General features: G+C 41.5%; 183 protein-coding genes, 1 pseudogene, 1 riboswitch and 1 other annotated feature. Of the genes and pseudogenes, 149 read left to right on the top strand and 35 right to left on the bottom strand.

Going from position 1 to position 190,395, the window contains the following annotated elements; all coding sequences use genetic code 11:
• The 6 genes from mnmG to rpmH all read right to left on the bottom strand — a co-directional run.
• Positions 1-1,893: tRNA uridine-5-carboxymethylaminomethyl(34) synthesis enzyme MnmG (mnmG, locus tag AC4J95_RS01735; RefSeq protein WP_494548347.1), on the bottom strand; the 1,893-nt coding region annotated here is incomplete at its 3' end.
• 15 nt (positions 1,894-1,908) lie between these two features.
• Positions 1,909-3,306, bottom strand: a complete 1,398-nt coding sequence (mnmE, locus tag AC4J95_RS01730) for a tRNA uridine-5-carboxymethylaminomethyl(34) synthesis GTPase MnmE (protein WP_494548346.1) — start codon at positions 3,304-3,306, stop codon at positions 1,909-1,911.
• Positions 3,307-3,747: 441 nt separating this feature from the next.
• Positions 3,748-4,512: an RNA-binding cell elongation regulator Jag/EloR gene (jag, locus tag AC4J95_RS01725; protein WP_494548345.1), complete on the bottom strand. Its 765-nt coding sequence runs from the start codon at positions 4,510-4,512 to the stop codon at positions 3,748-3,750.
• A gap of 51 nt (positions 4,513-4,563) precedes the next feature.
• Positions 4,564-5,385 (bottom strand): YidC/Oxa1 family membrane protein insertase, encoded by an 822-nt coding sequence (locus tag AC4J95_RS01720; RefSeq protein WP_494548344.1) that lies wholly within the window; start codon positions 5,383-5,385, stop codon positions 4,564-4,566.
• Between the two features lie 17 nt (positions 5,386-5,402).
• Positions 5,403-5,738: a ribonuclease P protein component gene (gene rnpA, locus AC4J95_RS01715; protein WP_316402212.1), complete on the bottom strand. Its 336-nt coding sequence runs from the start codon at positions 5,736-5,738 to the stop codon at positions 5,403-5,405.
• A gap of 137 nt (positions 5,739-5,875) precedes the next feature.
• A complete protein-coding gene (gene rpmH / locus AC4J95_RS01710; RefSeq protein WP_006703104.1) occupies positions 5,876-6,010 on the bottom strand; it encodes a 50S ribosomal protein L34 in 135 nt (44 codons plus the stop codon).
• A gap of 717 nt (positions 6,011-6,727) precedes the next feature.
• Here rpmH and dnaA point away from each other — a divergent pair.
• The 14 genes from dnaA to AC4J95_RS01640 all read left to right on the top strand — a co-directional run bounded on the left by dnaA (position 6,728) and on the right by AC4J95_RS01640 (position 23,540).
• The gene (gene dnaA, locus AC4J95_RS01705; protein ID WP_494548343.1) at positions 6,728-8,053 is read left to right on the top strand and encodes a chromosomal replication initiator protein DnaA; all 1,326 of its coding nucleotides are present in this window, start codon (positions 6,728-6,730) and stop codon (positions 8,051-8,053) included.
• 243 nt (positions 8,054-8,296) lie between these two features.
• Positions 8,297-9,427, top strand: coding sequence for a DNA polymerase III subunit beta (gene dnaN, locus AC4J95_RS01700; protein WP_494548342.1), 1,131 nt, complete (start codon positions 8,297-8,299; stop codon positions 9,425-9,427).
• Between the two features lie 235 nt (positions 9,428-9,662).
• Positions 9,663-9,905, top strand: coding sequence for a S4 domain-containing protein YaaA (gene yaaA, locus AC4J95_RS01695; protein ID WP_010747417.1), 243 nt, complete (start codon positions 9,663-9,665; stop codon positions 9,903-9,905).
• The gene (recF, locus tag AC4J95_RS01690) at positions 9,892-11,010 is read left to right on the top strand and encodes a DNA replication/repair protein RecF (protein WP_494548341.1); all 1,119 of its coding nucleotides are present in this window, start codon (positions 9,892-9,894) and stop codon (positions 11,008-11,010) included. The genes yaaA and recF overlap by 14 nt, the downstream gene beginning before the upstream one ends.
• Positions 11,011-12,960 (top strand): DNA topoisomerase (ATP-hydrolyzing) subunit B, encoded by a 1,950-nt coding sequence (gene gyrB / locus AC4J95_RS01685; RefSeq protein WP_494548340.1) that lies wholly within the window; start codon positions 11,011-11,013, stop codon positions 12,958-12,960. It begins immediately after the preceding gene.
• A 117-nt stretch (positions 12,961-13,077) separates the two neighbouring features.
• Positions 13,078-15,600 (top strand): DNA gyrase subunit A, encoded by a 2,523-nt coding sequence (gene gyrA, locus AC4J95_RS01680; protein WP_494548339.1) that lies wholly within the window; start codon positions 13,078-13,080, stop codon positions 15,598-15,600.
• Between the two features lie 183 nt (positions 15,601-15,783).
• A complete protein-coding gene (gene rpsF / locus AC4J95_RS01675) occupies positions 15,784-16,086 on the top strand; it encodes a 30S ribosomal protein S6 (RefSeq protein ID WP_316402217.1) in 303 nt (100 codons plus the stop codon).
• Positions 16,087-16,130: 44 nt separating this feature from the next.
• Positions 16,131-16,643 carry a single-stranded DNA-binding protein gene (gene ssb, locus AC4J95_RS01670; RefSeq protein WP_316402218.1) on the top strand — a complete coding sequence of 171 codons (513 nt, stop codon included), beginning with the start codon at positions 16,131-16,133 and terminating at the stop codon, positions 16,641-16,643.
• A gap of 23 nt (positions 16,644-16,666) precedes the next feature.
• Positions 16,667-16,900 (top strand): 30S ribosomal protein S18, encoded by a 234-nt coding sequence (rpsR, locus tag AC4J95_RS01665; protein WP_010742563.1) that lies wholly within the window; start codon positions 16,667-16,669, stop codon positions 16,898-16,900.
• Between the two features lie 187 nt (positions 16,901-17,087).
• Positions 17,088-19,052 carry a DHH family phosphoesterase gene (locus AC4J95_RS01660; protein WP_494548338.1) on the top strand — a complete coding sequence of 655 codons (1,965 nt, stop codon included), beginning with the start codon at positions 17,088-17,090 and terminating at the stop codon, positions 19,050-19,052.
• The gene (gene rplI / locus AC4J95_RS01655) at positions 19,049-19,501 is read left to right on the top strand and encodes a 50S ribosomal protein L9 (protein WP_016179293.1); all 453 of its coding nucleotides are present in this window, start codon (positions 19,049-19,051) and stop codon (positions 19,499-19,501) included. The genes AC4J95_RS01660 and rplI overlap by 4 nt, the downstream gene beginning before the upstream one ends.
• Positions 19,502-19,628: 127 nt before the next feature.
• Positions 19,629-20,990: a replicative DNA helicase gene (dnaB, locus tag AC4J95_RS01650; protein WP_494548337.1), complete on the top strand. Its 1,362-nt coding sequence runs from the start codon at positions 19,629-19,631 to the stop codon at positions 20,988-20,990.
• A gap of 315 nt (positions 20,991-21,305) precedes the next feature.
• Complete coding sequence (locus AC4J95_RS01645; protein WP_494548336.1) at positions 21,306-22,598, top strand: adenylosuccinate synthase; 1,293 nt, start codon at positions 21,306-21,308, stop codon at positions 22,596-22,598.
• Between the two features lie 75 nt (positions 22,599-22,673).
• Positions 22,674-23,540, top strand: coding sequence for a DegV family protein (locus AC4J95_RS01640; protein ID WP_494548335.1), 867 nt, complete (start codon positions 22,674-22,676; stop codon positions 23,538-23,540).
• Positions 23,541-23,582: 42 nt separating this feature from the next.
• Here AC4J95_RS01640 and AC4J95_RS01635 read toward each other — a convergent pair whose 3' ends face one another.
• On the bottom strand, positions 23,583-24,476 hold the full coding sequence (locus AC4J95_RS01635; protein ID WP_494548334.1) for a LysR family transcriptional regulator: 894 nt from the start codon (positions 24,474-24,476) through the stop codon (positions 23,583-23,585).
• Positions 24,477-24,599: 123 nt separating this feature from the next.
• Here AC4J95_RS01635 and AC4J95_RS01630 point away from each other — a divergent pair, with 123 nt between their 5' ends.
• Entirely contained in the window at positions 24,600-24,740 is a 141-nt protein-coding gene (locus AC4J95_RS01630) for a hypothetical protein (RefSeq protein ID WP_494548333.1), read from the top strand.
• 33 nt (positions 24,741-24,773) lie between these two features.
• Here the strand turns inward: AC4J95_RS01630 and AC4J95_RS01625 are convergent, their stop codons facing one another.
• Positions 24,774-26,393, bottom strand: coding sequence for an ABC-F family ATP-binding cassette domain-containing protein (locus AC4J95_RS01625; protein ID WP_494548332.1), 1,620 nt, complete (start codon positions 26,391-26,393; stop codon positions 24,774-24,776).
• A gap of 137 nt (positions 26,394-26,530) precedes the next feature.
• Between AC4J95_RS01625 and AC4J95_RS01620 the strand changes: the two genes are divergently transcribed.
• Positions 26,531-26,908 (top strand): PTS sugar transporter subunit IIA, encoded by a 378-nt coding sequence (locus AC4J95_RS01620; RefSeq protein WP_316402227.1) that lies wholly within the window; start codon positions 26,531-26,533, stop codon positions 26,906-26,908.
• Between the two features lie 40 nt (positions 26,909-26,948).
• On the opposite strand, the gene spxB is transcribed toward AC4J95_RS01620, so the two are convergent.
• Positions 26,949-28,670 carry a pyruvate oxidase gene (spxB, locus tag AC4J95_RS01615; RefSeq protein ID WP_494548331.1) on the bottom strand — a complete coding sequence of 574 codons (1,722 nt, stop codon included), beginning with the start codon at positions 28,668-28,670 and terminating at the stop codon, positions 26,949-26,951.
• A 252-nt stretch (positions 28,671-28,922) separates the two neighbouring features.
• On the opposite strand from spxB, the gene AC4J95_RS01610 reads away from it, so the two are divergent.
• Complete coding sequence (locus tag AC4J95_RS01610) at positions 28,923-29,741, top strand: ZIP family metal transporter (protein WP_316402229.1); 819 nt, start codon at positions 28,923-28,925, stop codon at positions 29,739-29,741.
• Positions 29,742-29,780: 39 nt separating this feature from the next.
• On the opposite strand, the gene AC4J95_RS01605 is transcribed toward AC4J95_RS01610, so the two are convergent.
• The gene (locus tag AC4J95_RS01605; RefSeq protein WP_494548330.1) at positions 29,781-29,978 is read right to left on the bottom strand and encodes a hypothetical protein; all 198 of its coding nucleotides are present in this window, start codon (positions 29,976-29,978) and stop codon (positions 29,781-29,783) included.
• A 165-nt stretch (positions 29,979-30,143) separates the two neighbouring features.
• Here AC4J95_RS01605 and AC4J95_RS01600 point away from each other — a divergent pair, with 165 nt between their 5' ends.
• Positions 30,144-30,716: a TMEM175 family protein gene (locus AC4J95_RS01600; RefSeq protein WP_494548329.1), complete on the top strand. Its 573-nt coding sequence runs from the start codon at positions 30,144-30,146 to the stop codon at positions 30,714-30,716.
• A gap of 179 nt (positions 30,717-30,895) precedes the next feature.
• Here the strand turns inward: AC4J95_RS01600 and AC4J95_RS01595 are convergent, their stop codons facing one another.
• Positions 30,896-31,963 (bottom strand): hypothetical protein, encoded by a 1,068-nt coding sequence (locus tag AC4J95_RS01595; protein ID WP_494548328.1) that lies wholly within the window; start codon positions 31,961-31,963, stop codon positions 30,896-30,898.
• A 498-nt stretch (positions 31,964-32,461) separates the two neighbouring features.
• On the opposite strand from AC4J95_RS01595, the gene AC4J95_RS01590 reads away from it, so the two are divergent.
• The 32 genes from AC4J95_RS01590 to AC4J95_RS01435 all read left to right on the top strand — a co-directional run bounded on the left by AC4J95_RS01590 (position 32,462) and on the right by AC4J95_RS01435 (position 62,585).
• On the top strand, positions 32,462-33,139 hold the full coding sequence (locus AC4J95_RS01590; RefSeq protein ID WP_494548327.1) for an HAD family hydrolase: 678 nt from the start codon (positions 32,462-32,464) through the stop codon (positions 33,137-33,139).
• Positions 33,132-33,539 (top strand): DUF4809 family protein, encoded by a 408-nt coding sequence (locus AC4J95_RS01585; protein WP_494548326.1) that lies wholly within the window; start codon positions 33,132-33,134, stop codon positions 33,537-33,539. The genes AC4J95_RS01590 and AC4J95_RS01585 overlap by 8 nt, the downstream gene beginning before the upstream one ends.
• Positions 33,540-33,562: 23 nt before the next feature.
• Entirely contained in the window at positions 33,563-34,000 is a 438-nt protein-coding gene (locus AC4J95_RS01580; RefSeq protein ID WP_494548325.1) for an aldehyde dehydrogenase family protein, read from the top strand.
• 395 nt (positions 34,001-34,395) lie between these two features.
• On the top strand, positions 34,396-36,471 hold the full coding sequence (locus AC4J95_RS01575) for a BglG family transcription antiterminator (RefSeq protein WP_494548324.1): 2,076 nt from the start codon (positions 34,396-34,398) through the stop codon (positions 36,469-36,471).
• On the top strand, positions 36,471-36,944 hold the full coding sequence (locus AC4J95_RS01570) for a PTS sugar transporter subunit IIA (protein ID WP_316402238.1): 474 nt from the start codon (positions 36,471-36,473) through the stop codon (positions 36,942-36,944). Before AC4J95_RS01575 ends, AC4J95_RS01570 begins: the two co-directional genes overlap by 1 nt.
• 95 nt (positions 36,945-37,039) lie before the next feature.
• Complete coding sequence (locus AC4J95_RS01565; protein ID WP_316402239.1) at positions 37,040-37,330, top strand: PTS sugar transporter subunit IIB; 291 nt, start codon at positions 37,040-37,042, stop codon at positions 37,328-37,330.
• Between the two features lie 116 nt (positions 37,331-37,446).
• Positions 37,447-38,715, top strand: a complete 1,269-nt coding sequence (locus AC4J95_RS01560) for a PTS galactitol transporter subunit IIC (protein WP_494548323.1) — start codon at positions 37,447-37,449, stop codon at positions 38,713-38,715.
• Between the two features lie 13 nt (positions 38,716-38,728).
• A complete protein-coding gene (locus AC4J95_RS01555) occupies positions 38,729-39,787 on the top strand; it encodes a zinc-binding dehydrogenase (protein WP_494548322.1) in 1,059 nt (352 codons plus the stop codon).
• Positions 39,788-39,970: 183 nt separating this feature from the next.
• Positions 39,971-42,061 carry a BglG family transcription antiterminator gene (locus AC4J95_RS01550; protein WP_494548321.1) on the top strand — a complete coding sequence of 697 codons (2,091 nt, stop codon included), beginning with the start codon at positions 39,971-39,973 and terminating at the stop codon, positions 42,059-42,061.
• Between the two features lie 232 nt (positions 42,062-42,293).
• Positions 42,294-42,752 carry a PTS sugar transporter subunit IIA gene (locus tag AC4J95_RS01545; protein ID WP_494548320.1) on the top strand — a complete coding sequence of 153 codons (459 nt, stop codon included), beginning with the start codon at positions 42,294-42,296 and terminating at the stop codon, positions 42,750-42,752.
• A gap of 21 nt (positions 42,753-42,773) precedes the next feature.
• On the top strand, positions 42,774-43,076 hold the full coding sequence (locus AC4J95_RS01540; RefSeq protein WP_316402244.1) for a PTS sugar transporter subunit IIB: 303 nt from the start codon (positions 42,774-42,776) through the stop codon (positions 43,074-43,076).
• A 109-nt stretch (positions 43,077-43,185) separates the two neighbouring features.
• Entirely contained in the window at positions 43,186-44,607 is a 1,422-nt protein-coding gene (locus AC4J95_RS01535; RefSeq protein WP_494548319.1) for a PTS galactitol transporter subunit IIC, read from the top strand.
• Positions 44,608-44,626: 19 nt separating this feature from the next.
• Entirely contained in the window at positions 44,627-45,688 is a 1,062-nt protein-coding gene (locus AC4J95_RS01530; RefSeq protein ID WP_494548318.1) for a galactitol-1-phosphate 5-dehydrogenase, read from the top strand.
• A 15-nt stretch (positions 45,689-45,703) separates the two neighbouring features.
• Entirely contained in the window at positions 45,704-46,399 is a 696-nt protein-coding gene (locus tag AC4J95_RS01525) for an L-ribulose-5-phosphate 4-epimerase (RefSeq protein WP_494548317.1), read from the top strand.
• 25 nt (positions 46,400-46,424) lie between these two features.
• Positions 46,425-46,607 carry a hypothetical protein gene (locus AC4J95_RS01520; protein WP_494548316.1) on the top strand — a complete coding sequence of 61 codons (183 nt, stop codon included), beginning with the start codon at positions 46,425-46,427 and terminating at the stop codon, positions 46,605-46,607.
• Positions 46,608-46,632: 25 nt separating this feature from the next.
• Positions 46,633-47,478: a rhamnulose-1-phosphate aldolase gene (gene rhaD / locus AC4J95_RS01515; protein WP_494548315.1), complete on the top strand. Its 846-nt coding sequence runs from the start codon at positions 46,633-46,635 to the stop codon at positions 47,476-47,478.
• Complete coding sequence (locus AC4J95_RS01510) at positions 47,471-48,496, top strand: NAD(P)-dependent oxidoreductase (protein ID WP_494548353.1); 1,026 nt, start codon at positions 47,471-47,473, stop codon at positions 48,494-48,496. The genes rhaD and AC4J95_RS01510 overlap by 8 nt, the downstream gene beginning before the upstream one ends.
• Before the next feature lie 139 nt (positions 48,497-48,635).
• Positions 48,636-49,436 (top strand): SDR family oxidoreductase, encoded by an 801-nt coding sequence (locus tag AC4J95_RS01505; RefSeq protein WP_494548314.1) that lies wholly within the window; start codon positions 48,636-48,638, stop codon positions 49,434-49,436.
• Between the two features lie 19 nt (positions 49,437-49,455).
• Positions 49,456-51,300, top strand: coding sequence for a BglG family transcription antiterminator (locus AC4J95_RS01500; RefSeq protein WP_494548313.1), 1,845 nt, complete (start codon positions 49,456-49,458; stop codon positions 51,298-51,300).
• A 53-nt stretch (positions 51,301-51,353) separates the two neighbouring features.
• Entirely contained in the window at positions 51,354-51,833 is a 480-nt protein-coding gene (locus AC4J95_RS01495; protein ID WP_494548312.1) for a transcriptional regulator GutM, read from the top strand.
• 2 nt (positions 51,834-51,835) lie between these two features.
• Positions 51,836-52,396 (top strand): PTS glucitol/sorbitol transporter subunit IIC, encoded by a 561-nt coding sequence (srlA, locus tag AC4J95_RS01490; protein ID WP_494548311.1) that lies wholly within the window; start codon positions 51,836-51,838, stop codon positions 52,394-52,396.
• A gap of 20 nt (positions 52,397-52,416) precedes the next feature.
• A complete protein-coding gene (srlE, locus tag AC4J95_RS01485; protein WP_494548310.1) occupies positions 52,417-53,421 on the top strand; it encodes a PTS glucitol/sorbitol transporter subunit IIB in 1,005 nt (334 codons plus the stop codon).
• A gap of 21 nt (positions 53,422-53,442) precedes the next feature.
• On the top strand, positions 53,443-53,796 hold the full coding sequence (locus tag AC4J95_RS01480; RefSeq protein ID WP_494548309.1) for a PTS glucitol/sorbitol transporter subunit IIA: 354 nt from the start codon (positions 53,443-53,445) through the stop codon (positions 53,794-53,796).
• 479 nt (positions 53,797-54,275) lie between these two features.
• Positions 54,276-55,502 carry an S-methyl-5-thioribose kinase gene (gene mtnK / locus AC4J95_RS01475; protein ID WP_494548308.1) on the top strand — a complete coding sequence of 409 codons (1,227 nt, stop codon included), beginning with the start codon at positions 54,276-54,278 and terminating at the stop codon, positions 55,500-55,502.
• Between the two features lies 1 nt (position 55,503).
• Complete coding sequence (locus AC4J95_RS01470) at positions 55,504-56,559, top strand: s-methyl-5-thioribose-1-phosphate isomerase (protein ID WP_494548307.1); 1,056 nt, start codon at positions 55,504-55,506, stop codon at positions 56,557-56,559.
• A gap of 12 nt (positions 56,560-56,571) precedes the next feature.
• The gene (locus AC4J95_RS01465; protein WP_494548306.1) at positions 56,572-57,213 is read left to right on the top strand and encodes an L-fuculose-phosphate aldolase; all 642 of its coding nucleotides are present in this window, start codon (positions 56,572-56,574) and stop codon (positions 57,211-57,213) included.
• Between the two features lie 522 nt (positions 57,214-57,735).
• Positions 57,736-58,986 (top strand): NAD(P)H-dependent oxidoreductase, encoded by a 1,251-nt coding sequence (locus AC4J95_RS01460; protein WP_316402260.1) that lies wholly within the window; start codon positions 57,736-57,738, stop codon positions 58,984-58,986.
• Positions 58,987-59,045: 59 nt separating this feature from the next.
• A complete protein-coding gene (locus tag AC4J95_RS01455) occupies positions 59,046-59,423 on the top strand; it encodes a transcriptional regulator GutM (protein ID WP_494548305.1) in 378 nt (125 codons plus the stop codon).
• Positions 59,424-59,441: 18 nt separating this feature from the next.
• Entirely contained in the window at positions 59,442-59,975 is a 534-nt protein-coding gene (srlA, locus tag AC4J95_RS01450; RefSeq protein ID WP_494548304.1) for a PTS glucitol/sorbitol transporter subunit IIC, read from the top strand.
• A gap of 13 nt (positions 59,976-59,988) precedes the next feature.
• Entirely contained in the window at positions 59,989-61,053 is a 1,065-nt protein-coding gene (srlE, locus tag AC4J95_RS01445) for a PTS glucitol/sorbitol transporter subunit IIB (RefSeq protein ID WP_316402263.1), read from the top strand.
• A gap of 28 nt (positions 61,054-61,081) precedes the next feature.
• On the top strand, positions 61,082-61,435 hold the full coding sequence (locus tag AC4J95_RS01440; RefSeq protein ID WP_316402264.1) for a PTS glucitol/sorbitol transporter subunit IIA: 354 nt from the start codon (positions 61,082-61,084) through the stop codon (positions 61,433-61,435).
• A 187-nt stretch (positions 61,436-61,622) separates the two neighbouring features.
• On the top strand, positions 61,623-62,585 hold the full coding sequence (locus tag AC4J95_RS01435; protein WP_494548303.1) for a sugar-binding transcriptional regulator: 963 nt from the start codon (positions 61,623-61,625) through the stop codon (positions 62,583-62,585).
• A gap of 15 nt (positions 62,586-62,600) precedes the next feature.
• On the opposite strand, the gene AC4J95_RS01430 is transcribed toward AC4J95_RS01435, so the two are convergent.
• The gene (locus tag AC4J95_RS01430; RefSeq protein ID WP_494548302.1) at positions 62,601-63,527 is read right to left on the bottom strand and encodes an alpha/beta hydrolase; all 927 of its coding nucleotides are present in this window, start codon (positions 63,525-63,527) and stop codon (positions 62,601-62,603) included.
• Between the two features lie 242 nt (positions 63,528-63,769).
• Here AC4J95_RS01430 and rbsR point away from each other — a divergent pair, with 242 nt between their 5' ends.
• The 8 genes from rbsR to AC4J95_RS01390 all read left to right on the top strand — a co-directional run bounded on the left by rbsR (position 63,770) and on the right by AC4J95_RS01390 (position 68,849).
• Entirely contained in the window at positions 63,770-64,762 is a 993-nt protein-coding gene (gene rbsR / locus AC4J95_RS01425; RefSeq protein ID WP_494548301.1) for a ribose utilization transcriptional repressor RbsR, read from the top strand.
• Between the two features lie 108 nt (positions 64,763-64,870).
• A complete protein-coding gene (gene rbsK, locus AC4J95_RS01420; RefSeq protein ID WP_494548300.1) occupies positions 64,871-65,776 on the top strand; it encodes a ribokinase in 906 nt (301 codons plus the stop codon).
• Between the two features lie 17 nt (positions 65,777-65,793).
• Positions 65,794-66,189 carry a D-ribose pyranase gene (rbsD, locus tag AC4J95_RS01415; RefSeq protein ID WP_316402269.1) on the top strand — a complete coding sequence of 132 codons (396 nt, stop codon included), beginning with the start codon at positions 65,794-65,796 and terminating at the stop codon, positions 66,187-66,189.
• 24 nt (positions 66,190-66,213) lie between these two features.
• Complete coding sequence (rbsU, locus tag AC4J95_RS01410) at positions 66,214-67,101, top strand: ribose/proton symporter RbsU (protein WP_494548299.1); 888 nt, start codon at positions 66,214-66,216, stop codon at positions 67,099-67,101.
• A gap of 137 nt (positions 67,102-67,238) precedes the next feature.
• Complete coding sequence (locus AC4J95_RS01405; RefSeq protein WP_494548298.1) at positions 67,239-67,640, top strand: hypothetical protein; 402 nt, start codon at positions 67,239-67,241, stop codon at positions 67,638-67,640.
• A gap of 59 nt (positions 67,641-67,699) precedes the next feature.
• Entirely contained in the window at positions 67,700-68,002 is a 303-nt protein-coding gene (locus AC4J95_RS01400) for a DUF5960 family protein (RefSeq protein ID WP_016179338.1), read from the top strand.
• A 192-nt stretch (positions 68,003-68,194) separates the two neighbouring features.
• Positions 68,195-68,524 carry a hypothetical protein gene (locus AC4J95_RS01395; RefSeq protein WP_494548297.1) on the top strand — a complete coding sequence of 110 codons (330 nt, stop codon included), beginning with the start codon at positions 68,195-68,197 and terminating at the stop codon, positions 68,522-68,524.
• 10 nt (positions 68,525-68,534) lie between these two features.
• Positions 68,535-68,849, top strand: a complete 315-nt coding sequence (locus AC4J95_RS01390) for a hypothetical protein (protein WP_494548296.1) — start codon at positions 68,535-68,537, stop codon at positions 68,847-68,849.
• 76 nt (positions 68,850-68,925) lie between these two features.
• Here AC4J95_RS01390 and AC4J95_RS01385 read toward each other — a convergent pair whose 3' ends face one another.
• On the bottom strand, positions 68,926-70,098 hold the full coding sequence (locus AC4J95_RS01385) for a NupC/NupG family nucleoside CNT transporter (RefSeq protein ID WP_127978173.1): 1,173 nt from the start codon (positions 70,096-70,098) through the stop codon (positions 68,926-68,928).
• 344 nt (positions 70,099-70,442) lie between these two features.
• Here AC4J95_RS01385 and AC4J95_RS01380 point away from each other — a divergent pair, with 344 nt between their 5' ends.
• From AC4J95_RS01380 to lpdA, 15 genes are all read left to right on the top strand, one after another.
• Positions 70,443-71,090, top strand: coding sequence for a GntR family transcriptional regulator (locus AC4J95_RS01380; protein ID WP_494548295.1), 648 nt, complete (start codon positions 70,443-70,445; stop codon positions 71,088-71,090).
• 193 nt (positions 71,091-71,283) lie between these two features.
• Complete coding sequence (locus AC4J95_RS01375) at positions 71,284-72,624, top strand: FAD-binding oxidoreductase (protein ID WP_494548294.1); 1,341 nt, start codon at positions 71,284-71,286, stop codon at positions 72,622-72,624.
• A gap of 158 nt (positions 72,625-72,782) precedes the next feature.
• Complete coding sequence (locus tag AC4J95_RS01370) at positions 72,783-73,982, top strand: quaternary amine ABC transporter ATP-binding protein (protein ID WP_316402283.1); 1,200 nt, start codon at positions 72,783-72,785, stop codon at positions 73,980-73,982.
• Entirely contained in the window at positions 73,975-75,699 is a 1,725-nt protein-coding gene (locus tag AC4J95_RS01365; protein WP_494548293.1) for an ABC transporter permease/substrate binding protein, read from the top strand. The genes AC4J95_RS01370 and AC4J95_RS01365 overlap by 8 nt, the downstream gene beginning before the upstream one ends.
• Before the next feature lie 582 nt (positions 75,700-76,281).
• Complete coding sequence (locus AC4J95_RS01360; RefSeq protein ID WP_494548292.1) at positions 76,282-78,225, top strand: BglG family transcription antiterminator; 1,944 nt, start codon at positions 76,282-76,284, stop codon at positions 78,223-78,225.
• Positions 78,226-78,699, top strand: a complete 474-nt coding sequence (locus AC4J95_RS01355) for a PTS sugar transporter subunit IIA (protein ID WP_494548291.1) — start codon at positions 78,226-78,228, stop codon at positions 78,697-78,699.
• 13 nt (positions 78,700-78,712) lie between these two features.
• On the top strand, positions 78,713-78,997 hold the full coding sequence (locus AC4J95_RS01350) for a PTS sugar transporter subunit IIB (RefSeq protein WP_316402287.1): 285 nt from the start codon (positions 78,713-78,715) through the stop codon (positions 78,995-78,997).
• Between the two features lie 39 nt (positions 78,998-79,036).
• On the top strand, positions 79,037-80,410 hold the full coding sequence (locus AC4J95_RS01345; RefSeq protein WP_494548290.1) for a PTS galactitol transporter subunit IIC: 1,374 nt from the start codon (positions 79,037-79,039) through the stop codon (positions 80,408-80,410).
• Between the two features lie 31 nt (positions 80,411-80,441).
• Entirely contained in the window at positions 80,442-80,948 is a 507-nt protein-coding gene (locus tag AC4J95_RS01340) for a hypothetical protein (RefSeq protein WP_316402289.1), read from the top strand.
• Positions 80,948-81,595 carry a class II aldolase/adducin family protein gene (locus tag AC4J95_RS01335; RefSeq protein WP_494548289.1) on the top strand — a complete coding sequence of 216 codons (648 nt, stop codon included), beginning with the start codon at positions 80,948-80,950 and terminating at the stop codon, positions 81,593-81,595. Before AC4J95_RS01340 ends, AC4J95_RS01335 begins: the two co-directional genes overlap by 1 nt.
• A 407-nt stretch (positions 81,596-82,002) precedes the next feature.
• Positions 82,003-82,956, top strand: coding sequence for a sugar-binding transcriptional regulator (locus tag AC4J95_RS01330; protein WP_316402298.1), 954 nt, complete (start codon positions 82,003-82,005; stop codon positions 82,954-82,956).
• A gap of 20 nt (positions 82,957-82,976) precedes the next feature.
• Entirely contained in the window at positions 82,977-83,981 is a 1,005-nt protein-coding gene (locus AC4J95_RS01325; RefSeq protein WP_494548288.1) for a thiamine pyrophosphate-dependent dehydrogenase E1 component subunit alpha, read from the top strand.
• 14 nt (positions 83,982-83,995) lie between these two features.
• Complete coding sequence (locus tag AC4J95_RS01320) at positions 83,996-84,973, top strand: alpha-ketoacid dehydrogenase subunit beta (RefSeq protein WP_494548287.1); 978 nt, start codon at positions 83,996-83,998, stop codon at positions 84,971-84,973.
• A gap of 13 nt (positions 84,974-84,986) precedes the next feature.
• Complete coding sequence (locus tag AC4J95_RS01315) at positions 84,987-86,204, top strand: dihydrolipoamide acetyltransferase family protein (RefSeq protein WP_494548286.1); 1,218 nt, start codon at positions 84,987-84,989, stop codon at positions 86,202-86,204.
• 166 nt (positions 86,205-86,370) lie between these two features.
• Positions 86,371-87,762 carry a dihydrolipoyl dehydrogenase gene (gene lpdA / locus AC4J95_RS01310; protein WP_494548285.1) on the top strand — a complete coding sequence of 464 codons (1,392 nt, stop codon included), beginning with the start codon at positions 86,371-86,373 and terminating at the stop codon, positions 87,760-87,762.
• A gap of 43 nt (positions 87,763-87,805) precedes the next feature.
• Here the strand turns inward: lpdA and proC are convergent, their stop codons facing one another.
• Complete coding sequence (proC, locus tag AC4J95_RS01305) at positions 87,806-88,618, bottom strand: pyrroline-5-carboxylate reductase (RefSeq protein ID WP_494548284.1); 813 nt, start codon at positions 88,616-88,618, stop codon at positions 87,806-87,808.
• A 451-nt stretch (positions 88,619-89,069) separates the two neighbouring features.
• Between proC and AC4J95_RS01300 the strand changes: the two genes are divergently transcribed.
• The 13 genes from AC4J95_RS01300 to AC4J95_RS01240 all read left to right on the top strand — a co-directional run bounded on the left by AC4J95_RS01300 (position 89,070) and on the right by AC4J95_RS01240 (position 99,820).
• Positions 89,070-90,032, top strand: coding sequence for a helix-turn-helix domain-containing protein (locus AC4J95_RS01300; protein WP_494548283.1), 963 nt, complete (start codon positions 89,070-89,072; stop codon positions 90,030-90,032).
• Positions 90,025-90,333: a hypothetical protein gene (locus tag AC4J95_RS01295; RefSeq protein ID WP_316402305.1), complete on the top strand. Its 309-nt coding sequence runs from the start codon at positions 90,025-90,027 to the stop codon at positions 90,331-90,333. The genes AC4J95_RS01300 and AC4J95_RS01295 overlap by 8 nt, the downstream gene beginning before the upstream one ends.
• A 61-nt stretch (positions 90,334-90,394) precedes the next feature.
• The gene (locus tag AC4J95_RS01290; RefSeq protein WP_316402306.1) at positions 90,395-90,745 is read left to right on the top strand and encodes an iron chaperone; all 351 of its coding nucleotides are present in this window, start codon (positions 90,395-90,397) and stop codon (positions 90,743-90,745) included.
• Positions 90,738-91,103: a VOC family protein gene (locus AC4J95_RS01285; RefSeq protein WP_316402307.1), complete on the top strand. Its 366-nt coding sequence runs from the start codon at positions 90,738-90,740 to the stop codon at positions 91,101-91,103. Before AC4J95_RS01290 ends, AC4J95_RS01285 begins: the two co-directional genes overlap by 8 nt.
• Positions 91,104-91,294: 191 nt before the next feature.
• Positions 91,295-92,185, top strand: a complete 891-nt coding sequence (locus tag AC4J95_RS01280; RefSeq protein ID WP_316402308.1) for a sulfite exporter TauE/SafE family protein — start codon at positions 91,295-91,297, stop codon at positions 92,183-92,185.
• Between the two features lie 102 nt (positions 92,186-92,287).
• Positions 92,288-93,808, top strand: a complete 1,521-nt coding sequence (locus tag AC4J95_RS01275; RefSeq protein ID WP_494548282.1) for a WD40/YVTN/BNR-like repeat-containing protein — start codon at positions 92,288-92,290, stop codon at positions 93,806-93,808.
• Between the two features lie 128 nt (positions 93,809-93,936).
• Positions 93,937-94,596 carry an HI_0552 family protein gene (locus AC4J95_RS01270; protein WP_494548281.1) on the top strand — a complete coding sequence of 220 codons (660 nt, stop codon included), beginning with the start codon at positions 93,937-93,939 and terminating at the stop codon, positions 94,594-94,596.
• 94 nt (positions 94,597-94,690) lie between these two features.
• Positions 94,691-94,921: a DUF1858 domain-containing protein gene (locus tag AC4J95_RS01265; RefSeq protein ID WP_494548280.1), complete on the top strand. Its 231-nt coding sequence runs from the start codon at positions 94,691-94,693 to the stop codon at positions 94,919-94,921.
• Positions 94,921-96,252 (top strand): DUF438 domain-containing protein, encoded by a 1,332-nt coding sequence (locus tag AC4J95_RS01260; protein ID WP_494548279.1) that lies wholly within the window; start codon positions 94,921-94,923, stop codon positions 96,250-96,252. The genes AC4J95_RS01265 and AC4J95_RS01260 overlap by 1 nt, the downstream gene beginning before the upstream one ends.
• 170 nt (positions 96,253-96,422) lie before the next feature.
• Positions 96,423-98,339 carry a heavy metal translocating P-type ATPase gene (locus AC4J95_RS01255; RefSeq protein ID WP_494548278.1) on the top strand — a complete coding sequence of 639 codons (1,917 nt, stop codon included), beginning with the start codon at positions 96,423-96,425 and terminating at the stop codon, positions 98,337-98,339.
• 30 nt (positions 98,340-98,369) lie between these two features.
• A complete protein-coding gene (locus tag AC4J95_RS01250; protein ID WP_115873091.1) occupies positions 98,370-98,600 on the top strand; it encodes a heavy-metal-associated domain-containing protein in 231 nt (76 codons plus the stop codon).
• Position 98,601: 1 nt separating this feature from the next.
• Positions 98,602-99,138, top strand: coding sequence for a ferritin-like domain-containing protein (locus tag AC4J95_RS01245; protein ID WP_494548277.1), 537 nt, complete (start codon positions 98,602-98,604; stop codon positions 99,136-99,138).
• Between the two features lie 22 nt (positions 99,139-99,160).
• Positions 99,161-99,820: a Crp/Fnr family transcriptional regulator gene (locus AC4J95_RS01240; RefSeq protein WP_115873093.1), complete on the top strand. Its 660-nt coding sequence runs from the start codon at positions 99,161-99,163 to the stop codon at positions 99,818-99,820.
• Positions 99,821-100,222: 402 nt separating this feature from the next.
• Here the strand turns inward: AC4J95_RS01240 and AC4J95_RS01235 are convergent, their stop codons facing one another.
• From AC4J95_RS01235 to AC4J95_RS01215, 5 genes and pseudogenes are all read right to left on the bottom strand, one after another.
• Positions 100,223-101,191: a siderophore ABC transporter substrate-binding protein gene (locus AC4J95_RS01235; RefSeq protein ID WP_494548276.1), complete on the bottom strand. Its 969-nt coding sequence runs from the start codon at positions 101,189-101,191 to the stop codon at positions 100,223-100,225.
• A gap of 62 nt (positions 101,192-101,253) precedes the next feature.
• Positions 101,254-102,012, bottom strand: a complete 759-nt coding sequence (locus tag AC4J95_RS01230) for an iron ABC transporter ATP-binding protein (RefSeq protein ID WP_494548275.1) — start codon at positions 102,010-102,012, stop codon at positions 101,254-101,256.
• Positions 102,009-102,977: an iron chelate uptake ABC transporter family permease subunit gene (locus tag AC4J95_RS01225; RefSeq protein WP_494548274.1), complete on the bottom strand. Its 969-nt coding sequence runs from the start codon at positions 102,975-102,977 to the stop codon at positions 102,009-102,011. The genes AC4J95_RS01230 and AC4J95_RS01225 overlap by 4 nt, the downstream gene beginning before the upstream one ends.
• Positions 102,974-103,919, bottom strand: a pseudogene (gene fitA, locus AC4J95_RS01220) (iron chelate ABC transporter permease FitA). Before fitA ends, AC4J95_RS01225 begins: the two are co-directional and overlap by 4 nt.
• Positions 103,920-104,174: 255 nt before the next feature.
• The gene (locus AC4J95_RS01215) at positions 104,175-104,375 is read right to left on the bottom strand and encodes a DUF4177 domain-containing protein (protein ID WP_494548273.1); all 201 of its coding nucleotides are present in this window, start codon (positions 104,373-104,375) and stop codon (positions 104,175-104,177) included.
• Between the two features lie 305 nt (positions 104,376-104,680).
• On the opposite strand from AC4J95_RS01215, the gene AC4J95_RS01210 reads away from it, so the two are divergent.
• Positions 104,681-105,892 carry an IS110 family RNA-guided transposase gene (locus AC4J95_RS01210; protein WP_494548272.1) on the top strand — a complete coding sequence of 404 codons (1,212 nt, stop codon included), beginning with the start codon at positions 104,681-104,683 and terminating at the stop codon, positions 105,890-105,892.
• A 240-nt stretch (positions 105,893-106,132) separates the two neighbouring features.
• On the opposite strand, the gene AC4J95_RS01205 is transcribed toward AC4J95_RS01210, so the two are convergent.
• Positions 106,133-106,498 (bottom strand): MerR family transcriptional regulator, encoded by a 366-nt coding sequence (locus AC4J95_RS01205; RefSeq protein WP_494548271.1) that lies wholly within the window; start codon positions 106,496-106,498, stop codon positions 106,133-106,135.
• A 97-nt stretch (positions 106,499-106,595) separates the two neighbouring features.
• On the opposite strand from AC4J95_RS01205, the gene AC4J95_RS01200 reads away from it, so the two are divergent.
• From AC4J95_RS01200 to AC4J95_RS01185, 4 genes are all read left to right on the top strand, one after another.
• The gene (locus AC4J95_RS01200; protein ID WP_494548270.1) at positions 106,596-106,988 is read left to right on the top strand and encodes a carboxymuconolactone decarboxylase family protein; all 393 of its coding nucleotides are present in this window, start codon (positions 106,596-106,598) and stop codon (positions 106,986-106,988) included.
• Positions 106,989-107,086: 98 nt separating this feature from the next.
• Positions 107,087-107,854: an SDR family NAD(P)-dependent oxidoreductase gene (locus AC4J95_RS01195; protein ID WP_494548269.1), complete on the top strand. Its 768-nt coding sequence runs from the start codon at positions 107,087-107,089 to the stop codon at positions 107,852-107,854.
• Between the two features lie 172 nt (positions 107,855-108,026).
• On the top strand, positions 108,027-109,550 hold the full coding sequence (locus AC4J95_RS01190; protein ID WP_494548268.1) for a zinc ribbon domain-containing protein: 1,524 nt from the start codon (positions 108,027-108,029) through the stop codon (positions 109,548-109,550).
• A 156-nt stretch (positions 109,551-109,706) separates the two neighbouring features.
• Entirely contained in the window at positions 109,707-111,377 is a 1,671-nt protein-coding gene (locus AC4J95_RS01185) for an SWIM zinc finger family protein (RefSeq protein WP_494548267.1), read from the top strand.
• Positions 111,378-111,491: 114 nt separating this feature from the next.
• On the opposite strand, the gene AC4J95_RS01180 is transcribed toward AC4J95_RS01185, so the two are convergent.
• Entirely contained in the window at positions 111,492-112,517 is a 1,026-nt protein-coding gene (locus AC4J95_RS01180; RefSeq protein WP_494548266.1) for a thermonuclease family protein, read from the bottom strand.
• Between the two features lie 330 nt (positions 112,518-112,847).
• Between AC4J95_RS01180 and AC4J95_RS01175 the strand changes: the two genes are divergently transcribed.
• From AC4J95_RS01175 to AC4J95_RS01140, 8 genes are all read left to right on the top strand, one after another.
• A complete protein-coding gene (locus tag AC4J95_RS01175; RefSeq protein ID WP_494548352.1) occupies positions 112,848-113,267 on the top strand; it encodes a MarR family winged helix-turn-helix transcriptional regulator in 420 nt (139 codons plus the stop codon).
• 80 nt (positions 113,268-113,347) lie between these two features.
• Positions 113,348-114,724, top strand: coding sequence for an MATE family efflux transporter (locus AC4J95_RS01170; RefSeq protein WP_494548265.1), 1,377 nt, complete (start codon positions 113,348-113,350; stop codon positions 114,722-114,724).
• Between the two features lie 178 nt (positions 114,725-114,902).
• Positions 114,903-116,015, top strand: coding sequence for a glycosyltransferase family 1 protein (locus AC4J95_RS01165; RefSeq protein WP_494548264.1), 1,113 nt, complete (start codon positions 114,903-114,905; stop codon positions 116,013-116,015).
• Positions 116,016-116,794: 779 nt separating this feature from the next.
• Positions 116,795-117,496, top strand: coding sequence for a response regulator transcription factor (locus AC4J95_RS01160; RefSeq protein ID WP_494548263.1), 702 nt, complete (start codon positions 116,795-116,797; stop codon positions 117,494-117,496).
• A gap of 2 nt (positions 117,497-117,498) precedes the next feature.
• The gene (locus AC4J95_RS01155; RefSeq protein WP_494548262.1) at positions 117,499-118,404 is read left to right on the top strand and encodes a sensor histidine kinase; all 906 of its coding nucleotides are present in this window, start codon (positions 117,499-117,501) and stop codon (positions 118,402-118,404) included.
• Between the two features lie 78 nt (positions 118,405-118,482).
• A complete protein-coding gene (locus AC4J95_RS01150; protein WP_494548261.1) occupies positions 118,483-119,403 on the top strand; it encodes an ABC transporter ATP-binding protein in 921 nt (306 codons plus the stop codon).
• Positions 119,396-120,121: an ABC transporter permease gene (locus AC4J95_RS01145; RefSeq protein WP_494548260.1), complete on the top strand. Its 726-nt coding sequence runs from the start codon at positions 119,396-119,398 to the stop codon at positions 120,119-120,121. The genes AC4J95_RS01150 and AC4J95_RS01145 overlap by 8 nt, the downstream gene beginning before the upstream one ends.
• Positions 120,122-120,219: 98 nt before the next feature.
• Entirely contained in the window at positions 120,220-120,603 is a 384-nt protein-coding gene (locus tag AC4J95_RS01140; protein WP_494548259.1) for an MmcQ/YjbR family DNA-binding protein, read from the top strand.
• 16 nt (positions 120,604-120,619) lie between these two features.
• Here AC4J95_RS01140 and AC4J95_RS01135 read toward each other — a convergent pair whose 3' ends face one another.
• A complete protein-coding gene (locus AC4J95_RS01135; RefSeq protein ID WP_494548258.1) occupies positions 120,620-120,913 on the bottom strand; it encodes a hypothetical protein in 294 nt (97 codons plus the stop codon).
• Between the two features lie 191 nt (positions 120,914-121,104).
• On the opposite strand from AC4J95_RS01135, the gene AC4J95_RS01130 reads away from it, so the two are divergent.
• Positions 121,105-121,944, top strand: coding sequence for an aldo/keto reductase (locus AC4J95_RS01130; protein WP_494548351.1), 840 nt, complete (start codon positions 121,105-121,107; stop codon positions 121,942-121,944).
• 163 nt (positions 121,945-122,107) lie between these two features.
• The gene (locus AC4J95_RS01125; RefSeq protein WP_316405755.1) at positions 122,108-122,422 is read left to right on the top strand and encodes a hypothetical protein; all 315 of its coding nucleotides are present in this window, start codon (positions 122,108-122,110) and stop codon (positions 122,420-122,422) included.
• Positions 122,423-122,637: 215 nt separating this feature from the next.
• Here AC4J95_RS01125 and AC4J95_RS01120 read toward each other — a convergent pair whose 3' ends face one another.
• From AC4J95_RS01120 to AC4J95_RS01110, 3 genes are read right to left on the bottom strand one after another with little or no spacing between them, the layout of a single operon-like run.
• Complete coding sequence (locus tag AC4J95_RS01120; protein WP_494548257.1) at positions 122,638-123,282, bottom strand: ABC-2 transporter permease; 645 nt, start codon at positions 123,280-123,282, stop codon at positions 122,638-122,640.
• A complete protein-coding gene (locus AC4J95_RS01115) occupies positions 123,272-124,021 on the bottom strand; it encodes an ABC transporter ATP-binding protein (RefSeq protein ID WP_494548256.1) in 750 nt (249 codons plus the stop codon). The genes AC4J95_RS01120 and AC4J95_RS01115 overlap by 11 nt, the downstream gene beginning before the upstream one ends.
• The gene (locus AC4J95_RS01110) at positions 124,018-124,482 is read right to left on the bottom strand and encodes a helix-turn-helix domain-containing protein (RefSeq protein ID WP_494548255.1); all 465 of its coding nucleotides are present in this window, start codon (positions 124,480-124,482) and stop codon (positions 124,018-124,020) included. Before AC4J95_RS01110 ends, AC4J95_RS01115 begins: the two co-directional genes overlap by 4 nt.
• A gap of 191 nt (positions 124,483-124,673) precedes the next feature.
• Between AC4J95_RS01110 and AC4J95_RS01105 the strand changes: the two genes are divergently transcribed.
• Both AC4J95_RS01105 and AC4J95_RS01100 read left to right on the top strand, forming a co-directional pair.
• Positions 124,674-125,030 carry a hypothetical protein gene (locus AC4J95_RS01105; protein ID WP_494548254.1) on the top strand — a complete coding sequence of 119 codons (357 nt, stop codon included), beginning with the start codon at positions 124,674-124,676 and terminating at the stop codon, positions 125,028-125,030.
• 208 nt (positions 125,031-125,238) lie between these two features.
• Complete coding sequence (locus AC4J95_RS01100; protein WP_494548253.1) at positions 125,239-126,543, top strand: C39 family peptidase; 1,305 nt, start codon at positions 125,239-125,241, stop codon at positions 126,541-126,543.
• Between the two features lie 37 nt (positions 126,544-126,580).
• Here the strand turns inward: AC4J95_RS01100 and AC4J95_RS01095 are convergent, their stop codons facing one another.
• A complete protein-coding gene (locus tag AC4J95_RS01095; RefSeq protein ID WP_316405762.1) occupies positions 126,581-126,793 on the bottom strand; it encodes a zinc ribbon domain-containing protein in 213 nt (70 codons plus the stop codon).
• Positions 126,794-126,942: 149 nt separating this feature from the next.
• On the opposite strand from AC4J95_RS01095, the gene AC4J95_RS01090 reads away from it, so the two are divergent.
• The 15 genes from AC4J95_RS01090 to AC4J95_RS01020 all read left to right on the top strand — a co-directional run bounded on the left by AC4J95_RS01090 (position 126,943) and on the right by AC4J95_RS01020 (position 142,160).
• Positions 126,943-128,238 carry a putative DNA modification/repair radical SAM protein gene (locus AC4J95_RS01090; protein WP_316405763.1) on the top strand — a complete coding sequence of 432 codons (1,296 nt, stop codon included), beginning with the start codon at positions 126,943-126,945 and terminating at the stop codon, positions 128,236-128,238.
• Positions 128,239-128,243: 5 nt separating this feature from the next.
• Complete coding sequence (locus AC4J95_RS01085) at positions 128,244-128,990, top strand: TIGR03915 family putative DNA repair protein (protein ID WP_494548252.1); 747 nt, start codon at positions 128,244-128,246, stop codon at positions 128,988-128,990.
• A gap of 182 nt (positions 128,991-129,172) precedes the next feature.
• On the top strand, positions 129,173-130,129 hold the full coding sequence (locus AC4J95_RS01080; protein ID WP_494548251.1) for a cation diffusion facilitator family transporter: 957 nt from the start codon (positions 129,173-129,175) through the stop codon (positions 130,127-130,129).
• Between the two features lie 180 nt (positions 130,130-130,309).
• Positions 130,310-132,109 (top strand): glycerophosphoryl diester phosphodiesterase membrane domain-containing protein, encoded by a 1,800-nt coding sequence (locus AC4J95_RS01075; RefSeq protein WP_494548250.1) that lies wholly within the window; start codon positions 130,310-130,312, stop codon positions 132,107-132,109.
• 180 nt (positions 132,110-132,289) lie between these two features.
• Positions 132,290-132,796, top strand: a complete 507-nt coding sequence (locus AC4J95_RS01070) for a dCTP deaminase/dUTPase family protein (protein WP_494548249.1) — start codon at positions 132,290-132,292, stop codon at positions 132,794-132,796.
• Positions 132,797-132,826: 30 nt separating this feature from the next.
• Positions 132,827-134,200 (top strand): DNA repair protein RadA, encoded by a 1,374-nt coding sequence (gene radA / locus AC4J95_RS01065; protein WP_316405500.1) that lies wholly within the window; start codon positions 132,827-132,829, stop codon positions 134,198-134,200.
• 91 nt (positions 134,201-134,291) lie between these two features.
• Positions 134,292-135,446: a PIN/TRAM domain-containing protein gene (locus AC4J95_RS01060; protein ID WP_316405499.1), complete on the top strand. Its 1,155-nt coding sequence runs from the start codon at positions 134,292-134,294 to the stop codon at positions 135,444-135,446.
• Positions 135,447-135,545: 99 nt separating this feature from the next.
• The gene (gene gltX / locus AC4J95_RS01055; RefSeq protein WP_316405498.1) at positions 135,546-137,003 is read left to right on the top strand and encodes a glutamate--tRNA ligase; all 1,458 of its coding nucleotides are present in this window, start codon (positions 135,546-135,548) and stop codon (positions 137,001-137,003) included.
• Positions 137,000-137,200, top strand: a binding site (T-box leader). It overlaps the preceding gene by 4 nt.
• Positions 137,201-137,489: 289 nt before the next feature.
• Entirely contained in the window at positions 137,490-138,023 is a 534-nt protein-coding gene (gene epsC / locus AC4J95_RS01050; protein WP_494548248.1) for a serine O-acetyltransferase EpsC, read from the top strand.
• Positions 138,016-139,425 (top strand): cysteine--tRNA ligase, encoded by a 1,410-nt coding sequence (cysS, locus tag AC4J95_RS01045; protein WP_494548247.1) that lies wholly within the window; start codon positions 138,016-138,018, stop codon positions 139,423-139,425. Before epsC ends, cysS begins: the two co-directional genes overlap by 8 nt.
• Complete coding sequence (locus tag AC4J95_RS01040; protein ID WP_316405495.1) at positions 139,425-139,823, top strand: Mini-ribonuclease 3; 399 nt, start codon at positions 139,425-139,427, stop codon at positions 139,821-139,823. The genes cysS and AC4J95_RS01040 overlap by 1 nt, the downstream gene beginning before the upstream one ends.
• On the top strand, positions 139,813-140,649 hold the full coding sequence (gene rlmB / locus AC4J95_RS01035; RefSeq protein WP_494548246.1) for a 23S rRNA (guanosine(2251)-2'-O)-methyltransferase RlmB: 837 nt from the start codon (positions 139,813-139,815) through the stop codon (positions 140,647-140,649). Before AC4J95_RS01040 ends, rlmB begins: the two co-directional genes overlap by 11 nt.
• The gene (locus tag AC4J95_RS01030) at positions 140,649-141,176 is read left to right on the top strand and encodes an NYN domain-containing protein (protein WP_494548245.1); all 528 of its coding nucleotides are present in this window, start codon (positions 140,649-140,651) and stop codon (positions 141,174-141,176) included. Before rlmB ends, AC4J95_RS01030 begins: the two co-directional genes overlap by 1 nt.
• A gap of 70 nt (positions 141,177-141,246) precedes the next feature.
• Positions 141,247-141,795, top strand: a complete 549-nt coding sequence (locus AC4J95_RS01025; RefSeq protein WP_494548244.1) for a sigma-70 family RNA polymerase sigma factor — start codon at positions 141,247-141,249, stop codon at positions 141,793-141,795.
• A gap of 119 nt (positions 141,796-141,914) precedes the next feature.
• Complete coding sequence (locus tag AC4J95_RS01020; protein WP_316405491.1) at positions 141,915-142,160, top strand: Veg family protein; 246 nt, start codon at positions 141,915-141,917, stop codon at positions 142,158-142,160.
• 94 nt (positions 142,161-142,254) lie between these two features.
• On the opposite strand, the gene mscL is transcribed toward AC4J95_RS01020, so the two are convergent.
• The gene (mscL, locus tag AC4J95_RS01015) at positions 142,255-142,686 is read right to left on the bottom strand and encodes a large conductance mechanosensitive channel protein MscL (protein ID WP_316405490.1); all 432 of its coding nucleotides are present in this window, start codon (positions 142,684-142,686) and stop codon (positions 142,255-142,257) included.
• Positions 142,687-142,953: 267 nt separating this feature from the next.
• Here mscL and yfmF point away from each other — a divergent pair, with 267 nt between their 5' ends.
• The 9 genes from yfmF to mprF all read left to right on the top strand — a co-directional run bounded on the left by yfmF (position 142,954) and on the right by mprF (position 155,221).
• The gene (gene yfmF, locus AC4J95_RS01010; protein ID WP_494548243.1) at positions 142,954-144,216 is read left to right on the top strand and encodes an EF-P 5-aminopentanol modification-associated protein YfmF; all 1,263 of its coding nucleotides are present in this window, start codon (positions 142,954-142,956) and stop codon (positions 144,214-144,216) included.
• The gene (gene yfmH / locus AC4J95_RS01005; RefSeq protein WP_494548242.1) at positions 144,209-145,501 is read left to right on the top strand and encodes an EF-P 5-aminopentanol modification-associated protein YfmH; all 1,293 of its coding nucleotides are present in this window, start codon (positions 144,209-144,211) and stop codon (positions 145,499-145,501) included. Before yfmF ends, yfmH begins: the two co-directional genes overlap by 8 nt.
• A 140-nt stretch (positions 145,502-145,641) precedes the next feature.
• On the top strand, positions 145,642-146,367 hold the full coding sequence (gene ymfI, locus AC4J95_RS01000) for an elongation factor P 5-aminopentanone reductase (protein ID WP_494548241.1): 726 nt from the start codon (positions 145,642-145,644) through the stop codon (positions 146,365-146,367).
• A gap of 50 nt (positions 146,368-146,417) precedes the next feature.
• A complete protein-coding gene (locus tag AC4J95_RS00995) occupies positions 146,418-147,284 on the top strand; it encodes a RodZ domain-containing protein (RefSeq protein ID WP_494548240.1) in 867 nt (288 codons plus the stop codon).
• A 34-nt stretch (positions 147,285-147,318) separates the two neighbouring features.
• A complete protein-coding gene (gene pgsA / locus AC4J95_RS00990) occupies positions 147,319-147,900 on the top strand; it encodes a CDP-diacylglycerol--glycerol-3-phosphate 3-phosphatidyltransferase (RefSeq protein ID WP_316405485.1) in 582 nt (193 codons plus the stop codon).
• 107 nt (positions 147,901-148,007) lie between these two features.
• Entirely contained in the window at positions 148,008-149,255 is a 1,248-nt protein-coding gene (locus AC4J95_RS00985; RefSeq protein ID WP_494548239.1) for a competence/damage-inducible protein A, read from the top strand.
• 123 nt (positions 149,256-149,378) lie between these two features.
• The gene (recA, locus tag AC4J95_RS00980; protein WP_316405483.1) at positions 149,379-150,428 is read left to right on the top strand and encodes a recombinase RecA; all 1,050 of its coding nucleotides are present in this window, start codon (positions 149,379-149,381) and stop codon (positions 150,426-150,428) included.
• A gap of 253 nt (positions 150,429-150,681) precedes the next feature.
• Entirely contained in the window at positions 150,682-152,238 is a 1,557-nt protein-coding gene (gene rny, locus AC4J95_RS00975; protein WP_494548238.1) for a ribonuclease Y, read from the top strand.
• Positions 152,239-152,659: 421 nt separating this feature from the next.
• Positions 152,660-155,221 carry a bifunctional lysylphosphatidylglycerol flippase/synthetase MprF gene (gene mprF, locus AC4J95_RS00970; protein ID WP_494548237.1) on the top strand — a complete coding sequence of 854 codons (2,562 nt, stop codon included), beginning with the start codon at positions 152,660-152,662 and terminating at the stop codon, positions 155,219-155,221.
• Positions 155,222-155,265: 44 nt separating this feature from the next.
• On the opposite strand, the gene AC4J95_RS00965 is transcribed toward mprF, so the two are convergent.
• The gene (locus AC4J95_RS00965; protein ID WP_494548236.1) at positions 155,266-155,670 is read right to left on the bottom strand and encodes an Hsp20/alpha crystallin family protein; all 405 of its coding nucleotides are present in this window, start codon (positions 155,668-155,670) and stop codon (positions 155,266-155,268) included.
• A 178-nt stretch (positions 155,671-155,848) separates the two neighbouring features.
• Between AC4J95_RS00965 and ispE the strand changes: the two genes are divergently transcribed.
• From ispE to AC4J95_RS00920, 9 genes are all read left to right on the top strand, one after another.
• Positions 155,849-156,700 carry a 4-(cytidine 5'-diphospho)-2-C-methyl-D-erythritol kinase gene (gene ispE, locus AC4J95_RS00960; protein WP_494548235.1) on the top strand — a complete coding sequence of 284 codons (852 nt, stop codon included), beginning with the start codon at positions 155,849-155,851 and terminating at the stop codon, positions 156,698-156,700.
• Between the two features lie 278 nt (positions 156,701-156,978).
• Positions 156,979-157,944, top strand: a complete 966-nt coding sequence (locus tag AC4J95_RS00955; protein WP_494548234.1) for a metal ABC transporter substrate-binding protein — start codon at positions 156,979-156,981, stop codon at positions 157,942-157,944.
• 21 nt (positions 157,945-157,965) lie between these two features.
• Positions 157,966-158,646, top strand: a complete 681-nt coding sequence (locus AC4J95_RS00950) for a metal ABC transporter ATP-binding protein (protein ID WP_494548233.1) — start codon at positions 157,966-157,968, stop codon at positions 158,644-158,646.
• On the top strand, positions 158,619-159,449 hold the full coding sequence (locus tag AC4J95_RS00945) for a metal ABC transporter permease (RefSeq protein WP_494548232.1): 831 nt from the start codon (positions 158,619-158,621) through the stop codon (positions 159,447-159,449). Before AC4J95_RS00950 ends, AC4J95_RS00945 begins: the two co-directional genes overlap by 28 nt.
• Positions 159,450-159,777: 328 nt before the next feature.
• Positions 159,778-160,596: a pur operon repressor gene (gene purR / locus AC4J95_RS00940; RefSeq protein WP_316405475.1), complete on the top strand. Its 819-nt coding sequence runs from the start codon at positions 159,778-159,780 to the stop codon at positions 160,594-160,596.
• A gap of 235 nt (positions 160,597-160,831) precedes the next feature.
• Positions 160,832-162,199 carry a bifunctional UDP-N-acetylglucosamine diphosphorylase/glucosamine-1-phosphate N-acetyltransferase GlmU gene (gene glmU, locus AC4J95_RS00935; RefSeq protein ID WP_494548231.1) on the top strand — a complete coding sequence of 456 codons (1,368 nt, stop codon included), beginning with the start codon at positions 160,832-160,834 and terminating at the stop codon, positions 162,197-162,199.
• 97 nt (positions 162,200-162,296) lie between these two features.
• The gene (locus AC4J95_RS00930; protein WP_316405473.1) at positions 162,297-163,268 is read left to right on the top strand and encodes a ribose-phosphate diphosphokinase; all 972 of its coding nucleotides are present in this window, start codon (positions 162,297-162,299) and stop codon (positions 163,266-163,268) included.
• A gap of 474 nt (positions 163,269-163,742) precedes the next feature.
• Positions 163,743-166,169: an ABC transporter permease family protein gene (locus AC4J95_RS00925; protein WP_494548230.1), complete on the top strand. Its 2,427-nt coding sequence runs from the start codon at positions 163,743-163,745 to the stop codon at positions 166,167-166,169.
• A 4-nt stretch (positions 166,170-166,173) separates the two neighbouring features.
• On the top strand, positions 166,174-166,893 hold the full coding sequence (locus tag AC4J95_RS00920) for an ABC transporter ATP-binding protein (RefSeq protein WP_494548229.1): 720 nt from the start codon (positions 166,174-166,176) through the stop codon (positions 166,891-166,893).
• 1,210 nt (positions 166,894-168,103) lie between these two features.
• Here AC4J95_RS00920 and AC4J95_RS00915 read toward each other — a convergent pair.
• Complete coding sequence (locus AC4J95_RS00915; protein ID WP_494548228.1) at positions 168,104-169,606, bottom strand: helix-turn-helix domain-containing protein; 1,503 nt, start codon at positions 169,604-169,606, stop codon at positions 168,104-168,106.
• Positions 169,607-169,777: 171 nt separating this feature from the next.
• Here AC4J95_RS00915 and AC4J95_RS00910 point away from each other — a divergent pair, with 171 nt between their 5' ends.
• Positions 169,778-170,383: a TMEM175 family protein gene (locus AC4J95_RS00910; RefSeq protein WP_316402002.1), complete on the top strand. Its 606-nt coding sequence runs from the start codon at positions 169,778-169,780 to the stop codon at positions 170,381-170,383.
• Positions 170,384-170,402: 19 nt separating this feature from the next.
• Here AC4J95_RS00910 and AC4J95_RS00905 read toward each other — a convergent pair whose 3' ends face one another.
• Positions 170,403-171,146, bottom strand: coding sequence for an amino acid ABC transporter ATP-binding protein (locus AC4J95_RS00905; protein ID WP_316402001.1), 744 nt, complete (start codon positions 171,144-171,146; stop codon positions 170,403-170,405).
• 17 nt (positions 171,147-171,163) lie between these two features.
• On the bottom strand, positions 171,164-172,762 hold the full coding sequence (locus AC4J95_RS00900) for an ABC transporter permease subunit (RefSeq protein ID WP_494548227.1): 1,599 nt from the start codon (positions 172,760-172,762) through the stop codon (positions 171,164-171,166).
• Between the two features lie 124 nt (positions 172,763-172,886).
• Positions 172,887-173,060, bottom strand: a riboswitch (Lysine riboswitch).
• 371 nt (positions 173,061-173,431) lie between these two features.
• Between AC4J95_RS00900 and AC4J95_RS00895 the strand changes: the two genes are divergently transcribed.
• From AC4J95_RS00895 to AC4J95_RS00860, 8 genes are all read left to right on the top strand, one after another.
• Entirely contained in the window at positions 173,432-175,462 is a 2,031-nt protein-coding gene (locus AC4J95_RS00895; RefSeq protein ID WP_494548226.1) for a BglG family transcription antiterminator, read from the top strand.
• Complete coding sequence (locus AC4J95_RS00890) at positions 175,462-175,743, top strand: PTS sugar transporter subunit IIB (protein ID WP_316401998.1); 282 nt, start codon at positions 175,462-175,464, stop codon at positions 175,741-175,743. Before AC4J95_RS00895 ends, AC4J95_RS00890 begins: the two co-directional genes overlap by 1 nt.
• A 22-nt stretch (positions 175,744-175,765) precedes the next feature.
• Positions 175,766-177,130 carry a PTS ascorbate transporter subunit IIC gene (gene ulaA / locus AC4J95_RS00885; protein WP_316401997.1) on the top strand — a complete coding sequence of 455 codons (1,365 nt, stop codon included), beginning with the start codon at positions 175,766-175,768 and terminating at the stop codon, positions 177,128-177,130.
• A 13-nt stretch (positions 177,131-177,143) separates the two neighbouring features.
• Entirely contained in the window at positions 177,144-177,986 is an 843-nt protein-coding gene (locus tag AC4J95_RS00880) for a transketolase (RefSeq protein ID WP_494548225.1), read from the top strand.
• Position 177,987: 1 nt separating this feature from the next.
• Positions 177,988-178,938 carry a transketolase family protein gene (locus tag AC4J95_RS00875; protein ID WP_494548224.1) on the top strand — a complete coding sequence of 317 codons (951 nt, stop codon included), beginning with the start codon at positions 177,988-177,990 and terminating at the stop codon, positions 178,936-178,938.
• 86 nt (positions 178,939-179,024) lie between these two features.
• Positions 179,025-179,723 carry an NAD-dependent protein deacylase gene (locus AC4J95_RS00870; RefSeq protein ID WP_494548223.1) on the top strand — a complete coding sequence of 233 codons (699 nt, stop codon included), beginning with the start codon at positions 179,025-179,027 and terminating at the stop codon, positions 179,721-179,723.
• Positions 179,724-179,734: 11 nt separating this feature from the next.
• The gene (locus AC4J95_RS00865) at positions 179,735-180,568 is read left to right on the top strand and encodes a chorismate mutase (protein ID WP_494548222.1); all 834 of its coding nucleotides are present in this window, start codon (positions 179,735-179,737) and stop codon (positions 180,566-180,568) included.
• Position 180,569: 1 nt separating this feature from the next.
• Complete coding sequence (locus tag AC4J95_RS00860) at positions 180,570-181,097, top strand: transcription repressor NadR (RefSeq protein WP_494548221.1); 528 nt, start codon at positions 180,570-180,572, stop codon at positions 181,095-181,097.
• Positions 181,098-181,132: 35 nt separating this feature from the next.
• Here AC4J95_RS00860 and def read toward each other — a convergent pair whose 3' ends face one another.
• Positions 181,133-181,696, bottom strand: a complete 564-nt coding sequence (def, locus tag AC4J95_RS00855) for a peptide deformylase (RefSeq protein WP_316401991.1) — start codon at positions 181,694-181,696, stop codon at positions 181,133-181,135.
• Between the two features lie 266 nt (positions 181,697-181,962).
• Between def and rpsO the strand changes: the two genes are divergently transcribed.
• From rpsO to AC4J95_RS00835, 4 genes are all read left to right on the top strand, one after another.
• Positions 181,963-182,232, top strand: coding sequence for a 30S ribosomal protein S15 (gene rpsO, locus AC4J95_RS00850; protein WP_088934178.1), 270 nt, complete (start codon positions 181,963-181,965; stop codon positions 182,230-182,232).
• A 330-nt stretch (positions 182,233-182,562) separates the two neighbouring features.
• Positions 182,563-184,686, top strand: a complete 2,124-nt coding sequence (gene pnp / locus AC4J95_RS00845) for a polyribonucleotide nucleotidyltransferase (protein ID WP_494548220.1) — start codon at positions 182,563-182,565, stop codon at positions 184,684-184,686.
• Positions 184,687-185,008: 322 nt separating this feature from the next.
• Positions 185,009-187,006, top strand: coding sequence for a KUP/HAK/KT family potassium transporter (locus AC4J95_RS00840; RefSeq protein WP_494548219.1), 1,998 nt, complete (start codon positions 185,009-185,011; stop codon positions 187,004-187,006).
• A gap of 133 nt (positions 187,007-187,139) precedes the next feature.
• Positions 187,140-187,673, top strand: a complete 534-nt coding sequence (locus AC4J95_RS00835) for a hypothetical protein (RefSeq protein WP_316401988.1) — start codon at positions 187,140-187,142, stop codon at positions 187,671-187,673.
• A gap of 3 nt (positions 187,674-187,676) precedes the next feature.
• On the opposite strand, the gene AC4J95_RS00830 is transcribed toward AC4J95_RS00835, so the two are convergent.
• From AC4J95_RS00830 to AC4J95_RS00820, 3 genes are all read right to left on the bottom strand, one after another.
• A complete protein-coding gene (locus AC4J95_RS00830; RefSeq protein ID WP_494548218.1) occupies positions 187,677-189,047 on the bottom strand; it encodes an MATE family efflux transporter in 1,371 nt (456 codons plus the stop codon).
• Positions 189,048-189,175: 128 nt separating this feature from the next.
• Complete coding sequence (locus AC4J95_RS00825; protein ID WP_316401986.1) at positions 189,176-189,499, bottom strand: DUF960 domain-containing protein; 324 nt, start codon at positions 189,497-189,499, stop codon at positions 189,176-189,178.
• 206 nt (positions 189,500-189,705) lie between these two features.
• Positions 189,706-190,323 (bottom strand): 50S ribosomal protein L25/general stress protein Ctc, encoded by a 618-nt coding sequence (locus tag AC4J95_RS00820; RefSeq protein ID WP_494548217.1) that lies wholly within the window; start codon positions 190,321-190,323, stop codon positions 189,706-189,708.
• Between the last annotated feature and the right edge of the window lie 72 nt (positions 190,324-190,395).

Below are 190,395 nucleotides of genomic sequence, written 5' to 3'. Positions count from 1 at the left end.
CTCATTTCCTACCTTTGCAATCTTGCCTTGTTCTACGTATACCATCAAGATACTAATATCGGCAGGATTTACACCACTGATGCGGCTAGCTTGGGCAATCGTTTCTGGTTGAATCTTTTGCAATTTTTGTTTTGCTTCAGTAGCTAAACCGTTAATGGCTTCATAATCGATCCGATCTGGAATACGTTTGGCTTCCATTCGCTTCAATTTCTCTACTTTTTCCATCGCTTTTTTAATATAGCCTTCATACTTGATTTGAATCTCAACTTGCTCGATTTCTTTTTCGGTTAATTCATCGTTAGCTGGGATGAATTGCAAGATTTCATGATAAGAAATCTCAGGACGTTTCAAGAAATCACTCGCCAAAACACCATCTTTCAATTCTGCGCTGTTTTTAGCCCGTAAGAAGCTTTGAACCTCGTCGTTAGGTTTTAGTCGAATAGATTGTAATCGAGCCATCTCCGCTTCGATATGCGCCTTCTTAACTAAATAAGCTTGAAAGACTTCTTCATCCACCAAACCTATCTCATGTCCGATCTCCGTCAAGCGCAAATCAGCATTGTCGTGGCGTAAAATCAAGCGATATTCTGCTCGTGAAGTCAATAACCGGTATGGCTCATTCGTTCCCTTAGTTACTAAGTCATCAATCATAACACCAATATATCCATCGCTGCGTTTCATGATGAAAGGTTCTTTTCCCTGGATCTTCAAAGCAGCATTGATTCCAGCCATTAATCCTTGACCAGCTGCTTCTTCATAGCCGCTGGTTCCATTGGTTTGTCCAGCAGTATATAGATTTTCGATTACTTTCGTTTCTAGGGTTGGGCGAAGCTGATGAGGTGCCACCATGTCGTATTCAATAGCATATCCAGTCCGCATCATTTCCGCATTTTCTAAACCTTCGATTGAGTGTAGCACTTCATTTTGAACATCCTCTGGTAATGACGTGGACAACCCTTGAACATAAACTTCTTCAGTATTCCGTCCCTCTGGTTCTAAAAATAATTGATGGCGCTCCTTGTCCGCAAAACGGACAATTTTATCCTCGATTGACGGGCAATAGCGTGCCCCTACTCCATCCACAATCCCTGTAAACATTGGCGCACGATAAAGGTTATTTTGGATGATTTTATGACTTTTTAGATTCGTATAGGTCAACCAGCAAGGGATTTGTTTCGTTAAATATTGGCTATCTGGTGTTTGATAACTAAAGTGATTCGGTTTTTCATCCCCTGGTTGAATTTCTGTTTTACTGTAATCAATGGATCCTGACTTCACCCGTGGCGGAGTTCCTGTTTTGAAGCGATGAATCTCTAACCCTAATTCTTGTAAATGATCCGCTAACTTGATTGATGGTTGTGAATTATTAGGGCCTGACGAATACTTTAACTCGCCGATAATAATTTCGCCCCGTAAAGCTGTACCCGCTGTAATGATTACTGCTTTTGCTGAATAAACAGCACCAGTTGAAGTCACAACACCTTTGCATATGCCATCTTCAACAACTAAACGATCAACTACACCTTGCTTTAAGGTCAGATTTTCTTCTTTTTCAATCGTATGTTTCATTTCTTCCGCATACGCATGTTTGTCCGCTTGAGCCCGCAAAGCACGCACTGCTGGACCTTTTCCTGTGTTTAACATTCGCATTTGAATGTACGTCTTATCAATATTACGTCCCATCTCTCCACCGAGTGCGTCAATTTCTCGTACGACAACGCCTTTAGCGGGGCCGCCGATAGACGGATTACATGGCATAAATGCCACCATATCTAAATTGATCGTAATCAATAAGGTCTTTTGGCCCATACGAGCTGCTGCTAAAGCTGCTTCAGAACCGGCATGTCCCGCGCCAACGACGATCACATCATAATTTCCTGCTTGATATTCCATGTAGTTGCTCCTTCTCTATTTTCCTAAACAAAATTGGCTAAATAATTGTGTAATTAATTCATCCTGTACGCTATCGCCAACAATCTCACCTAAATAATCCCAGCAACGCGTCATATCGATTTGGACTAGATCTACTGGCATGCCCGCCATGATCCCATTACGAACCTCACTCAGTGATTGTCCCGCTTTTTCTAACAAAGCAATGTGACGAGTGTTTGATACATAAGTAGCATCTTTTTCTCCAGTTTGACCTCCGAAAAAGAGCTTAGCGATGGCTTCTTCTAGTTGATCCAATCCAGCCTTTTCTAAAACAGAGATTGAAAAAACTTCCTCTTCACTTAGATAGGTTTCAATATCCGCTTGCGCTAAATGACTTGGCAAATCTGTTTTATTCAATAGAATAATCCGCTTTAAACCTTGTGTCGCTTCTAGTAATTCCTTGTCTTCCGCAGTTAACATTTCACTTTGATTCAAAACTAATAGAATCAAATCTGCCTCGCCTAAAGCTTTACGGCTACGTTCTACTCCAATGCGTTCTACCACGTCATCCGTTTCACGAATCCCGGCTGTATCAATCAACTTCAATGGTACACCACGAACATTGACGTATTCTTCGATCACATCACGCGTCGTTCCAGCAATTTCGGTTACAATTGCCTTTTCTTCGTGTAACAGATAATTCAATAAACTTGATTTTCCAACATTTGGACGCCCAATGATTGCCGTACTTAGTCCTTCTCGTAGTATCTTTCCCTGCTTGGCATTCAGTAATAATGCATCAATTTGTTGCCCAACTTGTTGGGCCTTTTCCAGTAATAATTGAGTAGTTAATTCTTCGACGTCATCGTATTCCGGATAGTCAATATTCACTTCAACCTGCGCCAATGTTTCCAAAATTTCCTGACGCAATTGGCGAATCAAATGAGACAAATTACCATCTAATTGATTAATCGCGACATTCATCGCCCGATCCGTTTTCGCGCGAATCAAGTCCATAACAGCCTCAGCTTGAGAGAGGTCCACTCGTCCATTCAAAAAGGCTCTTTTGGTGAATTCGCCCGGTTCTGCTAACCGTGCCCCTGAACGTAAAATTAGTTGTAGTAATTGATTGACCACCACGATGCCGCCGTGACAATTGATTTCAACAATGTCTTCCCGCGTAAAAGTTTTCGGAGCACGCATCACGCTCACCATCACTTCATCGACTACCTGTTGTTCTTCTGGATCAATAATATGTCCGTAATGAATCGTATGTGAAGGTACATCCAGCAAACACTTCTTTCCACTGCGATAGACCTTGTCTGCAATTGCTACTGCTTGATCGCCGCTTAAACGCACAATACTGATCGCACCTTCACCTGGCGGGGTCGAAATCGCTGCAATCGTGTCAAATTCTAAGGTAATCTCTGCCACTTTTTTTCCTCCTATTAATTAAGAACATAAAAAAAGTGCCTACTCCACCCCTTGATAAAGAGGTAGATTGAGCACTTTGACTGCTTTTTTCTACAAAATTCTGGTGCTAGATTAGCATATATCTTTCAACAATTCAAGCTTTCGCATCAAAAACAAACGCTTTTTCAATTTTTATAAAGAAAAATAATTCGCCACGCGAAACAGAGTTAAACAAGTAATTGGTCGCGCCTCTAATTTAGATGATCTGAGAGTAGGCATAGATGCTTTCATAAATCCCATTCGTTTGAAAAATCACTGGATAAGTAAATTAGTCCATCTTAGGTACGCGCCCTACCCTATTATCTTCACTATCGATACAATCAAACAAATCGTTAGTTTTACTAAATGCGAGAAGCAAAAAAAGTGTTAAGCGAACAAGCTGCTTAACACTTTTTCAAAGATTTAAAAATATTTTTTCGCTGGTTCAACAACTAAATAGCGATAAGGATCTTCCCCTTCAGAATGCGTTTTGATGTATTCATCTTTACTTAAAGCTGAATGAATCATTTTGCGTTCAAAAGCCGGCATCGGTTCTAAAAAGACCGGACGCCCCGTTTCTTTTACTTTCTCTGCAGTACGCTGCGCCAAACGAGTTAAGACCTCTTCACGCTTTTGGCGATAGTTGCCGACATTTACGACTACCGACAATTTTTCTTTCGCGACACGATGCAGGAAGACCTGTGCAAGATATTGCAAGGCATTCAATATCTTACCGTGCTTGCCAATCAGCATCCCTTGTTTACTGGTCTCTAGATTCATAACAATCAGTCCGTTCGTTTCATGCTGAATCTTGACTAGCGCTGGCACACCCATATCACTCGTAATATTAGTTAAGTAAAGTGCCAATTCTTTGATAGCTTCATCTTCATCCAATTCAACTAATTGACTAGCGGAATCAACTGGGTCAGCAGCTTCCTTTGCTTTTACTCCTAGTTCTGGTTTGACTGACTGTTCTTTAGCTGGTTCTTTTACCGGTTCAGGAGTAGCTTCAGATTCTTCAGCCTTGATTGGTTCGATGGAAACACGAGCATCTTTTTTCCCCATTCCTAGGAAACCTTTTTTCGCATCCATTAAAATTTCAATTTCGACAGCTTCTTTTTTCAACCCTAAAGCGTGCAATCCGTTTGAGATTGCTTCGTCGATGGTTGGACCTTCATAAACAGGCATTTTCTAAACCTCCTTATTTTGCATTTAATTTTTTAAAGAAAATAGAAATCTTTATTTTTTACGTTTTTTCTTCGGGCGCTTAGCTTTTTCAAGTGCGCGTTCTCGTTCACGAATCTGGCGTGCTACTTCTTCTCGTTCACGACGAATCTTGAACGGATTATTGATCAACAATGTTTGAAGTACTTGGAAAGCATTTGAGATTACCCAGTACAATGATAGCCCACTAGCTAAATTCAAAGCCATAACAAAGATCATCACGGGCATTGCGAAGTTCATTATTTTCAATGAAGCATTAGATTCAAGCTGACTCATACTTGATAGATAGCTACTTGCAAACGTAAAGACGGCAGCAAGGATTGGTAAGATAAAGTATGGATCGGATTGACTTAAGTTCAACCATAGAAAATGTCCAGACCGCAACTCTGGAATTCGTAAAATCGCTTGATACAAGGCCATCATCACAGGCATTTGTACTAACAACGGCAAACAGCCTGCGTAAGGGCTCACATTATTTTCTGCATAAAGCTTTTTCGTTTCCTCTTGTAGCTTTTGTTGTGTCTCCTGATCACGACTACTGTATTTTTCTTGAAGCGCTTTGATCTTAGGTTGTAAATCTTGCGTCTTCCGCATGCTCTTTGTTTGATAGTGCATCAACGGCAACAAGATAATCCGAATCACGATTGTGAATAAAATGATCCCGATCCCGACATTGCCAAAAGATAACCCTTTGATCGCTTGTCCGAAATAATAGACGACATAACGATCCCACACGCCGCTACTGTTTGCACTGACTTCTCCAGTTCCACAGGCAGATAACAAGAATACCAGACTCAATAATCCTGTCATTAATAGTATTTTTTTATATTTCTTCACTTACATCTGTTTCCTTCCTAACTTAATATTTTTGCTAATTTTAAGACGTGTATAAGATTCGAACGCATTTCATCATGAGGCAAATCTTTTGTAGCTGGCCGCGCGATCACGATAAAGTCTATAGGAGGCAATTCTGTCTTCAATTCTTGCAAAACTGCTCGAATTTGTCTTTTCACTTGATTTCGTGCCACAGCGTTTCCAACTTTTTTACCGACTGATAAGCCTACTCGAAAATGTTTTTGGTCAGAAGGCTCTAGACGATAAACTACGAATTTTCGATTCGCAAAAGAAGCACCTTCTTCAAACACTTTTTGAAATTCTCGTTCTTTTTTGACCCGATATTTTTTCTGCATCTAGTTTCCTTCGTTTCTTTTAAATCTATACCTGACAATAATACCATACTTCAAATTGAGGAATCATCCTTATTTAATAGAAAAATTCCTTAAGAAGCTCATTTTAGGTACAAAAAAAACCACTGACCGGCAGTGGCTTAAGCAGCAAGTACTTTTCTTCCTTTACGACGACGGCTTGCTAATACGCGACGGCCGTTTTTAGTGCTCATGCGTTTACGGAATCCATGAACTTTTTGACGTTTACGTTTATTTGGTTGATAAGTTCTTTTCATTTGAATACACCTCCATAGCTAACATTACATAGACATACCCGAATATTATAACGACTCAGCCCCTAGTTTGTCAATCATGAAATGAAAAACACAGAAAAACTCTGGTTACTTTTTTCTTTTATCAAACTTTTTTGAATATCTACATGCTAAAAAATCTATTCTAGAAGGAATCTAAACTTTTCAGAGATATTCTATTAGTTACCAGTAGTTGCCAGTTAGCTGAGCGACATTTCAGACAAGATTTTTAGTAATAAGTCTTTTTCAATAATTCACATTAATTTATTTGCCACTCACAAATGATTAAGCAAAAAGTTTATCCACAAAATCTGGGGATAATTTCATTCCAACTGTGCAAAACATTTTTTCGTTAAAAAACTTGCATAGATTTTTCAAACGATTTTTCCACAAATTTTCCACTTTTTGATAACTTATCCACAAGGTGGATAAGTGTTGTGAATAACTCTCCTATCACCTGTGTTATCAAGTGCCCTATTTTACCAGATTTGTGAAAATTTTCGTGGATAAAGAGAAATGTCCACAATTTTCAAGAGAAATGTGCATATGTTTTTGCCTATCAGTGGATAACGGATTTGTATTTTTATACATTTTGTGGAAAAAGAGAAAAAGCCTGTTAATTCATCTCTGGTTGTGGAAAACTTTTAAAAAAAATGCTAAAGTAAGTCTATCTGAATTTTATTAAAATAGGAGGCGACTTATTTGACCTCATTGGACACTTTCTGGCAGGAATTGAAGGACAGTTACAAAAATGACCTCAATCCTGCCAGTTATGATGCCTGGGTAGGCACAGCTAAACCCTTAGCTTTAACACACAATCAACTAACGATCGAAGTCACGAGTGATTTGCATAAGCGCTATTGGGAGAAACATTTGGCCGCAAAAATCGTCGAGATCGGTTTTAAAGTGACAGGGGATGAGATCATGCCGCTGTTCGTTACACCAGACGAAGCACCGCCTGTCAGCATTGTCGAAAAAGAGGAAACACCCAAAGTAGGCACAACAAAACGTGCGATGCTCAATCCAAAATATACTTTTGATACGTTTGTTATCGGGAAGGGTAACCAAATGGCGCACGCAGCTGCTTTAGTTGTAGCTGAAGAACCTGGATCAATTTACAACCCGCTTTTCTTTTATGGAGGCGTTGGCCTAGGGAAAACTCACTTGATGCACGCTATTGGTCATCAAATGCTAGCAATCAATCCGCAAGCAAAAGTCAAATATGTATCTAGTGAAACGTTCGCAAACGACTTTATCAACTCAATCAAGAATAAGACCTCTGAAGAATTTCGGCAGGAGTATCGTAAAGTAGATTTGCTGTTAGTTGATGATATTCAATTTTTTGCTGATAAAGAAGCGACTCAAGAAGAATTTTTCCACACTTTCGAGAATCTCTATAATGATAATAAGCAAATTGTTCTAACCAGTGACCGTCTGCCAAACGAGATTCCAAAGCTGCAGGAACGCCTTGTTTCACGTTTTGCTTGGGGCTTATCAGTGGATATAACTCCCCCTGATCTTGAAACCAGAACAGCAATTTTACGAAAAAAGGCACAAGCAGAAAACCTAGAGATTCCTGATGATACCTTGAGTTATATCGCAGGGCAGATCGATTCAAATATTCGTGAATTGGAAGGGGCTCTAGTACGCGTTCAAGCATTTGCTACTATGAATAGCGCAGATATAACAACTAGCATTGCAGCTGATGCCTTGAAAAGTTTGAAGGGAACCAGCAACTCGCAGCTATCCATTAGCAAGATCCAAGATGAAGTCGCAAAATTCTACCATATTCAAATAAAAGACTTAAAAGGGAAGAAACGAGTGAAAACAATTGTGGTCCCGCGTCAGATCGCTATGTATCTAGCTCGAGAAATGACGGAAAGCTCCTTGCCAAAAATTGGTGCTGAGTTTGGTGGTAAAGATCACACAACTGTTATCCATGCTTATGAAAAGATTAGTCAATTAATGAAGAATGACAGCAGCATTCAACAAGAAATAGCAGAGATTAAAAATCTATTGTTAGGTTAGCTTGTGGACAATAGTTGAAAAAGCAACTTATTTATCCACACCTTTTCCACAAGTGGAAAACTTGCTGTTTCAAGCTTTCGTCTTGTTTTTCCACATGATCAACAGGCCCTACTACTTTTATTACTTAATTACTTAAATAAATAAGAAAAGTCTTACAGCTAACAACACTTCAGATCAAACTTAGCAAAAAAGACAATAGCCATCTTCTTAAAAAAAATCAAAATGAAAAAAAGGAGTTCCATTATGAAATTTACGATTAATCGCGCCCGTTTCATCCAAGAATTACAAACTGTTCAACGTGCGATCTCAACTAAAACAACGATCCCAATCTTAACAGGTGTAAAAATCGAGTTGAACAATGAAGGATTGACCTTAACAGGTAGTAACGCTGATATCTCGATTGAAACTTTTTTGGCGGCAGATGATGAAAAGGCTGAGTTGCTGATCACTGAGACAGGAACAATCGTTTTACAAGCACGTTTCTTCAGTGAGATTATTCGTCGGTTACCAGAAACGACCTTTACTTTGGAAGTACAAGAAAACCACCAAGTATTGATTACATCCGGAGCAGCTCATTTTACAGTCAATGGTTTAGATGCAGATAATTATCCACACTTACCAGTAGTAGAGGAGCAAAATCAATTAAAATTACCTGTCCACATGTTGACAAAATTGATTGGTGAGACAGTTTTCTCTGTTTCTCAGCACGAAAGCCGGCCGATACTTACTGGGGTTCATTTTACAATGTCGAATGGACAGCTATTAGCAGTTGCGACGGATTCTCATCGTCTCAGCCAACGGATCGTTCCTGTGGAAAACGCAGATAAAGATTTTGATATCGTTATCCCTGGTAAAAGCTTGGTTGAACTTTCTCGTTCATTATCCGATGAAGAAGCTGAGGTAGAAATCAGCATTATGGAGAATCAAGTTTTATTTAAAACGCCAACCATGTATTTCTATTCTCGACTGCTGGAAGGAAATTACCCTGATACCAATCGCTTAATCCCAACTAGCTTCAATACGGAGATTACTTTTTCCGTACCAACATTCTTAGCAGCGATCGAGCGGGCATCTTTACTTTCACATGAAGGGCGTAATAATATCGTTCGTTTAGCGATTGCCGATAATTCAGTCATTCTTTACGGAAATTCACCAGAAATCGGTAAAGTAGAAGAAGAATTGGTCTATGAACAAGTCAGCGGTGATCCTTTAGAGATTTCTTTCAACCCTGACTATATGAAAGATGCGTTACGTGCTTTTGGCGATATGAGCATCAAGATTCAATTTATTTCGGCGATTCGTCCATTTACCTTGGAGCCAAGCGAAGGGGATGTATCCTTTATTCAATTGATCACTCCAGTGCGGACAAACTAAGATAAATTCATCGAGTTTCACAAGTTTTTTGAAAAATATGAAAACATTTTGGAAAATATGCAATTCCGGTAAAAGGTCTTAAAATCGATTTTAAGACCTTTTACTTTTTTTTGAGTGAATTAATTAAAACGGCTTAGAACTTCTTAAATCGAAAAATACAACGAGTTAATTTGTTTTATCTATTAAAAAAGGGTATAATAAAGAGGTGTTTCTAGCATGAAAATGAGGGATGAATGTGAAACAAAAAATTTTTTTAGAAACAGAGTTCATGACGCTTGGTCAGTTATTGAAAGAGATCAATTTGATCTCTAGCGGTGGACAAGCCAAGTGGTTTCTAGCAGAAGAAACAGTATTTGTAGATGGCGAGTTGGAGAACCGCCGCGGACGAAAGCTCTATCCGGGAATGATGATCGAGATTCCTGAGGTAGGAACTTTTTTTATGGTCAAAAATAAGGAAGAGCAAGATGCGGCTGAATAAGCTTGAGTTGAGAAATTATCGAAATTATCAAGAGCTGATCTTGGAATTTCCTAACCGATTGAATATTTTTTTAGGAGAAAATGCTCAAGGAAAAACCAATCTTTTGGAAAGTATCTATGTTTTAGCGTTAACTCGCAGCCACCGAACCAGCAGTGAGCAGGAATTGATTGGCTGGAGAGAAGATTTCGCTCAAATCAAAGGTCGGATTGAACGAGGAACGAGTGAGCTGGAGTTGGAATTATTGCTGACCAAAAAAGGTCGCAAGTCCAAAGTCAATCATATCGAACAAAAAAAATTGAGCAGCTACATCGGTCAATTGAATGTCATTTTGTTTGCGCCGGAGGATCTTTCGTTAGTAAAAGGAAGTCCGCAAACCAGACGACGCTTTATTGATATGGAATTAGGGCAGATCAACCCGGTTTATCTCTATGACCTGGCACAGTATCAGCAGACCTTAAAACAGCGAAATCTTTATTTGAAACAGTTATCTGAGAAGAAGCAGACAGATGAGATCTATCTCGATATTCTTACGGAGCAGCTAGTAGATTTTGGCAGCAAAGTCTTAGCAAACCGTTTGAAGTTCGTTAAAAGGCTGGAATATTGGTCCAATGATCTGCATGGCAAGATCACCAATCAAAAAGAAGTCTTGGCGATCGAATACGATGCCAGTCTACCACTAGAAAGTGAAAGTGTTGAAGAAATCCGTACGGTTTTTCTGAATGAATTGCAGAAGAACCGCAAACGGGAGATTTTCAAAGGCAATACATTTTTAGGCCCTCATCGAGATGACCTGATCTTTAAGGTCAATCAGCAAAACGTGCAGACATATGGGTCACAAGGGCAACAACGAACCACTGCATTAAGCGTCAAATTGGCAGAAATCGATTTGATGAAAGAAGAAACAGGGGAATATCCGATTTTACTTTTAGATGACGTCATGAGTGAGCTTGATGACAATCGTCAGATACATTTATTAGAGACGATCGAAAACAAAGTTCAGACGTTTTTAACAACGACGACCTTGAATCATGTTAAAGGCAAAATGACGGTCCATCCGGATATTTTTTATGTCCATCAAGGGCAGATAGAAAGGAAAGAAACGTAGATGACAGAAGAGGAAAAGAGTTTACTAGAACGTGCTCAAGAGTACGATGCCAGTCAAATCCAGGTTTTAGAAGGATTAGAAGCTGTTCGAAAACGTCCTGGAATGTATATTGGTTCCACTAGCACGGAAGGTTTGCACCACCTTGTTTGGGAGATCGTGGATAATTCCATTGATGAAGCCTTAGCAGGATTTGCAACACACATCCATGTGGTGATTGAAGAAGATAATAGTATCACCGTTAGCGATGACGGACGTGGTATTCCTATTGGGATTCAAGCGAAAACGGGCCGTCCAGCTGTTGAAACGGTCTTTACGATTCTACATGCCGGCGGAAAGTTCGGCGGCGGTGGCTACAAAGTATCTGGTGGACTTCACGGTGTGGGAGCTTCTGTTGTTAACGCTTTGTCTACAAGTTTAGATGTTCGAGTTTTCAAAGAAGGAAAAGTCTATTTCCAAGACTATCGACGTGGGGCTGTTGTAGATGATTTAAAAATAATTGGTGAGACAGAAAAGCACGGAACCACCGTCCATTTTGTACCCGATCCTGAGATTTTTACGGAATCAACGGTCTTCAATTTTGAAAAATTAGCGACGCGCGTTCGAGAATTAGCTTTCTTGAATCGTGGTTTGAAGCTGTCGATTGAAGATAAAAGGGAAGAAAAACCTGTTTTACGTGAATACCACTATGAAGGCGGGATCAAGAGCTATGTTGAACATTTAAATCATAATAAAGCAGTGATTTTTGATGAACCTGTCTATGTAGAAGGGGAACAACAAGATATTACTGTTGAAGTAGCGATGCAGTATACGGATGGCTACCATACCAATATTTTAAGTTTTGCCAATAATATCCATACCTATGAAGGTGGAACCCATGAGTTCGGATTCAAAACCGCTTTGACACGGGTAATCAATGATTATGCACGTAAACAAAAAATCATGAAAGACAATGATGAAAATCTTTCTGGTGAAGACGTGCGTGAAGGTTTGACAGCTGTTATCTCCATCAAACATCCAGAACCTCAGTTTGAAGGGCAAACGAAAACGAAACTTGGGAACTCTGAAGTTCGTACCGTTACTGATCGTCTATTCTCAGAGAATTTCATGAAATTCTTGATGGAAAATCCGTCAGTTGGTCGGCGAATTGTAGAAAAAGGGATGTTAGCTGCCAAAGCTCGTTTAGCTGCTAAGCGAGCTCGTGAAGTGACTCGTCGTAAAGGCGCACTTGAGATTAGCAACTTGCCTGGTAAGCTAGCCGATTGTTCAAGTAACGATCCAGAGAAATGCGAATTGTTCATCGTCGAAGGGGATTCCGCCGGTGGTTCAGCGAAACAAGGACGTAGTCGTGAGTTCCAAGCGATTTTACCGATTCGCGGGAAAATCTTAAACGTTGAAAAAGCCTCAATGGATAAAATTTTAGCCAATGAAGAAATCCGTTCATTGTTTACAGCGATGGGAACTGGATTTGGAGCCGATTTTGATGTGTCGAAAGCTCGCTATCATAAATTGGTCATCATGACCGATGCCGATGTCGATGGTGCACATATTCGGACATTGCTACTAACATTATTCTATCGTTATATGCGACCAATCGTGGAGGCTGGCTATGTTTATATTGCGCAGCCGCCATTATACGGAATCAAACAAGGTAAAAATATCACTTATATCCAACCAGGGAAAAACGCTGAAGAAGAATTGGCACAAAAAATGTCAGAACTACCAGCGACGCCGAAACCAAACGTTCAACGATACAAAGGTTTAGGTGAAATGGATGATCATCAATTGTGGGAAACAACGATGGATCCTGAAAATCGTCTGATGCTGCGTGTTAGTGTTGATGACGCGATCGAGGCCGATCAAGTCTTTGAAATGCTGATGGGGGATCGAGTAGAACCACGCCGGGCATTCATCGAGGAAAACGCGCATTATGTTAAAAACTTGGATATTTAGTGAGGATGTCAGTTTATCTTCGCGCTTTAGCGTGATTAGAAAAATGATATACGTGGTGAAGATCAGATTTATTTTTAGCTAAAAATAAATTCACTAATACGAACTAGGAGGATCATTTTGGAAGATCGTAGAGAGAATATACATGACGTCAATCTAACCAGTGAAATGCGAGAATCCTTCATTGATTATGCAATGAGCGTTATTGTGGCACGTGCTTTACCAGATGTACGGGATGGATTGAAACCCGTTCATCGTCGAATTTTATATGGAATGAACGAACTAGGGGTTACACCAGATAAACCTCATAAAAAATCGGCTCGTATCGTTGGGGATGTAATGGGTAAGTACCATCCTCACGGTGATAGTGCCATTTATGAATCAATGGTACGGATGGCTCAATCATTCAGTTATCGCAACATGTTGGTGGATGGCCACGGAAACTTCGGATCTGTCGATGGTGACGGTGCAGCGGCGATGCGTTATACCGAAGCACGTCTAAGCAAGATTGCGATGGAAATGTTGCGGGATATCAATAAAGATACTGTTGATTTCCAAGGAAATTATGATGACAGTGAACAAGAACCCGTTGTATTGCCAGCTCGTTTTCCGAATCTATTAGTCAATGGAGCTACAGGTATCGCAGTCGGGATGGCAACCAATATTCCGCCGCATAACTTGAGGGAAGTAACTGCTGGGATCGAACTTTTGATGAAAAACCCAGAAGCTACGACACAAGAATTGATGGAATGTATCCCAGGACCAGACTTTCCGACAGGTGGTCTGGTGATGGGGAAATCCGGTATTCGTCGTGCTTATGAAACAGGTAAAGGATCAATCACTGTTCGGGCGAAAATCGAGATTGAAGAACAGAAGAATGGCAAGGAACGAATTCTTGTATCTGAATTGCCATACATGGTCAACAAAGCGAAATTGATTGAACGTATTTCTGAATTACATCGTGATAAGCGTATCGAAGGCATTACAGATTTGCGTGATGAAACGTCTCGTGAAGGGATGCGGATCGTGATTGAAGTCCGCCGTGATGTCAGTGCATCCGTTATTTTGAATAACTTGTACAAGATGACCTCGTTGCAGACATCATTTAGTTTCAACATGCTGGCGATCGAAAAAGGTGTTCCAAAAATCTTGAACTTGAAACAAATTTTGGAAAACTACATTGAACACCAGAAAAATGTCATTACTCGCCGGACAATCTTCGACAAGAAAAAGGCAGAAGCTAGAGCTCATATCTTAGAAGGCTTACGTATCGCATTGGATCATATCGATGAGATTATTGCAACGATCCGTAACTCAGCATCAGATGATATCGCGAAAGCGACCTTGATCGAACGTTTTGAATTATCCGATCGACAAGCGCAAGCAATCTTAGACATGCGTCTACGTCGTTTAACGGGCTTAGAACGCGAGAAAATTGAAAATGAATATCAAGAGCTGTTGAAGACGATCAGCGACTTAGAAGACATTTTAGCGCGTCCTGAGCGTGTTGAAGAAATCATTCGTACAGAATTAGCAGAAGTCGCTGCAAAATTCGGTGATAATCGTCGGACTGAGTTATTAGTTGGTGAAGTGTTAAGTCTTGAAGATGAAGATTTGATCGAAGAAGAAGATGTTGTGATTACGTTGACTAACAATGGTTACATCAAACGTGTTGCCTCAACGGAATTCCGTGCACAACGACGTGGTGGTCGTGGTGTTCAGGGCATGGGCATTCACGATGATGACTTCGTAAAAACGTTGATCTCTTGTTCGACCCATGATACATTGCTGTTCTTCACAAATAGCGGTCGGGTTTATCGGGCGAAGGGTTACGAAGTGCCAGAATATGGCCGGACAGCCAAGGGCATTCCGATCATCAACCTGCTAGGGATTGATTCAAGTGAAACGATCCAAGCCGTGATTTCTGTGAATGGACAAGCTGAAGACGGACATTTCTTATTCTTTGTCACGAAGCAGGGGACGGTCAAACGAACGACGGTTACCGCATTTTCAAACATTCGTGCGAATGGCTTGATTGCGATCGGCTTGCGTGAAGGCGATGAACTAGTGAACGTAATGTCAACCGAAGGCGATGAAACGATCATTATCGGTACTCACGATGGCTATTCTGTAACCTTCAAAGAAAAAGCAGTTCGTGATATGGGTAGAACCGCCAGTGGTGTACGTGGTATTCGACTACGTGATGAAGATTACGTAATTGGTTCAGCCGTGCTGAAAGAAGACCAAGAAGTCTTGGTTCTTACTGAAAAAGGTTACGGTAAACGGACTAAAGCCTCTGAATACCCAATCAAAGGCCGTGGTGGTAAAGGGATCAAGACAGCAAATGTCAAAGAGAAAAATGGTCCTCTTGCTGGCTTGACTGTCGTGAACGGTGATGAAGACATTCTTTTGATCACTGACAAAGGTGTTATCATTCGCTTCAATGTTGGCGGTGTTTCACAAACCGGTCGTGCTACCTTAGGTGTTCGTCTGATGAAGATGGAAGAAAACACGAAGGTTGTAACTATGGCAATTGTTGATAAAGAAGTTGAAGAGAGCGAAACAAACGAAACAAACGAAACAAACGAAACAAACGAGACGACTGAAATTTCAGAAGAAACACCAAACGATATAGAAGAATAAAAAAAGTAAAAAGACTGGGAGCGATCTCAGTCTTTTTTCGTAACTTAAAGTAAAGAAACATTTGATTTTTGCAGGATGATTATGTATAATGATTATTTGTGAGCAGTCTAGATAAAATTTAGATCGCTCTCCTTGCTCTTAATAAAGTTAAGAGCCTTATAGTCCATAGGGAGGTGAAAATCAATGAGTCAAAGCACGAAGTATGAAATCACATACATCATTCGTCCGAACATTGATGAAGAAGCAAAAACTGCTTTAGTAGAACGTTTCGATACAATCTTGAAAGATAATGGCGCTGAAATTATCGATTCTAAAGATTGGGAAAAACGCCGTTTCGCATACGAAATGAACGGATTCCGTGAAGGCATCTACCATATCGTCAATGCAACTGCGCCAACAACAGCTAGTGCAGTTAACGAATTCGATCGTCTTGCAAAAATCAATGACGATATTATTCGTCACATGATCGTTAAGATTGAAGAATAATTGTTTCACGTGAAACAATTGACGAGAAGGGAGCTGGCTTTACTTTGATTAATAATGTTGTACTAGTTGGTCGTTTAACAAAGGATCCTGATTTACGCTACACCGCAAATGGTACTGGTGTTGCAACGTTTACTTTGGCGGTGAATCGTAATTTTACGAACCAAAGCGGTAATCGTGAAGCAGACTTTATCAATTGTGTGATTTGGCGGAAATCAGCAGAAACTTTAGCTAATTATGCGCGTAAGGGAACTCTTTTAGGAGTGACTGGTCGTATCCAAACAAGAAATTATGAAAATCAGCAAGGACAACGTGTCTATGTGACTGAAGTTGTTGCTGAAAATTTCCAATTATTGGAATCTCGTACTGCAAGTGAACAACGTCAACAGAACCCAAGTTCTGATGATAGCTTCCAAAGCCAAGGCGGGGGAAATAATTTTAACAACAATTATAATCAATCCTCTCAGTCAGCTAAGAACACTATGCCTGACTTCGATCGAGATTCAGATCCATTCAGTGGATCCTCAATCGACATTTCAGATGATGATTTACCATTCTAACAATTGAATAGGAGGGAAACGGAATGGCACAACAAAGAAGAGGTCGCAAACGTCGTAAAGTAGACTATATTGCTGCTAATCATATCGAGTATATCGATTATAAAGATATCGAATTACTAAAACGTTTCATCAGCGAACGTGGTAAAATTTTACCTCGTCGTGTAACTGGAACAAGCGCTAAAAACCAACGTAAATTAACGATCGCTATCAAACGCGCGCGTATTATGGGATTATTAGCATTCGTTTCTGAAGAATAAGATGCATTTTATAAAGAGACTTCATTTTGGAGTCTCTTTTTTTGTTTCACGTGAAACATTCAAGAGAGTCGCTTGCTAGGATAGATTGTGCTAAAATAACACTGTTGGCTGTTGAGTGGCTATGATTAATTGTTAAGAAACGGATGGCAGCATAACAGATATGCAATATGAATTGAGGAGGTTATAGATGAAAACAAATCCTCGAATTAAATGGTCCTTTTTCTTGCTTTGTTTACTATTGATACAATTAGCTGCAATTTTCTTGCTGCCCTTTAATGTTTTGACAGCAATGATTGTTATATTAATCGATCTCTTATTATGGATTTATACGATTGTTTTACGTAATCGTATTGGGATAACGAATCAACAAAAAATTCAATACGCTTCACGACATGCGCAAGAAGCTTTAGAGTATGTATCGAATGATATGCCCGTGGGAATCATTACTTGGGATGATGACAATACTTTTGCTTGGATGAACCCAGTAATAACAGAGAAGATTCAACATTTAACAAAAGATGATCAGCAAGATATGGTCAATGAATTGCTGCAGCGTGCAAGTAAAGGGAAGAATATATATAAAATAGGGGAAGTTCTCTATCATTTTGTATTAGACGAAGAAAAACATATCGTGTATTTAATTGACATTACGAAGGAATATGCACTAGAAAATAAAGAGAAACAACAGCAAGCAGTTGTTGGTATTCTTTCGGTCGATAACTATGATGACGTGATTGATCGCCGAGATGACAAAGAAATTTCTAATCTGAATTCTTTCATTACAACGATTATTTCTGATTGGATGGACTCTTATCGAATTTTTTATAAACGAGTGAATGAAGAACGCTTTTTTCTATTTGCACGCTATGATGATCTAGAAAAAATGATCGAAAATAATTTTGATTTATTGGAGCACATCCGTGTATCAGCTGAGAAACAAGATATGTTGATTACCGTCAGCATAGGAATCAGTTACGGTACAGAATCTTTGGAAGTGATTGGCGATGAAGCCCAAAACAATTTGGATATTGCTTTAGTTCGCGGTGGGGATCAAGTAGTGGTAAAAAATGCGGCGAAGGGACAAAAACCGGTTTTTTATGGCGGAAATTCTGCTAGCGCAGCAAAACGGACGAGAGTACGTTCACGGGCAATGTCCACAGCAGTGAAAAATGTTTTCAATCAAACGGGCAATGTTTATGTAATGGGGCATCGTTTTCCAGATATGGATGCGATTGGTTCAGCATTTGGAGTCGCTTGTTTAGCCCGTTATCACGATAAAAAAGTTCGAATCATAATCAATGAAGAAGAGACGATTCCTGATGTAGAACGCTGTTTGACTGAGATTCATAAAAATGATGATTTAGAAGACTTGTTGATTTCTCCAGAGGCTGCTAAAAGACAGCGTAAAGCGGGTGATTTATTAGTAATGGTAGATTACCATCGACCATCTTTGTCGATCGATCAAGAATTATATGAGCAGTTTGAAAATATCGTCATCATTGATCATCATCGAAGAGGAGAAGAGTTTCCTGAAAAGTCTTTACTGACGTATATCGAATCTTCTGCATCTTCAGCGTCAGAACTAGTAACGGAATTGATCCAATTTGAAAGTAACGAGGGTCAAAGAATGAGTAAGATGACGGCGACACTTCTGCTTGCAGGAATCACGGTTGATACGAAGAATTTTGCTGTTCGAACAACAGCTCGAACTTTTGATGTCGCTAGTTATTTAAAGACTTGTGGAGCGGATGCTTCTTTAGTACAATATTTATTGAGTACCGATATACAATCTTACTTGGAGATCAGCAAACTAGTCGGTGAGAGTGATTACGTCAGAGATGATATCGTTGTTGCTACTGGAACGGATGATCAAGAATATGATAGCGTGACGGCAGCAAAGACGGCGGATACTTTGTTATCAATGGTGGATATCAACGCAGCTTTTGTAATCATTAAGCGAACCGACGGAGTGATCGCTATCAGTGCTCGAAGTTCTGGGACGATTAATGTCCAAACGGTGATGGAAGCATTAGGTGGTGGCGGTCATTTCACTAATGCTGCGACCCAATTATCTAATAGTACGATTGCTGAAGCGAAGCAACAGTTATTGGAAGCTATAAATAAACAGTTAACGGAGGGGACAGAGGAATGAAAGTAATTTTTTTACAAGATGTTAAAGGTAAAGGAAAAAAGGGCGATATCAAGGAAGTCCCAACAGGTTACGCACAAAACTACTTATTGAAAAATAAACTAGCAAAAGAAGCTACAAAAAGCAGTATTTCTGAATTAAGCGGACAGAAGAAAGCTCAAGATAAAAAGGCGGCAGAAGTTTTAGCAGAGGCCAAGAAATTGGCAGACTTTTTAGCGAAAGAAGAAACAGTTGTAGAAATCAAAGCTAAAGGCGGCGAAGATGGCCGTTTGTTTGGTTCGATCCCTTCAAAACAGATTGCTGAAGGTTTAAAGAAACAATATGATTTGAAGATTGATAAACGCAAGATCGAACTGGAAAATCCGATCCGCACGCTGGGCTATACTAAGGTTCCTGTGAAACTCCATACAGAAGTAGAAGGAATTATCAAAGTTCATGTAGTGGAAGAATAATCTATTTAAATGAATAATGACAAGAGAGTATGAGAGTTCTTGAAATTAAAAGAATCCCTCATACTCTTTGTTGTATTTAGCAAGCAGATTTTGTAAAATAGATGGACGAAGAGGAGCGTAAACAGACATGAGCGAAATGTTACAAGATCGTGTGCCGCCACAAAGCATTGAAGCCGAACAAGCAACTCTAGGCTCTATTTTTTTGGAGACTGATGCTTTGATCACGGCCATGGAGTACATAGTTCCAGAAGACTTTTATCGTCGCGGACATCAATTGATTTTCCGTGCAATGATCCAGTTAAATGACCGTAATGAAGCGATCGATGTAGTGACGGTCAAGGAATTACTAGAACAGCAAAACCAGCTGGAAGATGCTGGTGGCTTAAGCTATTTATCTGAACTTGCCTTGAGCGTTCCCACAGCAGCGAACGTAGGCTATTATGCCAAAATCGTGGAAGAGAAATCTTTATTGCGTAATTTAATCCAAACGGCTACGAATATTGTGACCGAGGGTTTTGAGCAAGGAGAAGACGTACAGACGATTTTAGATGCTGCCGAACGCAATATCATGGAAGTATCGGAACGACGTAACAAGAGCGGTTTTTTGACCATCAGTGAAGTGTTGAATACCGCGATTGAAAATATTGACCAATTAGCACGAAACGATGAAGAAATTACAGGACTGCCGACGGGATATGCAGCCTTAGATAAAATGACTGCGGGTCTGCAAGCAGAAGAGTTGATCATTCTGGCAGCTCGACCAGCGGTAGGTAAAACAGCTTTTGCCTTGAACATAGCCCAAAACGTTGGGACTAAGACGGATAAATCGGTTGCTATTTTCAGTTTGGAAATGGGGGCGGAATCCTTAGTAAATCGGATGCTGTGTGCGGAAGGCTCAATCGAAGCAAGTCATTTGCGAACAGGTCAGTTGTCTGAAGAAGAATGGCAGAATTTGATTGTCGCAATGGGAAGCTTGTCACGAGCAAATATATTTATTGATGATACTCCGGGGATCAAAGTCTCTGAGATTCGAGCGAAATGTCATAAATTAGCCAAGGAGAAAGGAAATCTTGGTTTAATTCTAATTGACTACCTGCAGTTGATTGAAGGAACCGGTCGAGAAAATCGCCAACAAGAAGTCTCTGAAATCTCACGGCAGTTGAAGAAGCTGGCAAAAGAGTTGAAAGTACCAATCATTGCTTTGTCACAGCTTTCTCGTGGTGTTGAACAACGTCAGGACAAGCGGCCTGTACTAAGTGATATCCGTGAATCAGGCTCAATCGAGCAAGATGCTGACATCGTAGCTTTCTTATATCGTGATGACTATTATGATCGTGAAGGTGAAGAAGAGGAAGAATCATTAGCCAATCGTAACGTGATTGAAGTAATCATTGAAAAAAACCGGAGCGGAGCACGAGGAACCGTTGAGCTGCTTTTTATTAAGGAATACAATAAATTTTCTTCCTTATCACCGAGAGAAGATTTCTAGCGTAAGTTTTGAACTTGCGCTTTTTTTGTTAGTTTTTCTTTCCGTTTTTAGCTTAGCGTGACTAGAAAAATAATATGCGTGGTGAGGATTAATCATTTTTTTGACGTTTGAAAAGTAACTTTTGTACGAAATTGATACAAGTCAAATTTTTCAGTATACGAAGTTTGACTCGTTTTTCCAATTATTCGAAAGCAATGTTCGTGATTTAGTCGCATTTTATAATCTTTGTTTTGTAATATTCGAATTTTCATTGAAGTATAGCGCTATTCTTGATACAATAGTTCAGGATTAAATAAAATAAAATGAGGTGTTCAGATGTCATCTGTAGTAGTTGTAGGGACGCAGTGGGGCGATGAAGGTAAAGGAAAGATCACGGATTTTTTAAGTGAGAATGCGGAAGTCATTGCTCGTTACCAAGGTGGAGACAATGCAGGTCATACAATCAAATTTGACAATGAAACATATAAATTACACTTGATTCCTTCTGGTATTTTCTACAAAGAAAAAATCAGTGTTATCGGAAACGGTGTGGTAGTCAATCCGAAGTCATTAGTTACGGAATTGGCTTATTTACATGAACGTGGTGTAACAACTGAGAACTTACGTATTTCAGATCGTGCGCATGTAATCTTGCCATATCATATCAAATTGGACCAATTGCAGGAAGATGCAAAAGGTGAAAATAAAATCGGTACGACCATTAAAGGAATTGGACCAGCCTACATGGATAAAGCTGCACGTGTCGGCATTCGGGTCGCTGATTTATTGGATAAAGAAATTTTTGAAGAACGCTTGAAGATCAATTTAGAAGAAAAGAACCGTCAATTCGTAAAAATGTTTGATGACGAAGCGATGGAATTTGCTGATATTTTTGAAGAATATTACGAGTATGGGCAACAAATCAAACAATATGTCACGGACACATCAGTAATCTTGAACGATGCGCTGGATCAAGGCAAACGTGTTCTATTTGAGGGTGCTCAAGGCGTGATGCTGGATATCGATCAAGGAACTTACCCATTTGTGACATCTTCTAATCCGGTTGCAGGTGGAGTAACCATTGGTAGTGGTGTTGGACCATCTAAGATCGATAAGGTCGTGGGTGTATGTAAAGCCTATACTTCGCGTGTCGGTGATGGACCTTTCCCAACGGAATTATTTGATGAAGTGGGCGATCAAATTCGTGAAGTTGGTCGTGAATATGGAACAACCACTGGACGACCACGTCGGGTTGGCTGGTTTGATTCTGTTGTGATGCGTCATTCAAAACGTGTTTCAGGGATTACCAATCTATCGTTAAATTCAATTGATGTTTTGAGCGGCTTAGAAACGGTTAAGATTTGTACTGCGTACGAATTGGATGGCGAGCTGATCTATCATTACCCAGCGAGCTTGAAGGAATTAAATCGCTGCAAACCAGTTTATGAAGAGTTACCTGGTTGGAGTGAAGACATTACAGGTTGCCGTGATTTAGCAGATTTGCCTGAAAATGCTCGGAATTACGTCCGTCGTGTTTCTGAACTTGTTGGTGTACGGATTTCGACCTTCTCGGTTGGACCAGATCGCACACAAACCAACATTATGGAGAGTGTTTGGGCTCAAATCTAACTTATTGTGAGACAAGGAACCAAATATCTAGTAAAATGGATTTACTATTAAGCGGGTGTTTGGAGGATTTTAAAAATGTATCAGATTCTGACAGATTCATGTTGCGATTTGCCTTATGAGTTACTAGAAGAAAACAACGTTGATTTCATTTCAATGTATGTTTCAATAAATGGAACGGAATTCGCTGATGATTTGGGTCGCAGTTTTAAGATCGCAGATTTTTATCAACAGATCAAAGATGGTGCGATGCCAACCACATCACAAGTCAATGTAGGGCGTTATGTGGAATTTTTCCGCAGCTATGCGGAGAAGAATATTCCGATTTTGTATATTTGCTTTACCTCTGGGATGAGTGGTTCTTATCAGAGTGCGATGCAGGCTGTCGAGCTCTTAAAAGAGGATTTACCAGACGCTGAGGTCTATGTGGTAGATTCTTTAGCTGCCAGCGGCGGTGAGGGGCTGATGGTCTATGAAGCAGCTCAGAAGCAACAAGCGGGGATGTCGCTAGAAGATTTACATGATTGGTTAGAAGAAAACAAGCTGACTTATCATCACTGGGTGACTGTTGATGATTTGAATCATTTGCAACGCGGTGGACGTATCTCAAAAACCAGCGCTGCAATCGGTGGCTTGATGAATATCAAACCAATTATCACTGTCGATGTCGAAGGCAAGCTGCAAAATGTCGAGAAAATTCGAGGACGCAAAAAAGCCTTACAGCTAGTTGCTGATAAGATCAGCGAAGCGACGACCGACCCGGCAAATCAAACGATTTTTATCACTACTAGTGCCGATCAAGAAGGTGCTGAAGAGGTGAAACGCCACCTAGAGGAAAGCATTCATCCAAAAGAGGTTCAAATCTTTCCATTAGGAACGACAATCGCCAGCCACACTGGTCTTGGCTGTATCGCGGTCTTTACTCGTGGTGAAAAACGAAAATAAGTATTCAAAAAGACGAGGAAATCAAATCGATTTCCTCGTCTTTTATTGCTCTTTTTGTTGACTAAAGTCACGGATCAGTTCAATCAACTGCCCGCGAATCGTTGAATCTAAGATTTGCTCTCTTTGTACTAGAGAGATCATGAAGGTCGGCTGAGGTTCGTCAGTGATAGGGATCGTTACCAAATGATCATCAGGGGAAACCGCTAATTCGGCTAAAAAACCAATACCGATCTGTTCGCGGATCATCCCTTTCAAAATATTCAAGTTACTGTTTTGATAAATGATCTGCGGTTCAAAATGGGCTTGCTGCGCCATTTTTTTGAAAGCGGTCGGATGAACGTAATGCTCATTCAAAAGGACAAAGGGTTCTTCTTTCAGTTCAGAGAAGGCTAGCTCTTTTCGACTAGCCAATGGGTGGTCCGGACTAACGACAATCATAAATTTCTTTTCTATCAGAAGTTCGCTAATTAATTCGTCATCACGGATCGGCTCTGTGGAACCTAGTAGAGCAAGATCGATTTTTCCACGGCGTAAAAGTCCGTAGAGATCTCGGGAGCCCCCATCTACCAAATGTATGTGCTGCATCAAATTATTTTTGAAAAGGTAAGAAGAGAGCTTTGGAAAATAGAAGTTGCCAATGATTGGTGGCAATCCAAAATCTAAGGTTTCTTCCTTCAAACGATCGATTTCGGTAACAGCAATCGTTACTTCTTTTAAAATATTAGAGATGTGACGAGACAGAATCAGTCCAGATTGGGTGATAATTAATTGCTTGTGAGACTGATCACGGTAGACGAGATCGGTCCCTAATTCATCTTCCAGCCGCTTGACTGCGTAAGTAATGGTCGGTTGACTGACATGAAAGGCATTTGCGACTTTCGTAAAATTTTTTTCACGGACTAAGCGTTGGAAATATTCTAGGTCTTTAAAGTTCATAATAATCTCCTTTTGTGAAATTAGACTATCATATAAATAAAATTTATCCTAAGCTTTTGTTTTAACTATAGTTTATGAATGCGCATATCGTCCTAACTGTAGAAAGAGAAGGGGGAAACACAAATGAGAGGAACTGAAATTTTAAATAGTCCATTTTTAAATAAAGGAACTGCGTTTACCAAAGAAGAATGGAATCTTGTTTGTAGTGGTCGTTCCGATCTTGATGCAACTCGTTCAATTTATTTAATTTGCTTCCCCAAGTAAAAAAGCATTCGCAATTTTCGCGAATGCTTTTTTTTAATATAAATGACTTAATTGTTTCTGAACTTCTGGATTTTCCAAGAATTCATCATAAGTTGTTTCCGCACGGTCAACGACTCCATTTTCAGAAATAGCGATAATGCGGTTCGCAATCGTTTGGATGAACTGATGGTCATGAGAAGCGAATAAAAGCGAACCTTTATAGGCAATCAAGCCATCATTTAATGCTGAGATTGATTCTAGGTCTAAGTGATTGGTTGGATCATCCAAGACTAAGACGTTTGATTTCGATAGCATAAGTTTTGATAGCATACAACGGACTTTTTCCCCACCAGATAAAACATTGACTGGCTTCATTACTTCATCGCCAGAGAACAGCATACGTCCTAGGAAGCTGCGCAAGAAGGTATTGTCGTCCTCTTCTTTGCTGGCGTATTGACGTAGCCAATCAAGGATCGGCATAGAGCTGTCAAACTCCTTCGTCGTGTCTTTTGGCAAGTAGGCCTGACTTGTTGTAACACCCCAGCGAATCGTGCCTGTATCAGGCTCTAGGTCGCCCATGATGACTTTGAACAGTGTAGTCGTTACTAAGTCGTTTTCAGCGATGAAAGCCACCTTGTCGTCACGATTCAGCGTAAAGGAGATGTTGTCTAAAACCTTCTTGCCATCGATCGTCACACTAACATTATCGACTTGCAGCAAGTCATTCCCGATTTCACGTTCTGGTTTGAACTGTACAAATGGGTAACGACGGGACGAAGGCTGGATATCATCAAGCGTGATTTTATCCAACATTTTCTTACGAGAGGTTGCTTGTTTTGATTTCGACGCGTTGGCGCTGAAACGAGCGATAAAGTCTTGCAGCTCTTTGATTTGTTCTTCTTTTTTGGCATTTTGTTGTGACTGTAATTTTGCTGCTAGTTGGCTTGATTCCAACCAGAAGTCGTAATTTCCGACATACAATTTGATCTTACCGAAATCTAGGTCTGCCATGTGGGTACACACTTTGTTTAAGAAGTGGCGGTCATGGGATACGACGATCACAGTGTTGTCAAAGTTAATTAAGAATTCTTCCAACCAGTTGATGGATTGGATATCTAATCCATTCGTGGGCTCATCTAGTAAAAGAACATCGGGTTTGCCGAAGAGTGATTGAGCCAATAGGACTTTGATTTTTTGTCCGGCAGTCAGCTCACTCATCTTTTGCTGGTGCAAGTCTTCTGGAATATTCAATCCTTGCAATAGGACTGCTGCCTCAGGTTCCGCTTCCCAACCATCAAGTTCTGCGAATTCCCCTTCCAGTTCTGCTGCGCGAATACCGTCTTCATCTGAAAAATCTTCCTTCATGTAAATGGCGTCTTTTTCCTGCATGACTTGGTATAAGCGTTCGTGGCCCATGATGACTGTTTCAAGAACGGTATATTCTTCATAGTCAAAATGATTTTGCTTCAAGACAGCCATTCGTTCATTGGGACCTAAAGTAACGGAGCCAGTAGAAGGCTGGATATCGCCTGCTAAAATCTTAAGAAAGGTTGATTTGCCGGCACCATTCGCACCGATCAACCCGTAACAATTGCCGGGAGTGAATTTAATATTTACGTCATCAAAAAGTTTACGATCAGGAAACTGTAAACTAACGTCACTTACTGTAATCAATGATTTTCCTCGCTTTATCAGTATTGGCGCAAGGCCTCTTTGCATTATATCGGGGAACATCTGAAGTTTCAAGCTTCCTAAAGAATTTACTTAGGAATTAAAATAGGATAGACTTGGCATTGAAGGGATGTGTCAGTATGATCGGGATAATTATCGCGACCCACGACCATTTAGCGGACAGTCTGTTAAAAACAGCTGAGTCTATTTTGGGTGAACAGAGCTGTGTGGAAACATTGAATATCGAACCCGGAGCTACAGGTCTGCAAGAAAAAATAGAGGATTTTGCTAAGGATTTATTAACGAAAGTTGATGAACTTGTTTGGCTGGTAGATATGTTTGGCGGGACGCCGTTTCGTTATGCCAGTTATTGTGTCGTGAACGATTCACGACAGTCCTTAGTGACCGGAGTTAATTTGCCGATGGTTTTGCAAGCATTAGTAAATCGAGAGTTGCCGGTAGATGAATTGACGAAGCAATTGGAAGTAGAAGCGAAACAAACGATTCGCAGAATGTAAAAAAGGTTGTGCCCAAAATTTGGGGCGCAACCTTTTTGCTCTATTTCAAGAGTTCACGCAATGTTGGCATGTCGTGAACTTGATATTTTTCTTTGAAGGCATTGATTTGTTCGGCTGAGAATTTTTCTGGTTCTAATTCTAGTGCTTCCACTGGTAAAGGACGTTCGTCTTTGATCTTCACATCGATCACGACAGGACGTTTGCTGGCTTTAGCTGCAGTGAAGGCGGGTTCTAGTTGACTGTATTCAGTGATCGTAAAGCCATCTGCACCAAGCGCTTCACCAACTTTACCGAAATCGGCTCCTTCTAAGAAAACCCCGAATTTTTGTTGTTCGGTATCTTCTTGTTCCGCTTCAATGAAGCCAAAGGCATTATTTGAGAAGACTACGTTGATGATCGGCAAATTGTATTTGACTTGCGTGATGATGTCTTGCATTTGCATCGCAAAACCACCGTCACCACTGAAGGTAAAGACTTGTTTCTCTGGATATGTCAATTGTGCGGCGATCCCGCCTGGAACGCCGTTACCCATAGTAGCAAACCAGCCAGAAGTGGTGAATTGTTGTTCACCATTCATTTCCAAATGACGAATCGCATTCAAGGTAACATTTCCGACATCAGCAACATAAACAGCATCTTGTTCGGCGATGCGATTGACTTCTTTAAAGACCGGTTCTGCACGTAATGGTGTTGACTCGTCATTATAGAAGCTTTTGCGCCAAGCATGCCAGTTACGGATGTTTTCTTGGTTAGCCTTGAACCATGCATCAGCCGGGCGTGCTTCACCTAGTTCGACCCAGCGGCGAAGCGCAGTTGCGCCATCACCTAGAACGGATTGATCGACATTGTGACGACGGCCAAATTTTGCAGCATCGATATCGACTTGGATGAATTTCGCATCCGGATTGAAGAAATAGCGACCAAATGGGAAATCACTGCCGACAAAGACGATCAGATCAGCATCAGCTAACGCTTCATTCGCTGGTTTGGTTGCGACACGAGCAGCAAAGCCTAAGAAGTTTTCATACAGATCAGGAATGATTCCTTTAGCTAAGACAGCGGCTGCGACAGGCATTGAAAAATGTTCGGAGAAAGCTTTGATCGCATCGAAGCCACCGTGCACACCTTGCCCAATGTAAAGAACAGGTTGTTTCGCAGCTTCGATCAGAGGCAAGGCTGCTTTCAAATCTGCTTCATCAGGAAGAACGATACCTGTTTTATGGTTTTTCGCAGTTGCGATTTCTGTTTCCTCGATTTCTGCAAAACCGAAATCAACCGGGATCGTAACAACAGCTACACCATTTTGTTGATAAGCAGCTTTGATGGCTTCATCAATTACGTGAGGTAAACTTTCTGGTGTCATGACTGTCCGATTATAAACACTGACATCTGCAAACATTGGATTTTCATTTAACTCTTGGAAAGAGTTGTAGTTCATAGCAGTAGAAGCAACTTGCCCTAATAAAGCTAAAACGGGTACATGATCCATTTGCGCATCATAAAGTCCATTGATTAAATGACTGGCACCTGGTCCGGCTGAACCAAAGACAGCACCTACTTTACCAGTTAGTTTTGCATCCGCTGCAGCAGCTAGTGCACCGGCTTCTTCATGGCGGACTTGAATATATTTAACAGATTCACGTTCGTGGTACAACGCATCCATCGTGGAGTTGAATGAACCGCCAGGAATCCCATAGATATGATCGATTCCCCAAGCTTCTAAAACGTTGACCATCGCAACGCCTGCATTAATTTTTGACATCTTCTTCACTCACTTTCTTTTTGTAAGTTCCTACCTGAAAAGTATAACGCGTCTTGAAAAAAGCATCAAAGAAAGTGTCTCCAAAGAAGTTTACAGGCATACCTAAAATATGATAGAGTGAATACGAATAAACGTTTTCAGGCTATCACGTTAACTATATCATCTCAATTAAGTATGTTAGTTATATGAGGTGTAAGGTTAAGGATACACGTAGCAAGATAGATATATGAATAAAGCAATAAGGAGGTTCTTATGATTGATTGGCTATTGAGCTTAGCCGCTTGGCAACAAGCATTAGTGGGAACACTGTTTACTTGGGGAATGACGGCACTAGGAGCTGCATTAGTTTTCTTCTTTAAAAATATCAACCGTAATGTACTGAATTTGATGTTGGGGTTTGCTTCTGGCGTGATGATCGCTGCTAGCTTTTGGTCGTTGCTGGATCCGGCGATTGCAGCGGCGGAGGAGAATGGTTCGATTCCCTGGTTAGTAGTAAGCATCGGTTTTGGTCTCGGCGGATTATTTCTTTATATCGCAGATAAAACGATCCCACACATGCACTTCGGTCCGAACAAAGAAAAAGAAGGATTTCCCAGCCATTTAAAACGAACGATTTTACTCGTATTTTCAATCACCCTGCATAATATTCCAGAAGGGTTGGCAGTTGGTGTCGCTTTTGGAGCGGCAAATGAAGCGGCGAATCCAGCAGCGGCAGTCTTAGCAGCAATTTCGGTATCATTAGGGATAGGGATTCAAAACTTCCCTGAGGGCGCAGCTGTTTCGATTCCCTTGAGACAAGAGGGATTGAGTCGAACGAGATCATTCCTGTATGGACAGGCATCAGGTCTGGTAGAACCGATCGCAGCTGTGATCGGAGCACTTTTAGTAACGAGTGTCCAACCTTTATTGCCATATGCGCTTTCTTTTGCGGCTGGAGCGATGATTTATGTTGTGGTGGAAGAATTGATCCCTGAAGCTCAGGCAACGACCGACAGTAAACATCATTTTGGTGTATTTGGCGCCATGCTTGGTTTTATTATTATGATGATTTTGGATGTCGCTTTAGGATAAGAAAACCGTCGAAAGCTTAGCTTTCGACGGTTTTGTGTTTTAATAAGTTCTGCGACCGCGACGTTTGGTCAACCAGGTGACTAAGAAGTAAGCAATTGCTAATGGGATCGCGATTCTAAAGAATAAGCCGATCAGGCCTGAAAGAAGCGGGCCAACAATACTTAAAATAAAACTAGCAACTAAGAAAAAGCCGACAACAGCTAAAATTCGCACAACCATAGGATATTCTTTCATCATTTTAAATTCCTTCTTTCCATTTGTTTTAACTTAAACATAGTTTAGCAAAATATATTCTTGCTTACGTCCAACTTAAGACGTATTTATTGGCAAATTAGCGGATTTTTTGTTTAATAGGAGTCGGAGTAGCTAATTTTTTGTAAGTAACGAATGGAGTTAAGGAAAATGCCAAAGTCACGAATTGAAGCTTTTACAGATGCGGTCATCGCCATCATCATGACCCTGTTAGTGTTAGAACTGCATGAGCCAAATGGTCCCACTTGGTCAGCTTTTTTACATATGGAACACAAATTTATCGTTTATCTGATTAGTTTTATCAGCTTAGCAATCTATTGGAATAATCATCATCACCTTTTTCAATTGGTTCGAAAAGTAGATGGTTGGGTCTTATGGGCCAATAACTTTTTAATTTTAATGATGACACTATTCCCATATGTTACTGCTTGGGTAGGAGATTATCCTTTTTCTTGGGCACCTCAAGCGTTGTATGGTTTGGTGACGCTAGGAACTGATTTTGCCTATTATCTGTTGGTTCGAGCATTAGTCAGAGCAAACGGAAAAGATTCAAAGATCGGCCAATTATTCAGACATTATCCAAAATTATATCTATCGATTGGCCTAGCAATTGTAGCGCTGATTTTAGGAAAATTAATAGCACCGATCGTTGTGTTGATCGTGAATACGCTGATTTTATTAATGTGGTTCATTCCGGAAAAATCTATTGAAAAAACCTTATAAAAGTGCAGCTAAGAGCTGTGCTTTTTCATTTTTTTTGTACATAGAAATGCTCTGTAAAATCCCATAATAGCCAATTTTATTGAACGTTTTAAGCCAGTGAGATTTTCGGGCATACCAAATAAACTAAGGCTCATGCTTATTTTTACTCGTTTAAGGAGCCTTCAAATCAACGCAAGACATCACTTCTTCTTCCTTTTCCTTCTCTTGGCTATTTCCTTATCTATTCTCCGTTTCTTACTTTTAGCCTCACGGTTTTGCTTGATTTCTTCTTCGGTTTTTCCGTAGCGCAAATAGGAGGAATCTATCTTTTGAGGACTTGCGCTAGATTTCTTGGCAGGTGGTTTCTCTGTTGTTTCAGGATTTGGCGCGGCGGAACAACCCTTCGGCTCAACTGGCGGAGCCGCTTGCGACAGTTGGTACATCGCTTCATTTTTATCCATGAGCTTCTCATAGGACAGGGTGTTTTTGCCTGTCTTGCTTGTAGCGGACTTGGTTGGTTTTGGTGGTGTTTTACTACTATTAATAGGAGAAGCTGGTTTTTCTTGCTTTTGAGTGGTTTGTGGTTCAGTTGTTTTCTGGATGTCTGAAGCTGGAATAGCCGTTTCTGCCTGTGGTACCTTGTAGCTCACGGTGATGCTGGCTTTGGGCGTATAGTATTCTATTAATTCCGCAAAGCGCCTTACGCCTTTCGTGGACTTGAAGATTGTCAACGTCGTCAAGATTTGCAATACCCCTGCTGTTTCAGCGATCTGACTTTCTGAATCAACCGGGATTTCTTTCGTATCCCGCAATGTCCACGTATATTTTTTCCCATCCGCATCCCTAAAAATGGCGACAGTATTGAATTTTTCACCAGACATTTGCGGTGTTCTACGGGTCTTTTTCTCTAGAAATTCATTATATAAACAAGCCTGCTTGGTAATTTCATGGTATTCTGCTTCATTAAGGAATAACCGATCAATGACGGTCTGCCAGTCTTCTTTCAGGAATTTTTTGAAGTAAACGACATGGCGGCGCAGGGCATCATTGGGCTCAGCGGTCAGGAAAATTTGACGGATAAGGTCTGTTAACGACTCCAGAGCATAGTCTTCGACACACATAGCTTCTCGGAGAAGAATCGTCACAAGGTACTCTACGACTTCTGCAGCATTATTGGTTTGTTCAAAGTATTGACTCACGCGCTTCATAAGGTTGTCCTTCTTCATAAAGAACAACTGGCGGCCTTGTAATGCTTTTACTAATTTCATTCTGATCCATCCTTCCATTTGGCTGTAATTTTCTGCTATTAAAAATATCCTTTAATCGTTTCAAAAATGCCATACCGGCAAACGTTTTCAAAAACATGATAATTCTAAATAACAAATAAGTAAATAGTTCAAATTGAATATTTTTATCTATTATTTTTTATAAAATCTTTGAATAATCACGCTGTATCCTTTTTTGGGGGAAAATATGGATTGGTTTATAAGTGTTTAAAATAACTGAATATAAAGTGTCTGATTTGATTATAAAGCGAGGGGATTATTCCTTATTCTTTCTAGAAATTCACATAAATTGTCTAATCAGATTAATTTTATCAATATCGAGAGAATCACTCAAAACTCTTTGGATGGATCAGATTTTTCTATTTAACTTCGACAATTTTGATACGGAACAACGCGTCGATCATGTTTTTTTTGATAATAGCTACACTCGTTTCTGTATCTATGGTAGAGTTTAAGCAAACGTTTTGATGGAGGCTATTTATGATAGAAGCAATCATTTTTGATATGGATGGTGTGTTAGTTGATTCAGAATATACGTATTTTCAAAGTAAGTCACAGATCTTAAAAGAAGCGGGACACGAAGTAGAAGAAAGCTATCATTTTCAATTTATGGGTACTACTAGTGAGTATATGTGGGAACAAATGAAGCAAGAATTTTCACTGCCTTTATCAGTACCGGAGTATGTTCAGGAAATGACCGCTTTACGACAAGCGATGATCAAGCGAGATGGCGTTCGGGTAATTCCTCATGTCCAAGATTTTGTGAAAAGACTGTCTGCTGCAGGGTTAAAGCTAGCGGTAGCATCTTCCTCGTCATTAGCAGAAATCAAAGTAAATCTAGCGGAAATCGGACTATCTGAGTATTTTTCAGAAGTCGTTAGTACTGAGGAAGTAAAGCATTCAAAGCCTGCGCCAGATGTTTATTTGGCTGCGGCTGAGAGAATTGGTGTGAAGCCGGAAAATTGTTTAGGCATTGAGGATACTAAAAACGGTGCGGGTGCCGTTCATAATGCAGGAATGGTTTGTGTCGGTTTTGCGAATCCAGTGTTTCCGCCACAAGACCTAGCTGCTGCCGATAGAGTCGTATCTTCTTTTGCAGAACTAGATGGGGATTCACTGACTAAAATTTATCAGGAAGTGAGGGAATCGAATGCCTAGAGCAGCTATTTCCAGCAAAGCTTTTTTGATTGAAGGCGGCTGCAATGCTTGCGGAATGCAAAATACGGAGACGTTTACCATTCATTTTGAAGATCAACGCTCTGCTGTGTTGGATCATTTCGATGTGCCTTCGCTTGTCCAAACGATTGCTCAAAAGAATGGTTGGCGCGAGACTGCGATTCCTATTGGTATTGGTGAGGAAGAGATCGTCTTGAAGAGAGCAGATGTAGTTGTCAAACCAAGATTTCTTGGTGATCAAATTATCTATCAAGCAGGGGATCAGCGAATCCAAACAAAGCAACTGTTTGATGATAATAATGAATTGTTTAAACAGGTAAACAATATTTTAGTTCAATTGTTTAAAATCGAACCTTATGAGATAAGAATAGCGGTTGATTAGATCCTAGAGAAATCTAGGATTTTTTGACGCGAAGTTTTGCTATCGAGAATGTCGATGAGGCCTATCAAGCAGCTCAAAGAGCACAAAAAGAGTGGACGGATAAAGCACCTCAAGAACGAAGTGAGGTCGTGAAAAAAAGCGGCTTTGATAATGGAAGAGAAGTAAGCGGAGATTACAGAATGGTTGATCAAAGAAGGGGGAGCAAAGTGAAGGATACGGAATACGGTTTATCCAGTGCTTTATTCACTAAAGATTTAGACAAGGGCAGAGCCTTAGCCAATCGAATCGAGTCCGGACTGTGTCATATTAATGGAGTAACTGTCGATGATCAGCCGAATGCACCTTTTGGCGGGGAGAATAATTCTGGAATCGGACGCTTTAACGGTGAGTGGGTACTAGAAGAATTTACCAGAGTTCAGTGGGTGACAACTAAAGTGGGAAAAGATCAGTATCCATTTTAGACACTATGAAGAAAAATAATTAGCTACAAGCGAAAGTGCTGAAGTGGAATTCATCCATTTCAGTGCTTTTTTTATAGCTAATCAAACTATACGCGTTGTTTGATTAGCAAAATCGGCAAAGTCTAGCTTACATAAAAAACAGACAAATAATGAGACTCTTGCTAAAATGAGAGATGTACAAGAGTACCAAGTTGCATAATAAGTAGTCAAAAACAGGAACGCAAGGGTAGATTTTTGCTTTTGTATCAGCTTTTTCTATTTTTGCGGGTCTTTTTTTGTAAAAAAAGGTATTTGTAAGCACCAAGTTGCATAAAGAACACCGAACTATTTGGGAACAAAGAAGATGGAAATGTAAGCGTTTTTCGTCTAAATTGAAGATGTAAAGAGGGATGACAATGAATTTAGAAGAACGAACCAATCAAATTTTTGTTGCGTTAGTTAACAACCCGCAGATCACTAGTAAAGCATTGTGTGAGAAATTTGATTTAACACGCGGGCAATTGAATTACGCGTTGAAGAAAATCAATGATTCTTTATTGGATGAAAAGCTGAGTGAGATCAAACGAACCAAAAATGGTCACTTTCTGATCGCAAATGAGATTCTTTCAAATTATAAGGGTGGTGATGAGCAGCTCGGGGAGTCGACCGAAAGCTATGTCTTTTCCGGCAAAGAACGAGCAGCCATAATTGAATTGATGCTGTTAAGTAAAGAAGAGTATCTTTCGCTGAATCATTTTATCGATGATTTAAAAGTCAGCCGCAATACGGTGCTGCGAGATTTGAAGGAAGTCGATCATGAACTTCAGCAGCATGAACTGACTCTAAAGTATACCCGTCAAAAGGGTTATTTCATTCAAGGAGATGAGTGGAATAAACGGAATCTGCTATCAGATTTATTAAACAATTTAGCAGTGATGTATAACGGTCTTAATGTCATTATGCAGTTTGCCAATCTCGATCCGCAACAGATTGACATATTTCGTAAACGTGTAGAGCTAGTAGAAGAAGAATTGGAAGTTCAATTTACCGATGAACGATTAAAAACGTTGCCTTTACTGATCATCTTGATAATTCGACGTGCGCAAAAAGGCAAGTTGATTTCCTACAGCTTTAAGATTAATTATCGGGAGCTAGCGGATACGAAGGAATATTTAGCTGCGGATCGAGTCATTTGGGATGTTGATGGTCTAAGTGAAAATGAACGTGTGTATGTAACGATGCTGCTATTGACGACAAATCTTTCAAGAGGCGATATTTTATCGGTGAAAGAGATCAATAAGATGAAGGAAGCTTTAGAGAAGGTTATTGCGAATTTTGAACGAATTGCCAGTGTCAGCTTAGAGGAAAAAGAAAAATTATTGGAGCGATTGTTGGTCCATATGCGTCCAGCCTATTATCGGATCAAATATCATTTGAATCTGCAGACTCGTTTTTATCAAGAAAATAAAGACGCAAATCTTTTTTCACTGTTTTACTTGGTTAAGGAAGCCAGCGGGCCATTAGAAACGTACTTTGGTCAACCCGTTCCAGATGCGGAATTGTTTTTCATCTCACTGTTTATTGGCAGCCACATCGTTGAAAGCTCAGAGATTGTTCATCCAGAAAATCGCAAACGAGCCATCATTGTGTGTCCAAATGGGATTTCGATTGCCGTGTTATTGGAAAACACATTAAAAAATTTGCTGCCAGAAATTGATTTTGTTACGTCGATGTCGGCCCGGGAATTTTATCGAACCGATTATGAAGTGGATTTCATTTTCTCGGCGGTTCCGTTAAAAACAGAGAAAAAAGTGTTCGTTGTAAACAACTTCTTATCCGAGCAGGAAAAGCGGCAGTTAAGAGAGCGTGTCTTACGGTCAACAGCGATCATCCAGACAGAGATCGTGACTCCTGAAAAAATCTTAACCGTTGTAAAAAAACACGCGAAGATTTTGGATGAAGCGAGTTTGTATGAAGAATTACTGAGTTTATTTGCACCGAAGGAATCCAAAATTCTAGAAAAGAAACGGCCGCATTTGATCGATCTGTTGAAAGGCGAGACGATTCAGATCTTCGAGGATGCGATCAGCTGGGCAGATGTTTTAGATGCATTGGCAAAACCTTTGGAACAACAGCAAGTGATAACACCAGCCTATATCCAAGCTTTGAAAAAGGAAATGCCTATATTGCCAGCTTACACGGTTTTACGGCATAAAATCGCTTTACCTCACACTGTGACAGAGGCAGGTGCAATTGGTGTTGGGATTAGTTTGGGATTAGTAAAAAAAGGTATTTTAACGGAAGATGGCAGAAAAATCCATACGGTCATTTTATTAGGTTCCAATGATAAAGAAGAGCATTTGGATTTAATATTTGAAATGATGAGTTTAGCCGGTGCAGATGAATTGGCACAATTAGAAAAAGCAACAACAAAGGAAGAGATTCGGGAGTCGTTGATTCGGTTCAACGATGAGTATTGGAGGGCAAAATAATGGCAGAAACGACACTTAGTTCCTATGTGAAAGAACCATTAGTTTTCGCACAAGAGAACTTCACGTCACAGGAGGAATTGTTTGAACAAGTGTATCAGAAAGCATTAGACCTAGGTTGGGTGCGAGAAGATTTTATGGAACGGATTATGAAACGGGAAAAAGAATTTCCGACGGGAATCCAATTAATGAATTTTGGCGCGGCGATTCCGCACACAGATGCCGAATGTGTGTTAGAGGAGTTTGTGGCAGTGATTACGATGCAGGAACCTGTGGCTTTTCACAGTATGGAAGACAATACCAAGCAGGTCAAAGCACAAATCATTTTTGTTTTAGGATTGAATCAACCTCACGCACAGCTAGAGATGCTGCAATCGTTGATGGGGCTTTTACAAAATGAGACCATTTTATCTGAACTATTGTTAGCCACCAGCGAGAATGAGTTAGTCACAGCGATCCAAAAAAATCACTTATAAAAGAATAGGTGCCAGTTCCACTTTTCGCAGATGGGACAGTGGAAAGAACGTCTATAAAAAAGTAAATACATTAATAGGAAAAAGGAGAAAACATTATGAAAACAATTCGTGTATTAGTAGCATGTGGAGCAGGAATCGCAACATCAACGGTAGTGATGAAAAAAGTCGAGGATTTATTTGCCAGAAATGAGATGCCAGTGGAAATCACGCAAATTAAAATTGCTGAAGCAGCCGGAAAACAAGATGAAGCCGATATGCTGATCTCAACAACGATGCTGCCAACACAATACAAAATTCCAGCAATTACAGCGATGGCCTTCTTGACAGGAATAGGAATGGAAAAAGTTGAGAATCAAATCATCGAGGCAGCTAAGGGAATTCAATAATTTTAACTACATGTATGTCAATTCCGCGTTTGCGGAATGATGTACATGGCGCGAATCTGATTTATTTTTAAGTTTAAAAATAAATACATCTAAACAAACTAGGAGGAATGAATTAAATGGATAGCTTAATGGATGTGGTTCAGAGTATTTTAGGTGCAGGCCCGAGTGTCATGCTGCCTATCATCATTTTCATTGTCGGAATTATCTTTAGAGTTCCAGTAAAGAAAGCAATTATTTCAGGAATTACAGTTGGTATCGGAATGATTGGGATCAACTTGGTTATCACGGTACTGACCACAAATGTGGGCCCAGCAGCGCAAGCGATGGTAGAGCGGTTCGGTTTGAACTTGACGATCATCGATGCAGGCTGGCCAGCAGTTTCAGCCGGGACTTGGGCGCAACCAATCGCGGCTGTGATGATTCCAGTAATCTTGATCGTGAATTTAATTATGCTGGCATTAAATCGAACCAAAACACTGAATATTGACATCTGGAACTACTGGCATGTTAGTTCTGTGGCAGCAACTGGTTATATTGTAACAAAAAGTTTTTTCTTTGGCATCTTATGCGGAGTTTTGTTTACGATCATTATTCAAATTATTGCTGATAAAACAGCACCAAAAGTTCAAGAATATTATGGCTTAGAAGGAATCAGTATCACGACTGGTTCGGCGCAAGGCTATGCGGTTTTAGCATTGCCGGTTGGTTGGTTAGTTGATAAGATTCCCGGAATCAATAAATTAGATGTAAAACCTGAGACGATTCAAAAACGCTTTGGTATTTTCGGTGAACCAATGATTATGGGGATTATCATCGGGATGTTCCTTGGCTTACTAGGAGGTTACGATTTTATCGGCATCCTGCAAATCGGAATGAACATGGGCGGTGTCATGTTCTTGATGCCACGAATGGTAAAAATCTTGATGGAAGGGTTGATCCCGATTCAAGAAGGCGCGCAAAAATTACTGCAAAGTCGTTATGGGGATCGCGAAATTTACTTAGGAATGGATGCAGCATTAGCAACAGGATCGCCAGCAGCTCTTTCAACGGGTCTTTTGATGGTACCCATCACTTTGTTCTTGGCGGTTATTTTGCCGGGAAACCGCGTGTTGCCATTTGGTGACTTAGCAACAATCCCGTTCTTCGCGGCCTTAGTTGTTCCAAGTCGTAAAGGAAATATTTTGCACTCAGTGATTTCATTGACAGTCGTAATGGCAGCAGCGCTATTGATGGCGACGAACTTTGCACCAGTCATTACCGAGATGGCACAAGGTATCGTGAAATTCCCAGAGGGAGCGGCAGAAATCACGAATTTAGATACCGGCGGGAACTTCCTGAAATGGATCTTCTTGAAATTATCAGAACTAGTTGCACAAGTGATGTAGGAGGCTTATATAAATGAGTAAAATGATGAAGGGAGTCTCTAAACAGGCGCCCGGTTATGATCAAATGGAGTTTATCGACTTGCCTGTACCTGAAGCAGTTGATGACAAGGTATTAATCAAAGTAGCCTATACCGGTATTTGCGGTTCAGATATCCATACCTTTAAGGGCGAATATAAAAATCCAACTACACCAGTCGTACTTGGTCATGAATTCTCTGGGCAAGTCGTTGAAGTAGGAGAGAATGTCACAAAAGTAAAAGTTGGTGATCGGGTAACGAGTGAGACGACGTTTTATGTCTGCGGCGAATGCGACTATTGCAAAGAAAAACAATACAACCTGTGTCCGCATCGAAAAGGCATCGGAACCCAACAAAATGGTTCAATGGCGAATTATGTATTGGCTCGCGAAGAAAGCATCCACTTGCTGCCAGATCATTTAAGTTACGAGGGCGCGGCGATGAGTGAACCTTTAGCCTGCTGTGTGCATGCGATGTATCAAAAGAGTCACTTGGAGTTAAAGGATACGATCATTATCATGGGCCCTGGGCCGATCGGGTTGTATTTATTACAAATCGCAAAAGAAATCGGAGCCTTTGTGATTATGACCGGCATAACGAAAGATGCCCATCGTTTAGCGCTAGCGAAAAAACTTGGTGCGGATGTGATCGTTGATACGCTGACGGAAGATTTGGCGAAAGTAGTCAATGAAATCACAGATGGGTATGGTGTCGATAAAGTCTACGATGCTTCGGGTGCGGTGCCGGCTGTCAACGCCAGCTTGCCATTGATCCGTAAACAAGGACAATTCGTTCAAGTGGGGCTGTTCGCCAATAAAATGGTGGACCTTGATACTGAATCAATTATTCAACGAGAGATTGAATACATCGGCAGCCGTTCGCAAAATCCCTATGATTGGCCAATCGCGATTCATTTATTAGCCAAAGGCGCAATCAATATTGATGAGATGATTACGAAAAAATATCCGCTGACGGAATGGCGGGAAGCCTTTGATAAGGTGATGGAAGGCAATGAGATCAAAGTCATGATCGAATCGAACCCCGGAGAATTTTAATCAAGTAAGCTGTGCCAGAATGACTGGTGCAGCTTTTTTTGCATATTTCTGATTAGACCTATACGAGATATTTTCTTTAGAACGAGGAAAGTGTTATTTAAAACGCCGCAAAAAAAGAAACCGTTTACTATTTTTCCGGTTCAAGCTAGACTTAAGGATAAACTGAGATTGGGAGGGAACGAAATGGATCTTGATAATCGAAGCGTTCAGATTCTACAATCTGTCGCATCTACGGTAAAAATTTCATCTAAAGAAATCATGGAAAAGTATGATTTAACACGCAACCAGTTAGATTATGCTATTAAAAAAATCAATGATTACCTAGATGAAAATAACTATCGAAAGATCATCCGATCACGCAATGGTAGTTTTATAGTAGATATAAAGGTGGTGGATGCTTTTTCAGGAATCATGAATAATGAAAGTCGGTTGAAAGCAGACGAAAACAGCTTTTTAGATGAGGACCATCGTCTCCTGGTTATTTTATTACTGATTTTTTCCGCAGACTATCTTTCGTTGTATCATTTTTCAGAGAGTCTAGAGGTTAGTAAGAATACAATTGTTTCGGATATCAAAAAATTAAAGAAACGTTTGAAGAGGCATAAGCTGACGATCGATTATTCTAGAAAGGGTGGGTACTATTTTCGAGGAGATGAAGAAGCAATCCGCGGACTGATTCTTGTCGTGACAGACCAAGTAATGGATTCAATCTATAATCAGCTTATTTTTGAAAAATACTTAAGGATTCAATCCGAGGAAATTGATATCCAACGGAAAATGCTGCGTTTAGTGGAGGAAGAGTTGCAGGTTCAATATACGGATAATCGAATCCAGACAGCGCCTTATTTTTTGGTTTTACTAGATCGAAGAGTAAAAAATGCGCATACGATAGAGCAGCGTTTTGGCTTATTGGCAAAGGAAATTATGGATACCAATGAATACGCTGCAATTGTTAAAGTATTGGCAGGTTTGGAACTGTTGCCGAAATCCTATACGGAACATCTTTATCTCTGCTTATATATTCTTTCTCTGAAAATCACGGATCTAAGTAATATTTTTTCTCTCAACAAGGAAGCGTTACGAAAGCATATTGAACTATTTATCGCTCTGCTAGAAAAAAATACGATCATTCAGTTGAATGATAAAGCGCAACTAGTCGAGAATTTAGCGCTACATCTAACACCGGCATACTATCGGATTCGCTACGGGTTGACTTCTGACTATACGCTGACAGACATTGTCAAAAATCAATTAGATCCTTTATTCTTTATTGTGAAATCATCGATCGCTCCGTTGGAAGAATTTTTTGAAGAACGGATCCCTAATGATGAGATCTATTTGATCACTATGTTTATTGGCGCTTATATGCAGAAAGAAAAACCAATCAACCTTGATCATACAATTGTTAAAGCAGCAGTGGTTTGTCCCAATGGGATTATTAGTTCGAAGCTCCTTGAAAAAACATTAGATAACTGGTTCCCTATGATCCATTTTATTAGTTCCTTTTCGATTCGAGAATTCTATGAAAAAGAGCAGGGTATAGATGTCCAGTTGATTTTTTCAACCACTCCATTGACGACGAATTTACCAGTAATTGTCGTGGGGAATGATTTGTCATCAATGAATAAAACCTTGATCGTCAATGAAGTTATTCAATTGATTTATAAAATTGACAGCTATAAATTACAGCCAGATCATATTCTGTCAATCGTGAAAAAACATTTGCCTACGGATGCTGAAACGGAAGGGAAAATCCGTAAAGAGTTGATGATTTCTTACAACTCGATTTTTCAAATTCAAGACCAGGAAATTCTGACCAATGAAACCAAACTGAATTTAAGTGATTTGATTACAAAAGAGAGTATTATCATTTTGGATGAAGAATTAAGTTGGATAGAAGTCTTGCGTGCGGCAACACAAAATTTAATTGAACGTAAAATTGTTGAGACTAGTTACTTGAGACATTTAGAAGAGCAGTTTCCTGAGGTCACACCAAGTATTTTGCTGGGAAATCAAATCGTTATTCCCCATACGGTTCCTGAGAACGGAGCTCGTGAGTTAGGAATGTGCCTAGCGAAGGTGAATCAAGGATTCTCGAGTCATAATCAACATTATCGTTATGTTGTAGTTATTTCAGCGATTGATAAAAAAATGCATATTCAGCCGATGATGCAGCTTTTGAAAATCGCTAGTGATTCTACAGTGATTCAACGAATGGATCAGGCGCAAGATAAAGACTCGCTCTTAGAAATTATTCAAGAGTTTAGAAAATAATGTTTTCCCAAGCTCATTTCTGTTAAGAAGTGAGCTCTTTTTCTCTGGAGCGGGTTCCGTTTGAAAAGACACAAGGGAGAAAAAGGCTTGTGAAATCAAGGTTTTCAGCAAGTCATACAAATATTCCGGAATAGGTTGAGTAAAAAATGAGTTCAAAAGAAATTCAAAAGAAAGCGGTTCCGTGATATCTTTTGATTAAGCAAGAAGCAAAAAACAGAGCAGGAGGGATCAAGTGATCAAACGAGAATTGCTTTTTAGCAAAATGAAACCGCAAGATTATGAAGAGATGATTACGTTCTTGGGTGGGAAAATGGAGGAGTTGGGTTTTGTCAAACCCACTTATGTTCCAGCAGTTTTGGAAAGGGAGAAGGGATTTCCAACGGGACTGCAGATGGGAGACTATGGTATCGCGATTCCTCATACGGATCGAGAGCATGTTTATCAATCCGCGCTAGCTATCGCAACCTTGGCAGAACCGATCGAGGTTTGCTCAATGATTAATCCCGAGGATAAGGTCTGTGTTTCATTAGTCATTTTAATGGCTGTGGAGGATCCAGATGGACAGGTAAAAATGTTAAGCAAACTGATGGGACTTTTTCAGGATGTTGAAACACTGAAACGGTTAGAGAAAGCCTCATCGACAGAAGAAATGTACAGTATCGTGGCAAAAATGGAATTAGAAATAGCTTAGAAGAAAAAAGGAGGAACAGTAATGAAAAGATACAATGTATTATCGGTTTGCGGATCAGGAACAGTGACATCATCGATGGTAGCAGAAAAACTAAGAGAGACGTTGGAAGAAAAGGGCTATATTGTGGACACCACAGAGGCTAATCCAAATGAAGCATTGTCATTAGCAAAGACAGGGAAATTCGATTTTATTACCTACACGAGTCCACTGCCTGATGGAGATTATGAGATTCCAGTAGTGAACGCGATCGGCTTTTTAACAGGGTTTGGTGAGGATGAGTTCTTAGAAGAAGTAGATGAAGTATTGCTGGCATTGGAGAAATAGGTTTTTGAGAAAAGGTTGTTTTGGTTTCTTGCGAAAAGTAACAGTCGAGCTTTACTGAAATTGTTGGTAGAGCTGGAAAATACAAATAATATGAAAAAGGAGTAATGAGATGTTAGATACTTTAAAGAGCGTTTTTGATACGTTTGGTTCGGCTGTCTTTGTTCCGGTAATGATTTTTGTGGTTGCCAAAGTATTAAAGGTGAAGACCCAAAAAGCATTTTTATCTGGATTGTATGCAGGTGTAGGATTAATGGGCTTTACACTGATTTTGAACTCATACACCCCAATTATTTCAAAAGTTGTTCAGCAAATGGTGGATCAAACAGGAATCAATCTTCCCGCCTTTGATGTGGGCTGGCAGGCAACCGCACTAGTGGCGTACTCGACAGAAGCCGGAATGATCTATCTAGTAATCGCATTAGTATTGCAAACGGTGCTGTTTTTGGTGAAATGGACCAACGTCTTCCAACCGTCAGATTTGTGGAACAACTATTCATATATGGTTTGGGGATCGATGGTCTATCTAGCGACAAAAAATATGATTTTAGCAGTGGTGTTAATGTGCTTACTGAATATGTATAGCTTGTTGTTGTCAGAAATGTTAGCCAGAAGATGGTCTAGTTATTATCATTATCCGAATTGTACGATCATCGCTATGCATAATATCGAACCAGGGATCTTTGCCTTATTAATGGACCCGATTTGGAACATGCTCGGTCTGCACAAAGTACGTTTGAATCCTCAAGGTTTACAAAAGAAGTTAGGGTTCTTAGGTGAACCAATTTCGCTTGGGTTGTTCTTAGGACTGTTTTTAGGAGTTTTGGGAAATATCAGTAATTTAGCAGAATTATCTGCATGGGGACAAATCACAGAAGTGGCGATCGCAACGAGTGCGGTAATGGCAATCTTCCCGAAAGTAGCAGGAATCTTCTCACAAGCCTTCAACCCGATCTCACAAGCGGCAAGTAAGAATGTTCGCGGCAATAATGAAGGTCGTGAATGGTACCTTGGTGTAAACGATGCAACTGGATATGGTGAACCGGCGACATTGATCTCTGGAATCCTGTTGATTCCAATCATGGTCTTTATCGCGATGATCTTACCAGGTAATCAAACATTGCCAGTCGTTGACTTGTTGGCGATTCCGTACATGGTTCAAGCATTGGTTTGTTTATCGAATGGGAATATTGCGAAAACATTGCTTAACGGTGTCATCTGGTTCAGCTTAGGATTGTATATGTGTTCATACACGGCACCAATGTTTACGGAAATCGCACAAACAGTAGGCGTTACTTTACCAGCGGGGGCCTTGATGGTAACGAGTTTCAATATTTTAGGAAAACCTATTTTTGGCCTGATCTTCTTAGCGTTTTTAAGTCAGAATCCATTGTGGATCGGCTTGACGATCATCGCATACTTTGTTGTTTATTTCTTATTCCGTAAAAATAAAGAAGCATTTTATGGCTATGTTGAACGCGCTGCGGCGAAAAACAGTGGTGAGATTCCAGAAGCCAAAACAAAGGTTGCTTAATAGAAAAGGATGAAAGTTCATGACAAAAAAGATGAGAGCAAGTGTCTTAGTAAAACCCGGTGTGTTGGAAGTGCAAGAGGTGGATATTCCAGAAATCGGTGAAGAGGAAGTACTAGTCAAAGTCGCTTACGCGGGGATCTGCGGCTCAGATGTACCCCGCGCAAACTTAGAAGATGGCGCACGAATGTATCCGCTCATTTTAGGACATGAATTTAGTGGAACCGTCGATCGAGTAGGATCAAAGGTCACTAAAGTTCAAGTCGGAGACAAGATCGCTGTTGCACCATTGATTCCAGATCCAACTTCTGAATACACAAAAGAAGGATCATATGGACTCAGTGATAATTATAACATAATCGGTACCGGCAGTAATGGGGCCTTTGCAGAATACGTGAAAGTTCCCGAAGAGCATTGTGTGGTCATGCCAGAGGATTTGGATCTGTTGTCAGCCGCAGGAGTAGAACCGGCGACGATTAGTTGGCATGCTATGCAGCGTTCAAATATGAAGGTCGGCGATACCGTTGCGGTACTTGGCTGTGGGCCAATTGGTCAATTTGCCATCCAAATCGCGAAAATATTCGGCGCTAAAAAAGTAATCGCAGTCGATATTTTTGATGACAAACTAACGTTGGCAAAACAGCTTGGTGCAGATGTGACCATTAACAGCAAAGAGCAGGATTTAGAAGAAGTGATCAGAAAAGAAACCGGTTTAGGTGTACATGTAGTGATTGAAACAGCTGGTAGTAAATTTACACAAAAACAGGCGTTACTAATCACTCGCAAGCATGGCACAGTCGTACTTGTGGGTATTTCCCATCAAGACCTGCCGCTGTCTGAGCATGAAGCTGAACGGATCATGCGGGCAGAATTGACAATCACGGGTTCGTGGAATTCCTATACAGCGCCCTATCCGGGTCGGGCGTGGGAAGCGACATTGGAAGAAATGTCTAAACGCCGAATCAAATTTAAAGAGATGGTGAGTAATGAAATCACCTTAACCGATTTGCCAGATGTGCTGCCTAAGATGTTTAAACGCGAGCTTGCATATAACAAAATCGTTGTTGCCGTTAATCCAGAATAAGAGGGGACCGAATCGATGTTAGAACAATTAAAAGAAGAAGTATTTCAAGCCAATTTAGCTTTACCTAAGCACGGGCTAATTAAATATACGTGGGGCAATGTCAGCGCCTATGATCCCGAAACAAAGTATTTTGTAATTAAACCTAGCGGAGTCAGCTATGAAGAAATGAAAGCCTCGGACATGGTCGTCGTTGATTTAGACAACAATGTAATCGAAGGACAGTTGAATCCTTCATCGGACACGCCGACTCATGCAGTGTTGTATAAGGAATTTCCAGAAATTGGCGGGATCGTACACACGCATTCGACTTGGGCGGCTGCCTGGGCGCAATCTGGTTTGGATGTTCCAGCGATGGGGACGACGCATGCAGATACTTTTTATGGATCCGTTCCATGTGCCCGATTTTTAAGTCAATATGAAATCGATGAAGGCTATGAGTACGAAACGGGCTGTGTCATTGTAGAGACCTTTAAACAGCGTGAACTCAAACCTTTGGAAGTTCCTGGGGTGTTGCTTCACGGACACGGTCCCTTTACTTGGGGCAAGGATGCAAATAGCGCCGTGATGAACGCAGTGGTGCTGGAAGAAGTCTGTAAAATGAACTTGTTGACTCGGCAATTAAATACTTTTGCCGAGGAATTACCGCAACGTGTACTGGACAAGCATTATTTACGCAAGCATGGTGCGAATGCTTACTATGGGCAGAAATAGGAATTAATCTGGAAGGAGGATTGCAATGATTAGCGAATTATTTGTTTTGATTGGACTGGCCTTTTTCATCAAAATATTTTTTGATGGTGCCAAAAAGCTGGTTATTGGAGCTAATGGAGATGTTGTCAAAAGTAAAACGTATTTGATCCATGGCGTATTGGGTGTGGCCTTTCTGATCGTTGCTCGACTCATTACGATCCTCCTTTAATTTTCGAGTAATGGAGGATGATGGAATGAAGCTTCATGAGATCAATCAGGCTCCTTTTATTAAAGAAATGTGCGAAGCAACAAGTCAACTGTGGGCCTATGGATGGGCAGAGCGAAATGGCGGAAACATTAGCTATCGATTACCGAAAGAGGAAGTAAAATATTATCTTAATGTCAATAAGGCTAAACGAATACTTCCACTGGATTTTTCTGTAAAAGCTTTATCAGGAGAGGTATTTCTCGTTTCAGGCTCCGGTAAGTATTTTAAAAATATCGCGAAAAATCCAGCAGACAGTTTGGCGATTATTCGAATCAGCGAAACTGGGAATTCATATGAACTGTTATGGGGGTTAGAAGGTGGCGATCTGCCGACGAGTGAACTGGCCTCACATCTTCAATGTCACGAAGTTCGCTTGGCAAAAGATCCTGAACATCGTGTCATTCTGCACACGCATGCAACTGCGATTTCAGCGATGACGTTTATCCATGATTTGGATGAGAGAAAATTCACTAAAACGTTATGGCAAATGATCACAGAGTGTCTAGTAGTTTTTCCAGATGGTGTATCCGTCTTACCCTGGATGGTTGCTGGAACCAGTCAATTAGGTGCCGCGTCAGCAGAAAAAATGCGTGCTTCACGGATTGTTGTTTGGCCGCATCATGGAATTATGGGTGCCGGACAAACAATGGATGAGGCCTTTGGTTTAGTAGAAACAGTAGAAAAAGCGGCGAGAATCTATCTGGAAATCTGCTCAACAGGCCAAGAAATCAAACAGTGCATCAGTGATCAGCAACTACTAGACCTGGCAGCAAAGTTTCACGTGGAACCAAGGCAGGGGATATTAATGAAAGAGGGAAGCTATGATGACTAGTATCGTCGTAATCGGTGATCCCTTCGTTTCAGCAGAAAATCTAGCTGCTGCTGCCAAAGGATTGTTGTTAGAGCAGCCTCTTGATATCCAAAGTTTTGAGTGGCAGAGTGAAAAATCGCGTTCAGAATTTCGTGAGATAATTAAAGTCTTGGAACAAAATGGACCGAATGATTTTGAGCTAGCTTCAGAAATGGTTGAAGCTATAAAAAATGCGGAGTATCTGCTGATTCACTTGGCGCCCGTGTCGCGCAAATTATTGACGTATGCAAAAAAATTGAAGGTTATCGGAACCTGTCGCGGTGGACTAGAGCATATTGATTTAGCAGCAGTACAAGAACGACCGCAGCTTTCAGTTATCAATGTAATTCGAAACGCCGAGCCAGTCGCTGATTTTACGATTGGCTTAATGTACGCTACGGTGCGCAATATCGCGGCTTCCGCCATTCAGGTAAAAAGTGGTAACTGGCCGCAAAATTTTCCCAATGATGCCTACAAAACTTCTTTTTCTAACTTAAAGGTCGGCTTAGTCGGTTTAGGTCATATTGGAAAAATTGTTGCCAAACGGCTATCTGCTTTAGGAATCGACGTTAGCGCGTATGATGCTTTTTCTGATCAGATGACACTAAACAAAGAAGGGTATCAGATCAAGCTGAAAAGTTTAGCTGAGATTTTCAGCGAGTCGGATGTTGTCTCACTACATTTACGGGTGGTCCCAGAAACCAAAAATCTCATTGATTACTCGCTATTGAAATTGATGAAACCCAATGCTTATCTAATAAATACCGCACGACCGGATATCATTAATCGCAGGGACTTGCTTGACTGTTTACAGAATAAGAAAATCGCTGGTGCAGGCATTGATGTTTTATGGGAAGAACCCGTTGATCCGGATGAACCTCTACTTGGATTAGATAATGTTGTAATCACGTCGCATATTGCTGGGGACACAATCGACGCAATTGAACGCTCACCCCAACTGCTGCAAACAGAAATGAATAAGGTGTTGCAAAAAGCTTAAGTAGATGATTCTACTTAGGCTTTTTTCGCTTTTCACAAATTAGTGTACCTTTTTTCTGTTGTTCAAAAAAAAAAGCGTATTAAATAATTTTAGGAAGCGCTTTATACTTGGCGTGTAATTAAGAGGAGGGAACACAAAAATGTCAGATTGGTTAGACGTTGCAGGAAAAAAAGTGATCGTAACAGGCGGTTCTTCTGGGATTGGGGCAAGCATTATCAAAGAATTGTTGGAACAAGGAGTGATTGTCGCGAACTTCGATCTTCAACCTGGTAAGGTAATTCATGAGCGACTTTACTATTTTCAAACAGATATTTCAGATCGGCAGCAAGTGGAAGAAAATGTAGCAAAAGTTGTTAAGGAATTAGGACAAATTGATGGGTTAATTAATAATGCCGGAATTAATGTACCGCGATTATTGGTGGACGAAGAAAATCCGCATGGTCAGTTTGAATTATCTGATGAGGTTTTTGACAAAATGATGGCGATCAACCAAAAGGGGCTCTTTCTAATGACGCAAGCGGTGACAAGGACAATGATAAAGAGACATGAAGGTGTAATTATCAATATGTCTTCTGAATGTGGATTGGAAGGTTCAGAAGGACAAAGTCCCTATGCTGCAACTAAGGCAGCAGTAAATAGTTTTACACGGTCATGGTCTAAAGAGTTAGGTAAGCAAGGAATTCGGGTTGTAGGAATAGCTCCTGGAATTATGGAAGAGACCGGTCTACGTACGGAAGCTTACGAGACAGCGTTAGCCTATACAAGAGGAATCACTGTTGAAGAGCTTCGTAAGAACTATGATAAAACCACGACGATTCCACTGGGACGGAGCGGAAGGCTCAGTGAAGTCGCTGATTTAGTATGCTATTATTTATCTGACCGGTCTAGTTATATTACAGGTGTTACGACCAACGTCGCTGGAGGAAAGACACGAGGATAAGAGAAGGTGGGGTAATAGGATGGCATTAATCAATCGCTGGTATCAATTATTGCAGCATTTTATTACTCATGATCGCTTGAGTCTGAGTGAACTGCAAAAAATAACGGATACGAGTGCACAAACCACCAAAAAAGCAATTCAATTATTAAATGATCAGATGGACAGAATTGCATTGATTGAAGAAAAAGGACACAGCTATTCACTAAAAGTGCTGGACTCGCAACAGTTTTCAGAAGTTATGAATGGTAGTTTAAAACAACGAACGGATTTCAACTCTAGTACGAAACGAATGGCTGTTTTGATTGATTGCTTTATGAAACAAGAAGATTACGTTGTTATTGATGATTTATCTGAGGAACTAGGAGTCAGTCGTTCAACAGTCAATAAGGATTTGCGGAATTTAAAGCAGCTGATGGCGAGGTATCAAATTTCACTGATTGGTACACCTAATAAAGGATTGCGAATATCTGGCGTCGAATCACAGTTGCGATTACTTTATCTGCATCATGCCTATGATTATTTGGAGCAACCAACCTTAAGCAATGATTTGCTGCAGCGAATTGATGCGATTGCGTTGAGTAAGAAATTGGATTTCCGTACATTGGGATTATTGCAAAAGACAATTATTTTAACGATACAGAGAATTCAGGCAGGAAAATCCTTAAAACAAGAAGTGCCTTATTATGTGAATTATTTTGCGGGAGACCAGTTATTGGAAGAGCTGTTTGTTAGTTTGGCAACGGATTACAGCTTAACTATTAGTACTTTTGATTTTGACTTTCTCTGTTTCCCGCTCAATATTTTCAACAATAATTTGGTTTCTGAGCAGCAGGCAGACAATCAAGAAGTGAAGACGTTGTTCCGGTATATGATGGAGCAAATCAATGCTGCTGTAATTATTAATCTAGACCAAGAAGTATTGTTTCAGGATTTGCGGGCCCATTTCATGTTTTTGATCAATCGGATTATTTTTCAAGTTGAAACCTATGATATATTTCGTGAGGAGTTTAAACAGAAACATGCATTTGCGCATGAACTAGCAGAATTGGGGATTGCAGCGTTAGCGGATTTTTTACAAAAGCCCATTCAGCAGTCCGAGCTTTCCTATTTAGCTATTTACTTTGAGCTGGCATTGAAATCAGAAGCCCAACCGAAGATGAAGGAGATTGCAGTGGTATGCAATACTGGAAAAGGTACTGCCTTAATGATCAAACGTCAGCTGACAACCGTTTTAGGTCCGAATATCCGAATTGCTCATTATTCAGAGGAAGAATATGAAACAAAGGATTTGGATCGCTACTTTGCAGTATTTACAACAGTTCCGTTGAAGCATACTAAGGCAACAACAGCTGTAATCAAGCTGACGGATCTGTTTAACGAGAACTGGCTTTTAAGTGAATGGAAGCGGATTGTCGCTTCAAAGGCTGCTTCGTTCGAGCATATTCAGTTTTCTTTCGAACACTTAGATAAACAGTTGGCGTATGAAGAGAACTTAATTGAACTGTTGGGAAAATTACGAGCTAAACAGCTAATTGATGATTCCTTTGCTGATTATATCTTGACGAAAGCTCAAGAGGAATCTGCAGTGATTGATAATGGGATCGCTTTCCCACATGGGATCAATCGTCAAAGTGATGAAATTCTTGTAACTATCGGAATCTATCCAGAAGGAAAATCAATCGAAGACATTGAACTTATTTTTCTGGTCGCCATTCCAGAAAATCTAACGTTGACGATGGAGGATGAGTTGTTAAGTTTTTATGACACGATTTTTGTTATCTCTTCCAGCTTGTCGTTGCGAGAGCAAGTCAAGGGAATAAATAGTAAGGAAGAATATCGACAATTACTGGTGAAAGGGATCTAGTGGGTAAGGGTGTTAGGAGTTATTTCTTTGCACCAGAAGGGAGCGAGTATCGTATGAATATCTTTGTTTTAGGCGCTATTGCAATTATTGCTTACATTCTCCAGATTTTCTTAGGAATGAAGCAGATCAAGAATTTTAATGCTGTTTATATTCGAATGAAGCGTAAAGGAAAGGTCGCGATTGGTCGTCGACCCGGCAAGCTTGTCTCTGGGACGATCTTGTTGCTAGGAGTTGATGAAGCAGGAATGATTAAAGAAGCGGAAATGATGCAAGGGACTTCAATCTTGGCACGCTTCAAACCCCATCCGCAATTTATCGGAATCGATATCCATCAACTAACGGAAGCAGAGATGTTGATGAAAGAAAATAAATTAACCCGCCAAGCAGCAGCCAATGCGCAAAAAATTTATTTAGAAGTAGAAAAAGGCAGTCATCGTGATGAAACTCCAGTATCGCCAATCTTCAATCTAGGAAATCAATTATCATTAATGAAATTATCGCTTCAAAACAAATTTACAAAGAGGAGTGTTTAAAAATGGATTATATTACAAAATTTGCGGAAGGCTTTATGAGTCTCTTCCAAACAGGTGCTGAAACTTTTATAAGCTGGATGACAGGAATTGTCCCAGTAGTGTTGATGTTGATGGTAGCAATGAATACGTTGATTGCTTTTCTAGGAGAAGAGCGAGTGACAAAAGTCGCAAAAGTATCTTCGAGAAATCCTGTGACGCGTTATCTAGTGCTACCTTTTGTCTCAGCCTTCATGTTAGGGAATCCTATGTCCTTTACCACGGCTCGCTTTTTACCAGAGTTTTATAAGCCAAGTTATTATGCTTCAAATGCTCAATTCTGTCATACCAGTAACGGTGTTTTTCCTCATATTAATCCTGGAGAGTTGTTTGTATGGATGGGAATTGCGCAAGGAATCACACAATTGGGATTGAATTCGATGGAATTGGCGATTCGCTATATGTTTGTTGGGCTAGTCATGAATTTTATCGGCGGTTGGACGACTGATTTTACCACTGCGCTTGTATGTAAACAGCAAGGCATTCAATTAAGTAAAACCGTTGATGAAGTTGCGGTAACAGAATAAGATTGAGGGGGAAATGAAAAATGGCTTATAATAGTATAAAAATTGTAAAAGGTTCAGGCGGATATGGCGGACCTTTAGTGATTACACCAACAGAGGAAAAACATAAATTTGTTTATGTGACTGGCGGCGGCGATAAACCAAGTATCGTTGATAAGATTGAAGAGTTATCTGGGATGGAATCGGTCAATGGCTTCAAGACTTCGATACCTGATAATGAAATCGCTTTAGCTATCATTGATTGCGGCGGGACTTTGCGTTGTGGAATTTATCCGAAAAAAAATATTCCAACGGTGAACATTGTCCCCACTGGAAAAAGCGGACCATTAGCACAATACATTAATGAAGAAATTTACGTGTCTGCTGTTGGTATAAATCAGATTATGTTAGCGGATGAATCCGAAGCAGCAAACAAGCCGGCATTTATTACAGAAGAGAAGCCAGAGCGTGAGTTTAAATACTCAACAGACAAGAAAATTACGGAACAAAAAGCCGAACAAAAGAGTTTTATCGCCAGAATTGGGATGGGTGCCGGAAAAGTTGTAGCGACTTTTAACCAATCGGCTCGTGAAGGTGTTCAGACAATGATAAACACGGTGATTCCTTTCATGGCATTTGTATCATTACTGATTGGGATTATTCAAGGGTCTGGTGTGGGTACAGTATTTGCTAATCTAATGAAGCCATTGGCAGGAAATGTGTTCGGATTGATCATTATCGGCTTCATCTGTTCGCTACCATTCTTGTCGCCATTGTTAGGACCTGGCGCGGTTATCAGCCAAATCTTAGGTACCTTGATCGGCGTAGAGATTGGGAAAGGGAATATCCCACCGCAATTGGCGTTGCCAGCACTATTTGCCATTAACACGCAAAATGCCTGTGACTTTATTCCGGTTGGACTGGGTCTAGAAGAAGCCGAAGCTGAGACTGTTGAAGTAGGTGTGCCATCAGTCCTATATTCACGTTTTCTAAATGGTGTTCCACGAGTAATTGTTGCTTGGTTAGCAAGTTTTGGATTGTATAGTTAAAAATGTTTGGAGAGATGAAAGATGATTTTTGAGACGCAAGTAACCAATATTGGTCCGGAAGCTGAGATGTTTCAGCAAGAAAAGATGCTGATTTTTTTCGGTGATGATGCGCCGGAAACGTTGGCGGATTATTGTTATAACATCCAATTGACGCCATCGACTGACGAAATCACGGCAGGAATGAACTTTTTCTTTGATGATCAGTCATATAAAATCACGGCAGTAGGTGACGTAGTGAAGAAGAATCTAGATGATTTAGGACATATCACTCTGCGTTTTGATGGATCAGAAACAGCGGAGCTTCCAGGGACGCTGTATGTAGAAGACAAATTGATGCCGAATATCACTGTAGGTACAAAAATAGCGATTCATTAAGAATACTCATCTAAGAGTTGCATTTAACCAGTTTAAATGTACACTTTTAGATGAGTGTTTTTGCGAGTTCCGTTTTTCGCAGTTTATTAAAGAGGCGAGTTCTTGTAACAATTTTTTCTTGAATAATGAACGGTCTGTTTAGCGGAATCGTATGCGTACGAAGATGAGCTCATTTTTCACGATTTTTGGAAAATGGTTCCTTACTCTGAGCTAGTTGCGAGTTCTGCTTTTCGCAGTTTATTAAAGAGGCGAGTTCTTATAACAATTTTTTCTTGAATAATGAACGGTCTGTTTAGCGGAATCGTATGCGTACGAAGATGAGCTCATTTTTCACGATTTTTGAAAAATGAAATCAACAGTATTGAGCTAGCGGTCAGTTTCTCTTCTCGCTTTAGCGTGATTAGAGAAATGATATGAGTACGAAAAATGACTTCAAGTATAATGAGTTACCTGGGAAATTTAACGAATGAGGCGATAATATGAAACTTAGACCGAAGGAAACAACGGCGTATCAAGAACATTTTTTAATGGATCGTGATACGCTCAAACAGTATGTCGTGGAAAAATTGGGCGCTTTTCCTGACGATGCATCCATCGAGGTGACCGAGATTGGTGACGGGAATATTAACTATGTTTTTCGTGTGGTGAACGCAACAACGAAAGAAAGCTTGATTATTAAACAAGCTGATGTTCTGCTGCGTTCTTCAGGCAGACCGTTGGATATCGAGCGGAATCGGATCGAAGCAGAGATTTTGCAGTTGCAAAATGAGTTGGCACCACAGTTTGTTCCAGAGGTTTATTATTATGATCAAAAGATGTATGCTGTGACGATGGAGGATATTTCAGAATATCAAAATATGCGCTACGAATTGATCAAGAAACGAACTTTTCCTAATTTTAGCGAGGAAATCGCTGAGTACTTAGCACGCACATTGCTCTTAACGAGCGATCTTGTGCTGGATCGGGATGAAAAAAAGCGGCGTGTTAAAGCTTTTATCAATCCTGAGATGTGTGATATCAGTGAAGACTTAGTGTTCACTGAGCCCTATGATGATTATAAACAACGAAATATCGTGACAACTGGCAATGAACGATTTGTTGAGGAGAATTTGTATCAGAATGAACCATTGCAAGTAGAAGTCGGACTGCTGCGAAATAATTTCATGAATAATGCTCAATCATTGCTGCATGGGGATCTTCATACAGGTTCGATCTTTATCAATCAAACAGGTTTGAAGGTGATTGATCCAGAGTTCGCCTTCTATGGTCCAGCGGGATATGATATCGGTAATGTGTTGGCTCATCTGTATTTTCCAATGGTAAAAAATCTGTTTGATTCAACGAGGGATCCAGATTTTCATCAGTGGAGCAAAGAAACGATCGCAGCAGTTTACGATCAAGTCCAAGTCAAATTAGAGAAGTATTATGATGAAGCGGTAGCTTTTCCGTTGTATCGGAATCATGCATTTAAAGAAACAATGCTGCGAGGAATGATGGCAGATGCAGTCGGCTATGCTGGAACGGAGATTATTCGCAGAGTTGTAGGGGATTCGAAGGTCAAAGAATTGTCCTTGATACCCGCTGAGCAAAAAATCGCAGCAGAACGACTATTACTGAAGATAGGCGTTCAATTAATTATCAATCGGCAACACATCACTAGTGGAGGTCAGCTAGTTGATGGAATAGATGAATTAGCAGGTGAGTAGAGTGGAAAGACAAGATTATACAATGCCAACGTTATTGCAATATGAGAATGTCGCGTGGTATGAAAACGGCAAAGTTCGTATATTGGATCGGCGAATTTATCCGACACGAGTCGAATTTGTTGAATGTGAAACCCATCAATCGGTGGCACAAGCGATTACAGATATGGTAACGCAAAGCGCGGGACCCTATACTGCGGCGGGGATGGGCATGGCGTTAGCCGCCGAGGAAAGCAAAGAGCTAGAAGCAGCAGATCAACTCGCTTATCTGAAAAAAGCGTCACACACGATCGCCAATGCACGTCCAACGACGGCGAATCGCATGATGCTGATCACAGAAAAATGTGTCACAGTGGCAGAGCTAGCATTGAAAAAAGGCGAAGATCCAGCGGAGGCAATCAAACAAAATACGGTTGATTCTTTGAATCGGCGATACTATACGATGGATCAGGTCGCCAAATATTTGATCGAAAAAATTCCTGATGAGGGAACAGTTTTGACCCAATGCTTCGGGGAAACGATTATCGGAATGCTGCTGCGAGAAGCGATCGAGCAGAAAAAAACGTTGCGTTTCTTTTGTGCAGAGACACGTCCTTATTTGCAGGGGGCTCGCTTAACTGCTAGCTGCTGTGCTGAAATGGGGTTTGAAACGACGGTCGTTTCTGATAATATGATTGCGTATTTGATGGAGCACGAAAATATCGATCTGTTTACTTCGGCAGCGGACACGATCGCTCAAGATGGTTATATCGCCAATAAGGTTGGTACTTATCAAATCGCGATCTTAGCTCAACGTTTTGGTATTCCTTATTTTGTCACAGGGATCCCTGATATGGATAAAACAAGTCACGAGAGTATCAAGATCGAAATGCGTGATCCTGAACAGGTCATGGAGTTGAATGGGATCAAGCATACCTTAGATGGGGTTCATGCTATCTATCCGTCCTTTGATATTACACCACCTGAATTGATCGGAGCTGTAGTAACAGATCGCGGTATTTTCTCACCGTATGACTTGAAACGATATATCAAAGAGCAGCCTGAAAATAATTTTTATTGATTGGAGCAAAAGATGAAATACCTAAAAGAACGTGAGCGAATCGTTGAGTACGGCAAAAAGCTCATCACTGAAAAGTTGACGACAGGTACTGGCGGCAACATTAGCATTTATTTACCTGAAGAGGAAGCGATGCTGATCAGTCCAAGCGGCATTCCTTATTTTGAAACGAGATTGGAAGATATCGTGATGATGGATCTTCACGGGAATGTCTTGGAAGGGACACGCAAACCATCAAGCGAGTATGATCTTCACAGTATTTTTTACGCGAATCGACCAGACGTCCGTTCTGTCGTCCATACTCATTCAGAATACGCGACGACCTTTGCTTGTCTACAGCAGGAAATCGAGCCGCTTCATTACATCATTGGTTCCGTGGGTGAAAAAATTCGCTGCTGTGAATACAAAACCTTTGGCACGCGTGAATTGGCTGAGGAAGCCCACAACTTTATTCATGATGACAACGGTATTTTGTTAGGAAATCATGGTGTTTTGACTATTGGACCTGACTTAGCCAGCGCTTTTGGCGTTGCGAAAGATATTGAGTTTCTAGCTAAACTTGATTATCGAGCTCGCTGCATTGGGAAGCCTAAATTATTAAATCAAGATCAAATGAAGGAAGTCTTAGAGAAGTTCGAGACCTACGGACAACAATAATTGGAATCAAGCCGCTGCTTTGGCTCAGGTCAAAGCAGCGGTTTTTGTTTTTTCGTTTGAGTAAAATTAATCTTTAATAATTGATCACTCGTTCACAAGAGGTGTGCTATAACACAGCTTCTGTAAATTGGTCTATGATTTTTTCAATTAGAGTGCAAGTTGGCAGAACAACTATTGATGTTAGTAAGATTGTGAAACAACCTTCAAAAAAATGCTTTTTTCTATTATATTTTCGAAATTGAAACCCTCTGCTTTTTGCGATGCACGTTATTTTAAGAATGTGTAATTGTGACTGGATATTTCTGATAACCATTTCAATTTGATAGAAATTATCTGTATTTTGCTGATATATCACGTTTTTTACGGTATGAATTATTTTTGTAACATATGTTCCAAATGATAGAAAATGATAGTTTGTGAAAAGAAAGCGTTGACATGTTATTAACCGATGTTATACTAAAGGTGTCTTAAGTCATATGTCAATGTGTTTGTCATATGTCAAAAAAGTATGGAGGGGTAATAATGACACTTTATGGGAAGCTTTTGGAAAGAGAAAGAAACGGTGCACCAATCAAGGTTGGGGTAATTGGTGCAGGCCAAATGGGTTTTGGGATGATTGCTCAGATTTCAACGATTCCAGGTATGGCTGTTACAGGGATCAGTGATATCAATAAGGATGCCGCACAGCGAGCAGCGGATGCCTACAATGCAAGTGCAGAGAAAAAAGTGGATATCTTAGTCAGCTCAGATTTTAAAGAAATTATTCATTCGGAAAAAGTAGAAGTGATTGTTGATGCGACAGGAGTCCCAGAAGTTGGTGCACAAATCTCGCTGGAAACGCTGTTAGCGAAAAAACACATTGTATTACTGAACGTGGAAGTGGATATCACGATTGGACCATTGATGAAGAAAATGTATGATTCGGCTAACTTAGTTTACACAGGTTCTGATGGTGACGAACCGGCTGCGACTACAGAGTTGTTCGAATTTGCGAAGAGCATGGGAATGGAAGTCTTGGTTGCAGGTAAAGGAAAGAATAACAAATTAAAAGTCGGCGCAAATCCAGATACCGCCCAAGCAGAAGCGGACTCTAAACAAATGTCTAGCCACATGTTGGCAGCCTTCCAAGATGGTACGAAGACCATGGCTGAGATGAACCTATTGTCCAATGCGATCGGTTTTATTCCTGATAAGGTTGGGATGCATGGTATCAGCGGTGATGTCGATTCAGTAGTTAAGGACTTAGATCTTAAAGAAAATGGCGGCGTTTTAGATAAATATGGTGTTGTAGAATATGTTGATGGCTTGGCGCCAGGTGTATTTGTTATCGTCAAAGGACAAAATGATGGTGCTCGTCATGAATTAAGCTACTTGATGAAGAAGGGTGATCGCGACCATCATATCTTGTATCGCCCATACCACTTAGCTAGTTTAGAAACACCGATCACGATTGCGAAAGCTGTTTTGAATCATGATCACGCAATCGTGCCATTAGGCGCTCCGATTTCAGAAACTGTTGCAGTGGCGAAGAAAGACATCAAAGCGGGCGAAAAAATTGATGGAATCGGCGGCTATTGTGTACGTGGTGTGTTAGAAACGCACGAGGACCTAGTGAAAAACAACAATGTACCGATCGGCTTAGTTGGCGGTTCATCGGTTGCAAAACGCGATATCAAAGACGGAACATTCTTGACTTATGATGATATCGAGATTGATGAATCAACCACTGTTTATCGATTGCGGAAACTTCAAGATTCAACGTTTGGCGGGTAAGGAAAAAATGAAGCAGGTGGGGGTAGGACCTTCATCTGCTTTTGGGAAGGAGCAGGACGATGAGTGGCTTAGTGATTGTTTTGATCGTTTTGATGCTTAGTCAAAGTCTGCTAAGCATCGTTCAGGTGAAGTATTATCAAAGCTTCATCAAGAAAATCACCACAGAACAGGCAGGAACAGAATATGAATTTTATACGGAAGTAGTCAAGGGTAGAATCTTGCGGACGATCGTTGCAGTGGTTGTTGATGCAGACGGCAAAGTCATTCAGTGTTACATCTGTAAAGGATTGACAATTTTTGCTCGTTTCAAAGAGGCGCAAGCATACAGAGGCGCGCGATTAGTCAACTACAGTGCGGCTGCACAGGAAAAAAAGGCACCACAAATTGATAGAGCTTTGGCGCAAATTTACTCGCGGAAATTGGAAGCGGTTACCTAAAAGAGGGAGGATTTTATAATGAAATATATCGAGTGGGCAGGTAAAAATTTTATTGGCATGTTTGAAGCTGGCGGCGAACAGTTTATGGGCTACATGACTGGGATCGTTCCATTATTGATTGTACTGTTAACCTTTACTTATTCAGTTATTGCATTTATTGGTGAAGAGCGTGTCGATAGAGCCATCCGCTATTGTTCAAAATACATGATTCTGCGTTACTCATTGATGCCGATCTTAGCGGTCTTGATGCTGACGAACCCGATGGCTTACACCTTTGGAAAGTTTGTTAAGGAAGAAGAAAAACCAGCGTTCTATGATGCCGCCGTATCATTCGTTCATCCAGTTACTGGTTTGTTCCCTTATGCAAATGCTGGAGAGCTCTTTGTTTATCTAGGTATCGCAAATGGGGTGACCAAAGCAGGATTTAGTCAATCAAGTTTGGCTGTTCGTTACTTCCTAGTAGGGATCGTGGTCATCTTGATTCGTGGGATCGTCACGGAAAGACTGACAAAATTCATGATGGCTAGAGAAGCGAAGAAAGCAGCTGTATAAAGGAGGAAGCGAAATGTACAAAACAGTATTTGTAAAACCTGGAAGTAAGGGTTGGGGCGTTGGTCTAACATTAGTTCCATCAGAACAAAAAAATAAGGTTGTTTCTGTTACAGGCGGTGGAATCCATCCAGTTGCGCAACAAATCGCGGACTTGACTGGCTGTGAGGCTTGTGACGGATTTAAGAATCAAATTCCAGAAGAAGAAACCCTTTGTGCGGTGATTGATTGCGGCGGAACGGCTCGAATCGGTGTATACCCCATGAAACGGATTCCGACAGTTGATGTGTTGCCTTCGTCTCCTTCAGGACCGCTTTCCAAGCATATCACTGAAGATATCTTTGTTTCAGGTGTTCGACCAGAGGACGTGTCGATCTTAGAAGAGGCAAATTTAGAAGATCGACAAATGGCCGCAGTTAATCATGCTCATGCACAAGATGCAGAATCAGCAGCAACGACAGAAAAAATAGTCACTGAAGGTCGCGAATCGGATGAAGAATTCAAAGAGAGATATGCTAAACTGAAAGAAGATCATAAAGAAGAACAGGCGAAGAAAGATAGCTTTTTAGTCCGTTTCTCTCGTGGAATCGGCGGTGTTATGAGTACCTTTTATCAATCAGGACGAGATGCATTGGATATGTTGTTGAAAAACATCATTCCATTTATGGCTTTCATCAGTATGATTGTTGGGATTATCAATTATACCGGTGTTGGTGACTGGTTGGCTAAAGTGCTTTCGCCATTAGCTGGATCATTGCCGGGGATGATCGTCTTAGCTTTGATTTGTAGCATCCCGATCCTGTCGCCAATCTTAGGTCCGGGTGCGGTAATCTCACAGGTTATCGGGGTATTGATTGGGACACAGATTGCCAATGGTTCGATTCCTGTGCAGTATGCATTACCAGCATTGTTTGCGATTAATGCGCATGTAGGGTGCGATTTTATACCGGTAGGTTTGTCATTAGGAGAAGCAAAACCGGAAACAGTAGCGATCGGTGTACCTGCGATTTTATATGGTCGGATGTTAACAGGGTTCACAGCGGTAATCTTGGCATGGTTGGCTAGTTTTGGAATGTATTAAAAACTGTTTGAATGGAGCGAATTGATTGATGGTAAAATCTAAAATTGTTGAAATCGGCAGCATGGTGCCAGCTTTTGAGGAAGAACGACTGGTTATTTTGTTCGGACCTACTGCAACTGCAGAGTTGAGAGATATTTGCGTGATTCATGAATTTGAAGACCGCCCGAAGGATGCATTGAAAATCGGCGGAAAAATCAAATTTGGTGATCAAGAATTTACGATTGAAGAAGTCGGTTCACAGGCGAATGCGAATTTTGAAGAATTAGGACATATTTCGATTTATTTTCGTAACGCGATCGGAGAGATCTTACCGGGAGCAATCATCGTCAGCCCAGGTATTTTTCCAGACTTCGAAATCGGTGGCGTCATCGAAATTAGTTAGTTAAAAGGTCGAAGATGTGCCGAAATGAGGTGCATCTTCGACCTTTTTATTTAAGCCAAGAGGTTATGAAACGAAGCACTATTGCACTGCGAATTTTAAATTTTTGTTCTCCTTTTTTCACTTGCACGCTCGTGAAATCACTCGTATAGTGGATGAGACCAAAAGTTGTTCAGAGGATGGGATCAAAATGGCTATAAAACATAATCGCGACATCGTAAAAGTGGCTACGATGTACTACAAAAAGAATTTGAAACAGTCGGAGATCGCTAAACGTCTGGGCATCTCTCGTTCGCTGGTTTCAAAATATTTGAATGATGCAAAAAATGAAGGAATTGTTGATATTTTTATCAAAAGCGAGAGCGCTTACTCCATCGAGTTGGAATTGGCGTTGGAGGAAACATTTGGGCTGAAAAAGGCCGCGGTGTTAGACACCAGCAGCCTGCGCAAAGATGAAATCGAACGTTTGCTGGTCCAAACCGCGATTACTGCTTTTCAGAAAGAAATCGCTAAGGCTCAGACGATCGGGCTATCTTGGGGGAAAATGCTGCGGGGGATCGTCGATGAATATCCCTACGAGAATCATGCGGATGCCACCATTATTCCCTTGATCGGCGGATTGGGATCAGAGCTGGTGGATGTCCATTCCAATCAATTGGCCTATGATTTAGCTAAAAAGTTGCGGGCTAAGTGTAAGTATTTATATGCACCAGCGTTAGTGGATAATGCTTTTATTAAAAAGAGTTTGATCGAGAATGAAGGCATTCGTGACGTTTTGGATGCAGGAAGAAATGTCGATTTCGCTTTGGTTGGGATCGCGAGTCCCTTTTCTAAGAACAATACGATGACTGAAATCGGTTATGTAGATCAGCAGGATATCGATGAGCTGGAAAAGCTGGCAGTGATCGGAGACGTCAATTCGAAATTCATTGATCATAATGGACAGGAAGTCGCCTGCGAGATCAATGAAAACGTCATTGGATTGAGTGTTGGTGATGTCCGGAAAATTTCAAATGTCGCAGTTGCCTGTTATGAGGAAAGTAAAAAAGATGTGTTGTATGTTGGAACAAAGACCAAGATTTTTACTCACATTACAGTGACGGACAGCTTGGCAGAATACTTATTAGAACAAGCAAAAAACGAGGCGCATTGAGCGTCTCGTTTTTATTTATGGCACGTACTTCGTTACAAATTCAGTGACTTTTTTCTGATACATCGCAGGATCAGTGCTCAGAGCCTCCGCATGCCCAGCGCCATGCACGACATATTTTTCCTTTGGTCCCTTGGTCGCATTATAGACCTCATCCAGCATTGAATAGGGAACGAAATCGTCCTTATCGCCATGAATGAAGAGCATCGGGCGATCATTCTTTTTCAATTGTTTCATCGAATCTGCTTCACCGAAAAAGTAGCCAGCACGAACCTTTGTTACTAAGCTAGTCACTGGAATCAGTGGGAAGGAGGGCAGATTGAACATGTCTTTTAATTGATAGCTCAGTTCACCATTCACTGAGCTGTACCCGCAGTCTTCCACGAAGGCTTTGACGTTATCCGGCAGTTTTTCACCGCTGGTCATCATGACAGTCGCTCCCCCCATACTGACTCCATGAAGCACGATTTCAGACTGAGGATCCTGCTTGACGACACGATTGATCCATTGCTGGTAATCTTTTCGTTCTGGCCAGCCAAATCCGATGTAGTCACCTTCACTTTTTCCGTGACCACGGGCATCAGGCATCAATACATTGTAGCCGAGGTCATGATAAATCTTGGCATACTGCGGCATATCTGAGGCTTGTCCCATATAGCCATGAGCTATGATTGCTGTTTTGTGTTGCTCTTTTTCAGCTGGCAGATAATAAGCGGATAGTTTCAGCCCCTCCGAGGAAGTCAGCTGCCAGTCTGTACGATTATTTTTATTGTTGAACCAATCTTCAGCAGCTATCAACTCCGCTGACTTTTTAGCCGATCCGTCAGACAGAAAATCTTTTTCATCCGGAACGACCGCGTATGAATAGAAATAATTTCCTGCGGCGATCAGTGCAATTACTAAGATTAAGACAATTCCTAAAATGATCTTTGTTGTTTTCTTCATTTCTTCCCCCTACAAACTTATCATAAGCAGTATAAAAAAATTCTCACTGCATAGCAAGTTCACAAACTGGCGTATTTACAGGCAAACACATTCATGAGAAAATGTAGCAGAGTTTAGAGCAGGATATCAGATCTACTTTTCAGAGATAATAAAGTTCGAGGGATAATCCTTAATTGTTAGGCTTATTAAGCAGGAGCAATTTAGCAGAATGATATACGGTATTAGGAGTAGGGAGTAATCAGATGAAAAAAAAGAAAATTACCATTAAAGAGGTTGCCCAACAGTCTGGGGTTTCGATCGCTACCGTTTCACAGATTTTAAACGGCAACGAGCAAAAATTCAGTCCAAAAACGGTCGAAAAAGTGTTGGCAGCTAAGGCCGAGTTGAATTATGAACCTGATTACTTTGCCCGGCGGATGATTGTGAAAAAAAGTAAAACGATCGGGGTTTTGATTCCTGATATCACCAACCCTTTCTTTAGCACTTTAGTGCGCGGTATCGAAGGGGTTTTGTATCGTGAAAATTTTATTACTATGCTATGTAATGCGGATTTTGACACAAAAAAAGAGACGGATTATTTGGAAGAGCTCAGTCGTCGCGGGGTCGACGGCTATATCATCGCTAGTTCAGCAATTTCCAACCAAGCCATCAATGACAGCTTGCGTAAAAAAAATCTGCCGTATATTGTTTTAGATCAGAAGAAGGCGGAGGGCTTTAGCGATGCCGTCTTGACGGATGATTATGCTGGTGGAAAGCTTGCTGGCGAACATTTGAGTCAGCTGGGACATCAAAAGGTAGCAATCGTTCTACCTGAAGATGCGACAGAAAATATCCGGACGCGGTTGACAGGTTTTCAAGAGATGTATCCTGATGTAGTCCTGATTCATGGGGAGTTGTCTAAAGCTGGCGGGCGAAAAGCAGCGGAAGAGATCGTTAAGACCGATGTAACGGCGATTTTTGCCATTAATGATGAATTGGCTTTTGGGATCTATTTGGGTTTGGCTGATTTAGGGAAGAAAATCCCGCAAGATTACAGTGTGATCGGGTATGATAATATCGATATGTGTGAATACGTGACTCCACAGCTAACGACGATCGCACAGCCGATTTATGAATTGGGTCAAACGACGGCAGAATTGTTATTGGATAGAATCGCACAGCCTGAGAAAAATTGGGAAGAGCAAACCTTGCCAGTTCAACTGATTCAACGTTTTTCGACAGCACACTTGAAATAGCTTTCAAGCTGTGCTATATTTTTGGTGTCGAATTAAAACGTTTTAATAAAACGTTTTAATTTCCGAGCAAATGAATGAACTAAAAGAATAAGAAATGGAGTGAACAAAATGAATACGATTACAATCATTGGGAGTATCAACTTGGACCGCACGATTCGCGTGAAGCAAATGCCGAAACCGGGTGAAACGATGCATACAAAAGAGATTTTTTCTGCTGGCGGCGGTAAAGGTGCTAACCAAGCTGTTGCGGCTAAACGCTCGGAAGCAGTTACGAATTTTATTGGGGCCATCGGAAATGACGAAGCCGGCGACATGATGCGGGAGCTTTTATCAGAAGAAGGCATCGAATTAGCTGGTGTCCAAACATTGGAAAAACAAGCGACTGGTCAGGCCTATATCATTGTGGATGATCAAGGGGAAAACAGTATTATGATCCATTCAGGTGCCAACAACGCCTTCACGCCGCAACAAGTCCAAGAGCACGCGGATTTGATCAAAGCCAGTGATTTTGTGATTGCTCAATTTGAAAGCACTTTAGAAAGTACGGTCGAAGCCTTTACAATCGCTCGAGAAGCTGGAGTAAAAACAATTCTAAATCCAGCACCGGCGTTAGAAAACGTACCAGAAGAATTATTGAAAGTCACAGACATGATCATCCCGAATGAAACGGAAACAGAAATTTTAACGGGGATCAAAGTCACAGATGAAGCGAGCCTAAAAGCTGCAGCTGAACATTTGCATCAGCTAGGAATTGAAGCAGTGATTATCACGATCGGCAGCAAGGGTGCCTTCTACGATGTACAAGGACGCAACGGAATCGTTCCAGCCTTCAAGGTTAACGCGGTGGATACGACCGCAGCTGGTGATACCTTTATTGGCGCGATGAGCAGTGTGTTAGCGAAAGACTTCAGTAACCTAGAGCAGGTAATCGAATACGGAAATAAAGCCTCTTCTTTAACGGTTCAACGATTTGGTGCGCAGCCTTCTATTCCTTATAAAAATGAACTAAAGTAACGAAAGGATTTTTTACTATGAAAAAAAGCAAAGTTATCAACTCAGATATTTCACGTGTGATCGCACAAATGGGTCACTTTGACCAAATCAGCATTGGCGATGCCGGTATGCCGGTTCCTATGACAACAGAAAAAATTGATCTAGCCGTCGACAATGGCATCCCAAGTTTCATGGATGTTCTGAATAATGTGCTGGAAGAATTAGAAGTTCAACGGATTTACTTAGCAGAGGAAATCAAAACAGAAAATCCTGAAATGTTGAAAAAGATTCAAGACCGTTTACCAGAAACTCCTGTGACCTTTATTCCTCATAGTGAGATGAAAGCAGCCTTACACGATAGTCGGGCATTCATTCGCACGGGAGAGATGACTCCTTATGCCAATATTTTATTGGAGAGCGGCGTCGTATTTTAAGCATAATCACAAGGGGGAATTAGTATGAATACAACAGCGATCTTGATTGGTTTAGGTCCATTACTCGGTTGGGGACTTTTCCCTACCATTGCATCAAAAATAGGTGGCCGGCCAGTCAATCAAATTTTAGGTACGACCTTAGGCACGTTGATCTTTGCACTCGTCTTTTTCGTAATGAATGGCATGAGTTTTCCAACGGGGATGGATCTGTTCTTTTCGATCCTCTCAGGTGTTGGCTGGGCGATTGCTCAGATCATTACCTTTCAATCCTTCACGTTAATCGGCTCATCACGAGCGATGCCGATCACGACAGCCTTTCAATTATTGGGCGCTTCATTGTGGGGTGTTTTTGCATTAGGTGATTGGCCTGGTCTGAACGCCAAATTATTAGGCGGCTTCGCTCTAGTCCTAATCATTTTAGGTGCATGGATGACGGTTTGGACGGAAGAAAAAACACAGGAAAAAGCCAGCAGCTTGAAAAAAGCCGTACTCTTGTTAGCTGTTGGTGAGATCGGTTATTGGGCTTATTCGGCCGCACCACAAGCAACCAATATTGATGGGATGCATGCGTTCTTACCACAAGCCATCGGGATGCTCTTAGTCGCTCTTGTCTACTCAGTAATTTTAGGCGTAAAGGACAAAGACAAATCGGCGCTGGCAGAAACAGTTTCTTATAAACACATTTTTTCAGGGTTCTTCTTTGCTTTTGCAGCATTGACCTATTTGATCTCTGCACAACCGGACATGAATGGTTTGGCAACTGGCTTTATCTTATCACAAACCTCGGTTGTTTTAGCGACCTTGACCGGTATCTGGTTCTTAGGTCAAAAGAAAACGAAAAAAGAAATGACGATTACGATCATCGGACTGGTACTGATTCTAGCTGCCGCTGCGATGACGGTGATGATCTAAAGCTGCCTATCATTGGCAGCTTTTTGAGTTAAATCAAATAAGATTTTCTCCCTTAAATGCTATAATCAAAGAGATAGTGATTTGAAAATTAGAGATTATTTGAGGAATTTCTTCAGCGTTAGAAAGAAGGACAAGCTATGAAGCTGACCGTTTCATTAGATATTTTGGAAGAAGCGTTTTATTATGTGTCGCCAATCAAGCCTGTTTCCACAGTGCCATTAATTTATGCGACTTTTTTGGCGGAAAAGACACAAGTGGCTTATACAATTGAAAATGAACCGAAATTTGCGCGCAAAGTCGAGCGTTCATTCAAGGCCGCATTTCACGAAATCGTGGAGGCAAATCAGGAGTATCGGAAAATTCTTGATCAAGACAAACTATTATCACCGCAAGAACAGTTAACCAAACAAGCCGAATTGGTCGATTCCGTGATAGCAGCGATCCAAAAATATCCTGAATTGGATTTGATCCGTCTAGAATTGGCAGGCAGTTGGCCAGTGTTTCAGACAGAAGCGGGTCATTTAGATCTCGCAGAGTAAGCACGTATCTTTGGCATAGCAGCAAGAGATGTTACAGTTAAATTGAAAGGGTGAAGAAAATGGAACTTACATATTTTGAAGGACAAGCAGCATTCTTAGAGGATTATCAAAAAGTTGCTAAGGCAGCAACGATTGATCAGCAGCAAGTAGTCGATGATGTAATGGAAGAATTGAACAAACCGACACCAGACGATCAGCTTTATTACATTTTACCTGGTGATAAAACGGCTAACGGGCAAGCAGTCCGATTTCCCTTCCGGAAAGAATTGATCGCAATGGATGAAGATGCAACAGTTTCAACGCAATTTTTTTATGAAGGATCACCGTACGAATACGAAGTTTTAGAAGAAGAACAACGCTAATACGCAAGGCTTTCAAGTTTAAACGCTTGAAGGTCTTTTTTTGACTTGCTTTAAAAGTAGAAGCTGGTATGATAGATATAATATGGTTTGTTATTTTTTAGCAAGAATGGGAGGTGATGGTCTTGCATGATCGACTAGCAGCAGGGCTATTTCCTGCAAGCAATGAATTAAAACTGAAAGGAAGTTAATGAATTGTTTATTCTTGAAAAGAAAGCGGAACCAGCACAACAAATATGGACACACATCAAACGTCACTATCAGGGGGAGAAAGTAGCAGTTGTTGGAGTCGAGAAGCAATTGCCACAAACCTTCTTACGAAATAAGCAAGTTATTTTTTATGAAATCCTGACTGGACGATCGTTGATAGAAGAAGGAAAACGATTTTTAGACAAATTCTCAAAGGATTATTCTGCTTTTGTCTTTTACGTAGACTGTCCAAATGAAGTCGCAGAACAGCTCATCGAAGCCGGGCGTGCTTTAGGCGTTAGAGTAACGGTTACGGTGGAAGCGAAGGCTGCCTAAGGAATTAGCTATGTGGAAAGAAGTGATTCACCAAAAGACGGTCCAAAATACGGTTTTACGAAGTGGATTACGTCTGTTACATCAAAGTACGTGGCGAAAAAACAAGGACAAAAAAGCATTATTAGAAATTGCCGCTCATTTGCAAAATGTGATGCAGTTACACTTAGACACCACAAACCTAATTGTCGGCGTTCCTGGTTTTGGGAAAGAAGTAACACTGTTGGAGATAAATGAGACAAGGTTTGTTCCTCACTATAGGATTGATCAAGTAGTTGAATCTGCCGAAGGGCATTTTATCAAGCTAAAACGAATAATAACTATATAATTAATACAAAATGGACCCAGTAAAACCTACGTGATAAGAGTGGTTTTACTGGGTCCATTTCAATGGGGACGATATTCTAGAAGATCAAACCTGTAATAATGGCGCTCAAGAAGCTGACCAGACTGGCGCTTAGCAAGATTTTCAACCCATGTTTAGCAACTAAATTGCCTTTTTCTTCATTCAAGCCCTTCATGGCACCGGAAATGATCCCGATGGAGGAGAAGTTGGCGAAGGAAACTAAGAAAACAGAGATGATCGCTGTCGTGCGAGGGGAGAAGTCCCAGTTGCCTTTGGCTAATTCTGTCATGGCAACAAACTCATTCGTTACCAATTTCGTAGCCATTAAACTCCCTGCATCGACTGCTTCATTCCAAGGAATCCCAGTAATGAACGCTAATGGAGCGAAAATGTAACCTAAAATTTCTTGGAAGGTCAAGCCGGTGATCTTAGCGAAAATGAAATTGATCATTGCGATCAAAGCCACAAAACCGATCAACATCGCTGCCACAGTGATCGCTACATGGAAGCCGTCCAAGATATATTCCCCCAACATTTGGAAGAAGGTTTGCTCCTTATCCTCTTCAATCACCAATTCGTCATCTGCCAATTGATAGGGGTTAATGATTGATGCGATGATGAAGCCGCCGAATAAGTTCAAGACAAGCGCAGTAATTACATAACGTGGCTGAATCAACGCCATGTAGGACCCGACAATCGACATCGAAACCGTAGACATCGCCGAGATACTCATGGACGTCAAACGTTGTTCAGACAAAGAAGGCAGCTCCTTTTTAATAGAAATAAAGACTTCCGACTGACCTAAAATCGCTGAAGCAATTCCGTTGTAGGATTCCAATTTGCCCATGCCATTGATTTTGCTAAGGGCTAATCCTACACCTCTCATGAAGAGGGGCAAAATCTTCACGTAACGCAAAATTCCGATGATTGCAGAAATGAAGACGATCGGCATTAAGACATTTAAGAAGAAAGGAAAGCTGCCTTTGTTGGCGATTCCGCCAAAAACAAAATCAACTCCAGAGCCAGCAAACCGCAGCAGTGCATCAAACACACCGGCTAAACCACTAACAATCGTTGTTCCCGCAGTCGTTCGCAACAAAATAAATCCTAATAAAAATTGTAAAACCAGCATAATCAAAATCGGTGAATACCGAATTTTTTTTCGGTCACTGCTAATGACAAAGCTCAATGCCAAGATAAGAATCAAACCAATAATGCCAATAAAACGCAAAAAATCACTCCTAGTTCATAATAATATCCTCATTCATCTGCAAACCAGCAAAATGAATTCGATGTTTACCCATATTTCATTTTGCTGCTTGCCGAAATTAGAAAGCTGATTTCGAAGCTGGTTCATTACTGCAGAACCGGCTTCATAGTTTAAAAATAATCTGAATCAGCTTAGCTTGTTTTTCAAAATTTTGCGAAGATTAACTATGAAAAAAGCGTTTCTATGAACAAATTCTAAAAACGAAAACACTAACAACTTCATTTTAGGGATTTTTGATGATTACAGCTTTTCCTAAAAAAATATGCTATGCTTGAACAGAATTCTGCAGAAAAAGAGGGATGTAGATGGACGGGGAAAACAAGAAGCGAATCTTGCTGCCACGCTATCAGCAAGTAGCAGTAGAGATTGCTGAACGGATTGCAGACCAGCGGTATCAGGTAGGAGAAAAGATTCACGCACGTTCAACGTTAGCCAGTAATTTTAATGTTTCTCCTGAGACAGCTCGCAAGGCGATCAATGTGCTGGTTGATCTCGGGATTATGGAAGTACGTCACGGCAGCGGCGCATATGTGTTGTCACGGGAAAAAGCTAAAGTCTATTTTGAGAAATATCAGGATGTACAATCAGTCCAAGAAATCAAAAATGAGCTTCAAGAAAGTGTTGAAAAACAGAAAAGAGAATTGGAGCATGTGAGTCAGTTATTGAATCAATTATTAGCTCAAACTAAACGTGTTCATAACGTTGCCCCTTTCGTTCCTTATGAGCTGACCTTGACCAATGAGGCGGTTCATTTGAATAGTACAGTTAACGAGCTAAATATTTGGCATGAGACGGGAGCTACGATCATTGCTATTCAGCAAAAGGAGGAGCTGCTATTGTCTCCTGGTCCATATGCTAAAATTTGTGCTGGCGATACTTTGTTTTTCGTTGGAGATGAACTGGTATTGCAACGAATGCAGCACTTGTTTTACCCAGAAAATGGGTCTAAATAAATCGCACGTAAAAGAGCCAATACGTTGGTTCTTTTACGTGCGATTTTTTACTATGTTAGTAGCTTTATAGCGACAAAATATTAAGAAATGATAACGCTTGCTATCTTATAGAAGCTATTTTTTTACTATTTATTCGTGACATGAGAGACTTGACTAAGTCTACTAATAATTTTAGCGAAATGGAGGATTTACTATGCAGAAAGAATTACCGCAGTCTCTGAAGGACGTTGCAGTGTTCCCAGAAGACCCACGTTATGACAAAGTTCGCTCAAATGATTTTAAAGTAGGTCAGCCCGAAATTGTTATTTTAGCCGAGACAGAAGAACAAGTCATAGAAACGATTAACTATACAGCTAGAATCAGGCAGGATCAGAACGAGAAATTTCCATTATCAGTCAGATGTGGTGGTCATGGCTTGGCTGCTACCTCAGTAAATGATCAAGGAGTGATTCTGGATCTTTCGCAAATGAATCAGATAAGTGTCGTTGATAAAGAGAAAGGGCTTGTCAACGTTCAAGCGGGTGCCCTCTGGGGAGATGTCGCAGTAAAGCTGCATTCTGATCAATTAGTTATTTCCAGTGGTGACCACGGAGATACAGGTGTGGGTGGATTAGCAGTATCTGGCGGTATGGGAACCATTTTACGCTCCTTTGGACTAACCATTGATAAAGTTATCGAAGCAACGATTATAACGGCAGATGGTAAAAAACACATTGTGAATAAAGAGAACGAACCTGACCTTTTTTGGGGGATTCGTGGGGGCGGCGGGCAGTTTGGCGTCGTGACCGAATTTCTTTTCCAAGCAGACAAGGCGACTGCAGTGAATTCGAAAATTGCCAATCCAATGATTGTACAAACGATTAACTACTCGATAACGGATCTTTTTGAATTTATTCAAGGATGGCACAATTGGTTTAAAACTGCTTCAAATAAATTAACAAGCACGTTATTTTTAAATAAGGGCCCCGATCAGACGATTACTGTACAAACACGAAATTTTTGGTATGGAGAAGAAACAAGTGAATCGAAGAATGTATTGGAACAAGCGCTTCAACTAGGCACTGTTTCAACAACTACTGAAATTTTGATGAACTACTCTGATTTCTTTCCGGATGAGCATGCTCGTATTGAAGGAAAAAATCCGGTATTCGCAAAAAATACATTAGTGACACATATCCCGCAAGAAATCGCGGTAGAAATAGAAAAACTGTTGGAGCTGTCATTTGTTTATGGTATAGAATTACGAGCACTTGGTGGCGCCGTCAATGAAAAAACTGCTGATTTTAACGCGTGGCCTTTTAGAGAGGCTGAAATAATGATTGCTTATTTTTTTAATAAGGAATACACCGATCAAGCAATTCAATTATTTCAACCAATCCAAGAATTTGGGCAAGGTGTGTACGGCGCTTATTCAAGTGACACGAGTCAGGAAGAGAATGCGCGGGTTTGGCCAGGTGCAACAGGAAAGAAAATAAAAGAAGTAAAGGAAAAATATGATCCGACGAATCTGTTTGATCAAAATCGTGAGTTATAGGATCTTTTTCTTCAGTTGATGGGAATCCAAGAGTAAAATCTAGGATTCCTTTTTTAGTGCTCATTTTCGGTTTACAGAAAATTTTCTGCATCTTCTTTGACAAAAGTGACCACATGATGTTAGTGTTGTATGGTCACTTTTTAAGAGGAGGATATTTTTTGAGTAAAGTTAAGGTAGAACATTTAACCAAAATTTTCGGTAAGAAGCAGCAGCAAGCTCTCGCGATGATCAAAGAAAATCGCGATAAGAATGAGATTGTGGAGCAAACTGGTGCGACCGTTGGTGTATATGACGCAAGTTTTGAAGTCGAAGAAGGAGAAATTTTCGTTATCATGGGACTTTCCGGCAGCGGAAAATCCACGATGATTCGTTTATTAAATCGGTTGATTGACCCAACCTCTGGGGAGATCTACATCGATGGCGAAAATATTGCCCAAATGGATAAAGAAGCACTGCGGGAAGTGCGTCGCCATAAAATCAATATGGTTTTTCAAAATTTTGGACTATTTCCCCATCGAACGATTTTAGAAAATACAGAATACGGTCTCGAAGTGCGGGGCGTTCCCAAGGTAGAACGTCAAGCATTGGCTGAACAAGCACTGGATAATTCAGGCTTGTTGACCTTTAAGGATCAATACCCAAATCAACTTTCCGGTGGGATGCAACAGCGAGTCGGCTTAGCGCGGGCTTTAGCAAACGATCCCGAGATTTTATTGATGGATGAAGCTTTCTCAGCGTTAGATCCATTGATTCGCCGGGAAATGCAAGATGAGTTGTTGGACTTACAAGCAAACGTACAAAAAACAATTATTTTTATCACCCACGATTTAAATGAAGCGCTACGGATCGGTGATCGGATCGCCTTGATGAAGGATGGTCAAATCATGCAGATCGGTACGGGGGAAGAAATCTTGACCCACCCAGCGAACCAATACGTTCGTGATTTCGTGGAGGATGTCGATCGTTCGAAAGTACTTACGGCACAAAACATCATGGTTCCAGCTTTGACGACCAATATCGAAGTTGATGGACCAAATGTTGCGTTGAATCGAATGCGTAAAGAAGAAGTCAGCATGCTTTTAGCAGTTGACCGTAAGCGTAAGCTGAAGGGCAGCCTGACAGCGGATAAAGCGCGGGAAGCGCGTAAGAATAATTTAGAGCTGAAAGACGTTATTGATAAAAATGTCCGCCGTATTCCGAAAGACATGCTGGTCACTGATATTTTCAATCTGATTTTTGATTCTCCGGCACCGCTAGCCGTAGTTGAAGGCGACCGTTTAGTCGGTGTTGTCATTCGCGGCAGTGTGTTAGAGGCGTTAGCAGATACAGAAACAGAAGAGGTGATCGCAAATGTTTAGTATTTTACAACAAGCTTTACCTGTCGCAGATTGGGTCGAGGGCTTTACCGATTGGCTGACCGGAACCTTTGCGGGGCTGTTCTCAGCCCTACAGCATGCCGGACAGTTTTTAATGGATGGGATGACCAATCTATTAACGATGATTCCGCCATTACTATTGATTCTCGTTTTAACAGTTGCCGCCTTTTTCATTTCCAATAAAAAATGGGGGTTGACGAGCTTTACGTTGATTGGCTTACTCTTTATCTACAATCAAGGATTATGGATTGATTTAATGAGTACCGTCACATTGGTTCTTTTATCTAGTGTACTGTCGATCATCATTGGAGTACCGCTAGGGATCTTGATGGCGAAAAATGAGACAGCCAAAAAGATCATTACACCGATCTTAGACTTTATGCAGACGATGCCTGGATTCGTGTATTTGATTCCGGCTGTGGCTTTCTTTGGGATCGGAATGGTACCCGGCGTGTTCGCATCAGTCATTTTTGCATTACCGCCAACCGTGCGTTTTACCAATTTAGGGATTCGTCAAATTCCGAAAGAATTGGTGGAAGCTTCTGATTCATTCGGTGGCACCAGCAAACAAAAATTATTTAAATTAGAATTGCCATTAGCCAAAAGCACGATTTTAGCAGGGATTAACCAAACAACGATGCTGGCCTTATCGATGGTCGTAATCGCATCAATGATTGGTGCGCCTGGTCTCGGTCGCGGTGTCTTGTCTGCTTTGCAGCGAGCACAAGTCGGTAATGGTTTTGTGAACGGTCTGGCGCTAGTTATTTTAGCGATCATCATTGACCGTTTTACCCAGAATATCAATAAGCCGAAACAACAGGCGGCTGAAAAAATGCCGAAAACGAAAAAACGTAAGATCGGGATTGCCGCTGGCGTAGTTGCAGCAATTGTATTGCTTGCTTCTTTTGGTTTTGGTGGATCTTCTACTGAGAACAAAGGCACAATCAATCTGACGTATGTTGAATGGGATACCGAAGTGGCTTCCACTCATGTAGTCGGTGAAGTCCTAAAAGAAATGGGCTACAACGTCAACATGACGCCGCTGGATAATGCGATCATGTGGGAATCTGTCGCAAAAGGCGAATCAGATGCGATGGTCGCTGCTTGGCTACCGAATACGCATAAATCACAATATGCCCAGTATAAGGATCAAGTGGATGACTTAGGAGTCAACTTAAAGGGAGCCAAGGTGGGAATCGTTGTTCCAGATTACATGGATGTCAATTCTATTGAAGAGTTGACCGATCAAGCCAATAAAACAATCACAGGAATCGAACCTGGTGCCGGTGTCGTAAATGCAGCGGAAAATACATTGAAGGCTTATCCCAATTTAGCGGATTGGAAAGTTTCCACTTCCTCTTCAGGTGCCATGACAGTCGCACTTGGTCAAGCCATCAAGAAGAAACAACCAATCTTAATTACTGGTTGGTCGCCTCACTGGATGTTCGCGAAGTACGGTTTGAAGTATTTGGAGGATCCGAAGGGTGCCATGGGTACGGAAGAAGCGATTCATACGATGGCTCGTAAAGGTCTGAAGGATGACCAGCCTGAGGCATACAAGGTATTGGACAACTTTAATTGGAACCAAAAAGACATGGAAAGTGTTATGCTGGCAATTAATGAAGGAAAAGATCCTTCGCAAGCAGCTAAGGATTGGATCCAAGATCATCAAAAAGTAGTCGATGAATGGAAGAAATAGCATAGATAGAAACTGCTGATCAAGTCGATCAGCAGTTTTTTCGTCTGATTAATAAATAGAAATAATTTCATAAATATTTTCAAAAAAGAATGATTTCTATTAATTAGTGTTTTCATGATTAATGATGAAAAAAGGATGTCTTTAAACAATGCGGAAAATTTACTATTATGAATATAAGAGATAGTGAGGAGGTCAGCGCAACGTTGTAAGTCTTTCCTTTACACTGTTGCCTAATTAAAAAAAGTCTACCATTAAAACGAGTAAGGATGTCAGTTCAACTTTTCGCAAACTACTTAATCAGAGAAGTATGTAACCGGCTTAGCGCATCAACGCTCAAACACTTTAGTTGAATGATATACGGTATTCGAATAGAACTAATTTTTCACTTGTGAAAAATTAATACTTTAAAACGAATAAGGATGTCAGTTCAACTTTTCGCAAACTACTTAATCAGAGAAGTATGTAACCAGCTTAGCGCATCAACGTTCAAGCACTTTAGTTGAATGATATACGGCATTCGAATAGAACTAATTTTTCACTTGTGAAAAATTAATACTTTAAAACGAATAAGGAGGTGGGAAAATGGATAAGAGTATGCGGCGGCGAAATCAATTGTTGTCTTTACTTCTTTCTGAAAGCGATTACAAAGCGACGGATTATTTTAGTGAGAAGTTAGAAGTCTCTACAAGAACAATTTTGAATGATGTTAATTTTTTGAATGAGGAGCTAGTCAAGAAGGAGATCGAAATTGTCAAGGTACCGCGGCATGGGATCAAGCTGGTTGGGACAGAAGGGAATGTCAATCGTATTGGTGCGTTGACCTTGGAGAACGACGGGGATGCCTATGATGTGCTGGGGAGAAGAGAAGCGATCTTTCGCCGATTATTTATGAAGCCAGAAGGGCAATTACTAGAAACCTTGGAAAAAGAATTTTTTATCTCAGATTCGACGTTAAAGAAAGACTTGGATTATCTTCAGCGTTATCTTCGCCACTTTGGGGTCAAGATTTGTCAAAGCAGACGAAAAGTCATCCTTAAAGGATCAGAGGTCGATGTTCAGCAGTCTTACCAGAATTTTTTGATGACGAAGTTTCCTGATACGTTACTAGTAAATAATGACGAACTGTTGCTCCAACTAGAAAATTATTTTCCGAAGCAACTGATTCAGTTGGTCAAAGATACCTTAGAAAAGTTTTCGGACATGTTCTACAGCGATATTTCGAATAAGTATTTTTCAGCAATTTTTCTTACATTTTTATGTTTACTTACGCGAGCAGAACAGGGCTGTCATATGACGATCGAGGAGAAGAAGAAAAGCGAGTTGGAAGACTTGGCTCTTTATACCCAAACTTATGAAATCTGCGCCTTTATTTCTGCCAACAGTGCGATCGAACTTTGGTACCCCGACATTTATCACCTGTCTGAAACGTTGTATGCCATGAATATCAAGCCTTTTTATAAATCAAGCAAGCGCTACAGTGATTGTTATCAAGAAGCGGTGGAGGAACTGATGGCTGACCTGGGAAATTTATTGAACATTGATTTTTCTGGTGATCAGGAACTGCATGAATCACTAATGAGTCATATTGTACCGATGATTTACCGTCTGCGTCGCAATATTTTGATCAAAAATCCTTTTATGGAGGAAATCAAAAACCGCTATTTATTACTTTATTCCATGATGTGTTATGCCACTAGTAGTTTGGCTCAGCGTTTTTCGATCGAGATTACTGGTGATGAGATTTCCTTTTTAGTGATTTATTTTCAAGTGTCCTTGGAAAGAAAGTATGGTGTAAGTTTCCGCAATATTTATGTTGTTTTATCACGGGGGTTGATCACAAGTGATTTGATTTATACAAAAATTCGCCGAATCATTCCCCATACCGATAAGGTGATTCAATTGACCACCAAGGAGTTCGAACAGGTAACCTTGAATTCTCGTGATGTTGTCGTCACCACCGACCCGAGTGTCAAGGCCAGAAATGTCGTCTATATTTCTCCCATGATCAAAGATGAGGAAATTAGCCGGATTGTCCATACCTATTACAAACGATACCACGCGACAGGAAAAGAAAAAACACAGGCACGGCAGCAATGGATTAACCCAGAGCTTGTTTTTCTTCGACAGCACGTGGAGAACAAAGAAGAATGCTTGAATTTCATGATTGAAAAATATCAGGAGCTGGGAATCGCGAAGAAAAATTTTGGTGAATCAGTTTGGGTCAGAGAAAAATTAGGCGATACCAGTTTTTCCGTTAGTGTGGCGATTCCCCATGCAGATCCCAGTGAAGTGAATCAAACCTCGATCGGGATCATGACCTTGGATAAAAAGATCAATTGGGGGATCAACAACGTCAATGTTATTCTATTTTTTGCTATTTCAGATACGGATATCGATGCGGCGAAGAGCAAGATTACAGGATTGCTTGAATTTATCGAGAAGGAGGAGAACGTGGAGCAGTTGATTCAAGCAACAGATAAACAGACACTATTGGAATTAGTGATGGGTGAAGGGAGTGCAATCTAAGTGGCTGACTTTTGGGATGAAATGTACTTAGATGAACATTTGGTAGATTTGGAAATCGATGCGTCAGATAACTTTTCAGCATTGGCGGCATTAGCAGGCTGTCTTGAGAAAAATCAATGTGTGAATGGCGAATTCAGCCAAGCAATCCAAGAACGGGAAAAAGAATTTTCAACAGGACTGCCGTTAGAACATGTTGGGGTTGCGATTCCTCATACGGATTCCGAGTATGTGTTCAAGCAATCGATGGCGATCGGTATTTTAAAGAACCCCGTGATGTTTGAAATGATGGGGTCGCCGGAAGTCTTGGTACCGGTCAAGATCATGTTCATGCTAGCGATCAAGGAACCCAAGAAACAATTGGAATTTCTCCAAGCATTGATCGACATGTTCCAAACAGACGAAAAGGTCTTAGCGATTATTCAAGCGAAAACGGCAACGGAAGCCGTGAAAAAAATAAAACAGAATTTAAATTAAGGACGTGGGAAAAATGAAAAATATCTTATTGGCATGCGGCTCAGGGATTGCGACATCAACAGCGGTGAACGGAAAGATCTCAAAAATTTTGGATGAAAATGGCTACAAAGGACAATACAAAATTACCCAATGTAAGATTTCGGAAGCACCTAGCAAAGCTTCCAACTATGATTTTTTAATCTCCACAACAGTAATACCCAAGGATTTAGCTTGTGAATCTGTTTCGGGTGTCTGCTTCTTGACGGGTGTTAATACGAAACCGACGATTGATCGAATTTTAGGCTTGATGGAAAAGTAACCTGCATTTAAATAATACGAGTAAAGAGAGGGAATAATCATGGATGCTATTATTAAAGTGTTTCAATTTATCCAAGGCTTGGGTGTATCCGTTGTAATGCCAATTGTAATCTTTATCATTGGTTGTGCCTTCAGAACCGGTGTCGGGAAGAGTCTTCGGGCTGGGTTGACTGTAGGGGTTGGGTTTATTGGGTTGAACTTGGTTATTAACTCGTTGTTAGGGACAAGCCTTTCGCCAGCTGTACAGGCGATGGTCGATCGTTTTGGGCTTAGTCTTTCAACCATTGATGTAGGGTGGCCAGCCGCGGCGGCAATCGCTATGGGTTCGACAGTTGGTTTGATCATTATCCCGCTGGGTCTAGTCGTCAATATCGTGATGCTATTTACGAATACGACACAAACGGTCGATGTAGACATTTGGGATTACTGGCATTTTGCCTTTACCGGCGCTTTGGTTGCAATTATTACAGATACGTTGTGGTTAGGGATTGTGGCAGCGGTTGTCAACATGGTCATCATCATGGTTCTGGGAGATGTTACCGCTCCAGAGGTGGAAAAATCGCTGGATCTGCCGGGGGTCTCACTGCCCCATGGCTTTACGACAGCCTATGCGCCAATCGCGATGGTCATTAACAAAATCATTGATATGATTCCTGGTGTACGCGATATCAATATTAATATGGATACGGTTCAACGTCGCTTCGGTGTTTTTGGTGAACCGATCTTAGTTGGAACGGTCATGGGGATCGTAATTGGAGTGATCGCCGGGTATGATGTAACGAATGTTTTAACACTAGGTGTTTCGCTAGGTGCGGTTCTAGTCTTGATTCCGAAAATGGCCGCTTTATTGATGGAAGGTTTGATCCCGATCAGTGACGCAGCCAGTGACTTCATTCAAGAAAGATTCCAAAATCGTGGAAAAATCTATATCGGATTGGATTCAGCTATCGGGGTAGGTCACCCAGTAACATTGGCGATTTCATTTATCTTGGTACCGTTGTTGATTTTCTTGGCAGTTGTTCTACCAGGAAATACGGTCTTGCCATTTGCTGACTTGGCTGTTATTCCGTGGATGTTTGTTCTAATAACACCAATCGTAAAAGAAAATGGGTTTAGAGGTTTGATTGTCGGATTAGTCGTATTAGTATTCGGACTATGGATCGCCACTGATTTAGCTCCGATGATTACGACAGCTGCTAAAAATGTGAATTTCGAAATGCCGGAAGGAGCCTCTCAAATCTCCTCTATCTGTGATGGGGCAAACCCGTTAACATGGGTACTGGTTCGATTGAACGGACTTGGTTATATTGGTACCGGTATTGGGGCAGCCGTTGCATTAGTTATGGCTATTTGGAACCGAAATCGGATTAAAAAAGAAGCGGCTCAAATACACGATGGAGGAGAAGCTGCTTAATTCTTTCGTATGAAAAAAGGGGGAAGAACGAATGAAACGGTTTGAATACGATAAAACATTGTATTTTATAGATGTCCCTGTTACAGGAGTAGTCTCTTTGATCGTTTTCCTCATCGCGGTCAGCTCTGTTATCGCGAATCGAATGCCTGCACTGATGGTTTTTGTCGGAATCGTGGCTTTTTATAGTTTTTGGAATGCGCTGGTTGCCAGAGTGACACCGAAGGAAGTGGATGTCTCCGGTGATACGCTGACGCTGCGTTCATTTAAACGAACAGATGACTATAGCTTACCGCAGTTGAAGAGTTTTAAGATTCGTGAATTTCCATCTGCCGGAAAAATGTTTTTGCGTGTGGATGGTGGCGGCTTGTTGAAAGGTCGTTATTGGCTGAATACGAAAAATTATAATGACGGTCAGGAGCTGTTTCGACTATTGCTGGATATGGAATATGAGAAGCATCCGGAATCGTTGAAGGCACGTGCCAGAAGAGTGAATACTGAATATAATGCACAAGCCAAAAAGAAAAAAGAGGCCAGCTGATGTTAGAAAAAGAAAAAGCAGAAATTATCGCAGCGGGAATAAAATTGGATCGTTATGGGTTGATTTCTTTGTCCGGAGGCAACGTGAGTCTGCGAATCGATGAAGACACATTCTTGGTGACACCTAGTGGAATGATGTATGAAGAGATGGTTCCAGAGGATGTTTTGGTGATGAACCTTGACGGTAAAATCATTGAAGGAACACGTCGTCCAAGTGTCGATACGATCGCAATCTGCTACATTTTCCAGAAAATGCCCGCAGTCAAATCAGTTATCCATACACATCAGCCATACGCAACCGGGATTGGTCTCGTGGTGGATCGAATTGATTGTGATGTGACAACCCTAGCCAACACCGCAAAAGGCCCAGTCAATGTGGCTCCTTATAGTTCTGCGGCTAGTATCGATATGGGCTATGCGGTGGTGGATCATATTGGTGATCAATTGGCTGTCGTACTGAAAAATCATGGTGTCGTAACCGTTGGCAAAAATTTAAAAGAGGCCTTGTATGCGGCGGTCTATTTAGAGGAAGCCGCGAAAACACTATATGTGGCGCATTCCTATGGCGGCGAGATCGCTAAACTAAATGACGAACAGATCCAAACCGCAGTGGAAGTGTTTAAGGATTATGGACAGGTCAAAAGCTGAGCTTGGGGTTTACTATGAACGATGCTGTGGGTAATAAGAAGGGTCTTACCACAAATGAGTATCAACAAGGTTATATATATAGCATGATCGAAACATGAAAAGTCATAGTGAAAATCCTCCTTATTGGTCTTTCGTTATCCAATAATTTATGGTTTTCACTATGAATTTTTTTATCTGCACTCAGATGGGTGAGAATAAGGTGTTTGTGAAACAACGTAACATTTGTTACGAGAAGTGCGTCATTGGAACATCGGATAAAGATGGTCTTGTGAAAAAAATCATTTATTGAAAGCGTTGACTCTCAACGAAATCCCTCTTATGATGACAGTGTGACATATGTTAAATAAAGGAACATATGGTAATGACTGGACGTAATTAAGAAAGATTCGTTATAGGAGGAAATAAAAATGAGTTATTCCGACGATGCACGATTACTGACGGAGATCGCTTCGATGTATTACGAAGAAGGAGCCAAACAATCGGAAGTTGCCAAGAAATTCAATATTAGTCGTTCGTTGGTTTCTAAATATTTAGCAAAAGCTCGTTCCTTAGGTTTAGTAGAAATTATTATTCATGATGATTTGGTCCATCCTTATCGTTTGTTAGAGGAAAAAATAATTGAGAAATTTGAATTGGATGAAGTGATCTGTATTGCACCTGCAGCAGCGGAAATGTTGAACAAACGGATTGGCATCGCAGCTGGCAAATACTTGTCACGAATATTGAAAGGCGATGAAACAATTGGTGTTTCAGCTGGAATGGTGGTCCATGAAGCGGCACAAAACTTTCTGCCGAAAAATCAAATGGAGAATATTCGATTTATTCCCTTGGTTGGCGGGTTGGGGCAGGAGCATACGGCGTTACAGGCTAATGTGGTCTGTGAGATTTTCGCCCGTAAGAGCGGCGGATCTGTGCTGGAGCTGCATGCGCCGATTACAGTAGATTCAGCCGAAGCGAAAAAGGTCTTTATGGCACAGTCCTTTATCAAGAATGTGTTTGATAAAGGGAAAAAAGCAGATATCGCGTTAGTGGGGATCGGCGGTTTACCAGCCTATTCCACCATGACGAAAGCATATTTGCCGAATGAAGAGGTGCCTCTTAGAAAGGAATTATCTGCCGGCAATGTGTCGGGAGATATTTGTTACAACTTTATTGACGAGGAGGGCGAATTAACAGATTGTACCTGGAATGATCGAGTGTTAGCGATCAGTTTGGCGGAATTGAAGCAGATTCCAAAACGTATCGGTGTATCTGGCGGTAAGGAAAAGGTCAGCGGTATCCGAGCAGCGTTAAAGGGAAAATTGGTCAATGTTTTGATCACTGATGAAGAAACAGCGAAGACGTTATTAGACGAAGGATAAATAAAAATGGAGGCGCATAAATGATGGCAGCAACGAAAAACATCTCGATTCCGAATCGAGCAGGTTTGACGGACGAGAACTTGGTAGAGCTTTATCGCAGAATGTGGGAAATTCGTTTCTTTGACGAAAAAGTCGATCAGTTATTTGCGAAAGGTTTGATCCACGGGACGACGCACTTAGCGGTGGGTCAGGAAGCAACAGCGGCAGGCAGTGGAGCAGTTTTAAGAAAAACAGACTGGATCACAGCCACGCACCGCGGACATGGTCAAACGATCGCCAAAGGAACGAACATCAATGAAATGATGGCGGAATTATTCGGTCGGACAACTGGAACCAATAATGGTAAGGGCGGTTCGATGCATATTGCTGATTTGGATACGGGAAATCTTGGCGCAAATGGGATCGTGGGTGGCGGCTTCCCGATTGCCACAGGAGCGGCGTTGACCTCGAAATTGAAAAAGAATGACACGGTTGCTTTAGCTTATGCCGGTGATGGTTCGACCAATGAAGGCAGCTTCCATGAATCCTTAAACTTGGCCTCAATCTGGGCGTTACCAGTAGTCTTCTTTATTGAAAATAATCAATACGGGATGAGCGGACCGTTCAAAACCATGATGAATGTTGATCGATTATCTGAACGAGCAAAAGCTTATGGCATCGAAGGCATTACAATAGAAGGAAACGATGTGATTGAAGTCATCAACACAACTTATGATGCGGTAGAAAAAGCCCGCCGCGGCGAAGGTCCGACATTGATTGAAGCAATGACCTATCGATGGAAAGGTCATTCGAAATCAGATGCGAAGAAATACCGCACGAAGGAAGAGGAAGAAGATTGGCGCAAGAATCGCGATCCGATCAAGTTGGCGCGTGAGAAATTTGTAGCGGCAGGGATTTTCACTGAAGAAGAGGCTGAAGACATTCGTCTAGCAGCGAAGCAAGCGATTGAAGATGCCGTGACCTTTGCGGAAGAAAGCCCAATGCCGGCGATCGAAAGCATGTTTGAAGACGTTTATTCGGATTAGAGGAGGAGCAGAAAATGAGAGAAATCACTTACGCGGAAGCAGTCAGAGAAGCGATGTCTGAAGCGATGCGAGAAGATGAAGATATTTTCATGTTAGGTGAAGACATCGGAGTTTATGGTGGCGCTTTCGGTGTCAGTCGCGGTATGGTGGAGGAATTTGGGGAGGAACGGGTTCGTTCGACACCAATCTCTGAATCCGTAATCGCAGGAGCAGCCGTTGGTTCGGCGATGACTGGTATGCGTCCGATTTTTGAGATTCAGTTTTCAGATTTCATTACGATTGCCTTGGATCAGATCGTCAATCAGGCAGCGAAGATTCGCTACATGTATGGCGGAAAAGCCAAGATTCCATTGGTGATGCGGACTCCTGGCGGTTCGGGAACCGGTGCAGCAGCACAGCATTCACAAAGCTTGGAAAACTGGACAGCCCATGTGCCTGGTTTAAAAGTCATTCAACCAGCGACGGCATATGATGCGAAAGGACTGCTGCATGCAGCGATCGAAGACAATAATCCGGTGATGTTTTATGAGCATAAGTTGTGCTATCGGACAAGTTCGGATGTGCCGGAAGGAAAATATACGATCCCAATTGGTGTAGCCGATGTGAAGCGAGAAGGAACGGATATTTCTGTTGTAGCAACGGGGATCATGGTGCATAAAGCATTGGAAGCAGCGGATATTTTGGCTGAAGAAGGCATTCAAATCGAAGTGGTTGATCCACGGACCTTAGTACCGTTAGATAAGCAAACAATCATTGATTCGGTTGTTAAGACAGGAAAAGCAGTGGTTGTGACAGAAGCCGTGAAGCGCAGCGGATTCAGTGCCGAGTTAGCTAGCGTGATCGCCGAAGAAGAATGTTTTGATTTCTTAGATGCACCGATCATTCGCTTGGCCGGCAAAGAAATTCCGATGCCTTATCATCCAGAGCTTGAGAAAAAAGCAGTGCCTCAAGTAGAGGATATTGTTGAGGCTTGTCGCGGATTGATGGCATAGGGGGGGCGAAAAAATGGCGAATGAAGTATTGATGCCGAAGTTAAGTTCCACGATGGATGTCGGAACGATCACGACTTGGCTGAAAAATGAAGGCGATTCCGTGGAAATCGGAGAAGCGATTTTTGAAGTGATGACCGATAAAATCGCGATCGAAGTGGAAGCCTATGATGAAGGAATTTTACTCAAAAAATATATCGGCGACGGGGATAGCGCACCAGTGAACTCCGTGATTGCCTACATCGGTGAAGCCGGGGAAGACGTTCCCGCGGAGATGCCAGGCGCTGAAGCTGAATTAGAGACAGCAGAAGAAATTAAAGCTGAGGAAGCAGCGGAAACAGTTGAATCCGTTGAAGAAATTACAGCTGCAACAACAAAAGTCCGGGCAACACCAGCAGCGCGCCGGATCGCTCGCGAAAAAGGGATTGATCTGCAAAAAGTGAAAGGCTCAGGACCAAAAGGCCGAATCCAAGCGCTAGATGTGAAAGAGTATCAAGAACCAACAATCGCAGCAGCAACACCAAAAGCGGCTGAAGGTGAACTGATTCCTTGGAGCGGCATGCGTAAAGCGATTGCTGACAAGATGTCGGAAAGTAAACAGACGATCCCACATGTCACAATGAATGCTGAAGTCGATTTGACAAAAGTCATCGAATTACGAAAACAATTATTACCGATGGTAGAAGAACGAACCGATGAACGGTTATCTTTCTTAGAAATTATCGCAAAAGCGGCGATGGTTGCATTGAAAGCGCATCCTGAATTCAACGCGAATGCTTATGCTGAGGGAATCAAACAATTTGATCATATCAATCTTGGCGTAGCTGTTGCTGTGGAGGCTGGATTAGTCGTACCGGTTGTAGAAAAAGCGGATCAAAAGGGGTTAAGTGAGTTAACGGCAGCGGTGAAAGCCGTGACGAAGAAAGCTCGTGAGGGTCAATTGATGCCAGCGGAAATGAGCGGCGGCACCTTTACGATCAGTTCATTAGGCCGCAGCAAGGTTCAAACGTTTAACCCAATCATCAATTTACCAGAAGTGGCAATCTTAGGCGTTGGTGGAAGTTACGATAAGCTAGTGGTGGAAAATACACCAGAAGGACCACAGGTAGCAACGATCACAGCGTTGAATCTTTGCCTGTCCTTTGACCATCGAGTAGCAGACGGCGCACCAGCCGCAGCATTCTTAAGTATGATCGTTGAGTTGTTAGAAAATCCAATGAGCTTGTTGTTGTAGGATGTCAGTTCAACTTTTTGCAGTTTAATAAAAAGGAAGCTACAAGCAAAAATCATGTGAAGTAATTATGGAGTGAATGGTTTAGTTGAATGATATACGGCATTCGAATCGACCTAATTTTTCACCAGAAAAATTATTTCATACTTACGAATAAGGAGTCGTATATATGACGAAAAAAACAGATACAGTCGTGATTGGTGCAGGACCTGGCGGGTACGTAGCAGCCATTCGTGCGGCGCAGTTGGGACAAAAGGTGACTGTAGTAGAAGCAGAGCATATTGGTGGTGTATGCTTAAATGTTGGGTGTATTCCGTCCAAAGCCTTGATCACTGCGGGCTATCGTTACCAAGAAGCACAGCACTCTGACTTTCTAGGACTAAGCGTGAAGGATGCGCAGCTGGACTTTACGAAGACACAGCAATGGAAAGACCAGCAGGTTGTGAAGACTCTGACCTCTGGTGTAGGAATGCTTTTAAAGAAAAATGGCGCAGAAGTGATTATGGGGCGGGCGCAATTTACTGGTCCGCAAAGTATGACGATCACCACGAAAAATGGCGCAGAAAAACTAGAATTCAAGCATGCCATCGTTGCAACCGGCAGTCGGCCGATTGAAATCCCCGGCTTTAAGTTTGAGGGGCGGGTCTTGGATTCCACAGGTGGATTGAATTTGAAGGAAATTCCAAAGAAGCTGATTATTATCGGCGGCGGGATCGTCGGCTCAGAACTGGGTGGTGCATATCGCAACCTCGGTTCGGAAGTCACGATTATTGAAGGTAGTCCGAATATCGTACCAAATTTCGAAAAGGATATTTCCGAATTAGTCGCGAAGCGTTTCAAACAAAATGGCGTGAATGTTTTTACCAATGCGAAAGCGAAAAAAGCCGTTGAAACGAAAAATGGTGTGGCGGTCGAATTTGAAGTTAAAGGCAAGATGCAAACGATCGAAGCGGATTATGTGATGGTCACCGTTGGCCGCCGACCGAATACAGAAAGCTTAGGCTTGGAAAAAGCGAGAGTCAAGCTCACCGAGAGAAATCTAGTTAAGGTCGATGAGCAGTATCGCACTTCCCAGAAAACAATTTTTGCTATCGGTGATATTGTTGAAGGCTTAGCGCTCGCTCACAAAGCCAGCTATGAAGCCAAAGTTGCAGCAGAAGTTATCGGCGGGAAAAACGTTGCGAAGGATTATCGGGCGATTCCAGCCATCTGCTTCACTGATCCAGAAGTGGCAACAGTCGGCTATACGTTAGCGGAAGCAAAGGCAGAGGGAATCAAAGCTAAGACAGCGAATTTCCCGATGCAGGCCAATGGTCGAGCGTTGTCATTGAATGCGACTGAAGGCTTTGTCCGCTTGGTCTTTGAAGCGGAGACCGAATTAGTTTTGGGTGCTCAAATCGTCGGCGTCAATGCCAGTGATCTAGTGGCTGAGATCACTCTGGCAATCGAATCCTATCTGACGTTGGAGGATATTTCCCTAACGATCCATGGGCATCCGACCTTATCGGAAATGGTGATGGATGCCTGTGAAGTCGGGCTGGGAATGCCGATTCATATGTAAAAGAAAAAGTTATGCCAGTTTGATCCGGCATAACTTTTTTTGGCTATTTTTTGCCTAATTCTTCGTCTTTGCGGATCGTGGCATCAATGCCCTTGATGACTGTCGAGATAAAGGCATTATCTTCTAATTCAACGATTCCTGCGACAGTTGTTCCGCCGGGCGAGCTTACTCGGTCAATTAGCGTCCATGGATTTTCATCACTGTTTGCTAAGGTTTGTGCGCTGCCTAGAATTGCTTGGGTCGCCATTTCTAAGGCAATGTCCTTTGGTAAGCCGTTTTTCACCGCTGCGCGCGCAATGGAATCAATAAATAAGAACGTATAAGCAGGCGAACTGCCGGCAATCGCTGTGAAGATGGAGAAGTATTTTTCTTCCAACGGCCATGCTTTACCAACCGCGTTGAATAGATCGATGATCGAAGCGACATCTTCTTTTGTGGCACTTGGATTTCTACAAACCGCCGCCGCACCTTCACCGACCATCGCATTCATATTCGGCATTACCCGTACGATTCGGATTGGCTGCTCGGTCTCAAATACTTCGTAAATTGCTTCCGTGCTGGTTCCAGCTGCAATCGAAACGATCAACGGATCATTTTTCAGGATCGCGTCCTTCGCCTCCAGTAAGACACCTTTAATCACATTGGGCTTGACGGCCAAAATCAACGTATCAACCGTTTGGATAACTTTTTGCGGATCACTCAATGCATGAGCACCAACTTTGTCTGCAAAGGCTTGAACCTTCTCTGTTGAAATATCATATAGATAAATATCTTCGGGCTTGCTGAAGCCTTTTTGAACAATGCCTTCAACGATCGCAGATGCCATATTGCCGGCACCGATAAAACCAATTTTCATAGTAAATCCTCCTTATTCGTTTGAATGAATTAATTTTTCATGGAAAAATTAGTTCGATTCGAATGCCGTATATCATTCAACAAAACTGTTCACACTGTTGCTTTATTCAATTTTTGATACTGAACTTTCTTCTTAAATGAACTGCAAAAAGTTGAACTGACATCCTTATTCGTTTGAATGAATTAATTTTTCATGGAAAAATTAGTTCGATTCGAATGCCGTATATCATTCAACTAAACTGTTCACACTGTTGCTTTACTCAATTTTTGATACTGAACTTTCTTCTTAAATGAACTGCAAAAAGTTGAACTGACATCCTCAAAAGTGTTTGAATCAAATGTATTAATTTCATAAAAATGGTACAATCAATAAAGAAATTATAAGCGGATCGACACTTAATTAAAATAGTGTAGATAAAGAAGAAAGTGTTTGATTCTAAGGTGGTAAAAAAATGGATGTAACGACAACGCAATATGCCAGTTTTTATCAGTTCTTGAGGACGTTGGATTGCTATCTTGGGGACGATGGTCAAATGATCGGTGAAGTGCAACGTTTCGCAGAGAATCCGCAACGAGAGATCGCGGCGTTTGTCACGAGGAAGACGAGTGACCAGATTGAAGTGCCTGCTAATTTTATCCGTATACTGTATGTGATGAAAGGCAATGTGCTTGTTTCCATTGATAGTTCTGAGAAAAAATTGAGTACGGGTGGATTGGTTTTGACGAATGCTGAAACGAAGCTTTCCTATAGTGGAAATGACGAAGCTGAGGTAATCGCCTTTTACTTCAAGCCGAGCTATTTTACGGACTCCTTATTAGGACAATTTTTTGAAGAGCCGCTGCTGTATCGTTTTTTTGTGGAGGCATTGAGCGATGAGCTTGTCGGTATTTCGCGCTTTCTTGTATATGCGTTTAGTGATAACAGTGATGTACATTTTTATGCGTTACTCTTATTGAAACAGATCGTAAAAATGGCATACTTCAATAACAAAGTAACCAAGTCTGCGTTTGTCTTGTTAATTGTCGAGCTCAGTCAGGTCGCACCTGAGCATTTGATTGCTAAGGATAGTTTTGTTTCGAATGGGCAATTGACGGTGGAAGTTTTAGCCTATATTGATGTCCGGTTGGAACAAGTGACCTTAGAAGAAGTGGCGCAAAAATTTCATTTCCATCCCAATTATTTATCCAGTCTATTGAAGGAGAAGACGGGACATTCCTTTACGGAAATCGTCTTGTTGAAAAGGATCGAGCGCTGTAAAAGCTATTTGGAACAAACGGATCTGACAGTGCAGACGATTGTGGAACGCTTGGGCTATAAGGACAAAGCTTTTTTCTACAAACGTTTCAAGCAGATCGAAGGCATTACGCCTCGGCAATACCGAAAAAAATGTGAGAGGAAGAAAACGCATGTATGAAGATATATTTGCTGAAGTTCAGTTGACCGTTGTGGAGCAGCCGATCGAATGGGTTGATAATTTACCACTTTATCGCGGGCATATCAAAGAATTACCATTTATTACGGGGGAAGGGTCCTCTAAAAAAGACCTGTACCGCCAATTGGCAGAACAATATCAAGAATATGCAGCGTTGAACCAGGTTGAGGACAAAGAGGAGGAAATGACATCTTCTTTACTAACCGCGGATCAATTGCTGAAATATTATGATGGCGAGACCTTCGATGGTTTTTCTTTGGGAGATTTATTGAAGGACGAATAGAGCAAGTTTGTATCCCTTTTGAAACGTTTCCAGTAGACTAGAGGAAAAAGGAGCTGAAGAGATGGCAACGATTGAAGAATACATCAATGACGCTGAAAAAGATCAGCAGCCAATGTTGAAAGAGATTTATCAACTGATCAAAGAAATGGTTCCACCAGAAACGACGGAAAAACTCTCTTACGGGATGCCAACATTTCATTTAACGGAAAACTTGGTGCATTTTGGTGCGATGAAAAAGCATCTGGGCTTTTACCCGACGCCTAGCGCAATGGAGGAATTCCAAGAGCAACTAAAGGAGTACAAAACGTCAAAAGGAGCCTTGCAGATTCCTTATACGCAGGAACTGCCGCGGAATCTTATCAAAGAAATGGTGCGTTTTCGCCTGAAGGAAGTGATGGAGAAAAATGCTTAAGGGAATCGAGATCATGTTGTATGTCAACGATGTCGCAGGTTCAGCGGCCTTTTGGCAGGAAGGGTTAGGCGGTAAGATTCTTTCGCAGCAAACGATGCCGGATGGCTCCTTGCAGGTAACAGTAGAATTATTTGATTCGGTGCATTTGATCTTGTTCGATCGCAAATTCATCGAAACTGTTTCCCCTGAAGTCGTCGATAATTTTCCTTCGTTGCTGCTGAAGGTGACAGATTTAGAGAGTTATCACGAACGATTGCAAAAACTTAGTCCGAATGTAAATCCGATCATGGAGCAAGGTGGAAGACGTTTATTCAATTTCGCCGATCCTGAAGAAAATTATTTTGTATTGAGCGAGTGACCTTCAAGTAATTGAAGGTTATTTTTTGTGATCTTAATTGGTTCTCAACACTGCTCATAGAATCCTCTGCTGTTTCTTGGACGAATATCATCAAACTGTTAGTTGATTTAAGTCAAAATACTTGTGAATTGTTGTATTATCTTAAATGGAAAAAGAGCTTTCATTGATTAATTTATTCAGAGGAGAGAACTATGGTACAAATTTTGTTGGGATTGTTAGGGGTCCTATTGGCTTACTATCTTTTTTATTTTATTCGCGATTTGGTTTCATCTCGCAAAAATTGGGGCGGCGGAAACTTTTTAGTTTCGGGCGTAATCGGATTTATTACGGATGCGATGGATACGCTGGGAATCGGCAGCTTTGCGCCGACGACGATGCTGGTGGAAATGACCAAGCAGCTGGACAATGATCGTCAACTGCCAGGAACATTGAACGTTTCTCACACAGTACCGGTAATTATCGAGGCTTTTATTTTCATTACGGTAGTTAAAGTAGCACCATTGACATTATTTTCATTAGTTATTGCGGCGATCGCAGGTTCGTACATTGGATCGAAAACAGTGAGCAAGCTGCCGGAGAAAAAAGTGCAATTCTATATGGGTGTTGCCTTGATCGTCACAGCGGCATTAATGGCGTTAAAACAATTGGGCTTGCTTGATTTACTGGGAACGGGGAATCATTTAACTGGTCTGACTGGCGTACGCTTGATCATCGGGATCGTCGGAAACTTTATCCTAGGCGCGTTGATGACTATCGGTGTAGGACTTTATGCGCCATGTATGGCGTTGGTTTACATGCTGGGCTTGAATCCTTTGGTTGCCTTTCCGATCATGATGGCTTCATGTGCAGGACTGATGCCGGTTGCTGGTGTCAACTTTATTAAATCGGGGGATTACTCTCGTAAAGTCAGCTTGGCCATTACGATCGGCGGAATTATCGGTGTGATCGTGGCGACACGTTTTGTTACTGGCTTGAACATGACTGTTTTAACATGGATCGTGATCGTGGTAGTAATCTACTCAGGGTTCACCTACATCCGCAAAGGCATGCATGAATTTGCTGGAAGTTTGAAGAAGTCTTAGAGAGAAATCTCTAGGGCTTTTTTTAAAAAACGCGTAACTGACTGTTTATTGTGCGGGATATAATAGATAATATTTTTAACAATCTATCTGATGGGAGAAATTATGGATCAGGAATTATTAATCATTGAATTGCTTTCTGCGGCAGAGCCGATTTATGTACAAGCGCAAAAAAATCGTCATAAGAATCTGATCTTTGCCTTTCTATATTCAGTAGTTGTCTGTGTACTGTTTTTCGGGATCGGCAGTTTTATTTATCAACGTTTGAAATGGCAAGATGGAGTGACTGATAGCAATTATTGGCTGCAAAGTTCAGCTGTATTGGGAATTCTAATTGCAGCATTGGCAGTACTGTTTTTCAGCGTAAACGCAATCCAAGGAATTATTCTGCGACGCTCTTTCCAGCGTTTTTTGGTTCGATGTGTTCAAAAGGCAGAAAAATATCCGATCGTTTTTCAAGATGATGACTCTTATTATTTAGCGGAACAATCAGAAAAAACGAAGATTCGATTGTTGAAGGAAGAGTGTATCGAACTATTGACTACGCTTGATGATGCGACGGTTTATTTGGGAAATCGGCAAGTATTCTTTGGCTTTTCGTCTTTGCAGCTATTTGTTTTGACGGACGAACCAACATCAATAACGATGCCCGCTCCAAAAAGCTCAAAGATCAATCGAAAATGGTTAATTCTGCTCCTTTGCCTGGCCTTAGGACTGGCAGGAATCTTCGCTAACCGTCATCAAAATAAATCATCAGAGGAGACGCTTTCGACGACAACCTCAAGTGAGGCACCGCGGTCGAGTGCTGGCTTATTGACACAGCAAGGAACAGCCCCGAATAAGCAAGTAAATCAAGCCAATCAATTGGATTTGAATAATGAGACTCACGAGCTTTATATGACGACCGATGGGGGAGGGACATGGTCGTTTGTACCGCTGAAGCCGGAATGGATGCGTACAGGTCGCTATCTGCTGACCGTTGGTGAGATTCCAATGGGTTATTGGATGGATAAAACCTACAATGTTTCTGCAGATTTTTCTTGGTTCATTTATTCTGAGGATGATGTAAAACTGTTCTTTTTGACTTCACATGATAATGGAAAAACTTGGCAAAAATCCCTCGTAACAGAAAATGTTCGCGGAATACGCTATCGCAAAGCCCAATTTTTTGCAAACGGCAGCGGAATCTTAGCGTATTCAAATATTGGTGAGGCAGGTTCTACTGAGGGAGTAGAGGTCTTTCGAACCATGGACTATGGAAAAACTTGGTATACCGGTAACCGTGCTAATGTGGCTCAACCTGTACAAAATATCAGTTTTGTCGATCCGATGTTAGGTTTTGTTTCAACACGAGAAAAAATCTATTACACGAATAATGGCGGCGAGACATTGAAGGAAGCGGTAGTGACGATTCCGAAAGAATACCAAACAGGCGGTCTGGATATTTTCCAATCACCTAATGAAGTCGCACAGATTAGTACCAATCAGCTAGAAGCAAAATTCTATTTATTGAAAATGAGGGGGATCGATCAAGGCAAGATGTTTGCTTGTTTGTATCGCTCTTCCGATAATGGTGAAACATGGCAGTTTGCGGAGCAGCTGTCGGAGGTAAAACCGACTGAATAATTTTTTCCTTTTATAAAGGTAGCGACACTTTCTTGCTTGAGGAGGTGTCTTTTTTTCAAAGGATTTCGTTTGAAAAAAACAAATGTGCTGTTTACAATAGGAACGACCTAATAAAGAGGAGCAATGTTATGGAATTAACGAGTGAGGATTTTCAATTGTTTGAGCGGGATTTTTTTGCATTCAAGCAATTGAAGGAGAGATATTCTAACGAAGCAGTTGAAGAAATAAAGCAAGGTTATAAAGAGCACTGGCAAAAGTGGAAAACGCTGCAGCAAACCGTTGCCCAAGCATTACCGGAAGATTATCAAATGGATAAGCCTAAAATTGAAAGCTGGACCAATGGCTGGAATCTACGGAGTCATTTTTGGAGTGCTTATCGCGATCCCCTGCAGCTCAATCAAAATGCTTGTTTGGCGGTATTATTGAACAAAAAGCAATTTCAAGTGTATTTAATGTTCCAACATTACAAAAGTGAAGAGCGCAATGGCAGTCTGGCGGAGTATAATGGATTGCTGGATATGCTGCAGGCTTGGTCCAAGGCTGTAGACATCAAAGATTACTATATCTGGCCGCAAGTCGAGCATGAACTGACGGATCATCTGCCGTTGACAGAATTTCTAGCGGATCCCTCGCAGCCTGAAAAATTGCGACTAGCGATGGAGGGACGGAGTTTTCAATTGGGAAAATTATTTTTTAAAACGACTAGTATCCCCAATGTCGCTGAAGCAACGGTCCAAGCAATGAAAGAATTAGCGCCGTTGTATTTTATGTTAAATCAGCCAGATTGATTTATGAGAGTTCTTTCAAAATTTTTTAACAAGTGCTGTGAAATAATCCGTCAGCGCTTATAATGAATCCGTAACAAGTAAAGGAGCGCTATATATGAAGGAGTTAGATCTATCTAAATCTTTGTTCGACTTAGTTACTCTTTATCCCGAAATCAAGGATTTAATGTATAAATTGGGTTTTGAAGCAATCGCAAAGCCGGGCATGCTGCAAACAGCCGGTCGCTATGTAACAATTCCCAAAGGAGCAAAAATGAAGCACATTCCAATGGAAGAAATTATCAAGGAATTTGAAGCGAACGGGTTTACAGTGAAAGGAGCAGTCTAATGGAACGAACAAGAGAACAACGCCAAGAAAGAATTGTCGAGATTTTGTCACTGCTGCACCAAGGCGGTTCATTTGAAGAAGCGAAGGAGCTTTTTAATCGAGAATTTGATGGTGTCGACGTGACGGAGATCACGGCAGCGGAAAAGGCCTTGATCCAAGGAGGCTTGAATCCGCAAGAGATCCAAAAATTATGTAATATCCATGCGGCGGTTTTTAAGGGGGCCATCAATGAGATCCACCGCTCGAATTTAGAACATGCACAGCCGGGACATCCAGTCCATACCTTAAAACTGGAAAATCAAGTTTTGCAATCCTTGTTGACCGATGAAATCGATGGTCTGTTAATCAAGATCAAAGCTGGTGACTGGTCACAGAAGGAACGTTTGCTCAATGCTTTGACCGATTTGCTGCAGATCGATAAGCACTATGCCCGCAAAGAAACACTGATTTTTTCTTATATGGAGAAATACGGCATCACCGCGCCGCCGAAGGTTATGTGGGGTGTGGACGATGACATTCGTGATCAGATCAAAGCATTGATCCAATTGGTCCGTTCAGAAAAAGCAGCTTATAATCCTATCGCGGAAAAGTGGGAAGCGGTCAAAAATGAGATTGAAGAAATGATCTTTAAAGAAGAAGAGATCATGGCACCGATGACACTCGATGTATTCAGCCTGAAAGACTGGGAAAAGATCGCCGAAGACAGCTTTGATATCGGCTTTGCATTTATTCCTGAACCATTGCCATGGAAGGCTAGTCAAGCTTCCTTGGAAAAGGAACAAGAACGGGAGCCGGCTCGGCAATTAGCGATCCAGCAAGCCAAGGAAACAACGGAAGGAATCGCGGCGGGTTTGGCGGCCGAAGCTGAGGAAGCCGCGCCAGAGGAGCACTATGATTGGGAAGAGCAAGCCTCCAGCGAAACGATCGTACTGCCGACAGGTACATTGAAGCTGCAGGAAATGATCGCCTTGTTCCAAGTTTTACCGGTAGATCTAACGTTTGTTGATAAGGATGATCGCGTTCGCTTCTTCTCAGAAGGCAAGAGCCGGGTCTTCCCGCGGACCAAATCAGTGATCGGTCGCGAGGTCGTGAATTGTCATCCGCCTAAAAGTATGCACATCGTTGAACAGATTTTAGCTGATTTTCGTTCTGGCGCACGGAGCGAGGCTGATTTTTGGATCGACCTGCGGGGCAAAAAAATCTATATTCGTTACTTTGCCTTGAAAGATGAAGCGGGCGACTATCTCGGTTGTTTAGAGGTCACCCAAGATATTACGGATATCCAAGCGATTGAAGGCCAAAATCGTCTATTGGAAGGGAAAACAGAATAACATTTAAAGCGAAGAGCGCTCAGAATTCTGAGGGCTCTTTTTGCTGTCGATAATGATTGACAGTAAAAAAAACAGCTATTTATCCGAAAAAGGCCTCTTCTTGATACTAATCAATTATTTTCCGCGGGGATCTTTGTAAACTGATAGAGAAAAGAAGAGGAGTGAGAAAAATGAAGTTTCAGAAAAAAATATTGGCTCATAAGACTGCAATTACATTTATCAATGCGTTTTTTATTGTGTTGGCATTAGGTGCTAAATTTTTGTTCCAACAAAACGCAGTCTATGATATCGGGATGGCCCTCGCCTCAGTTTTTGGGGTCTTACCAATCGCTATCCAGGCATATCAAGCGGCTAAAGTCAAAGTTGTCAGTATCGATTTATTAGTGACGATCGCCGTGATCGGCGCCTTTATTATTGGCGAATACAATGAATCAGCGATCGTCACCTTCTTGTTCCTATTAGGTCATTTACTTGAACAAAAAACGTTGGAACACACGCGCTCAGCGATTCAACAATTGGTGAAGCTTGCCCCGGCAACCGCCTGGAAGTTAGTCGGGAATGAAGCGGAGGAAGTCGACATTGATGAAGTCGAGGTGGGTGATCAGCTACTAGTCAAGACCGGTGCTCAAGTGCCGGTAGACGGTTTAGTCATCGAGGGGACCGGCTATCTTGACGAAGCCAATGTCACCGGGGAGTCAAAGCCGGTCTTCAAAGAGCATAAGGCGCAAGTATTTGCTGGAACGATCTTGGAGAATGGCACGCTGAAAATCGAAGCGCAGCGTGTGGGAGAAGATACGACCTTTGGGAAGATCATCGAACTAGTCGAAGAAGCCCAAGACAGCAAATCATTAGCCGAACGGTTTATTGATCGTTTTGCGAAGTATTATACGCCTTTGATTCTCGTTTTAGCCTTGATCGTCGGGCTCGTGACTCAAGATGTTCGATTAGCCATCACGATCCTGGTCCTGGGCTGCCCCGGAGCTTTGATCATCGGTGTTCCCGTGTCTAATGTCGCCGGGATCGGAAATGGTGCGAAAAACGGTATTTTGATTAAAGGTAGTGAAGTGATGAATACCTTTAGCCATGTGAATACGATGGTCTTTGACAAAACAGGAACCTTGACCAACGGGAAACCAAGTGTCGCCTTTGCGAAATTCTATGAGGATCACCCTAAAGACTACTTAAGTCTGACTGCAGCGATTGAAAGTGAATCGGATCATCCGCTAGGCAAAGCAATCGTCGACTATGCGCAGCAACAAGGTAAGAAAAAAATCGCAGCGATCAATGTTTCAGATACAGCTGTGGTGAAAGGAAAAGGAATGGCGGCGACAGCGGATGGTGTTCGCCTGACGATTGGGAATAAGGCTTTGATGCAGGAACAAGCAATTGCCATTCCAGCTGAGATTCAACAGGATGAAAACACCTTGCAGCTGCAGGGCAACTCGGTCGTCTTCGTAGCAGTAGAAAAACACGTAGTCGCTTTGATCGGGATCAAAGATCAAATTCGTTCAGGTGCCGCTGATACCTTGGCGATGCTGAAGAGTAATGGAATCAAGCGGCTGATCATGCTGTCAGGCGACAATCAAACGACTGCCGAGATCGTTGGTAAGGAACTAGGGTTGTCTGAAGTGCATGGCGGATTGTTGCCGGAAGAAAAATCGGCTTTCATTCGTCGGTTACAAGCAGAAGGAGAAGTCGTCGCCTTTGTTGGTGATGGGATCAATGATAGCCCATCGATCGCCTTAGCTGATATCGGGATTGCAATGGGAGGCGGAACAGATGTCGCGGTGGAAACTTCGGATGTCGTGTTAATCCAATCAAAATTTGAGAACTTGGTACACGCCTATCGTTTAACCAAAAAAACCGTACTGAACATGAAAGAAAATATTGCTATTGCGATCGGGACGGTACTATTTTTATTAATCGGGCTGATCTTCGGCTATGTTTATATGGCCAGCGGCATGTTCTTCCATGAGTTGAGCATCCTGATCGTCGTCATAAATGGTATGCGCCTGCTTTCTTTTCACACAAAAAGTTCAAAACTTGATAGAAATCAATTTGTTGAAATGGAAGAAACAGTAGAATAAGGGTGTCAAATAAAGAAGGAGGAATCCATTATGGAAAAGGTAATTATTCAACTAGGGACATTGACTTGTCCATCATGTATGCAAAAAATCGAAAATGCGGTAGGACAGCAGGCTGGAGTCGATAAGGTAAAAGTTTTGTTCAATGCCAGCAAGGTCAAAGCAGAAATCCAATCAGACCAAACCAGTCCAGAAACCTTGCAAAAGGTGATCGAAGACTTAGGCTATGAAGTAGAAGCTATCAAAGTAAAGGAGCTCTCATAAAATGAATGCAGAAGAAAAATACCAAGCGGAACAAATCCAAAGTGACAAGGATCATCATACACCGACAGCGGGGGCGATGATCAGTCACATCTTAGCGAACCTTTTTATCCAACGAGTAAAATTGCGCCAAGCAGCTTACTACCTGACAGGCGAAGTCCGGGGCTTTGCTGAGCCAAAACTGACACAGATGATCGCGGAGGAAGACCAGTTGTTCGACGAATTGAGCCAAGGGGTCTTAGCAGAGGGGGAACTGGTTCCGACAACGATTGAAGAGTTCACCAACTATGCCATGATCAAAGAGAGCGGAAAATTGAAGTATGAAGCAGCTGAAACGATTCTAGCTGAAATCGTGGCTGATTTAGCAACCCAAAATCTATTCATTACACGAGGGATCGCGCTAGCTGAGAAGGAAGCGAAGTTTGGATTAGCCGAATTTTTGAAAAAGCTTTATACTTGGATTAAGCAAGAGCAGCTGGTTTGGCAACGTTACTTAGGAAATGACGTCAAGCAAGCTGATGAAGAAGATGACGACGAGTAATTGAAGCTAGAGGAGGATTTTCATGAGTCAAGAACATTTATGTGTCTCTTTGGTCCCATTATTCAACCATTTGGATCAGGACGATCAAAAAAAGATCCATGCCTTGGTCAATCATCGGATCGTTGATAAAGGGGAGCAAATCTTTACTCCGGATGGGGAAGAGCAGCTGGTGATCGTGGCTCGTGGAAATATGAAAGTTTATCAACTTTCCTCCAACGGCAAGGAACAAGTTCTGCGAGTGGTAGAGCCCGGCGGCTACGAAGGGGAGAACCAATTATTCGGAGTCCGCAATGACGTGTTGTTTGGCGAAGCGCTGGAAACGACGGAGGTTTGTATCCTCAAACAACAGGATTTTTCTGATCTGCTGTTAAAGTATCCACAGTTGAGCCTCAAATTATTGGAGATCAATGCGGCGAAGTCGGTGCGGACCGAGCAGCAAACCCAATTTCTAATGATGGAAAAAGTCGAAGAACGTTTGGCGACTTATTTGTTAGATCTAGCCAAAGCAACGGGGAAAAATGCATTCGATCTGCCGATGAAAATGAAGGAACTGGCCCTGTTTCTAGGAACGACACCGGAAACCTTATCCCGCAAGTTCAAGCTGTTAGAGAAGGAACAGTTGATCCGACGGGAAAAACGTCATGTCGTTTTACTGGACCCAGACGGATTAGAAGACTTATAAAAATAGAAAAATCAGGTTTAACGCGTGGACGCCGCGTTTCAAACCTGATTTTTTTGTTCTTTAAGGGAGTATAAAATTTTCACATGCAAAAAGCTTATGAGAGCAAGGGTATCCATGTCCGGCTTCACGAACTAACTTTTCTACGCAAGCTACGCATACAGTTGCTGCTAAACTACGTTAAGCAGAACTAGCATATCGGCAATAAGCAAAAATATTTCGAAATTTGAGAAGCACCAAGTAGGTACCAATCAACATCGATTCCTACGATCATCGTGTTTCTTGGCAATTTAGAAATATTTTGGTCTTATTGCTGTGAGACACAGCGATCGGTCTTTGGAGCTGATGTGGAACAGTACCTACTTGGTGCTCAAAAGCTGAGCGAGTTCGTGAAGCCTTTCTTATTTATTCCAATGCGTGATTGACATCTTCCAACATCATCTTAACAGATTCTAGTCCGCCGCCACTTAAGTACCAAACATCTGGCTGCAGCGAAATGACTTTTTTATTTGTGCCGGCAGTTGTTTGAGCGACTAGTTCATTGTCAGCGACATTATTATTGCTGTCATCACCGCCGATGGCTTTGGTCCGGTCGATGACGAAAAGAACATCAGGATTTTTGTCCAGAACATATTCATAAGAGACGCTTTGACCATGAGTAGATGCCTTAATGGAATCATCCGTTTCGGCAAAGCCGAAGGTATCATAAATGATCCCGAAGCGAGACCCTTTGCCGTAAGTGGACAGTTGTCCTTCATTCACCAGCACAGTCAAGGCTTTGTCCTTACTTTCCTCAGCTTTTGCTTTGGTTTCTTGGATGCTGGTTTCAAGTTCAGCCAACTGTTTTTTCGCAACTGATTCTTTGCCGAAGATTTGTCCCAACGTCTTAACGTTTTGTTTGATGGAATTCCATGTATCGGATGGATCAACGGCTAGATACATTGTTGGAGCAATCTGTTTCAGTTGATCTAAGAAATCACTTTGGCGGCCAGAGATAATGATCAGATCGGGTTTCATTTGATTGATTTTTTCTAGGTCGGGCTCCTTGATCCCACCGGCAGAATCTACTGTTTTGTAATCTTTCAGGTAAGCCGGCAGGTTATCAGTGGCAGCACCCACGACTTTAGCGCCGACTCCTAAAGCATCCAAGGTATCCAGTGAACCGTTATCGAAAACGACAACTTTCTCAGGTTTTTTGGGAACGGTCACCTTGCCGTTCGAATCATTCACCTCAAGCGTTTTTTCCGCTTTGGCTGTGGTGCTTGTCGCGGCTTTGCCTGTTGAATCACTCGTTCCTTCGCTGTTCGCTGAGCTGCAACCAGCCAATCCTAGACCTAGCAATACCAGTGATAAACCAACAATATATTTTTTCATTCCTTGTTTCCTCCTAAATGTATAATTAAAGAGCTCATTTTTAATGAGTCTAAATCCTTTTTTCAATTGAAATACATACAAAAACGTTTGCCGTCTAATTCGCAGATTTTGATCTCCATTTCGTATAACGCATTCAAAATATGCGGCTGGATCATTTCTTCCATCGTGCCGTGAGCGAAAATCTCACCGTCCTTCATCGCAACGATCTCATCGGCGTAAGTCGCCGCGAAGTTGATGTCATGAATGACCAGCAGAATTGTCTTATGTTCTTCTTCGACCAAGCGCCGTAAAGTTTTCATCAGCTGGACGGCATGATTCATGTCTAAGTTGTTCAGCGGCTCATCCAATAAAATGTATTCGGTATCCTGTGCTAAGATCATTGCGATATACGCCCGCTGTAACTGTCCGCCGGATAAAGTATCAATCATTTCTTCTGCCATTTCGACCAACCCAAGTTTTTCTAAAGCATAGTCGATCCTTTGTTGATCTTCATTGGTTAAACGACCTTTTGAATATGGAAAGCGACCAAAACTTACAAGTTCCCGCACCGTAATTCGCAGATTGACTCCGTTACTTTGCTTTAAAATCGACAGTTTTTTCGAGAGCTCATTGGAGCGCCAGGCCTTGACCTCATTGTGATCGAGGTAGATCTGTCCGGCATCGATGGAGATCAAGCGGCTGATCAGCGACAGCAGGGTGCTTTTACCAGCGCCGTTGGGTCCGATAAATGCGGTCAGTTTCTTTTCCGAGACGGGCAAGCATACCTCGGAAATGACTTTTTTGGTCCCATAGTTTTTCGAGACTGCTTTAAGATCAATCATTTTGACTGTCTCCTCTCATAAATGATTTTCCCAATAAAGTACAACCCGCCGATGAATTGTGTCACGACGCTGACAGTTGTCTTTAATTGGAAAACCTGTTCAACCAAAAATTGGCTGCCAACTAAAAAAATGGTCCCCAATAAAATGGCGGTAGGGAATAAGTAGCTGTGGCGGTAAGTCGGCATCAGCTGATAACTGATGTTTGCGACAATAAACCCCAAAAATGTAATCGGTCCGACTAATGCGGTTGCTGTTCCTGTTAAGAGGCTGACCAAAAACAAGATCAGAATCTGAAATTTATTTAGTGAAATGCCTAAGTTCGTCGCTTGGTCGCCGCCTAAATGCAGGACGTCTAGATAACGGTTAGTAATAAATAAGACAAAAGACCCCAGCAGAATGATTCCAGCAGCAATGCCTAAATGCGTAGTATTGATATTCCCAAAGCTGGCAAAAAGCCGTCCTTGAAGCAAATCGTATTCATTAGGGTCCATCATTACCTGCAGGAAATTACTTGTGCTGCTGAATAGGGTCCCGAAGATCATTCCCAGCATCAGCAGAATAAATAAGTCATTTTGCTGCCGCTTCAGCAAAAGCTTGGCTAGAAGCAGACTCAGCAGTGCCATTAAAAGAATACTGGTCAAAAAAGTAGCCGTTTGCTCCTGTGACAACATTTTGACACCTCCGACGATAAAAAACAGCAGGGTTTGGATCAAAACATATAAAGAATCCAAGCCAAGAATATTAGGTGTCAAAAATTGGTTTTGTGTTAAGGTTTGAAAACTGACGGTCGCCATTCCTGTTGCCAATGCTACTAGCAAAAAGGCCGCAATCTTTTTGCCTCGCAACAGCCAAGCGAATTGAAAGTTTCCATAAGTGTTATAGGTCAAGTAAAGCCCGCAAAGGAGAATTGCAATGATCGTAAGGACGATCAGAAGCAGCCCTTTTTTTGGCAGAGAAAAATTCATACGCGTTTCCTCCTAACCAGCAGGTAAATAAAAATCAAACTGCCTAAAATACCTACAGTCAAACTGACTGGCACTTCATAGGGCGCGATGATGACGCGTGAAAGAATATCACAGGCCATTAAAAATAGACTGCCGCTCAATGCGGTAATCCATAGATTCTGCTTCACATGATCGCCGTAAATCAGCGAAACGATATTTGGTACGATTACGCCTAAAAAAGGAACTGTCCCCACCATGATCAAAACCAGTCCGCTGGCGGCAGCAACTAAGCCGATGCCAAGCATCTGAGTCAGTCGATAATTAACACCTAGATTGACTGCGACATCTTCACCTAACCCCACGATTGTGAAGAAATAGGCAAAAAAATAAATCATAAAAAATAATGGAATCGTCAGATAGAGCAGCTCATAGCTTCCTTTCGTCACTAACGAAAAATTTCCTTGCAGCCAAGAAGACATATTCTGAATCAATTGAAATTGATAGGCAAAAAAGGTAGCAACAGAACCGACAATATTACCGAACATCACGCCTAGCAACGGTAGAAAAATCGGATCTTTTGTTGGAAGCAGTCGGCTAAGCCCTAAAAAGATCAGCGTTCCCAGAAAGGCAAAAACAAATGCCGCAAGTGTTCGAATGGTCGTCGAGGCATTAGGTAAGAAGAGCATAACGAGTAAAATTCCTAACCGAGCGCTATCCATTGTGCCAGCAGTTGTTGGTGAAACAAATTTATTTTGTGTTAGATGCTGCATGATCAGACCACAGATACTCATCGTTGCGCCAGCTAAAATCAAGCTGACTGTACGCGGTATACGTGTGGTAAAGTATCAACCATTGCTCTGAATCTCCCTGAAACAAAGCGTGCAACATCAAATCCTTTACTCCGATAAAAATAGAGAGAGCGCTTAACAAAAATAAAACAAGAACAATTCCTTTTTTTCTCAAAGACTCACTCCTCAGATAATTGATAATGATTCTCATTCTCTCTGGAAGTAAAGTTTAGGTGAAAAGCAAAACAAATGCAAGTTATTTTTAAAACATCATTTTCTATAATAGTGACACTATTAAGTAGAAATACTGTTAGTTGTCTTTCCTATCATGAGGTCTGTGTCATGGAACGTCCTTTAAAATAATTGTGCATAGCTGAATTTATTAGACACAAAAAGACTGAGAAAAAATTTCCCAGTCCTTAGGTATTGTTTATTTTTCTTTTCTAAAGGTAACGAGGATCGCGCTTCTTGTCGCGATAACGTTCGGCATATAAGAATGTGTCACTAATTCCCAGCCTTCTTTTGCCCGACTGTTGACCAAATCATCCAAATGACCTAAATCCTCGGTACTGGCACTATCCTTAAACCATTTTACTGATGTTTCCAACACTTCGCTTTTGTAAGTCCACATGTCTAACTCCTCCTACTACAATATATTTATAGGTTATAAGGCACTACTAATCTCATTAGTAATCCCTTTGATCTATCATGTTGCTTAAGCTGTTAGAATGAGAGGGCAATGGTCGGGCATACTCCTCCTTGGACTTTTAGCGTCCGTAAAATAGTCTGCCAACCAGCTGCTCATTCACAGCGTTCGTTTTATGCAGGTTGAACTGCTGTTTCCCAGTACGTTCGTGTCACACCCCAGTAGATTGAATCGGCAATGTGCTTTTACGCTGGCTTTCCATTGCGACAAATCTGAAGGAGCTGATTATCTTGAACGCAGTAGGTATTGATGTTGCTAAAGGGAAAAGTGTTGTTTCGATTCTTCGACCTTTTGGTGAAGTAATCTCTAGTCCATTTGAACTCTGCCATACATCTAGTGCCATCGATGATTTCGTTTATTCGCTTTCTCAACTTGAAGGAGAAGTCAAAATCGTCATGGAGTACACAGGACGTTATCATGAACCTGTTGCTCATTGGCTTTCTGATGCAGGGTTTTATGTCAGTATGGTCAATCCAAAACTCATTAAAGATTTTGGAAACAATTCCCTTCGCAAAGTGAAATCAGATAAAAAGGATGCCGTTAAAATCGCTCGTTACGCCCTTGACAACTGGAATGAGCTGCGACAGTATAACCTTATGGACAAGACAAGAGATCAACTAAAAACCATGAACCGACAGTTTGATTTTTATATGAAACATAAGACCGCTCTTAAAAATAATCTCATTGCTCTTTTGGATCAAACGTTTCCTGGAGCGAATACTTTTTTCACCAGTCCTGTTCGAAAAGATGGCAGCCAGAAATGGGTTGATTTTGTCACCTCTTTTTGGCACGTTGATTGTGTTCGAAAGGTTTCTTTGAGCGTGTTCACTGAACGTTATCAAAAATTCTGTGTGCGTAAAGGTTACGACTTTCACCCAGACAAACCAGCGCAAATTTTCGAAGCCTCTAAAGAGTTGATTGCCCTTTTACCTAAAGACCAAATGACCAAAAACTTGATGATACAAGCAATCAAACAGTTAAACACCCTTTCTAGGACCATTGAGCAGTTACGCCTACAGATGGATCAGACAGCTGCACAATTGCCAGAGTATCCTGTGGTCATGGCGATGAAAGGTGTAGGTCCTTCACTAGGTCCACAGCTCATGGCAGAGATTGGCGATATTCGCCGCTTTTCACACCGAAGTGCTTTAACTGCTTTTGCCGGGGTTGATCCAGGTGTCAATCAATCCAGCACCTATAATCAGAAAAGCGTACGGACTTCTAAACGCGGCTCTGCTCAACTGCGTAAATCACTGTTTCAAGTAATGGATGTTTTAGTAAAAACATCACCTGAAAATGATCCAGTTTACGCATTTCTTTCTAAGAAACGAGCAGAGGGAAAACCGTACTATGTTTACATGACTGCTGGTGCGAATAAGTTTTTGCGTATTTATTACGGTCGAGTAAAAGAATATCTGGCATCTCTTCCAGAAGAGGAATGATTTTTATTTTTGAACATAAGTTGAAACCAGCGATTATCGGTGGTTCTATTTGTCATGCGTTCAATCCAGAAAAATCTTTTTCCATTTTTTTGCTTGACTTTTTATTTGCAGGCTTTTTTTATTATTATAAGCTTGGAAAAAAGGAAAAGACGTCATTCGAAATGATTGTTTCGAAAAATGGTCCAGACTTGTGGATTCATGGCTTCTTAGGAGTAATCAGAAACTATAGTTTCAAGGAATTTAGTCCTCTCTGTCAGCCAACATCTGTTTATAGGTCGCTTGTTTATCCTCTAAGAAAGCCAGATGTTCATCAATTTTTCTTCTTTCTGACAGCAGCCGATTTCTTTGGGTCGCCAAAAGCTTCATGCGCTTTTCGATCGTTTGATCACCTTGGCTGCGAAGCTTCGAATATTTTTTGATTGATTCAAGATCCATACCCGTTTGCTTCAAGCGTTGAATGAAACGCAGCCACTCAATATCCGCTTCGCTATATTCACGATAGCCGCTTTTATTTTTCGCGGGAGCACTGATTCCCAGTTCTTCATAATAACGCAGAGTGGGAATGCTAGAACCCAGTATTTCAGAAACTTCACTAATTTTATACATTGTATTTCTCCTCATCCAAAAAATTGGAAAGATATCCTTGCTATCAAGTCCACTTGATAGTTTATAGTACTTTACCATAAAGGAGGCAGGAGCTGCTATGAGTGATAAAAGATTGGAACAAGGAATCAAGAATTTGAAGAAGATTGATGGTGAGGCTGGGGAACGAGTGATCGAGAACCTCGAGACTATCGCACCAGATGTTGGGCGCTATATCCTAGAGTTTGCGTTTGGCGATATCTATAATAACGATAGGTTGTCTTTTCGTGAACGGGAGATTATTACGATTACCAGTTTATTGACGCAAGGAGACACGAAAAATCAATTAATGGTTCATATCCATGGTTCGTTGAACGTGGGAATCACGGAAGAAGAGATTATCGAGATCTTTACCCACTGCATTCCCTATGTTGGATTTCCGCGAGTTTTGAATGCAATCACAAGCGCTAAAGAGGTATTCGACGCTAGAAATAAGGATTCTTTATCGTTATAAGTATTAAATTTTCACAAACTATTGACATTTCCCTGCTAATTTAGGTAACGTAAGAAGAGAAGTATGAATGCGTTATCAAGAAGGAGGAAGAATGCTCTATGTTTGATTTGAATGGAAAAGTTGCAGTAGTAACAGGTGCAAGCAGCGGTTTAGGTCGTGATGCGGCAATTGCGTATGCCGAAGCAGGTGCCGATCTCGTTTTGTTGGCTAGACGTTTGGAACGTTTAGAGGAATTGGCGGAGGATATCAAGGAAATGGGTCGTGATGTCTTGGCGATCAAAATGGATGTCACGAATGAAGAGAATGTCAAAGCGGGTATCCAGCAAGCCTATGATCATTTTGGACATCTGGATATTTTGCTAAATAATGCCGGAATTGCAGTCCGCGGCGGGGTTGACTCCTTGACAGTGGAAGACTTTGACAAGTCGATGGATGTTAATGTGAAGGGGATTTTCTTAGTCAGCAAGTATGTGGTGAAGCACATGATAGACAACAAGTATGGCAGAATCGTCAATGTTGCTTCGATCAATGCGGTCATGGCAGATAAAGACGATATGTTTATTCGCCACTCCTACAATGCCAGTAAAGCAGCGGTTCTAGGCTTAACCAAAGGGATGGCGGCTAGCTACGGAAAATACAATATTACGACAAATGCGATCGGGCCAGGGCTGTTCGAGTCTGAAATGACAGAAGATACGCTATTTAAATCAGAAGCTTTCTTAAATCTATATCAAGGCTTGAACCCGATGAGCCGTCCAGGCAAGCGTGGAGAGTTAAATGGTACGATCCTTTATTTCTCTAGTGATGCATCAAGCTATACGAATGGGCAATTCATCATCGTTGATGGCGGGATGTCGATCGTCTAAGCAGACATTTTGAAGCACTTTCTCATTATGAGAAGGTGCTTTTTTGAGTTATAGGAACTGAAATTTATAAATAACCTCCTACTTTATCATTATGTTTGCTAAAATTAATAAGCATACATAATAAATGGCATATTCATCTGCGAGAAAATTGAAGCAGAATAGGGGGATAAAAATGAAGAATTGTCTAAATTGCGGGCATGAGAATTTGGCGGATGCCCGCTTTTGTGAGGAATGTGGACAGCCGTTTAAAAAAGAAGCTGAAGAAATATCTGTTGATGCTGAGGGAGAGGGCGGAGATTTCTGTTCAAATTGCGGAGAAGCAGTTTCGGTGGATGCCGATTTTTGTCCAAACTGCGGACACCAACTTAAAACAATTGTAAGACCAGCAACTAAAGTGAGGAAACCATTATCAAAGAGGCAAAAAATCGGAATCACCGCAGGAATCGCGGCAGTAGTGCTGTTGATCGGCGGTTTTATGTTTGGCCGTTATTATTACAGTTATCCTCAGCAGTTGAGTCGTTTTGCGCAGATTTTCAAAACACAAGATTCTGAGAAAATCGCGGAGGTCGTTGTTTCAGAAGATCCGAACTACAAAATATCGGCAGCGAAAATGGAAAAATTTATCAGCTATTATCAAGAGAGTAATCATAAAGCCGACTTTGCTGATTTTCTAAGGGATTTAAAGAATAATCCGGGACAGTTGGAGGATTTTTCGGTTCATCGAAAGGGAAAGTATCTGGGAATATTTCCACGTTACCAGCTGGTAATCCAGCCGGTCTATATAACGGTTATGACAGATCAGGCCGACATGCAGCTGTCGTTAGATGATAAAAAATTGGCGACATCCAAAGGCAGCAACTATCAGACGACTTGGGGGCCGCTGACACCGGGCAGCTATAAGATTGAAGGAAATTTGGATAGCGAAAAATCTACATCTACTCAAGCTTTGATCCGCTATCATAATCCTGATTTTGAGACAGACAGTCATATCGCCATCAATCTGCACAAGATTTCCTTTAAGGTCACGTCGAATATCGACGGAGCCAAGGTGCTGCTGAATGACAAGGAAGTCGGAACGATCCAAAATGGGCAAGCGGAGATCAAGGATGTGGTCTGGCATCAGGGGATGGAGGTGCAAACTTCCTTTAAAACGGGGAATGATCAGCTGAAAAGTGATACTTATCGGATCGCTGCTAGTGAATTTTTAGCAGCCGATTACGACGTGGATAGTTATGCTTCAGAGATCAATCTAGATTTTGACAATGTCCAATCCAAAACAGATGTACAAAATTTCCTGGATAATTTGTACAGCGACCTTTCAGGCTATACTTCGAAGTACAGTGATTTCGGTGCGTCTGAAAAAAGCGAATTAGCAGAATATTTCGTGAACGGCTTGAGTAACGGGGATGAAAAAGACTTCGAGAAGTTTATCAACGACATTCGGACGGGGGATAAAAAATCACGGGTCGATGCGAAGGCTAAAGTAGAAGCTGTCAGCATGACTGGTAAGGATGTGTATACCGTTCAATACTTGATTTATTACGATACCATCTTCACCGACGATACGGATGATATAAACCAAGTTTTTCGTTATAAGAAGGCTACTTTGCGCTATAACGAGGACGAAGCCAAATTCCAAATCGACAATCTCGGCGGAGTGGAGAACTTTGAGACCGTGGATAGCGGCGGAGTATAAGAAGCGGCATGTGAACCCAACAGTCAACGAGACACTTTCCAGATTGGAAGGTGTCTTTTGTTTATGATCTACTTAAAAGTTTCATTCACAAAAAAGTAACAAGCTCCGTGCTTTTTACCTAGCGTTGCTTTAGACTGAAAGAAGAGAGGTGAGTACATGATGGAGTGGCAATATCTTTTTCGTCCCCATATTATTGAACGGGGTTATGACTATTTTTTGGCGGACGCAGTCGATGATTTTGAGGTTCATGAAGGCATGGTTAACGCGATTGTCGAGGGCACCGACGATTATGCAGTAACGATCGAATTTTCGCAGGAAAAAATTACTTCCTTGTATTGTGATTGTCCTTATGCAGCTGATGGGAATCATTGTAAACATATGGCGGCTGTTTTATTTGAGTGCAATGAACAGGAATTTTTTCAAGAGCAAGACTCAATGAACAGTCCTGCTGCCTCAAGCGATCTTGGCGAACTGGTGATGACAATCGATGAAGCAAAGCTCCGTGCCTTTTTATTAACGGCTCTAACAAATGATGATAAGCTAGCCCATCGTTTTACTCGTGAATTTTCCATCAGCGATCCAAAGAAAGAAGTTCGATCCCTCATTGGTCGAATTGACGATACGTTTGATCGTCATGGAGATCGACAGGGATTCATTGATTATAATGCAGCTTTTGATTTCGGTCATGCTCTGCTTACATTCTTATACGAAGAGGTTGATCCGATTATTGCTGACGGCGATTATATGTTGGCTTTTGAAATACTTGGTCATCTGGTGAATCAGATCAATATGGTGGAGATGGATGATTCTGGCGGCCAAATCACGATGATCTTGTCAGAATGCTATGAGCGCTGGCAGGAGATTTTGGAGCATGCTGAAGTAAATGAAAAGAAAAAGATGTTTGAGTGGTTTACTGAACAGCTTGATAGCCAGGATTACGAGTACTCCGACGACTATATTGAGGAAAGTATCAAAGAAGGTTTTCCAGAAGTTGAGTTTAACGAGATCAAATTGAACTTGGCGGAGAAGAAAATTCGGCAAGCAGAAATGTTGGAAGGGTGGCAGCGAGAGTTTCGTTTAGCCGAATGGGCGGTCTTTTTAATTGATGCGATGGAGCGCTCAGGAAAATCAGAGAACGAGATAAATGAAATATATCAGCGCTATTGGACTATCAGCAGTGTACGAAAAAAATATATTGAAGGGGCGATAGCAAAAAAAGATTATACAGTAGCGATTGAAGTTTTGCAGGAAAGTCTGGAGTTAGACCGTTCTCATAGAGGTCTAGTTAGCGAATATAGTCATCTTTTAAAAACAATTTATAAAACTATGGGACAAAAAGATCGCTATGTAGAGCAATTATGGCAACTCTTACTCGTCGATGACCAAGGGAATATAGAAATCTATCGTGAGTTAAAAGCAACAATGAATAAAGCCGATTGGTCTAATGCTGTTCAACGAATTTATTCTACACTAGCAGGAAAAGACTTCATGGACAATTTGTATTTAGAGGAAGAACGATACGATCTCTTAATGGACTATGTTGAGAATTCTAATGAATTGTATGCAGCAAGAAGGTACTTTGATCAACTAAAAGAAGAATATCCGAAAAGATTGGTAAAAAAATATGAAACAGCGCTATGCCAAATGGCTGCTCCTGTTTCAAATCGAAAAAAGTATTACACCATCGCCAATCTTATGAAGGATATGCTGAAGATACCTGGCGGAACAATTGCTGGACGGTTATTAATCCAAGATTTCAAGACGATGTATCCAAGAAGAACTGCTATGGTGGATGAGCTAAGCAAGGTGGAACGTTTATTTTTATAATAGTTAGATCAATCAAATAATCGGTAAGGATAGCTGAACAAACAAAAACGCAGGTCAAACCTCGATTATGAGAGGTGTACCTGCGTTTTTAAGTTCATATTTAAGCGATGCAATTTAAAAACATTTCGAACACGGTGTCAACCCGCGAGCTTGAGCTTCCTCCAAGGTCGCTGGGGAATACGTGCCGTTGCCGCATTTATGAGTATGATACTTGCTGCCGGTTGGAGTGACGTAGACTGTTTGTCCTTGAGCAGGTTCAGCGGCTTGCTGAGCCTGCGCTTCCTGCTGAGCACGAGCTGCTGCTTCAGCCTCGGCTTGGGCTTGCTGTTGTGCTTGTTCTGTAGCCGCAGCTTCTTGGGCAAGGCGCTGCTCCTCCGCTTTTTTAGCCGCGGCCGCTTCATCTGCGATTCGTTTTTCTTCGGCTTTTCTAGCTGCCTCGGCTTGCTCCTCCGCCCGCTTTTCTTCGGCTTCTCTTGCTTCTTGTTCTTTTTGTAGCCGTTCTTCTTCGGCTGCCTTGGCTTCTAATTCTTTTTCAAGTGCTTTCACATGTGCAGTGACAGCCGCTTGACTATAGCCTTTATCTGTCTGCGCATAATTTTCGATGCTCCAAATATTGAGCTTTTGTTCTTTGGCTTTTTGTTCTGCTTTTTTAATTTGGTCCAAGTATTTCGTATTTTTTCCTTTGGTGCTGCGAACCATTCCTAAGCCTTCATCGGCAAGTGTTTCCTGAACGAGCTTGCCATCCACCCAGACATAAACCAATTCGCGTTTTTTACTGTCGCGCTTCTTACCTTTGTCGTATTCGATCTGGATCTTTTTGGCATCTTTAAGGAGTTCTTTTGTCCGTGCTTTCGCTTCTTTTGCGTAAGGACTCTCTTTTTTTAGTTCAGGTGTGTCGATCAGTAAATACTTTGCTGTAACATTCTTACCATTTTTCAATTTGAACCGGGTTGTATCGCCATTAATATACTTTTTGACTTTGACAGTTACTTTTTTGTTGGCTGTTCGTTTGATCTTTACCTTTTTTTCAGTCTTTGTTTTCGCTGCTTCTACTTGATAATATTGTGTTGGAGTAGAAAATAGAAAACTAAATAATAATGCGAATGTAACCCCAAGCTTGACCCCCATCTGCTTCTTCATTTGTTGCCCTCCTTCTATCCATTAATAGGAAAATAAATTATTTGAGAATATATGTGTACTTAAATAATACTATATTTCTAAACATTTTTGATCATTATTAAATAAAGTAATAATCAAATAAAATTTTTTAGTGCAAAAGAACCTAGATGAATCGTTGTTTGAGGTCTTAATAGTGTTATTTCTAGCATCAATTAGTTGTATCTCTAAAAAACAAATAGTTAGATTGCTAATTATTAGGATACGAATGTTTTTAATTGACAAACTTTTTGACGGCGTGTATATTCTTTTCGAACAGTTAGATATCTAATTTTCAGCGAAGGAGGAATTCTTCTGGATAGAATGGTCGTTTCAAATTTGATGCGTTCAATTATGAATAAGTCCCGTGAATCGATGGAGCAACGTGTCAAAGATATGGATATCAGTTCTCAGCAGGGACGGATGATCTCCTATATCGCCCAAAACGAAGACAAGGGCTTGATTCAAAAAGACTTAGCCGAAGTATTTCAGCGCCGCGGCGCAAGCATCACGAGTATGCTGCAGGGATTAGAAAAAAAGGGTTACATCGAACGTCGAATCCCAGAAGACAACGAGCGGCAAAAAAACATTTACGCACTGCCTAAGGGAAAAGCGTTAGTCGATGAAACTAATGAAGCCTTTTACGCAGCGGAAAAAGAATTGGTCCACGCGTTGACGGAAGAGGAAGTCCAACAATTGACGGAGCTGTTAAGAAAAATCGATCACAGCCTCTAATTAACAAGCAGCGACTAACTGCTTGCAGCTGAATAGTTAGAAATCTAACAATTAAAAATCTAATAGAAGAAGGAATTATCATGGAAGAATTTGACGTTAATGAATCAAACATTTACTACTTAAAAGAAAGTCCGATCCGTAAAGCCATCGTACATCTGTCGATCCCGATGATGGTAGGTATCTCGGCTACGACGGTCTACAATTTGATCAATGCCTATTTTATCGGCTTGATCCACGATACAAATATGATGTCCGCGATTACTTTGGCGATGCCGATCACGATCATTTTGATGGCTGTCGGGAATATGTTTGGGGTTGGCGGAGGAACTTTTATTACGCGCCTGCTTGGTAGCGGCGATACCCAAAAAGGTCGGAAAGTTGCTGGTTATTCCTTCTATACAAGCATTATTCTTGGCGTGATTATCGGAATCGCAGCGATCATCTTTATGAATCCTTTTGTTCATTTACTTGGGGCAGATAGCCAAACGATCCTTTATACTAAGCAATATTCAACGATACTATTTGCTGGTGGTTTTGCCTTTGTCTTGAACTTTGCTTTGGAGCAATTGGTTCGTTCAGAAGGGGCTTCAAAGGAATCAATGTATGGAATGTTTATCAGTGTAGCCGTTAGTATCGCGCTAGATGCATTATTGATTTTAGTCTTTAACATGCATGTGATCGGAGCCGGTATTTCAACGGTATTGGCAAACTTGGCTTCAACGGCTTACTATGTCTGGTTCTTAGAAAATAAAAGTGAATCCTTGAAGGGCTTTTTGAAGCATTTCAAGATTTCAATCAAAGATCAATTGGAGATTTACAAAATCGGTGTTTCTGAATTATTCAAATCGGCTTTTATGATCGTGACAACACTGCTATTGAACAATTTTTCTGTACAGTACGGCGACAATGTTGTAGCCAGCTTTGGTATCGCGGTTCGAATTACTCAACTACCTGAGTTTTTGACGATGGGTTTGTTTTTAGGAGCAATGCCGTTATTCGCCTACAGCTTCTCTGCACACAACACGAAGCGTTTAAAAGAAGCCTTGAAGGAAGTTTCTCTGTGGATCGGCGGTATCTCGATCATTTTTGCTCTAGCTGTTTACCTGTTTCGAGTACCTGTGTTAGGTCTATTCACTAGTGACCCTCGGGTGATCCAAGTAGGCCTAACAATCCTGGCTGCACAATTGGTTTCTTCCGTCTTTAATGGTTTTTCCGGTTTATTCACTGGAATCTTCCAAGCTTCTGGTTTCGGTGCGCAGACGGGCGTCATGTCAACGATCCAAGGAACCTTCTTCATCCCGGTCGTCTTGCTGCTGCATCATTTTTACGGCTTGAATGGTTTGATTTGGTCTATGACAATTACAGAAGGGATAACCTTCGTTGCTGGTGTGATCATGATGATTCCTTACTTAAACAAACTAAGTAAAAATGAATTACCAGCGATGCAAGAACGATAAAAGTCTTGATAGAAGAAATATGTAAAAAGGATCAATCATTTGGTCCTTTTTTGTTGTCAAAAATATTTTTTTTACTAAAAAGATAGAGTTATTTTAAGCCGTTTCATGGATTATAATATAAGAGGAGTTAGTTTTTAAAACAATAAAATGGAAACGTATTCTTAGGAGGAGAAACTTTATGAAATCACAATCATTGTCGCAAGTTCAGCTTTTTGTCACTAAACGACCTCGGTTAGAAAAGAACATCGAAAAAATTTACGCAGATTCACAGGATACGGACACTGTTATTCAGTATGTGGCTGCTGTGCTGATTCGACATGCGTTGTGCATTTCTGATTTCTCTTTATTTTGTCAGGATCTTGTTAAAGAGATCCTTTTATTTGCCGAGCCGACAGAGGTGCTGCAGAAGCTGGCGCCATTGTTTCGTGACTATTTTGAGAACGGCAAGGAATGGGAACAGGTTACTCACCGGCTTTATAAGAAATCCAAGATATATCACCGTTATAACAATCGGGTTAGCGAGTGTAAGAAATATTTGTTTGCCAAGACAACGCCGGTTGAGGAATTGAATGGGCAACAGTATAAACTTGTTTCGACCTTTGAGGATGCTGTGGGGAAAATCCATACCTGGAGTATGCGAGATGCTGATCCGAATGCCTCAGCCATGAAGATCAGTGCTGTTTTAGAATTAATGTCTTCATTGACTATTTTTGAAAAGGATGGAATCCGGCGTTTTGTTCAGCTGGAGAACTCTGAGATCCACAACTGCACGCGCTATATCAAGATCAAAAAAGGCGAGATCGTAGAGGAGTCTGGCCCGATTTTGACCAGTCAAGAAGTGGTAGGAGCTGTGGATGATTCTGCCATGCAGTTAAGCTCAGAGATCGCTTCATTAAGCGAAGAAGAAAGATTAGCATTAGTGGAAATGCTTTTGCCGGAAGGAGTCGTCTTAGCTGATACCCGTTTGACTGAACCGGCGATTATCATGTCAGAAAAAGAAGCGAGCAATGAAGGGTCAATTGCATCTAAAAGCGCTGTCGCTGCATCACAAGAAACTGTACCAACTGAAGGAAAGGAGACTCCCACTATCAAAGAAACACCAAACGCAGTCGAGACGCCTGCTGCTGAGAAAACGCCTACGCAATCCGATCACAAAAAGTCTAATAGTGAGAAACAAGAAGTAGTAGAGGAAAAACAAGAACCGCAGAAAAAGAAGAAAAAGGGGGAGAAAGGAAAAAATAATTCGAAAAAAGGGAAAGGGAAAGATCGTAAGCGTAGACGGAGAAAGTAATTAAGTAATCGAGCTAAGCAAAATCACTGTTATTGTGCAGCTTTATTTGTTGTGGGCAAATGGTTCCTTAGAGCTATACGGGATACCGCTTGAATAGCTGAACGACCATACATTTCTATTGGTTGGTGTATGGTTGTTTGGCTTTTTTACGTGTAACTATTTGGTGTAATCTGTCGACCACTGAAAGCCTAAAATTCCTGTAGTTACGACAGCATGTAAAAATTATTGAGATAAAAAGGTTTCTGCTTGAAACAGCTGTTATGTTTGCTTAATAATCTCAAAACAAAAACTGAGGTCGACAGAAAAGGACTACTAGAACCTAGTGGTAACAGGTATAATTTAGGGTGGGAATCTAAATCTAAAAGAGTGGAATGTAAATTACCATGCGGCAGCAGAATGCATTGATTGGGATTTAGTCTAAATCTAAAAATAGTGGAGTGCAAAATCGTCAAACAGACACCCAGAAGCAGCACACTTTCTCATTCAACCACCTCAAAGCACTTTCCTTCACTGGAAGGTGTTTTTCTTTCGCCTTCATTCATTTATTTCTAAACTCCGCAACTTTCATCCGAAACCAACAAGATCTTTGCTAAAATTAACAGTAACAGAATTATATTTAATGAGGATGCCAGTCCAGCTTTCAGCAGTGTACTCGAGGCTAGGCCAAAAAACTAGTTCGTGAATAATACTAGGGAACTAGTTGGCTGTTTTACGCCTTGAACATCGGGCTTATTTTTCTGAAAAGAATGAATACATTAAATTGAAAAAGGAGAAAGCCAATGCAAGAGAAAATCAGAGTATTGATCGTTGATGATGATCAGGAGCTTTGTTCGATTATTGAGCGTTATTTGAAGAATGCAGGCTATGAGGCGCAGTTCGCTCATACGGGAGCTAGTGGATTGAAGCAGGCGCTAGCGGATGATTATCATTTGATTGTCTTGGATATCATGCTGCCGCAAATTGATGGATTGAGTATTTTAACGGAGATTCGCAAGCAGAGTGTGGTGCCGGTATTGATGCTGACGGCTAAGAATGAAGAGGCGGACAAGATTCGTGGGCTGCAACTGGGGGCGGATGACTATTTGACCAAGCCTTTTAGTATGGCGGAGTTGATGGCACGAATCGACTCGTTGGTTCGTCGTTACACGAGGTTTAATCGATCTACGAGTGCAGATGAGGTACTAAAGTTAAACAGTCTATCACTTGATGTGCAGACGCGAGCTGTTTTATTGAATGGCGAGTTGCTGGAACTGACGGGAAAAGAGTTTGATCTTTTGTATTTTCTGGCTGCTCATAAGGGTCAGATTTTTACCAAGCTGCAAATCTATCAGCAGGTTTGGGGCGAGGAATATGCCTTTGATGATAACAACATCATGTCCTTCATCAGCAAGCTGCGGAAGAAGATCGAGCCGGATGCTGCTAAGCCGTTTTTCATTCAAACGGTTCGCGGGGTCGGCTATCGCTTTAATCAGGAGGGATAAGGATGCTGGTTATGAGTATTATTTGTGCGTTATTGGCTATCGTTTGTCTATATTTGATTGCGCGACTTCAAAAAAATAAGCAGCAGATCAATCAAGCGATGGCTGTTTTGGCTGATATTAGCGAGGGAAATCTTGATCGAAAAATGGTTGTGGACGAAAGCTCTGACATCGCGGAGCTGTGTTTCCGCATGAACACGATCGTTGCTGAAATCAAGCTGCAGCTGAGCGGTCTACAGGTCTCAGAGAGTGAATATCGTAAGCTGATCACCAGTTTGTCCCATGATGTTCGAACGCCTTTAGCCTCCTTAATTGGTTATTTGGAGGCAGTCAATGATGGGCTAGTTTCAGAAGAAGAAAAGTCCTACTATTTACGCTCTTCTCAAGCCAAGGCCTTTGAGTTGGAGAAGTATATTGATACGCTTTTTGAATGGGTTAAACTTGAATCTGGGGAACGGCGTTATCATTTTGAAACGGTCGATATTTGCGAGCTGCTGCGGGAAATTGTCAGTGAGTGGATTCCCCGAATGGAGCCGCAATTTACCTACGACATTCAAATTCCGGAAAAAGAGCTTGAGTACACCATCGACATTGCGGCATTTCGTCGGATCGTCGACAACTTGCTGGAAAACAGCTTGAAACACAGTCAGGGGAATAAAATCAGTATTAAGTTATCGGAAAAGAACCAGCAATTACAGCTTGAAATCGCCGATAACGGCAAAGGCATCTCGGAACAGAATATGCCACGGATTTTTGATCGTCTTTATAAGGGCGACGAAGCAAGAGGTTCAAAAGGGAATGGCTTGGGCTTAGCGATCGTCAAAGAATTAGTTGCAGCCCATCACGGAAAAATCAGTGCCAGCAGCCGATTAGGCGAAGGAACAAAATTTCTCTTAACATTGCTAGAATAAACCAGAGAAAAACAAGGATTCGGCAAGGTTAGGGCAAGGTAGCGTTGTTAAGCTAGAAGTATAGAAAGGATGGTCGCTATGGAAAAAGATAGTATCAAAACCGCGGCCTTGTCGAAACAATACAACGATCAAGCAGTGGTCAAGAATGTTTCAATGACTGTTCCCAAAGGCAAAATCTATGGTCTGCTGGGACGTAATGGCGCGGGAAAAACAACGATCATGAAAATACTACTAGGTTTAGCAACGGCTAGCTCTGGCGAATTCCAGTTATTTGGTCAATCGCCGAAGAAACACCCTGAAGTCTATTCACGGATCGGAAACATTATCGAAACACCCAGTTTTTATCCTTATTTATCAGGACCAGATAATTTAAAGGTATTCTCCAAACTAAAAGGGCAGACGCAAAGAAACAGTGTGGACAAGGCATTGAAGCTGGTTGATCTGAATCATGTCGAACACAAACGCTTTGCGAATTATTCATTGGGGATGAAGCAGCGTTTAGGGATCGCCAATGCACTGATGAATGATCCAGAGTTATTGATCTTGGATGAACCGACGAACGGATTAGATCCAATTGGGATCGCTGAGATTCGCCAGCTGTTGAAGGAGTTGGCGGAGGTTCATGGGAAAACGATCCTGATCTCCAGCCATCAGCTTTCGGAGATCGAGCAAATCGCGGATATCATTGGTATTTTGCATAATGGCGAGCTGCTAGAAGAATGTGATATGAGTCAGATAGCCCAGCACAATCAGCGTCACATCAGTATTACCGTTTCAGATGTGCATCAAGCTACCCGCTTATTGGAGGAAAATCTGCATATGTCCAATTATCAGGTGGAGGAAGGTAATACGATCAAGCTTTTTGATTTTACGTTTGAGCCGCAGGAGATCAATCACTTGTTTGGGAAGAATGGGATTGAAGTCTCCAGCTTGTTTATTGGCTCCAGCAATTTGGAAGAACATTTCCGGACAATTACGGGAGGTGTTGGCATTGCTTAATGTAATTTCTGCTGAGTGGATGAAATTGAAACGCAATCGGATTTTTGCAGTATGTACGTTGCTGACTTTTCTTGCCTCGGCATTTATGGTTTTTAAGGACTTAGTGATTGCAGAGAATCCGTCAGAAAACTATCAGATATGGTTGATGAGTGTTTATGTGGTTGTCGGTTCGCTTTTATCAATCATGAGCGGATTTATCATCACATTCTTGCTACAGCGGGAATATGAAGACCGCACAATCAATAATGTATTGACCGCACCTACCTCAAGATGGCGATTTATTTTAGGAAAAGTCGCCATCTGGTTTATCTGGTACATCGGAACACTAGTTGGTGTGATCATTGTTTACACGATTGGCGGCTGGCTGATCTATCCTGATACTTTTGGTTTAACAGGAACCAGAAGTTTAATCGTCACTCTTCTCAAATATTGTTTGTTAGGTTTTATCGCAGCAATGCCATTGTTAACCGTGAGTGTTCTGCAGCGAAAATTATTCTATCCAACGATTATGCTGGCTTTAGCTTTTACGGGGATCGAAATGTTTGCGATGAATATGCCTTTTAAGCTTGCGCGAATCGTTCCATGGTCCGCAGTCGTGGTTCAGAGTTTAGTTGAATTGCCGTTGGCCGATGATGTATTGACGTTAGGAATCATATTTTTGACCGGAATAATTGGTCTTGTCACGGCTTATTTATTGCTAAAAACACAAGATTTGTAAAATAAAGCTTCAAGTGTATACATCTCGCTCCTGAAAACGATATACTTGTAGAAAAAAATGGAAAAGAATTATTTTATTCTGCGTTTAAAGGAGGAACAATGGAAAATTCAGTGATGCAGCAGCGCATCGAAACGTTTAAAGCGTTCGGTGAAACGTTAAAGGGTGCGAAAGTTTATTTTCGCGAAGATTGGGAAGTGCTCTACTTTGAACTACAAGGCAAAATGTTTGGAATGATGAGTGATCAGGCTAGCGAGGATGCGATCATTACGCTGAAAAATTTGCCGGAAAAGAATGAAGAACTGCGTGAAATCTATTCTGGAACGGTGATTCCAGGGTATTACACGAACAAAAATCATTGGAACTCAATCAAGTTAGCCAGTGAAGAATTGAGTGATGAGGCTATCGAGCAACTGATTGGAGTATCCTATCAATTGGTGTATCAAAAGCTGACGAAGAAACAAAAAGCCGAAATTGAAGCCTAAAAAATGGCGCTGCTCATCAAGCAGTGCCATTTTCATTTTTTTTCTCCGACCAATGCAACGCAAGGTAATAACCGGTAATACCCATACCAATTAAGAAGCAAGCGGCATCGAAGCTATTGACATCTGGTTTAAAGAGCGCGTAGATGATCACGACAATCAGCCAATTCGCAACTCCCCATAACACATTTGTGGAGGCAGAGGCTGGTTTTTTCCAGGGGACATCCCATCTTTCAGCGGTAATTCCTTTAATAAAATGAGGAACCCCATTGGCAAACACCATGCCCAGAACTATACAAATAATCGAATCCATCGTAATCTTCTCCTTCTAACGTGTTCAACCTGTAGTATACCTCTTTCGTCATTTTTTTTCCGCTTATTTTTGAAATTAATTTTAGCGGGCTGAGCAGAGGATTGAACAGTTCCCAGATTTTGATGTTAAGGTAGAAATGGAGAGTCGCTTATGTGACTTATGCAGTACTTAATTAAGGGAGGAAATGAGTGATGAAAGCACCATTGATTACGATGAATGACGGCCATCAGATACCAGCCGTTGGACTAGGTACTTACCAGATACGCGGTGGAGAAGGGCTTGATCAAGTGTTGACGGCAATCCAAGACGGCTACCGTCTGCTAGACACCTCCACCAACTATGACAGTGAAGGAATTGTCGGAGAAGCGATTCGCCGTTCGGGGATTCCGCGCTCGGAATTTTTTGTGACAACGAAGTTACCCGGCAAATATCATCATTATGAGGATGCCCTGATGATGATCCAAGAATCGTTGTTCCGCATGGGCTTAGATTATTTTGATTTGTACTTGATTCATTGGCCTTTACCAAAACGCGGCCTATACGTGGAAGCCTGGAAAGCGATGATAACAGCGCAAAAATTAGGATTGATTCGCTCAATTGGCGTCTCGAACTTTGAGTCTGAACACTTAGATAAAATCATTGATGAAACCGGTGTAACTCCAGCGATCAATCAAATCGAGATCCATCCTTACTGGGTTCAAGAGCGAATGGTGGCGGCTGATAAAGAACGCGGGATCGTAACAGAAGCGTGGAGCCCGTTAGGTCGCGGTAGCGATGCACTAAAGGAGTCCACCCTTACTGAGTTGGCTGAAAAATATGGTAAAAATCCGGCGCAAATCATTTTACGCTGGCATGTGCAGCGCGGGATCATTCCGATTCCTAAATCCCGGAATTTGAAGCACCAACGAGAAAACTTGGCGATTTTTGATTTCGAATTGACCCAAACAGAAGTCGAACGAATCAACCTGCTGGAAAAAGCTGATGGTCGAATCGAAGGTCAAGATCCCAATGAATACGAGGAGTTTGAATAGAACCAATTCCCAGCCCGAGCTTACCATTAATCAAGAAGTAACTATTTCACCAACAATTCTCTGCTTAATTAAACTTTCTTTTATAAACAATTAAGTTTTTCGTTCAAAAACGTTTTCAACTGTGGCATACTGAAAAGGAATAGGATGCTACAAGGAGGGCGCAATGAAAAAAGTAGTGGCACTGGTTGGTGTACTGGCGGCGGCGTTTCTATTTTTTTGGTTCAACCAAAAGGGTGAGGTAGAAGAGAAGGCTGTGACACCGGACTTTTCGCAGCCGGAACAAGTCGAACGCAGCGAAGATTTCTTTACCAATCGTGATTTGAATGAGCTGGAAATGGTGGTCTATCCGCGTCACAAAGAGCTGATGGATGATCTGACTGGCGAGGGAAAACTAGTTAGAAAAACGACGCAGAAGGAGTTTGTCGGAGCAAAAGCTAACGGCGAAGGCCTTTCTTGGACCGCTTATTTCGAAAAATAAACGAAGCCGTGGTCGAAGTCCAACTTCAAATTAAAAAAGACCTTAGATGCCAAAATCGTCATAAGTTTTGGTATCCGAGGTCTTTCTTTGTGCTTTTCCCAGATGATTTAGTAAAAAAATGGGGAAAAGTAAATACACAGAAAAGAAGTTGCTTTTAAAAAGAGCGATGCTTCCATGGATTACTATCCTTTTGGCACTCTTCGAAACTCGAGCGTCTACAGATTCACTTGACTAAATTTGCGAGCCGAGATTCTATAGGTCGCCCACATCGCAACGATATAGATTAGAATGCCCACAATCAAGATCGGGAGCTGTTTCATTTGGCCTGCGAACGTGACTGAATCCAGCCAAGTCAGAGCTGGAAAATGGACAGCTACTTCTACAATCATTGCTACTAAAGTCGCAGGGATCAGACCTTTGAGAAAAGAACCTCCAACCTTATAAACCGTTTTAAAATAAGAAGTAAGAAAGATGAAATTGAAACAGGCAAAAATCATCAAACCAAAACCATAAAAGGCGACATTTGCTTCAATTCCGACAGGATTTGGCAATGAGAACAGGCGCAGCCGTAAAAAAGCAAAGGGAATCGAGATCAGGATCGTCACCATTTGCGACACTAGTAAAACGAGCCACTTACCTAACACAACCTCTGATCGTTTCAGGGGCAGCAGGGTAGAGTAATAGGTGTCGTTATTTTCCCGAGTGTACAGCAGATTAACAAAGTTGCCGATCAAACTAAAGATAAAGACCATCGTATAAGGATATCCTGGAATTAATAGTAGCGGTCCCATCAGGGTAAAGACAATCAAGTTAGGGTGTACAGCTAGACGAATCTCTTTATATAGTAAATTAGAAATCATAATGTTTGCCCTCCATTCGTACCATAATATCCTCTAAACTTAGTGCTGATGTTTCATCTGGTTGCTTCAGCTTTTGGAAATAATCGATAAATTCTTTTTTAGGGGCTGCTTTGACTAATTCGCCTTCCTTGATATAAATGATCGCGTCGGCGCATTTTTCTAAATCTGAGGTAATGTGCGTAGAGAAGAGAATGCTTTTATCGCCGTTTTTAACGATTTGTTGGAAAATCTCGATCAGCTCATCCCGTGATACTGGATCAAGTCCACTCGTCGGTTCATCAAAAATAAATAATTTGGCTTGATGGGAAAGGGCTAAGGCAATCAAATACTTAACCTTCATCCCAGCAGATAGCTCTTTGATTTTCTTATTTGGCTCTAGGGAGAAGAGCTTCAAATATTTTTGATAGGCACCCTCATCCCAATCATGGTAAAAGCGTTTGGTGACTTTGGTAATGTCTTTGATCTTCTTCTCTTTATAGAAATCGATGCCGCCTAAAACGACCCCAGTTTTTTGTTTGCAGTCCAGCTCATTTTCCAGAAAAATCGTTTCGAACATCATGACTGATCCATGATCAACGGGAATCAAGTTCAGCAAGGCTTTCAAAATTGTCGTTTTACCAGCGCCATTAACACCGATCAGGCCGATGATCTGACCTTCTGGTACGTGAAAGCTGACATTTTTCAATGAGAATGTTGGATAATTTTTAGTAAGCTCGGTTACTTCCAGCAGATTCATCATGATTCCTCCTTTGGCTCAAAAATGTTTTCCATCATATTTCCGGTCATTCGCATAAAGGTTTCGCTGTCTATCAAGGCGATGCCGGGGGTTGATGGGTTCGTATCACCGAGCACCACCAAGGTATCTCCTGTTTCGATCTTGAAAAGATCTCGGGCTTTTTTTGGCAGGACGATCTGTCCGCGAGTCCCTACTGGTACAATTCCAAAGATATGTTTGCCAGCAGGCCCAATCGGGATACCTTCGACTTCTTCATTGTGGCGAATCAAGTCGGTCAACGTAACGTCATAGAGATTGGCTAAAGCATCGCATTTCATGACATCTGGCAAAGAATCCCCATTCTCCCATTTTGCAACAGCCTGACGTGACACTTCCAAACGTTCAGCCACGTATTCCAAAGACCAATTATTTCTATTTCTTAATGATCGCAGGTTCGTTGCGATCGGACTATTCTGATTATTCATACTTTTCATCCTCCTTAATTACACTTTAGCTTACTTAAATGGAAAATAGAACCAACTATACGTTACAAAAATGGTTAGCTTTGGTTCCGTTCGCAAAAATTAAGGTCCTTTAATTTATGAAAGCGAAAATGTTGTGTTCTCAGAAAACAGAGGCATAATGATGGAAAAGAGTTTCAGGAAGGGATATTCGCATGAAGGATCAAGGAAATCGTCATGAGGCGGAGAAGCGTTTTGTTAGTGATTACTTTTTTGAAAAGGGACATTGGTGGAATAAGTTTTATATTGGTCTATTGACGATTGTCGGCTGGATTGCCGTGTTTATCCCGATCTATTGGACGGTTTCATCGACACTTTTAAAGAATGATTCGCAGTTTTATCATGTTTGGAGCGACCGTACCAGTGAAGCGGCCTATTATCACACAGGGTTTCAGTTTCTTGTTTCGTTGGGAATTATTGCAGTCCTGACACTCCGTTGTGCCGATGAACAAGACGATTCTAGGTTTCGGTACAGGGACTTGGGTCAGTCCAACACGAGTATCGATCAGTAAGCAGTAATAAAGAAAATAAGAAACGCTCGTTAAGAGTTCGTGGGTCTCAGCGAACTTTTAACGGGCGTTTTATTATTTTTATAAGCTGATTAAAAGACATAAATAAATTAGAGAAGTATAATATAACGGCTGTGATGATAAAAACTATTAACTTATTATTACAAATAATATCGAAAGGGATGTTGAAATGAATAAGAGGAACAGGATCATGTTGGTTTGCTTGGCAACGCTTTCCGGATTTACTTTGCCTGTTGTCAGTCAAGCAGTTGACGTAACTCAAAGCACTGTCCAACTTACAGAAAGTTCGGATATGGAAACTGCTGAGAGCGCCACTGTATCGAGTTCGGTAGCTCCCGAAGTACGGCAATCATCCACAATTCAAAATACAGAACCCTCTACTCAACCACAAACGGCAATAGTAAATGGAGAAGTAGTCGAATTAGAGCCGCCAGTCAAAGAAGGTCAGGCGGAAGCTAATGCGACTCAAGCACCGAAGGAAGAATTGATGCAAGGAAATGCTCGTGCCTTTCGTGCGGCTGTCGCATCTGTTCCGATGTATCGCCTATATAACCCGAATAGTGGAGAGCATTTTTATACTAAAACGACTAGTGAACGGGATCATTTGCGTTCGGTCGGATGGCGTTATGAGGGAATCGGTTGGCAAGCGCCTACCAGCGGTAATCCAGTTTATCGTTTATATAACCCGAATGCCGGTGATCATCACTACACGTTAAATGCGGGTGAACGCGACCATCTGAAAAAAGTTGGCTGGCGTGATGAAGGAATCTCTTGGTATTCAACAAACTCAGGGACACCGTTGTATCGTCTATATAACCCTAATGCCAAAGCAGGTTCACATCATTACACACCAATTACCTCTGAACGTGATCATCTGAAAAAGGTTGGGTGGCGTGATGAAGGGATTGCTTGGTATGCAGTGGGCAGCGGCGAACAAAGTCATGAAGATTACCGATTATTGGGCGTAAAAAACTATAATCAATATGCACTTGGCGCGCCAAGCGGCTGTGAGGGGGCATCATTGCTTCAAGCGCTGCAATACAAAGGCAAGCTAGGTGGCTGGAGTCTACGCTCATTCTTAAATACAATTCCAAAATCACCGAATGGCAACCCAAACAATGGCTTCGTCGGTTCCCCCTTCGTTGAAAATGCTTATACTTACTCAGCGATTTACCCAGCACCTTTGACTTCATGGGGACAAAAGTATGGGAATGTCCAGAATATATCCGGTAGTTCAATGAATACGCTAATCAACGAAGTCAAAAACGGAAACCCAGTCGTTGCTTGGGTGACCATCAATTTCCAACCGATTCGCTGGGGGAACTGGAGCTTTGGCGTGGCTGCCAACAATAACCATGCGGTTACTTTAGACGGATTCAATAAGGCCGGAAACCAGGTTCATGTTTCTGATCCTATCAGCGGCTCGTATTGGTTAAGTCGCACGACATTTGAAAATATTTACAACGCCAGAAAATATGCGGTGGTTGTTCGATAAAAATAAGCAAAAAAAGCGGCGGCTGCCGCTTTTTTTATTAGCCTCCCATCAGGAAGTCTAAGATATTCCAACCATCTGATGTTTCGCTACGGTAAAGCTCCGTAAACCCACATTGTTTACAACTGATTGTAACAAATTTTTTATTTTGAACATCGAAAATCTTCGAAAAGTTTCCGCCAGTTGCTTGGAACTGGTCAGAGGTATAGTGCTGACACCCGCACTTATCACAAACATATTGCTTCCTTTCCATCTCTTTCACACTCCTTTTATGTATTAAATTATAGCAAATCTATCGCCGGCTTCATCCGTCTTTAGGAGTATCTATCAAGAAAATTTTTGACAAGCGCCAATTATTCTGGTTAAATAAGAACGTACGTTCGTATAGGAAGGATGGTTTCGATGGAGCTGGAAAGAAAAATAGAAATTTTAGCAGAATCTGCGAAATATGATGTCTCTTGCTCCAGCAGCGGTGTTGAAAACAATACACGATCGGGAACAGTTGGTAGTACGGCGGTTTCAGGAATCTGCCATTCTTTCACACCAGATGGACGGTGCGTGTCCTTGTTAAAGCTATTATTTACCAATGCATGTATCTTTGATTGTCACTACTGCCTTAATCGCAAATCAAATGCGATTCCCCGAGCGACTTTCACGCCGCAGGAAGTGGCAAATTTAACCATGGATTTCTATATGCGTAATTATATCGAAGGTCTATTCTTGAGCTCGGCAATTATTAAAAGTGCGGACTACACGTGCGAGCTCTTGATCAAGACCTTGAAAATTTTGCGCGAGGAAAAAGGCTTTCGCGGCTATATCCACGTCAAGGCGATTCCCGGTGCGGATGAAAAATTGATCGAGGAATTGGGATTTCTGGCGGATCGAATGAGTGTCAATGTCGAGCTGCCTTCCCGCGAAAGTCTGAAACTGCTGGCTCCGGATAAAGATCCGTTTGACTTATACAAACCCATGAAGCAAATCACGACGGTAAAAAAAGAACAGGAATTTTTACCAGCAGTTCGGCGCGGACCAAGTTTCGTGCCAGCTGGGCAGTCAACCCAGATGATTATCGGAGCCAGTCCTGAGAGTGATCGTTCGATCGTCAAGATTTCGGAGAATCTATATCAGAAGTATCAGTTGAAGCGGGTGTACTATTCAGCCTATATCCCCGTCAATCAGGATAATCTGCTGCCAGCGGTAACGACTGAACCGCCGCTATTGCGGGAGCATCGCTTGTATCAGGCGGATTGGCTGCTGCGCTTTTACAAATTCACTGCTGATGAGATCTTGTCGGAGGACAAACCGAATTTTAATCTTTATCTCGATCCAAAAGCCAATTGGGCAGTTCAAAATTATCAACGCTTCCCCGTCGATGTGCAGACTGCGCCCTATGATCAATTGCTGCGAGTACCTGGAATCGGTCCAAAAAGCGCGCAGAATATCGTCAAAGCGCGCAAGTATTATCGGTTGCATTTAACGGATTTAAAAAAACTAGGCATCGTAATCAAGCGGGCTCAGTATTTTATTGCCTGCAATCATGAAACACCAGCAGGGCTGATCAAGGACCCCGAATGGGTGATCACATCATTGATTTCTTCAAAACAATATCAGGTGTTGAAAAAGCACAATACCCAATCAACGAGTGAACAGCTGTCTTTATTTGATGTGGAACGTTTCGAACATGCGAAAAGTAGGTGAGGCAAATGCGGGAATCAACAGAGCATTGGGAGTATGATGGCAGTTTTCTCGGCTTCATGACGATTGTTGATCGCAGTTTTCGTGAAAAGGTATTTCCCACCCTGATTTTATCCCCAGAAACAGCAGTAGAAAGTTTATTTTTAGCAGAGTGGGTGGCAACTGATCCCATGCGGGGAGAAAAAATTTATCATCGCTTGCGCCAACGGTTGAGGCCGGAAAATTTTCTGTTTATTCAAAATGGCTTTTACTCAACTCTTGAAGGCAAAGAACGATATTTGCTGGATGCCATCGAGATCGCGTTGCAGACCAAGGATTTACTGGAGAATCATTTGGGACATCCTTCGATCTTAGCATTGCGGAAAAGTATTCGAACCATGCTAGGAGAGAATCATTTGCTAACGGGCTTTGTCCGGTTTGAATATGTTGGCGATGTATTATTTAGTAAAATCAATCCGAAGCATTATGTGATGCCGTATCTATGCCCGCACTTTGCAGAGCGTTATCCACAGGAGAAAATCATGATCTATGATGAGACCCATGAGTTATTAGGAATTATAGATCATGGAGCGATTCATCTGATGGAAAATACCAGCTGTCCCGACTTTGCCGAGGCAAGTAATGAACAGGACATTCGTCAACAGTGGAAAACCTTCTTGCGGGCAGTGACCATCGATGAGCGGGCGAACTACGTTGCGCAACGAAACCATCTGCCGCTACGTTTTCGCGGCAATATGACGGAATTCAAAGCCTAGATAGGGTCTGGTCTATTCTTAGAAAAATAGTTATCAACAGTGGAAAACTTTTTTTAAATTGATTCAGATGTCTAGAACGGTTTTCCACATAGTCATTGAGGATTGATCTCCAGAAGAGCTTTGCTTTTATGATTTTTCTTTTCTGCTTTATAATAGGAACCATTAGGAAGCGAGTGAATCACATGGAAGAAAGAAAAACGCAGAGCTCGATGGCGGTCTTGGCGGCATTGCTAGCGAATGTGCTAGTAGCTGTCAGTAAGTTTATCGGTTACATGCTTAGCGGCAGTGCCGCCATGATGAATGAAAGTATCCACAGTGTGGTGGATTGCAGCAATCAAATCTTGTTATTATTTGGCGATCGCCGAGCGGCTCGCGGACAAAGCGAATTGCATCAATTCGGTGAAGGCCGGGCAAAATATTTTTTCAGTACGATCGTTGCCACGATGCTGTTTTTTGGTGGTGGCGCGTTAGGAATTTGGGAGGCGGTGGAAAAGCTTTTCCATCCCAGCCATGAAGTGGCGAATCCTTTGATCGTATTGGGTATTTTGGTTTTCGGTATTTTGGTCGAAGGCAGTTCGCTGCGGGTAGCGATCAAGGAAATTCATGAACTGAATACAGAGAAGCTGCCATTATTTAAATTTTTACACGAAAGCCGCCACAGTGAAATTCTGATCATTTTTACAGAAGATTTCTGTGCAGTGATTGGTTTAGTCTTGGCGATCATCGGAACATTGCTGACGATGCTGACTGGAAACCCGATGTTTGATGCTTTGAGTGGATTATTGATCGGGATGATGCTGTTGTTTGCGTCGATCTTTTTAGCCCGGGAATTTTACAGCCTGATCATCGGGGAAAGTGTGTCCAAGAATGACCTGATAAAAATCCAAGATGCCTTCAAGCGGGAAGAAGTCAAAAAAGTGATCGACATCAAGACAGTCCATTTAGGTCCGACTGAAGTAATGATCGCTGCGAAAATCGATATCGCGGATTCTTATGAAGGCGTCAGTTATGACGTGGTGAACCAGATCGAGCGGGTAATCCGCAAAGCGTTGCCTGATAAAAAAGCCTATATTTATATCGAAACCGATGAGTTCGACCCAGACTATGATCGGAAACGCCAAACCCAATCGGACACATAAATCATTGTGCCGGTTTCTTTGCCAATGAACTTTGAGCAGTTTTTCAAAGGTCATTGGCAAGTTTTATAGGTTTGCCTATTTTTTCATGCTAGGTTTTCAGTTGAATGATATGCAGGGCAAAGATCGGCTTCATTAAATTGAGCTGGCTGCCATTAATCTACTTAAAGGGGGTATCAAAAAATGTCATCACTACGATTCTTTTTCTCCTATTCAAGAGAGTTTCTCCGTCACTGGGGCAGCTACATTCTCTTGATCGTTGGAACGAATATCGTGCTAGAAATGCTGGTGATCCCCTGCGTTCAGTTTTTAGTGGCCTTTATTCTAAAACGAGGGGGAATCCCTTACGTTTCTAACACCAACATCTTGACCATCTTAACGAAACATCCCGCTGTCTTGATCGCTTTGTTATTACTCTTGGCGCTAGTCTTAGCCCTAGTATTTCTGCAATTTACCTTTCAATTATTTGCCATTAAAAGTATTCAAACCAAGGAAGAACGTACTCTGTGGGAGCTGTTTAAGCAATCTCTTTACCACATGCGGCATTTGCGTCCAGAAACATTCTTTTTCTTCCTATTTTACTTTGTGCTGATTTTGCCCTTTGCCAATGCCATTTTCCGAACACCATTATTGAATAAAGTGACGATTCCGGTTTTCATTCTGGAATATTTAAGTGAAAATGGATTGTTTCTTCTATTATTAGTCGTTGCCTCGATTGCAGTGTCGTATATCGGAATTCGTCTGCTATTTGTGTTGCCACTGATGATTTTCGCAGACGAATCGCCAAAACAGGCGATAGCCAAAAGCCTTGAGCTGACCCATCATCGTTATTGGCATTATGCGTGGCGGATCTTTGTTTTGACGGTTATTTTGACTCTAGTTTCCTATGTTGGTTATGGTGTGAGCTATGGGGCGCAACTAGTCTTTGATTTATTGCCGAAACCATTTCCTGCGATCGGCGCCATGGTCAACCTATCGAGTATCCAATTGTTCAGTCAATTGATGCTGGCATGGGCGACGGTTTTGTACTTCAGTATCTTGGTTCAAAAATTTTATCCGTTGATGATTAGCGGCGAACGTCCTTTGCGTCTGGTTCGACCAAGCTTTTGGACGCGGATTGCAGCCGCAGTGTTTTTTATCTTTCTTGGGGGAACGACTCTGATCAGCAATGTGCTTTATTTAGCAGGTCTGGAAGATTCAATTCCGTTAACTATTTCTCATCGCGGAGTGGACAATGGTAACGGGGTGCAAAATACGATTTCGGCGATGGCTGCGACGATCAAAGAAAAACCGGATTATATCGAGATGGATATCCAAGAAACCAAAGACGGTCAATTTGTGGTTTTTCACGATAAAAATTTCAGAAAACTAACAGGTCGAGATAAAACCACCCATGAGCTGACTTTGGCTGAAGCCCAAGAGTTGCAGGCAGTCGAGAATGGCCATGTGGCGCCGATTGCCAGTTTTGATGATTACTTAGCTTTTGCCAATGAGCATCAGCAAAAATTACTGATTGAAATTAAAACGACTTCAGCCGATTCTAAGGAAATGATCGATCGATTTATCGAAAAATATCAGCAAACGATTTTGACTCATCACCATCGAATCCATTCCCTGGACTATGACGTAGTGACTGAGCTAAAGGAAAAGGCACCAAAGTTGTATGTCAGTTATGTCTTGCCTTATAATTTAGTATTCCCGCAAACACCGGCGAACGCGTATACGATGGAGGAAACGACCTTGACCAGCGATTTTGTTCGGCGGGCTCATCTTGAAGACAAGGACGTTTACGCCTGGACTGTCAACGATGCTGATTCGATGGATCGGATGGTCTCGTTGAATGTTAACGGGATCGTAACGGATGATCTTAAAACACTGCAGGAACAGATCAAAACATATGAAGAAAATCCTTCTTATGCGAAGCGAATCGATATGTATATCAATCGTCTACCAGCACTGGACGAGCGAATCAGCGAGAATTGATTTAGAGCGAAAAAAATTCATTAAATTTCCATAGAGTTTTCGCAAAAGATTTTCGAACAGATGCCCGCTCTATGGTAGAATAGCAATATATTTCACAAAGGCTGTCAGCTCTTTTGCAAGTTGTATGAGAAGAGTGACGGAGTGGAAAGTATCTGATTTTTAGAAAAAAAGGGGTTTATAATGAGAAAACGTGGTTTTGAAGTGACTGAAGCTTATCAGGATAAGAACATCAATTTACCGAAACGGGCAACGAAAAACGCGGCGGGGTATGATTTTGAAGCGGCCGAAGATATCGTGATCCCAGCGGTGTGGAAGCAAGTCATTCAGCATTTCACTAAAAATTCAGAGGTATCTGAAAAGATCGTGAAGCCAGTCTTGGTTCCTACTGGAATTAAGTCTTACATGGGGCACGATGAATATTTACAATTAGCGAATCGTTCAAGCAATCCGTTAAAACGTTTTTTGACGTTAAGCAACGGTGTTGGCGTGATCGACAGCGACTACTATAATAACCCAGATAATGAAGGGCATATTATGTTTCAATTTTCCAACTTTGGTTTAACCGATGTGCATATCAAAAAAGGCGAACGGATCGGACAAGGGATTTTCTTGCCGTTTCTTAAAGCTGACAATGATGAAGAAGGTGCTGAACGTACTGGTGGATTCGGTTCTTCAGACAAAAAATAAAATTTTAAATCAACGAGTGAGGCGAAGGCTTTGGCGAAAAAATCCAAGACACAATTTATCTGCCAAGAATGCGGCTATGTTTCGCCGAAATATTTAGGAAGATGTCCTAACTGCGGCAATTGGAATACAATGGTGGAAGAGGTTGAGCAAAATCATCCCGAAGATCGCCGGAATCGGGTCAGTCTTACCGGTGAACGGGCGGTCCCCACTAAGCTGAAGGATGTCGTCTTTAAAAAGGAAACACGGATCCAAACGGAGTTAGCCGAGCTGAACCGTGTGCTGGGCGGCGGTGTGGTGCCAGGTTCTCTGGTATTGATTGGCGGAGATCCCGGAATTGGGAAATCTACCTTGCTGTTGCAAGTATCGCACCAATTGGCGGCTACTGGCGGGAATGTTCTGTATGTTTCCGGTGAAGAAAGTGCCCAGCAAATCAAATTGCGGGCGGAGCGTTTAGGCTCCAGTAAAACGGATTTTTATCTATATGCGGAGACAGACATGGGAGAAATCAGCCGGACGATTGAAAATCTTAAGCCAGATTATGTGATCATCGACTCGATCCAAACCATGACACAGCCGGATATTACCAGCGTAGCAGGTTCTGTCAGCCAGGTTCGTGAAACAACAGCGGAACTATTGAAGCTGGCGAAAACCAATGGCATCGCGATTTTCATCGTTGGTCACGTGACTAAAGAAGGAAATATTGCAGGTCCTCGGATGCTGGAGCATATGGTGGATACCGTATTGTACTTTGAAGGCGAGCAGCATCACAGCTTCCGTATTTTGCGAGCGGTAAAAAACCGTTTCGGCTCCACTAATGAGATCGGGATCTTCGAAATGCGAGAACAAGGCTTAGTCGAAGTTGCCAATCCTTCTCAGGTTTTCTTGGAGGAACGGCTGGAGGGTGCGACTGGATCGGCGATCGTGGTAGCGATGGAAGGCAGCCGACCAATTTTGGTGGAAGTTCAGGCGCTAGTAACACCGACCGTTTTCGGCAACGCAAAGCGAACGACAACGGGACTAGATTTCAATCGTGTCTCATTGATCATGGCTGTTCTGGAAAAACGAGCTGGTTTGCTGCTGCAGAATCAAGATGCCTACTTGAAAGCCGCAGGCGGCGTGAAATTAAATGAACCCGCCATTGACTTGGCTGTGGCTGTAGCGATTGCTTCCAGCTATAAAGAAAACGGCACGGAAGCGACCGAATGCTTTATTGGTGAAATCGGTTTGACCGGTGAGATTCGCCGGGTCAATAGTATCGAACAGCGCATCAAAGAAGCCAGCAAGCTTGGCTTTAAAAAAATCTATCTGCCTAAGAACAACATGGGCGAGTGGAACCCGCCGAAAGGAATCGAATTGATTCCGGTGGCGACATTAGGAGAAACACTAAGAAAAGTATTTCGTTAATAAGCGGCAGTGCCAGAAGCATTTCTGGCACAGCCTTTATTCAAAGGTTTTTACCTTAAAAAAATAAATGAAAGAACTTAGGAGGGATGGCATGCAAAAACGTGTGTTAACAGTCATCGTTCTGATTGTTGGGATCAGTTTAGGAATCACTTTCTTACCAGCAGCGTGGACGGCAATTGGCAGTGCGAACAACTTGTGGTTGAATAATTCACTTACGAATGGCCTGATTGGTGCAATTATTTTTTATATTATTTCTTTGGTTATCGTAGAACCAATCACAGTTGGTGTGAAAAAAATAGAGAAACAATTAAATGAATTAAGCTTGACTTATATCTTATTTGGAGTGGTGGGTGCAATCTTAGGGTTGACCCTAGGGTTGATCGGAACGACACCTCTGTATCAAATCCCGATTCCATTCATCAACAGCGCATTACCGATTTTAATCATGCTGCTGTTAGGTTATTTAGGTTTTCGGATGGGAACGACGCGGATCGACGAGTTGAAGAAATTCTTCGGAGGACGTAACAAGAAGGCCGAAACGAATGAAGGCGAAGTATTAGAGCGTAAAGCGGACGATCACTTCCATAAATACAAAATCTTGGATACCAGCGTCATCATTGACGGACGTATCTACGATATTGCTAAGACCGGCTTTTTAGAAGGCGTCTTAATGATTCCAAATTTTGTCTTGTATGAGCTGCAATACATCGCCGATTCTGGTGATAGTTTGAAACGCGTACGAGGCCGCCGTGGGTTGGACATCTTGAATTCTTTACAAAAAGAAGAAGGAATCGCCGTGGAAATGTATGATGGCGATTTTGAAGATATCAGCGAAGTCGACAGTAAATTAATCAAGCTGGCTAAATTATTAGACGGCGTGATCGTGACAAATGACTACAACTTGAATAAGGTTTCAGAGTTCCAAAACGTCGCAGTCTTGAACATCAATGCCTTAGCCAATGCGGTGAAACCAGTCGTGATTCCAGGTGAAAATATGAATGTTTTAGTCGTGAAAGCCGGAACAGAACGTCAGCAGGGGGTTGCTTATCTGGACGATGGCACCATGGTGGTCGTTGAGGACGGTCAGCATTATATGAACGAACACATCGAAGTAGTTGTAACGAGTGCCTTGCAAACGGCGGCGGGTCGCATGATATTTGCTAAACCTGCTCATTCAAGCCGCAACATCAAGGATGATTCACCCGAGAAAAAATTAGACTACAGCAACGGCAAAGCGGGAAAATAACACTGCAGCTTTACTAAACAGTGGATTGATTGTACAATTTAGGTTGAGTAGCAAATGGTTTTTTAATTTGCTAAATAAGCGGGAAAGAGGAACTAATATATGTCGAAAATTCGTGTGCGCTATGCACCAAGTCCAACTGGACACTTACACATCGGAAACGCCCGAACTGCTTTGTTCAATTATCTATTTGCTCGCCACCATGATGGAGACTTCATCATCCGGATCGAGGACACTGATTTAAAAAGAAACATCGAAGGCGGCGAAAAAAGCCAGTTAGAAAATTTAGCTTGGCTAGGCATTGACTGGGATGAATCACCAGAAAATCCTGGGAAATACGGTCCTTACCGTCAATCAGAACGACGCGATGTTTATCAACCGTTGATCGATCAATTGTTGATGAGCAACTTAGCGTATAAATGCTACTGTACTTCTGAAGAATTAGAAGCTGAACGGGAAGCACAACGTGCTCGCGGCGAGATGCCTCATTACGGCGGCAAGTGCGCGAATTTGACTCCAGAAGAGCAGGCGGAAAAAGAAGCACAAGGGTTAGAGCCGGTTATTCGCTTCCGCGTTCCTCGTAATACTAGCTTTGCTTTTGATGACATGGTCAAAGGTGAAATCAGCTTTGAATCGGACAATGTCGGCGGTGATTTTATCATTCAAAAACGTGATGGTATGCCGACTTATAACTTTGCCGTAGCGGTGGATGACCATCTGATGAAGATTACGCACGTATTGCGGGGCGATGATCATATCGCGAATACGCCAAAACAGTTGATGATTTATGATGCTTTTGGTTGGCCGCGTCCAACGTTTGGCCATATGACCTTGATTATTAACACTGAGACTGGGAAAAAATTAAGTAAACGTGATGAAAGTATTCTGCAATTCATCGAACAATATCGCGAACTAGGGTATTTACCTGAAGCGATGTTTAACTTTATCGCCTTGCTTGGCTGGTCTCCAGTCGGCGAAGACGAGATCTTCCCGCAAGATGAATTGATCAAGATATTCGATACAAACCGTTTGAGCAAATCACCAGCAGCGTTTGATCCGAAAAAACTAGAATGGGTCAATAATCACTATATCAAAGCGATGGATTTGGATAAATTAACAGACTTGTGCTTGCCTTATTTAATCAAGGCTGGTAAAGTCGAAGAAAATCCAACACCTGAACGTAAAGCTTGGGTAAAACGGGTGGTCAGCCTGTACCAACCGCAAATGAGCTATGCAGCGGAAATTACTGAAGTATCCAGCTTATTCTTCCAAGATCAGCTTGAGTTAGACGACGCAGCGAAGGAAGTTTTAGCGGGTGAAGGTGTTTCAACAGTATTGAATGCCTTCAAAGCACAGCTAGAAGCAATGGAAACAGTTGATGCGGCCGGTGTTTTAGCGGCGATCAAGGCGGTTCAAAAGGAAACAGGTATTAAAGGAAAGAACCTTTGGATGCCGATCCGTGTAGCGGTAAGCGGTGTGGTTCATGGACCAGAATTACCAGAAACAGTTGAAATCTTAGGCAAGGAAAAAGCCTTAGCACATTTAGCTCAAGTAATGTAAACACATAGAAGAGAAGAAGTAGTAGCTGGCGATTTTTCAGAGAGACTGCGGGTGGTGGAAGCAGTCAAATCAATACCTACGAAATGCATCTCCGAGTGGTCTTGGCGATACGTAGCCAAGAACGGTTCACAGACGTTACCTGTTTTGAGGCAGATATTCTGCAAACAAAAGTGGGACCACGTTCAAGCGTCTTTTGAGGAAACTCAAAAGACGCTTTTTTTGTCAGTTTTTCTTCACGCTTTAGCGTGATTAGAAAAATGATATGCGCAGCGAAAATAAAGTCATTTTTTGTTTTTTGAAAAATGACATCATCAATATGAGTTAGCTGTCAGTTACACTTTTTACTTCGGTAAGTTAACGGAATCGTACATGCACGAAAAATAAATTCCTTAAACAAGAGATAACTTAAAAACAGAAAATGAAAATTTTTCATTAGAACTAGCGCAGATGGTATTATGCGTAAAAAATAAAAAGGGGTTGAAGTAAATGGGATGGTGGCAAGAAGCAATCGCAGCAGCGAAGAGAAATGATCCGGCAGTTAGGACAGGCGTAGAAGTCGTACTTACATATCCAGGTGTGCATGCATTATTTTTCCATAGAATCTCACATTTTCTTTATCGGCACCACTGGTTTTTGTTGGCACGGATTCATTCGCAATTTTGGCGATTTTTAACGGGTATTGAGATTCATCCCGGAGCCAAAATCGCTCCTGGTGTTTTTATCGATCACGGAATGGGTGTCGTGATTGGTGAAACGGCAGAAGTGGAGCGAGATGTTGTTTTGTTTCATGGGGTGACGCTAGGCGGAACGGGAAAGGACACTGGAAAACGACATCCAACGGTACGTCAAGGTGCCTTTATTTCGGCGAATGCGCAGATCTTAGGACCAATTGAAATCGGCGCAGGAAGTAAAATCGGCGCAGGTGCGGTAGTATTAAAGGATATCCCGGCCGACGCGACTGCTGTTGGTGTACCAGCAAAAGTAGCAAGATTACATGGAAAGAAGGTTCAACATGATTAAAATACACAACACACTGACACGAGAAAAAGAGATATTCAAACCAATTGAAGAGAACAAAGTCCGAATGTATGTCTGCGGACCAACGGTTTACAATTATATCCATATCGGCAACGCCCGCAGTACGATCGCATTTGATGTGATCCGCCGTTATTTTGAATACCGCGGTTACGAGGTGAATTATGTCTCGAACTTTACTGACGTTGATGACAAAATCATCAAAGCGGCGAAGGAGTTATCAATTACAGCGCCAGAAGTAGCGGATCGTTTTATCGCAGCCTTTGAAGAAGATACTGCGGCATTGAATGTGAAGCCGGCGACGCTGCATCCGCGAGTAATCAATCATATTCCAGATATCTTAAGCTTTATTGAGACATTGATTGAAAAAGGCTATGCCTATGAAGCAGAAGGCGATGTCTATTATCGCACCCGGAAGTTTGAACATTATGGGGAGCTAAGTGATCAGTCGATCGATGAACTAGAAGTAGGTGCTAGTCAAAGAACGGGTGCAGAGCAGGCGATTAAGGAAGACCCCTTGGATTTTGCATTATGGAAAAGCGCGAAGCCCGATGAAATATTTTGGGAGTCTCCTTGGGGCAAAGGACGTCCAGGCTGGCATATCGAGTGCTCAGTCATGGCAACGAAACATTTAGGCGACACCATTGATATTCATGGTGGTGGACAAGACTTGGAGTTTCCTCATCATGAAAACGAGATTGCCCAAAGTGAAGCGAAAACTGGTCAGCGTTTTGCGAACTATTGGATGCATAACGGCTATGTTACGATCGGTGAAGATGACGCGAAAATGAGTAAGTCGCTAGGAAACTTTGTAACGGTGCACGATATGGTTAAAGAGATTGATCCGCAAATTTTGCGTTTCTTTATGGCAACTACTCAATACCGTCGCCCAATCCGTTACAGCGAAGCGACTATGAAAGATGCTCAAGCCAATCTACAAAAACTACGTACAGCCTTTGAAAATACGACCTTCCGCCAAACAACGGCTGAGGCTGAACTAGCCGATGATCAAGAAAAAATCGTTGAAATACAGGCACTGAAGGATCGTTTTATCGAAGAGATGGACGACGACTTTAATGCGGCAAACGGGATCACGGTTGTTTATGAATTGGCGAAATGGCTGAATAGCTATAGCGAACAAGAAAAAGTTTCGACAGTAGTTATCGCTTCTGCATTAGAAGAATTTACGAAGATGCTGAACGTTTTTGGGATTGAATTCCAAACAGCTGGCTTATTAGATGAAGAAATCGACCAATTAATCGAAGAACGCAATCAAGCACGGAAAGATAAAAACTTTGCCCGCAGCGATGAGATCCGTGACCAATTAAAAGAACAAGGAATCATTTTAGAAGACACCCCGCAAGGCGTCCGTTGGAGACGAGCATAATGGCAGATTATAAACAATTAAACGCGTTGGCTCTCGCTTATGTAGGCGACGCAATCTATGAAACGTACGTGCGGGATTATCTTGTTCGTCAAGGGCAAACGCGCCCAAATAAACTACATCACATGGCGACCCATTATGTTTCTGCCAAGGCTCAAGCAACGCTGATCCAAAAAATGATCGATGATGGTATGCTGTCAGAAGAAGAAGAAGGTATCTATCGGCGAGGACGTAATGCCAAAAGCTATACCTCAGCCAAAAATACCGACATCATGACCTATCGTATGTCGACTGGATTCGAAGCATTGATGGGGTATCTGCATTTATTGGAACGACAAGAGCGATTGGAAGAATTGATCATGTGGTGTTTAGAGAAAGCGGGTGAAATGAATGAAGGATAAGAAACAGCGTCGAGGCAATGATCGACGGAATCAGCGGAACAACGATCGATCTAAAGACCGCCGTAAAGAAAAAGAAATTGAAGCAATTGAATCAGAAGAAAACAATTTTGTCTTCGGGCATCATGCCAGCGTCGAAGCGCTTCAGGCTGGCCGAGGAAATAAGTTATTCATGCAAGAGGACGCTCATGGTGACAAGATCGATCAGCTGAAAAGCTTGGCTAAGGAACAAGCAGTTCCTGTCAAATGGGTTCCCAAACAAAAACTGGATACATTGAGCGACGGTGGTGTTCATCAAGGGATCGTTCTAGGGATCACACCTTATGAGTACTTGACTTTAGATGACTTAATGGCAAAAACGACATCAGAAGAAGCCCCATTTTTACTGATTTTAGACAGCTTGGAAGATCCTCATAATTTTGGATCGATCTTACGGACAGCGGATGCCAGTGGTGTATCAGGAGTGATTATTCCAAAGCATCGGTCAGTCGGCATCACACCCGTCGTAACGAAAGCTTCAACAGGTGCTGTGGAATATGTACCAATCGCCCGAGTGACGAACTTGGCTCAGAGCATCAAGCAGCTAAAAGAGGCTGGCTATTGGATCTTTGGAACGGATATGGCAGGAACTGATTATCGTCAGTGGAAGGTCTCTGGTCCAATTGCGTTGATTATTGGCAATGAGGGGAAAGGGATGAGTGTCGGCTTGAAAAAGGAAGTCGATGAGATGTTGACGATCCCTATGACAGGACATGTCCAAAGTCTGAATGCAGGAGTTGCAGCTGGCTTATTAATGTACGAAGTCTTCCGAAAGCGAAGTGATTCGTAATGAAAAAACAGCTATTGATCGTTGATGGATATAATATGATCGGCGCGTGGCCTGAATTAACGTTACTGAAAAATCAGGATCGTCTAGAAGAAGCACGGGAAGCTCTGCTATTTCGCTTGTCGAACTTCGCTAAGTACCAAGGATTAGAAACGATCGTTGTATTTGATGCACAATTTGTTCCAGGAATCACTCAAAGCTATCAGAAATACCAGCTGACAGTCGTCTTTACTAAAGAAGATGAAACGGCCGATAGCTATATTGAGCGGATCGCTGGCGAATTGAATGACCGTCTGACCCAAGTAACTGTAGCAACTAGCGATTTGGCTGAACAATGGACGATTTTTTCCCAAGGAGCGCTGCGAACATCCGCGCGCGAGTTGTATAAAACCGTCCAGCAAACCGAAGCATTAATTTCAGGGGATACAAAAGATACGCATTTTCAAAATTTTCGACGCAATTCTCCCTGGAATAATGAACAATTGCAAAAATTGTCGCAAAAACTGGACGAATTAAGCCAAAAAAAATAAATCGACTGTCGACATCCCTCTCTTCCTAACAAAGCGTGTATGCTTTTAGGTGTTGAGAGGGGTGTTTAATTTGGAAGATGTAACGCGTATGAAAGAAATTGATGGTTCTGATTTTGAAGAAATGTTTAGTCAATATTTACCCATAGTTTACAACATGTATTCTCGTTACTCGATTCGTGATTTTGATTTTGATGATTGGCTGCAAGAGGGTCGGATCGCTCTGGACAGTGCACTAAAAAGTTACCGTAAGGGGCATGGGACGACGTTTGGTTTATATTACAAGATGGTTTTTGAGAATCGCATTCGTTCTATTTTACGTCGCCAGAAAGCAAAAAAACGTTGGGCTCAACAACAAGCTGTCTCAATTGAAAAGGTCGGTGTCGAAGCCTTCAGCGAACAGTGCCAATACCATGAGTATATGGATGAAAACTTATATATTAGCGAGCTACTGTTGGCAGGTGAGATTCCATTTTCTTCGTTAGAAAATCGCTCATTGTATTACTATTTACAGGGGGAGGATCCCTTTATGATCGCGGAACACTTGGATGAAACAGAAAAGGCGATCAATAACGCATTAAATCGCGCCAAAAATAAAATAAAGAAAAAAATATCTAATTGAACACACAATTTTCTGCACTTCCGGTCATTTTAGCGAGTAAGAGTTTGCATTTTTTTTTATCTTATGATAACATTGAAAAGTTTTAGTTTTGTGCTATAATATATCTTGAGGTGAACTGTATGCCAACAACTTTAGCGTCTATCAAGAAAAACTTGGAAGACCGGATTGGTGCTCCAATCATGCTTGTAGCTCAGACGGGACGCAAGCGCCAAACGCAACGTAAAGGTATTCTTACCGAGACTTATCCTTCCGTATTCGTCGTTGATTTGGACCCAGAAGAAAATTCTTTCGAACGTGTTTCATACAGCTATTCCGATGTATTGACTCGCACAGTAGAGATCGAATTTTTATCAGAAGCAATTTAAAAACCATGGAGCATTTGCTCCATGGTTTTTATTTTTACCTGTTAGGCTTTTTGTAGTTTGTCGCGCTTTTGCTTAAAAAAGTAACGGATATAAACTAGTTGTCTTCATGTTTGATCTTGTTTTGCTCGATCAAAAGATCGCGAATGTCAGCTAAATAATCTTCAGCTGTTGGTACAGCCATCTCTGGTACAGCAGCTTCCTCTTCTGGTTTTGCTTTTTTTGCTTTGTTGGCTGCTTTAACAATCAAGAACAGGACGAAACCTGTAATAACAAAGGTGATCAATGCACTGACGACATCGCCAAAAGCAAAGGTTACACCTTTTACAGGGCTCCAGTCTAAGATCGACATCGCTTCGTTCAAATCTTTTCCATTAGTGAATAATGAAACGATCAGACCTACAAGAGGAGTGATCAGTCCATTTACTACATTCGTTACAATCGCAGTAAATGCAGAACCGATTACTACACCAACAGCAAGATCGAGGACATTGCCCCGCATTAGAAATTCCTTAAATTCTTTAATCATAATGACACTCCTCATATTAATGTATTAATTTTTTCTCCAGAAAAAAATCGTTCGATGCTCAATTCGTATGCCAAGCTACTAACTGTTTCTACTCACAGATTAAGTCAAACGAGCAGAGCTGGCATTCTCTAAGCTACCTCTAATTTCAGTATAGCGAAAGAAGAAAAAAATTTGAAATAAAACAAACTGTGGGCTAAGGTTGATTCCAGTCCTTAGGCAGTGCCTGTGCTATAATTAGCCTTAATGATAAGACAAAGGAGCTTAGCGATGATCGAATTAAAAAAAGGCGTGCGTCTGCACGTGATCGCGACCAAGAAATACAAAACGATTCAAATCTACGGGCGATTTACCACCCGTTTAACCAAAGAAATTATGACTAAACGAGCCCTTTTGGCGAACCTGTTGGAGACCAATTCTTTACGCTATTCCGACCAGACCAAATTAAGTGGACAATTGGCGGAGCTTTATGGTGCCAGCTTTGGTCTAAATGTTGGACGCAAAGGAAACCTGCATTGGCTGGACATCGGTCTTGGCGTCGTTAATGGAAAATATGTGAATGATCCGACCCTTTTACCTTCAGCAATGGATTTTTTGAGGGAAGTGTTATTCTATCCAAATATCCACGATGGAAAATTTGATGAACAGACGTTCCAATTGGAAAAAGAAAATCTGCAAAGCTATATCGAGACTTTGCATGAGGACAAGCAGACGATGGCTTCCTTAAAGATCAAAGAGACTTATTTCACGGACGAAGCGCAAAAATTCCCAAGCTTTGGGACGGTTGCAGATTTGGAAGGTGAGACAAATGAAGGGCTGGCAGCTTATTATCACGAGATGATTACACAAGATCAAGTCGACCTGTTTGTGATCGGGGATGTAGAAGAAGCTGAAATGACAGATTTATTCAAGCAGCTACCGTTTACAGATCGCGAAGAAAGCTTCCCAGCGATCTACTATTATCAAGTCAATGACAATGTGATTCGGGAACAGCAAGTACAGGAAACTGTGACACAAGGAAAGTTGAACCTTGCCTATGCCACGGATATTTACTATGAAGATATTGATCGTTTTGCTTTGTTAGTTTTCAATGGTTTATTCGGCGGCTTTCCCCATTCGAAACTCTTTATGAATGTACGGGAAAAAGCGGGCTTGGCATATTATGCCTCCAGTTCATTCGATACTTTCCGTGGGTATTTACAGGTACAGACGGGGATCAATAGTGATAACCGGGAAAAGGTCCTGCATTTGATTAATGAACAGCTGTTGGAGCTGCAGGCGGGCAATTTTACAGAGTTGGCTTTCCAGCAAACCAAAGCGATGTTGAAAAATCATTATTTACTTGGCTTGGACAGCATGCAAAATACGATTGAGACGACTTACTTGGCGCAATGGCTGCCGCAAAGTAAACTAACAGACGAAGAATGGCTGAGGCGCTTGGCGGCGGTGACACCGAAAGATGTCCAAAAAGTCGCGAAGAAAATTCGTCTGCAAGCGATCTTCTTCTTAGATGGAGGGCAGCAGAATGGATAAATTAGCATATCAAAAAATCAATGAGACCTTATATAAAGAGGTATTACCAAACGGCTTAACGGTCTACTTGCTGCCGAAAGCAGGGTATCACAAGACATACGGTCTATTCAGCACGAATTATGGATCGATCGACAATGAGTTTGTCCCTCGTGGTGGTACCGACTACATCAAAGTTCCTGACGGAATTGCCCACTTTTTAGAACACAAGATGTTCGAAAAAGAAGATGGGGATGTTTTCCAAAAATTTGGTGAACAAGGAGCCTCGGCAAATGCCTTCACGAGCTTCACTCGGACCAGCTACCTGTTTTCTACTACAGATCAGCTGGAATTAAACTTGGCAACCTTACTGGATTTTGTTCAAGAACCTTATTTTACCGAAGAATCTGTGCAAAAAGAGCAGGGGATCATTGGTCAAGAGATCCAAATGTATCAGGACGATCCAAGCTGGCAGCAGTTTTTCGCGATTCTTAAAAATATGTATCCGAAACATCCGCTGCATATCGATATCGCGGGAACGATCGATTCGATCGCTGAGATCACGGCTGAGGATCTGTATACGTGCTACAATACGTTCTATCATCCAAGCAACATGACGTTGTTTGTTGTAGGAAATTTGGAGCCTGAAGCTTTAATGGAGTTCATTCGTGAAAATCAAGCTACGAAAACATTTGAAGCTCCAGAACCGATTCAGCGTCGTTTTCCGACTGAAACACCAGAAGAAATCATCAAGCTAAGCGAAGAAAAAATGCCGATTACGATGCCAAAAGCTATCGTTGGAGTCAAAGGTTTAGCTGAATTGCCAGCTGATGATAAAGAGCGTCTAATCTTCAAGGTTTCGATGGACCTGCTATTCCAAATGCTTGTTGGGACCACATCGCAGAATTATTTGCGCTTATACAATGAAGGCCTGTTGGATGATAGCTTCGGCTATGAATTTTCACTAGATCGCAGCTTCTATTTTGCGGATTTCGGTGGCGACAGCGAAGAACCGCAAAAACTGGCAGATCGTTTAACGGAGATTTTGCTGCATTTCGACAGTGATCCAGAGGTCAACGAGAAAAATCTCGTTTTACTGAAGAAAAAAATGCTAGGCAAATATTTCCAATCACTAAATTCACTCGAATATGTCGCCAATCAATTCACGCAATCATTATTTGGGGAATGGACCCTATTCGATATGCCGGAAATCATTCAAGGAATCGAACTAGCTGATGTTTTGGAAGCCGGGAAACTATTTATAAAAGAAGAGGGCTTCACTCGTTTTTATATGGAAAAGGACGAATAAGTTCCTCTAGATTCGGAAATTGTAAGTTAGCTTTACGCAGTTAATCAGTCTGCTAATCTTACTCAGATTAGATTAGCAGAGTTTTTTTGAGATTTTAGGCTAGAAAAAGCCATATATTCAGATGAAATAGGAGACATCAAATGCCTTATGCTTTAGTAATGGGTGCCAGTGGAGATATCGGTCAAGCGGTTTGCGAAAAATTGGCGGATCAAGGCTGGTCTCTCTACTGCCACTATAATCAGCAAAAAGAAAAAGTTTTAAATTTCGTTTCAGACTTACAGAAACGTTATCCTCAGCAAGATTTTTTTATGGTATCCTTAGACATGTTGAAGGAAGAGGAGATTCCTAACTTCCTAGACCAATTATTCCAAGTAGACGGAATCGTCTTTGCTTCAGGATTTACTTTCTATGAGTTGCTTCCAGAAACAAAAGCCAATCAAATGGAAGCCTTATGGCAGGTCCATTTGAAGACACCGCTGCTCCTACTGCAGGGACTGCAGGAGAAATTAGCCCAGAACAGTAATGGACGCGTCGTATTTATCGGCTCAGTCTATGGTCATCGCGGCAGCAGTATGGAGACGGTTTACAGCGCGGTAAAAGGCGCGCAAGAAGCCTTTGCAAAAGCGTATGCGAAGGAAGTTGCGACTTTAGGGATTACAGTCAACGTGGTAGCACCAGGAGCTGTTCAAACTAAAATGAATAATAATTGGAATCCGCATGAGTTAGCAGAATTAAAAGCGGAGATTCCTTTAGGTCGTTTGGCTGACCCAATAGAGATCGCGGCAGCCTGCACATATTTATTTTCAAAAGAAGCCAGCTATACAACCGGCATCGTTTTACCTGTCACCGGCGGCTGGATGGAATAGAATCGGAACGGATATCGTTCCATAATTACGAATTAGGGGTAGAGAATCAAGTGGCTAGTATTAATATTGGAGAAACGTTACGCAAAGCCCGTATCGATAAAAAAATTAGTTTAGATGAGCTGCAGCAACGCACCAAAATCCAAAAACGTTATTTGCTGGCGATTGAAGAAAATGATTTTCAAGAGCTGCCCAGCGATTATTATTTGCGGACGTTTATTCGACAATATGCTGATGAGGTAAAACTTGACGGCAATCATTTGCTCGATGTATTGGATGGGAAGGATCGGCCGTTGCCAACGTATCCTGAACTGGAAACCGTCGATGGGCTGAGAAAAAATAAACATGCTGAAAGTCCCACTCGGGCCCGTTTTAGAGCAACGCTTCCTATGGTTCTCTTAGGGTTGGTGGCATTGGCAATTATCTCGGTAGTAGGGTATATGACTTGGCTGGATCACCAAGAAACTGCAATTATTCCAGAAAATAGTTCCGTTCAAGTCGAACGATCAGATGTCTCATCATCAGCACCGGAAAAGGTTTCGTCGTCTCAACCGAAACCAACGACGGAATCATCAAAAAAACCAGAAAAACCGAAAATGGCACTTGCGATGGAAAATAACACGACAAATGCAGCAACGATGAAAGTTGATCAGGCAGAGAAACCGTTAAAAATCACCTTCACTGCCAAAGAACGCGTCTGGATCGGCGTACGAGTAAACGGGGCTTGGACCTATGAGAAAACACTGAATCCAGGAGAAACCGAGACCACCGAATTAGCGGCTGATACTGCTCAAGCAATCATTACGATTGGTATGGCAAAATACGCTGAGATCAAAGTCAATGATCAAGTTCTTGACTTCCAACCGGGAGAGTCGTTATTACAGAAGAACGTGACACTGAATATCGCCTATGCATCTTAGCCGCGGACTTAAATCAAATTAGGAGGAATCAACAATGAATTTACCAAATAAATTGACTGTCATCCGGATCTTTATGATCCCATTGTTTATGGTCGTTGTTCTAGCCCCGTGGGATTGGGGGACGCTACAAGTCGGAGATACCAGCTTAGCCGTCACACAGTTAGTAGGAGCAATCATTTTCGCAATTGCCAGCTATACTGATCATTTGGACGGCAAGATCGCTCGTCGCGATGGCTTGGTCACCAATTTTGGGAAATTTGCCGATCCGTTAGCGGATAAAATGCTCGTAATGACAGCCTTTATTATTCTAGTTGAGCAAGGCAAAGCACCTTCTTGGGTGATTGCTATTATTGTTTGTCGCGAGTTAGCGGTGACTGGACTGCGTCTGCTGATCGTCGAACAAGGCGGTGGCGTGATGGCGGCGGCCATGCCAGGAAAAATCAAGACGACGACACAAATGGTGGGAATCGTCCTACTATATCTAAACAATGTACCCTTTAACTTCATCGGTATTCCGATGGATCAAATCATGTTGTATGTCTGCTTATTCTTCACTGTCTATTCAGGCTATGACTATTTTGCTAAAAACACTGCGATCTTCAAAGGATCAATGTAAGAAAACAATCAAAAAAACGATCAGTACGGTATGAAAATCTATCGTTCTGATCGTTTTTTCTGTTATAGTTGAGGAAAAATGGCGTATCTTAGAAAGAAGAGGAACAAATGAGAGCAGAAATTATTGCTGTAGGAACAGAACTTTTATTGGGACAAGTCGTGAATACCAATGCGACATTCTTATCAGAAAAACTAGCAGATATGGGAATCGAGGTGTATTTTCACACGGTTGTAGGTGATAACCCGCAGCGATTAGAGGAATTGCTTCAACTGGCAGATACTCGCAGTGACCTGATCATCTTGTGCGGGGGGTTAGGACCAACGGATGATGATCTAACCAAAAATGTTCTAGCTGATCATGTGGGCGTACCGCTAGTCCAAAATCAGGAAGGATTAGAAGCATTAAACAGCTTTTTCGCGCAGCGTCAAAGTACTATGACGCCGAATAATTTACGACAAGTCGAAACGTTACAAGATGGTATCCCATTGCCGAACCGCACAGGATTAGCGATTGGCTGTTTGTATAAAGGCGAAAAGAACAATTATATTCTTTTGCCTGGACCACCAAGTGAGTTGAAGCCAATGTTCTTAGAACAAGCCCGTCCATTATTGGAAAAGGAATTTCCGACTTCAGAAAAATTGACTTCCCGTGTGCTGCGTTTCTTCGGCATTGGCGAATCGAAATTAGTGACCGATCTGGCAGAGATGATCGAGCATCAGTCAAATCCGACGATCGCTCCTTATGCGAAGCCAAATGAGGTAACTTTACGCATCACGGCGAAGACTGAAGATGAAGTCTCAGCCAATGCCTTGTTAGATCAGACAGAAGCGGAGATTCTGGCGAAAGTCGGTGAATTCTTCTATGGCTACGGCGAAGAAAATAGTTTGGTCGAAGTCGTAGTAGATTTGCTGAAGGAAAAGAATTTAACTATTACAGCAGCAGAAAGCTTGACTGCTGGCGAATTCCAAGCGACATTAGGCACGATCCCTGGCGTCTCTGAGGTGTTTCCTGGCGGATTTGTTACTTATTCCAAGGCAACCAAAGCAAGCTTCCTAGGCATCGATTCAGCGCTTTTAGAACGTGTGGGGGTTGTTAGTGAAGAGTGTGCGAAGGAAATGGCAGAAGCAGCGCTGCGTTTAGCAAGAACAGATTTTGCCTTGTCCTTTACAGGTGTTGCGGGTCCAGATGAACTAGAAGGCAAACCCAAAGGAACTGTTTATATCGCGTTAGCTCAAAAGAACGGGGAGACGCTTATCAGTGAAAACCATTTTACACGCGACCGTGCGTATGTCCGTCACAGCTCAGTGATGAAGGGCTTAGACATGGTGCGCCGCGCAATTCTAAACAAAAATTAAAAATGCGAATGTTTGTTCGTTTTTTGCTTGCTTTTTTGATTTCAAACCGATAAACTAGGGATATTGAAAAAGCAATAATGATGTGGAAGCATATTGATTATAGGAAATAGGGAGGATCAGCTATTGGCAAATGATCGCAAAGCAGCCTTAGACGCTGCAATGAAGAAGATTGAAAAGAATTACGGTAAAGGCTCGATCATGAAATTAGGGGAAAAGGTCGATCAACAAATCTCAACGATTCCAAGTGGCTCTTTGGCATTGGACGTTGCGCTAGGTGTTGGCGGATACCCTCGTGGACGGATCATTGAAGTATACGGTCCAGAAAGTTCTGGTAAAACAACAGTTGCATTGCACGCCATCGCAGAGGTTCAAAAACATGGCGGAACAGCAGCCTTTATTGATGCTGAGCATGCGTTAGATCCTCAATATGCAGCTCGTTTAGGCGTAAATATCGATGAATTACTATTATCACAACCAGATACTGGTGAACAAGGGTTAGAAATTGCGGATGCCTTGGTTTCAAGTGGTGCGGTTGATATCATCGTTATCGACTCAGTAGCAGCGTTAGTCCCTCGGGCCGAAATTGATGGTGAAATGGGTGATGCTCACGTAGGTTTGCAGGCTCGTTTGATGTCGCAAGCATTACGTAAACTATCAGGATCGATCAATAAAACGAAGACGATTGCGGTCTTTATCAACCAAATTCGTGAAAAAGTCGGCGTTATGTTCGGTAATCCGGAAACAACTCCTGGTGGACGCGCATTGAAATTCTACGCAACGGTTCGTTTAGAAGTACGCCGTGCGGAACAATTGAAAAACGGTACAGATATCGTTGGTAACCGTACGAAGATCAAAGTCGTTAAAAACAAAGTTGCGCCACCATTCAAAGTGGCTGAGGTCGACATTATGTACGGCTTCGGGATCTCGCAAGAAGGTGAACTGCTAGATATGGCTGTTGAACAAGACATCATCGATAAGAGCGGTGCTTGGTACGGTTACAAGGAAGATCGGATCGGTCAAGGGCGCGAGAATGCCAAGAAGTATTTGGCTGATCATCCAGAAATGATGGCAGAAGTTGCAACACGTGTCCGCGCAGCTTACGGCATTGGAGAAGAAGGCGATGTGACTGATGCTGAAGAAGCAGGTCAAGAAGAATTGCCTTTAGACGAATAAAAAACAAAGCGACACTAATGACAGTGGGTATTTGCCTAGTCATTAGTGTTTTTTTGTGCCTTATTTTAGAAGGAATCGAAGCGCTTTACTGCTTTGTCTGACAAAAGATAAATAAAGTTGACACGCTATCGGACAAACATTAGAATAAAGTTGTGTGACTCTCACACATATGCAAGTAGGCATATTGATAATTTGACATTCGTTTATCAAAAAACTACAGATAGGTAAATAAGATAGTACGGAGGTGGATTTAATGTTAGTTCCTATTCTCCTCGCTATCATCGGTTTAATTGTCGGTCTTGGTTTGGGTTTCATGGTCGCAAAAGCACGCCATGAAAAAGAAATTGATGGGGCACAAAACACAGCAAGAGGGATCATTACGCATGCTAATAAAGAAGCGGAGACCTTGAAGAAAGAAGCTTTGTTGGAAGCCAAGGAAGAAAACCAGCAGTATCGCGCACAAGTTGAAAGTGAGTTGAAAGAAAGCAGACAAGAGTTAAAATCACAAGAAAATCGCTTGCTTCAAAGAGAACAGACTTTAGATCGTAAAGATGATTCTTTAGAGAAGCGTGAGCACTCACTGGAAGAAAAAGAAACAAAGATCAGTGCTAGACAGCAATTAATTGACGAGCGAGAAAAAGATGTAGAACAACTAATTAATGAACAACAAACAAAATTGGAACAAGTTGCTTCTTTAACGAGAGATGAAGCGAAAGAAGTAATTATGAAGACGACCGAAGAGGAATTGAACCATGAGTTAACGGTTATGGTCAAGGAATCTGAACAACGTGCTAAAGAAGAAGCTGATCGCAAAGCGAAAAATCTATTGGCGATGGCGATTCAACGTTGCGGCGCCGACGCTGTTTCTGAAACGACTGTTTCGGTAGTGACATTGCCAAATGATGAGATGAAAGGTCGCATCATTGGACGTGAAGGTCGGAATATTCGGACGTTGGAAACACTAACGGGAATTGATTTAATTATCGACGATACGCCAGAAGCAGTCGTTTTATCCGGTTTTGATCCAATCAGACGGGAAATTGCCCGGATGACGTTAGAGAAATTGATTCAGGATGGTCGGATTCATCCGGCTCGGATCGAAGAAATGGTTGAAAAATCTCGCAAAGAAATGGATGAACGTATTCGCGAATACGGGGAACAGGCAGCCTTTGAAGTTGGTGCTCATACCCTGCATCCAGATTTGATCAAGATTTTGGGACGTTTGCATTTCAGAACCAGCTATGGTCAAAATGTCTTAAATCACTCGATCGAAGTTGCCAAATTGACCGGTGTTTTAGCTGCAGAGCTAGGCGAAAATGTTCAGTTAGCGCAACGCGCAGGATTGCTTCATGATATCGGTAAAGCGTTAGACCATGAGATCGAAGGATCCCACGTCGAGATCGGCGCAGAACTTGCCGCTAAATATCGTGAAAATCCAGTCGTAATCAACGCGATCGCCTCTCACCATGGAGATACGGAAGCAACTTCAGTAATCTCTGTTTTAGTAGCCGCTGCCGATGCAGTGTCAGCCGCTAGACCAGGTGCACGAAGCGAATCATTAGAAAATTATATTCGTCGTTTAGAAAACTTGGAAAATATTTCAAATAGTTTTGATGGCGTTGATTCAAGCTTCGCTGTTCAAGCTGGACGTGAAGTACGTGTCATGGTTAAACCAGAAGAAATCTCTGATTTAGATTCCGTTCGTTTAGTTCGCGACATCCGTCGCAAGATCGAAGACGAACTGGACTACCCAGGACATATCAAAGTCGTCGTGATTCGTGAAACACGCGCAACCGATTATGCAAAATAACAAAAAAGCCTCATTACGAGGCTTTTTTGTTTTTGCGAGTTACGCTTTTCGCAGTTTGTTAGGAACGCGAATATTTGTTAGTTTTTTTTACTAAACAATGATCGGGCTGTTTAGCGGAATCGTATGCGTAGTGAAAATAAAACTCATTTTTCCGCTTTTTGGAAAAATGAATACATAAAAAGAGTTAGCCGCCAGTCCATCTTTTCGCAGTTTCTCAAAGGTGGAGAGTCTATACTAAACTGTTCAATCCGTTATTAATAGTGAAGCGTAGTTGGATGGTTCATGCACGAAAACAGGTTCATTTCTAACCGAATCAAATAACAATTCCTTTTTTAAGGGAATCATAAATTTAAAAGGATAGCTTCATAACAAGAATTCATTTAAAATAGAGTACAAGAAAAGAAAGAATGGGAGTAGTAGGATGACGACTATCAGCCGCTGGTTCAAACGGCATGCCACCTTGCTCAAAATCATCTTCTTCGGGGTCGTCTTATTTTTCGTAGCGAATCAAGTGAAAAATATCGCCCATGGGATGAGCTGGCAGACTGTTTGGCAAACGATCAAACAACAAGAACAAATCGAATTATTAGGTATGTTGGGGATCGGCCTATGCGGAGTTCTGCCCATGCTTTTATACGATCATGTAGCGATCACGACACTTGAAGCAGCGGGGCGCCCCCGCATGAATTTTAGAGAGTGGCTGGTTTCTGCTTGGACCACCAATACGATCAATAATTTAGCCGGTTTTGGTGGGGTAGTAGGAGTGAGTTTGCGGTCAAGTTTTTATGGAAAAGGAATGGAGAAGAAAAAAGTATTGGCTGTGATTTCCAAGATCGCCATCTTTATGTTGGCAGGACTTTCAATCATGGCGTTTGTTACCTCTTTGGATTTGATCTTCTTTCGAACACAAAATCCCTTTGTCCGTTATCGCTTTTGGTTACTAGCGGGGGGAGCCTATGCACCAATCCTGTTTGGCTTTGTCTATGCCCGCCGAAGGACGATTTTTAAAGAATTTCGTTTGAAACAAATTTTTGAATTATATTTAGCTTCATTAGGTCAATGGTTGGGAGCTCTGCTAGTTTTCCTAATGGTCGGCTATCTGATGGGCACGAAATTGAATATCGGGGATATCTACCCGATGTTTGTGATTGCGACAGGCTTAGGAATGCTGACGATGGTACCCGGAGGAGCCGGAACCTTTGACGTTATGATGATTCTAGGACTGGGACATCTTGGATTGAATCAAAGCACAGCGGTAGTCTGGATCTTGTTCTACCGGATCTTTTATTATCTAGTCCCATTTGTCACAGGTATCGTAATCTTTTTAACCAATACCAGTGTTAAAATGAATCGCTACTTTGACAATTTACCGCGTGTGCTTTCTCAAAAAGTTGCCCACGTCATTATGGTCAGTGCCGTTTACTTTGCAGGAATCATGATGATCCTATTATCTACGTTGACGAATTTGTCAAATATCAGCCGCTTATTCCAAGTGTTGCTGCCGTTCTCTTTCGATTTTCTAGATCAGACATTGAACTTATTGATTGGTTTCTTACTTTTGGGCTTTGCTCGAGGCATCTCGCAAAAAGTGAAAAAAGCTTTTTGGCCTACGATCCTATTATTAATTTTTGGGATCGTCAACACGGTAGCGCGTACGGCATCGGTTCGTTTAATCCTCGTTTATGTGGTGATTTTATTAATCGTTTGGATGTCGCGGCGAGAATTTTATCGCGAACGGTTCGTTTATTCATGGGGCGCATTGCTTTTTGACGGGATATTGTTTGGCTTGCTATTCATTTTCTATGCAGTTGCAGGTTATCACAGCGGCCAAATTTGGAGTACTGAACGTTTATCAGCGAAGTATTTTGCCTTTCCATCTGAAGAAATCTGGTTCTCCGGATTAGTTGGCTTGATCTTGTCGATTCTGTGTTTGGCAATCTTATATCAATACTTAACGCAAAGTGAGACCAAGTTAGGTGCTGCTTGGGATGAGAAGCGCTTCAATTATTTGATTAATCGTTATGGGGGCACGCCGGCTAGTCATTATCTGCGGGTCTCAGGGTATCAATATTTTTATTATCAAGAAAACGGCAATGATCAAAATATTTTCGGTTTTCAAGTACGAGCAAATAAGTGTTTTGTCTTAGGTGATCCTGTGGGAAATCCTGAAAAATGGAAAGCAGCGACGTTTGCCTTTATGGAACATGCCGATAAACTGGGCTATCAGCTAGCATTTTATAAAATTTCGGAGGACTATGTATTGCTTCTGCATGATCTAGGTTTTCATTTTGATAAGATCGGCGAGACCGGGGTCACTGATTTCACGCGCCATAAGCATGATGTCTTCTCTGACCGCTTCGAATTTAAACGTTTGACCAATGAGGGCTATCAATTTATCTATTTTGAAAAGTTACCGGAAGAGGTTTTCGATGAGCTGGAGGAAATTTCAGATGAATGGCTAAATGGTGAGAAGGAAAAATGTTTCTCTGTTGGACGTTTTGACCGTTCCTATATTGAAAAGAGCAATGTTGGGATCGCTCGCGATCCGCAAAATCGGATCGTCGGATTTATTACTGAACAGCCAGTCAACAAAGAAAGGGCCTCCTTTGATTTATTGCGTTTCCGAAATGATGTGCCGAATGAGTTGCCGACATTTCTGAAGCTACACTTGATGGATGAATTGAAGAGTCAAGGTTATTGTGAAGTGTATCAGGGAATGGCACCCTTGGCGAAAGTAGGGGAGACATCCTTTGCTTTCTTAGGTGAACGGATCATGAATTTGATCTATAAGTATGGTCATTCGATCTATGCTTTCCAACAGGTGGCAGAAGAAAAAACAGTTTATGTCGATCGTTGGCGGCCAAGGTATTTCGCCTATATGAAAGACAGCAGCTTCTTATTCTCAGCTGTGCAATTACTATTTCTGATTGGTCGCGGAAAAAATAAAGGCGTGACGATTTCGGAAGAAATGATCGAATTATAAAAGACGAGCCGCAACTGGGCTCGTCTTTTTCATGCAGGCAAAGGTTAATCGATCGTGATTTCTTTGCCTTTCTTTTCTTCGTAATCGGTTCTAGGGAGCTTCAAAGTGAGTACGCCATTTTCAAATTTCGCACTGATTTTTTCATCATCGATACTTTTTACCACGAATTGACGATGATAGGCACTGCTGGAACGTTCTCTGCGAACAAAACGACCATCGTCTTTGACTTCGTTTTCGCTGCTGTGTTCGGCATCAATCGAAAGAATCTCATTAGTATAGTTCACGGAAATTTCTGATTTTTCAAAACCTGGCAGGTCCGCTTTTACTTCGTAGTGATCATCTAAATCGCGAATATCTACATTCATTTTTCGGTCATCCCAAAACGTGTTCATCAGCTTGCCCACTAATTCTTCTCCACCAAACCAATCATTTTTCGGCAGTAGATTCATACCATATTCCTCCTAGTTTATAATAAATTACCTGTCAAACCTATCTCTCTCTTTAATGGTAAGGGTTCAGGTGGAATTATTCAACTAATTTAGGGTGCCTATGCTAGAATGAATTATCTATACATTTAGTATGGGCTATGATAGAATCGTCTAGTGAAAAATTTGAACGGGTGAGAAAATGGAAATTATGGAGAAAGCCCCAGCGAAAATCAACTTGGGCCTCGATATTTTAGGCAAACGACCGGATGGCTTGCATGAGTTGGCGATGGTCATGGCGAGCATTGATCTAGCGGATCGTTTGTATTTGGAAGAGATTCCAGAAGATAAAATTATCATTGAAACCAATAAGGCTTTTTTACCCACGGATAAAAAGAACCATGTATACGAAGCGCTTGAGCTGGTCAAGGAGCGTTTTGACATAAAAAAAGGCCTACGGGTCAGGATTCATAAAGAAATCCCAGTGGCGGCTGGACTCGGCGGTGGTTCGACAGATTCAGCAGCAGCCTTACGAGCGGTCAATCGCTTGTGGAATTTAGGCTTGTCAGTTGAAGAGTTGGCTGGGCTGGGAGCGGAAGTTGGTTCAGATGTTCCCTATTGTGTCTATGGTCAAACTTCTTTAGTAGAAGGCTTTGGTGAAAAAGTCACACCGATCGCTCCGATGCCCCAATGTTGGGTGGTGGTTGTCAAACCGCGGATGAGTGTCTCAACTCGCACGATTTTCGCTAAGATTGTGATGGAGGATTTGTACCATCCGGATATCCCGGCATTAGTCTCAGCAATTGAGGAAAATGATTATCAGAGGATGACTGAAAACTTAGGTAACTCAATGGAAGTCGTTACGATCAAAAAGCATCCGATCATCCAGCAATTAAAGGATCGTATGTTGAAATATGGTGCGGATGCTGCAATGATGAGCGGCAGTGGACCAACAGTCTATGCGTTGTGTCATAAGTATTCACGAGCCAAGCATGTGTTCAATGCGTTGAAAGGTTTTTGCGATGAGGTTTATCTTGTTCGCACATTAAAATAGCCGCAGATGAAGTAGAAAATGATAAGGGTTGAAATAAACGTGTTTTCCAGGCTTTGGGAAATGCGTTTTTTATTTAGCCAAATGCTTAAAATAACAAAAAATAAAAATAGAAACGGATACAGGTAAGATTCTTCATATGAATGGAACATCATCTGTTTTACGGTTTATCAACTTTATTTCGGTGCAAATCGTAATTTTTACGTTTTGTGTTGACGGATAGAAAAACATCTGTTAAATTAATCTTTGTCTTAAAACGAGAAGAGAAGGTGTTTAGATAGATGAAGATGCAAAAAGGACTACTTTTATTAGGAACTGTGGTACTATCAGTTTTGCTGACTGCTTGCGGTGGTCAAGAGAAAAAAGAAGCATCGTCCAATGACAAGATTCAGGTGATGACGACTTTTTATCCAATGTATGAGTTCACTAAACAAGTAGTAGGAGATAAAGGCGATGTGGAATTGCTGATCCCGGCAGGTACCGAACCCCATGATTTTGAACCCTCAGCTAAAGACTTGGCAAAAATTTCAGATTCAGATGTGTTTGTATACAATAGTCCAGAACTAGAAACATGGACGGACAATTTGACGGACACGATTGATACGAAAAAAACAGAGATCATTCAAGCGTCTAAGGCTATCAAATTAATGGACGGTGCGGAACACGATCATGAAGAGGCTCATGATCATGATGCAGAAGAGCATGAAGAACATGGACACGACCATGATTTAGATCCGCATGTCTGGTTAGATCCAGCCTTGGCAATCAAAGAGGTTGAAACGATTCGCGATCAATTAAGCGAAAAATACCCAGATGACAAAGCGGCATTCGAAAAAAATGCGGCAAGTTATATTGACGAGCTAAAAGCTTTGGACGAAGAATATCAAACAGCATTTAAAGATGCGAAGAACAAAACCTTTGTAACGCAACATGCGGCCTTTGGCTATTTGGCGAAACAATATGGCTTGACGCAAGAAGCGATTGCTGGGATTTCGCCTGATCAAGAACCTTCGCCAAGTCGATTGAGCGAACTGAAGCATTATGTTGATGACAATCAAGTTAAAGTCATCTATTTTGAAGAAAATGCGTCATCAAAAGTTGCTGAGACATTGTCCAAAGAAACCGGTGTAAAATTAGAAGTATTGAACCCGTTGGAAAGCCTGACGGACAAACAAATCAAAGATGGGGAAGATTATCTTTCCGTGATGCGGGAGAATCTGACCGCATTGAAAGAAAGCATTCATTAATAGGAAAAAGGAGCGAAAAAAATGTCGTATATCGAGGTGGAAGACCTTTCATTCTATTATGACAACGAACCAGTTTTAGAAAATGTGTCCTATCATGTGGACCCAGGCGAGTTTGTCATTTTGACTGGAGAGAATGGTGCCGCAAAATCGACATTGATCAAAGCGACATTAGGCTTATTAAAGCCCAGCAGCGGGAAAGTGACGATTGCCAAGAAAAATACTGAAGGCAAGAAGCTGAGTATTGGTTACATTCCCCAGCAAGTGGCGTCATTCAACGCGGGATTTCCCAGTACGGTCTTGGAGCTGGTAGAATCTGGACGTTATCCGCAGGGTAAATGGTTCAAAAAATTAACAGAACGTGATCACGAGCATGTACAAAAAGCGTTAGAATCGGTAGACATGTGGAATATGCGCCATAAAAAAGTTGGCGAATTATCAGGTGGACAAAAACAACGAATTAGTTTGGCGCGGTTATTTGCAAAAGATCCTGATTTGTTTATTTTAGATGAGCCGACGACAGGGATGGATGAAAAATCTCGCAATGATTTTTATAATCTGCTGCGGCACAGTGCTCATGTTCATGGCAAGAGTATCTTGATGATCACCCATGATCATGAGGATACAAAAAAATATATTGATCGCCACATTCGGTTGGTGCGAAAGGAGAACTCAAAATGGCGTTGCTTTCATATGAATTCATGAGACGGGCCTTTCTAGCCGCGATTTTTATTGCAGGGATTGCGCCGATGCTGGGCGTCTTTCTAGTCATTCGCCGTCAATCATTGATGGCAGATACTTTGTCCCACGTCTCGTTAGCAGGGGTGGCGTTAGGGTTCTTCTTGAATTTAAATCCGACAGGTACGACGTTGTTAGTCGTGGTCGTTGCCGCGATTATCATGGAGTATTTACAGAACATGTACAGTTCTTATTCAGAGATTTCCATTGCAATCTTGATGGCCGCGGGCTTAGCGATCGCACTGGTATTAATGAGTTTGGCTCCGGGCAGTTCAGCGGTCAGCATCCAATCCTATCTGTTTGGTTCGATCGTGACGATCACTTGGCAGCAGGTGGTTTTTCTAGGGATTCTATTTGTTTTAGTCGGCATTTTGTTCCTGCTATTTAAGCGTCCGATGTATGTACTAACCTTTGATGAAGATATCGCGGCGGTAGATGGCTTACCAGTTCGCATGATGTCGATGATTTTTAACGTTGTGACCGGAGTGGCAATCGCGATTATGATCCCGATTGCAGGTGCCCTATTGATTTCAGCGATCATGGTACTGCCGGCGGCGATCGGTATGCGGGTAGGGAAAAGCTTCAATATCGTGATCTTAGTCAGTGTCTTGGTTGGTTTTGTCGGAATGATCGGTGGTTTGACTGGTTCCTACTATTTAGACACACCACCAGGTGCGACGATTACTTTAGGCTTTATCTTATTGTTCTTAGTGATCAATGGAATCCGTCAATTACGATACTTCCTTCAACGAAAACAGTTGCAGAAATAGAGGAAAGCGAAAGCTTTTCCTCTTTTTTTGCGGAATAATTAATAAATTCCGAACTTTTCGACTTTGAAACGAGAAAATGCTCGAATTTTATCGTCTAAACCCTTATAATGGGAAACGATTAATCAGAATAGGTGTCATTCGTTGCATGTGCTTTAAAAGAACAGCAGAATGACATACGTTGAGAATCAAAACTAATATGAAATAGGATACCTGTTACACTTTGGATTTTAGTCCAGATTTTAGTCCATCAGTGGAAAGGTATGCGTGTTGAGCATCAAGCTTTTTCCTAGAGAAAAAAATACATTAAGATGAAATAGGAGTGAATTACGTGAAAGTGCGTCGAAGTGAACGATTAATCGACATGACACAATATTTGTTGGATCATCCACATGACTTGATCCCATTGACTTTTTTTGCGGCCCGCTATGGTTCAGCCAAATCTTCTATCAGCGAAGACTTAGCGATTGTAAAGAAGACCTTCAAAGAACGAGGAACAGGATTCCTAGAAACGATTCCCGGTGCAGCCGGCGGGGTAGTCTTTACACCGAGTATCACGGATGCGGAGTCACGTGAATATATCGAGTCTTTGGCTGAACGTTTGTCTGAAGAAGATCGCTTATTGCCAGGTGGGTATGTGTATTTATCTGACATGTTGGGACAACCCGACTTATTGCGTAAAGTTGGCCGGATTATCGCTGCGCAATATTTAGATAAAAAAGTCGATGCAGTCATGACAGTCGCAACCAAAGGCGTGCCGATCGCGCAAGCAGTCTCTTATTATCTGAATGCGCCATTTGTGATTGTTCGTCGCGACTCAAAAATTACAGAAGGTTCAACGGTTAGTGTGAACTATGTTTCCGGTTCTTCGGAACGTATTGAAAAAATGGAGCTGTCAAAACGCAGCTTGAAGCGCGGCTCAAAAGTCTTAATTGTAGATGACTTTATGAAGGGCGGCGGAACCGTCAATGGTATGAAGAGCCTGATCGAGGAGTTTGAAGCAGAACTTGTGGGAATCACAGTCTTTGCGGAATCTAAATTCAAAGGCGAACGCGCCATTGATGATTACAATTCATTACTATTTGTGCAAGATGTTGATACTAGTACGAAAACGATCAGTGTCGTACCAGGCAATTGCTTCGATAAATAGCGGATAAAAATGCTAGGTTTTAAAGACTCTCGCCAGATTTTTTCTTGGAGAGAGTCTAATGAGCTAGCCTTTTTTGCGTCTGGCTAGTAAAATGGATTACGGAATTCAAATTATTCCACTAGTATGAGTGAGAATGTCAATTTTGCTTTTGCGAGAAAAACGATATAAGAAAATACAAATTAGAGGGAATATTTTTTAGTATTATTTCATTATTACGAATGAGGAGTGACTTCTTTTGGAAAATCGTTATGCGATTATTTTAGCAGCGGGTAAGGGAACTCGCATGAAATCAAAACTATACAAAGTCTTACACCCTGTGGCAGGAAAACCAATGGTGGAACACATTATTGAACGGGTGGTTGAGACGCAACCAACAGATATCGTGACGATTGTAGGGCACGGTGCTGAAATGGTCAAAGAACAATTAGGCGATCGTAGCGAGTATGCTTTGCAAGCGGAACAATTAGGAACAGGTCATGCCGTCATGCAAGCGGCAGAGTTCTTAAAAGGCAAAAAAGGCACAACGTTAGTGATCAGTGGAGATACACCATTGCTTACAACGCAAACCTTGAATAATCTATTCGATTACCATCAAGGCAAAAAAGCCAGCGCAACAATTTTGACTGCACATGCAGAAGATCCAACCGGCTATGGCCGTATTCTGCGCGATCATGTGGGAATCGTAGAAAAGATTGTGGAACAAAAGGACGCAACTCTAGAAGAAGCCCGGGTGCAGGAGATCAACACGGGAACCTATTGCTTCGACAATGAACAATTATTCGCGGCGTTGGAAAAAATCGGAACGAACAATGCCCAAGGGGAATACTATTTGACAGATATCGTTGAGATCTTGAAAAATAACGATCAAACGGTTGCTGCGTATCAAACGGAAGATTTTGAAGAATCACTGGGGGTCAATGACCGGATAGCTTTAGCGAATGCCAATGAAATCATGCGTCGTCGCATCAATCGTCAACATATGGTCAATGGTGTGACATTCATTGATCCAGCAACGACGTACATTGATGCGGGAATTGAAATTGGTTCTGATACAGTCATTGAACCAGGCGTACAAATTCAAGGAAATACGGTGATTGGTTCCGATTGTATTATTGGTGCGCACTCAAAAATCGTTGACAGCACCATCGAAGACAAGGTGGAAATCACCGCATCGGTCATCGAAGAGGCGATCGTACGGAAAAATGCGGATGTAGGTCCAAACGCACATTTGCGTCCAAAAGCAGATATTGGAGAAAATGCCCATATTGGTAATTATGTAGAAATTAAGAAAGCGACAATTGGCGAAAATACCAAAGTTGGACACTTAACGTATGTTGGAGATGCAACACTTGGCAAAGATATTAATGTCGGCTGCGGAGTTGTTTTCGTTAATTACGATGGTAAGAACAAACATCATACCAATGTGGGGGATCATGTCTTCATCGGTTCCAGCACAAATATTATCGCGCCGGTCAACATTGCTGATAACAGTGTGACGGCAGCGGGTTCAACGATTACGGATGATGTTGCTGAAGGCGATATGGCAATCGCTCGAGCTCGCCAAGTAAACAAGGCAGGTTATGCAAGTCATTTGCCATTTTAAGGGAATTCTCTTGATTTCTTAAATGGAAATGACTAGTATTTTATTTGAAATGGTATATAATCGGTAGCGTACGTTTAAAAAGAAAGTGGAGGTCCCCATGTCGAAACATTATTTTGATCCAAGATTGAAAATTTTTGCTTTGAATTCAAATCGTCCCCTAGCTGAGAAAATCGCTGAAGAAGTTGGTGTTGAACTAGGAAAAAGTTCTGTAACCCAATTTAGCGATGGTGAAATTCAAGTAAATATTGAAGAAAGTATTCGCGGCTGTCATGTCTATGTCGTTCAGTCAACAAGTAGTCCGGTAAATGATAATCTAATGGAACTTTTGATTATGATCGATGCCTTGAAACGTGCGAGTGCAAAAACAATCAACGTCGTAATGCCTTACTACGGTTATGCCCGTCAGGATCGTAAAGCACGTGCACGGGAACCAATTACTGCTAAACTTGTTGCCAACATGATTGAAAAAGCTGGCGCAACACGTCTATTAACTTTAGATTTACACGCTTCTCAAATTCAAGGATTCTTTGATATCCCTGTGGATCATTTAATGGGTGCTCCTTTGATCGCCGATTATTTCTTAGAACAAAAAATTTGCGGCGATGATGTCGTAGTTGTTTCACCAGACCATGGTGGGGTTACGCGCGCTCGTAAATTAGCTGAATTCTTGAAAGCTCCAATCGCAATCATCGATAAACGTCGTCCGAAAGCGAATGTCGCTGAAGTGATGAATATCATTGGGAAAGTTGATGGCAAAACATGTGTGATCATTGATGATATGATCGATACAGCAGGTACGATTACCTTAGCTGCCAATGCCTTAAAAGAAGCTGGCGCAAAAAAAGTTTACGCTTCATGTACGCATCCTGTTTTATCTGGTCCAGCAATGCAACGGATCCAAGATTCAGCGATCGAACATTTAGTCGTAACGGATTCAATCTACTTATCTGAAGAACGTAAAATCGATAAGATTGATGAAATCAGTGTTGGTGAGTTGATGGGTGATGCAATCAAGCGCATCCACGAAAACAAACCAGTTAGCCCGCTGTTTGAAACCAACAAAAAATAATTCTATTTACTAGGTATCTGTATAGATACCTAGTTTTTTTGTTTTTTAAGGGAGTATAAAATTTTCACATGCAAAAAGCTTATGAGAGCAAGTGGATCCATGTCCGGCTTCACGAACTAGCTTTTCTACGCAAGCTACGCATACAGTTACTTCTAAACTGGCGTTAAGAAGAACTAGCATATCGACAATAAGCAAAAATATTTCGAAATTTGAGAAGCACCAAGTAGGTACCAATCAACATCGATTCCTACGATCATAGTGTTTCTTGGCAATTTAGAAATATTTTGGTCTTATTGCTGTGAGACACAGCGATCGGTCTTTGGAGCTGATGTGGAACAGTACCTACTTGGTGCTCAAAAGCTGAGCAAGTTCGCGAAGCCTTTCTTATTTCTGAAAGAAATTTGAACAAACGCTTCCAAGAGATACTCCTTCTGATATGATAATAGGTAGAAGAAACGTTCAGAGGAGGTCGTCATGCAAAAAAGAATGAATCGTATCTCCATGGTTGCCGGCTATGGGATTTTTTTGATTGCTTTATTTTTTAGAATCATCGCTGGGATCAATCAGCGGTTCAGTTTGATTGAAGTCTGGCTCCGCAGCCTGTTTAGCGGGAATTTTCTCCATTTTTGGCAAAGCGAATTTTCGGAAGGAATCGGGGTTATGGTAGGGGCCGCTCCTTTTATTCTGCTGGTTTTGCTCTACCTTTCTGATGCTGTACTGCTGACGCTCCAGCGGAAAATGCCAGTTCTAGAATCCGTAAAAATTAGCTGGCTCTATTTCACGACTTTTTTCTATTTCGTGTTTATCCAATTCTTCTCTAATAGTATTTGGTTAGGAGTGATTTTGATTTTAGGAGGTTTGGAATTTATTCTGAATCGCTATTTTGATGACAAGATCGAACGAGATCGAAAATATGCCGAGTCGCAAAAAGTTGAAAAAGCGTATAACGAAGATCGCAAACGACGTTTAGCTTTTCCAGGGAAATATCCACCTGCGTTTCATCAGGTCATACGTAAAAATTTTCGCTATCATCAAAAAAATTATCTATTGTTAATTTTTGCGAATGCATTGGTTTTCTTTGTATTAGCTGTATTGCTGTTTACGTATCGCGAATTTAGCGGGACGCATACCCAGAATTCTATTTTTGATAAGACGGGTCTCTTGCGGATATTTATCGAATCGGGCGGTGTGCTGTTACTGCTGCTTCTTCTGTTTTTAACATTTATGGATGGTTTATACATTGATTTTAAGGCGAAGCACATGGAACTGTTCATCCAGTTAGGAATTCGCAAACGGACGTTTCTAATCATGCTGCTGGAAGAATTCAGCTTTTTTGCTTTGGCGGGAACAATAATTGGTGGAGCAGCAAGTCTGCTGATCGCCAGAGCGTTTATTAATATTGGTTGGGCACTGCTGCTATACGCGGGATTAGTAATTGTAGCAATGGCTTTCCATCAAGAAAAAATATTGCGTCTAATTCAATTTAGACCACGAGAACAAGAAAAGCCGGATCGTCCCAATCAGCGCTGGACACTATTGTTTTTATTGATTGGTTTACTTGCGTTGGCGATCACATTTTGGTGGTTCCATCGTCGAAAATCAGCTGAGACTTTATTAGTGGTCGGCGCATTCATCGTTGCTTTGTGGGGACTATTCCGCGGTGTCGGCGGTCTTTATGTCAAGTATGCAAAGGGAAAACCTAAACTGCTTTTATCTCGCAATGATTTATTCTATCGCTTCCATAAAAGCATCAATGTCTTGATGCTAGCAACATTTTTGCAGGTACTAGCGGTAGGAATCTTTTTACCACGCTTGGTCACTTTTCAACAAACCGCAGTCTGTGACCTGTTTCCATACGAAGTCGTGGCGAAAGTCAAGCAGCCAGAAGTTAGCCAAGTTGAACATACTTTAGACAAAGAGAAGGCGACTTGGAAAAAATATCCGTTCCTTCCGGTAACCTCCGTGGACGGGGATCCAGAATGGGAAGTCTACGGTACAGTCCGCCCGATCATGTATATTCAGGGACAGCATATCGGGATCTCTGAATCAACGTATCAACAATTACGTCAAGCCAATCATCTGGATAAACAGCCTCTGCAATTAAAAAAAGGACAGTGGCATGTGGTTTATCAACAGGCGATCAGTATCCGTGGACAGCCGATTGATTGGGATCCCCAAAGTGTACGGCCGCGCTTGCGGATCGGAACTCCTTTAGAGAGCTACAATACGACGAATGTCGATTTAATTTTCCCAATGCGTCACATCAAGAGTCAAGAACGTTTGATTTTGACTGGGATGTTCCAACGAGGGCTGCAGGAAAATATTCTCGTGTTAGCCGATGAGGAATTTGCGACCCTGGCCAAAAAAGATCAGCCTAATCAATTATTTTTGGTTGAAGATGGAAAAAAAGCCGCGCGATCTCTAAGCTTCTTAAAAGAAACCTACGCGGATGACAAGCGTTGGGATGATACGATTGAGCCTATTTATGAGAAGAACCAGCGTAAAAATAATGTTGTCACTGAAAATTATCTACAGGTCCTGCTGCTGATCTTTACCCTAGCTGTCTGTATCTTTATGTGTGTAGGAATATTAGTGGCAAAATTTGAAAGCGAACAAACCAGTTTGATTGAACGAAGAAGATTGTTGGATCAGCTGGGGATGCGAGAAAAGGAACAACGCAGTATGCTAAAACGACAAGTCGGCTTCTTTGTCACTTTGCCTTTAGCTGCAGGTTTGCTGTTAAGTTTTGGCTTTATCGGAATCATGGGGACACTGCGCTTCTTTTCGATACCAGAATGGCTGCAATTCAGCCGTATCTTTTTATTCGATTATGGCATTTATTTAGCAGCTTGGGGAATCATCGCGAGTTTGATCTATCACAGAATTGAAAAGTGGAGGTAAGCAAATGGAGCCGATCATCAAAGTCACGAGCATTACAAAAAATTACGGGCAGCAGGAAGTATTGAAGGGCATTGATTTACAGGTAGAAGCAGGCGATTTTACTTGTATTATGGGTCGCTCGGGTTGCGGAAAGACGACCCTACTGAAAATTCTTGGCCTCATGCATCCACCAACTGAAGGGGATGTTTTCTTTAAAGAACGATTAACTTCTGAACTTTTTCCAGATGAGATCTCTGATATTCGCAGGCGGAAAATCGGTTTTGTCTTTCAAGATTTCAACTTGATGGAGAGTATTACTGTACGGGAAAATATTCTATTACCGGCAATTCTGGATAAACAAGATACGACAAAATCAGAGGAACGGATGGTACAATTTTTCCAAGTATTGCGAATTGAGCATTTATTGGATAAATTGCCGAATGAATTGTCTGTTGGGGAGAAGCAGCGAGCGGCGATTTGCCGAGCGCTGATGAATGAACCGGAGATCATTTTAGCAGATGAACCCACTGGGAACTTAGACAGCAATGCTGGCGCAGAAGTAATCAATATTTTTCAGCGTATCAATCGAGAATTAGGGATCACGATTGTCATGATTACTCATGATAGCAAGGTTGCTCAAGCAGCGAAGGATGTCATCTTCTTGAAAGATGGACAAATCTATGATCGCCTGATCAATATTGTCGGCTCAGAGGCCAAGATCGCTGAAAAAATGCTGGAGGTCTAAAGAGAATACCAAAATAAGGAGCGTACCGAAAATCGGGCGCTTTTTTGTTTGATTCTATTATGTGTGGAAAACCCCAGTGACAGTTAGCACAGCGGAACTCATTTTTCAAAAACACAAAAAAAAGAGCTCATCGGTGGGTAGCCGACGAGCAAAAGGAGTTAAAAAATGAAAAAGTGTTAGGGTTGTTTGTTGGTATGCTTATATAATAGCAACGAGTTGTGAATTATTTATGAATGAAGCTTGGCATAAAAGTAAAAAAAGTAGGTCGAAAAAAAGTCGATTAAATAGTTTGCTTAATAAATTCATTTCCAAGCTTCTACTAATCTGCTAAAAAACGAAGTTAGATGGATTTAGATAAAAGAACAGTCTAAAAGCATTTTTTCTTCGACAGGTCTATCATTCTCGTAAACTGCTGAAACAAGTAATAGAGCTGACAAAAAAAGAGCTCATCGGTGGGTGGCCGATGAGCAAAGGAGTTAAAAAATGAAAAAGTGTTAGGGTTGTTTGTTGGTATGCTTATATAATAGCAACGAGTTGTGAATTATTTGTGAACGAAGCTTGGCGTAACATTAAAAAAAGTAAGTCAAAAAAAAGCTAGCGAGCTGTTACTATTTTTACTACATCATTTAATTTATTAAGTTGTAAATAAATATTTTAAAGCTTACAAAAAAAAGGAGCTCACCGGTGGGTGGCCGATGAGCAAAGGAGTTAAAAAATGAAAAAGTGTTAGGGTTGTTTGTTGGTATACATTTATAATAGCAAGGAGTTGTGAAAAAAGTGTGAACGATGCTTGTTCGAAAATTAAAAATTCCATAAAGAAACTGGAACATAAATAACTTGACAAATAAATATGGCTTACTCTTTGACAAAAAAAGGAGCTCATCGGTGGGTGGCCGATGAGCAAAGGAGTTAAAAAATGAAAAAGTGTTAGGGTTGTTTGTTGGTATGCTTATATAATAGCAACGAGTTATGAAAAAATTGTGATGAAAGACTAGCGAAACCATTAATTTTATAAAAAATAAAGCTCATTGATAATTATAAACACAAAAACATTTACTTTTCTCTTGGAAAAGACCGTTCTTTTATATAAATCAATTCAAAATAGTTTAAATACAAATTCCTAATAACTTAATAATACTGCATGATTTTGATTGCTGAAAACATCACCTTGAATAAAAAAATGACCGAAGCAAAAGGCTTCGATCATTTTTTATTCATACACACGATTTTTCTTATCGTAAATATTACGAAGTTCCAAATATAGCGGAACGAGTTCGTTCTTTGTATATGGGAAGTCCAATTGATACAATTGGATATTTGGTTTTTCTTTTTTCAGCAGTGAAGACGAGCTGATGATCAAATCATAATCATCCTTCAAGGATACGTCATATGGCTCTGCATCGATGAAACGCAAATCTTCCAAGAAACGATACAAGTCACGAACAAAGATGGCATTGTGCTCTAAAGCAATTCCAACCATTAAATTATGGGCATATGGAAATTGATTAAAGTATGGTAATAACAATCGCTTGAATGCTCGGGTAATCATTGGATGAACAGAGCTGATAAAGCCGTATGACGGATTGTCTTTTGCCATTTGCATAAAGTTTTGGATGTTTTGGAATAAAATATATTCGCCTCTTGTTTGTTTTTCATTTGGATCCATCACCAATTCAATCATGCTTGGGAAGGGTTGACGGAAAATGAAGTAGCCAAAGGTAATGTTCAGCATATTTGCAACAACTAACGGATCATCCATTATCTCCGGACGATCAGGAAATAAAGCCTTTTTAGAAAAGTTGCGGAACTCTGTAACAAAATCATTGACTGGATTTGGTCGCGCATCAAAATCATGGATTGTTTGCTTCATGCTTTGATCGTCACGGATCGTGTAGAATGGTGAATAGTGAGCTAAGAAATAAATAAAACTAGATTCACCCTTCAATTGACGAGTAGTCATCGGAACATCCACTAAGTCACGTAATGAAGTAAAATCGTAATAAGGATTGTCCTTCATTAGGAAATTGTAACGTGGATCGTATTTAACGAATTTTTTATTATTGACGCGGATCATGTTAATACTGGTGAACAACTTGATCTCTTGGGTCCCAAAGTATGTTCGTGATAACGGGAAATAATCTTTGTACGTGTCGACGATTTGATTCAACTGATGCTGGTCGACATTAAGTGGACATTCGATTCCGCGGGTTCCCAGCCATAACAAATCAAATAGAGCCAAACGGATTAAACGTTCGTCGCCGGACATACCGGCTTCTGTATATGTAAAGCGAATATTGAAGCGTTTCAAATGCTTTTTAAGCCGATCAATCTTACGGGAAACTGTGGAACGACTCACAAAATATTTTTCACAAAATTGTTCAATTGTTGGATTTTCTTCATTTAAAAAGTATAGCATGAACTGGAACGGTACAGCCTGCTGCAATAGGTGGTAACGATATTCATCAACGGTCGCGTTGAGATTTTCTAGGTTAACCTTACCTGCACGCATCATGATGGTTTCATGGTTCGGACGAATTTCTGCCAACTCTTGGTCTATTTCATTTAACTCAATGACACTTTGTTGGTAGTTTAAATCTAAATCTTCTGACAATTGACTGATTGCTAGAACTTTTTTGGTAGATTGGTTTAAGTATTTAAAGATATTAAAACGTAAGAGGAGCGACGCATCAAACATAAGTTCCTCGTATAACATCTGTTTTCCTCCTTCATTAAATTAGGCCATTAATCTGAATTTTTTTAAGCATATTTCTACTATATTGTACTTTATTTACATAAACCTGTCAGTTATTAACCAGTAAAAAGTGAGTAAAATTATATAGGGAAAAACAATTATCATGCTATTCTAAGAAAGAAGGTGAAAAAAATGACTAAATCACGTTTAGAAGCATTTACTGATGGGGTAGTCGCGATTGTTCTGACGGTTCTTGTATTAAATATTCAAATACCTGACGCGCCATCACTGACCTCATTACTAAGTATTACGAATATATTATTTGCTTATATTGTTAGCTTTATTTTTGTTGCAGTGATTTGGGTGAATCATCATCGTATGATGCAGATGGCTGAAAAAATTAATTATCGGGTGATTTGGGCAAATATTTTTTGGTTATTTTGGCTAACTTTGTGCCCGGCCGTCACGAGCTGGGTGGGGCGCAATCCTGACCATTTTTGGCCGGAGTTTTCATATGTTGCGGTCTTCACGATGTGGAGCTTTTCCTATGGCGTTCTTTCGAGGCAATTGATTCAAGCGAATGATCCTAACAGTCATGTGGCGATCGTTTTAAAGCGGGATCAGCGGAGCAAATTATCAATGGTGATCAATTTGGCTGTTTTAGCAGGTGTTTTTATTTTTCCGCCAATTGGGATCTTTGGCCGTTTTCTAGTTTCTGGAATTTGGATTGTTTCCTATCGCAAGGCAGATGAATACTATCAGAAGTTGTTTAGACAAAGAAATCGCGACAGAAGCTGAAACCTTCTGTCGCGATTTTTTATACTTGTGGATGTAAGACGCGATGCAAGAATTCTTTGGTACGCGCTTCTTTCGGATTGCCGAAAATGTCTTCGGGAGCTCCTTGTTCAGCGATCACTCCCTGATCCATAAAGATGACTCGATCAGAAACTTCTTTGGCAAAGGCCATCTCATGGGTAACGATAACCATCGTCAAACCACTCTCTGCTAATTTTTTCATGATCTGTAAAACGTCACCGACCATTTCTGGATCAAGAGCCGAGGTTGGCTCGTCGAACAACATTACCTCGGGATTCATTGACAAGGCGCGAGCAATCGCCACCCGTTGTTTTTGTCCGCCGGATAATTGCGCAGGTTTTGCATCGATAAACCGATCCATACCCACTTTTTCTAAGTTTTCCAGGGCAATTTTTTTGGCTTCCTCTTCTTTACGGCCTAGAACAGTCACTTGACCGCTCATACAATTTTGCAACACGTTCATATTATTAAAAAGATTAAAGGATTGGAAAACCATCCCTAGATGCGTTCGGTATTTTGGAAGGTTGTAACCAGGAGCTAAGACATTCTCTCCTTGGTAGACAATTTTCCCATCTGTAGGTGTTTCTAATAAATTAATGCAACGCAGGAAGGTCGATTTCCCTGAACCAGATGCGCCGATAATTGTTACGACTTCTCCTTTGTTGACATTCATACTGATATCTTTTAAGACGAGATTATCGCCGAAGCTTTTTTTCAAATGTTCGATTTCAATGATACTACTCATAATGATCCTCCTTTAAACTATTTATCTTCGCCAACGGCTACATCAACATCATCTAAACGGACATAAGCAGAAGGGCCGTCCATTTTCTTCTCAACTACTCGTAAAATTCGAGTCGCTGTAAAGGTTAATACGAAGTAAATCACACAAATGATGAAGTAGGTCTGGAAGAACATGTAGTTCGTTCCAGCAGCTGATTTCCCTTGGAAGAACAATTCGGAAACAGAAATAATACTTAAAACAGAGGTATCTTTGATGTTGATAACCAACTCATTCCCTGTCGCTGGTAAAATATTTCGTAGTACCTGAGGTAAGACTACTTTGCGCATCGTTTGTCCATGAGTCATCCCGATAGCATGTGCCGCTTCAAACTGTCCTTGATCAACAGCATAGATTCCGCCACGAACGATTTCTGACATGTAAGCACCGGTGTTAATCGAAACAATGAATAAAGCTGCCGCGGTCCGATTTAAGTCAATTCCGAAGGCCATGGCGATTCCGTAGTAGATTACGGCTGATTGAACGATCATTGGTGTGCCACGGAAAATTTCGATATAGGCGTTTAGTAGCCAGCCGAAAACTTTCTGCAATCCGCGTTTTGCGGAGTTGTCTGATTCAGGAATTGTTCGGAAGACTCCGATTAGTAAACCAATCAAAGTACCGACGGTTGTACCCACAATCGCAAGTAGCAAGGTCATTCCTGTTCCACGTAAAAACATCGATCCGTTTTGTTTTAAGATACGAACAAATACATTTTCTTTTTTTCCAGAGTCGTTTTGTGTTTCATCGGTAGCAGGCTGATCTTTGATAGCCTGATCCATAATTTGTACTCGTTCATCCTGCGAAATGCTTGATAGAATCTGATTAACCTGAGTCATATCGGAGTCACCTTTGCGCATCCCCACTGATACTTGAACATCTTCAGGATTTGTTTGGAAACCATTCGCTTTGTCAAATTCCACCATTTTTAGATCTGGATTGACACTTTCAGCAGTGACCCCTTCAGGACGTTCACTGACATATCCATCGATTGTTCCTGATTCCAACGCGACACGCATAGCGGGGAAATTATCCATGGCTTCCTGTTTGTTCACGTCAGGAATCTGAGGAATGACATCATAGTGGAATGTGCTTAGCTGAGCAGTGATTTTCGCACCTGCAAAATCTTTGATTGACGTGGCTTTGGCATATTTTGTGTCTTTGCGTGTGACGATAACTAACTGGGATTCGTAATAAGGGTCTGAAAAGTCGACTTCTTTACGGCGTTCAGCCGTTGGCGACATGCCGGCGATGATTGCGTCGATTTTTCCTGATTGAAGGGCGGGCAAGAGACCATCCCATTCAGTTTTGACAATAACTAATTTACGATTCATTTTAGCTGCGATTTTTTTCGCCATTTGTACGTCATAGCCGCCAGCGTAGGCTTGGTCGCCTTGAATCTGTACGGCGCCATTCCGATCATCTTTTTGTGTCCAGTTGAAAGGCGCATAGCCGGCTTCCATACCAACGCGTAACTCTCCTTCAGGTGTTTTGCTATCTGCATGTGTAAGTAACGGCGCTCCTAAAAACGAAATGAACAATGCAATAAGTGCGATAACTGAAAATTTTCTTCTATTCATAATTTCTCCCTTTCTTGAAATCACGAGATTGGGTAGGGCTGTCTTTGAAAATCTGCAACAAAAAAAGCCGCCGATTTGTCGATAAGGCCGCTTGCAGATAATAAGAAGATGATGTTCCCTCTCACAAAAACATAGCGCAACTTAGCATCACTGCTAAGACAGTCCGCAAGTTATTCGCTTGCGTCCCAACATACAAAATAAAGAGAATTTTGTACATTTCGGCGAAACTTCCTAGACCTATTTCAACGTGTCTCTACACTCCATAGGGTTAATAAGGTTCGCGACCTCTACCTCATTGTTCTGAGGCATCTCGTATTCAGTTATTATGTTTCACAGTCTAAAGGCTAGAAATGAAAAAGTCAATGGAAATCATTTGGAACGAACAAAAAAATGTTTGAACTTATTAAAATATAGGGAATGATTTGTCAAAAAGACAAAAAAAGCATAAATTCGTTCGTTATTCAATAAAACAGCAGCTTTTTTTCATACCGACAAACAGAATTCAACTGAAATAATGAAATAGAAATGATACGATAAAGTATTACCACGAATACAACAAAAAAATGACTTCGGTACAATCGTTTGCATTTTTACAACGTAAATTGTACTGAAGAATGATCGAAAATAAAACGGTTACATCCTATACTTTAGTCAGGAGGTGAGGAGAAAGTGAATTACAAGATGAGCTATCTCCTATCCAACAATCATAATTGTTACGTAACATTAAAAGAAGCGACACAACAAACTGGGTTATCTGCGAAAGAGCTCGCGACTCAATTAGCAGAATTGGACTTGGTTGTAGAGACAACTGTTGACACTGAAGAACATCGGGTGTTCATTGCTCCGATATCGATTGAGCAGTGGACGCGAAAACTTGTGAATGAAACAAAAGACTATTTTATTTACTCTGAAGAGCAACGACAGGCATTGATTTATTTACTCAGTTATTCCGCTTTTGAAGAATTGTCACTCTTTCATTTCCAAGATTTTTTGGAAATCTCAAAAGGAACGGCGATCGCCGATGTAAAAAAACTGCGCACCTATTTAAGCTCACAAAAAGTCGAATTGGTCTATTCTAGGAAGGGTGGATTTTATCTTTCTGGTGATGAGCTGGAAATTCGGCGAATCGCACAGAATTTTGTCGCGCTCTTAGTGCAAGATTCGATTGGCAAGTTTGGTTTGTTCTATTGGTTAAATCAATATGATCTAACGTTATATGCGCAGATCCGGGATGTTATTCAAGAGCAGACAAATACGTTGGGACTGACGATTGTCCCCAGCAGGATCGATGAAGTCAGTTTACTGATTGGACTATCTTACAAACGAATTCACGAAGAACGATTAACAAAATTAACCGATCTGAATATTTTACAATCATTGACGGTCTATCAAGCGAGCGAAAAATTCTTTCAAATCTTTTTTAATGGAAGCAGTTCACATGAAATAGGCTATATGACAATCGTGTTGATGACGATTGTACAAGGAGAGATTCGTGATCTGCAATTGGATTTCTTATTGAGTTGTTCAGCCGAGATTATTCATCAAATGGAGAATTATTCGGCGATCCAATTTTCAAGTTTCCGCGAATTATTGATGAATGTATTCTATCATCTTGTCCCCGCCTATTTCCGTATTCGTTTTAGGTTTTACCTGCCAAATGTCTTGATTGAAAATATCCAAATGGACTATCCAGAAATTTTTGAATTTACGAAAAAGGCTTTGGATCCGCTAGAGAAAGTTGTGGGACAGAAAATTCCCATTGAAGAAGTCGGGTTCTTTTCAATTTTATTTGGTGGCGCTATCACAAATCAAAAAGCTGAAGCGGTAGAAAAGGAAGTACGAGCGATGATCGTTTGTCCAAGTGGAATCAGTTCTTCGTTGATCTTACAGACTGAGTTGAAAAAAATGTTCTCAACGATCCATTTTCAAGAAGCCAGTTCGGTAGATCAATTGCAAAGTGTCTCGGAAGAAAACTATGATGTGGTTTTCTCAACGATACCCTTGGATAGTAAGAAACGTGTTTATCTCGTTAAACCACTAATGTCGCAACTAGAAAAAAATCAATTAATCAATCAGGTTCAGGAAGAGCTGCTCGTTCCCGGTTTTTCAATGCCGAGCGCCGAAGAGATTATTAAGGCTTTATCGCCTTATATTGAATTGAAGAAAGGTGTGACGGATGAAAAATTGTACAAAGTATTAAATAAAAAAATGAACCGCTTAATTGAGCAAAAGGAGGACAATCGTCCAATGCTAACAGAACTTATTACTCCCGAAATGATTCAAATCAGTGATCAAGTGGCTGATTGGGAAACTGCCATTCGTTTAGCGGCACAGCCTTTGGTAGATAGCCGAAAAATTGAGAACCGTTATTCGGAAGCAATGATCGATAAAGTAAAACAATATGGTCCCTTTATCCATATCGGTAAAGGAATCGCTCTGCCGCATGCCCGACCAGAAGATGGTGTAAAGACGTTAGGTATGTCGTTATTAAAGATAGAAAAACCAGTATTATTACTAGATGATGAAAAGCACGATATTCAACTATTTGTCTGTCTAGCGGCAGTCGATAATGAAGCCCATTTACGTGCGTTATCCAGCCTAACAAAACTATTATCCAATCGGAAAAACTTGGACGATTTATTAGCGGCAACAACTAAAGAAGAAATCACAACTATTTTAGCTAGAGGAGAGAATAACTAATGAAATTTGCAGCAGTATGTGGATCAGGCTTGGGATCAAGCTTTATGGTGGAAATGAATATCAATAGTGTTTTACAAGAATTAGGCGTAAGTGATGTAGAAGTGGCTCATTACGATATGGGAAGTGCGACACCAGATTTGGCGGATGTCTTCTTTGTTGGAACCGATTTAGCAGATAGTGCTCAACACCTTGGAGAGGTTGTCGTCTTAGACAGTATTATTGATATGGATGAACTTAAAACAAAGGTTCAGGCAATTTGCGAAGAAAAAAACTTACTATAATTAACTAAACGGGGGAATACAAATGAACGGGATTTTAGATATATTAATCGATATCGCCAGTACACCGGCACTATTAGTTGCGTTGATTGCGATTTTAGGGAATGTTCTCCAGAAGAAAGATACTGCTGCGATTGTAAAAGGGGGGATCAAGACATTTGTCGGCTTCCTAGTAGTAACAGCAGGAGCTGGTGTCGTTGAAGGCTCATTAGCACCATTTGGTGAAATGTTCCAAGCTGCCTTTAATATGCAAGGTGTCGTGCCTAATAATGAAGCGATTGTTGCCTTAGCCTTAACAAAATATGGAACGTATACAGCACTTATCATGTTAGTTGGAATGGCCTTTAATATTTTGATCGCTCGTTTTACTCGGTTTAAATACATTTATTTAACAGGTCATGCGACCTTGTATATGTCGTGTATGATCGGTGTAATCTTGAGCGTAACGAAGATGGGAACAGTGCCGTTAGTATTATTCGGAGGATTAGCATTAGGGATTGCCAATACGATTTTTCCGGCGATTGCGCAGCCATTTACGAAGCAAATCACTAAAAATAATACAGTTGCGTTAGGACATACGGGGAATTTTGGCTATGCCTTGAGTGGCTTGATTGGTAAATATGTCGGCAATAAAGAAAAATCAACAGAAGATATCAACTTTCCAAAGGGACTTTCTTTCCTACGTGATTCAACGGTCAGTATCACAATCACCATGGCAGTTGTTTATGTGATTGTGGCCTTGTTTGCAGGCAATGATTTTATCACGGAAAATCTAAGTGGTGGCACAAACTACATTATTTATTCCTTGCAACAAGCAGGTTCATTTGCTGCTGGAGTATTTGTCATCCTAGCTGGGGTGCGTTTGATTTTAGCGGAAATTGTACCAGCGTTTAAAGGGATATCAGAAAAATTAGTTCCAAACTCAGTTCCAGCATTGGATTGTCCGATTGTTTTTCCTTATGCTCCAAATGCGGTATTGATTGGTTTCTTGACAAGTTTTGTAGGGGGAATTGTTAGTCTGGTAATCATGGTACTTACTGGAACGACAGTTATTATTCCAGGTGTGGTCCCTCACTTTTTCTGCGGCGCAACGGCTGGTGTATATGGGAATGCTACAGGTGGGTTGCGTGGTGCAGTCATCGGCTCTTTCGTTCACGGAGTCATCATCAGCTTTATGCCGATTCTTCTGATGCCTGTTATGGGTGATCTAGGCTTCCAAGGCTCAACATTCTCTGACACTGATTATGGTGTCGTAGGAATCTTCTTAGGTAACCTAGCCAATGCTGGTGGACAGATAGCGGTAATCTCAGGGATTGTCGCTGTGTTAGCAGTATTAATCGGACTGACAGTCTTCTTCAAAAATAAAAAAGCTAGCGCCGTTTCAGAATAAGAGGAGGCAGTGAATGGAGAAAGAGTTAGTAACAGAGTTAGAAGCTCTAGCAGCAAAAATTCGTATCAATAGTATCGAAGCGATCCGTAAAGTCGGAGCTGGACATATTGGTGGTTCACTCTCTATCGCCGATTTGCTTGCGGTTTTATACGGCAAACAAATGGTTTACGATCCAAAAAATCCACAATGGGAAAAACGTGATCGTTTAGTATTATCGAAAGGACACGCAGGCCCAGCTTGGTACAGTGCGCTATCAGCAGTGGGATTTTTCCCTGAAGAGTGGCTGTGGACGCTGAATGACGGCGGCACAAAGCTACCGTCACATCCAGATCGCATAAAAACTCCGGGAGTGGATGCAACGACGGGTTCCTTAGGGCAGGGAACATCATTAGCAGCTGGGATCGCGACAGGTTTGCGGATGCAAGGCAGTGAGAGCTATGTATACCTGATCGTCGGCGATGGCGAATTAAATGAAGGGCAGTGTTGGGAAGCATTTCAATATCTTGCTCATAACAAATTAAATCGCTGTATCGTGTTCATTGACGAAAACAAGAAACAATTAGATGGATTAACACAAGATATCTTGAATCCGTTTGATATCGCAGAAAAAATGCGGGCTTTTGGATTTTTGACACAGAAAGCCAAAGGCGATGACCTAGTCGCAATTGATCAAGCGATTGAAAACTGTAAAAAAGTGACAGATCAAGCAGTTTGTATTGTTTTAGACACTATCAAAGGTCAAGGTGTGAAATTCTTTGAAGAAATGGATGCCAATCATTCAGTGAAATTTGCTAACGAAGCAGTCCAAGAAGCAACAGATGAAGCCCTAGCAGAATTAAGAAAGGGGCGTGCCTAAGATGTTTACCTTGGCAGACAATCATGAAGTTGGAAAAGAATTACGAGGGACAGTCGTTGATGCATTAAAAGAAACAATGACAAATGATGAAACAATCGTTGCTTTAGATGCTGACCTAGGCGGCGCCAGCAAATGGACAGATATCGCTAAAAGTTTTCCGGAGCGCTTCATTAACGTAGGGATCGCAGAGGCGAATATGGTGGGTGTAGCCGCCGGTCTGAGTTTAACTGGTTATACCCCATTCATTCATACTTTTGGCCCATTTGCGACACGGCGGGTGCTGGATCAAATCTATCTTTCCGGGGCTTATGGCGGAAACACACTCAATATTTATGGTTCTGATCCAGGATTCACTGCGGGACATAATGGTGGAACGCACACTACTTGGGAAGATATCGCATTATTGCGTTCGATCCCAGAGGTCGTGATCTGTGATGCAGCAGATGAGGTCCAGATGGATTGGATTATCAAAACATTTGCACAATTAAACGGGGTTCATTACGTTCGTGGCAATCGTAAAGGTGTAAAAAATATTTATGCACCTGAGTCAACCTTTGAAATCGGTAAAGGTAATTTATTGCGCGAAGGTCAAGATTATTTAATCCTTGCTGCCGGACAGCTTGTTTCAGAGGCATTAGAAGTGGCGGCGTCATTAGAAGAGGAAGGCATGTCAGTCGATGTGATTGATATGTTCACCATCAAACCATTGGACAAAGCATTATTAGTGGAACGAATAGTTGGGAAAAAAGCTGTAGTGACAATCGAAAATCACTCGATCACAGGAGGATTAGGCAGTGCTGTTGCTGAAGTTCTAGCAGACAAAGGACTGGCAGTTCCATTAACACGAATCGGTGTGGATGAGCGCTTCGGTCAAGTTGGAACGCCAAGCTTCTTACAGGAAGAGTTTGGTTTGACGACTGAGAAGATTCTGGAGCAATTAAAAAGTTTATAAAAAAGAATTCCTTCGGCTATTTAGTTGGAGGAACTCTTTTTATTTTACCGCGGAATTATACTATACTGATTTATGAGGTGACAGAGATGGAAATCACGATCGATCAAGCGGTGAATATGATTAACCAAAGCAAGAGAATTACGTTTTTGACAGGTGCTGGAGTGTCTACTCCTTCTGGGGTACCAGATTATCGTTCGTTGCAGGGTGTGTATCACGGACTTGAAGCCCCGGAATATTTGTTGAGCAGCGACTGTCTAAATCGTGAACCCGAGAAATTTTACGAGTTTGTTAAACATTTATACCATGAGGAAGCGAAACCCAATGTGATCCATCAGGCGATGGCGCAGTTGGAAAAAACGAAAGATACGCGGGTTGTCTCACAAAATATTGACGGTTTGCATGCATCAGCAGGAAGCCAACATCTAGTAAATTTTCACGGTTCCCTTTATGATTGTTACTGTCGCAAATGTTATCAATCGGTGGAGTGGTCCGATTATTTGCAAAATGACCGTCATGAAGATTGCGGTGGTCAAATTCGCCCCAACATTGTTTTGTACGGGGAAGGATTTGAAGAATCCGTTATCCAGCAAGCTGTAATGGCCGTTAGAAATGCTGATCTTATAGTGATCGTCGGAACGAGCTTCCAAGTTCATCCATTTTGTGATTTAATTTATGAAAAAAGCACGGACGCGAAAGTGCTGGTAGTCAATCAGACACCGATCCACATAGCTGAGAGTTATAGTTTTGTTCAAGCGAACGGGGTCGAAGTATTTGAAAAGTTGTAGGAGGGAAATGCGTGGAGTTAACTGAAAAGGAAAAAATGATCGCCGGAAAATTATATTTTGCAGGAGATGCCGAATTAGTGGCAGATCGAAAAGATGCTCGAGAAAAATTACGTGCGATCAATCAGGAAACAGATAAAGAAAAACGGGAAGAGTTTGTAAAAGAAGCGTTTGGCGGAACTAAGAATCACGTCTATGTTGAACCGACTATTTCCTTTGATTATGGGTATAACATTTTTGTCGGAGAGAATTTCTATTGTAATTTCCATAATGTCTTCTTAGATATTTGTCCAATTACCATCGGAGACAATTGTTTGTTTGGTCCAAATGTTCAACTATATACAGCGAGTCATCCGTTGGAGCCAAAAAAACGCAATAGCGGACAAGAGCTGGGAAAACCGATTACGATCGGAGACAACGTCTGGATTGGCGGGTCAGTCGTAGTAGTTCCTGGAGTAACTCTAGGTGATAACGTCGTGGTAGCCGCCGGAGCGGTTGTGACAAAATCATTTCCAGACAATGTTGTGGTTGGCGGAAATCCAGCTCGGATCATTAAGACGATCGAAGAAGAAAACAACGAGGACGCGCTGACACAGGCACGGAAAAAAATCGATCAGATCGATCAAGAAATCGTAGACTTACTAGAAAAAAGAATGACCGCTGTGAGCGATGTTACTGCTTATAAAGCACAAACGAAGAAAGCTGTTTTAGATACGAATCGAGAAGAAGCGGTATTGGAAAAAGTTGCAGATTTAGTGAAGGATGAAAATTATCGTGAGACGATCGTTGAGACGTTTAAGGATATTATGAAACAATCGCGGAACTATCAAGAAAGGCGGTTGAAATAGTATGATTGATGGCGATAAACGTAAAGCTGAGATTTTAGCAGCGCTGCAGCAAGCAGAAAAACCAATTAGTGCGACCAGCTTTGCAAAAGAATTCGGGGTGAGTCGTCAGATTGTAGTAGGCGATGTGGCTTTGTTACGGGCAGCAGGTGAGAATATCATTGCTACTGCTCGAGGATATTTATTAGACCGTGAGTCAGAAAAAATGATCAGCAAGATTGCAGTACAGCATGCCCCTGAAGAGACTGAAAAAGAGCTGCGGACGATTATTGAACACGGCGGAGAAGTAATTGATGTCGTGGTAGAACATCCTTTGTATGGCGAGCTAGTCGGTGGATTACACTTAACCACACAGCAGGACGTCGATGTCTTCCTAGAAAAGGCTGGAAACTTAAAAGTCACACTTTTGTCTGAACTGACTGGTGGCATCCATTTACATACCATTGCGTATGAAACAGTGGAGGATTTAATAAAAATTAAACAAGCGTTATCGGAAAAAGGAATATTATATGAAGAAAACCGTCACGCTTAAGCGTGACGGTTTTTGTCTGTAAGACGAACTAGCCGCTACTCGATAACTAAAACGCCATCTTTCAAGTGTAGTGGATTTTTTTCATCGATGTGGTCGTAGAACATGATGCCGTTGATATGATCGATTTCATGCTGGACGACGATCGCATTATAGTTTTTCAAGCGAATCTTGTGTTTTTCGCCTTCTGCGTCAAAATAAGAAACAGTAATACGTGCGGCACGAACAACATAACCAGGGACTTCGCGGTCAACAGATAGACAGCCTTCACCCTCGCCTAAGCAGGCTTCTTGAACAGAGTGGCTCAAAATTTTGGGATTGTACATCACGGTGCTAATTCCATTTTCCGGTTTTTCTGGATCGACACTTGGAACATGAACGGCAATGATCCGTTTTGAAATATCTAATTGGGGCGCGGCTAAACCGACACCGCCACGTAGGTTTAATTCTTCTGCTTTAACGGGATCTTGGCTATTTTTAAGAAATTGCAGCATCTCTTTTCCAAGCTCCACATCTTCAGCAGTTGGAGGGATCGGGACTTCTTTGGCAACTTCCCGTAGAGTGGGATGACCTTCCCGAATAATATCATCCATTGTGATCATTAAAAAATCTCCTCTCAAGACATGATTTCATCACGTTAGTTTAACACAAAAAGTAAGTAAGGTAAAAAAACTGTTTTCATTCATGCGGTTCTTTAAAAAAATTGTAATGATTCTAAAAGTCAGCTTTAAATTGCTGTACAGCTTGATTTTTTAGTATAAATCGAGTAAAGTGTTAGAGTGTGCAGAGCGCACCACCTATCACTTGGTTGGGCGATTCACCAACGCTTTACTCAGTCATAGGAAGAAAAAAGGAAGAGGTGAAAACCATGGCATTATCAAAAGAACGTAAGAACGAAATCATCAATGAATTTGCTCGCCATGAAGGAGATACTGGTTCTCCAGAAGTACAAATCGCTGTATTGACGGAAGAAATCAATCAACTAAATGAGCATGCACGTGTCCACAAAAAAGACCACCATTCATACCGCGGTCTAATGAAAAAAGTTGGTCATCGTCGTAACTTGTTAGCTTACCTACGTAAGAACGAAGTACAACGTTACCGTGAATTAATCCAACGTCTAGGACTACGTCGTTAATTCGTACTACTATTGAAAGTGAGGTTCCTAGGAATCTCACTTTTTTGCTAGTTGCCAGTTTTTCTTTACGCTTTAGTGTAACTAGAAAAATGATTTCACTAAAAATGAGCTAGCTACTGCATTGTAGTGTAAATCTAAAAAAGGGTTAGCTTTTTAACTAGTGAATTTGCATAGGTTTCTAAGTTAATCTTACACCGAGGTTTTCTCGGAAAAATAAAAGACCTTTGATTAGCGTGTTGTCACTCTACTAACCAAATGCAAGAAGCGAAGTATTTCGCTGTTTCCATTTGTTTAGTAGCGTCGCACTGGTCAAAGGGAAAAGGAGAAGTTATGTCAGAAAAACAAGTTTTTAAAACCACTTGGGGCGGACGCCCTCTGCAAGTTGAAATCGGTCAGCTTGCGAAACAAGCCAATGGCGCAGTTTTAGTTCGTTATGGCGATACTGTTGTATTGAGTGCAGCAGTTGCCTCAAAAGAAGCAAAAGATACCGACTTTTTCCCATTAACCATCAATTATGAAGAAAAAATGTATGCGGTAGGGAAAATCCCTGGTGGCTTCATTAAACGTGAAGGCCGTCCAAGTACAGAAGCGACTCTTACAGCTCGCTTGATTGACCGCCCAATTCGTCCAATGTTTGCTGAAGGCTTCCGTAATGAAGTTCAAGTAACGAACTTCGTCATGAGTGTGGAACAAGATTGCTCACCAGCAATGGCAGCAATGTTTGGTTCTTCATTAGCGTTAGCAATTTCCGATATTCCATTTGATGGACCAATCGCAGGTGTTGATGTAGGTCGTGTAAACGGAGAATACGTGTTGAACCCAACAGTGGAACAACATGAAGCTTCAGACATTGACTTAACAGTTGCCGGTACAAAACAAGCCATCAACATGGTTGAATCTGGGGCAAAAGAAGTTTCAGAAGAAGATATGTTGGGCGCGTTATTATTCGGTTTCGACGCAATCAAAGAAATGGTTGCTTTCCAATCTGAGATTGTTGCTGCCGTCGGCAAAGAAAAAATGGAAGTTTCTTTATTACAAGTGGATGCAGACTTGAAAAAAGAAATCTTCGACGGCTACTACGAAACAATGAAAACAGCCGTAATGACGATGGATAAATTGGCTCGTGAAGACGAGATCGAAAAAGTCAAAGAAACAGTCAAAGAAGTCTACGCTGAAAAGTTTGCGGATCATGAAGAGGAAGCGCAACTAACGAAAGAAGTAAAACAAATCGCCGAAGATCTTGAAAAAGACGTGGTTCGCGAATTGATTACAATTGATAAAATTCGTCCTGATGGTCGTAAATTAGACGAGATCCGTCCGTTAGATGCTGAAACTGGTGTCCTACCACGTGTTCACGGTTCAGGTCTGTTTACACGAGGACAAACGCAAGCATTATCAGCTTGTACGTTAGCACCTTTAGGGGAACATCAAATTATTGATGGATTAGGATCAGTTGAAAGCAAACGATTCATCCATCATTACAACTTCCCGCAATTCTCGGTTGGTTCTACAGGACGCGCTGGTTCTCCAGGTCGTCGTGAAATTGGACATGGAGCATTGGGTGAACGTGCACTAGCACAAATCATCCCAAGTGAAGAAGACTTCCCTTATACAATTCGTTTAGTTGCGGAAGTATTGGAATCAAATGGATCTTCTTCGCAAGCAAGTATCTGTGCTGGTACGTTGGCATTGATGGATGCTGGTGTACCAATCAAAGCACCAGTTGCCGGGATTGCTATGGGTCTTGTATCTGATGGTGAAAATTACACTATCTTAACGGATATCCAAGGCTTGGAAGATCACCTTGGCGACATGGACTTTAAGGTTGCCGGAACAAAAGACGGAATCACTGCTTTGCAAATGGATATCAAGATTCAAGGAATCACTGAACAAATCCTTTCTGAAGCGTTGACGCAAGCGAAACAAGCGCGGATGGAAATCTTAGAAGTCTTAACGGACACAATCGCTGCACCACGTGAAGAATTAAGCCCATATGCACCGAAGATTGAAATGATTCAAATCGATCCAGATAAGATCAAAACAGTCATCGGTAAAGGCGGCGACACAATCAACGGGATCATTGAAGAGACTGGCGTGAAGATCGACATTGATCAAGAAGGTAACGTCAGCATCGCTTCATCTGATGCAGATTTGATCAAGAAAGCGATCAAGATCATCGAAGAATTGACTAAAGAAGTCAAAGTCGGCGAAGTTTACTTAGGTAAAGTCGTTCGTATTGAAAAATTTGGTGCTTTCGTGAATTTGATCAAGGGCAAAGATGCTTTGGTCCACATTTCACAGCTTGCTAAAGAACGTGTCAACAAAGTTGAAGACATCTTAAAATTAGGCGATGAAGTTCTAGTTAAAGTAACAGAAATCGATCGTCAAGGTCGTGTGAATGCTTCTCGTAAAGCAATGTTGAAAGATGAAGAAAGCAAAAAAGAAGAAAAATAGTTGATCCGTGAGGGTATTCTTTGACAATTCTCTCCGTAAACTAGATAATACGAGTAAGTTTTAGGGGAGTAGCGACATAGAGCAGTCTCTATGCTTTTAGATCAACAACTAGTGCGCAGCGCTGGTCTAAGAGATAATTTGCCAGACCTAAACAATAGTGAAAACTGTTGTTTAGGTCTTTTTTGCGAGTTTCTCTTCGCGTCTCAGCGCGATTAGAGAAATCGTATGTGTACGAAAATGGCTTATTAAATGAAGCTGCCTAAAACTTTTTAAATAAATAATCAATACCGATTCAGCAGATGCTGTAACAGGAGTGTGCGAGATGGAAAAGAAAAAAGATCATACTAAAAAGCTTTCAGCAGCAGGGCTGTTGATTGCAATGGGCGTTGTTTATGGCGATATCGGAACAAGCCCGTTGTATGTAATGAAGGCCATTTTAGAAGAAAACGGCGGACTGAGTACCGTTACTCAAGATTTTGTGCTTGGCGCAGTCTCGTTGGTTTTTTGGACCGTTATGCTTTTAACGACAGTCAAATATGTATTGATTGCATTAAGGGCTGATAATCACGGTGAGGGAGGGATCTTCTCTTTATATACGTTGGTCCGTAAAGGTGGAAAATATTTGATCGTACCAGCGATGATCGGCGGAGCCGCCCTGCTGGCCGATGGAGTGCTTACGCCAGCGGTAACAGTCACGACCGCAATTGAAGGGCTAAGAGGAATTCCAGATTTTTATCAAAAATTTGGCAACAATCAAAACGTCATTGTGATGATAACTCTAGTGATTCTGCTATTTTTATTTTTAATTCAACGCTTTGGAACGGATTTTGTCGGTAAGGCTTTTGGTCCGATCATGTTTTTATGGTTCACATTTTTAGGATTGATGGGTCTACTGAATATTCCTTATGATTTCAGTGTGATCAGAGCCTTGAATCCTTATTACGCGATTCATTTATTATTTAATCCAGATAACAAGATGGGGATCTTTATCTTAGGCAGTATTTTCCTAGCGACGACTGGTGCAGAAGCCCTGTATTCTGACATGGGGCATGTAGGAAAGAAAAATATCCATATCAGTTGGCCATATGTACTGCTTTGCTTAATGTTGAATTATGCAGGTCAAGCTGCATGGATCTTACATGTTAAAGGAAATGCTTCGATCGAAGGGATCGAAAACTTGAATCCTTTCTTCCAGATTTTACCTGAGGGCTGGATGATTTTCGGTGTGGTGTTTGCGACGATCGCTGCGGTGATTGCATCACAGGCATTGATTTCCGGTTCGTTTACGTTAGTTTCAGAGGCGATCAAACTAAAATTGCTGCCAAGAATGCGGATTATCTACCCTGGGAAAAGCATCGGGCAAATGTATATTCCGGCAATCAATATGATTTTATGGGCAGCATGTTCATTGATCGTTTTGACCTTCCGCACGTCTAGCCATATGGAAGCGGCTTACGGGCTGTCGATTACCGTAACGATGTTGATGACGACGTTCCTTTTGTATCATTATCTATTGCAAAATGGGACATCGCGATTTTTAGCTGCTCTTATGCTCGTTTTCTTTGGAACGTTGGAAGGCTTCTTCTTTATTTCGAGTGTTACGAAATTTTTCCACGGCGGCTTTGTTGCGGTGGCGATGGCACTCTTAATCTTAAGTGTCATGTATATTTGGTATCGCAGTAATCGAGTGCAGGAAAATACAAGTCAAGATGTGAATTTCAAAGATTATCTGCCGCAATTGCAAGAGCTGCACGACGATGACAAGATTCCTTATTATCAAACCAATGTCGTTTTCTTGGTTCCGCGTTTAGATGGAGACGCAATCCCGCAACAATTTATTTATTCGATTTTGGATAAGCGTTTGAAACGGGCAAAAGTTTATTGGTTTGTGAATGTGGAAGTAACCGATGAACCCTACACTGAAGAATATAGCATTGATATGATGGGCACGGACTTTATTGTAAAAGTAAAACTTTATCTGGGATTCCGAATCTCTCAAGACGTAAATGTTTATTTGCGACAAATCATCCATGATTTAATGAAACAGGGACGATTGCCAAAACAACCGCAGCACTATTCGTTAACACCTGGGCGACAGGTTGGTGATTTCCGTTTTGTGATGATCCAAGAAGTGTTATCGAATATGACGAAGTTGGACAAATGGGATCGGCAAGTCATGCAGGCACGCCTTGCGATCAAGCATCATACTGTAACTCCGGAACGTTGGTTCGGAATCGAATACAGTGAAGTGACTTATGAGACGGTTCCATTGATCGTTGGCGAAACAAGGAAAACATGGCTTAAAGAGCGAAGAGGATAATTTTATCCAGCCTTTACCAAATAATTTATTCATTGAAGGAGTTTTTGGCGGAAAGAAATGCCAAAAGCTCTTTCTTTTTTATTGGAAATAAGTTAAATTAAGATTAAAAAACAGCGAAGGTGAGGGTTGCGAAATGGAGATGACAATTTCGGGATTACGAGAAAAGCTGGGTGAAGCGGATGAAGAACAATTGAGGAATTTAATTTGTGAGCTGTATAAACACTCAGAAGTTGCTCAACAAATCGTAGATACACGATTTTTAGGTGATGATTACGGAATGCAGCTAGCGCAAGCTACAAACCAAAAATTGGAAAAAGCCTTTTTTCCGCATGGAGAGGTTGATCGTACTTTAGTAAAGGCGAAAGAGTTATTGCGGAAATTTCGCAGAACTTGTCAAAATCAGCGAGCGCTGATTGATGTAGAGCTCTATTTTGTTGAATGTGGATTGGATTTTGTAGGTATTTTTGGCGAATCAGATGAAACGATCAAAGAAATGATGATTACGAATTATGCTTCAGCGGTTGCACGGATACTAGAGGATGATTCGCAGATTTATTTTCACCTCTATTTTTCCAGATGCAATCAGATCGTTGATACAACTAGAGAATTTACTTCAGGATTTTCACAGGATATGTTTGATGTGTACTATCAGTTAGCAAAAGAGTGAGGCCTAGGCCTCACTCTTTAATTCCAATTGTACTTGTTGCTCCTGATCTAATTTTTTTAAGTGACGCATGGCTTTGAAATATGAAGTCAGTAAGACTGCTGTTGATCCCATCCATGCCAGAGGTGAGGCAAAAGCCGCTCCAGCAAAGCCAAAGGCATGAGTCAAAATGATAGCAGCGAATGAGCGCATAACGAGTTCCATAATCCCGGCGATCGTCGGGATTTTTGCTTGCCCTAATCCCTGCAGGGTATAGCGAAGGATAAATAATATCGCTAGAACCCAATACAAAGAACCGTTAATCACAAAATACGTTTGAGTTAATTGAAACACTTGTACTTCACTAGGATTTACAAAAAGAGCTACGAAATAATGACCGCATGTAATTACTAAAAGTCCTACAAAAATACTGAAGGCACCACTCATCATCAAACATTGCTTCACGCCAAGCAAGATTCGACCGTATTCTTTTGCGCCGAAATTCTGGGCAGTAAAGGTCGCCATTGTGATCCCAAACGACATCATTGGTAAAATCGCCAACTGATCAATTCGGCTTGCGGTGGTCTGGGCGGCAACGACATCTGTTCCTAAGGTATTCAATGCCGACTGTAAAATCACAGCACCGATGGCGATGATTGATGATTGAAAACCAATAGGCAATGCCGAGTTCAAATGAACGCGTAAATCCTCTTTATCCAAAGAAAAATGCTTGCGGCTGATCTGCAATAAAGGAATTTTTTTCCGGATAAACCAAACACACATCAAACTTGCAGCAACTTGAGCGATGACTGTTGCAAATCCCGCGCCAGCAACCCCCATATGAAAATAAATGATAAAGACTAGATCTAAGACCACATTAATTACCACAGCAAAAGCTAGAAAGAATAGTGGAGTACGGCTATCGCCTAGCGCTCGGACCATGTTGGATAAAAGATTAAAAGCCATCGAAGCGAAAATCCCGCCTAAAAGAATCGAGATGAATTCTTGTGCTTGATCTAATAATTCCGGAGGCGTCTGCATAAGCAATAGTAACGGACGTAAGAACAACAAGCTCAAAGCCGTTAAGACAATCGTGACACCAAGGCTGATGATAATCGAAGTGGCGAAACTTTTTCGTACACCTTGAGCATCTTTGGCACCAAAGCGCTGAGCAGTAATAATCGAAAGCCCAGAAGTTAACCCCTGTGCAAAACCAATAATTAAAAAGCTGACACTGCTGGTAGCCCCAACAGCTGCCAGAGCATCTTTTCCTAATGTCTGACCAACGACTACCATATCAACCATACTGTAAAATTGCTGAAAAACATTTCCTACAAACAAAGGCAAGGCGAATAAAATAATCAGCTTTGCCGGATTTCCTCGAGTCAGTTCTTTCATCTTTTTCCTGCTTTCTAATAAAATTTTCTGATTGATATTACCACAATATTTTCTGAAAGCAAGTGTCTTGGACAAAAAGTTAAGAAAAAAAGACAACCCTTAAGAAAGGTTGTCTCGTGAGTTTGGGATTAGCGTTGACGAATCTCATTTGGTAATAAAATGGTTTGACGATTTCCATCATCATAAGCGTAGACTTCTTGCGGAAAATCGTAAGAAAATCCGAATGGCAAATCGATCCCCATTTCAACTTCGCTACCTTCTTGAGAGAAGTGCATCGTGACACGACCATCATTATTGATCAAATCAAAACTTAAGATATTGTCTAATGGGACCAATCCCTTTAAGTCTAGGTCAATGATATACCAGATACTATCAATCAGCTCGCCTGGCAAGCTGGACACCACACCGACAGAGGCATAACGACTTTTTTTCGAATCAAATGTTTCAAACATAGATTTTTCCTCCTTTAGTTGGAATCACTTACTTAAAGTACAAGTAAGCTTTGTAGTGACTAATTGTAATTCTTTTTTACAGAAAAAACCACTCTTAGCGCTTGTTATCTAAGAAAAAGTAAAAAATCTATGAATTTAAAGTCGGGATGGTCTTTATAAAAGTAGAAAAAGAAGTGTCGCAAAATGCGGCACTCCTCGTTAAATTCTTATTCTTCTGTTGATTCGCCAATCACTTCTGGTTCTGCGCCTTCAGCAACTTCGTCTTCTTCAGGAAGTTCTTGTGCTTCTTGGACAGCGACGATTTGTTCTTCAGCATCAGTAACGATTGAATAATCATCGTTTTTAGGAAGATCACCGACTGAGATTGACTGACCGATTTCTAATCCAGAGATATCAACATCAATACCTTCTGGCAATTTTTCAGGTGTTGCAGAAACGGTTGCTGTATAAAGTGTTTGAGTTAATACACCACCAGCTTTCACACCAGCAGATTCACCAACTAAGTTGATTTCTGTTTCAGCTTCTGTTTCTTCAGACATGTTTACAGATAATAATTCAATGTGCGTCAAACGATGAGTAAAGGTATCCATCTGTGTATCACGCAATAACGTGTTTACTTTCTTACCGCCGATTTCGATAGCAAAAACGGTATTCGCTCCATTTTCACGCAATAATGCTGAAAATTCACGTTCGTCGATTGAGATAGGTGTGCTTTCAACCTGATACCCATTAACGACTGCTGGAACTTTTCCTTCGTGACGTAATTTGTTGCGAATGGAACGGGGACGTGTTGCTCTTTCTTCTACTTTCAATGATACTGCCATAACCAAATTCCTCCTTAAAATGTGACTGCCTGTGGTTTTCAGACAGATTTTATTTAAGTGACGGGTTATTCT

It is taken from the genome of Enterococcus sp. GPZ-007 (assembly GCF_059374735.1).
The sequence above is the reverse complement of the archived record's forward strand: the minus strand, read 5'-3'. Positions and strand labels throughout refer to the sequence as shown.

What these genes read in the sequence shown, in the direction of transcription:
- AC4J95_RS01240 (WP_115873093.1), top strand. Translation starts at nt 99,161, where the DNA reads ATGAGTCAAGAACATTTATGTGTCTCTTTGGTCCCATTATTCAACCAT.
- AC4J95_RS01325 (WP_494548288.1), top strand. Translation starts at nt 82,977, where the DNA reads ATGATGGCAGCAACGAAAAACATCTCGATTCCGAATCGAGCAGGTTTG.
- AC4J95_RS00905 (WP_316402001.1), bottom strand. Translation starts at nt 171,146, where the DNA reads ATGAGTAGTATCATTGAAATCGAACATTTGAAAAAAAGCTTCGGCGAT.
- AC4J95_RS01405 (WP_494548298.1), top strand. Translation starts at nt 67,239, where the DNA reads ATGAAGCTGACCGTTTCATTAGATATTTTGGAAGAAGCGTTTTATTAT.
- AC4J95_RS01255 (WP_494548278.1), top strand. Translation starts at nt 96,423, where the DNA reads ATGAAGTTTCAGAAAAAAATATTGGCTCATAAGACTGCAATTACATTT.
- AC4J95_RS00880 (WP_494548225.1), top strand. Translation starts at nt 177,144, where the DNA reads ATGGAGAAAGAGTTAGTAACAGAGTTAGAAGCTCTAGCAGCAAAAATT.
- AC4J95_RS01530 (WP_494548318.1), top strand. Translation starts at nt 44,627, where the DNA reads ATGACAAAAAAGATGAGAGCAAGTGTCTTAGTAAAACCCGGTGTGTTG.
- AC4J95_RS01555 (WP_494548322.1), top strand. Translation starts at nt 38,729, where the DNA reads ATGAGTAAAATGATGAAGGGAGTCTCTAAACAGGCGCCCGGTTATGAT.
- AC4J95_RS01330 (WP_316402298.1), top strand. Translation starts at nt 82,003, where the DNA reads ATGAGTTATTCCGACGATGCACGATTACTGACGGAGATCGCTTCGATG.
- AC4J95_RS01400 (WP_016179338.1), top strand. Translation starts at nt 67,700, where the DNA reads ATGGAACTTACATATTTTGAAGGACAAGCAGCATTCTTAGAGGATTAT.
- AC4J95_RS01600 (WP_494548329.1), top strand. Translation starts at nt 30,144, where the DNA reads ATGCCAAAGTCACGAATTGAAGCTTTTACAGATGCGGTCATCGCCATC.
- AC4J95_RS01390 (WP_494548296.1), top strand. Translation starts at nt 68,535, where the DNA reads ATGTGGAAAGAAGTGATTCACCAAAAGACGGTCCAAAATACGGTTTTA.
- proC (WP_494548284.1), bottom strand. Translation starts at nt 88,618, where the DNA reads ATGAAAATTGGTTTTATCGGTGCCGGCAATATGGCATCTGCGATCGTT.
- AC4J95_RS01660 (WP_494548338.1), top strand. Translation starts at nt 17,088, where the DNA reads ATGAAAACAAATCCTCGAATTAAATGGTCCTTTTTCTTGCTTTGTTTA.
- AC4J95_RS01345 (WP_494548290.1), top strand. Translation starts at nt 79,037, where the DNA reads ATGGATGCTATTATTAAAGTGTTTCAATTTATCCAAGGCTTGGGTGTA.
- AC4J95_RS01085 (WP_494548252.1), top strand. Translation starts at nt 128,244, where the DNA reads ATGCGGGAATCAACAGAGCATTGGGAGTATGATGGCAGTTTTCTCGGC.
- AC4J95_RS01170 (WP_494548265.1), top strand. Translation starts at nt 113,348, where the DNA reads ATGGAAGAATTTGACGTTAATGAATCAAACATTTACTACTTAAAAGAA.
- AC4J95_RS01180 (WP_494548266.1), bottom strand. Translation starts at nt 112,517, where the DNA reads ATGAAGAAGCAGATGGGGGTCAAGCTTGGGGTTACATTCGCATTATTA.
- AC4J95_RS01635 (WP_494548334.1), bottom strand. Translation starts at nt 24,476, where the DNA reads ATGAACTTTAAAGACCTAGAATATTTCCAACGCTTAGTCCGTGAAAAA.
- AC4J95_RS01435 (WP_494548303.1), top strand. Translation starts at nt 61,623, where the DNA reads ATGGCTATAAAACATAATCGCGACATCGTAAAAGTGGCTACGATGTAC.
- AC4J95_RS01215 (WP_494548273.1), bottom strand. Translation starts at nt 104,375, where the DNA reads ATGTGGACTTACAAAAGCGAAGTGTTGGAAACATCAGTAAAATGGTTT.
- AC4J95_RS01280 (WP_316402308.1), top strand. Translation starts at nt 91,295, where the DNA reads ATGGTACAAATTTTGTTGGGATTGTTAGGGGTCCTATTGGCTTACTAT.
- srlA (WP_494548304.1), top strand. Translation starts at nt 59,442, where the DNA reads ATGAAATATATCGAGTGGGCAGGTAAAAATTTTATTGGCATGTTTGAA.
- AC4J95_RS01285 (WP_316402307.1), top strand. Translation starts at nt 90,738, where the DNA reads ATGCTTAAGGGAATCGAGATCATGTTGTATGTCAACGATGTCGCAGGT.
- AC4J95_RS01110 (WP_494548255.1), bottom strand. Translation starts at nt 124,482, where the DNA reads ATGAATAATCAGAATAGTCCGATCGCAACGAACCTGCGATCATTAAGA.
- AC4J95_RS01295 (WP_316402305.1), top strand. Translation starts at nt 90,025, where the DNA reads ATGTATGAAGATATATTTGCTGAAGTTCAGTTGACCGTTGTGGAGCAG.
- srlE (WP_494548310.1), top strand. Translation starts at nt 52,417, where the DNA reads ATGGCTTATAATAGTATAAAAATTGTAAAAGGTTCAGGCGGATATGGC.
- AC4J95_RS00860 (WP_494548221.1), top strand. Translation starts at nt 180,570, where the DNA reads ATGATTGATGGCGATAAACGTAAAGCTGAGATTTTAGCAGCGCTGCAG.
- AC4J95_RS00945 (WP_494548232.1), top strand. Translation starts at nt 158,619, where the DNA reads ATGGCGTTGCTTTCATATGAATTCATGAGACGGGCCTTTCTAGCCGCG.
- AC4J95_RS01165 (WP_494548264.1), top strand. Translation starts at nt 114,903, where the DNA reads ATGAAATCACAATCATTGTCGCAAGTTCAGCTTTTTGTCACTAAACGA.
- AC4J95_RS01185 (WP_494548267.1), top strand. Translation starts at nt 109,707, where the DNA reads ATGATGGAGTGGCAATATCTTTTTCGTCCCCATATTATTGAACGGGGT.
- def (WP_316401991.1), bottom strand. Translation starts at nt 181,696, where the DNA reads ATGATCACAATGGATGATATTATTCGGGAAGGTCATCCCACTCTACGG.
- AC4J95_RS01460 (WP_316402260.1), top strand. Translation starts at nt 57,736, where the DNA reads ATGACACTTTATGGGAAGCTTTTGGAAAGAGAAAGAAACGGTGCACCA.
- AC4J95_RS01500 (WP_494548313.1), top strand. Translation starts at nt 49,456, where the DNA reads ATGGCATTAATCAATCGCTGGTATCAATTATTGCAGCATTTTATTACT.
- AC4J95_RS01030 (WP_494548245.1), top strand. Translation starts at nt 140,649, where the DNA reads ATGAAAAAACAGCTATTGATCGTTGATGGATATAATATGATCGGCGCG.
- dnaN (WP_494548342.1), top strand. Translation starts at nt 8,297, where the DNA reads ATGAAATTTACGATTAATCGCGCCCGTTTCATCCAAGAATTACAAACT.
- rplI (WP_016179293.1), top strand. Translation starts at nt 19,049, where the DNA reads ATGAAAGTAATTTTTTTACAAGATGTTAAAGGTAAAGGAAAAAAGGGC.
- AC4J95_RS01495 (WP_494548312.1), top strand. Translation starts at nt 51,354, where the DNA reads ATGAATATCTTTGTTTTAGGCGCTATTGCAATTATTGCTTACATTCTC.
- AC4J95_RS01270 (WP_494548281.1), top strand. Translation starts at nt 93,937, where the DNA reads ATGGAATTAACGAGTGAGGATTTTCAATTGTTTGAGCGGGATTTTTTT.
- recF (WP_494548341.1), top strand. Translation starts at nt 9,892, where the DNA reads ATGCGGCTGAATAAGCTTGAGTTGAGAAATTATCGAAATTATCAAGAG.
- AC4J95_RS01375 (WP_494548294.1), top strand. Translation starts at nt 71,284, where the DNA reads ATGCAGAAAGAATTACCGCAGTCTCTGAAGGACGTTGCAGTGTTCCCA.
- gltX (WP_316405498.1), top strand. Translation starts at nt 135,546, where the DNA reads ATGTCGAAAATTCGTGTGCGCTATGCACCAAGTCCAACTGGACACTTA.
- AC4J95_RS01155 (WP_494548262.1), top strand. Translation starts at nt 117,499, where the DNA reads ATGCTGGTTATGAGTATTATTTGTGCGTTATTGGCTATCGTTTGTCTA.
- ulaA (WP_316401997.1), top strand. Translation starts at nt 175,766, where the DNA reads ATGAACGGGATTTTAGATATATTAATCGATATCGCCAGTACACCGGCA.
- AC4J95_RS01125 (WP_316405755.1), top strand. Translation starts at nt 122,108, where the DNA reads ATGAAAAAAGTAGTGGCACTGGTTGGTGTACTGGCGGCGGCGTTTCTA.
- AC4J95_RS01620 (WP_316402227.1), top strand. Translation starts at nt 26,531, where the DNA reads ATGATCGGGATAATTATCGCGACCCACGACCATTTAGCGGACAGTCTG.
- AC4J95_RS01585 (WP_494548326.1), top strand. Translation starts at nt 33,132, where the DNA reads ATGCCTAGAGCAGCTATTTCCAGCAAAGCTTTTTTGATTGAAGGCGGC.
- AC4J95_RS01130 (WP_494548351.1), top strand. Translation starts at nt 121,105, where the DNA reads ATGAAAGCACCATTGATTACGATGAATGACGGCCATCAGATACCAGCC.
- rpsR (WP_010742563.1), top strand. Translation starts at nt 16,667, where the DNA reads ATGGCACAACAAAGAAGAGGTCGCAAACGTCGTAAAGTAGACTATATT.
- AC4J95_RS01350 (WP_316402287.1), top strand. Translation starts at nt 78,713, where the DNA reads ATGAAAAATATCTTATTGGCATGCGGCTCAGGGATTGCGACATCAACA.
- rpsF (WP_316402217.1), top strand. Translation starts at nt 15,784, where the DNA reads ATGAGTCAAAGCACGAAGTATGAAATCACATACATCATTCGTCCGAAC.
- AC4J95_RS01315 (WP_494548286.1), top strand. Translation starts at nt 84,987, where the DNA reads ATGGCGAATGAAGTATTGATGCCGAAGTTAAGTTCCACGATGGATGTC.
- mscL (WP_316405490.1), bottom strand. Translation starts at nt 142,686, where the DNA reads ATGATTAAAGAATTTAAGGAATTTCTAATGCGGGGCAATGTCCTCGAT.
- cysS (WP_494548247.1), top strand. Translation starts at nt 138,016, where the DNA reads ATGATTAAAATACACAACACACTGACACGAGAAAAAGAGATATTCAAA.
- AC4J95_RS01455 (WP_494548305.1), top strand. Translation starts at nt 59,046, where the DNA reads ATGAGTGGCTTAGTGATTGTTTTGATCGTTTTGATGCTTAGTCAAAGT.
- AC4J95_RS01020 (WP_316405491.1), top strand. Translation starts at nt 141,915, where the DNA reads ATGCCAACAACTTTAGCGTCTATCAAGAAAAACTTGGAAGACCGGATT.
- AC4J95_RS01195 (WP_494548269.1), top strand. Translation starts at nt 107,087, where the DNA reads ATGTTTGATTTGAATGGAAAAGTTGCAGTAGTAACAGGTGCAAGCAGC.
- AC4J95_RS00930 (WP_316405473.1), top strand. Translation starts at nt 162,297, where the DNA reads ATGTCGAAACATTATTTTGATCCAAGATTGAAAATTTTTGCTTTGAAT.
- lpdA (WP_494548285.1), top strand. Translation starts at nt 86,371, where the DNA reads ATGACGAAAAAAACAGATACAGTCGTGATTGGTGCAGGACCTGGCGGG.
- AC4J95_RS00870 (WP_494548223.1), top strand. Translation starts at nt 179,025, where the DNA reads ATGGAAATCACGATCGATCAAGCGGTGAATATGATTAACCAAAGCAAG.
- AC4J95_RS01510 (WP_494548353.1), top strand. Translation starts at nt 47,471, where the DNA reads ATGACTAGTATCGTCGTAATCGGTGATCCCTTCGTTTCAGCAGAAAAT.
- AC4J95_RS00955 (WP_494548234.1), top strand. Translation starts at nt 156,979, where the DNA reads ATGAAGATGCAAAAAGGACTACTTTTATTAGGAACTGTGGTACTATCA.
- yfmH (WP_494548242.1), top strand. Translation starts at nt 144,209, where the DNA reads ATGGATAAATTAGCATATCAAAAAATCAATGAGACCTTATATAAAGAG.
- AC4J95_RS01225 (WP_494548274.1), bottom strand. Translation starts at nt 102,977, where the DNA reads ATGAATTTTTCTCTGCCAAAAAAAGGGCTGCTTCTGATCGTCCTTACG.
- AC4J95_RS01550 (WP_494548321.1), top strand. Translation starts at nt 39,971, where the DNA reads ATGGATCTTGATAATCGAAGCGTTCAGATTCTACAATCTGTCGCATCT.
- AC4J95_RS00985 (WP_494548239.1), top strand. Translation starts at nt 148,008, where the DNA reads ATGAGAGCAGAAATTATTGCTGTAGGAACAGAACTTTTATTGGGACAA.
- rbsU (WP_494548299.1), top strand. Translation starts at nt 66,214, where the DNA reads ATGAATACAACAGCGATCTTGATTGGTTTAGGTCCATTACTCGGTTGG.
- ymfI (WP_494548241.1), top strand. Translation starts at nt 145,642, where the DNA reads ATGCCTTATGCTTTAGTAATGGGTGCCAGTGGAGATATCGGTCAAGCG.
- AC4J95_RS01590 (WP_494548327.1), top strand. Translation starts at nt 32,462, where the DNA reads ATGATAGAAGCAATCATTTTTGATATGGATGGTGTGTTAGTTGATTCA.
- AC4J95_RS00950 (WP_494548233.1), top strand. Translation starts at nt 157,966, where the DNA reads ATGTCGTATATCGAGGTGGAAGACCTTTCATTCTATTATGACAACGAA.
- AC4J95_RS00925 (WP_494548230.1), top strand. Translation starts at nt 163,743, where the DNA reads ATGCAAAAAAGAATGAATCGTATCTCCATGGTTGCCGGCTATGGGATT.
- AC4J95_RS01140 (WP_494548259.1), top strand. Translation starts at nt 120,220, where the DNA reads ATGGAAAATTCAGTGATGCAGCAGCGCATCGAAACGTTTAAAGCGTTC.
- AC4J95_RS01080 (WP_494548251.1), top strand. Translation starts at nt 129,173, where the DNA reads ATGGAAGAAAGAAAAACGCAGAGCTCGATGGCGGTCTTGGCGGCATTG.
- AC4J95_RS01630 (WP_494548333.1), top strand. Translation starts at nt 24,600, where the DNA reads ATGAGAGGAACTGAAATTTTAAATAGTCCATTTTTAAATAAAGGAACT.
- AC4J95_RS01525 (WP_494548317.1), top strand. Translation starts at nt 45,704, where the DNA reads ATGTTAGAACAATTAAAAGAAGAAGTATTTCAAGCCAATTTAGCTTTA.
- srlA (WP_494548311.1), top strand. Translation starts at nt 51,836, where the DNA reads ATGGATTATATTACAAAATTTGCGGAAGGCTTTATGAGTCTCTTCCAA.
- rpsO (WP_088934178.1), top strand. Translation starts at nt 181,963, where the DNA reads ATGGCATTATCAAAAGAACGTAAGAACGAAATCATCAATGAATTTGCT.
- AC4J95_RS01640 (WP_494548335.1), top strand. Translation starts at nt 22,674, where the DNA reads ATGTATCAGATTCTGACAGATTCATGTTGCGATTTGCCTTATGAGTTA.
- AC4J95_RS01040 (WP_316405495.1), top strand. Translation starts at nt 139,425, where the DNA reads ATGGCAGATTATAAACAATTAAACGCGTTGGCTCTCGCTTATGTAGGC.
- AC4J95_RS01250 (WP_115873091.1), top strand. Translation starts at nt 98,370, where the DNA reads ATGGAAAAGGTAATTATTCAACTAGGGACATTGACTTGTCCATCATGT.
- AC4J95_RS01135 (WP_494548258.1), bottom strand. Translation starts at nt 120,913, where the DNA reads ATGGATTCGATTATTTGTATAGTTCTGGGCATGGTGTTTGCCAATGGG.
- AC4J95_RS01115 (WP_494548256.1), bottom strand. Translation starts at nt 124,021, where the DNA reads ATGATGAATCTGCTGGAAGTAACCGAGCTTACTAAAAATTATCCAACA.
- AC4J95_RS01645 (WP_494548336.1), top strand. Translation starts at nt 21,306, where the DNA reads ATGTCATCTGTAGTAGTTGTAGGGACGCAGTGGGGCGATGAAGGTAAA.
- AC4J95_RS01095 (WP_316405762.1), bottom strand. Translation starts at nt 126,793, where the DNA reads ATGGAAAGGAAGCAATATGTTTGTGATAAGTGCGGGTGTCAGCACTAT.
- jag (WP_494548345.1), bottom strand. Translation starts at nt 4,512, where the DNA reads ATGCCTGTTTATGAAGGTCCAACCATCGACGAAGCAATCTCAAACGGA.
- rhaD (WP_494548315.1), top strand. Translation starts at nt 46,633, where the DNA reads ATGAAGCTTCATGAGATCAATCAGGCTCCTTTTATTAAAGAAATGTGC.
- AC4J95_RS00900 (WP_494548227.1), bottom strand. Translation starts at nt 172,762, where the DNA reads ATGAATAGAAGAAAATTTTCAGTTATCGCACTTATTGCATTGTTCATT.
- AC4J95_RS00835 (WP_316401988.1), top strand. Translation starts at nt 187,140, where the DNA reads ATGGAGATGACAATTTCGGGATTACGAGAAAAGCTGGGTGAAGCGGAT.
- AC4J95_RS01090 (WP_316405763.1), top strand. Translation starts at nt 126,943, where the DNA reads ATGGAGCTGGAAAGAAAAATAGAAATTTTAGCAGAATCTGCGAAATAT.
- rny (WP_494548238.1), top strand. Translation starts at nt 150,682, where the DNA reads ATGTTAGTTCCTATTCTCCTCGCTATCATCGGTTTAATTGTCGGTCTT.
- AC4J95_RS01105 (WP_494548254.1), top strand. Translation starts at nt 124,674, where the DNA reads ATGAAGGATCAAGGAAATCGTCATGAGGCGGAGAAGCGTTTTGTTAGT.
- AC4J95_RS01505 (WP_494548314.1), top strand. Translation starts at nt 48,636, where the DNA reads ATGTCAGATTGGTTAGACGTTGCAGGAAAAAAAGTGATCGTAACAGGC.
- rlmB (WP_494548246.1), top strand. Translation starts at nt 139,813, where the DNA reads ATGAAGGATAAGAAACAGCGTCGAGGCAATGATCGACGGAATCAGCGG.
- AC4J95_RS01560 (WP_494548323.1), top strand. Translation starts at nt 37,447, where the DNA reads ATGGATAGCTTAATGGATGTGGTTCAGAGTATTTTAGGTGCAGGCCCG.
- AC4J95_RS01320 (WP_494548287.1), top strand. Translation starts at nt 83,996, where the DNA reads ATGAGAGAAATCACTTACGCGGAAGCAGTCAGAGAAGCGATGTCTGAA.
- AC4J95_RS00915 (WP_494548228.1), bottom strand. Translation starts at nt 169,606, where the DNA reads ATGTTATACGAGGAACTTATGTTTGATGCGTCGCTCCTCTTACGTTTT.
- AC4J95_RS01380 (WP_494548295.1), top strand. Translation starts at nt 70,443, where the DNA reads ATGGACGGGGAAAACAAGAAGCGAATCTTGCTGCCACGCTATCAGCAA.
- AC4J95_RS01540 (WP_316402244.1), top strand. Translation starts at nt 42,774, where the DNA reads ATGAAAAGATACAATGTATTATCGGTTTGCGGATCAGGAACAGTGACA.
- pgsA (WP_316405485.1), top strand. Translation starts at nt 147,319, where the DNA reads ATGAATTTACCAAATAAATTGACTGTCATCCGGATCTTTATGATCCCA.
- AC4J95_RS00840 (WP_494548219.1), top strand. Translation starts at nt 185,009, where the DNA reads ATGGAAAAGAAAAAAGATCATACTAAAAAGCTTTCAGCAGCAGGGCTG.
- AC4J95_RS01120 (WP_494548257.1), bottom strand. Translation starts at nt 123,282, where the DNA reads ATGATTTCTAATTTACTATATAAAGAGATTCGTCTAGCTGTACACCCT.
- AC4J95_RS01610 (WP_316402229.1), top strand. Translation starts at nt 28,923, where the DNA reads ATGATTGATTGGCTATTGAGCTTAGCCGCTTGGCAACAAGCATTAGTG.
- pnp (WP_494548220.1), top strand. Translation starts at nt 182,563, where the DNA reads ATGTCAGAAAAACAAGTTTTTAAAACCACTTGGGGCGGACGCCCTCTG.
- AC4J95_RS01060 (WP_316405499.1), top strand. Translation starts at nt 134,292, where the DNA reads ATGCAAAAACGTGTGTTAACAGTCATCGTTCTGATTGTTGGGATCAGT.
- AC4J95_RS01570 (WP_316402238.1), top strand. Translation starts at nt 36,471, where the DNA reads ATGGCAGAAACGACACTTAGTTCCTATGTGAAAGAACCATTAGTTTTC.
- AC4J95_RS00830 (WP_494548218.1), bottom strand. Translation starts at nt 189,047, where the DNA reads ATGAAAGAACTGACTCGAGGAAATCCGGCAAAGCTGATTATTTTATTC.
- AC4J95_RS01100 (WP_494548253.1), top strand. Translation starts at nt 125,239, where the DNA reads ATGTTGGTTTGCTTGGCAACGCTTTCCGGATTTACTTTGCCTGTTGTC.
- AC4J95_RS01565 (WP_316402239.1), top strand. Translation starts at nt 37,040, where the DNA reads ATGAAAACAATTCGTGTATTAGTAGCATGTGGAGCAGGAATCGCAACA.
- AC4J95_RS01440 (WP_316402264.1), top strand. Translation starts at nt 61,082, where the DNA reads ATGGTAAAATCTAAAATTGTTGAAATCGGCAGCATGGTGCCAGCTTTT.
- AC4J95_RS00920 (WP_494548229.1), top strand. Translation starts at nt 166,174, where the DNA reads ATGGAGCCGATCATCAAAGTCACGAGCATTACAAAAAATTACGGGCAG.
- AC4J95_RS01605 (WP_494548330.1), bottom strand. Translation starts at nt 29,978, where the DNA reads ATGATGAAAGAATATCCTATGGTTGTGCGAATTTTAGCTGTTGTCGGC.
- rnpA (WP_316402212.1), bottom strand. Translation starts at nt 5,738, where the DNA reads ATGCAGAAAAAATATCGGGTCAAAAAAGAACGAGAATTTCAAAAAGTG.
- AC4J95_RS01205 (WP_494548271.1), bottom strand. Translation starts at nt 106,498, where the DNA reads ATGTATAAAATTAGTGAAGTTTCTGAAATACTGGGTTCTAGCATTCCC.
- epsC (WP_494548248.1), top strand. Translation starts at nt 137,490, where the DNA reads ATGGGATGGTGGCAAGAAGCAATCGCAGCAGCGAAGAGAAATGATCCG.
- AC4J95_RS01160 (WP_494548263.1), top strand. Translation starts at nt 116,795, where the DNA reads ATGCAAGAGAAAATCAGAGTATTGATCGTTGATGATGATCAGGAGCTT.
- AC4J95_RS01200 (WP_494548270.1), top strand. Translation starts at nt 106,596, where the DNA reads ATGAGTGATAAAAGATTGGAACAAGGAATCAAGAATTTGAAGAAGATT.
- AC4J95_RS01190 (WP_494548268.1), top strand. Translation starts at nt 108,027, where the DNA reads ATGAAGAATTGTCTAAATTGCGGGCATGAGAATTTGGCGGATGCCCGC.
- AC4J95_RS00825 (WP_316401986.1), bottom strand. Translation starts at nt 189,499, where the DNA reads ATGTTTGAAACATTTGATTCGAAAAAAAGTCGTTATGCCTCTGTCGGT.
- AC4J95_RS01335 (WP_494548289.1), top strand. Translation starts at nt 80,948, where the DNA reads ATGTTAGAAAAAGAAAAAGCAGAAATTATCGCAGCGGGAATAAAATTG.
- AC4J95_RS01595 (WP_494548328.1), bottom strand. Translation starts at nt 31,963, where the DNA reads ATGAAATTAGTAAAAGCATTACAAGGCCGCCAGTTGTTCTTTATGAAG.
- yfmF (WP_494548243.1), top strand. Translation starts at nt 142,954, where the DNA reads ATGATCGAATTAAAAAAAGGCGTGCGTCTGCACGTGATCGCGACCAAG.
- srlE (WP_316402263.1), top strand. Translation starts at nt 59,989, where the DNA reads ATGTACAAAACAGTATTTGTAAAACCTGGAAGTAAGGGTTGGGGCGTT.
- AC4J95_RS01360 (WP_494548292.1), top strand. Translation starts at nt 76,282, where the DNA reads ATGGATAAGAGTATGCGGCGGCGAAATCAATTGTTGTCTTTACTTCTT.
- AC4J95_RS01535 (WP_494548319.1), top strand. Translation starts at nt 43,186, where the DNA reads ATGTTAGATACTTTAAAGAGCGTTTTTGATACGTTTGGTTCGGCTGTC.
- AC4J95_RS01230 (WP_494548275.1), bottom strand. Translation starts at nt 102,012, where the DNA reads ATGATTGATCTTAAAGCAGTCTCGAAAAACTATGGGACCAAAAAAGTC.
- mprF (WP_494548237.1), top strand. Translation starts at nt 152,660, where the DNA reads ATGACGACTATCAGCCGCTGGTTCAAACGGCATGCCACCTTGCTCAAA.
- rbsD (WP_316402269.1), top strand. Translation starts at nt 65,794, where the DNA reads ATGAAAAAAAGCAAAGTTATCAACTCAGATATTTCACGTGTGATCGCA.
- AC4J95_RS01575 (WP_494548324.1), top strand. Translation starts at nt 34,396, where the DNA reads ATGAATTTAGAAGAACGAACCAATCAAATTTTTGTTGCGTTAGTTAAC.
- rbsR (WP_494548301.1), top strand. Translation starts at nt 63,770, where the DNA reads ATGAAAAAAAAGAAAATTACCATTAAAGAGGTTGCCCAACAGTCTGGG.
- AC4J95_RS00965 (WP_494548236.1), bottom strand. Translation starts at nt 155,670, where the DNA reads ATGAATCTACTGCCGAAAAATGATTGGTTTGGTGGAGAAGAATTAGTG.
- AC4J95_RS00890 (WP_316401998.1), top strand. Translation starts at nt 175,462, where the DNA reads ATGAAATTTGCAGCAGTATGTGGATCAGGCTTGGGATCAAGCTTTATG.
- AC4J95_RS01245 (WP_494548277.1), top strand. Translation starts at nt 98,602, where the DNA reads ATGAATGCAGAAGAAAAATACCAAGCGGAACAAATCCAAAGTGACAAG.
- AC4J95_RS01300 (WP_494548283.1), top strand. Translation starts at nt 89,070, where the DNA reads ATGGATGTAACGACAACGCAATATGCCAGTTTTTATCAGTTCTTGAGG.
- AC4J95_RS01275 (WP_494548282.1), top strand. Translation starts at nt 92,288, where the DNA reads ATGGATCAGGAATTATTAATCATTGAATTGCTTTCTGCGGCAGAGCCG.
- AC4J95_RS01520 (WP_494548316.1), top strand. Translation starts at nt 46,425, where the DNA reads ATGATTAGCGAATTATTTGTTTTGATTGGACTGGCCTTTTTCATCAAA.
- AC4J95_RS00820 (WP_494548217.1), bottom strand. Translation starts at nt 190,323, where the DNA reads ATGGCAGTATCATTGAAAGTAGAAGAAAGAGCAACACGTCCCCGTTCC.
- AC4J95_RS01150 (WP_494548261.1), top strand. Translation starts at nt 118,483, where the DNA reads ATGGAAAAAGATAGTATCAAAACCGCGGCCTTGTCGAAACAATACAAC.
- rbsK (WP_494548300.1), top strand. Translation starts at nt 64,871, where the DNA reads ATGAATACGATTACAATCATTGGGAGTATCAACTTGGACCGCACGATT.
- AC4J95_RS01365 (WP_494548293.1), top strand. Translation starts at nt 73,975, where the DNA reads ATGTTTAGTATTTTACAACAAGCTTTACCTGTCGCAGATTGGGTCGAG.
- AC4J95_RS01070 (WP_494548249.1), top strand. Translation starts at nt 132,290, where the DNA reads ATGAGAAAACGTGGTTTTGAAGTGACTGAAGCTTATCAGGATAAGAAC.
- mtnK (WP_494548308.1), top strand. Translation starts at nt 54,276, where the DNA reads ATGAAACTTAGACCGAAGGAAACAACGGCGTATCAAGAACATTTTTTA.
- AC4J95_RS01235 (WP_494548276.1), bottom strand. Translation starts at nt 101,191, where the DNA reads ATGAAAAAATATATTGTTGGTTTATCACTGGTATTGCTAGGTCTAGGA.
- AC4J95_RS01075 (WP_494548250.1), top strand. Translation starts at nt 130,310, where the DNA reads ATGTCATCACTACGATTCTTTTTCTCCTATTCAAGAGAGTTTCTCCGT.
- rpmH (WP_006703104.1), bottom strand. Translation starts at nt 6,010, where the DNA reads ATGAAAAGAACTTATCAACCAAATAAACGTAAACGTCAAAAAGTTCAT.
- AC4J95_RS00875 (WP_494548224.1), top strand. Translation starts at nt 177,988, where the DNA reads ATGTTTACCTTGGCAGACAATCATGAAGTTGGAAAAGAATTACGAGGG.
- gyrB (WP_494548340.1), top strand. Translation starts at nt 11,011, where the DNA reads ATGACAGAAGAGGAAAAGAGTTTACTAGAACGTGCTCAAGAGTACGAT.
- AC4J95_RS01430 (WP_494548302.1), bottom strand. Translation starts at nt 63,527, where the DNA reads ATGAAGAAAACAACAAAGATCATTTTAGGAATTGTCTTAATCTTAGTA.
- AC4J95_RS01465 (WP_494548306.1), top strand. Translation starts at nt 56,572, where the DNA reads ATGAAATACCTAAAAGAACGTGAGCGAATCGTTGAGTACGGCAAAAAG.
- spxB (WP_494548331.1), bottom strand. Translation starts at nt 28,670, where the DNA reads ATGTCAAAAATTAATGCAGGCGTTGCGATGGTCAACGTTTTAGAAGCT.
- ispE (WP_494548235.1), top strand. Translation starts at nt 155,849, where the DNA reads ATGGAAATTATGGAGAAAGCCCCAGCGAAAATCAACTTGGGCCTCGAT.
- AC4J95_RS01260 (WP_494548279.1), top strand. Translation starts at nt 94,921, where the DNA reads ATGGAACGAACAAGAGAACAACGCCAAGAAAGAATTGTCGAGATTTTG.
- AC4J95_RS01340 (WP_316402289.1), top strand. Translation starts at nt 80,442, where the DNA reads ATGAAACGGTTTGAATACGATAAAACATTGTATTTTATAGATGTCCCT.
- AC4J95_RS01265 (WP_494548280.1), top strand. Translation starts at nt 94,691, where the DNA reads ATGAAGGAGTTAGATCTATCTAAATCTTTGTTCGACTTAGTTACTCTT.
- AC4J95_RS01290 (WP_316402306.1), top strand. Translation starts at nt 90,395, where the DNA reads ATGGCAACGATTGAAGAATACATCAATGACGCTGAAAAAGATCAGCAG.
- dnaB (WP_494548337.1), top strand. Translation starts at nt 19,629, where the DNA reads ATGAGCGAAATGTTACAAGATCGTGTGCCGCCACAAAGCATTGAAGCC.
- AC4J95_RS00910 (WP_316402002.1), top strand. Translation starts at nt 169,778, where the DNA reads ATGACTAAATCACGTTTAGAAGCATTTACTGATGGGGTAGTCGCGATT.
- AC4J95_RS01480 (WP_494548309.1), top strand. Translation starts at nt 53,443, where the DNA reads ATGATTTTTGAGACGCAAGTAACCAATATTGGTCCGGAAGCTGAGATG.